Genomic DNA, 219,329 nt, shown 5'->3' on the forward strand with positions numbered 1-219,329 from the left:
CGCCAGAGCAAGGCCAAGCGCCAGACCGCCATCGCGCAGGGCGCCACCAGGACGGACGCCGAAGAGGCGCCCAAGACGTCACTGGAGAAGGCTCAGGTCCAGCCCGAGGACGCCGCCCCCAAGGCCAAGCCGACGGGCGGCGACACGACGGGCACCAAGCCCGGCTCCGGTACCCGCAGCAAAGCCAAGTCGGGACAGCAGCGCAAGGGCCAGCCGCGGCCCAAGCACCCGTCCTCCAAGAAGTAGAAGGAGCCCATCCCGTGACGGAAGGCACCACCTCCTCCGCCGCTGCCGAGGCCGGCGACACTCTCACGCGCCTCGAGCAGGAGGGCGAGATCGCGGCGGACTACCTCGAGGGTCTGCTGGACATCGCCGACCTCGACGGTGACATCGACATGGATGTCGAGGCCGACCGGGCCGCTGTCTCGATCATCAGCGACACCGCCGGCCGTGACCTGCAGAAGCTGGTCGGGCGCGACGGCGAGGTCCTGGAGGCCCTCCAGGAGCTCACGCGTCTCGCCGTGCACCGCGAGACCGGGGACCGCAGCCGCCTGATGCTGGACATCGCGGGCTACCGCGCCAAGAAGCGTGAGGAGCTGTCGGAGCTGGGCGCCACGGCCGCGGCCGAGGTCAAGAGCTCCGGCGAGCCGGCCAGGCTCAAGCCGATGACGCCGTTCGAGCGCAAGGTCGTGCATGATGCGGTCAAGGCCGCCGGTCTGCGCAGCGAGTCCGAGGGCGAGGAGCCGCAGCGCTTCGTCGTCGTGCTCCCCGCCTGAGCGACACCGCTCTTCCCGGCCCCGTCTGTCCGCAGGCGGGGCCGGTCTTTGTCAGCCCGATAGTCACCACCCCAGTGCGGTACGGAAGGACGGTCCCCGTGACGGAGGCAGCGGAGCTTCCCCCGGCGCCTGAAGAGGCGCGGACGGTATTCGGCGATCGCTTCACGGACGCGGTCCGGTACGCGGAGCTGCTCGCCGATGCGGGAGTGCAGCGAGGCCTGATCGGCCCCCGGGAAGTACCCCGGCTCTGGGAGCGGCACCTGCTGAACTGCGCGGTGCTCTCCGAGGTCGTGCCCGAAGGCGTCACGGTCTGCGACGTCGGCTCAGGCGCCGGGCTTCCCGGCATCCCGCTGGCACTGGTCCGCCCGGATCTGAAGATCACCCTCCTTGAGCCGCTGCTGCGGCGCACGAACTTCCTCACCGAGGTCGTCGAGCTGCTCGGGCTCGACCATGTGACGGTCGTACGCGGCCGCGCCGAGGAAGTCCTCGGCAAGCTGCCTCCGGTCCATGTGGTGACCGCGCGGGCCGTCGCGCCGCTGGACCGGCTGGCGGCCTGGGGCGTTCCTCTGCTGCGCCCGTACGGGGAGATGCTTCTCCTGAAGGGCGACACCGCCGAGGAAGAGGTCAAGGCCGCGGGGTCCGCCCTGAGCAAGCTCGGCGCGGTGGGCACCTCGGTCCTGCATGTCGGAGAGGGCGTGGTGGACCCCCTGTCCACGGTCGTACGGGTCGAGGTCGGGGAGAGCCCGGGCGGAGTACGCTTCGCGGCCAAGCGGGCCAAGGCGGCGCGCACGGGCCGCACGCGCCGCCGTCGGCACGGCTGACACAGGGCCGTAGAAGCGGTCCATACGTACGCATACCGGGGTGTCGCAGCAGCGGCACCCCGGTTGCCGTGCATCGTGTTTCACGTGAAACGTCGCTCACTGCTGCATGGCATCATCAATCGCGGCCGCGCTGCGGAACCTCGCGACCGCCGCCCCCTCGGTTCCCTCGACAGGGGAACGGAGTTGTCCACAGAGGTGGATTCGTCCACAGATAACCGGGCCTCGCTGGTTCATGAACCTCAAAGCATGGGAGGCTCTGTTCATTGTGAGCCTGATGTCGAGGAGAGTGAATCCTTGCGGTCCGACGCCAACATCGCGGGACCGATGACCGATCCGGTCCCCGGTCCCCGTACCGAATCGGCGGGGGAGGATGTTTCACGTGAAACACCGACCCCGATGGACGACACACCCATCGGCCGTGCTGCCCAACTGGCGGTGGAAGCGCTTGGTCGCGCAGGAGAAGGCCTGCCACGACCCGAGCAGACCCGCGTCATGGTCGTCGCGAACCAGAAGGGCGGGGTGGGCAAGACGACGACGACCGTCAATCTCGCCGCCTCGCTCGCCTTGCACGGCGCCCGTGTCCTGGTGATCGACCTCGACCCGCAGGGCAACGCCTCCACCGCTCTCGGTATCGACCACCACGCCGAGGTGCCGTCCATCTACGACGTCCTGGTCGAGAGCAAGCCACTCTCCGACGTCGTGCAGCCGGTGCCGGATGTCGAAGGCCTCTTCTGCGCCCCGGCCACGATCGACCTGGCCGGCGCGGAGATCGAGCTGGTGTCGCTGGTGGCGCGGGAGAGCCGGCTGCAACGGGCGATCCAGGCCTACGAGCAGCCGCTGGACTACATCCTCATCGACTGCCCGCCGTCCCTGGGACTGCTGACGGTCAACGCCATGGTGGCGGGCGCCGAGGTGCTGATCCCCATCCAGTGCGAGTACTACGCGCTGGAAGGACTCGGCCAGCTCCTGCGCAACGTCGACCTCGTGCGGGGGCACCTCAACCCGCACCTGCACGTCTCGACGATCCTGCTCACCATGTACGACGGCAGGACCCGGCTCGCCTCCCAGGTGGCGGACGAGGTGCGCAGCCACTTCGGAAAGGAAGTGCTGCGGACCAGCATCCCGCGGTCGGTCCGCATCTCGGAGGCGCCGAGCTACGGCCAGACGGTGCTCACCTACGATCCGGGATCGAGTGGCGCGCTTTCCTACTTCGAAGCGGCACGCGAGATCGCGCTGCGCGGGGTCGGAGTGCACTACGACGTACAACACGCCCACCCGGGCGCTCAGAACGACCAGCACAGCACGACGGAGGGGATGCAGTGAGCGAGCGACGGAGGGGACTGGGGCGGGGCCTCGGTGCCTTGATCCCTGCGGCCCCGACAGAGAAGCAGGTACCGCAGAGCGCAGCGGGAGCTTCGACCTCTCCGACGGCTGTGCCGGTACTCACCGCCGAGCGAGGAGTGGCCGCCGCGAAGGTGACGGCGCTCCCGCAGTCCACCGTTTCACGTGAAACGGTGGAGCCGCCCCGACAGGCGGCAGCGCCCCAGGAGAATACGCCGACGGCCGGTGCTTACTTCGCAGAGCTGCCGTTGGACTCCATCACCCCCAACCCCCGGCAGCCGCGTGAGGTGTTCGATGAGGACGCCCTCGCGGAGTTGGTCACCTCCATCAAGGAGGTAGGTCTGCTTCAGCCGGTCGTCGTACGGCAGTTGGGCCCCACGCGCTACGAACTCATCATGGGTGAGCGGCGCTGGCGCGCCTGCCGGGAGGCGGGTCTGGAGCGCATCCCGGCGATCGTGCGGGCCACGGACGACGAGAAGCTTCTGCTGGACGCGCTGCTGGAGAACCTGCACCGTGCCCAGCTGAACCCCCTGGAAGAGGCCGCCGCCTACGACCAGCTCCTCAAGGACTTCAACTGCACGCACGACCAGCTGGCGGACCGCATCGGCCGGTCCCGTCCACAGGTCTCCAACACCCTGCGCCTGCTGAAGCTCTCCCCTGCCGTGCAGCGCAGGGTGGCCGCCGGGGTCCTCTCCGCCGGGCACGCCCGGGCGCTGCTCTCCGTGGAGGACTCGGAGGAGCAGGACCGGCTCGCGCACCGGATCGTGGCCGAAGGCCTCTCGGTGCGTGCCGTCGAGGAGATCGTGACCCTCATGGGGTCCCGCCCCCAGAGCACGCCGAAGGCCAAGGGACCGCGTGCCGGTGCCCGGCTCTCGCCGGCGCTGAGCAGCCTGGCCACTCGTCTCTCGGACCGGTTCGAGACCCGGGTACGGGTGGACCTCGGGCAGAAGAAGGGCAAGATCGTCGTCGATTTCGCCTCGCTGGAGGACCTGGAGCGCATCCTCAGCACGCTGGCTCCGGGTGAGGGCCCCGTCCTGAAGAACGGCCAGGTCGAGGACGCCCCGGAGGACACCTCCGAGGACCGCAAGGCCTAGCCACGCCAGTCGGCAGCGCGAGAGCGGGCCGTGTCCGGTCTGTACCGGAACACGGCCCGCTCTTTGCTTTCCTACGGTATCGGTGGAATCACTTCGTGGATACGATGCGTTCGGGTATGGCGCATCCACCTGACGGCACCTCTTTGGGGAGGCGGGGGCCATGCGGACGATGAGCCGCACCGGACTGATGACCGCGGGCCTGGGGCTTGGGGCGGTCGGCGGGTTCGTCGGCAGTCTGCTCCGGGAACGAAGCGCTCTGACAGCCGCCCGCAGTGTGGCGGGCGAGGAAAGTGAGGGACCGCCTTCATGGGGCGTCGGCTCGTACCGCTCACGCTGGACAACCTCCCGGACCTTCCCGAACGCTGCCGATCGTGCGTCTTCTGGGAACTGGACCCGGTCAGCGGCGAGGCCGCGGTAAAGGCCGGAACGGCAGAGGCGGAGAAGGAGGCGTGGATCTCCGCGGTCCTGCTGGAATGGGGCTCCTGCGGCCGGGTTGTGTACGTCGACGACGTGCCGGTGGGTTTCGTGCTCTACGCTCCCCCCGCCTATGTTCCGCGCTCCACCGCGTTCCCGACGAGCCCTGTGTCGCCGGACGCGGTTCAGCTCATGACGGCATGGATCATGCCCGGGTATCAGGGCCAGGGGCTCGGCCGGGTGATCGTCCAGACGGTCGCGAAGGATCTGCTGCGTCGGGGGTTCAAGGCGATCGAGGCCTTCGGCGACGCGCGGTGGGAGAAGCCGGCCTGTCTGCTGCCCGCCGACCACCTGCTGGCGGTGGGCTTCAAGACGGTCCGCCCGCACCCCGCCTATCCACGGCTGAGGCTGGAGCTGCGGACGACGATCTCCTGGAAGGAAGACGTCGAGATGGCGCTCGACCGGTTGCTGGGGGCGGTACAGAAGGAACCGGCGCTACGACCGCTCTGAGTGAGTGGGCCGAGCGCGCCGCATGGAGCAAACACAATGGGCCGGTCCCAGAGGACCGGCCCATTCGTGTTTCACGTGAAACACCATGCGCCGCGTGAAACGGCGTCGATGCTCACTCGGCGATGAAGTCCGCCAGGTCACGCTCGAGCGCGGCCTTCGGCTTGGCACCGACGATGGTCTTGGCGACCTCGCCACCCTGGTACACGTTCAGGGTCGGGATGGACATGACGCCGTACCGGGCGGCCGTGCCCGGGTTCTCGTCGATGTTGAGCTTGACGATCTCGATCTTGTCGCCGTGCTCGGCCGCGATCGCCTCCAGGGAGGGGGCGATCTGGCGGCACGGACCGCACCAGGCAGCCCAGAAGTCCACCAGTACGGGCTTGTCGTTCTTGAGGACGTCCTCCTCGAAGGAGGCGTCGGTCACGTTCTTGAGGGTGCCGGCCACGGCAGTCTCCTTAACTTGGTGCGGTGGGGGAAGAGGGGGTCAGACGGTGGCAGCCGTCGCGGTCTCGCTGTCGGCGAGGGCCGCGAGGAAGCGCTCGGCGTCGAGGGCGGCGGAGCAGCCGGTGCCGGCCGCCGTGATCGCCTGGCGGTAGGTGTGGTCGACGACGTCACCGGCACCGAAGACGCCGGTGAGGTTCGTCCGGGTCGACGGCGCCGCCACCTTCAGGTAACCCTCGTCGTCCAGCTCCAGCTGGCCCTTGAAGAGCTCCGTGCGCGGGTCGTGGCCGATGGCGATGAACAGGCCGGTCACCGGCAGCTCGGAGGTCTCGCCCGTCTTGAGGTTGCGCAGCGTCAGCCCGGAGAGCTTCTGCTCGCCCTTGATCTCGGCGACTTCGCTGTCCCAGATGAACTTGATCTTCGGGTCGGCGAAGGCGCGCTCCTGCATCGCCTTGGAGGCGCGCAGGCTGTCGCGGCGGTGCACGATCGTCACGGACTTGGCAAAGCGCGACAGGAAGGTGGCTTCCTCCATGGCGGTGTCGCCGCCACCGATGACGGCGATGTCCTGGTCCTTGAAGAAGAAGCCGTCGCAGGTGGCACACCAGGAGACGCCGCGTCCGGAGAGCGCGTCCTCGTTCGGCAGGCCGAGCTTGCGGTGCTGCGAGCCGGTCGTGACGATGACGGCCTTCGCGCGGTGCACGGTGCCCGCGGTGTCCGTCACGGTCTTGATCTCACCGGTGAGGTCGACGGCGACCACGTCGTCGGGCACGAGCTCGGCGCCGAAGCGCTCGGCCTGCGCACGCATGTTGTCCATGAGCTCGGGGCCCATGACGCCGTCCTGGAAGCCGGGGAAGTTCTCCACCTCGGTGGTGTTCATCAGCGCACCGCCGGCGGTGACGGCGCCCTCGAACACCAGCGGCTTCAGCGACGCGCGCGCGGTGTAGAGCGCCGCCGTGTAGCCGGCGGGCCCGGAGCCGATGATGATCACGTTACGGACGTCGGTCACGGCTTGATTCCTCGTCTCTGGGGACTGCTGCGTACTGCTGGTGGGTGCCTGTCTCAGGACTACTCACCCCACCCAACGGATCCTACGGGGCATGCATTCCCCGCCGTGCCCGCGCGTACGGAGGCGTGTCAGCCCTGAGGGTAGGAATGCGTCAGCAGAACCTTGCCCGCGCTCGGTGAGGACTTGCCCACACAGGCGGCGTCGACGATGTAGGCGGAGACCTGACCGGCGTCGGAATCGTGGGGCACCACGACGAGATACGCGCGCTTTCCCTCGTACGAGCCCTCTTCGGCGGCGAGCGGGGTCCTGGAGCCGATGCCGCGCCGGATGCACTCGGGGACCCGGACCGTCTCCTCGCGCAGCGGGGAGTCGGCCGTCGGGGACTCCGGGCTGGAGCGGGTGTCGAAGGACGGCTTGGACCCGTCCGACTTGTGGCCCCGCGACTTCTTGACCGGGCTCTTGACCAACAGGTCGGCGACCTGCCCCTTGAGCGTGCCCTCGGAGAAGGAGTCCGCGGTCTTCTGCCGGTCCGCGGAGGTGTTCGGGGAGTCATCGCCCAGGGTCTGCATCAGCAGGGACCCCAGACCGATGGCAGCGGCGGTGAACACGGCCCCGAGCACGGCTGTACGGCGGCGGGTACGGCGTGGAGGCGCACCGCGCCCCGGACCGGTGGCCCCGCGCGGTCGCCCGGCAGGCCGGTCGGCGGAAGCGCGGGGCATGGCGGTGGGGGCGGCAGCGGGCTCTGTTTCACGTGAAACACGCGGCGCGGCAACGGACGCCGAAGGGGTGGATGCCGAGGTGGCCGCCGCGGGCTCCGCCGCGTCCGTCGAGGGGCCGTCGGGAGCGGTGGCGTCCAGCAGCGCTTCGGCGGCCAGCGCCGCGTCGATCCGACCCGCGACATCGGCCGGCATAGCTGGCGGGCCGGGGAGGGTGCCGAGCAGGCCGCGGATCTCTTCCAGGGAGGCATGGACGTCGGCGCAGAGGTCACAGCTGTCGAGATGCCGCCGTACATCGCCCGTGCGCGACGGGGAGAGCAGGCCTTCGGTCAGATCGGAGATCTCGGTGACCTCCGGGTGCCCGTCCGAGTCGGTCGTGGCTGTCACGCCTGCCCACCTCCGCCCTTCACCGCAGCTGAATCGCTTGGTCCCGCATCCCGTGGCCCTGCTGCCGGTGGGACGGATGTCCCCTGCGTCCGGTTCCTTCCCGAGCCGGGCCCCTTGTCTTTGCCGTCCTTGCTGACCTCGTAGCTGTCGCCGTCGCGCGCACGTGTCTCCGAGCGCAGATGGGTGAGCAGCGGCAGCAGTCTGGCTCTGCCACGGGCGCAGCGGCTCTTGACCGTGCCGGTGGGGACGTCGAGGACCCGGGCGGCCTCGGCGACCGGGTAGCCCTGCATGTCGACCAGGACGAGGGCGGCACGCTGGTCGTGGGGGAGCGTGCGCAGCGCCTCCTGGAGTTCCCGGTGCAGGTCGTTCCGCTCGGCCGGGGCGGACGCCGACTCCTCGGGCTCCAGCAGTTGTTCGAGGCGCTCGGTGTCGTCGAGCGGGGAGGTCTTGCGGGAAGCGGCCTTGCGGGCCCGGTCGAGGCAGGCGTTGACGGTGATCCGGTGCAGCCAGGTCGTGACGGCGGACTGGCCGCGGAAGGTGTGCGCGGCACGGTAGGCGGAGACGAGAGCGTCCTGTACCGCGTCGGCGGCTTCCTCGCGGTCTCCCAGGGTGCGCAGCGCCACGGCCCACAGCCGGTCCCGGTGGCGGCGGACCAGCTCACCGAAGGCGTCCTTGTCGTGCCCGGAGACATGGCGGGCGAGGAGCTCCTGATCGCTCAGGTCACCGTGCGCGGTGTCGTCCACCGTCGATCCCCTCCCCCCGTGCCACGCCGACCCCTCAGCCCTTGAACTTCACGTCCGCGATGGCCTGCTTGAATCCTGCTTCCTTGAAGCCGTCGGGGCCGGACCGCGGAAGGGACGTCATCCACAAAAGCACGTACTGCGATTTCACGGGTTTCTTGGCCACGATCTTCGCGGTGTCGCCGGATGTCGTGGCGGTACCGATCTTCTTCATCGAGTCGATCGGGGTCGTGGGTTTCAGCGAGTCCGCGGCCAACAACGTGACCGTGGTCTCGGGACCGCTGTACAGAAGGGCTATGGACGCCTCGGAGACGTTCTGCTTCGAGCCGAGGTCGTACACGATCCCGACGCCGGGCTTGAACGGGGCGATCTTCGGTCCGTCGTCGAAGGTCTTGGTGCGCCAGAGCGTCGAACGGTCCTTGTCGTAGGTCTTCGCGACGGCACTCGGATCCTGGGCCACGCCCTCCAGGACGTACTCCTGGCCGTTCTCGATGCTGATCGGCTTCTTGGGCCTGAGGCGGTCCTTGTCGTCGCCGTCCTTGGTCGTCTGCGTGGTGTTGGTGTCCGCGGAGTTCTCGCGTTCCATCAGGGCGTCCGCGAGCTGCCAGCTGCCGAGACCGAGCGCGGCGATCAGCAGTGCTGACACGGCCCACTTGAGGGCCCTGCCGGTACGGCTCTGCAGCGGGGCCGGCGGCGCGAGCACGGGCGGGGTGGCGCCGGGGTGGAGCGCGGGGCGGCCGTAGGTGCCCTGCTGGTACGTGGTGCGCTGGTACTCGGGCGGCGCGGTGAACGCCGGCTCCGGCGGGCGGATGCGGGGCATCTCGCCGATGGCCTTGACCAGCTCCTCCGGCGTCGTGCACGGCTGGTCCTGGCGGGAGGCGGTCGCCCCGTCGTTGACGAGCGCCCGCATGGCGAGCTCGGAGAGGCCGCGGTGGACCCCTGCCCGCACCTGGTCGGGGGCGATGAGGCCGACGTCCTTGGGCAGCCCGGAGAGGCCGTAGGCGTCGTCCGCGTACGGCCAGCGCTGCGTCAGCGAGGCGTACAGCAGCGCGCCGATCGCCTCCGTGTCCGTGCGCTGCGGGGTCTCGGAGCTGATCCCGCGCAGCGCGGCGTTCACGGCGAGGCCGCGGATGCGGTACTGACCGGTGGAGGTGCGCAGCACGGCGCTCGGGGTCAGCCGCAGATGGGCCAGCCCTTCGCGGTGTGCGGCGGCCATGGCCTGGGCGATCTGGCTGACGAGCTGGTACGCGTCGTGCGCCTCCAGGGGGCCGGCCGCGAGGACCGCGGTGAGTTCCGTGGCGTCCGGAAGCCATTCGTGGACGACGTAGACGAGATCGTTCTCCTCGACCGCGTCCAGGACCTGCACGAACCGCGGGTCTCCGAGGAGAGCCGAGGAACGGGCCGCCGCCAGCACGGAGCGTGCCCGTGCGTGGTTCGCGGGCAGCAGGTGTACGCCGACGGCACGGCGGAGTTTCTCGTCCACCGCGCGCCAGCTGCTGAACCCGTCCAGTCGAGTGACGCACTCTTCGAGTCGGTAGCGTCTGGCGAGCTTGTGGCCGCTGTGCAGTTCCGGGGGTGAGGAGGCCCCACGGCTCTTGGGTTTCCCGGTTTCCGCCGCGTCTTCGTCTGCTGCCGTGTCCCGCTCCCGGGTTAGGGCCACCCCGTCGGCCGTGGGCTGCTCCGCCTTGGCGGTCAGCGGCTCATCACCGCTGTTGTCTGCCACGTCGACGGCAGCCGTGCTCCGTTCCGCCACCGTCGTTCCTGCCTCCCCATCCATCGCGCTTCGTCAGACGCCGAAGCCAATTGTGCCCACAGTCCTGTGCTCTGCACGACACGCGGTCCCCGGCGATGGTTGTGCGGTACTCCTCATCTCAGCGCCCGAGACGGCCGCGGACCATGCCGACCATGGAGTTGATCTCCTCGATCCGCATGCGCTTGGCCGCGACGAAGAAGACGCCGATCAGTACGAAGCCGCCCGCGACCAGTGCCGCCAGGGACCCGAGGACACCCTGTCCGAGCGCTCTGGTGACGGCGTACGCGGCGCCGCCGCCGAGCACGGCCGCGGGCAGCGCCGCGATGCCGAGCCGCGCGTACGTACGCAGGACACGGGAGCCGTCCAGGTCGCCGCCGAGCCGCTTGCGCAGCCGCTGCCAGGCGACGCCCACGCCGATGGCGTAGGCGAGGCCGTAGACGGCCGCCATGCCGGTGACCGCCCAGCGGGTGGGCAGCAGCAGGTAGCAGGCCCCGGAGGCAGCGGCGTTCACGGCCGCCACGATGACCGTGTTGTAGAAGGGGGTGCGCGTGTCCTCGTAGGCGTAGAAGGCGCGCAGCACGACGTACTGCACGGAGTACGGGATCAGGCCGAGGCCGAAGGCCATCAGCATGTAGCCCATGTTCGTGGCCTGGGCGGTGCCCGAGGAGCCGAAGATCAGCGTGCAGGCGGGGATGCCGAGGGCGACGAAGCCGAGGGCGATGGGCACGATCGCGACGGCCGTCGTGCGCAGGCCCTGGGAGATGTCGTCCCGGACGGAGCCGGCGTCCCCGTCCTGGGCCGAGCGGGCCAGCCGGGGCAGCAGGGCCGCCATCAGCGAAACCGTGATGATGGCCTGCGGGAGCCCCCAGATGAGCTGGGCGTTCGCGTAGGCGGAGAAGCCGATGCCGCTCGTCGAGGGCAGGTCGGTGGTGGCGGCGGTGGCCAGCTGGGTGACGACGAGGGCGCCCGCCTGGTTGGCCAGCACGAACAGGACTGTCCACTTGGCGAGCTTGGCGGCCTTGCCGAGACCGTGGCCCTTCCAGTCGAAGCGGGGACGCAGCCGGAACCCGGTCTCGCGCAGGTACGGGATCATCGCCAGGGCCTGGACGACCAGACCGAGCAGGACACCGAAGCCGAGGAGCCGCTCGGCCTCCGGCGGGATGCTGTCGACGGACATGCGGGACGTCGCCGCGGTGCCGTACACCCAGAGGAACATGCCGAGTGTGGCGATGATGACGATGTTGTTGAGGACCGGGGTCCACATCATCGCGCCGAACTTTCCGCGCGCGTTAAGGATCTGGCCCATCACCACGTGGATGCCCATGAAGAAGATCGAGGGCAGGAAGTACCGCAGCAGCGTCGTGCCGACCTCGGTCGCCGCGGGGTCGTCGGCGACCGGAACGGACATCACCCGCACCAACTGGGGGGCCAGGACCATGCCGAGGACGGTGAGGACGCCGAGCGCCACCATGACGAGGGTCAGCAGGCGGTTGGCGTAGGCCTCGCCGCCGTCCTCGTCCTCCTTCATGGAACGGACCAGCTGCGGGACGAACACCGAGTTGAGGCCGCCGCCGACGGTGAGGATGTAGATCATCGTCGGGATCTGGTAGACGACCTGGAAGGTGTCGCCGAGCAGGCCGACGCCCAGCGCCGAGACGATCAGCGCGGAGCGGATGAAACCGGTGAGGCGGGAGACGAGCGTGCCCGCCGCCATGACGGCGCTGGACTTGAGGAGGCCTGAGGCCCGGCCCCCCGACTTCGGGGCGGGCGCGGCGGCCGGCGTCGCGACGGGCGGGGGCACCGGGGCCGCGGGGGCGGGCACGATCGACTGGTCGGCGGGGGGATAGCCGCTGTCGAGGGGCTGCTGGTAGCCGCCCTGGGGGTAGCCGTTGTCGTTCTGGGGATAGGCGTTCCCGTGCGGGTAGCCGTTGCCCTGCTGGTATCCGCCCTGCTGGTGTCCGTCCTGCGGGTAGCCGTTCTCCTGCGGGTAGCCGCTCTGGGGCTGGCCGTTGTTGTCCTGCGGGTAGCCGTTGCCGTGCGGCCGGCCGTTGTCCTGCGGGTGGCCGTCCTGCTGGTAGCCGACCTGCTGGCCGCCGTAGCCGCCGGACTGCTGGTCGCGGAAGAGGTGGGCGAAGGCGTCGGGCTCGTGCCGCTCCTCGCCGGCCTGGGTGACCAGGTCGTCGACGCCCACGAACTGCGTCGTACGGGCGTCGTCGCCGTACGGCAGATGCCGGGTCGGGCCCTGCGGCTCCGGGGCCGGGGGCTGGGCCCACACACGAGGGTCGGGGGCGTGCTCGGGCGTGGGCGGCCGGCCGTAGAGCGGCTGCTGCGGGTAGGTGCCCGGCGGCGGCGGAGGGTGGGCCGCGCGGTCGTAGAGCGCCTCGGTCACCGGATCCTGGGCGGAGAGGTCCCGCGCCCGGTAGGGATCCTGGTCGTAGGCGTCCTGGAAGTACGTGTCGGGCGCGGGCTGCGGCGGAACCTGCCCGTGGTCGGCAGAGTCCGCGGGCGGGCCCTCGGGCGAGGCGGAGCCGCCCGAGCCCTGGCCGCGGTCACCGTCGTACGGCGCGTTCATGGTTTACCCCACCTCATCGTCCCCGGGCCCACCGGCCACGACATCGCTCAACGGTCCACTCTCTCACCCGTCTCCGACGGGTCGGTGCTTTCGGGACCGGTGTCCGGTGTCGGGTCACTCGGCTGCTCGGGGTCGTCCTCCCCGGACGCCGTACCGGCTTCGCCGTCGGGGCCGTCCTCGTGGCCGTCCTCCTGGCCGTCCTGCTCGGCCAGCCGGCGGGCCGCCCGCTTGCGCTGCGTGTACATCCGGAAACCGGCCAGCACGAGCAGCAGGAGGCCGCCGGCGATGACGAGCATGACCGTGGGGGTGACCTCGGTGGCGTTGACCTCGAAGTGCACGGCATCTCCGTAGAGCTGCCCGTCCTCCGTGTAGAGCTGGGCGTAGACCGGGACCGGGCCGTTGGCGTTGGCCGTAGTGGTGAACTTCACGGACTGGGAGTGCCCACCCGCGATCTTCACCGGGTGCTCCTCGAACTGCCCGTCGCCGATCTTGAGCCGGGTGGGGTTCTGCGAGTACAGCCGCAGGGTCAGGTTCTCGACGCCCTGCACCAGATTGTTCTGCACGGACACCGGGATGGTCGCGCTGCGCCCGGAGAGCTTCGCGTCGGACCTGTTGATCAGGGCGACCTGCTCGGTCAGCTCGCGCAGGTAGCTCTCGACGCTGCCCCGGTAGGTGGACGCCTCCGCCGGGCGGCCGCGCCAGGACGTGGACATCTCACGGTCTATGGCCCGCCCGAACGGGGTGACCACCCGGTCCTCGTCCGTGAGGATCACCTGGAAGCGCTCCAGCATGCCCTGGGTGTCGCGGATCGACTCGAAGGCCGACTGCGGCAGCTCCTGCCTGCGCAGCGAGGTCGGGTACGCCCCGGTCGAGGGCACCCGGGTCGTGGCCCGCGGGTCCGGCTTCTCCTTCGCCGCCGCGGTGAGGTCCTCGGGCTGCGACCACTGACCGCCCTGGAGCGCGGTCAGGGCCTTCGCCATGGTCTGGGCCTGGCTGGCCGACGGCATGCGCTGCGGGGCGACCACGACGCTGCGCTGCCTGCCGGGGTCCTGGAGGTTGAGCATCAGGCTCTGGGCGACGAACTCCTGGACGGCGAGCGTGGAGTTCTCGGCCTCCGACATGTCGCCCTGGAAGGCGGTGGACAGACGGGCGTCGGCGACCACGGCGGTCGTTCCCCCGCCAATGGGCCGGGCCGCGTTGGGCGAGTACGGCAGGCCGCTGGTCTCGCGCAGGCTGTCGCTGCGGGCGATCACCGTGTGGGCGCCCGCGGAGGTGGACACGTCGACGATGGACGGGTCGATCGCCCCTTCGGCAGGCCACGCGAAGTCCGTGCTCGGCTTGACGTGCAGGATCGTGTCCACCGCCCGGACCCCGGCTTCAGTGGCGTCCTTGAGGTGGCTGAGGGATCCGCTGACCGCCCTGCCGTTGTGCGCGAGGGAGGCGAGGTCGGGGTCGGCGAAGGGCAGTGCGACGATCTTCTTGCCCTTGACGGCCGCCTCCAGGTCGTTGAGCCACTCCGTGGCCACCGCCTGGTGCTTGCCGGTCCTCGTGGTCTTCCCGTCGTCGTTCTGGATCTGGTAGCCCTTGGTCATCGCCTCGACGGTGGCCAGCAGGTCAGGGTCGATGACCCACGTGACGTCCAGGTCACTGCCGAGGGCCAGCAGCTGCTGCAGGCGTCCGCCCGGGGCCAGCTCCGCGGCCAGATCGTCGTTCTTGAAGACGGGCGTCTGCTGCTCGTCGGACTCCGTCTTCGCCGTGAGGTGGGTGTCGGAGATGAGCGGCCACAGGTAGGCCGTCTTCGTCTTCGTCTCGGCCGCCCCGGGCTGCCACGGCAGGAAGGTGCGCTCGATGCCGAGCACCTGCGGATAGCCCTGTGCCGGGGTCTGCCCGGTGAGGGTCACACCCAGCTGGTAGACACCGTCGGCCCCGAGGTCCAGGGCCTTCACGGGCACCTTGATGCTGAAGTCCTGCCGGACGCCGGGAACGAGCTTGTCGAACTTGTCGACGTACTTGCCGCCGACCTCGCTGCCGTCCGACCCCGGCTGGAAGCCCCGGCGCTCCGCCGCCCGGTCGATCTCGCTGCGGCCACTGAACGAGGGGCCGACCCGCAGCCCGACCTGGGCCCCGGTCACCGGCTGCCTGCTGTTGTTGGTGACGGTGCCGGAGACGGTGAGCGTGTCGTCCTCACCCGGGACCGTGGGAGTGAGCGCGTCCAGGGAGACGTCGACGGTGGTGGAGCCGGTGGCCTCGGCCGCCGCGCTCGGCACGGTGGCGTGCGCGGGGGCCGCCGGGGCCTGGAGGACGCCGGCCAGCAAAGGGGTACCCACCAGTAGTGCCGCGGTGCGCCGCAGCCACCGGCGGGCAGGTGAGGGGCTCGTCCCCGGGAAGTCTGCCGCCTCGGCCACGCGTTCGCCCGTCCCTCGTCGTCAGTGGTCGTCGGTTGTGCGTCCACGCATGGTAACGATGCGCGCTGGGGCGAAGTGCCGCGGACTGCTCCACGGGATCGAAGGACCCCGTCGGGGGTGCCGAGACGCGGTCCGCGTCGGTGCGGGCCGCGGGCGGCCGACGGCGATCGGGTCGGCTCCGGGCGCCCGGGGCACGTACCCTTTTCTGTTGTGCCGAACGCCAATGAAGACAATCCCAGCGCACTGAGCCAGGTGCAGCGCCGCGCAGTCGCCGAACTGCTGCGCGTGTCCCCTGTCGCGGACGACCTCGCCCGCCGTTTCCAGGAGGCCGGGTTCTCTCTCGCCCTGGTCGGCGGCTCGGTCAGGGACGCCCTGCTGGGCCGGCTCGGCAACGACCTGGACTTCACCACCGATGCCCGCCCCGAGGACGTCCTGCGGATCGTCCGGCCGTGGGCCGACGCGGTGTGGGAGGTCGGGATCGCCTTCGGGACGGTCGGCTGCCAGAAGGAGGGCCGCGCCGGCGACACCGAGCAGAGCTTCCAGATCGAGATCACGACGTACCGCTCGGAGGCGTACGACAGGACCTCGCGCAAGCCCGAGGTGTCCTACGGCGACTCCATCGAGGAAGACCTCGTCCGCCGTGACTTCACCGTGAACGCGATGGCCGTGGCGCTCCCCGAGAAGGAGTTCATCGACCCGCACGGCGGGCTCGAGGACCTGTCCGGGCGTGTCCTGCGGACCCCTGGCACGCCCGAGGAGTCCTTCTCGGACGACCCGCTGCGGATGATGCGGGCCGCGCGGTTCGCCGCGCAGCTGGACTTCGAGGTGGCGCCCGAGGTGGTCGCCGCGATGAAGGCGATGGCCGAGCGCATCGACATCGTCTCGGCGGAGCGCGTGCGGGACGAGCTGAACAAGCTGATCCTCTCCACCCACCCGCGCAAGGGCCTCGCCCTTCTCGTCGACACGGGCCTCGCGGCGAGGGTCCTGCCCGAGCTTCCGGCGCTGCGCCTGGAGCGGGACGAGCACCACCGGCACAAGGACGTCTACGACCACTCGCTGATCGTTCTCGAGCAGGCGATGGCGCTGGAGACGGACGGCCCCGACCTGACGCTCCGGCTCGCGGCACTGCTGCACGACATCGGCAAGCCGAAGACGCGGCGCTTCGAGAGCGACGGCCGGGTCTCCTTCCACCACCATGAGGTGGTCGGAGCCAAGATGGTCAAGAAGCGCATGACGGCGCTCAAGTACTCCAACGAGCTGGTGAAGGACGTCTCGCGCCTGGTGGAGCTCCACCTCCGCTTCCACGGCTACGGCACGGGCGAGTGGACGGACTCGGCCGTGCGCCGCTACGTGCGGGACGCGGGGCCGCTCCTGGAGCGCCTGCACAAGCTGACCCGCTCGGACTGCACCACGCGCAACAAGCGCAAGGCGAACGCGCTGTCGCGTGCGTACGACGGTCTGGAGGAGCGCATCGCCCGCCTCCAGGAGCAGGAGGAGCTGGACTCGATCCGCCCCGACCTGGACGGCAACGACATCATGGAGGTCCTGGACGTGGGCCCCGGGCCGGCCATCGGCAAGGCCTACAAGTTCCTGCTGGAGCTGCGGCTGGAGAACGGCCCCATGGAGCGGGACGCGGCGGTGACGGCACTCAAGGAGTGGTGGGCCTCGCAGGATTGAGGCGAGAGGGGTGTTTCACGTGAAACACCCCTCAGCGCCCAAGAACGATCAAGACGGACCAAGGCGCGCCAAGACGGACCAAGGGGCGGTGTTTCACGTGAAACCGTGAAACACCGCCCCTTGGAATCTTCTGGACCTTCCCAGCCCCGCTACTTCGTCTTCTTCAGGCAGAGCACCACGTCGTGGCCCTTGCCCTGCTGGTAGTAGGCGATCTGGGAAGTCTTGACCGCCCGGCACTTCTCGGCGTCGCTGGTGCCGTCGAACTTCTCGACCACCTTGAACTCGGAGTCGCTGGACGAGCAGTCGACTTCGTTCAGATCCGGCTTGAAGTCCGTGCCCTCGTTGTGCATGCAGCTGCCGACCGCGGTCGTCTCGGCATCGCTCTTGCCCAGTTGCCACTTGCCGACGGCTATGAGGATGGCGACGAGGATGAAGCCGCCGATGCGCAGGAGGAGCTTCTTGCCGCGGCCTTGGCGCGGAGTGGCCGGCGGGGGAACCGGGGCGCCCTGGTTGAAGGCCGGGTACGGCGGCTGCGGGGCCGTCGGCTGACCCTGCTGCGGGGCGCCGCCCTGGGGCTGGCCGTAGGGGTTCTGAGGCTGGCCGTAAGGGGCCTGTCCCTGGGGCGGGTACGGAGCTTGGCCCTGGGGCGGCGGAGTGGTCACTTTGGGGGTCCCCCTCGAACGAGAGCGCGATGGCGCGGATAAGACGCCCGTAAGTTATCCGGACGCAGTGACATCTCTGAAGCCCAGAGAGGCTCTGTGGCATTGATGTGACACTTACTGCACGTCAAAACGGGCCATAGCCGAAGCAATCGCTGCGTACAGCAGAGCCACGGTGACGACAAGTGGAACCGATCGACCGTCAGGCGGCAGCATCAGCGCGGCCACTGCGGCCGCGCCCACGAAGGCGACGTTGAAGAGCACGTCGTAGAGGGAGAAGATCCGGCCACGAAAACGGTCGTCCACCGAGGACTGCACCACCGTGTCCGTGGCGATCTTCGCGCCTTGGGTCGTCAGGCCGAGGACGAAGGCGGCCACGAGGAGCGGGGCGGCTTCGAACGAGAGGGCCAGGGCCGGTTCGAGGAGCGCCGCCGCTCCCGCGCACACGGCGACCCACCGGCCCGGTCCGAGCCGTTCCACCGCGGCCGGTGTCACCACGGCCGCCACGAAGAACCCCGCTCCGGAGACGCCGACGGCGAGGCCGAGCAGCGCCAGCCCCTCGGACTCCGTCGACGTCCAGGCGTACCGGCACAGCATCAGGACCATGACGGTCAGCGCGCCGTAACAGAACCGCAGCACCGTGATGGCGGCCAGTGCGCGGGCCGCCGCGGGGCGCCGCGCCAGGTGTCCCACGCCCGCCCGCAGGCCGCGTGCCGTGCCGGCCAGGGCCTGGCCGAGGCGGGGCCGCACCAGTTCGGGGTCGGGGCCGAGCAGCCCGCGGGACATCCTCAGCGAGGCGAGCGCAGCGCAGAGGTACAGGGCCGCTCCGAGCAGCACCACCGCCGCGTCCGAGTCGGGGCCCGCCAGGCGGACGACGAAGGCGAGGCCGCCACCGGCCGTAGCGGCCAGCGTCCCCGCCGTCGGCGAAAGGGAGTTGGCGATGACAAGCCGGTCGGCGTCGACCACCCGCGGCAGCGCGGCCGAGAGCCCGGCGAGGACGAAGCGGTTGACGGCGGTGACGCACAGGGCGGAGACGTAGAAGACCCCGTCGGGGACGCCGCCGAGCATCAGCAGGGCGGTCAGCGCCGCCAGCACCGCGCGCAGGAGATTGCCATGGAGGAAGACCTGCCGCCGTGGCCAGCGGTCCAGGAGGACACCCGCGAAGGGGCCGATCAGCGAATACGGGAGGAGCAGCACCGCCATGGCGGAGGCGATCGCCGCGGGCGAGGTCTGTTTCTCCGGGGAGAAGACGACGTACGTGGCGAGGGCGACCTGGTAGACGCCGTCCGCGCTCTGGGAGATCAGTCGTACGGCGAGCAGGCGCCGGAAGTCCCGCAGACGCAGCAGAACACGCAGGTCACCGACGACGGCCATGGCCCCCACTTTCCCGAGGGTCCCCACCCTCACTCACGAGGAGGGTCCCCGGGCGCGATGCCCGGGGACCCTCTCAAGCGGCAGGAAGAGAGCTGGTCAGCGCTCGACCTCGCCCTTGATGAACTTCTCGACGTTCTCGTAGGCCTCGTCGTCGAAGTACTGCACCGGCGGGGACTTCATGAAGTACGAGGACGCGGAGAGGATCGGGCCGCCGATGCCCCGGTCCTTGGCGATCTTCGCGGCGCGCAGGGCGTCGATGATGACACCGGCGGAGTTCGGGGAGTCCCAGACCTCCAGCTTGTACTCGAGGTTCAGCGGGACGTCACCGAAGGCGCGGCCCTCGAGGCGGACGTACGCCCACTTGCGGTCGTCGAGCCACGCGACGTAGTCCGACGGGCCGATGTGGACGTTCTTCGCGCCCATGTCGCGGTCGGGGATCTGCGAGGTGACGGCCTGCGTCTTCGAGATCTTCTTCGACTCGAGGCGCTCGCGCTCCAGCATGTTCTTGAAGTCCATGTTGCCGCCGACGTTGAGCTGCATGGTGCGCTCGAGACGGACACCGCGGTCCTCGAACAGCTTCGCCATCACGCGGTGCGTGATGGTGGCGCCGACCTGCGACTTGATGTCGTCACCGACGATCGGCACGCCGGCCTCGGTGAACTTGTCCGCCCACTCCTTGGTGCCCGCGATGAAGACCGGCAGGGCGTTGACGAACGCGACCTTCGCGTCGATGGCGCACTGCGCGTAGAACTTCGCGGCGTCCTCGGACCCGACGGGCAGGTAGCAGACGAGGACGTCGACCTCGCGGTCCTTGAGGACCTGGACGACGTCGACCGGGGCCTCGGTGGACTCCTCGATGGTCTGGCGGTAGTACAGGCCCAGGCCGTCGAGGGTGTGGCCACGCTGGACCTGCACGCCGGTGTTCGGCACGTCGCAGATCTTGATGGTGTTGTTCTCGCTGGCGCCGATCGCGTCCGCGAGGTCGAGGCCGACCTTCTTCGCGTCGACGTCGAAGGCGGCGACGAACTCGACGTCACCGACGTGGTACTCGCCGAACTGGACGTGCATCAGGCCCGGGACCTTGGCGTCCGGGTCGGCGTCCTTGTAGTACTCGACGCCCTGGACCAGCGAGGCGGCGCAGTTGCCCACGCCGACGATGGCTACGCGAACCGAACCCATTCCGGTTGCTCCCTGTTTGTTCTCGGTATTCCGGTTGAAACCCCGCGGAACGCTGGGTCTCACTTGGTGGGGCGGTCGGACGGATCCGGCGGCGGGTCGTTGTCCCGCCGCCGGGGCAGGCCCGTCGACTCCCCAGATGTGCTGTTCTGCTGAGCGGAGCTTTCGGGGGAGGGCCGTTGCTGGTCCCGTCCCGCTCGCTCGCTCTCGATGAGCTCGTTCAGCCAGCGCACTTCGCGCTCCACGGACTCCATGCCGTGCCGCTGCAGCTCGAGCGTGTAGTCGTCGAGGCGCTCCCGGGTACGGGCCAGGGAGGCGCGCATCTTCTCCAGACGCTCTTCGAGACGGCTGCGGCGGCCTTCGAGCACCCGCATCCGCACGTCCCGCGAGGTCTGCCCGAAGAAGGCGAAGCGGGCCGCGAAGTGCTCGTCCTCGTACGCGTCCGGGCCGGTCTGCGAGAGCAGGTCCTCGAAGTGCTCCTTACCTTCCGCCGTCAACCGGTAGACGATCTTGGCGCGTCGCCCGGTGAGCGGAGCCGCGAGGGCGTCCTCGGAGGTGCTGCCCTCCTCTTCGATCAACCAGCCGTTGGCGACCAGCGTCTTGAGGCAGGGGTAGAGCGTCCCGTAGCTGAAGGCGCGGAACACCCCCAGCGACGTATTGAGGCGTTTGCGCAGCTCATAGCCGTGCATCGGGGACTCTCTGAGGAGGCCGAGGACGGCGAATTCCAGGATGCCGGAGCGCCTGCTCATCTTCGCCTCCCGTCTGCCGTGGTCCCTCGGAGCGGCCCTTGTGCCGACCCTTATGCCGAGCTGATGTATCGACTCGATACATCGAGACGATAGAACGGTGATCCACGTGAGACAAGAGGGGGCACGGTGAACGGCGTCACATCACCGATTCGTAGGAAGTAACTTGCCTGATTTGGGGTGAACTTCGGTCCTACGAGGGTTTTGACCGTGCGTAGTCTGTGCGCCATGCATGCCACCGGGAACCAAGTGACCCCAGGGAGCGTCGTCGTCCCCGGTGTAGTGCGGGTGAGCGCCGGGACGGGCGCACCCGTACGTCGGGGGGACCGGAAACCAGCCGCCGTTTCCAGGCGCGGGCAACTGCGCCTGCCCGAGGAGTAATCGTTCGATGAGCGAGCACCGTCGCAAACCGCCGCAGCAGCAGGGCGGCGGACGAGCCGCGGCCAGGCGTGGCGCCCCAGCAGCGCCGTCGGGCCGCCGTGCGGCACCGCGAGATACCACTGGACCGTCCTCTTCCTCCTACGGAGACAGCTCCTACGGAGAAGCGGCCTATGGAGACCCCTCGTATGGGGAGGCGTCCTACAGGACGCGTGCGTCCGGTGCCCCGGACGAGGGGGAGCGTCCCTACGGCGGGCGGGCCCAGGCCCGTCGCGCCGCGCAACGCAGCGGTTCGGTCGGCGCGAGCGGTGGTCGCCGCCGGGCGGCCGAGGCCGGCGGTGGCGGACGCGGCGGTGACGGGGGGCGTCGCGGCGGTGGGTCCGGTGGCTCGGGCGGTGGCGCGGGGCGCGGCAGAGGCCGGGGTCCGGGGCCGTCCGGGAAGAAGCGGTTCATCGACTACCCGCGCGCGGGCCGGCACGGCATGCGCCGGTGGATTCCGTCGTGGCGTCTGGTCAGCGGCCTGTTCCTCGGCTTCCTCGGCAGCCTGATGGTGGTCGCGGGCATCTCGTACGCGTTGGTGGAGGTGCCGGAGGTCGACAAGGCGGCCAAGGCCCAGAACAACGTCTACTACTGGGCCGACGGCAAGCAGATGGTCGCGACCGGTGGTGAGCGCAACCGCCAGATCATCGGCTACGACGACATCCCCAAGGAGATGCGCTTCGCCGTCATGTCGGCCGAGAACAAGACGTTCGAGGACGACAAGGGCGTCGACCCGATGGGCATCGCGCGTGCCCTGGTCAACATGGCCAAGGGCGGGCAGACGCAGGGCGGCTCCACGATCACCCAGCAGTACGTGAAGAACGCGCGGCTGGGTGACCAGTCGCAGACGTTCAGCCGCAAGTTCAAAGAGCTGTTCATCTCCATAAAGGTCGGCCGGACCGAGTCCAAGGAAAAGATCATGGCCGGCTACCTCAACACGGCCTACTACGGCCGTGGGGCCTACGGCATCCAGGCGGCCGCGCGGGCGTACTTCGACAAGGAGGCCAAGGAGCTCGACCCGAGCGAGTGCGCTCTCCTCGCGACGGTCCTCAAGGGCGCCACGTACTACGACCCGGCCGGCTACCCCGAGATCGACCCCGCGGCCAGTCGGCAGGACAACACCGAGCGCGCCAAGAAGCGGTGGAAGTGGATCCTCGACGAGGAGGTCAAGGACGGCCGCCTCACCTCCGCGGAGCGGGACAAGTACCAAGACTTCCCGAAGCTGAAGAACCCGCGGTCGAACACCCAGCTGGGCGGCCAGACGGGTTACCTGGTGGACCTGGCCAAGGCCTACGTCATCCGGACCACCGACATCACCGCCGAGCAGCTCCAGCGGGGTGGCTACGAGATCCACACGACCTTCGACAGGACGAAGGTCAAGGAGCTCGAAAAGGCGGTCAACAAGGTCCGCAAGGAAAAGATCAAGCCGAAGCTGCGTCCGGAGAAGGACACGCACGTCCAGTTCGGCGGGGCGTCCGTGGACCCCGAGGACGGTGCGATCAAGGCGATCTACGGCGGCGTCGACGCGACGAAGCACTTCACCAACAACGCCGACCAGACCGGCGCCCAGGTGGGTTCGACGTACAAGCCCTTCGTACTGGCCGCCGCCTTCAAGTACGGCGTGCGCGATCCGAAGGGCCCGGAGATCCAGAGCGAGGCCGAGCGCACGGTCGTCAATCCGAAGAGCCTGTACAGCGGAAAGAACGAACTGAAGATCCAGAATTACAACGGCACCGTCTGGACCGACCGCGACGGCAAGCAGTGGAACCAGAAGAACGACGGAAACCAGTCGTACAACCCCCCCACCTACCAGATCGACCTGCGTGAGGCGATGCGCGAGTCGGTCAACTCGGCCTATGTGCAGCTCGGCATGGACGTCGGGCTGAGCAAGGTGAAGGAGGCGGCGATGGACGCCGGCCTCCAGGACGACCGGTCCATGGCCAGCTCCAACTACCCGTCGTTCTCGCTCGGCACCTCCTCGCCGAGCGCGATCCGGATGGCCGGGGCGTACTCCACCTTCGCGGCCAGCGGCAAGCAGAACGACCCGTACTCGGTCACCAAGGTCGTGCACGAGGGCGACGAGGTCTACAAGCACGAGAAGCACACCAAGCGAGTCTTCGAGCCGGAGGTGGCGGACAACGTCACCGATGTGCTGAGGACCGTCGTGGAGAAGGGCACCGGCACCTCGGCCCAGCTGGGCAACCGCCCGGTCGCGGGCAAGACCGGTACGACCGACGGCAACAAGTCGGCCTGGTTCGTCGGGTACACCCCGCAGCTCTCGACGGCGGTCAGCATGTACCGCCTGGACGACGACGAGGCCAACAAGAAGCGCGAGTTCCTGGAGATGTTCGGCACGGGCGGTGAGGAGAAGATCCACGGCGCCTCGTTCCCCGCGAAGATCTGGCAGGACTACATGTCGAACGCGCTCAAGGGCGAGCCCGTCGAGAACTTCCCCGTGCCGCAGCCCATCGGAAAGGTCGTCGGCGAGACGCCCCCTCCGCCGCCGAGCCCGACGGCGACCGAGGAGCCGACGAAGGAGGAGGACGAACCCTCGCCCCCGGCGCCGACCGAGACGGAGACGACGAAGCCCCCGACGAAGTCGCCCGACCCCGAGGAGTCCTGCAGCCAGTGGGACTGGGAGTGCGGCCACGAGAACGGGGGAGTCGACGGCGGTGCCGAGGATGGTGGCGCCAACGGCGACCCGGGCGGGGAAACCCCGACTCCCACGACTGATCCGCCCGGCCAGGGGGACGGAGGGCTCTTCGGCGGCCCGCGAGGCCGACAGGGCTGAGCGGGGCCTCCGCCGGGCTGAGCGGGGCCGTCAGCCGGGCTGAGCCGCCCAGCGGATGTTTCACGTGAAACGAGGGCCGCCACACCGAGGGGTGTGGCGGCCCTCGCCGCGTTCTCCATCGAGTACGGACCGCGTTCTCCGTCTCGTACGGACCGTGTCCTCAGCCGCGTACGGGCCGTGTTCCCAGCCAGGTACGGCAGGATGGCGGGCATGCCCAGTGCAGACCCCAGCGCCGATCCGGGCGCAGAGACGCCGAGCACGAGCGTGTACGAGGCCGTGAACCCGCGGGAACCCGAGCCGGTACAGCCGACCATGGAGGATGAGGTCGCCCGGGCCGGCAGCGAGCTGCTCGGCGGTCCCCTTGGCCGAAGAGCGTTGACCTGCGCGAGCTGGTGGACGCCGGTACGCGTCATCGCGCTCGTGGCGCTCGGGATGTTCGCGCTCGGGATGGTCCAGAAGATGCCGTGCTACAACGGCGCGTGGTTCTTCGGGACCAGCTCGCAGTACACGCACGCGTGCTACTCCGACATCCCCCACCTCTACGAGGGACGCGGCTTCGCCGACGGCCTCGTGCCGTACGTCGACAAGCTGCCCGGCGACATGGAGTACCTGGAGTACCCGGTCCTGACCGGCCTGTTCATGGAGTTGGCCTCCTGGGTGACGCCCGGCAGCGGATCGATCCACCACCAGGAGAAGATCTACTGGATGGTCAACGCGGGGATACTGATGGCCTGCGCCGCCGTCGTCGCCGTCTGCGTCACCCGCACGCATCGCCGCCGCCCCTGGGACGCCCTGCTCGTGGCCCTCTCGCCCGCCCTGGCGCTGACGGCCACCATCAACTGGGACCTGCTCGCCGTCGCCCTCACGGCCGCCGCGATGCTGATGTGGTCCCGGGGGCGCGCCCTCGCTTTCGGCGTTCTCCTGGGGCTCGCCACGGCCGCCAAGCTCTATCCCGTGCTGCTGCTCGGACCGCTGCTGATCCTGTGCCTGCGCGCGGGCCGGTGGCGGGAGTTCGGGGCCGCCCTGGTGGGCGCGGCGGGCACCTGGCTCGTCGTGAATCTGCCGGTGATACTGCTCGCCGGTGAGGGCTGGTCGAAGTTCTACACGTTCAGCCGGGAACGCGGCGTCGACTTCGGCTCCTTCTGGCTGATCCTCGACCAGCGCATGGACTCTCCCCTGGCCACGGACACCGTGAACCTCCTGGCGATGGTCCTGATGCTTCTCGTCTGCCTCGGCATAGGAGTGCTCGGTCTGACCGCCCCGCGCCGGCCGCGCTTCGCGCAGCTGGCCTTCCTGGTGGTCGCCGCCTTCGTCCTGACCAACAAGGTCTACTCGCCGCAGTACGTCCTGTGGCTGATCCCCCTGGCGGCGCTCGCGAGGCCGCGCTGGCGCGACTTCCTGATCTGGCAGGCGTGCGAGGTCGTGTACTTCCTCGGGATCTGGATGTACCTGGCGTACACGACCAGCGGAGACGCCCACAAGGGTCTGCCCACCGAGGGCTACCAGGTCGTCATCGCCATCCACCTGCTGGGGACGCTGTACCTGTGCGCCGTGGTCGTACGGGACGTACTGATGCCGGAGCGGGACGTGGTGCGGCGGGGCGGGGACGACGACCCTTCGGGCGGTGTCCTGGACGGGGCGGAGGACGTCCTGATCCTGGGGGCCGGGGCCCACTCCGGGCGGCGTGTGGCGCACTCCGGTGCGGGGGCGCTCGTGAAGTGGGGGTCGGTCACCGACAGGGGTTCGCCCTGAGCGAACAAGGGCCCTCGCATGGCCGAAGGGGCCGGACACGAGCAGGTCGTGTCCGGCCCCTTCGGTGTGGTGCGCGGCGTCCCGGAGCGGTGTGATGCGTGGTGCCCCGGAGATGACTCAGCGATCCACCATCCGGTCGAACTGCGTGGTGGTGTGCCGCAGATGGGCCACCAGTTCCTCGCCGACCTTCGGCTCCGGGGCGTCGGAGGGCACGAAGAGGATGGACACCTGCATGTGCGGCGGCTCGGCGAACCAGCGCTGCTTGCCGCCCCACACGAACGGCGAGAGGTTGCGGTTGACGGTCGCGAGGCCGGCGCGGGCCACCCCCTTGGCGCGGGGCATCATGCCGTGCAGCGCCTTCGGGGCCTCCAGGCCCACACCGTGCGAGGTGCCGCCGGCGACCACGACGAGCCAGCCGTCGGACGCGACCTTCTGCTGGCGGTAGCCGAAACGGTCGCCCTTGGCGACGGCGGTGACGTCCAGGACGGCGCCGCGGTACTGGGTGGCCTCGTGGTCGCCCAGCCAGAGGTTCGTGCCGATGCGCGCCCGGAAGCGGGTCTGCGGGAACTGCTGCTGAAGGCGGGCGAGTTCATTGGCCTTGAGGTGGCTGACGAACATCGTGTGCAGCGGGAGACGGGCCGCGCGCAGGCGGTCCATCCAGCCGATGACCTCCTCGACGGCGTCCGAGCCGTCGGTGCGGTCCAGCGGCAGATGGATCGCGAAGCCTTCGAGGCGCACGTCCTCGATGGCGGCGTGCAGCAGCGGAAGCTCCTGCTCGCTGACGCCGTGGCGCTTCATCGAGGACATGACCTCGATGACGACGCGGGCGCCCACCAGGCCGTGCACGCCGTCGAGCGACGACACGGAGCGCACGACGCGGTCGGGCAGCGGAACCGGCTCCTCGCCCCGCCGGAACGGGGTCAGGACGAGCAGGTCGCCGCTGAACCAGTCCTTGATCCGGGCCGCTTCGTAGGTGGTGCCCACGGCGAGGATGTCGGAGCCGAAGCGCGTGGCCTCCTCGGCCAGGCGCTCATGACCGAAGCCGTAGCCGTTGCCCTTGCAGACCGGGACGATGCCCGGGAACTGCTCCAGCACGTTCTTGTGATGTGCCCGCCAGCGCGCGGTGTCGACATAGAGCGTGAGCGCCATGGCTGGATCCCGGAACCTTTCTCGTGTCTGCGGTGTAGCTGAGTGGTGGTACGAAATTGTGCGGGATCAGCGGCGCGACATGTACATGTCGAGTGCCTTGTGCAGCAGCTTGTTGAGCGGGAAGTCCCACTCGCCGATGTACTCGGCGGCCTCGCCGCCGGTGCCCACCTTGAACTGGATCAGACCGAAGAGGTGGTCCGTCTCGTCCAGGGAGTCGGAGATGCCGCGCAGGTCGTAGACCGTGGCCCCCATGGCGTACGCGTCGCGGAGCATCCGCCACTGCATCGCGTTCGAGGGCCTGACCTCGCGCCCGATGTTGTCCGAGGCGCCGTAGGAGTACCAGACGTGACCGCCGACCACGAGCATCGTGGCCGCCGAGAGGTTCACGCCGTTGTGGCGCGCGAAGTACAGCCGCATGCGGTTGGGGTCCTCGGAGTTGAGGGCCTGCCACATCTGCTGGAAGTAGCCGAGCGGCCGCGGGCGGAACTTGTCGCGCACGGCCGTGATCTCGTAGAGGCGCTGCCACTCCGCGAGGTCCTGGTAACCGCCCTGGACGACCTCGACGCCGGCCTTCTCGGCCTTCTTGATGTTGCGCCGCCACAGCTGGTTGAAGCCCTTTTGGACCTCGTCCAGGGAGCGGTTGGCCAGCGGCACCTGGAAGACGAAGCGGGGCTGCACGTCACCGAAGCCGGCGCCGCCGTCCTCACCCTGCTGCCAGCCCATCCGGCGCAGCCGGTCGGAGACCTCGAAGGCGCGCGGCTCGATGAACGTGGCCTCGGTGTCCCGCAGGCGCTTCACGTCCGGGTTCTGGATGCCGGCCTTGATCGCCGGAGCGTCCCAGCGGCGGATCACGACGGGCGGGCCCATCTTCACGGAGAAGGCACCCTGCTGCTTGAGGTGCGCCAGCATCGGCTGGAGCCACTCGTCGAGGTTCGGGGCGTACCAGTTGATGACCGGGCCCTCGGGGAGGTACGCGAGATAGCGCTTCAGCTTGGGCAGCTGGCGGTAGAGCACCAGGCCGACGCCGACCAGGTAGCCGGTCCTGTCGTCGAACCAGCCCAGGTTCTCCGAGCGCCATTCGCTCTTCACGTCAGCCCATGCCGGGACCTGGCAATGACTCGCCGACGGCAGTGTCTGGATATACGCCAGATGCTGCTCGCGACTGATGGTCCTCAGGGTCAGACTCATTCGGGGCGCTCCTCGGCTGGTGTGTCCCCATGGGTTCAGGGGCTCCGGCTCTCGCGCCGAAGCCTACTGCGCCCCGGGAGCGCCCCGACTGGCCGTAGGCGACCTCAGCACCCCGGCCCGCCCGGGGCCGGGGTGCCGCGAGGGCGTCAGCCGACGACTCCGCCGAAGAGTCCGCCGTGTGCCATGCCCAGGAAGAACCCGATCGCCGAGGCCCCGAGACCGATGATCAGGCCGAAGCGCTCGCGGGTCGTCGCCGAGATGAACTGGCCGTACGCACCCGTGGCGATCCCGACCAGGCCCGCCCAGGAGCTGAGCAGATGGAGGTGGTGGAACATCGCCGTCACGAAGGCGATCGCCCCCAGCACCAGCGTCACGCCGACCAGCGTGTCCTGGAGCGGATGGGATCTGCCGTCCGAGGCGAGGAGAGAGGTGGTGTTGTTGTGTCGCATTGTCTGTGCCATGGCAGGCACCTCCTGCGGAAAGCGGCGCATCGTAGCGCCATGCACACCCGATGTGTACAGATTCTGCCCGTCCGCCGCCGGATTTCAACCGGAAGCCTCGGTGCGGGTAGTCTGTACCGTCTGCACCCGTGTCTGTCCGGCCACGGCAGGAGCTCCCGTTCGCGGAAGCCGATTGTCAGTGGCGGCCGATACGGTTGCGTACGCATCACGACCCTCCTGCCACGGAACGACCGTGGCCGCTGAGTCCAAAGGAGGTGGGTTCCACATGCGTCACTACGAAGTGATGGTCATCCTCGACCCCGATCTGGAGGAGCGCGCTGTCGCCCCCCTGATCGAGAACTTCCTCTCCGTCGTCCGTGAGGGCAACGGAAAGGTCGAGAAGGTCGACACCTGGGGCCGTCGTCGTCTGTCCTACGAGATCAAGAAGAAGCCCGAGGGCATCTACTCGGTCATCGACCTCCAGGCCGAGCCTGCGGTCGTCAAGGAGCTCGACCGACAGATGAACCTGAACGAGTCGGTCCTCCGGACCAAGGTCCTCCGTCCCGAGATGCACTGAGCTCTCTAGCTCAGCGGCACCCGGGAATCGAGTAGCAGCAACAAGCAGCCAGCAGCAAACCCGCCGAGAGGTTCCCCCATGGCAGGCGAGACCGTCATCACGGTCGTCGGCAATCTTGTCGACGACCCCGAGCTGCGCTTCACCCCCTCCGGTGCGGCGGTCGCGAAGTTCCGTGTCGCGTCCACCCCCCGCATCTTTGACAAGCAGACCAATGAGTGGAAGGACGGCGAAGGCCTGTTCCTGACCTGCTCGGTCTGGCGTCAGGCGGCGGAGAACGTCGCGGAGTCGCTCCAGCGAGGCATGCGCGTCATCGTGCAGGGCCGACTGAAGCAGCGGTCCTACGAGGACCGTGAGGGCATCAAGCGCACGGTCTACGAGTTGGACGTCGAGGAAGTCGGCGCCAGCCTGAAGAACGCCACGGCCAAGGTCACCAAGACCACCGGTCGAGGCGGCCAGGGCGGTTATGGCGGCGGCGGTGGCGGCGGCCAGCAGGGCGGCAGCTGGGGCGGTGGCTCCGGTGGCGGTCAGCAGCAGGGTGGCGGCGGTGCTCCCGCCGACGACCCCTGGGCGACCGGTGCGCCTGCCGGCGGCGGTCAGCAGCAGGGCGGCGGCGGTGGCGGCTGGGGCGGAAGCTCCGGCGGCTCCGGTGGCGGCTACTCGGACGAGCCCCCCTTCTAAGCCCCAGGGCTTTGGGCCTTCGGGCCGAGGGTGGGCCGTACCCACACTTCTTGATCACACAGGAGAAACACCATGGCGAAGCCGCCTGTGCGCAAGCCTAAGAAGAAGGTCTGCGCTTTCTGCAAGGACAAGGTCACGTACGTGGACTACAAGGACACGAACATGCTGCGGAAGTTCATTTCCGACCGCGGCAAGATCCGTGCCCGCCGCGTGACCGGCAACTGCACGCAGCACCAGCGTGACGTCGCCACGGCCGTCAAGAACAGCCGTGAGATGGCGCTGCTGCCCTACACGTCCACCGCGCGATAAGGGAAGGGTGACCGACTAATGAAGATCATCCTCACCCACGAGGTCTCCGGCCTCGGTGCCGCCGGCGAGGTCGTAGACGTCAAGGACGGCTACGCCCGCAACTACCTGATCCCGCGGAACTTCGCGATCCGCTGGACCAAGGGTGGCGAGAAGGACGTCGAGCAGATCCGTCGTGCTCGCAAGATCCACGAGATCGCGACGATCGAGCAGGCCAACGAGATCAAGGCCCAGCTCGAGGCCGTCAAGGTCCGCCTGGCCGTCCGCTCCGGCGACGCCGGTCGTCTCTTCGGTTCCGTCACCCCGGCCGACGTCGCTTCGGCGATCGAAGCTGCCGGTGGTCCGAAGATCGACAAGCGTCGTGTCGAGCTGGGCTCGCCGATCAAGACCCTGGGCGCCCACGCGACGTCCGTGCGTCTGCACCCCGAGGTGGCCGCGAAGGTCAACGTCGAGGTCGTCTCCGCCTAAGCGTTCCGCTTGGCAAGACTGAGTGAAGGGGCCGCACCCGATGGGTGCGGCCCCTTTGCCGTCCGTTGTTCCACGTGAAACGCCTTCCGTCGTCCCAGGTGAATCGCCGTCGGCTGTTTCACGTGAAACGCCGTCCGCTGTCTCACGTGACGCCCTCCGCTGTTTCACGTGGAACAGCGGGGCGTTCAGCGGGTGGCGCCCGTGACGATCCAGCGGCCGGAGCGGGAGCGCAGCCACAGGGTCAGCATCCGTACCAGCATCATCAGCGTCATGGCTCCCCACACCGCGGTCAGCCCGCCGCCGAGGACCGGTACCAGCAGGGCGACCGGAGTGAAGGCGGCCAGCGTGAGCAGCATCGCCCAGGCGAGGTAGGGCCCGTCGCCGGCCCCCATCAGCACTCCGTCGAGGACGAAGACGATGCCGCAGATCGGCTGGGCGAGTGCCACGACCATGAGTGCGGGCAGTGCGGCGTCCCGGACCGCGGCGTCGCCCGTGAAGAGCGGGATGAACACGGGCCGCGCGAGCACGACCAGCAGTCCCAGGCCCACTCCCGCGGCGATACCCCACTGCACCATGCGCCGGCAGACCGCGCGGGCGCCCTCGGCGTCACCGGCGCCGAGATAGCGGGCGATGATCGCCTGTCCCGCGATGGCGATGGCATCCAGCGCGAAGGCCAGAAAATTCCACAGGGAGAGAGCGATCTGGTGAGCGGCGACCTCCGCGTCACCCAGGCGCGCCGCTACGGCGGTGGCGAGCATGAGGATGGCCCGCAGGGAGAGCGTGCGGACCAGGAGCGGCGCCCCTGCCTGGGCGCAGGCCCGGATCCCGGCGGCATCGGGACGGAGCGATGCGCCATGCCGTCGGGCTCCGCGTACGACGACGAAGAGGTACACCGCGACCATGCCGCACTGCGCGATGACGGTTCCCCAGGCCGAACCGGCGATGCCCAGGCCGGCGCCGTAGACCAGGCCCACGTTGAGGGCGGCGTTGGCGACGAAGCCGCCGACCGCGACGTAGAGGGGCGTCTTCGTGTCCTGGAGGCCTCGCAGCACGCCGGTGGCAGCGAGGACGACGAGCATGGCGGGGATGCCCAGGGATGAGATCCGCAGATAGGTGATCGCGTATCCGGCGGCGGCGTCCGAGGTGCCGAAGGCGTCCACGACCACCGGTGCGGTGGGCATGGCGACGGCGATGACGGCGGCGCCCAGCAGCAGGGCGAGCCAGATGCCGTCCATGCCCTGGCGGATGGCGGCGGGGAGATCGCCGGCGCCCACCCTGCGGGCGACCGCGGCGGTGGTGGCGTAGGCGAGGAAGACGAAGACGCTCACCGCGGTGGTGAGGAGACCCGAGGCGATGCCGAGGCCGGCCAGTTGCGCGGTGCCGAGGTGGCCGACGATGGCGCTGTCGGCGAGCACGAAGAGGGGCTCGGCGACCAGTGCGCCGAAGGCGGGGACGGCGAGCGCGATGATCTCCCGGTCGTGTCGTCGCCGGTCGGCCTTGGGCGCGAGGGGGGCCTGTGTCATGGACACCAATCTAATCTTCCACAGGTAAGAGATGCAATCCTCCAGAGACCCTTACTTCGACAGGTAGTGGAGGCTCGGTGACGCGCCGTTTGTCGTGATCTTGGCCCGCTGGGAAAAGTTTTTCTTCTGCACAGCCGGTGGATGGGAAAACCGCAGGTCAGCGGCGCTGGCGCGCAGGGTCTGAGGGCTTGTTCACAGGGCTGTCCACCGGGCCGTGCACAGGTTTCGCGGAGTTCTCCACAGCATCGGGCCCGTCATCCACACCACCTGTGGATAACCAGATTGGCTGACGGTGCCCGCGGGCCTACCGTGGTCCGGCGCCCGCCTCGTCGTACGACCTCGGAAACCCGGTAAAACCGACGCGTCAGAACCGGAGTTGGGCCCCCTTGTTTGTCAGTGTCGTGCCGTAAGTAAGAGGGGCACGGCTAGGTCCGCGCGGCGGACGGGAGGAGGTGGCCCGGTGAGTATTTCCGAGCCTTTGGACGACCCCTGGGCCGACAGCGGTCCCAGTGACCGTCTGCCTGTCTCCCGTCAGCGCCGTGACAGCGGCAGGGGCCGTGACGAGCAGCACGAGCGCGGCCGGGAGGGCGGCTGGGACGGGGGAGGTTCGTCCTTCGAGCGTGTCCCCCCGCAGGATCTCGACGCGGAGCAGTCGGTCCTGGGCGGCATGCTGCTCTCCAAGGACGCCATCGCCGACGTCGTGGAGGTGCTCAAGGGGCACGACTTCTACCGGCCCGCGCACGAGACGATCTACGCCTCGATCCTCGACCTGTACGCGAAGGGTGAGCCGGCCGACCCGATCACCGTCGCGGCCGATCTGACCAAGCGCGGCGAGATCACCAAGGTCGGCGGCGCGTCGTATCTGCACACGCTGGTCCAGACAGTCCCGACCGCGGCGAACGCCGAGTACTACGCGGAGATCGTTCACGAGCGCGCGGTGTTGCGGCGACTCGTCGAGGCGGGCACCCGCATCACCCAGATGGGTTACGCGGCCGACGGTGACGTCGACGAGATCGTCAACAGCGCCCAGGCGGAGATCTACGCCGTCACCGAGCAGCGCACCACCGAGGACTACCTCCCCCTCGGCGACATCATGGAGGGCGCCCTCGACGAGATCGAGGCGATCGGTTCACGGTCGGGGGAGATGACCGGTGTACCGACCGGCTTCACCGACCTCGACCAGCTCACCAACGGGCTGCACCCCGGACAGATGATCATCATCGCGGCGCGGCCCGCGATGGGTAAGTCCACGCTCGCGCTGGACTTCGCGCGGGCCTGTTCGATCAAGCACAACATGCCGAGCGTGATCTTCTCGCTCGAAATGGGGCGCAACGAGATCGCGATGCGTCTGCTGTCCGCCGAGGCACGCGTGGCGCTGCACCACATGCGGTCGGGCACGATGACCGACGAGGACTGGACCCGGCTCGCCCGCCGCATGCCGGACGTCTCGGCCGCCCCGCTCTACATCGACGACTCCCCCAACCTGTCGATGATGGAGATCCGCGCCAAGTGCCGGCGCCTCAAGCAGCGCAACGACCTGAAGCTCGTCGTCATCGACTATCTGCAGCTGATGCAGTCCGGCGGCTCCAAGCGGGCCGAGAGCCGGCAGCAGGAGGTCTCGGACATGTCGCGAAACCTGAAGCTCCTGGCCAAGGAGCTGGAGCTGCCGGTGATCGCGCTCTCCCAGCTGAACCGTGGCCCCGAGCAGCGCACCGACAAGAAGCCCATGGTCTCCGACCTGCGTGAGTCCGGCTCGATCGAGCAGGACGCGGACATGGTGATCCTGCTGCACCGCGAGGACGCGTACGAGAAGGAGTCGCCCCGCGCGGGCGAGGCGGACATCATCGTGGGCAAGCACCGTAACGGCCCGACGGCGACCATCACGGTTGCCTTCCAGGGCCATTACTCGCGCTTCGTGGACATGGCGCAGACCTGATCAGAGCCGACCCGCCCCCCCCCGCGGGGGCCCACACCGGGCAGCGTGCGTGCCGCCTCGTCGGGGCGGCGGGGCTCAGTGTGTGGGCAGGGTGCGGGCGAGGAGGGGGAGCAGGCGGTCCCAGTGGCGTTGCATGCCGCTCGGGCTGAAGGCCGATGTGTCGGACATGGTGAAACCGTGGGCGGTGCCGGGGTAGATCTCGGAGGTGTGGTTGACGCCCGCGGTGTCCAGAGCGACGTTGAGCTCGGCCAGGGCCTCGGGCGTGAGGTCGGTCTCGGCGTGGCCGAAGTGGACCTGGGCGGTGAGCTTGGAGAACACATCGGTGCCGTCGGCGCTCACGGGGGCGTGGAACGCGGCGAGGGCGGCCACCTCGTCGGGGTGGGCCACGGCGGTGCGCGTCGCCAGGAGGCCGCCGAAGCAGTAGCCGGTCACCGCGACGGGGCCGGGGGCGACCTCCGGCTGGGCGGCGAGGAAGCTGAGGTAGGCGTCGGCGTCCATCAGGGCGCGTTCGGCGGTGTGCGCATTGACCAACGGCATCAGCTCGGCCAGGACCATGGGGCGGACCTCTTCGCCGATGTACTCGGGAAGTTCGGTCAGGGGCGCTGTGCCGTGCCGGTAGAAGAGGTTGGGGACGAGTACGTAGTAGCCGTGCCCGGCCAGTTCACCGGCGAGCTCCCGCAGGACGGGCCGGATGCCCAAGGCGTCGGCGTACATGAGCACTCCGGGATGCCGCGTGCCGTCGTCGGGGAAGGCGGCGAACGCGTCGGCCTGGCCGTCCGGGGTGGGGATCCGCAGGTTCTTGATGGGCAAGAGCTTCCTTCCGTCGGTTTCACTCGATCTGCGTGGGATGCGCTCGATTTCCATCAACGGTCGCTCGCTCTACGCTGAGGTCCCGCGACGGACGTCTGTGCCACTGACGTTCTCGCTCGAACGTACATCGTTAGTCGAACTAACGTAAAGATTGAGATGGGCGCCATGACCAGTGCCGAAGCTGCGGACCAGTCCCATGACGGCACACCGAGGACGCCCGACAGGCTGCGGCGGCGTGCCAGCCGGCTCCTGTCGCAGCTGACCGCGCGGTCGGACCGGCTGATCAACGAAGGGCTGGCCCGGGCGGACGCCCGCAAGTGGCATTACGCCGTACTCGCCGCACTGGAGGAGGACGGCCCGGGCAGCCAGGCGGCGTTGAGCGGCCGCACCGGCATCTACTGCAGCGACATGGTCGGCGTGCTCAACGAACTGGTCGAACGGCGCCTGGTCGAGCGCGCCCCGGATCCCGCCGACCGGCGCCGCAACGTCATCACGATCTCCGCCTCGGGGCGCCGTCATCTGCTCCGCCTCGACCACGTCCTGGACGACCTGCACGACGTACTGCTCACGCCGCTGAGCCCGGAGGAACGCGATCAGTTCGTGGGGCTGCTCATCCGCCTCCTGGACCATGCCGAGCCTCTGCCCGCCTAGCGGAGGCAAGCTGCTCAGGCGAGACCGGTCAGCTCACAGGAGATGTCCCACAGCTTGGTCGCCGCGTCGGTGTCCCTGACTCCGGCCCCGCCTGCGATCTCGACCCGGCCCCTGGTACCCACGCCGACACCGACGGCGACGGCGACGCGCTGACCTCCCCATGAATCCGCTCGACGTATCGGTATCCCCCCGATGAACTGGTCCCATGACAACGCCTCATGAAGAACTGCTCCCCACCACCCGTCGAGCCCTGCTGCACCGCATCGCCACCGCCCAGGCAGAGGGCCGGGCCCCGTCGCTGATGGCCTCGGTCGCCCGGGACGGCGAGTTGGTGTGGAGCGGCGGACGCAGCATGGTCGACGGGCACGCGCCGGATGAGAACGTCCAGTACCGCATCGGGTCGATCACCAAGACCTTCACTGCGGTACTGGTGATGCGGCTGCGGGACGAGGGGGTGCTGGACCTGGGCGACACATTGGAGAAGCACCTGCCGGGGACCGGCGCGGGCGAGGCCACGATCGCCGAACTCCTCGCGCACACCGGTGGACTGGCTGCCGAGACACCGGGTGAGTGGTGGGAGCGCACGCCTGGATCGACGCGCCCCAACCTCACCGATGTGCTGGGCGAGCAGCCCTTCAAGCACCCCGTCGGACGTCGTTTTCACTACTCCAACCCCGGCTACACCCTGCTCGGTTCGCTCGTGGAGGCGCTGCGGGGGGCCTCCTGGGAGGAGGTGCTGCGCCGCGAGATCCTGGAGCCTCTGGGCCTCGACCGTACGAGCGCGCGGCCCGAGGCACCCCATGCGGGCGGCTGGGCCGTGCATCCCTGGGCGGACGTGATGATGCCGGAGCCCCTCGAGGACCTGGGACTGATGGCGCCAGCGGGCCAGCTGTGGTCCACGACGGCGGACCTGGCGCGCTTCGCCTGTTTTCTGGTCAAGGGCGACGAGCGGGTGCTCGGTGCGGAGTCACTGCGGGAGATGCGGACCCCGTCGGCGCCCTCCCAGGCGGACAACTGGGAGCGGACGTATGGCCTGGGCATGGATCTGCTGCGTTGGGAGGGGCTCAGCCTGGCCGGGCACACGGGGTCGCTCCCGGGCTTCCTGGCCGGACTGTGGGTCAGCGAGCGGGAGGGGCTGGCGGCGGTGGTTCTCGCCAACTGCACCTCCGGGCCCCTGGTGGCGGCTGTGGCCGCCGACCTGGTGAAGATCGTCGCCGAGGCCGAGCCGCGCATTCCGGAGCCGTGGCGCCCTCTCCCGGAAGTCGACGAGAAGGTTCTGGAGCTGACTGGCCCTTGGTACTGGGGCACTCAGGTGCTCGCACTGCGGCTGGTGAACGACGGCGGGGTCGAGATCGGCCCGCTGACGGGCGCGGGACGCCGAGCGCGCTTCCGGCCGCATGGTGACGGCACGTGGCTGGGGCTGGACGGCTATTACGCGGGGGAGCTGCTCCGGGCGGTGCGACGGGGAGACGGCTCGGTGAGCCATCTCGACCTGGGGTCGTTCGTCTTCACCCGGGAGCCCTACGACGAGGGAGCACCCGTGCCCGGCGGGGTGGACCCGCAGGGGTGGCGCGGTTTCTAGAGACGGCATGTTTCACGTGAAACGACGTCTCGACGGACTTTCAGAGCTGGAGCTTGAACCCGACGTGTGACGCCGTGAACCCGAGTCGCTCGTAGAAACGGTGGGCGTCGATGCGCGTGACGTCGGAGGTCAGCTGCACCAACTGGCAACCCTGTCGCCGGGATTCGTCGACGGCCCACTCGATGAACCGGGTGCCGAGCCCGCTGCCGCGTTCGTCGGCATGGACGCGCACCCCCTCGATGATCGACCGGGTCGCCCCCTTCCGCGAGAGACCCGGGACGATCGTGAGCTGGAGGGTGCCGACCACGCGTCCCTCGCGTACGGCGACGACCAGGTGCTGATTCGGGTCATCGGCCAGGCGCCGGAACGCGGTGGTGTACGGAGTCAGGTCGTCCGGCGACTCACGCGTGGCACCCAGCGGGTCGTCCGCGAGCATCTCCACGATGGCGGGCAGGTCATCGGTGACGGCCGGGCGTATCTCAAGGTCTCCCATGGCGGCAGCCTATGCGGGGCTGCCGTCACCGGGGAGGGGCTTCCGCCGCAGGTCGCGTCCGTCACCGCGCCTAGGCGGGCACGCGGAGCGTTTCGACGGCCCTGACCAGGGGGGCGAGTTGCGGGTTCCGCGCGGCCTCGCCGAGCGCCTCGCGCAGGGCGGCGTCGTTGGTCGGGCGGGCCTCGTCGAGCAGCGCGAGGCCGGCTTCGCTCACGTCGGTGTAGATGCCCCGGCGGTCGGTGGGGCACAGATAGCGGGCGAGCAGCCCGCGATCCTCGAGCCGGGTGACCAGGCGGGTGGTGGCGCTCTGGCTGAGCACCACGGCGTCCGCGACCTGCTTCATCTGCAGATGGCCACCCTCACCGTCGTGCTGGCGGCTAAGGACGTCGAGCAGGGAGTACTCCCGCGCGCTCAGCCCGTGCTCGGCCTGGAGAGCGCGCTCGATGTGGGTCTCGATCTGTCCGTGGAGCAGGGAGAGCGCGCACCAGCCCTGCGCGAGGGCGGTGAGTGCGGGGTCCGTCGCTGTCATGGCTCTAGTCTCCTCCGTCCCCGAGTGGCTACGACTCAGGGTAGTCCACAAGTGCAATATCTGGCGTTTGCAATTAACCCGCGTCTGCAACTATTGTGGACGCACGTTAAGCGCACCTGCAATCGTTTGGAAGGTAGATCCATGCCTCTCGCGCTCCTGGCCCTCGCGATCGGGGCCTTCGGGATCGGCACCACCGAGTTCGTGATCATGGGACTGCTCCCCGAGGTCGCCGGTGACTTCGGCGTCTCCATCCCCACGGCCGGTTTCCTCGTCACCGGCTATGCCCTGGGCGTCGTCCTCGGAGCACCACTGATGACCGTTCTCGGCACCAAGATCTCGCGCAAGCGGATGCTGATGCTGCTGATGGGCCTGTTCATCGCGGGCAATCTCCTCTCCGCCGTCGCCCCCGTCTTCGGGGTGATGCTCGCCGGCCGTGTCGTCGCCTCCCTCGCCCATGGCGCCTTCTTCGGCATCGGCTCGGTCGTCGCGGCCGAACTGGTCGCCCCCGAGAAGAAGGCCGGCGCGATCGCCATGATGTTCACCGGCCTGACCGTGGCCAACGTGGTGGGCGTGCCGCTCGGCACCTTCGTCGGGCAGACGCTCGGCTGGCGGATGACCTTCACGATCGTCGCGGCGCTCGGTGTCGTCGGCCTCGCGGGCGTCGCCAAGCTGGTCCCCGACCTGCCCAAGCCCGAAGGCGTGCGCCTCCGCCACGAACTGGCGGCCTTCCGCAACGTCCAGGTGCTGCTGGCCATGGCCATGACCGTCCTCGGCTTCGGCGGAGTGTTCGCCGCCGTCACCTACCTGGCGCCGATGATGACCGACGTCGCCGGCTACGCGGACTCCTCCGTCACGTGGCTGCTCGTCCTCTTCGGCCTCGGCATGGTGGCCGGCAACCTCATCGGCGGGAAGTTCGCCGACCGGGCCCTAATGCCGCTCCTCTACGTCTCACTGGGCTCCCTGGCCGTCGTGCTGGCGCTCTTCACCCTCACCGCCCACAACAAGGTCGCGGCCGCCGTGACCGTCGCGCTGATCGGCGCCCTCGGATTCGCGACCGTTCCGCCGCTGCAGAAGCGCGTCCTCGACCAGGCCTCCGGCGCCCCCACCCTGGCCTCGGCCGTCAACATCGGCGCGTTCAACCTCGGCAACGCGCTCTCGGCCTGGCTCGGCGGCATCGTCATCGCCGCGGGCCTCGGATACACCGCCCCGAACTGGGTCGGAGCCGCCCTCGCCGGATCCGCTCTCGTCCTGGCCGTCGTCTCGGCGGCACTGGAGCGCCGTACCGCCGTGACGCACCCGAGCCTCGTCGCGGCCGGGAAGGCCCCTGTCGAGGCCACACCCGTCCACCACTGACCTTCGTCCCTCGCACGCCTCACCTCCCCCGCACCACCCCGCAAGGAGACCTCCCCTCATGAGCACCACCGCCACCCACGCCGTCAGCCCGCTGACCATCGAGGACGCCGAAGCGCTCGTCACCGCCGCACGCCGCGCCGCCGAGGCGGCCGATGTCACCGTCAGCGTCACCGTCCTCGACGCGGGCGGCCACCTCCTGGCCTTCCGGCGCGACGACCGGGCCGTGCTGATCTCCGGCGAGACCAGCACCCGCAAGGCCTACACCGCCCTCCAGCTGAACGCCCCGACCGCCGACCTGGTCGACGCGGTCCAGCCCGGCGGCCCCTTCCACACCCTGCCCACCGCGCTCGACCGCCCCCTCCTCTTCATCGCGGGCGGCGTGCCGGTGCACCGCGACGGCCGTCTGATCGGCGCGATCGGCGTGGGCGGCGGTGCGCCCGAGCAGGACCACGGCTTCGCGACGACGGCGGTGGAGGCCCTCGCGTAACGCATATACGTGCGTAGGCCCGTCCCGGGCGCCGAAAGACTGTTGGCGCGGAGGGACGGGCCTACGCGTGTTCCGCGTGCCGTGGGTCGTTCCGTGTCAGCCGGCCGCCACCGTCAAAGGCGCGAAGCGTCGGGTCCAGTCGCCGGGCAGCTCCGGCATGCCGTAGGCCATCACGGCGTTGAAGGCGACCGGTTCGAGACCGCTCTCCTTCACCCAGGCCAGGAGCTCTTCATGTCGTACGTCGATGTCGGTGCGCAGCGGCCGATCGGTGTGCGCGCCGAGTGAGGCGATGAGTGCTTTCGCGGTCTGTGTGTCGCGGGCGATGAGAGGGCCGACGACATGCGTCTCCATGTTCGGCCAGGCGCCCGCATAGCCGATGATCTCGCCGCCGACCTCCGCGACACGAAGCTGATCGGTGAAGGCGGGAAGTCGGGCGATGACATGGGTCCGGTCGTGGCCGAAGACGTCGGTGTCGAGCCGGAGGATGGCGGTCAGGTCCTCCGCGGTGGCCGGCCGGGTGGCGATGCCGGGAAGCGGACCCGAGGGCACGAGGCGGCCGCAGACCATCTCCGCACGGCCGATCACCTTGAAGCCGAGCTGCTCGTAGAGGGGCCGGCCATGAGGTGTCGCGTGGAGGGTCAACGGGACCGGGGCCTCCTGTTCGACGGCGTACTGCATCAAACGGCGACCGATGCCCCGGCGGGCGTACCGCTCGGCGACGAGGACCATGCCGATCGCTGCGAGGTCGGGGCGCTCCTGCGGGCCGTACCGGGTCACCACGAAGACGCCGATGAGGCCTTCGCCGTCGGGGTCGTCGATGCCGTAACCCGTCCCGGCCCTCAGCAGGAGACCCCACTTGTGTTCCTCGCGGGGCCAGCCCCGGTCCTCGGACAGATCGGCGCAGGAGGTGAGGTCGCGTGGGGTGAGCCGGCGGATGGGCAGTGCGGAGAGGGAAGGTGTCGACACTCGGGTCAGGCTGTCTGACGTTCGTCCTCGGCGTCCACCCGTTTGTGGGCAGAAGCACGTCGCTTCTCATCACGCTGTCCCTGACCGCGTGGTCCGACGGGCAGGACGGCTTGGTTTCACGTGAAACACGGTGCCAACCGCGCTGGTCGGGGGTGTCTGGCAGCAGGGGTAACCGCGGGTACTAGCCTCGGCTTACATGGCGCTCCTCCACCTCTTCGCTCCCGGGCCTCGGCGCCTGCTCCCATCTCGGGCGGGACCTGCGCAAGGTGGACGAATTGATCCGGCGCATCGGGTGATTGCGGCCACGGGAAGGCGTCGGCGTTGAATTGCCGAGGCAGGGCAGGGGACTTGTATGTCGCGCGGCTGCCGGTATGGTCGACTCCGGTTCGCGCCGGGTGGGCTACCTCACACCTGCGGGCCGCGCGCGCAGGTCGATGAAGCCTAATGCGGCAGGAAGATCCCGACCCGGTTCTTCCTGTTATGCAGCGACGCGGCGGCGGTGGATGGGATGCTGCGGTGAGCAGGCTGCGGCCAATGTCACATTCTTTCCCTACTTGTCCGTAGGGTCCGGGTGTCCGGGGTTCAATGTGGCCGGATCAGCCATCGAGGCAGAGCGAGGAAAGCGCACGGCTTCCGACAGGAAGTGCACAGACCGACCGAGAGATGTTCGAGGCGAGGCACAGTATGGACGCTCCGACCACCCCGTCGGCGGACGACGGCACTTCCGGCGGCGGGAGCGGCTGGTTCACGCCGCGCAGGCCGCCGAAGCGGACGGAGGACGGGCCCCAGCAGCGGCCCGGCGCCGAGGGGCCTGAAGCCGCGGAGGTGCGCCGACCGGCGTCGATACATCCCTTGGGCAGGGCCGAGGAGGCGAGCCTCGGCGCGTCCTACTCCGGGGCCCCCACCGGATCTCACACCGCGGCTCCGGTGGACGAGCGAATATCCGCCGCGTCGGGCTCCCGGACGGCCCAGGCACTGGCGACCGCTCCTGCGGATCCGGAGCAGGCCCAGGCCGTGGACACCACGCCGCGAATGCCCGCCCAGGCCACCCGACAGCGGTCCGCCCCGCCCGCGGCCCAGCCGCATCCCGCTCCACAAGCGGCCCAGCCGCACCCTGCCCCGCAAGCTGCTCAACCCCGATTCGCCCCGGCAGCGGGCGTTCCGCAGCACACGGCGACGACCGGCACGCAGCACGCTCCGGAAGCCGCTGACCCGCAGCACGCCCCGGCAGCGGCGGACGACCCGCGGCACGCTCCCGAAGACCCTGGCCCGCAGCACGCTCCCGAAGACCCTGGCCCGCAGCACGCTCCCGAAGACCCTGGCCCGCAGCACGCTCCCGGAGCCGCTGACCCGCAGAGCGCCCCGCCGGCCGCCGCGGAGCCCGAGGCCGAGGCGCTCGCCCAGTCGTCCAAGCTGGCCAAGCCGTCCGTACCGGTGTCCCCCGACGCAGCTCTGGTCCAGCGCACGATGGCCGAGATCGGTCCCGTCGCCGACCAGGTCACCTCGTACTTCTACGCACTGCTCTTCACCCGCCACCCGGATCTGCGCCCCCTGTTCCCCGCGGCGATGGACACGCAGCGGGACCGTCTCCTCAAGGCGCTGCTGACGGCGGCCGAGAACATCGACCGCACCGACGTGCTCGTCTCGTATCTGAAGAACCTCGGCCGCGGTCACCGCAAGTACGGCACCCGGCCCGAGCACTACCCGGCCGTCGGCGAATGCCTGATCGGTTCCCTGAGCCGGTACGCGAGCGCGGTCTGGGACGAGGAGACCGAGGCCGCCTGGGTCCGGACGTACACGACGATCTCCCAGGTGATGATCGACGCTGCCGCGGAAGACGAACTGCGCGCCCCCGCCTGGTGGTTCGCCGAGGTCGTCGCCCATGACCTCAGGACCCCCGACATAGCCGTGGTCACGGTCCGCCCGGACCAGCCCTACCCCTTCCTCGCGGGGCAGTACACCAGCCTGGAGACCCCGTGGTGGCCGCGGATATGGCGGCACTACTCCTTCGCGTCGGCGCCTCGCTCCGACGGACTGCTGTCCTTCCACGTCAAGGCGGTCCCGGCCGGCTGGGTCTCCAACGCCCTGGTGCACCACGCCCGGCCCGGCGACGTACTGCGGCTGGGTCCGCCCGCGGGGTCGATGACCGTCGACCACACCACCGACAGCGGCCTTCTTTGCCTGGGCGGCGGCACGGGCATCGCGCCCATCAAGGCCCTGGTCGAAGATGTCGCCGAGCACGGTAGACGCCGACCGGTGGACGTCTTCTACGGCGCCCGCACCGATCACGATCTGTACGACATCGACACCATGCTGCGGTTGCAGCAGGCCCACCCCTGGCTCGCCGTGCGCCCCATCGTGGACCAGCGGTCCCATCTGCCGGACGCCGTGCGCGAGTACGGCCCCTGGGACGAGTACGACGCCTACCTCTCGGGACCGCCCGGCATGATCCGCAGTGGCCGGGACGCCCTGCGGGACGCGGGCGTCCCCGAGGGGCGGATCCGCCACGACTCGGTCGAGGAATTGGTGGCGGCGGCCCGGGACTAACCCAGGTCGGGGGCGTGCATCGCGCGTACGCCCTCGATATTGCCGTCCAGGTAGTGCCGCAGCGACAGCGGTACGAGATGGACCGAGGCGATGCCGACGCGGGTGAAGGGCACCCGCACGATCTCGTACTCGCCGCACGGCTCCTCGACCTCGGGGCCGTGCCGCAGGCCGGTGTCCATGGACTCCAGGCGGCAGACGAAGAAGTGCTGCACCTTCACACCGGTCGCGCCGCCGTCCTCACCGATGTGCTCCACGGTGTCGACGAAGCACGGCACGACGTCGATGACCTTCGCACCGAGTTCCTCGTGCACCTCACGGTGGAGCGCGTCGATGACGGTGGCGTCCTCCGGCTCCACGCCGCCGCCGGGGGTGACCCAGTACGGATCGACACCAGGCTTGGTCCGCTTGATCAGGATCAGGTCGTCGCCGTCCAGCAGGACGGCGCGTGCGGTGCGCTTGACCACGGGTCGGACGGTCATGGGAGGAATGTGGCCCGGACTGTTCCACGTGAAACATCGCGAACCGCTGGACGCGGCCATCAAGCCCAGTGAACGGCGGCCCGCAGCAGCCATTCGTGCGCCCGCGCCATGTGCGGCATGGCGAGCGTGCCCGTGCGCACCACCAGGAAGTAGGTGCGCAGCGGCGGCACGGCGGGCTCCAGGAGGGCCACGACATCGCCATGGGCCAACGCGTCGGCGCACAGATAGCGGGGCAGCACGGCGAGACCGGCGCCCGAGGCCGCGCACGCGAGGACCGCGCGCAGGTCCGGCACGATGACGGCGCCGGCCGCGGCAGGGCGGGTGTCGAAGACGGCGGCCCAGTAGCGAGAGACGAACGGCAGTGTCTCGTGCACCTCGACCACCGGCAGGTTCTCCAGTGGCAGCGCGCCCTTTCGGCGTAGCTTGCCGGGGCCGATGCGGGCGGCCCAGTTCTTCCCGGCGACCAGCACGTGCTCCTCGTCGCAGAGCGGAGTCGCGGCGAGCAGCCCGCCCCGGGGCCGGGCCGTGGTGAGGGCCAGATCGTGGTGTCCGGCCGCGAGTCCCTCCAGGACTTCGTCGGCGGTGCCGAACGAGGCGCGCAGCGCGTAACGGTGACTGTCCTGGCCGGTGAGGGTGGTGAGCGCGGGCAGGGCCCGTTCCGCGGTGAACTCAGGGGGACCCGCGAGATGGAGCGTGCGCACCGACGAGTCCTCGTCGAGTCCGGTCTCCGCGATCTCCACGAGGGCGTCCAGATGCGGGGCGGCCTTGTGGGCGAGTTCATCGCCGATGGTCGTGGGCGTGACGCCGCGGGCCTGGCGCAGGAAAAGGGGGCGGCCCAGTTGCCGCTCCAGGGTGCGGATCTGGGAGGTGACGGCCGGCTGGGAGAGTCCGAGCAGCGCGGCGGCACGGGTGAAGGAGCCGGCCCGGTGCACCGTCACAAACGTGCGCAGCAGGGCCAGGTCCATGGCGACGCCCTCTCCTTCGTGACCCTCGGGGCGCTCAACTATAAATATGTCGATAGGTCTCTGTCGCTACAGTGATTGGACACTGACACAGAGTCAACTAGCCTGGTTCGCGCGGTTCTTCGCAAGCGGAACCGGAACGGTCCGAGCCACGAGGGGGGAGGCTCGGACCGTTCGCTGCCTGCGGCCGCCGCAGCGTTCACCCGGCGGATTCGTCCAGCGCGTGGAGTACGTCGGCCACCAGGTCAGCGGTGTCCTCGGCACCTGCGGAGAAGCGGATGAAGCCCTCCGGGACGTTGTCGCCGCCCCAGCGCCGGCGCCGCTCGGCCGTGGACCGCACACCGCCGAAACTCGTCGCGTCGTCGACGAGCCGCAGCGCCTCCAGGAAGCGCTCGGCACGCTCGCGGGTGGGCAGCGTGAAGGACACCACGCACCCGAAGCGCCACATCTGCCGCGAGGCGATCGGGTAAGAGGGGTCGTCGGGCAGGCCGGGATAGCGCAGCCCCGTGACCTCGGGGCGGCTCCGCAGGGCCTCGGCGAGGGCCAGCGCGTTCGCGTTCTGCCGGTCGGCACGCAGGTGGAGCGTGGCGAGGGAGCGATGCGCGAGCCAGGCCTCCATCGGCCCCGGGATCGCCCCGACGATCTTGCGCCAGCGCCGTACGGAAGCGGTCAGTTCCGCGTCACGGCAGGCGACGTACCCCAGAAGGATGTCGCCGTGGCCGGTGAGCATCTTCGTGCCGCTCGCCACCGCGAAGTCGGCGCCCAGCTCAAGGGGCCGCTGGCCGAGCGGCGTGGCCAGGGTGTTGTCGACCGCGACAAGGGCGCCACGCGCGCGTGCCGCTGCCGCGAGGTGGCGCACGTCGCAGACGTCGAGCCCCGGGTTGGACGGCGTCTCGATCCACAGCAGCTTGGCGCCGTCCAGAACGTCGAGCTGCGCGTCGCCCCCGGTCGGGGCGGTCCGCACCTCGATGCCGTACGCCGTGAGCTGCTCGCGGACCAGCGGCAGCACCTGGTAGCCGTCGTCCGGCAGGACCACCGCGTCCCCGGCGCGCAGCTGCGAGAACAGCACCGCCGAAATCGCGGCCATCCCGGAGGCGAAGACGAGCGTCTCGACGTCCTCACCGGCTCCCGGGGCCTCCAGCTCGCCGATGGCGCGCTCCAGGTGCGTCCAGGTGGGGTTCTCGTCTCGGGCGTAGGCGTAGCCGCCAGTGGGGTCGCCGGGCAGGTGGAAGTGCGCGGCGAAGACGGGACCCGGAAGCGTGGGTTCGTGCTTCACCGGCTCGGGCAGCCCGGCCCGGACGGCCCGCGTGCCGTCACCTATGCGCTCGGGGTGGTCGGGTGTGCCGTGGGGGGCGCCGGCGGTGCCGCCCGAGGGGCCACCGCCGCAGCCGCCCACGGGTGCGGAGTCCGTCATGCCGCTCAGTCCTCGTCCGGGAGGAGCATGTTCATGGCCCAGGAGACGATCGAGATGATCAGGCCGCCCAGAACGGCCGTCCAGAAGCCCTCCACGTGGAAGCTGACGTCGAACTTGTCGGCCAGCCACGAGGTGAGCAGCAGCATCAGGGCGTTGACCACGAGGGTGATCAGGCCGAGCGTCAGGATGAACAGGGGGAAGGTGAGCACCTTCACCACCGGCTTGACCAGGAAGTTCACCAGCCCGAAAAGCAGAGCGACGACGATCAGCGTGCCGACCTTCTTGCCGGTGCTGTCGCCGGTCAGGGTGATCTTGTCGAGCAGCCACACGGCGACGGCCAGGGCCGCGGCGTTGGCGATCGTCTTGACTACGAAATTCTTCATGTGTCTGATCGTGGCAGACCCGGACCGGGAACGGCCGGGTCACGAGCACCGGCGGAACACCGCGGGGTGAGCACCAGCGAGGGGCGTACAAGGGCGATGAAGGCATTCCGACTGGATGAGCTGGAGGCGGAGCGCGCGGCGAACGACGGCGCGTATCTGCAGTTTCTGCGGGAGCGGAACATGTCGGTCGGGCTCTACGCGCTCGACGCCGGCGCGACCGATCCGCAGCAGCCGCACGCACAGGACGAGGTGTACATGGTCGTCAGCGGCCGTGCCTCGATCACGGTCGGCATGGAGACGACGGCGGTCGCGCGCGGCAGCGTCGTCTACGTCCCGGCGGGCGTCGCCCACAAGTTCCACCACATCAGCGAGGACCTGCGGGTCCTGGTCGTCTTCTCCCCGCCCGAGGCCTGACCTCGAGAGGCCCGACGCCGAGGGGGCCGACGCTGAGGGACCCGGCGCCGAGGGACCCGGAGCCGACGGGCCCGACGCCGGGAGGGCTGGTCCCGAGAGGCCTGATCCCTCTCTGAAGCCGGCCCTCTTCAGGGTCGCGACCTCGGGGTTCTCTCAGGGTCGGATCAGGGGAGGACAAGGGCTGCGCGGTCCCCGCAGAGCTCTTCGGCGCCCTAGCATCGAATGCAAGAAGTCGGGAGTCCACGGACATTCGGAAACCCGCGCCGATGCGATGTGCGCCGAGAGAGGTAAGGACGATGGCAGTGAAGGAGATTTTCGCGGGAATGCCGTGGTGGGTGAAGTGGGTGGCCGTGCCCGTCATCGCCCTGGTCGTGTTCGGCGGCGTGATAGCGACCGTTGTCGGGTTCGTCGTCGGCCTGCTCTTCAAGGCGCTGCTCTTCGTTGCCCTGGTCGGCGGACTCATCTATGTCGTACGGAAGTTCATATCCGGCTCCTCGTCCCGCACCGATTGGTGAGCCGCGCACGCTGAGCTGACTCCCACCGGGGTCGGCTGAACGCCGAGTGGTCGCCGCCAAGGCGACTACCGCCGAGGGGCGACTTTTCGAAACGGTTCCCTCGGCCGGGGGAAGTTTCCCGGCAGACGGCCGTGCAGCGGTGGCCAAGGGTTAGAGTCCGAAAACCGACGCGGGGGCCGCTTCCTCGCGTACGGGCGCACTGCCCACCCGTGTTTCTCCGGGCACGGACGGCTCCCCCCACGCGCTTCGGGAGTGAACCTTGGCCGCAGTCGACACCTCCACTTCGCCGGGCGGCATCTCCACCGCACCGAACGCCACCGCCGGCACACCCACCCTCATCGGCTCGGTGCAGCGGGCGATGCGGTTGCTGGAAGCCGCCGCGTCCCATCAGTACGGGGCACCCGCCAAGCAGTTGGCCCGGGAGGCGGGCCTGGCCCTCCCCACGGCCTACCACTTGCTGCGCACGTTGACCCATGAGGGTTATCTGCGCCGGGAGAAAGGAGTGTTCGTGCTCGGCGAGGCGGTCGAGCGACTCAGCGGCGGCGCGGCGCAGCAGAATCGTCGCGGCATGATCGGTGAGGCCCTCGCGCACTGCCGTGATGCCATCGGAGTGCCGGTGTACTTCGCCGTGTACCGGGAGGGCGAGATCGAGGTCATCGCGGTCTCGGACACCCCGGGTAATCCGGCCGTCGAGGAGTGGGCCGACTTCCGCGAGACGGGCCATGCCCACGCCATCGGCCAATGCCTCCTGTCCCAACTGGACGCAGAGGCGCGGCAGGACCACCTCCACCGCTATCCGGTGCGGTCGATCACGCGGTACTCGGTCCGGGACGACCGCACGTTCCTGCGTCGGCTCGACGCCATGGAGCGCATGCGTCCGGTCGTGGAGCGCCAGGAGTACGCGCTCGGGACGGTCTGTGCCGCCGTTCCGATCCTGGCGGGGAACACCGCGGCGACCCTGGCCATCTCCGTGCCCGCCACCCAGGCGGCCCGCCTGATGCCCGCCGCAGAGAGATTGCAGCGGGAGATCGGGAAACTGCTAGGGACACTCGCCTTCTCTATCAGCATCTGAAAACTCACTCCTTGTGATCAGGTGTGTACGTTCAGCAAGATGCCAGGAGCGTCAGGAAGTGGGTTCCTGGCCACTCGAGGGCTATGTGACGGGGTAGAGCGCAATGGACGAGTCGGTTCAGGCAGAAGTCATGATGAGCTTCCTTGTTTCCGAGGAGCTGTCGTTTCGTATCCCCGTGGAGTTGCGCTATGAGACCGAAGATCCTTATGCCGTGCGGCTGACCTTCCACCTGCCCGGCGACGCCCCGGTGACCTGGGCCTTCGGGCGGGAGCTGCTGATCGACGGGGTGGTCAGGCCGTGCGGGGTGGGGGACGTGCGCATCGAACCCACCGATCCCGAGACGCTGGACGAGGCCCTGATCAGGCTTCAGGTCGGCGAGGACCAGGCGCTGTTCCGGGTGGGGATCCCACCACTGCTCGCCTTCCTGGACCGCACGGACAAGCTGGTGCCGATCGGGCAGGAGCGAGCCCTCGCCGACTTCGAGGCGCACCTCGACGAGGCGCTCGACCGGATCCTGGCGGAGGAGCAGAACGCGGGCTGACCGCCGGCGGCCAACGGGCCAACGGACCAAGCCAACGGACCAACATGCCAACGGGTCGACACGCATGGCAGATTGGTGCATTTGCCGGCGTCAGGCCTTGCGGCGGCGTCCCTTTCCGCCTCGGGAGGAGCGTGGGGCCGGCGTACCGGTGGCCGGGGCCGGGATGAGGGGGCCGGACGAGCGGTCGGCGGAGACGACCAGGGCGGCCAGCGCGGTCGTTACCGGCACCGAGGCGACCAGGCCGATCGAGCCGATCAGGGTGCGCACGATCTCCTCGGCGACCAACTCGCTGTTGGCGACCGTGCCCACGCTGGACTGCGCGATCGAGAAGAGCAGCAGCAGAGGCAGCGCGGCACCCGCGTAAGCGAGGACGAGGGTGTTGACGACGGACGCGATGTGGTCGCGGCCGATACGGATGCCCGCGCGGTAGAGGCCGCGCCAGCCCATGGCCGGGTTGGCCTGGTGCAGTTCCCAGACCGCCGAGGTCTGGGTGACCGTCACGTCGTCGAGGACGCCGAGGGAGCCGATGATGACGCCCGCGAGCAGCAGGCCGCTCATGTCGATGGACGGGTAGAGGCCGTGGATGAGACCGGTGTTGTCGTCCGTGTTGCCGGTCAGCGCGGCCCAGCCGATGAACAGGGAGCCCAACAGGCCGATCAGGAGGAGCGAGATGAGCGTGCCGAGCACCGCGACGGACGTACGGGCCGTGAGCCCGTGGCAGAGATAGAGCGCGACCAGCATGATGGCGCTCGCCCCGATCACGGCCACGACCAGCGGGTTCGAGCCCTGGAGGATGGCCGGCAGGATGAAGAAGGTGAGGACCAGGAAGCTGACGGCGAGTGCGACCAGGGCCATCGCGCCGCGCAACCGGCCCACCACGACGACCGCCAGCGCGAAGATGCCGGCGAGCAGCGCCATGGGCATCTTGCGGTTCACATCGGTGACCGAGTACTGGAGCCCCTCGGGTGCCTTGGGCTCGTAGGCGACCACCACCTCTTGGCCCTGGTGCAGTTGGCGGGCCGAGTCCGGCTGGATGATCTCGGTGAACGTGCGGCCCTTGTCCTTGCCGACGGAGACCTCGATCAGCGCCTTCTTGCAGGTGCCGCTCGCACGGGACTGGGCGGACTGGCCCTCGGCGGTGGAGGTGTCGCCGTTGGGCGGGGTCTGCGAGGGGTTGAGGTCCTTGCAGGGCAGCTTCTGCACCTTGGTGACCTTCGCCGATTGCGTCTGCCGGTCGAAGCCGACTCCCGTCCGCTCGTGCGAGGGCGTACCACCCGGCCAGAGCACGACGAGCCCGACGACGACCGCGGCGGCGAAGGGAATCAGCACCGCGGCGATGACCTTGCGCAGATGCTGGGAGACGGGCGCGGCCGGGCCGTGGCTGTGCGAGTGCCCGCCGTGCCCGTGCCCGCCGCCGTGCCCATGCCCTCCATGCCCGCCGCCGTGCCCAGGCCCGCCGTCGTGCCCGCCGTGCCCCTTGCCCGGCTCGCCGCCCTGTACGTGCCCGGGTGCGGGCGCGGGTCCGGGCACCGGTTCGTGCCCAAGTGCGGGCCCGTGGCCGTGGCCTTGGCCGCGTGCGTGCCCGGGGCCAGGGCCGGGGTCCGGCGGGCCCGAGTGGGGCGGTCGGGAGTGGGGAGGCGGCGGCGGGGGTGTGGTGGTCACGGCCCGATCATCGCAAGAACGGAGGGGGCCCTCTGTTCAGCGCGGCCGACATGACGCTAGCGTGGAGCCACCTTTGCAATCGCGGGAGCTCGGAGCACCGGGCTGAGAGGGCGCTGACCTCCGTACGAAGCGGCACGAGATGTGCACGAGCCGTACGGGATCCGCTGCGTCGACCGCCGAACCTGTTACCGGGTAATGCCGGCGTAGGGAGTAGGTCTCATGACCACATCGGACGCACGCACGCCTGCCTCGACGCGGGACCAGAGTCAGGACCAGGCCCAGGACAAGGGCCAGGACCAGGTCTGGAACCAGCGCGACGAGGCCGGGAAGTCCATCGGCTGGCACAAGGCGTATGTCGAGGGCTCGCGCCCCGACCTGCGGGTGCCGGTCCGCCAGGTGCACCTCACCAACGGCAAGGCCGTCACGTTGTACGACACGTCGGGGCCGTACACCGACCCGTCGGCCGAGACCGACGTCCGTCGCGGGCTGCCCCCGCTGCGGGAGAACTGGATCATCGCCCGCGGCGACACCGAGGAGTACGTGGGCCGTCCGCTCCGCCCCGAGGACGACGGCATCAAGCACACCTCGCCCCGCGGCGGGCTGCGGAACCTCGACGCGGTCTTCCCCGGCCGCCCCCGCCAGCCGCGCCGCGGCCGCCCGGGTCAGGCGGTGACGCAGCTCGCGTACGCCCGGCGCGGGGAGATCACGCCCGAGATGGAGTTCATCGGGATCCGCGAGAACATGGACCCCGAGATCGTGCGGGAGGAGGTCGCGGCGGGCCGTGCCGTGATCCCGGCCAACGTCAACCACCCGGAGATCGAGCCGATGATCATCGGCAAGAAGTTCCTGGTGAAGGTGAACGCCAACATCGGCAATTCCGCGGTCACCTCCTCCATCGAGGAGGAGGTGGACAAGATGACCTGGGCGACCCAGTGGGGCGCCGACACGGTCATGGACCTCTCCACCGGCCGCAACATCCACACCACCCGCGAGTGGGTGCTGCGCAACTCCCCCGTGCCCATCGGCACCGTGCCGCTCTACCAGGCCCTGGAGAAGGTCGACGGCAAGGCCGAGGAGCTGACCTGGGAGATCTACAAGGACACGGTCATCGAACAGGCCGAGCAGGGCGTGGACTACATGACGGTGCACGCGGGCGTGCGCCTGCCGTATGTGCCGCTGACCGCGCGCCGCAAGACCGGCATCGTCTCGCGCGGCGGTTCGATCATGGCCGCCTGGTGCCTCGCGCACCACAAGGAGAGCTTCCTCTACGAGCACTTCGAGGAGCTGTGCGAGATCCTCGCCGCGTACGACGTGACGTACTCGCTCGGCGACGGTCTGCGGCCCGGTTCCATCGCGGACGCCAACGACGAGGCGCAGTTCGCGGAGCTGCGCACGCTCGGCGAACTCAACACGATCGCCAAGCGGCACAACGTGCAGACGATGATCGAGGGCCCCGGGCACGTCCCGATGCACAAGATCAAGGAGAACATCGACCTGCAGCAGGAGATCTGCGAGGAGGCGCCGTTCTACACGCTCGGCCCGCTGACCACCGACATCGCGCCCGCCTACGACCACATCACCTCCGGCATCGGGGCCGCGATGATCGGCTGGTGGGGCACGGCCATGCTCTGCTACGTCACGCCCAAGGAGCACCTGGGACTGCCCAACCGCGACGACGTGAAGACCGGCGTCATCACGTACAAGATCGCGGCGCACGCGGCGGACCTCGCCAAGGGGCACCCGGGCGCGCAGGCCTGGGACGACGCGCTCTCGGACGCGCGCTTCGAGTTCCGCTGGGAGGATCAGTTCAATCTCGCCCTGGACCCGGTCACGGCGCGGGAGTTCCACGACGAGACGCTGCCGGCCGAGCCCGCGAAGACGGCGCACTTCTGCTCGATGTGCGGGCCGAAGTTCTGCTCGATGAAGATCTCCCAGGACATCCGCCGTCGGCACGGCGGTGACCTGGAGCAGGACGACATCGAGGCGGGCATGGAGCAGAAGTCCAAGGAGTTCGCCGCGGCGGGCAACCGGGTCTATCTGCCGATCGCCGACTGAGCGCGCCCCACGGGCGGGGTGTCCGCAGAGCGCCGGATCGGCTCTGCGGACTCCCCGGCCTACTCCGGCTTGTGATCGGGCCCGCCGAAGTCCGGGCTGGAGAAGTCCGGGCTGGAGTAGCTCGGTCGCGACCCCGGCGCCCTGCCGCCGTCCGGGCTGCTGAAGCCCGGGCGGTGGTAGCCGAGTTGGGGCATGCGGCCGGCGGACCGGTCGCCGGGGACCTGTGAGGGCGTGCGGGCGGCGGGCGCCGCCCCGGGATCCGCCAGGGCCGCCCGCAGGAACGGCACGAGGCCCTGTTCCAGGAGCGCCACGCTCCATGCCTGTCTGGCCCGGGCCACCTCCTCGTGCAGCTCGCCGTGCGGGCCCGCCTGCAGGGAGGTGGAGCCGTTGCGCAGGGCCGTCAGGAGGAGCCCGACCGCGGCGATCAGGATGCCCGCGGCCGTCAGCGCGCCGAAGACCCATCCCGCGGTGAGCATGGTGTCCGCGAAGGCGGGCTCGGGGTTGAGCATCTTCAGGATGTAGCCGACGAGCAGGAAGATCGCGGCGGCCGCCCCCGCGAGGACGGGCGCGAGGACCGCGACGACGGCGATCGCGCCGGCTCCCGCCGTGGCCGCCGGTTCGGTGACCTCGCCCATCGTGGTGGCGAGGCCTATGCCGCCGGAGCCGGACTCCGCGGTGCTGTGTCCGCTCCCTTCGCGGATCGAGGTGGAGGACGGTCGAGGTGCGCGCGCCTCCTCGCGAACCTTCACGTAGTGCGCGTACTCGGCCGCGGCGGCGGCCGTGATCAGCGCTGTCGCGTTCAGGGCCATGGTGCGCAGTTGTTCGGTGTTGAGCCGCCGGCCCACTGCGGCGAGTTCAGGACGGTCAGGTGCGGTGCGCAGCGCCTCGTCGAGGATCCGCTCGTACTCGGGGCGGTCCTCATTGAGCAGGTGTGGAGCGCTGTTCATGTGCATCCCCCGATGCTCCGTAGGGCTAAGGCTCGCATGGCTACGAGCCGTCGGGCAGAAACGGAGGGGAGCCTGCTACGGATAAGCCGATGGTAGAGCCGTGACGGCACGCGTTGACAGGGGGTTTCCAGAATTCTCCCCCTGGGCGACGCGGTCCGGTAAAGGGGCGCCTGCCCGGGGAACGCTCAGATACCCAGGGGGAGTTGGCAGACCAGTAGTTTTCCGGCCATGGTCACTCCGCCGTCCATGGCGATGGCCAGGCCGTCGGCGTAGACGTGCGGGCCCTCGATGACCGGGCCGCCGCCGTCCGACTCGTCCTCGGAGCCGACGTCTCCGAGGAGGTAGGGGATGGGGCTGTGACCATGGACGATGCGGGTGCCGCCGTACATGTCCAGGAGCTCGCGCACGGCCGCCGGGCCGGACTCGTCGCGGAAGGCGAAGCGCTTGGTGAACTTGCGGAAGAGGTCCCAGCACTCGTCGGCGTCGTTGCGCGTGAGGGTCTCGCGGATGGTGTCGTTCACCGCCTCGATCGAGTCGCCGTAATCCAGATAGGCGGTCGTGTCGGAGTGCACCAGGAGGTGACCGTCGGCCTCCTCCATCGCGTCCAGCCGGGCCATCCACTGCAGGTGGTGGTCCTCCAGACGCTCCATGTCGGTCTTCTGGCCGCCGTTGAGCAGCCAGGCGGCCTGGAAGGTGGCGGTGCCCGCGCCGGAGTTGACGGGGGTGTCGCCGAAGCGCTTGGCGCCGAGCAGGAGCAGCTCGTGGTTGCCCATGAGGGCCTTGCAGTAGCCGCCGGCGGCGGCCGCCTCGGCGGACAGGCGCATCACGAGGTCGATGACGCCGATGCCGTCGGGCCCGCGGTCGGTGAAGTCGCCGAGGAACCACAGGCGCGCGTTGCCCGCCGCCCAGTTGCCCTCGGCGTCGATGAGGCCCTGTTCCTGGAGGGCCGCGAGGAGCTCGTCCAGATAGCCGTGCACGTCGCCCACGACGAACAGCGGGCCGTGCTGGTCGCCGGGCCTCGGCTGCGGGGGATCCGGCATGACCTGCACCTGGACCGTGTCACCGCGGCGGCCGATGACCGGCAGGTCGCGCTGGGTCGGGGTGTAGCCGTCGTCCGGCACCTCCCCCGGAGCCGGGGCCGGTGCCGGTCCGGGGCCCGGGGGCGCGGGGCTCACCTCGGCGGGACCGGTCGTCTCATGGACGTACGCCGGTACGCGGAAGTCGCGCAGCGTCGCCGTCCGCACATCGGGTCCCTGACCGGCCCCCTGAGTCATCGACCCCTCCACCACCATTGCGCCGCATCTGCACCGAGAACGGACTGCCTGGTCGCAGCGGCCCGCGGTGTCGTCCGCCCATCATAGGAATGCGGCTCCCGCTGTGTGGTGCACCAGGGGTGGTGAATCGGTCCCTGACACCGGTTCACCGATGATTTCTCCCGAATTGGGCAGAGGTTTCCCCGCTCGTCGCGCGTGGGTGGCCTCCTCTGCCCGGCTTCGTGGCGGTCAGCCGGAGCCCGAGGAGCGTGGCGGGCTGACCGTGGTGCGCGGTGGACGCCGCTCGGACGAGGTGCGGACGATCAGTTCGGTCGGTATCACCTGCTCGACCGGCCGGCCCGAGTCGATGCCCTCGATGGCGTCGATCAGGAGCTGTACGACGGCCGTGCCGATGCGCCGGGGCTTGAGCGAGAGCGTGGTGATGGGCGGTTCCGTGGTGGCGTAGACCGTGGACTCGCTGCAGCAGACGAGCAGCAGGTCGTCGGGGACGCGCAGGCCGTAGCGCCGGGCGGCGGCGAGCAGGTCGGTGCCGTTGGGGTCGAAGAGGCCGTAGACGGCGTCGGGGCGGTCGGGTCGGGCGAGCAGCCGGTCGGCGGCGACGGCGCCCGCACACGGGTCGTGCGCGGGGTAGGACTCGTAGACCGGGTCCTGTCCGACGCGCTCGCACCAGCGCAGATACGCGGTCGTGGACAGGTGGGTGTAGGTGTCCGTCGTGGTGCCGGTGAGCAGGCCGATGCGGCGGGCGCCCGCGGCCGCGAGGTGGTCGAGGATCTCCAGGACGGCGGCCTCGTGGTCGTTGTCGACCCAGGCGGTGACGGGCAGCGAGCCCGCGGGGCGGCCGTCGGAGACCACGGGGAGGCCCTGTCTGACCAGCTCGCTGACCACCGGATCGTGGTCGGAGGGGTCGATGACGACGGTGCCGTCGAGCGCGACGTTGGACCACACGTCGACCGGGCTGCGGCGCGAGGTCGCCGGGAGGATCACCAGGGCGTAGCCCCGGGCGAGCGCGGCGGAGGTGGCGGCTCTGGCCATCTCCGCGAAGTAGGCGAACTCGGTGAAGGTGAAAGGTTCATCCCCGTACGTCGTCACGGTCAGGCCGATGAGGCCGGACTTGCCGGTACGGAGGGTTCGGGCCGCCGCGGAAGGGCGGTAGCCCAGGCGCTCGGCGACTTCTCGGACGTGGCGTCGGGTGGCGTCGGGCAGCCGCCCCTTGCCGTTGAGGGCGTCGGAGACCGTCGTGATGGAGACACCGGCTGCGGCGGCCACGTCTCTGATGCCCGCTCGGTTGTGCCGGTTTCCCCGGCGCGCGATCTCCGCTCGGCTCACCTGGTGCTTCCCTGCTGCTGTCATGGCGAGCCGATAGTAGGGCTCATCGGGGCGGGTAGCGCGGGTGCATATGCACTCGTTGACAGACACGTTTCTGCATGGCTTTTACCGGTCAATGACCATGGAAAACAAGGGCGTTGAGGTTCCAGGCAGTGGCTGCCGCTGATCGTCGCGCGAGGGCCCGGCGGATGCGGTAGGTCTCGAAGAGGTCTCAACTCACCTTCACGGGTGACGCGCGCCACGGAGCGAGCCACCGGCGCACGGGGGAGCACGGGGCGCCCCCTGCTCGCCGCGCGTCTTCGCCGCGCCCGGCCGACCTACCGGTCGCGGATGGATCTCCGGAGGCCATTCGCACCGGCGCCGAATCCTCATAAGGTGAGCAGTATTCGAACCTTCGAGGTGCGAACTTTCGAACCTTCGAACTGTTCCGGTACTGGTACGAGGAGGACTGCGGTGAGCGAGACGAGCCCGAGGCTGCGCGCCGAGCTGGAGGGGATCCCCACCTACAAGCCGGGCAAGCCCGCCGCGGCCGGCGGCCCGGCGGCCTACAAGCTGTCCTCCAACGAGAATCCCTACCCGCCGCTCCCCGGCGTCCTGGAGAGCGCGCTCGCGGCGGCCGGTTCCTTCAACCGCTACCCCGACATGGCGTGCACGGGCCTGATGAGTGAGCTTGCCGACCGCTTCGGGGTGCCCGCCGCGCACATCGCCACCGGCACCGGCTCGGTGGGCGTGGCCCAGCAGCTGCTCCAGGCCACGTCCGGCCCGGGCGACGAGGTCATCTACGCGTGGCGGTCCTTCGAGGCGTACCCGATCATCACGCAGGTCAGCGGCGCGACCTCGGTGCGGGTGCCGCTCACCGAGGGCGAGGTGCACGACCTGGACGCGATGGCCGACGCCATCACCGAGCGCACTCGCCTCATCTTCGTCTGCAACCCCAACAACCCCACCGGCACCGTGGTCCGCAGGGCGGAGCTGGAGCGGTTCCTGGACCGGGTGCCCAGTGATGTGCTGGTCGTGCTGGACGAGGCGTACCGCGAGTTCATCCGCGACCCCGAGGTGCCGGACGGCATCGAGATCTACCGTGACCGCCCCAACGTCTGCGTCCTGCGGACGTTCTCCAAGGCGTACGGTCTCGCGGGCCTGCGGGTCGGCTTCGCGGTCGCCCATGAGCCGGTGGCCGCCGCCCTGCGCAAGACGGCGGTGCCCTTCGGCGTGAGCCAGCTGGCGCAGGACGCGGCGGTGGCGTCGCTGCGCGCCGAGGACGAGCTGATGGGCCGGGTCGGCGCGCTGGTCGCCGAGCGCACGCGCGTGGTCGAGACGCTGCGCGGGCAGGGCTGGACGGTGCCCGAGACGCAGGCGAACTTCGTGTGGCTGCGGCTCGGGGACCGTACGGCCGACTTCGCGGCGGCGTGCGAGCGGGCCGGCGTCGTGGTGCGGCCGTTCGTGGGCGAGGGCATGCGGGCCACGATCGGCGAGACCGAGGCCAACGACGTCTTCCTCGCGGCGGCGGAGGCGTTCCGCAAGGAGCTCTAGCGGAGGCGCTCCGCGAGGAGCTTCAGCGGAGGCGCTCCGCGAGGGGCCGCCCTCAGGCGGTGAGGAGTTCGACGCGGATCGGGTCGCCGTCGCGCACGGTCGCCAGGAGGCGCGGGTCCTGCTCGATCCGGCCGAGGACGTTGCACGGGCTCGCGAGGCGGCACTCGTCGCCTCGCGAGATCGGCGTGGGGCCGTAGGGGAGCGCGAGGGCGTCGCCGTCGGGCCAGAAGGCCACCGTGCCCGGTTCGACGACCTGACGGGCGTCGGCCTCGCACGGAACGCTCACGCCCGTGTCGAAGTAGACCTCCTCGCCCCAGGTGTGGGCCGTGGCGGCGAGTGGCAGGGCCTTCTCCAGGGCGCGGGCGGTCGGGGTGTCGCCGACCGTCGCGGTCAGGTGGCCGGCGGGCCAGGAGATCCGTATCCGTAGCTGGTGCTGCTCTGTCTGCATGCCGCGGATTCAACAATATGTTGAAGTCGATGGGAAGGGTCCGCACCCCCGGCGGCCCGTTCCCGGCGATGGTTCCGGCGGTAAGGGGGACCCCCATTTGGGTGTCGACAGCCAGTACGACATAATGCTTGTGAATGTGAACGCGTTCACAAGCGTGCCCCGGTTCCTCCGGAGATCAGTGGGACAAGCAGGGGCAAATGCCGCGATGACCACGGCGAGTAAGGAGAGACGCAGTGGACCTGGCTCTGGCGCCCGAGACCTTGGCGCGATGGCAGTTCGGCATCACCACCGTCTACCACTTCCTGTTCGTCCCTCTGACGATCTCGTTGGCCGCCCTCACGGCGATCCTGGAGACGGCGTGGGTCCGGACGGGCAAGGAGCACTACCTCCGGGCGACGAAGTTCTGGGGAAAGCTGTTCCTGATCAACATCGCGATGGGCGTCGTCACCGGCATCGTCCAGGAGTTCCAGTTCGGCATGAACTGGTCCGACTACTCGCGCTTCGTCGGTGACGTCTTCGGGGCGCCGCTGGCCTTCGAGGCGCTGATCGCCTTCTTCTTCGAGTCGACCTTCATCGGCCTGTGGATCTTCGGCTGGGACAAGCTGCCGAAGAAGCTGCACTGCGCGACCATCTGGATCGTCTCCATCGGCACGATCCTGTCGGCGTACTTCATCATCGCCGCGAACGCCTTCATGCAGCACCCGGTCGGCTACAAGATCGTGGAGCGGGACGGCACCAAGCGCGCCGAGCTGACGGACTTCTCGAAGGTGCTCTTCCAGGAGACGACGCTGGTCAACTTCTTCCACGTCATCTCGGCGGCCATCTTGGTCGGCGGCGCCTTCATGACCGGCATCGCCATCGTCCACCTGCGCAAGAAGCGGCACATCCGCACCATGCGCATGTCGATGCGGCTCGGCCTGGTCACGGCATTCGTCGGCACCCTGCTCACCGTGGTCAGCGCGGACACGCTCGGCAAGGTCATGTACGAGCAGCAGCCGATGAAGATGTCGGCCGCCGAGGCGCTGTGGGAGTCGGAGAAGCCGGCGCCCTTCTCGATCTTCGCGTACGGCGATGTCGCCGAGGGCCACAACAAGGTCGCCATCGAGGTCCCCGGCGTCCTGTCCTTCCTTGCCAAGAACAACTTCAGCGCCGAGATCCCCGGCATCAACGACCTCAACAAGGAGGCGCGGGAGAAGTTTGGCCCCGGTGACTACCGGCCCAACATCCCCACCGCCTACTGGTCCTACCGCTGGATGATCGGCTTCGGCGGGGTCTCGATGGCCCTGTGCACGGCGGGTCTGTGGCTGACGCGGAAGAAGTTCTGGCTCGCTCCGGAGCACCGCACCGGCGCGGACGAGATCCCCAAGCTCATGCTCACCAAGAACAAGGAGCTGGCCCCCAAGCTCGGCCGCTGGTGGTGGGTGCTCTCCCAGTGGACGCTGATCTTCCCCCTCATCGGCACCGCCTGGGGCTGGATCTTCACCGAGACGGGCCGGCAGCCCTGGGTCGTCTACGGAGTGCTCCGCACCCGGGACGCGGTCTCGCCCGGCGTCTCCCAGGGAGAGGTGCTCACCTCGCTGATCGGGTTCACGCTCATCTACGCGATCCTCGCCGTGATCGAGGTGAAGCTGCTGCTCAAGTACGTCAGGCAGGGGCCGCCCGAGCTGACCGAGGCGGACCTCAACCCGCCCACCAAGATCGGCGGGCCGGGCGGCGGTTCCGGTGCGGGACCGGACGCCGACGCCGACCGGCCCATGGCCTTCTCGTACTGAAGGAAGGAGCGCTCAGGACATGGAACTCCACGACATCTGGTTCGTACTGATCGCCGTTCTGTGGATCGGCTACTTCTTCCTGGAGGGCTTCGACTTCGGGATCGGGGTCCTGACCAAGCTGCTCGCCCGCGACCGGGTCGAGAAGCGGGTCCTCATCAACACCATCGGCCCCGTCTGGGACGGCAACGAGGTGTGGCTGCTCACGGCGGGCGGCGCGACCTTCGCCGCCTTCCCCGAGTGGTACGCGACGCTCTTCTCCGGGTTCTATCTGCCGCTGCTCGTCATCCTGATCTGCCTGATCGTGCGCGGCGTCGCCTTCGAGTACCGCGCCAAGCGGCCCGAGGAGCGGTGGCAGACCAACTGGGAGCACGCGATCTTCTGGACGTCGCTGATCCCGGCGGTGATGTGGGGCGTGGCCTTCGCGAACATCACGCGCGGTGTCGCGATCGACGCCCACAAGGAGTACGTGGGCTCCTTCTGGGACCTGCTCAACCCGTACGCGCTCCTGGGCGGCCTGGTCACGCTGACCCTGTTCACCTTCCACGGCGCGGTGTTCGCCTCGCTCAAGACGGTGGGCGACATCCGGGTGCGGGCGCGGAAGCTGGCGCTCGGCCTCGGGCTCGTCACGGCCGTGCTGGCGCTGGGCTTCCTGACGTGGACCCAGCTGGCCCACGGCGACGGCAAGAGCCTGGTCGCGATGGCCGTGGCGGTGCTCGCGCTGGTGGGCGCCATCGGGGCGATCAAGGCCGGGCGCGAGGGATGGTCGTTCGCGCTGTCGGGCGTCACGATCGCGGCGGCCGTCGCGATGCTCTTCCTGACGCTCTTCCCGAACGTCATGCCGTCCTCCCTGAACGGCGAGTGGAGCCTCACGGTCACCAACGCCTCGTCCAGCCCGTACACCCTGAAGATCATGACCTGGTGCGCGGTCATCGCGACGCCCGTCGTACTGCTCTACCAGGGATGGACGTACTGGGTGTTCCGCAAGCGCATCGGCACGCAGCACATCGCCGACGCCGCCCACTAGGTTCCGACGTTCCTGTGGCTCTCAGGAAGGCGTGTTTCACGTGAAACCAATCGATCCGCGTCTGCTCCGGTACGCCCGTGCCACCCGCTTCTTCCTCGTCGCGGTGGTGGTCCTGGGGCTCGCGGGGGCGGGGCTGGTCATCGGCCAGGCGATGCTCATCGCCGAGATCGTGGTGGGCGCCTTCCAGAAGGGCCTGTCGGCCGCCGACCTGGGGCTGCCGCTGTCGCTGCTCGCCCTGGTCGCGGTGGGCCGGGGGCTGGTCTCCTGGCTGACCGAGCTGGCCGCGCACCGGGCGAGCGCGGCGGTCAAGTCGGAGCTGCGGGGGCGGCTCCTGGCGCGGGCCGGTGAGCTGGGGCCCACATGGTCGAGCGGGCAGCGGACCGGCTCGCTGGTGGCGCTGGCCACGCGGGGCGTGGACGCGCTGGACGACTACTTCTCGCGCTATCTGCCGCAGCTGGGGCTCGCGGTGGTGGTCCCCGTGGCGGTGCTCGCCCGCATCGTCACCGAGGACTGGGTGTCGGCGGCGATCATCGTGGTGACGCTGCCGCTGATCCCGATCTTCATGATCCTGATCGGCTGGGCGACGCAGAACCGGATGGACCGGCAGTGGAAGCTGCTGTCCCGGCTCTCGGGGCACTTCCTCGACGTCGTGGCGGGGCTGCCCACCCTGAAGGTGTTCGGCCGCGCCAAGGCGCAGGCCGAGTCGATCCGGAAGATCACCGGCGAGTACCGGCAGGCGACGATGCGGACACTGCGCATCGCCTTCCTGTCGTCCTTCGCCCTGGAACTGCTCGCCACGATCTCCGTCGCGCTGGTCGCGGTGACCATCGGCATGCGGCTCGTCCACGGCGAGATGGACCTGTACGTCGGTCTCGTCATCCTCGTCCTCGCGCCCGAGGCCTATCTGCCGCTGCGCCAGGTCGGCGCGCAGTACCACGCGGCGGCGGAGGGTCTTGCCGCCGCCGAGGAGATCTTCGCGGTCCTGGGGACCCCGATACCGGCTGCCGGCACCCGGGCGGCGCCGTCGGGCGTGCTGAGCGTGGAGGGTGTGACGGTCCGGTATCCGGGGCGGGCGTCGGACGCGGTCTCCGGGGCGTCGTTCGAGGTGGCGCCCGGGGAGACCGTGGCGCTCGTCGGGCCCAGCGGGGCGGGCAAGTCGACCCTCCTGAACGTGGTGCTCGGGTTCGTGCGGCCCACCGAGGGGCGGGTGCGCGTCGGGGGTGTCGACCTCGCGGAGGTCTGTCCCGAGCGGTGGCGCGAGCGGATCGCGTGGGTGCCGCAGCGCCCGCACCTCTTCGCCGGGACCATCGCGGAGAACGTACGGCTCGCGCGGCCCGAGGCGTCGGACGCGCTGCTGCGGGAGGCCCTGCGCGACGCGGGGGCGCTGGAATTCGTGGACGCGCTGCCGGCCGGGGCGAACACCCCGCTGGGGGAGGAGGGGGCCGGACTCTCCGCCGGGCAGCGGCAACGGCTCGCACTGGCCCGGGCGTTCCTGGCCGATCGGCCCGTGGTGCTGCTCGACGAACCGACGGCGGCGCTCGACGGGGGGACCGAGGCGGGGGTCGTGGAGGCCGTGCGGCGGCTGGCCGTCGGGCGGACGGTGCTGCTGGTCGTGCATCGGCCCGCGCTGCTGGCCGTGGCGGATCGTGTGGTGCGGCTCGCCGCGGTGCGCGAAGGGGCGGCGCGGGCGTCGGGGGTTGCTGGGTCGGCCTTTGGCGCGGCGGGCTTGGGTGCGGCGGCTCTTGGGGCGCCGGGTTCGGACGTGCCGGTTCTTGATGCGTCGGCCTCGGACGTGCCGGTTCTTGATGCGTCGGTCCCTGGTGCGTCGGCCTCGGACGTGCCGACTCTCGATGCGCCGGCCCTTGCCGCGTCGGCCTCGGACGCGTCCTCCCACGGTGCGCAGGCCGCCGGGGAGCGGGAGGCCTCGCCCGTCGCGACGGGCGGTGATCGGGCGGGGGACGCCGACAAGGGGCGTGGCGTGGCGGCCCGCGTACGGGCGGCCGCGGGGGCGCGGCGAGGGCAGCTGGCGCTCGCGCTGTTGCTCGGGAGCCTCGCGCTGGGCAGTGCCGTCGGGCTCATGGCCACGTCCGGGTGGCTGATATCCCGGGCCGCCGAACAGCCCCCGGTGATGTACCTGATGATCGCCGTGACGGCGACCCGCGCCTTCGGCATCGGCCGCGCCGTCTTCCGCTACGCCGAGCGGCTCGTCTCGCACGACGCCGTGCTGCGGATGCTCGCCGACACCCGCGTCGCGGTCTACCGCCGCCTGGAACGGCTTGCCCCGGCGGGCCTGCGCGCCACCCGCCGCGGTGACCTCCTCTCCCGCCTGGTCGCCGACGTCGACGCCCTTCAGGACTACTGGCTGCGCTGGCTGCTGCCCGTCTCCGCCGCGGCCGCGGTGAGCCTCGGAGCCGTCGGTTTCACCGCCTGGCTGCTGCCCGAGGCGGGCGCGGTGCTCGCGGTGGGGCTGCTCGCCGCGGGCGTCGGGGTGCCGCTGCTGGGCGGTGCCGTGGCGCGCCGCGCGGAGCGGAAGCTGGCCCCCGCGCGCGGGGTGCTCGCCACGCGCGTGGCCGATCTGCTCACGGGGACGGCCGAGTTGACCGTCGCCGGCGCGCTGAAGCGGCGTACGGCCAAGGCCGGGGAGGCCGACGCCGAGCTGACGCGGATCGCCTCCCGGGGCGCCACCGCCACCGCGCTCGGCGACGGCCTCGGCGCGCTCGTCACGGGCCTCACGGTGACCGCGGCCGCACTCGTGGGGGTGCGGGCGGTGCAGGACGGGCGGCTCAGCGGTGTCGTCCTGGCCGTGGTCGTGCTCACGCCGCTCGCCGCGTTCGAGGCGGTGCTGGGCCTGCCGCTCGCCGTGCGGTACCGCCAGCGGGTCATGAAGAGCGCCGAGCGCGTCCACGAGGTCCTCGACGCCCCCGAGCCGCTGCCGGAGCCCGCGGCGCCCGCGCCCGCCCCGCGCTCGCCCTTCCCGCTGCGGGTCGAGGGGCTGCGCGCACGCCACGAGGGGCAGCGGGGCGACGCGCTCGCCGGTGTCGACCTGACGCTGGAGCGGGGGCGGCGCATCGCCGTGGTCGGCCCCTCCGGTTCGGGCAAGACGACGCTCGCGCAGGTGCTGCTGCGCTTCCTGGGCGCGTACGAAGGGACGTACACGCTCGGGGGCACGGACGCGGCCGCGCTGGACGGCGACACCGTGCGCGGCATGGTCGGGCTCTGTGCCCAGGACGCGCACATCTTCGACAGCTCGGTACGCGAGAACCTGCTGCTCGCCAAGAAGGACGCCACGGACGCGGAGCTGCGCGGCGCGCTGGAGCGGGCCCGCCTGGACGGGTGGGTCGCCTCGCTGCCCGACGGCCTCGACACGCTCGTCGGCGAGCACGGGGCGCGGCTCTCCGGAGGCCAGCGGCAGCGCCTCGCGCTGGCCCGCGCGCTGCTCGCGGACTTCCCCGTCCTGGTGCTCGACGAGCCGGCCGAGCACCTCGACCTGCCGACCGCGGACGCCCTCACCGCCGACTTGCTGGCGGCCACGAGGGGCCGCACGACACTGCTCATCACGCACCGCCTCGCCGGGCTCGACGCGGTGGACGAGGTGATCGTCCTGGAGGGCGGCCGCGTGGCGCAGTGCGGCACGTACGGGGAGCTGGCGGCGGTGGAGGGCCCGCTGCGGCGCATGGTGGAGGTAGAGCGTGCGGCCGATCTGCTCGGCGTGGCCTGAGGACCGGGGCAGGCCGGGACGCCCTCCGTGGGCACGCGGCCCCCGAGGGACGACCGCCCATGCTCGACAGGCTTCGACTTTCCCCAGTAACTCGGCAGGCTTCGACTTCGCCAGTAACTCGGCAGGCTTCGACTTTCCCCGGTAAATAGGACTTACTAGGCTCAAAGTCATGTCAGTACCTTCGGCCTCCGCCGATTCCCCGCTCCCCGACGGCACACCGGATCCGGCGGGGACGGCGGCGCGGGCGGCCCGCGGCCTCCAGGGGCTCTCCCCCGAGCTGACCTCCCGGGTGCCGCAGCTGCTCGAAGCCATGCGGTCGGTCGGCACCGGGCTCGAACTCCACACCACCCTGGACCGCATCTGCGAGACCGCCGCCGAACTGGCGGACGCCCGCTATGCCGCCATCGGCGTCGTCGCCGACGACGGCAAGGGGCTCTCCGAGTTCGTCTACCACGGCATCGACGAGCGGACCGCCGAGCGGATCGGGCGGCTGCCGGACGGCCACAAGGGGTTGCTCGGCGCCCTCATCCACCAGCCGAGGACGCTGCGTCTCGCCGATCTCTCCGCCGACCCGCGCTCCTGCGGGTTCCCGGCCCACCACCCGCCGATGGGGACCTTCCTCGGCGTCCCCATCCGCGTCCAGGGGGAGATCTTCGGCAACCTCTATCTGACGGAGAAGCGGGACGGGGCCGAGTTCAACGACTACGACGTGCACATGGTGCGCGTCCTCGCCACGGAAGCCGGCATCGCCATCGGCAACGCCCGCCTCTACGAAGCCGCCAAACAGCGCGAACGCTGGATCGACGGCTCGGTGGCGGTCACCACGGCCCTGCTCTCCGGCAGCGACGCCGAGGACGCCCTCGCCGTCGTCGCCGAACAGGCCAGGCACCTCGCGGACTCGGCGGCCGGGATCGTGCTGCTGCCCGACGAGGAGGGCGGCATGGAGGTCGTCGCCGTCTCCTCGGACGAGCCCACCGGGGCGCTCGGCCTGATCGTGCCTCCGGAGAGCCGCCTCGTCGCGCAACTCCTCCAAGGGGAGGCCGTCTTCATCGACGACGCGGCCACCGACCCTCGGACGATGACCGACCTCGCGCGCCGCTACGGCCCGGTCATGATGCTGCCGCTGCACAGCGACGGCCGGGTCCTCGGGACGCTCGTGACGCCCCGCGCGCGCGGGGCGCGCCGGTTCAGCGAGGCCGAGCGGACGCTCGCCGCGCAGTTCGCCTCACAGGCCGCGCTCGCCCTGATGATGGCCGACGCGCAGCGGGACCGGGAGCGGCTCGCCGTGTACGAGGACCGCGACCGGATCGCCAGGGACCTGCACGACCTCGTCATCCAGCGCCTCTTCGCCACCGGGATGATGCTGGAGAGCGCCCAGCGCCGGTCCGTCGTGCCGGAGGTGCAGGTCGGCGTCGGGCGGGCCGTGGACGAACTGGACGTGACGATCCAGGAGATCCGCACGGCGATCTTCGCGCTCCAGCAGGGTCCGGCCGAGGCGCCGTCGGGGCTGCGCACGCGCGTGCTGCGCGAGATCAACATGGCCGCCGTGCCGCTCGGCTTCAAGCCCACCCACCGCTTCGTCGGCCCCGTGGACACCGTGGTCGGCGAGCTGACCGGGAAGAACCTCATCGCGGCCCTGCGGGAGGCCCTCTCCAACGCCTTCCGGCACGCGCACGCCGCCCGCATCGACGTCGTCGTCGACTCGACGGTGCGGCTGCCCGACGGGCAGCAGGGCGTACGCCTGACGGTCGCCGACGACGGCGTGGGCATCGCCGAGGGCGGCCGGCGCAGCGGCCTGAAGAACCTCAAGCGGCGGGCCGAGTCACTGGGCGGCGACAGCTGGTACGGGGAGGGGATCGGCGAGGACGGCGGCGGGACGACGGTGGTGTGGCAGGCGCCGCACTGACGGCCGGGCCTGTGGCCATATCGACGTAGGGGAAGCCCTGTGCAGAGGCGCTGTGCGGCCGTTCGGGGTCATGCCGCTGGGCCGCACGGGGCAATCGCGTCCCCCGAGTACACGAGTGGCGTAGGAGGTGCCGGTCCCGACGGGGAAGCGATCGGTGACATGCGCCTGAGCCACCGTCGTCCGCGCCAGCGCCTTCCGCGCCGGCTCCTGAGTGTGTCGGTGCTGCTGTGCGCGCTGCTCGGCCTCGTGGTTCCGGCCGCGTCGCCTCCCGCCGCCGCCGTGACCACCGAAGGGTCGAGCGCCGGCGCCACCGTGGCGCGGCTCTACGAAGAGGCCGCCCGCGCGAGCGCCCACTACGAAGAGGGGCGTCGGGCGGCGCGCCTCCAGAAGAGGAAAGTTCGGAAACTGGACCGACTGCTTGCCGCGCAACGGCGCCGTGTCGCCCTGCTGTCCGAGGACCTCGGCCTGCTGGCCAGTGCCCAGTACCGAACGGGGGGCGGCCTCCCCCACGCGGCTCGGCTGCTCCTGGCCGACAGCCCCGACGCCCTGATGCGCGGCCGGCAGGTCCTGTCGCAGGCCGACCTGGCCGTCAACAGCACGGTCGCCGAGACGCAGCGGGCCGCCACCCGGCTCGTGGCCGCCAAGCGAAGGGCTGACCTGGCCAAGCGCGCGCTCATTCAGCGCAACGCCCGGCTGGCGAGGCTGAGGCGGGGCATCGAACGGAAGCTTGAGTCGGCTCGGTGGACCCTGCAGGTCCAGGCGGATCGGGCGGTCGCCGCGGGCAGGTGCCGGGGCGCCGTGCGCCAGCGCCTGCGTCAGCCGAAATCAGCTGCCACGCGCGCGTGGGTGACACCCGTGCGGGAGTACGAACTCTCCGCGGGCTTCGACAGCACCGGCCGGCGCTGGGCCCACCGGCACACCGGGCAGGACTTCGCGGTCGGCATCGGGGCGCCCGTGCGGTCGGTCGGCGCGGGCCGGGTGCGCAGCGTGGCGTGCGGGGGCGCCTTCGGCATCGAGGTCGTGGTGCGGCACCGCGGCGGGTACTTCACGCAGTACGCGCATCTGGCGACCGTCACGGTGGACAAGGGGGACAAGGTGCGCGCCGGCCAGTGGATCGGACAGGTCGGCACCACCGGGAACTCCACCGGCCCGCACCTGCACTTCGAGACCCGGCTCACGCCGCGATTCGGCTCGGGGATCGATCCGCGGAAGTGGCTGGCGCGGCGCGGGGTCCGGATCTAGGACCGGTCTCGCCGCTCCAGATCTAGGACCGGTCCCGCTGCTCCAGGCGCTCCGCCAGGATCCGTTCGATCACGACCGCGACGCCGTCGTCGTTGTTGGCGACCGTGCGCCCCGAGGCGGCGGCGATGACGTCCGGGTGGGCGTTGCCCATCGCATACGACGTGCCCGCCCAGGTCAGCATCTCGATGTCGTTCGGCATGTCCCCGAAGGCGACGACCTCGGCGGGCGTGATGCCGCGCTCGGCACAGCACAGCTCCAGCGTGCTGGCCTTGGAGACGGTGGGGCCGCTGATCTCCAGGAGGGCGCTGGGGCTGGAGCGGGTGACCGTCGCCCGCTCGCCGATGGCCGCGCGGGCGGTCACCAGGAAGTCGTCGGGCTGGAGTTCGGGATGGAAGGCGAGGATCTTCAGGATCGGCTGTTCGGCGACGGCGGGGTCGCCGGGGTCCTCGGCCAGGAGCTTCTCCGCGGGTGCGACGCTCTCGCCGGGCTCCATGTGCAGCGGCGGATACGCCTCCTCGTGGTGCAGTCCACCGGTCCGCTCGATCGCGAAGGCCGTACCCGGCGACGCGGCGCGCAGCCTGCGGACGACGTCGAGGGCGCACGCCCGCTCCAGTGCGCGGACCTTGACGAAACGGTGGGCGCCGGGGCCGCCGTGCAGGTCGACCACCGCGGCGCCGTTGCCGCAGATGGCGAGGCCGTGGCCGTGGACATGGGCGCTGACCACGTCCATCCAGCGGGCCGGGCGGCCGGTCACGAAGAAGACCTCGATGCCGGCCTCCTCGGCGGCGGCGAGCGCGGCGATCGTGCGGTCGGAGACCGACTTGTCGTCGCGCAGCAGCGTGCCGTCCAGGTCCGTCGCGATCAGCCGGGGCCGTGGCCGCGGCCCCGACGGCGCGGAGACGGCCGGGGTGCCCGGGGTGTCCGGGGTGCCCGGGATGGCCGGGGTGTCCGGGGTGGGGACGGCCGGAGGCTGGGGCCCTGGGGTAGCTGAGGTCACACCGCCGATTGTCCCGCATATGCCCGCACGGGCGTGCGCGGGGGCGCACATCTGAGTGGACCGTCACCGGACGCCGGCGCTGGTCGAACCGCACGGGGGGCGGGGGCCGAGACATGCCCGCACGGGCTCGGTGTCCGGGCGGGGCGGCGGGAAGGGGGCCATTCGGGGGCCGTCGGCGTCGCCGTAAGCTCTGAAGCATGAGCCTGCGCCTGAGCACCGTGATCCTGCCCGTACGCCGCTGGCACGAAGGCGGCCGCGACCAGTGGCTGCGCGCCGAGGAGCTGGGCTTCCACACCGCGTACACGTACGACCACCTCGCCTGGCGCTCCTTCCGCGACGGCCCGTGGTTCGGCGCGGTGCCCACCTTGACCGCCGCCGCGGCCGCCACCGAGCGGCTGCGCCTGGGCACGCTCGTGACGTCACCCAACTTCCGCCACCCGGTGACCCTCGCCAAGGAACTCATCTCGCTCGACGACATCTCCGGCGGGCGGATCACGCTCGGCATCGGCGCCGGCGGCAACGGCTTCGACGCCACGACCCTCCTCGCCGAGGGGCGGCAGCCCTGGACCCCGCGCGAGCGCGCCGACAGGTTCGGCGAGTTCGTGCCGCTGCTCGACCGGCTGCTGACCGAGGACTCGGTGACGTACGAGGGGACCTTCTACTCGGCGACCGAGGCGCGCGACATCCCGGGCTGCGTGCAGCGGCCGCGACTGCCCTTCGCGGTGGCGGCGACCGGCCCGCGCGGCCTGCGGCTCGCCGCCCGGCACGGCCAGGCGTGGGTGACCACGGGCGACCCGAAGCTCTTCGAGAACGGCACGCCCGAGGAGTCCCGCGAGGCGATCCGGGGCCAGATCGAGAGGCTCGGCAAGGCGTGCGCGGACCTCGGCCGGGACGTCGCCGAGCTGGACAAGATCCTCCTCACCGGCTTCACGCCGGACCGCAACCGCCCCCTGGAGTCCGTCGACGCCTTCGTGGACTTCGCCGGCCGGCACAGGGACCTCGGCTTCACGGAGATCGTCGTCCACGCCCCGATCCCGGACTCGGACTTCGCCACCGACCAGGACGTCTTCGAGAAGATCGCGACCGAAGCGCTCTCGCAGCTGCGCTGAGCCACCGCCGCGGTGATCCTGGCCACGGGCACCCGCGGCAAGCCCGCGCTGATCCACGTGGCGTGCTCCCTCAGCGCACCCGGGAGCTGAGCCACGGCGTGAGCGTGACGAGGGGGACGAACTCCTTGTACGTCTCGTCGCCGGGCAGCGGCACGACCAGTCGGTAGCCGGGCGGGAACCGCCTGCCCTTGACGTGGGCGAGACCCCCGAGCACCGACCGCACGAACGCGGGCACGGAGTCACGCGGCACGTCGGGAAACTCGACGCCCTCCACCGTGATCAGGGCGTCGGCCCCGCCACCGTCGCCTTGGGCGTCGCCGTCGTCGGGATAGAGCCGCACCGAGATCCTCGGCGAGCCGCCGAGCTCGACGAACGCCTCGTGCGGCAGCGAACCGTCCGGATCCGCCGTCACGCCGATCCCGGCGGCGGTACGCCGCGAGGTCTGATCGGCGCCGATGGCGTGGGAGACCTCGATCTCCCGGTCATGCTCGCGGGCCACCGCGCGCAGGGCGACGAGGGCGGCTTCGGTGCTGGGCAGGTGCTCCATGCCACCGATCATGCCTGCCGGTCGCGGGCACGCGTTTTCCCCGCACTCGATTGACGACCACCGAGTTTTCATCAACGGATTTTGGCCCCCAGGTTTGATCCACAACCAAGTCCGGTTATCCACAGGAAAGTTGACAGTTCTGTGGACAACCGCGCGATACTTTAGGGTACTTGCCCAACTTATGTCCTGTTTAGGTCAGTTGTTGTTAATGCGTCCAATGTCCGTGCCGCCACTTCTCGTTCAGCGGCCGCCGCGACGAACGCCGCGGCATTGCCTTCGCCAACCAGCCCGCGTACAGCCCGCATTGTGGCGGCGGGCAGCGGCACCGGTTGCGGCTCCTCCACGTCGGCCACCGGACACTCCGGGTCGAGATGCCGGCGCAAGTGCCGCGTGGCGAACAGGCGCATGGCACGGGCGAGTTCGGCGTCGACGGACTGCTGGGCCAGCGGGCGCAGGCGGCGCACCAGGGAGGCGGCCTCGGCGGCGTCCGCCTCCGTCGGCGGATGCGGACCGAGATAGCGGGCGAAGACGTGCTCCGTGGTGAACTCCAGGAAACGGGCGGCTATGTACTCGACCTGCCCCCTCAACTCCCGCAAATGGCCCGCTATCGCCGAGAGCGGAACGCCCGCCGCGTGCAACTCCACCGCCACGGCCAGCTCTTGCGGGCTCGGCACCAGGAACTCGTCCTCGCTGCCCGGCACCGGTTCGAGTATCCCGAGGGCGACCGCGTCGGCCACCGCCGCCTCGTCCTGGACGCCTCCGAACGCCGCCTCCAGCTCCGCGCGGGTGATCCGGTCGGCCTTCTCGTCCGTCCAGGGTCCGTCGACCTCCGCGGCCAGACCGAGCACCCCGCCCAGGCCCCGCCCGGTGTCCCAGGCCTCCAGCAGTTCCTTTATGGACGCCAGGGTGTACCCGCGGTCGAGCAGGTCGGCTATCTGCCGCAGCCGGGCCAGATGCGCTTCCCCGTACACATTGGCCCGGCCGCGCCGCTCCGGGCGGGGCAGCAGTCCGCGGTCCTGATAGGCGCGGATCGTGCGCACCGTCGTGCCGCTGTGGTGCGCCAGATCCTCGATGCGGTACTCCACGCTGACCGTCCTTCGTACTGCGTCGTGCCGGGCGGTGCGGCCTCGCCAGGGAGTGCCGCGAGCGGCCGCTCACAGGGGTGGCTCCAGTCGGGCCATCGCGCGCAGGGCCCTCGGGGCGAAGCGCGACATGAGGTGGGCGCCGCGGGCCTCGGGGGTGACCGGGACGACCGCCTGGTTCTTGACGACGGCGCGCAGGATCGCGTCGGCGACCTTCTCCGGCGGGTAGTTGCGCAGGCCGTAGAGCCGGGCGGTGCGCTTTTGGCGGCGCTTCTCCTCACCGGCGTCCACCCCGACGAAGCGGGCTGTCGACGTGATGTTCGTGTTGACGAAGCCCGGGCATATCGCGGAGACCCCGATGTCCTTGCCCGCCAGCTCCGCGCGCAGGCATTCGCTGAGCATCAGGACCGCCGCCTTGGACGTGCTGTAGGCGGGCAGCGCCTTCGACGGCTGGTAGGCCGCCGCGGAGGCGGTGTTGACGATGTGGCCGCCCTGGCCGCGCTCGGCCATCTGCTTGCCGAAGAGACGGCAGCCGTGGATGACGCCCCACAGATTGACGTCGAGGACCTTCTTCCAGTCCTCGGCGCTGGTGTCGAGGAAGGAGCCGGAGAGGCCGATGCCCGCGTTGTTCACCAGGACGTCGACGACGCCGTACTCCCGGGCGACCTTCTCGGCGAGCTTCTCCATGGCCTGCTCGTCACAGACGTCGACCGTCTCGCCCCAGGCCTCGGGGGCGCCGATCAGACGGGACAGCTCCGCGGTGCGGGCGGCGCTCTCCTCGTCCCGGTCGACGGCCACCACGCGGGCGCCCGCCTCGGCGAAGGCGAAGGCGGTGGCCCGCCCGATGCCGCTTCCCGCGCCCGTGACCAGGACCAGCCGGCCGCTGAACCGGTCGGCGTACTTGCTGCCCGTGGCGGTGCTGTCCTTTCCGGGCAGCCCGTCCTCGTGGGCCGTCGCGAAGTCCGCGATCCATGCCGCCAGTTGGTCCGGGCGCGTGCGTGGCACCCAGTGCTTGGCCGGCAGGGTGCGGCGGACCAGCCGCGGGGCCCACCGCTCCAGGTCGTCGTAGAGCCGCTCGGACAGGAAGGCGTCCCCGGAGGGCGTGATGAGCTGCACCGGCGCGTGCGCGTACGCGTCGGCGCGGGGCCTGCGCAGTCGCGCGCGGACGTTGTCGCGATAGAGCCAGGCCCCGTGTGCGGCGTCCTGGGGGAGCGACGGCGTCGGGTAGTCACCGGCCGGGACCTTCTCCACGCGCTGGAGGATCTTCGGCCAGCGCTTTCCCAGCGGTCCGCGCCAGGCCAGCTCGGGGAGGACGGGGGTGTGCAGCAGGTACACGTACCAGGACTTGGCGCCCTGGCCGAGCAGCTGGGCGACCCTGCGCGGGGTCGGCCGTGCCACCCGCTTCTTGATCCAGTGCCCGAAGTGGTCGAGCGAGGGCCCGGACATCGAGGTGAAGGACGCGATCCGCCCCTCGGTCCGCTTGACCGTCACGAACTCCCAGGCCTGCACCGAGCCCCAGTCGTGCCCGACCACATGCACCGGGCGGTCCGGGCTGACCGCGTCGACGACCGCGAGGAAATCGTCGGTCAGCTTCTCCAGGGTGAAGCCGCCGCGCAACGGCCGCGGGGCCGTCGACCTGCCGTGGCCGCGCACGTCGTACAGCACGACGTGGAAGCGCCCGGCGAGGCGCTCGGCGACCTCGGTCCACACCTCCTTGGAATCCGGATAGCCGTGCACGAGCAGGACCGTGGGCCGCTCGGGGTCGCCCAGCTCGGCGACGCACAGCTCGATCCCGCCCGTACGCACCCGGCGCTCGCGCGCGTCCTTCATCGTGTCGGTGCCCTTCCCGCTGCCCGCTCCGGTCGTCATACGGCGGCCCTCTCCTCGGCCCAGCGCCGCACATGCGGCAGATCGTCGTCCAGCCAGAAGGCGCTCTGTTCGGGATCCCTGGAGTCGGTGACGACGAGGATCTCCTCGAACTTGGCGCCCGTACCCCTGAACCCGAGGTGCGGTTCGACCGCCCAGAGCCCCGCCCGGGGCGGGTGGTCGGAGAACTTGTGGGGCGACCACAGCGGCGACCAGCCCTCGCGGTGGCCGTGGAGCAGGTCGCTCGCCAGGCCCTTGAGCGACTGGGTGCCGAACCCGAAGAGGTGCGGGGACAGGCGGCGCTCCTTGACCCGGTCGACCTTGTGCGCGATGACTCCGAAGGGATACGCGCGATGGCGGTTGGCGTACCCCTGGCGGACCATGAGCCGGTCCACGTCCTCGTAGATCTCGCGCAGCGGGCGGCGCTCGCGGACCTCCCGCAGGATCAGCTCGCGGTGCGCCTCCAGGTCGGCCAGCAGCTTGTCGTGGACGGGATTGAGGCCCAGGCAGCCGGAGTACCCGACGTCGGCCGTGAAGCCCTTGTACACCGGGGCCATGTCGAGGATGAACGGCATCCCCGGCTCCAGCTCGCGGTGGGTGGGGAAGAACTGCAGCGGTATCCGGAAGTCCGTGAACGCCGTGCGGTCGCCGAACCAGGCGAAGGGCAGATGGAACCAGTCCCGCACGCCCCGCTCCCGCAGCCACTCGCGCTGCATCCGGGCGGCCTCGCGCTCCGTCACCCCCGGCCGGAGCTGGGCCGCGACCGCCTCGGCGCATTCATACGCCAGGGCCTGCACTTCCCTGAACCCCCGCAGTTCCGCCGGGAGTCCGCCTGCACCTGCTGAGGTCATGCCACCGTCCGTCCCGAGTCCGGTCCACCCGTGTCCGGCAGCTCGCCGTACGCGGTCGTAACTTGACACTGATGAATGTGACAATGAGCGGCGGCTGCGTCAATAGTTCCGCCCGACCCCGCGGGACAGGTCCGGGAGATCCCCCAGGGGTCCACCGTCGGACGACCCCTACGGGCCCGTAATACTCCAGGCTGAGTGCGGGCCAGGCCCGTGGTCTGACGACGCGTGTGGCCCGCGCCACTACCTTCGAAGCGTGACTGTGATCGCGACCGAAAGCCTGAGCAAGCGGTTCCCGAGGGTGACCGCGCTTGACCGGCTCTCCATGGACATCGGGCCCGGTGTGACCGGACTCGTCGGGGCCAACGGAGCCGGCAAGTCCACACTGATCAAGATCCTGCTGGGGCTGTCCCCCGCCACGGAGGGCCGCGCCGCCGTGCTCGGTCTCGACGTCGCCACCAGCGGCGGCCAGATCCGCGAGCGCGTCGGGTACATGCCGGAGCACGACTGCCTGCCGCCCGACGTCTCGGCCACCGAGTTCGTCGTCCACATGGCGCGCATGTCCGGCCTGCCGCCCACCGCGGCCCGCGAGCGCACCGCGGACACCCTGCGCCACGTCGGGCTCTACGAGGAGCGCTACCGTCCCATCGGTGGCTATTCGACGGGCATGAAACAGCGGGTCAAGCTCGCCCAGGCCCTCGTTCACGACCCGCGCCTGGTCTTCCTGGACGAGCCCACCAACGGCCTCGACCCGGTCGGGCGCGACGAGATGCTCGGCCTGATCCGCCGCGTCCACACCGACTTCGGCATCTCGGTCCTCGTCACCTCGCACCTCCTCGGCGAGCTGGAACGCACCTGCGACCACGTCGTCGTCATCGACGGCGGCAAGCTGCTGCGCTCCAGCTCCACCACCGACTTCACCCAGATCACCACGACCCTGGCCGTCGAGGTCACCGACACCGACGAACACCCCGACGGCACCCGGGCGCTGCGCGACGCGCTGCGCGGGCGCGGCATCGGCACGGAGGCCGGCGGCGAGCTGCCCGGCGCGGGGCACACGCTCCTGCTCACCGCCGAGGGCGAGGAGACGTACGACCTCGTACGGGACCTCGTCGCCGACCTCGGCCTCGGTCTGGTCCGCATGGAGCAGCGCAGGCACCACATCGCGGAGGTCTTCCACGACGAGCCGCGCCAGGAGCCCGCCCCCGCGCGCGCGGGCGCCGCCGCCGACCAAGAAGCCCGGCCCACGGCCGCCGCCCAGGAACCCCGGCCCACGGCCGCCCCCGGCACAGCACACAGGAGGCGGACGCGATGAGCACCGAGTCCACCCAGATCCACAACATCGGATATCGGAACTACGACGGCCCGCGCCTGGGCCGTGGCTACGCCCGGCGCTCGCTCTTCTCCCAGAGCCTGCGCGGCGCGTACGGCCTCGGGCGCTCCGCGAAGTCCAAGGTCCTGCCGATGATCCTCTTCACGGTGATGTGCGTACCCGCCGCGATCATGGTGGCGGTCGCCGTGGCCACCAAGGCCAAGGACCTTCCCGTCGACTACACGCGCTACGCGATCTTCCTGCAGGCCGTCATCAGCCTCTTCCTGGCCGCCCAGGCCCCGCAGACCGTCTCCCGCGACCTGCGCTTCAAGACGGTGCCGCTCTACTTCTCGCGGCCCATCGAGCGCGGTGACTACGTCCTCGCGAAGTTCGCCGCGATGACCTCGGCCCTCTTCGTCCTCACGGCCGCGCCGCTGCTGGTGCTCTACGTAGGAGCCCTGCTCGCCAAGCTCGACTTCGCGGACCAGACGAAGGGCTTCGGCCAGGGCCTGGTCTCCGTGGCGCTGCTGTCCCTGCTCTTCTCCGGCATCGCGCTGGTCATCTCCGCGGTCACCCCGCGGCGCGGCTTCGGCATCGCCGCCGTCATCGCCGTCATGACCATCAGCTACGGAGCGGTCTCCTCGGTCCAGGCCATCGCCTACGAACAGGGCAGCACCGGAGCCATCGCCTGGCTGGGCCTGTTCTCGCCGATCACGCTCATCGACGGCGTGCAGAGCGCGTTCCTCGGCGCGACGTCCGCCTTCCCCGGCGGACAGGCCCCCTCCTCGGGCGTGGGCGCCGTCTACGTAGTCGTCGTCCTCGGCCTCATCGCGGGCTGCTACGGCGCCATGATGCGCCGCTACCGAAAGGCCGGCCTCTGATGAGCACGATCACCCTCGACCACACGTCCCGCTGGTTCGGCAACGTGGTGGCCGTCAACGACATCACCATGACCGTCGGCCCCGGGGTCACCGGGCTCCTCGGCCCCAACGGCGCGGGCAAGTCGACGCTCATCAACATGATGGGTGGTTTCCTCGCCCCTTCCACGGGCAGCGTCACACTCGACGGCAAGCCGATCTGGCGCAACGAACAGATCTACCGGGACATCGGCATCGTCCCCGAGCGCGAGGCGATGTACGACTTCCTCACCGGCCGCGAATTCGTCGTCGCCAACGCCGAGTTGCACGGCCTGGACGAGCGGGCCGCCCAGAAGACGCTCGCGACGGTCGAGATGGAGTACGCGCAGGACCGCAAGATCTCCACGTACAGCAAGGGCATGCGCCAGCGCGTGAAGATGGCGTCCGCCCTGGTCCACGACCCGTCCGTGCTGTTGCTCGACGAGCCGTTCAACGGCATGGACCCGCGTCAGCGCATGCAGCTGATGGGGCTGCTGCGCGCCATGGGCGAGCAGGGCCGCACGGTCCTGTTCTCCTCGCACATCCTCGAAGAGGTCGAGCAACTGGCGTCGCACATCGAGGTGGTCGTCGCCGGCCGGCACGCGGCGAGCGGTGACTTCCGCAAGATCCGCCGCCTGATGACCGACCGGCCCCACCGCTATCTGATCCGTTCCAGCGACGACCGCGCCCTGGCCGCCGCCCTGATCGCCGATCCGTCGACGGCGGGCATCGAAGTGGACCTCAAGGAGGGCGCGTTGCGCGTCCAGGCGGTCGACTTCGGCCGGTTCACGGCGTTGCTGCCGCGTGTCGCCCGTGACCACGGCATCCGGCTCCTGACGGTCTCGCCCTCGGACGAGTCCCTCGAATCGGTCTTCTCCTACCTCGTCGCGGCCTGAAAGGGAGCATCGTGTACGACCCCACTGTGGCCCGGCTCACCTACCGTGCCCTGCTCGGCCGGCGCCGGGCGCTCATCCTCTCCGCCCTGCCCGTCCTGCTGGTCGTCATCGCCGTCGCGGTGCGCGCGCTCAACGGCGCCGACGACCAGGTGGCCGTCGACCTCCTCGGCGGTTTCGCGCTCGCCACGATGGTGCCGATCATCGGTGTCATCGCCGGCACGGGGGCCATCGGACCTGAGATCGACGACGGCTCGGTGGTCTATCTCCTGTCCAAGCCGGTCAAGCGGCCCACGATCATCTTCACCAAGTTGATCATCGCCATCGCCGTGACCATGGCCTTCTCCGCCATCCCCACCTTCATCGCGGGGATGATCCTCAACGGCAACGGTCAGCAGATCGCCGTGGCGTACACGATCGCGGCACTGGTCGCCTCCATCGCGTACGCCGCCCTCTTCCTGCTCCTCGGCACGGTCACCCGGCATGCCGTGATCCTCGGGCTCGTCTACGCCCTGGTGTGGGAGGCGCTCTTCGGCACGCTGGTGGCGGGGGCGCGCACGCTCAGCGTCCAGCAGTGGTCGCTGGCCGTGGCCCAGAAGGTCGGCGAGGGGGACCTGATCACCTCCGACATCGGCCTGCCGGCGGCGACGGCCCTGCTGCTCGCCGTCACGGTCACCGCGACCTGGTACGCGGGCCGGCGCCTGCGGTCGCTGACCCTGGCCGGGGAGGAGTAGCCGTCTGGACCCCCGCTCGCGCCGGGCGGGGGTGCCGAGCCCCGCGCACGGGCCCGGCGTGCTAGGGCATGTTTCGAAAGTCCCGTCTACCTGGCGACGCCTGGCACGCACCCTCGCCGCGTTGTCGGGATCGCCCCGATACCACCAGTATCGGGGCGACCCTCCGCCTTGCGAGCGCACGCACCAGACGCCGCCAGGCCCGCCCTGCGGGCGGACGACGCTACTTTCGAAACACGCCCTAGCCCAGGAGGCGTTCCAGGACCATCGCGATGCCGTCCGCCTCGTTCGAGGTCGTCACCTCGTCCGCCACCGCCTTCAGCTCCTCGTGGGCGTTGGCCATGGCCACGCCGTGGGCCGCCCAGCCGAACATGGGGATGTCGTTCGGCATGTCGCCGAAGGCGATCGTGTCGGCGGCCTTGGCGCCGAGGCGGCGGGCCGCCAGGGACAGGCCCGTGGCCTTGGAGAGGCCGAGCGGGAGCAGCTCGACGACGCCTTCGCCCGCCATGGTCACGCCGACCAGATCGCCCGCCACCTGACGCGCCACCTCCGTCAGGGCGTCGTCGTCGAGGCCGGGATGCTGGATGTAGACCTTGTTCAGCGGGGCGGCCCACAGGTCGGCGACGTCTGTGAAGGGCAGGCTCGGCAGGAGCCCGCCCTGGACCGCGTACCCCGGACCGACCAGGACCTCGCCGGCGAGGCCGTCACGGCTCGCGGCCAGGGCGAGCGGGCCGATCTCCGCCTCGATCTTCGCCAGGGCCAGGCCCGCCAGCTGCCGGTCGAGCGTCACCGAGGTGAGCAGCCGGTGCTCGCCCGCGTGATAGACCTGCGCGCCCTGTCCGCACACCGCTATGCCGTCGTACCCGAGGTCGTCGAGGATGTGCCGGGTCCACGGCACGGCCCGACCGGTGACGACGATGTGCGCGGCGCCCGCCGCGGTGGCCGCGGTGAGCGCCTCGCGCGTGCGGTCCGAGACCGTGCCGTCGGGGCGCAGCAGCGTCCCGTCGAGGTCGGTGGCGACCAGCTTGTACGGGAAGGACGGGGTGACCGGAGCTGGCTGGCTCACTTGGCGATGGGCTCCAGGATCTCTCGGCCCCCGAGGTACGGGCGCAGCACCTCGGGCACGGCCACGGAGCCGTCGGCCTGCTGGTGGTTCTCCAGGAGGGCCACGATCGTGCGCGGGACGGCGCACAGCGTGCCGTTCAGGGTCGCGAGCGGCTGGACCTTCTTGCCGTCGCGCATGCGCACGGACAGGCGGCGGGCCTGGAAGCCGTCGCAGTTCGAGGCGGAGGTCAGCTCGCGGTACTTGCCCTGGGTGGGGATCCACGCCTCGCAGTCGAACTTGCGCGAGGCCGAGGCGCCGAGGTCACCGGTCGCCACGTCGATCACCTGGAAGGGCAGCCCGAGGCCGGTCAGCCACTGCTTCTCCCACTCCAGGAGGCGCTGGTGCTCGTTCTCCGCGTCGGCCGGGTCGACGTACGAGAACATCTCGACCTTGTCGAACTGGTGGACGCGGAAGATGCCGCGGGTGTCCTTGCCGTACGTGCCGGCCTCGCGGCGGTAGCAGGGCGAGAAGCCCGCGTACCGCAGGGGCAGCTTGTCGGCGTCCAGGATCTCGTCCATGTGGTACGCGGCGAGGGGGACCTCGGAGGTGCCGACCAGGTAGTAGTCGTCCTTCTCCAGGTGGTACACGTTCTCCGCGGCCTGGCCGAGGAAGCCCGTGCCCTCCATCGCGCGCGGGCGCACCAGCGACGGGGTCAGCATGGGGATGAACCCGGCCTCGGTCGCCTGCGCGATCGCGGCGTTGACGAGGGCCAGCTCCAGGAGGGCGCCGACGCCGGTGAGGTAGTAGAAGCGCGATCCGGAGACCTTGGCGCCGCGCTCGACGTCGATCGCGCCGAGCAGCTCGCCGAGCTCCAGGTGGTCCTTGGGCTCGAAGCCCTCGGCGGCGAAGTCGCGCGGGGTGCCGAAGCGGTCGAGGACGACGAAGTCCTCCTCGCCGCCGACCGGGACGTCCGGGTGGACGATGTTCCCGAGCTGGCGCAGCAGCCGCTTGGTCTCCTCGTCCGCCTCGTCCTGGGCGGCGTCGGCCGCCTTGACCGCGGCGGACAGCTCGCCCGCCTTCTTCAGGAGCTCCTGCTTCTCCTCGGGCGAAGCCTTGGGGATCAGCTTGCCGAGCGCCTTCTGCTCGGAGCGCAGCTCGTCGAAGCGGACGCCCGACGACCTGCGTCGCTCGTCGGCGGAGAGCAGGGCGTCGACGAGCGCGACGTCCTCTCCACGGGCGCGCTGGGAGGCGCGAACACGGTCGGGGTCCTCACGGAGCAGGCGAAGGTCAATCACCCCTCCAGGCTACCGTTGTGCGGTTCCGGCCTACGACTCGATATGTTTTTGCGGGCTTTTGCCTGTTTTGCCGGACTGAATTCGCGGGGGTGCCGGGGCGGGGGCGGCGGCAATGCCGGCGAAAGATCATCGGAGGCGTCGCGGCCGGAGCGGCCGAAAAAGCCCCTCCGGTACGCACGTCGGCGGCCGGTCAATAAAACGGGCACCCTTCCCCGAAACGGGGCAGAGCGCGCTCGGTGCCTTGACCCGAACTCCTTGTGCGGGGCGGGACTTGGGCCCTGTGTCCGCTTCGGTTGTCCACAGGAATGGTTACTCCCGAAGAGTTATCCACAGGGTGTGCGAAAGATCTGTGGATGCCGGAAGAAGTCGTTCCAAAAGACACCGGCGTGCGGAATGGATCTCTTCCCCCACCGACTCTCCACCCACTTTCGAGTGGAAATGGTTCGCTCCAAAGAGTTGATCAATGGAAAAGAGTGGACGAGGGGTGACGTGCGGGGCTGGGGACGGGGTCGGGCGCTCTGCGCCGATTTGTCGACCATGTCGCGCTTCGTTGTCGACTTGTCCCCAGGTCGAGATGCGAGCCTGTGGATAACTTCTGTGGACAACGAAAATCTGCAGGTAGGAATGGCGCGCGGAGCCGGTACCGGGGCGGCGAAGGGCCACTTTCGGCGTGCCGAAGACCTTCGGTGGCTAGAAACGACCGTCCTGGCAGCGCGCCAGCCAGTCCCAGGCCGCCAGGAACTCCTCGTCCGACGTCCCGGGACGCAGGGTCGGCCCGTCCGCCGAGGTCATCCCGGCCCGCGGATAGGAGCCGAGGAAGCGCACCTGCGGGCAGATCCGCTTGAGGCCCATCAGCGCCTCCCCGACCCGGCGGTCCGTGATGTGCCCCTCGGCGTCAACGGAGAAGCAGTAGTTGCCGATGCCCTGGCCGGTGGGGCGCGATTCGATCCGCATGAGGTTGACGCCGCGCACGGCGAACTCCTGGAGCAGTTCGAGCAGCGCGCCGGGGTGGTCGTCCCCCAGCCAGATGACGACGGAGGTCTTGTCGGCGCCGGTCGGCGCGGCCGGGCGGGCCGGACGGCCGACCAGGACGAAACGGGTCTCGGCGTTCGCCGCGTCGTGGATCTCGCTGACGAGCGGTTCGAGGCCGTAGGTGGCCGCCGCGAACTCGCCCGCGAAGGCGGCGTCGAAGCGGCCCTCCTGCACCAGGCGCGCCCCGTCGGCGTTCGAGGCCGCCGACTCCCACCGGGCGTCGGGGAGGTGGGCGGCCAGCCAGTTGCGCACCTGGGGCTGTGCCACGGGGTGGCCGGTCACCGTCTTGATGTCCGTCAGCTCCGTGCCGGGCCGCACGAGCAGCGCGAAGGTGATCGGCAGGACCACCTCGCGGTAGATCATCAGGGGCTCGCCCTTGGCGAGTTCGTCGACGGTGGTGGTGACACCGCCCTCGACGGAGTTCTCGATCGGCACGAGCGCCGCCGCGGCCTGACCGCCGCGGACCGCGTCCAGCGCGGCCGGCACGGACACCATCGGGACGAGTTCCCGGGCGGCCGCTTCGGGCAGCGTACGGAGGGCGGCCTCGGTGAAGGTGCCCTCGGGGCCGAGGTAGGTGTAGCGCGTCGCCGACATACCGTCACCCTAATGGGCCGGACGTGGCACGGCTGCCGTGTCTCACCAAGCGGCGCGGCCGTCACCTGAGCCCCAGGGGCCCCACGGCAGCCGCTCCCCCCGCCCCCGTAGCGGCCCCGTCGGCCTTCGCTACCCCTCCAGCAGCCGCTGCCCCACGTACTCGCCCTTCGCCGCCCCGCCCGGCACCGCGAACAGTCCGCTGGCCTCGTGGCGGATGAAGTCCGAGAGGGCGTCCCCCCGGTCGAGCTTGCGCTGCACCGGCACGAAACCGCGCAGCGGGTCGGCCTGCCAGCAGACGAAGAGCAGTCCCGCGTCCGGCTCGCCGCGCGCGTCGAAGCCGTCGTGGTACGAGAACGGCCTGCGCAGCATGGCGGCACCGCCGTTCTGGTCGGGCCGGGTGATGCGGGCGTGCGCGTTGAGCGGGATGACGACCTTGCCGTCGGGGCCCGTCTTCTCCAGGTCCGGCTCGGTCGTCTCGGTGCCGCCGGTCAGCGGCGAGCCGTCCGACTTGTGCCGCCCGATCACCGCCTCCTGCGCCCGGTGGCCGAGCTTCTCCCAGTCGTCGAGGAGCATCCGGATACGGCGTACGACGGCGTAGGAGCCGTCCGCCATCCAGGCCGGGTCACCGTCGGAGGGCACGAAGATCCGCTCGGCGAAGTCCTTCTCCGCGGGCTTCGGGTTGTTCGTGCCGTCGACCTGGCCCATGAGGTTGCGGGCCGTCATCGGCCGCGCCGTGGCGCCCGGCGAGCGGTTGAAGCCGTTCATCTGCCAGCGCACGCGCGCCGCCCCGGCCGCCTCCTTCTGGATCGCCCGCAGGGCGTGGAAGGCGACGAGCGGATCGTTCGCGCCGATCTGCACCCACAGGTCGCCGTTGCTGCGCGCCTTGTCGAGGTGGTCCGAGGAGAAGTCGGGCAGCGGGTCGAGCGCGGCCGGACGCTCCTTCTTCAGGCCCGTGCGGGTGAAGAAGGAGGCGCCGAAGCCGAAGGTGACGGAGAGCCCGGAGGGGCCCGCGTCCCGGGCGACGGCGGTGTCCTCGTCGCCGAGCGGTTCGCCCGCCATCAGCCGCTCGGCCGCCGCCGACCAGCGGCGCAGCAGGGCGGCCGCCTCCTTGCGGCCCGCGCCCGCCGTCAGATCGAAGGCGACGAGATGGCCGCGGGACTGCAGGGGCGTGGTGATGCCGGGCTGATGTTTCCCGTGAAACATCACCTCGTCCGTGCCCAGCGAGGCGAGGACCGCCCGCGATCCGCCGGTTGCCCCCGCCGCGTCGGAGGAGGGCGCCGCGGCGTACCCGACCGCGCCGCCCGCGGCGCCGAGCGCGAGGCCGGTCGCGCCGGCGGTGCCGAGGAGCCGTCGTCTGGAAATGCCGTTGTCCGTCATGCCGCCGAGATTCCGTTGTCCGTCATGTCGTTTCAGCCGATCTGCGCGTTCTTCTTCACGGTGACCTGGTCGATGTCGGAGGTCCGCACCGTCACCGCGATCTTCCAGTCGCCCGCCATGGGGAGCTGCACCCCGCTCGCACTCCAGTGTCCGGTGGCGAGGTGGTCCGGGGTGACGGGCAGCGGGCCCACGTCCTTCGCCTCCAGGGTGAAGGAGACCTTCACCTCGGGGACGTCGAAGGCGCTGCCGTTGGGCCGCTTCACATAGAGGTGCAGGTCGTTGCCGCCGGTGCGGCCCGGGTCCAGTTCCAGGCGGACGGTGCCCCTGCCGTCCTGGCCGCCGGTGTCGAAGGGCACGTCGAGCGTGAGCGGGCCCGAGCGCTGTGCGGCCGCCGCGGCGGTGGCCCGGGCGGCCTCCTCCTCGGTGCGGCCGGGTTCGGTGGTCGTCAGGACCGTCGTGACGGCCAGCAGGACGACGGCGACGCCCGCCTCCATGAGCACCGAGCGGCGCAGTCCGGAGCGGTGCGGGTCGGCGTCGCGGGCGCGCTTCTCGCGCGCGGCGGCCATGGCGGCCCGCTGGCGCGCGAGTTGGGCCGAGCGCTCGGAGTCGTCCGGGCCACCGGCCCCGGAGGCCGTCGGCACGGTGACCGGCGTCTTGCGGGGCCTGCCCGCCGGCTTCTTCTGCGCGCGCTGCTCGCCATCCGGGACGGCCGCGGCCTGCGGCGCGCCGCCACCCGCCCCGGAGGCGACACCACCCGCTCCGGAGGCGACGCCACCCGTCTCGGAGGTGATGCGGCCGGTCCAGCGCCGCGAGACGGCGGCGAGACCCACCAGGACGACGACCAGGCCGACCTTGACGAGGAGCAGCCGCCCGTACGCCGTACCGGTCAGCGCCGACCACGAACCGATCTGGCGCCACGACTGGTAGAGCCCGGTCGCGGTCAGGACGACGACGCCCGCGAACGCCACGCGCGAGAAGCGCCGCACGGCCGCGGCCTCCACCGAAGGCGTGCGGTACAGCGCGACGACGAGCGTGGCGAGCCCGCCGAGCCAGGCGGCGACGGCCAGCAGGTGCAGCACGTCGACAGGCATCGCGACGCCCGCCTGGATGCCGGTCGAGGCGTGCTCGGCCATCGCCCAGGTCGCCGCGATGCCGAGGGCGACGACGGTGCCGCCGATGGCGAGCCCGAAGGCGAGGTCCTTCTTCTCCTTCGGGTCCTCGCGCTTGTCGTACGCCCCGAAGAGCACCGCGATGAACAGCGCGGCGGCGGCGAGCAGCAGCAGCCGCGAGACCAGGGCCGCGCCGGTCTTGGTGTTGAGCACGTCGCCGAGCGCGCCCATGTCGAAGGCGTCGGCGAGCTTGCCCGAGCTGGTGTAGGGGGCGCGCAGGAGGAGCAGGAGGAGCGTGGCGCCGGTCAGCGTGAGCCACCCGTAGGTCACGAGCCGCTGGACGGGCCGCGCGCCCGCGCCGCGCGGCCAGCAGCCGAGTACGAAGGCGGCGCCCCCGACGACCAGGATGAACCCGGCGTAGGAGAAGTAGCGCGCGATGTCGTAGAGCACCCCGACGAGTCCGCCGCCCGCCTCCTGGTCGGGCAGGACGACCTTGGTCTGGGAGGGCGCGCCGATGGAGAAGGTGAAGGCGCCGGCGACCGGGTGGCTGTCGGCGGAGACCACCTGGTAGGCGACGGTGAAGGTGCCGTCGGGCAGGCCGGGGCGCAGTTTCACGCCGTACGTGTTGGTGCCCAGGTCGGTGGTCCTGCCGGTGTCGACGCGCTTGCCGGCCGGGTCGAGGACCCGCACCGAACCGTCCGACATGGCGACCTTCTCCGAGAAGGTGAGCTTCACCTGGGCGGGGGCCTCGTCGACCACCGCTCCCCGCTTCGGGTCGCTGCCGGTCAGCGCGGCGTGCGCGGAGGCCGGCGCGGCACCGGCGAGGAAGGCGCCGGTCGCGGCGACGAGCACGAGAAGAAGCCGCCAGAAGCGGGGAGCGATGGTCTGCATCAGCGATCCGTCCTAGTGCGACGAGTGCGACGAGTGCGAGGTGTGCGTCGAACGCGACGAGTACGCCGAGTACGACGTGTGCGTCATGTGCGTGTCGTGCGAGGCGTTCGAGCCGTCGTGCTGCCCGGGGCGGTACGTGGCCTCCTTGACCGGCACCTCGATCGTGATCGGGTCGGACTTCTGGAAGCGCAGGGTCAGCGGGACCCGCTCGCCCCGCTTCAGCTTCCGCTTGAGGTTTTCGAGCATCAGGTGGTTGCCCCCGCCGGCGAGTTCGAGCTTGCCGCCCGCCGGCACCTCGAAGGACTTCCGCTCCTTCATCGCGCCGCCCTCGGTGCTGTGCAGCGTGATGGAGCCCGCGACGTCGCTCGTGACGGAGGTGAGCCTGTCGGCGCCGCCCTTGTTCGTGAGCGTGAAGTAGCCGGCCGCCATGTCGGCCATGGTGGGCTCGGGGATGTACGCCCCGCCGATCCGCAGGTCGGGCTGCTTCGCGGCGGCCGAGGCGGCCGCGGAGTCCTTGGACCCCGACCCCGAGTCGTCGCCGCAACCCGCCAGGGCGAGCGCCGCGGTGAGCGCCAGGGCGCCGGCCGCGAGCGCGCGGCGGCGGCGGGTGGTGCGGGTGGTGCAGGTGGTACGGGTGGTGCGGTGGTTCACGGGGTCTCTCCCTTGATGAGCTTGGGGAGGTCCTTGGTGTAGTCGGCGGCGGTGGCGCCCTCGCCGTACAGGACGTATCCGCCGTCGGTCTTGGGCGAGAAGGCGATGACCTTCGTGCCGTGCATCGAGACGATCTTGCCGTTCTTGTCCTTCTTCGGCGGCTCGATGCTGATGCCGAGTTGGCGCGCACCGGCCTGGATGGTGGCGAAGTCGCCGGTCAGGCCGGTGAAGTCGCGGTCCACGCCCTTGAGCCACTTGCCCAGTTCGGCGGGGGTGTCGCGCTTGGGGTCGGTGGTGACGAAGACGACCTTCAGCTTGTCCTGCTCGGCCTTGGGCAGGGCCTTCTTGGCGACCGCGATGTTGTTCATCGTCAGCGGGCAGATGTCGGGGCAGTGCGTGTAGCCGAAGTAGACCAGCGTCGGCCTGCCCTTGGTCTCCTCGCGCAGGTCGTACTTCTTGCCGTGGGTGTCGGTCAGGACGAGGTCCGGCTTCTCGAACTCCTTGTCCAGGACCGTCGCCACCTTGCCCGAGTCGGCCCCGGTGGAGACGTCGACGACGGGCTTCTTGCCGCCCTCGCTGTCACCGTCGCCGCCGCAGGCGGTCAGGGCGAGCGCGGACACGGCCAGGAGGGCGACGGCGGCGAGCGTCCTCCGCCCGCCCGTGCCGCGGCCCAGGGTGCTGTTGTTGCTCGTGTTGCTCGTGTTGCTCGTGTTGCTCGTGTTGCTCTTGGAGCTCTTCGTGCGCATACGGAAATGTCCCAGATGTGAGGGGCCGGGGTGCGCCGGGGCGGACGTTCGCCGCCGCGGTGCACCCCGTGTGGATGGCCGGCGATGGGTCAGCCGGTGACGCGGCGGCGCATGGCGAGGACGCCGAACGCGACACCCGCGGCGCCCACGACGATGCCGACGACACCGAGGACCCGGGCGGTGGTGTCACTGCTGTCGGAGGACTCCGTGGCGGCGCTCTCGCTCGTGCCGCCCTGCTCGCTCTTGTCGTCCGGCTTCGCGGCGCCGCCGCCGTGGTGGTCGTCGGACGCGGCGGTCAGCCGGAGGGTGGGCGCGGGGTGCTCCGGCTCCTCCTGGCCCTTTTGCTGCGGCTCGATCCAGCGGACGACTTCCTTGTTGTCGTACGTCTGGACGGCCTTGAAGACCAGCTCGTCGGTGTCCTCGGGCAGCTGGCCCATGGAGAGGGGGAACTTCTGGAACGAACCGGGCTGGATGCCCTTGCCGTCGGCGGTCCAGGTGACCTTGGTGACGGCCTCGTCGATCTTCTCGCCGTGCATCTCCAGCGGCTTGTCGAGCTTGGACTTGGTGACCTTGGCGGTCCAGCCCGGGACGGCCTGCGTCATCACGGAGGCGAGCGGGTGGTCGCCGGGGAGGGAGACCTCCAGCTTGGTGGTCGCGGCGTCGTCCATCTCGTTCGGCACCTTGAAGTTGACCGTCGCGTAGCCGCCCTTGGCGGCCTCACCCTCCGGGGAGACGCTGACGTGCGCGAACGCGGGTGCGGACAGGACGAGAACGGCGGATGCGGCGACGGCGCTGACGGCGGCGGCACGGGACATCTTCATGAAGGAAACACTCCACTTCTGGCAGGGCGAGGAGTACGGGACGGCTCGCGGTCCGGGCCGACGGCCCGGGGTTCGGCGTCCTGTACTCAGTACGGGGGGATGCGCGCGGCTCGGTTGGCGGCACGCGCGCGTGCGTGCCGAGCGACCCCTCCGTACCTCTGGTGGAGTACGTCTCCGAAAGGGATACGTCTCCGGAAGGGGCACGTCTGCGTGCCCCCGGGTGGAGTGCGTCGCGTCAGGCAGCGAGCGCGAGGTGGTGGACGCCCGCCGGCGGACCGCGCCGGATGACCGCGTCCTCCAGGGTGACCGTGCGCGGCTTCGGCGGCGCGAGCAGCGCGGTACGCGTGACCGGCGGCCCCGCCGTCTCGGGCGCACCGGGCAGACCGGCCCGCAGGGCGCGTACGAGGGTGAGGGCCGAGCGCAGAGAACGTACGAGCGCCCCTTCGGCGGCCCCCTGCGCCCCCTGGGCGAGCCGGAGCAGCCGGAGCAGGGCGAGATCCCCGCGGCGCAGCAGCCACCCGGCGGCGAGGGCCGCGAGGAGGTGGGCCACGACCATGGGCGCCGACGGCAGCAGCGCCATGGCGTCCATCGAGCCGGTCGGCGCCATCGAGCCCGAGGCGGCCGATTCCATGGCGCCCGCCGCGGCGGACCCGTGGTGGTGCGCGGCCGAGTGGACGGCGCCGCCGCCCGGGGTGAGTCCGGCCGTGCTGAGTATCCGCTGGGCCTCGGCGGGCGTGATGGTCGCGGCGCCGGCCCCGCAGACCAGCCGTGCGGCCCGCTCCACCAAGGCGGCGTCGCCGCTCGTCGGGGCGGCGGCCATGCCGTGCTGGCCGAGGCCGAACAGGGCGTGCAGCCCGAGCTGGCCCGCCCCGAGGAGCGCCGCGATGCCGGGCAGCGAACGCGCCCGCCCGGCGAGCGGCAGCGCCACCGCGAGGACGGCGACGAAGGCCGCGCCGAGCGTCCACAGCGGGACGGCGGCGCAGGAGGCGAGCACATGGCCCCCGGCGGACAGCACGACGCAGACCGCGGCGAACATCGCGGCCCTGAGCAGCCGGAGATCGACGCCGTCACGCGGCGGGCGCTGGCGGAGGGCAGTCATGGCGGGGCCATCATCGCACTGGGCCCGCCCGGAGCGTACGGCAGGTCCGGAAGGTCCCGTTCCGGACGATGGGCACGGCTGTGTCCCCTCAGGGGGCCTGACGGGGCGTATGCGCGGTGCAGGAGGGAAGTACTGGGGTGTGGGGGAGTGCTGGGGCGCCCGGTGAGCGGGCAGGGAGGCCGTTCGCGAGCCGCCGAGGGGTGGCCGTCCTACACGAGCCGCGCACGCCGCGCGTCCGCCGTATGGGCGGCATCACGGCCGCCGAGCGCTTATTCAGGCGCCCCCGCGGCAATACGTATCGGTATGTCGAGCCGCAGCCAGGAGGCTGGAGCATGAGCATCTGGTGGTCTCTCCATTTGCGGCGCGAAGCTGCGAGTGTGCCGCTTGCCCGCCGCCTGCTGATCGGCACGATGGAGACCGCGGGCGTGGATCCCGACGTCTCCTTCGACCTGTCGGTCGCCCTCAGCGAGGCCTGCGCCAACGCCGTGGAGCACGGCGGTGCGGGCGCCGCCGGCGGGACGGCCGGGGCGTACCGGGTCACGGCCTATCTGGACGGCGAGAAGTGCCGCATCGAGGTGGCCGACTCGGGTCCCGGCTTCCCCGGGTCGCCGCGCGGCTGTCCGCCGCCCCGGTCGCCCGCCGCGGAGACGGACGAGCACGGCCGGGGCCTCGGCATCATCAGGGAACTCGCCGACCACGTGCACCTCGACAACAAGCCCGGCCGGGGCGGCGCCGTGATCAGCTTCGACAAGCTGCTGAAGTGGCGCGAGGGCGCACCCGCCCTCCTGACGGCCTGACCGCGCTCCCCCTCCCGCGCCTGCCCGCCCCCGCCGCACCTGCCCGCGCCCCAAAGGCGACGGCCGGACCCCGCGGAGACCCGCGGTGCCCGGCCGTCGGCACGGATCGCTCCCGCCCGGCTCAGCCCTTGAGGCGCGCCATCCACGCCTCGACCTCGTCGGAACGCCGCGGCAGCGCGTCCGAGAGGTTCCTGTTGCCGTCCTCCGTCACGAGGATGTCGTCCTCGATCCGGACACCGATGCCGCGGTACTCCTCCGGCACGGTCAGGTCGTCCGCCTGGAAGTACAGGCCCGGCTCGACGGTCAGGCACATGCCCGGCTCCAGCGTGCCGTCGACGTACGTCTCGCGGCGCGCGGCGGCGCAGTCGTGCACGTCCATGCCGAGCATGTGGCCGGTGCCGTGCAGGGTCCAGCGGCGCTGGAGACCCAGCTCCAGGACGCGCTCCACGGGGCCCTCGACGAGGCCCCACTCCACCAGCTTCTCGGCGAGCACGCGCTGCGAGGCGTCGTGGAAGTCGCGGTACTTGGCGCCCGGCCTCACCGCCGCGATGCCGGCCTCCTGGGCCTCGTACACGGCGTCGTAGATCTTCTTCTGCAGCTCGTCGAAGCGGCCGTTGATCGGCAGCGTGCGGGTGATGTCCGCGGTGTAGTACGTGTGCGTCTCCACGCCGGCGTCGAGCAGGAGCAGCTCTCCGGGGCGCACCGGGCCGTCGTTGCGCACCCAGTGCAGGGTGGTGGCGTGCGGGCCGGCGGCGCAGATCGAGCCGTAGCCGATGTCGTTGCCCTCGACGCGGGCGCGCAGGAAGAACGTGCCCTCGATGTAGCGCTCGCTCGTCGCCTCGGCCTTGTCGAGGATCTTCACGACGTCCTCGAAGCCGCGCGCGGTCGAGTCGCACGCCTTCTGCAGCTCGCCGATCTCGAACTCGTCCTTGACCAGCCGGGCCTCGGAGAGGAAGACGCGCAGCTCCTCGTCGCGCTCGGCGGTGACCTTGTCGGTCAGCGCGGCCTCGATGCCGGCGTCGTGGCCGCGTACCACCCGCACCGGGCCGGTGGCCTCGCGCAGCGCCCCGGCCAGCTCGCGCACGTCGGAGGCGGGGATGCCGTACAGCTTCTCGGCCTCGGTCAGGGAGTGGCGGCGGCCGACCCACAGCTCGCCCTGGCCGTCCAGCCAGAACTCGCCGTTCTCGCGGTCGGAGCGCGGCAGGAGGTAGATCGTCGCGTCATGGCCCGTCTTCGTGGGCTCCATGACGAGGACGCCGTCCTCGGTCTGGTTGCCCGTGAGGTACGCGTACTCGACGGAGGCGCGGAAGGCGTACTCGGTGTCGTTCGAGCGGGTCTTCAGATTGCCCGCGGGGATCACCAGGCGCTCACCGGGGAAGCGCGCGGAGAGCGCGGCGCGGCGGGCCGCGGTGTTGGCGGCCTGCGGGATCGGCTCCAGCTCGTACAGCTCGGTGTCGGCCCAGCCGGACTTCATGTTCTCGGCGAGCTCATCGGAAACGCCCGGGTACAGGCCGTTCTTGCGCTGCTTGATCGGCTCTTCTTCGGTCTCGTCCGGGCCTGCTGCGTCAGCAGCGATGGGTTCCGCCGGGTTGAGGGCGTCCGACACGGGTCTGCCTCCTAGGTACGACACTGGGCCGCCTTCCATCGTACGGGCGTACGGAAGGGGGCACAGGGCCGTTGGACCACTTACAGCGCGTGGCCGGGGCCTCACGCGAAACGGGCCGCCAGGAGCACCACGTCCTCCTCGCTGTCCACCGTGTCGAGGCCGTCGGGGAGGACCGTGCGCAGCACGTGGTCGGCGATCGCGCCCGGGTCGTCCCGCAGCGCCTTGGGCACCCCGGCCGCCGCCGCGTGCAGCCGCGCGAACGCCCGGTCCATCGCGTCCCCGGTGCGGTGCAGCAGGCCGTCCGTATAGAGGAGCACCGTTTCTCCGGGCTCGGGGGAGATCTCCACGCTCGGCGCCTCCCAGCAGGCGAGCATCCCGAGCGGCGCGGACAGCGAGGTCTCCACGAACTCCGTGCGCCGCTCGCCGATGATCAGCGGCGGGCTGTGGCCCGCGCCCGCGAGGACGACCTTGCGCAGGGCGGGCTCGCAGTAGGCGAAGAGGGCGGTGGCGGACCGCGCGGGTTCGGTGAGCCGCAGCAGCAGCTCGAGATCGGAGAGTACGGCGACGGGGTCCTCGCCCTCCATCACGGCGTACGCCCGCAAGGAGGCCCGCAACCGCCCCATCGCGGCCACGGCGCTCGGCCCCGAACCGGTGACCGAGCCGACGGCGAGGCCGAGCGCGGCGTCCGGCAGCGGCAGCGCGTCGTGCCAGTCGCCGCCGCCGCGCGGCCCGGTGCGCTGCCGGGCGGCGAGCTGCACGCCGGCGACCCGGGGCAGCCGCGCGGGCATGAGTTCCTCGCGCAGGGTGGCGGTGGTGGTGCGGGCCCGGTCCAGTTCGAGCAGTCGGCCGAGGTGCTCGGTGGCGTAACCGGCGTAGAGCCCCGCCAGGTGGCGTCTGCGCTCGGTCGGCTCGGCGGGCTCGTCGTACAGCCAGACGGCGGCGCCGATCAGGCCGGCCCCCTCGGTGGCCAGGGGCAGCGCGTAGCTGGCGGCGTAGCCGAGGCGGACGGCGACCTCGCGGTGGCGGGGGTCGAGGCCCTCGTCCGCGAGGAGGTCGGGCCGGACGATCTCGGGGCGGGGGCCGGGGGTGGGGCCTTGGCTCGCCGGGGCGTCCAGGATCTGGCCGTACGAGGTGGCGCCGCGCGGCACCGTCTCGAGGTGTCCCAGCTCGGCGCGGGTGAGGCCGAGGCCGGTCGTGGTGTCGGGGCCCAGTCCGTCGGCGGGCTCCAGGACGGCAAGGCCCCGCCGGGCGCCGACGAGGGCCGCACCGGCCCGCAACAGCTCCGGGACGGCCTCGTCGAGGGTCCGGGTGCGGGCGAGCCGCTCGGTGAGTTCGTGCAGCGTGGTGAGGTCGGAGACCCAGCCCGCGAGGCGGTCCTGGAGGACGGCGCAGGGGGCGGCGGGGACGGGAGGGTCCACCGGGGCGGGTGTGCTGGGCGCGGCGGGCGCGACAGTGTGGGCTGGTGGCGGAACTGTTGAATCGATTCCGGCCACTTTCGGGAGGTGCGGGGCGTTCATGGCTGACGGCTTTCCGGCCGGTGCGTAATGCTCGATAGCATCGCAAACCCCCATGTCATTATGCGCCGCTAGCAATGTCTCCAGATGTACACGCCCTGGTAAGGGGATGTCCAGCATTGTCCTGCTGGGATTCCTGGTGTCCGTGTGCATTCCGAGCAGAGTTAACGATCTTGAAAACTTGGCTGAAAAACGCGCCGGGTTAAGGCATATTAGGGTCGACTGACGTTGTTCGGTAGAGCGTTGCAGCGGTCGGGCTGGGTACGTACTCAGTGCTGACCAGGGGCAGTTGGGGACCGTCCGGAACCTCGCGCGGCACCCGGGCGTCTTCACGCACGACGACCGTGCCCCATCCTCCCGTGGGGGAGGCGGCAAGCAATATCGCGCGACGGCAAACGCCAGGCGCCGCCACCCCACGCCACGTCAACGCTCGGTTCAGAGTGGTTCCCCATGCCGCAGGCTGGGGTCGGATGTGCCAGCTCGTACGTACAGCGAAGTGATCCACACATGGTGTAGAGATCCACACATGGTGTGATGTGGCCCGCAGTCTCCCCGGCGGCAAACGCCGGCGTGCAACGGAAAGGAACGAGCGCTCATGCGCGAGATCCTCGGAAGGCGACGCAGGCTCCTGTCCTGGCGAATCGGAAGGAAGCCCGGCCGGAGTACCGGACAGATCGGCGCGGCCCTGACCTTCGCCACCGTCTGGCGGTGGCCCGTACTGCCGGGCGTCGGCCTCGACCGTCCGGACGGCGGCCGGTGCGCCTGCCCGGACCCCGACTGCGTGGTGCCCGGCGCACACCCCCTCGACCCCGGGCTGCTCGCCGCGACCACCGACGAGCGCATGGTGCGCTGGTGGTGGACCAACCGCCCGGGCGCCCCCATCGTGCTCGCCACCGGAGGCGCCGCGCCGTGCGCCGTCAGCCTCCCCGTCGGCGCGGGCGCCCGCGCGCTGGCCGCGCTCGACGCGGCGGCCGTCAGGCTCGGCCCCGTGGTTGCCACCGAGAGCCGCGTCTATTTGCTGGTCGCGCCCTACTCCATGGCCCAGTTGGGCGAGTTGCTCTACGCGAAGGACTACGTCCCCGGCTCCCTGCGCTTCCACGGCGAGGGCGGCTATCTGGCGCTGCCTCCCTCGGGGACGGGCCAGGGGCCGGTCCGCTGGGAGCGCGCCCCGCTGCCCGGTTCGGCCGCCCCCTGGGTGCCCGACGTGGAGGCGGTCGTGGACGCCGTCGTCGACGCCCTCACTCGTACGGGTGTGAGCGCACCCGAGTTGTAGGGGAAATGGGCGCGCGGCGAACGGGCCGCGCGCCCACTGTCGTTATGTTCGGCCCATGCAACCCCGCCTGATCGTGCTCCTGGGCGTCGCGACCGTCACGGTCCTCCTGCCGCTCTCCGGCGCGTTCGCCGGGCCGGTCGGCGACGGTGACGCGAAGTCGCCCCCCGCCGGCCCCGCGCTCGACCCCGCGGCCGGCCCCGTGAAGGCCCCGGCCGGTCCGGCGACGGCACTGGCCGGTCCGGCGAAGACGTGCGGTCCCGAACTCTCCACCCCCGACGGCATCGAGGCCCAGACCTGTGTCCTCACCCAGGGTCACGACACCTGGGCCCGTACGTACTACCGCAACGCGACCGGCGACGACCTGAGCGCCGTACTGACCGCGATGGGCCCGCGCGGGCGCACCGTGCGGACGCACTGCGCCGTGGGCGCCGGGGACGAGCCGGGAGCGTGCGAGACGCCGCGGGAGCGGACGGCGGGCAGGGCGGCGGCGTACTGGGCGGTGGCGGAGTTCGCCGCGGGGGAGTCCGGCGCGCTGCTGCTGCGGTCGGGAAGCAACTCCGCGTCTCCGCAGGGAAGTTGAGCCCTTGACCGGTCCCGGACATGGAAGGGCCCGGTTGCTGGCGACGGGGGATGCACCAGCAACCGGGCTATCTGAACGGTAACAAGAGATCGGCTCCTGGCAAATTCGATCTCGGTTATCCGGACAGGGATTCACCTGCGACGACGGGGAGTTGTGACAGGAGTCACGCTCTTCGACCGACTGACCGGTGGGTCAGCAGCGCGCGGACCCGACCGGTCAGCTGAGCGTGACCTGACGGTTGGTGAGACCACCGCGCGCCCGGCGCTCGTCCGGGGTCAGCGGAGCGTCTGCGGCGAGCGCCGCCGCGAGCCGCTCGGCGAACTCGGCCGCCGGCTTCTCGACGTCGTCGGCGCCGACACCGCTCGGCAGGTCCCACACCGGCACGATCACCCCGTGCGCACGGAAGGACCCCACGAGCCGGGTGCCCTCGCCGAGGCTCGACGTGCCGGCCGCGTGCAGCCGGGCCAGCGCGTCCAGGAGTTGCTCCTCGGGGTGCGGCATGACCCAGCGCAGGTGGTTCTTCTCCGGTGTCTCGCACCAGTACGCGGCGTCCACGCCCGTGAGCTTCGCGGTCGGGATGGCGGCGGCGTTGGCCCGCTCCAGGGAGGCGGCGACCTCCGGCGAGGCGTTGTCCGGGTCCGGCACCCAGAACTCGAAACCGGCGTGCACCGCCGGCTCGAACGGCGCGTCGGGTGCGAGCACGTCCTGCATGCGCGGCCCGTCGGCGGGCGCGCGGCGGCCCTGCACCGGCGTGCCCGGCTCGGCCTCCAGGGCGCGGCGCAGGGTGTCCGCCAGGTCGCGGCTGATGTCGCCGGACGAGGTGTCGTTCTGCAGCCCGAGCAGGACCGAACCGTCGTCCCGGCGCAGCGCCGGCCACGCCATCGGCAGCACGGTGGCCAGCGTGACCGACGGGACGCCCTCGGGGAGGCCGTCCTTGAGCGTCAGTTCCACGGTGGCGGCGGGCACCAGCTCGCGCAGCGCGACCCAGTCGCACTCGCCCGGCAGGCCCTCGAAGGGGCGCTGCACCAGCTCGGCCACCGCCTGCGCGGCGGCCCGGCCGTGACAGGCCTTGTAGCGGCGGCCCGAACCGCAGGGGCAGGGTTCACGGGCGCCGACGGCCGGATAGCTCTCGTTGCCTCCGCCCTTGAGCTGCGGCTGCTGCTTGCCCTTGGTCTGGGGGCGCTTCTTGGCCATCTTGGGTGTCTCCCGGCTGCGGCTCTCGTGCTCTCTTGCGTACGGGCGCGAGCCTAGCCGCTGGCGCGGGGCGCGCCGGGATTCACCTGGGAGGGGTCCCCCTGAGGGGGCTTTCGAGCGGCTCGGTCCACTCTGCCCGACGGGGGCTTCAGGAGCCGCTCGGTCCCGTGGACGGGGCGCTCGGCGCGGTTCAGTCCAGGTCGTCGAAGGGGTCGGCGAAGGCCAGGTCGGTCAGCGCGGCCGCCGACGGGGCGGCGACGCGCGTAGCGAAATCCTCGGAGCGGTGCCCCGCTTGGACGACGACCCAGACGGTGACCTCGCCGTGCACGTCGTCGCGTACCCCCCAGGTGTCGGCGAGCGCCGAGATGATGTTGAGCCCGCGGCCGCCGTGCGCCGTGACGGACGGTGTGGCCGGAATCGGGCGGGTCGGACCGCCGCCGTCCGTCACCTCGACCGTCAGCCGGCCCGTCTTGTCGACGTGCCAGGCCGCTCGCACGTCGCCGTCGCCGACCATTCCGCGGCCCAGCGGCCTGCCGTGCCGGCACGCGTTGCTGAGCAACTCCGACAGGATCAATACGGCGTCGTCGATGACCGACTCGGACACTCCGCCGACACGCAGCTGATCGCGCATCCGGTGCCTCGCTTCCCCCACGCCCGCAGGGCCATGGGGCACAGCCATGCTCGACGACGTGGGCACCTCCCGTGCCACCACCAACGCCACCCCCGAGACCTCCTTCACCCCACGCCATCGTGTGGATGCCCCAATGGACTGGACCGGAAACCGGCCAATCGCTCCCCGGTGAGGCACTCGTGACGATCGAATACGCACCGAACGCGCCGGTGCACTCCCTGTAACGGGTGTTACCGGAGTCCCAGCTGATCCAGTTGGGTCAGGACCTGCTTGGGGCGGTTGGTGATGATCGCGTCGACGCCCAGTTCGGCGCAGAGCTCGACGTCCTCCGGCTCGTTCACCGTCCAGACGTGCACCTGGTGCCCCGCGCGCTTCAGCTTGGCGACGTACCCGGGGTGGTTGCGCACGAGCCGCAGGGAGGGGCCCGCGACGCGCACGCCCGCGGGGAGGCGCCCGTCGCGGTGGCGGGGCGAGACGAACTGCATCAGATAGACGGTCGGCAGCGTCGGGGATGCGGCCCGCACGCGGAGCAGCGAACGCGCCGAGAAACTCATGATCCGCACCGGGGAGGCGCTCTCCGTGGCGGGTGCGTCCAGACCGAACTGCTTCAGGAGCAGCATCAGGCGCTCCTCCACCTGTCCGGCCCAGCGCGTGGGGTGCTTGGTCTCGATGGCCAGGCGTACGGCGCGGCCGGCGGCGTTGTTCTCCGCGACCAGCTCCAGGAGCCGCTCCAGGGTCAGGACGGAGGTGCCCTCGCCGAGGCCCCCGCCGACATCCACGCCCGCGGAGCGGTCCCAGTCCGGGCCCTCGCCCTCCTCGGCCTCGTCGTGATGCCGCTTCCAGGAACCGAAGTCGAGGGCGGCGAGATCGGCGAGTTCGAGCGCCGACACCGCTCCCCGGCCGTTCGAGGTGCGGTTGACGCGGCGGTCGTGCACGCAGACGAGATGGCCGTCCGCGGTGAGCCGTACGTCGCATTCGAGGGCGTCCGCGCCGTCCTCGACCGCTTTCCTGTAGGCGGCCAGGGTGTGCTCGGGGGCATCCTCGGAGGCTCCGCGGTGGGCGACGACCTGGATCGGGTGCTGTCGTGCGAGGGTCACCGCGTCATGGTGCCATCACGGGGTACCCGTCGGCTCGCGGAGGGCCGCGCGGGGCCGCGTCCCGGGGCGCCGGACACACAGGCTCGGCTTATGGTGCCCTGACGGCCCATGGGAAAAGCTGACTGTAGACAAGACATACGTACAGTCGGCACATACGCACAGTCGGCACATCCGGGCCGTGACCGAGAACGCCAGCCACGACAGCATGGACCGAGGAGAAGAGCTGTGAGCACCGAGAACGAGGGCAAGGCGGTACCCGAGGCCCCGTCCGCACCTCCTGTGCCGGTGGACGCTCCCGCTGTTTCCGCCGCCTCCGCTGCTTCCGCCGACTCCGCCGCTTCGCGTCCCGCCGCCGATCCTGCGTATGGCGCCGCGGGGGCGCCGCATTCCGGGGCTGGTACCGGGGTGGCCGGGGCCGGTATCGGCGGGGCGGCCGGCGCTCCTGGTGCCGGTGGCGGTGCTGCTGGTGCTGCTGGTGCCGGTGGCGGTGCTTTTGGCACCGGTGGTGCTTCTGGCGCCGGTGGCGCGGGGGCCGGGGCGTGGCCGCCTCCGCCGCCGCCCACGGTGCCGTCGTACGCCTCCGGTGGCGACTCCGGGTCCGGCTGGGGCTCCTCGTACCACCCGCAGGAGCCGAAGCCCGGCCGTCGGCGCGGCGGTCTGGTCGCCGGGGTGCTCGCGGCCGCCCTGGTGGCGGGCGGCGTCGGTGGCGGCATCGGCTACTGGGCGGCCGAGCGGAACGACAACGACACCGGTTCGACCACGGTCGCCGCCGCGGACACGCCGGCCGACCTGAAGCGCGAGCCGGGCTCGGTGGCCAAGATCGCGAACGACGCGCTGCCGAGCGTCGTCACCATCGAGGCGCAGAGCGGCAGCGGCGAGGGCGGCACGGGCACCGGCTTCGTCTACGACAAGCAGGGGCACATCCTCACCAACAACCACGTGGTGGCGTCGGCCGCCGAGGGCGGCAAGCTCCAGGCGACGTTCTCCAACGGCAAGAAGTACGCGGCCGAGGTCATCGGCCGGGCCGAGGGCTACGACGTCGCGGTCATCAAGCTCAAGAACACGCCGGGCGACCTGAAGCCGCTCCCCCTCGGCAACTCCGACCGGGTGGCGGTCGGCGACTCCACGATCGCGATCGGCGCGCCCTTCGGCCTCTCGAACACGGTCACCACGGGCATCATCAGCGCCAAGAACCGCCCCGTGACCTCCAGCGACGGCGGGCAGAGCGGCAAGAGCTCGTACATGAGCGCCCTGCAGACCGACGCGTCCATCAACCCCGGCAACTCCGGCGGCCCCCTCCTGGACGGGCGCGGCGCGGTCATCGGCATCAACTCCGCGATCAAGCCGGCCGACAGCGGCGGTCTCGGCGGCTCGGGCCAGTCGGGCTCCATCGGCCTCGGCTTCGCGATCCCGGTGAACCAGGCGAAGAACGTGGCCCAGCAGCTGATCAAGACCGGCCAGCCGGTGTACCCCGTCATCGGGGCGTCGGTCTCGCTCCAGCAGGAATCCGGGGACGGCGCGACGATCTCCCGGGAGGGCGCGGGCAACGCCGAGCCGATCACGCCGAACGGCCCCGCGGACAAGGCGGGCCTCAAGCCCGGGGACGTCATCACCAAGCTGGACGACACGGTGATCGACAGCGGCCCGACCCTGATCGGCCAGATCTGGACCCACAAGCCGGGCGACAAGGTCGAGCTCACCTACGAGCGCGACGGCAAGGAGCACACGGTCGACGTGACCCTGGGCCAGCGCAAGGGCGACAGCTGAGCCGCCGCTCCCCCGCCGAACCGACCCGCTAGTCTTGTCCCCGCGCCGTCCCGCGCTCCAGGCCCCTGGCCCTGGCGGGAGGCGCGGGGTGGGTTGCCCGAGCGGCCTAAGGGAACGGTCTTGAAAACCGTCGTGGCGCGAGTCACCGTGGGTTCAAATCCCACACCCACCGCAGAGGTTGACGGCCCCTGACCAGGCTTTACGGTCGGGGGCCGTTGCCATGCGCGCTACCCGTCGAACACCGCCGATTCCCGCGATTTCCCGGCCGATCGGGCACGGAAGGGGCACGGCTGGGGCATGCCCTGAGGGCCCTGCCGCCTGGTCACTTACGCCCGGCTGATCGGAATCTCGTACACGATCTCGCAGTGCGCGGCGGGCACCACGATGTCCGCTGTCTCGACCGGCCGCCCCTGGTCGCTGTAGTACGTCCGCCGGATGTGCGTGACGAGCGCGGCCTTCTGGATGCCGAGTAGCGACGCCTCCTCGGCGGTCGCATGCCTGGGCTCGGGCTGCTCCACGGCGTGGCTGACGGTGATGCCGATGGCGGCCATCCGGTTCACGACGCCTGCCCCGGCGTGCGGCCCTCCCTCGGGGAGGACGACGAGAGTGCCGGCGGTGAGGTCGTACGGCTCCCAACTGGTCGAAAGCTGCACGGGCCTGCCGTCGGCCAGGAACTCGTACGCGGTCCGGACACACAGTTCACCTTCGCCGATACCGAGTCGGGCGGCGATTTCCGCCGGGGCCGGCACCTTGGCGTCGGTCTTGCTCTCCCAGTCACCTTGCCTGCCGACGGCCTTCACTGAAAGTGATCGCTGAGTGACGGAGGCTGCCCTGTGCCCGCTTCGCGAGTGAGCGCGGAAGCCATCGCCGCCCGGTTATCGGCGGTCGGGCTCACCACACGCGTGGAGGAGCACGACCGGTGCACGTCGGTCGAGGCGGAGGTGCCGGAAGCGCTCTCCGCCGAGTCATGGCGGGAAGTCTTGGAAGTCCTGGCGGAGGCCGATCGATTTGGGCTTCACGCCACCAGCCAGAACGGCCGCACCCTTTGGGCGGTCGTACGCAAAGCGGCCCCCACGACGGGCGATGTCGGGGGACCGAGCTATCAGCGATAGGAGCTGAGCAGCGTGCTCAACCGTATCCGCCGTGCCGTCTCGCTCGCCAGAGCGCGGTACTTCTCACGGGGCAGGCACCGCCGAGCCTTAACGCCGCCCCGGTCCGCTGCGGCAACGCCTCCTGCACTCGCCGTAGAACCGGTCACCCCGGAATGGATGCCGGACACCGCTGACCGCCTTCATCTGCTCCTGGGCGCGGACAACGCGCTCGCCCGCGCTCGGTGGTCGTGGCGCCGCGACTGTCGGCTGAGGCGTTCTCGGCCCTGGCAGGTGTTCGCTGATGCCTCCCCGTCAACGCCTCCACGTTTCGGGTACCGCGGCTGCTGACTACCGGTCGACCGCATGCCGGGTCGGCATTCACGCAACCTGTGCGGAAGCGTCGCCCTCTCCTGCGCCGGTCGACCTGCCGGTGATCTACGAGACGTGCGTCTGCCCCTGCCATCCCGCGCCGGACCACTCCACGCGACCGGCGGTGAAGCGGTGAGCAACTGGGCCCCGGGGGTGCGCTGGCATCCAACGTTGAGATCACGGCCGTCACCGTTCTGCGCGGCGACATCATCCAAGTCGGCGGTCGGCCACGCCGAGGGAGCGACCTCTTCCAGCTGCCCCAAGGTGCGAAGCAACTGCTGTTTGAGTCGGGAGAGCTGCTGACCATAAACGGGCGGACCCGGCTCGTCGTCGAACGGATGATGAGAAGGCGGTGACGCAGTCCATGACGTCTCGCCGCCTCGTCATCGCTGACGACCTGAGACGCTAGATCACGACCGGCCGCATCGGGCCCGGTGAACGGCTCCCGTCCGAGTCCGACCTGGTCGACCGGTACAAGGTCAGCACGGCCACACTGCGAAGCGCCCTCGCCCTTCTCCAGGGGGAAGGCCTCGTCGAAAAGATCCACGGCAAGGGCAACTTCGTCCGCCGCCCGCCGCGCAAGATCACGTATGTCGGTGGGTGGGGCAGGCTAGATCCTCGGACTGCCGCGGAGGTGGGCCTGCGCGTGACAGTCCGCACTACGGCACTGCCCGCGCGGGGGCACCTGACAGCGCTGCTGAAGTGGACGACGGAAGCCCACTGACCAAATTCCTCCGACTCAGCTACGAGGGAGAGTCCCCGCACAGCCTGGCCCGCGTCTACGTACCGCGAGACCTGGCACCGACCAAGGCACTCGGCGACCGGTCCTCAAGGGCGTGGGCGGAGGCCAACTTCTCCGTGCCTGACCCACCGTCGGCCGAGGTCCACGAGACGGTGTCCGCCCGACTCCCAACGCCGGATGAGGCGTCAACCCTGCGGATCAGCGCAGCCTTGGCTGTCCTCGCGATCACTCGCGTCGCGGCAGACAACACCGGGCGAGTCATTGAGGCGGTCCTACTGGTGTTCCCTGGGGATCGTGTCGACGCCGTCTTCAGCACCTACCACGTGATCGAAGAAAGGCAGGCGCACAGTGACGCCGCAGAACGAACTGCGACTCCTCCCGTGGTCGGGCCCGGACGGCGAGCCCTGCTATCTGGGCACCGATGACAGGAGCGGCTACGTCTCCCGCCTGGCGGACAATATCGAGGCTGTACAACTCGGGATGGCGGCTGACCTCGTGGAACAGGTTTCGGCGGCACTCGGCGACCAGGATGCTGCCCCGGAGGACCTGCGTGGCATGCTGACCGAACTGACCAGAGCCCTTAAAGACGTGCTCCGGGTCGCGACCAGCTGCGGGCACCTTCTGACTGCGAGCGAATAAGGGCTCCTGGAAACACGGCCGTCGGGACTCGGAAGCCCGTCTACTGATCGCCGCTCCCGCTGACCAGCGGACCTGACGAAGCCCACGGCTCTGACCAGTTCAGATGCCGTGGGCTTCTGTCGTTGTCGGTCGGCGTTGGGCGCCCTTGGACGGCCTAGAGACGGCCCAGTCTTCGGGTCCTACGGACTGGAGCCGACCCGTTGGCACGGTTCTTCGTCACTCCAGGGGGACGGGAGCGACCGGCAGTTGTTCCTTGTAGGGCCACGTGAAGGTGCGGTCAGGTTCGAGGTGGGCCTCTCCCCAGTGGATGGCATGAATGCCGTTCTCGGCGTCGGCTGTGAAGAACACACAGACAAGCCTCGTTGAAGCTCCCAGCTCTTCGAAGGCTTCTTGAAGCCCCAGGTACTCCTCAGTCGCCACGGTGCCGTCGACGTTAAACAGAGCGTCTGGACCCTCCGGCCCGTGAGCCCGGAAGAGGCGACGGCGAGTGGGTGAGACGTTGGCGGGCAGTCGGGCCCGCTCCAGGGGCTTCGGCTTGTCGGCGTATCGGAACGGGAAGAGCGCGTGATCGTGGATCACCGCATACTCGTACCCGCGCACGTCCCTTACCGACTCTCCCAGCTCCCGCGCTGTCTCTGCCAGGTTCTCGCGGACCACCCCGGCGAGGGTCACGCCGTAGGGACTCCGCTTCTTCAGCCCTGCCGCGCGGTGTGCGGCATGAGCCTTAGCGTGGGCCTCGACCAATCGCACCGGGACAGCCGCGGCGACTGCGCCGGCCTGCTGCCCGAACCGCTCGACAGCCCAGGCCGAAGGCCCCAACGCATAGTCACCCAACATAGACGCACCCCCTCTACGCGACCACCCCGCTTCGAACTGTGTGACACGTATACGCAGGGGATACAAGGTGGCGATTCAGCCAGGGGCGTCCACTTCGCAACACAGCCGCAACTGACCACGGACGGCCGTGACCTGCGGCCGCCGAATCGATCAAGCCCTGACCTGCTGCTGAGTTGTCGGCACCTGTCGACGTTGGTCACTATTGAGCGCCCTTCCACTGCCCGAGGACGGCCCGGGAGGGCGCTGGTGCGTTAGATTGCCGATGCGTGTGACTAGCTTTGGACGCGGGCCACTTGGAGCCCTCACGCAAGTTGCTGTGATCGCGAAGCGCATCCGGGATCTGGAGACATACGGCCCGTCATCCCTCACAATGAGTGCATGGACGTCAACAACCTGCGCATCCCGGATCGATTTGAGCGGCTTCGCGACCTCGGTGATGAAACGCTGACATCGATCATCGTTCCTGTGGAGCCGATGCTTGAAGAGCTGGACGAGCGTTTTATGGACATGCGCGCTGCCGATCGTGGCTCGCTCATGATCCTCCGAGGTACGTCCGGGGCAGGCAAGTCTACCTTTCTCGATACAGTTGGCTTCTTCCGTCAACGTGTCTCAACTCGTCGAGTCGCGCGTGATGCAAACGTTGCGCAGGCCCTTCGTGAATCCGTAGATGCAGACAACACCATTATCGTGTTCGAGGGACGTGAGGCCCTACGTGACGTCTCGGGATCTGAAATTGAATCCGCCATGCATGAGATTAATCAATTCATCAGGTCTGAGGATGGAAGGCGGGCACTTGTTGTCTGGCCGACTAACCGTGATGACCTTACTGAGCTCCTGGTGGAAATTGGAGAGAGTCTAGGGCGAGAGGCTCTCTTCGGGGTCTCGGACCCCGTAACCTTTTTCGATGGGCCCCCCAAGGCTGAGTACGCGAGGATCGCCCAGCAGACCGTCTCCGTCTTGAATGAGGGTGCATCCCTCGACGCTTTGGGGATTTCGCTCGACCTGGCCAACGACCTTGCGGATAAGTCCGATACGATTGGCAGCTATCTCGCAAGGATCCGCAAGGCGGCGGTCCGTGCCGGCACTCAGGTTGAGAGGCTCCTCACGAAGGAGCGCTATCGCATGTGGACCCTGACTGTGTCGGGGAATGACGTTGAGGGCGATGTTGCGGCGCTTACAAGAGGAGGATTCTCTGCCGCAGACGTCGATCGACTCTTGAGCTCCACTGGCGCGAATGTCGTTAGCGACCTTAAAAAGCATCCAGAACAGACGGGTATTCTCGGTACGGTCCTTGATGCGCGTATCGTCAACATGGATATGGTATGCATGCTTGCCGTGACTAGGACGTACGGCAGCCCTGAGCTGCATAAGGTCATGCAATCGAAAGACATGATTACGGCGCGGGATAGTAGTGCAGGGCGTCGACTCCTGGAAAGTGATCTGGGCATCTTGCTGCAAGACAATCCCTTGGGAACGCGGAAGCGTGGTCCCAAGCCAGGCTCCAATACCAAGGATGCATTCGCGAAGCTGGTGGAGATCTCCAGAACCAATGATGGGCTTCTGAATGATGCGCTAGGGTGCGGTTTGGTTGAAACGGGACTCATCGACAGTTACGAGACTGAAAAGAATCTCGGAACGGATCTCGTATTTAACAGTGACATCTATTGCCTCAAAAGCGGGGCGCCGATTCGCCTGGAATTGATGTGGCGGGCGAAGACGGGCCGAGCGACCATCGCGAACTATGTGCTCGGTAAGATCAATAATTATGGAAAAGCGATCGGAGTTATCCAGTAGTCGCGGCTCCTATGTGAGTCGGTGGTACGGCTTTGAGCTAAAGCTGAATTGGCGCGAGTGATCACGGCCCATTACGCTAGCCAGCGGATCGGGCAGGTTTGTCAGCCTGCCCGGTAGTGCCCGATTTTAGGCCATGTTGAACTCACATGGGCGGCCCCTGACCCTGCGTGACGGTCGGGGGCCGTCGTCTTGTGGTCTGCCCGGCTGCTGTAGCTTCCCGCTGTACACGGGTCGGCTCACGAGCTTGTTGGGGAACCATGGCGGCGCTCGGCTTCGTTTTTATTCTTCTGCCGTGCCTTGCCGTCATCAGCTTCACCTGCTTCGCCGCGTGTCGTGCCCAGCGGCACAAGATGTTCAGGCCTCTGGCTTATGTCTCTCTGGCCGTCGGCCTGGTCGCAGCACTCACGCCCCTCGCGGTCGTGGCCTGGGTTTTCACCGTCGGGGTGTAGGGATGGATAGGCGTCCCTTGCGGGTGCGCCTGGATGCGTGCGTTACGCGTGGCCTGTGAGGCGAGCTGCTGAGGTGATGGTGGCGTGGGCCTCGCGGGGGGTGAGGCCGATGCGTAGGGCGGCGGCCGCGAGGTGGGGGGTCAGGGTGTCGCCCAGGCCGTTCTCGTAGGCGCGGCAGGCGGCCCAGAAGAGGCGCGTGTTGCGTTGGCCCTCGTGTGCCGCGAGGACGAACTGGACCAGGCCGTGGCCCTGTTGGGCCGCCGTTCCGGTGTGCGGGGGCGTGGGGTGCGGGGCGCGGGGTGGTGGCGTGAGCAGGCGCAGCAGTGCGGGCGGGCAGGGCGCGGGCGGCAGGTGGGCGGTGCCGGGGACCGTGCTGTAGACGCCGTGCTCGGTGCGGGAGCCGGGGCCGACGAGGTAGCCGCCCGCGCCGCGGATGTCGATGCCGGGGGCGAGCCGGCCCGCCGAGTTGGGGACCACGGTGTCCGGCGGACCCGCCAGCCAGATGTGGCGGCCGCCGCTCGGCGTGGTCACGACGACGGTCTCGGGGATCGTGAAGAGGTGCCGCAGCGCCAGTTCCCGCAGCGCCGCCGAGGCGTCGACGTCCGACTTGGTGTCCAGGTCCACGCCGATCAAGTGGTGCGGCGGCAGTCCGCAGGCGATGCCGTAGCCGGTGGCCCAGGGAGCGGCGGCGAAGAGTTCCCGGATGCGTCGCGGGTCGGTCGACGCGTCGTACACGCCGTGCCCGAGGCGGCCGCACTCGCCGTGGCAGGGCGGTACGGGGCGGGGAGCCCCGGCCCCGGGGGCGGGCGCGTCGTGCGCGCGGGCGTGCGGGGCGCCGGCGTGGTGGGGGAGCGCAGGGCCGGGAGCTTGGTACGGGCGAGCGGGATCACCGCGAGGCCTCGTTCGGCGGCGGACAGGGCGTGGGCCAGCGCGAGCGTGGTGGCATGGCGGTCGGTGATGGCCATGACTATATTTTCGTACACGCGTTCGAGGAAGGGAAGAGGGGGCGACGTCGAAGAGGTCCAGGAGGGAGCGTCTTGGCGGTGAAAGCGCCCCCTCCTGCGGGGCCCGGCTGATGGTGGCGAAACGCTTCACCCTCTGGGGGGCCTGGGGCGGGTCCCGGTGGCGGTGGAGCGTGGGTGGCCCTCAGGGGGGCTCACTCGGTAGTTCGAGACGCAAAGCGCGTTTATCGACTTGTCCTCACGCTTGCGGGGGAATCGCTGCTTCCGGGGTGGAACGCCGGAGTTCGGTGGGCAACTCTGATCCCGCGACGTCGTACAGCACTCCGGGGCGGTCGGCCAACTACCTCGGTGACAAGCCCTATTTCCCGGTACTCCCGGCGCGTGCGCCGGCGTGTACCTCCCCTTTCTGGAGGACTGGACATGGCCAGCATTCGTACCGCTCGCGTCATCGCCGCCGTCGCCGCCCTGCCTCTGGCGGCCGCGCTCTTCTCGGGCGTCGCGACCGCCGACAACGGCGCCTTCTCGAACGACGGGTCGAACGCGGGAGTGGCGGCCATCAACGGCAGCGGCGTCGGCGTTGGCAACCACGGCAATTCCGCCACCACGCAGCAGCAGGCCATCGGCGACGGTGCCTCGAACAAGAACAACACCGCCCAGGTGAACGGCTCGGCGTTCACGGCGATCGACCAGTCGAACCACGACGTCGCCGTGAACTTCACCGAACTCTGGTGAGCCGCGCGCCCCTGTAGTCGCTCGGGACGGCTTCAAGGGTGAGTGCGGTGATGTGAGACGGGGGGAGTGTTGTGAGGGGGGATTCTGTGCGGCGGCGCTTCGGTGTCGCCGCACAGGTGTGTTCGGGGGCTTGTGTTCGGGGCTGGTGCGGGTGCGGTTCGGGGGCTTGTGCGGGTGCGGTTCGGATACCGGCTCGTGCGCCGGTCCGTTCACCGGTTCGTAACTCCTCTTGACATGCGTGCGTTAGCTGACGGACAGTCAGAAAGCCTTCCGGGGCAGGTGCGATGCAGCGGGAGGTCGTCGCGACGATGCGGCTCGGCAGGCGGAGGGGGCACCGATGAGCGGCCTGGACGCGGAATGCGTCGCGTACGAGAAAGGCATCCCGTACGAGGAGTTGCGGGCCTTCGAGGGCCGGCGCGCGGTGACGCGGGGGCTCGGCAAGGATCCGGTCAACTCCGCCATGATCAGGCACTGGTGCGAGGCGATGGGTGACGCCAACCCCGCGTACGCGGGCGCGGAACAGGTGGCGCCCCCCACGATGCTCCAGGTCTGGACGATGGGCGGCCTCTCCGGGCATGACGGCCGTTCCGCCGCGTACGACGAGCTGTGGGCGCTGCTCGACGGCGCGGGGTACACCTCGGTGGTCGCCACCGACTGCGAGCAGGAGTACGTGCGGGTGCTGCGGCCCGGCGACGAGGTCACCTTCGACGCGGTGATCGAGTCGGTGTCGGCGCGCAAGACGACCAAGCTCGGCACGGGCCACTTCGTCACCACGAGGATGGACGTCGGTGTCGGCGCCCGGCTGGTCGGGACGCACCGTTTCCGGATACTCAAGTACGCGCCGGCGCGGCGAAAGCCCCCGGGGCGGCGGCCGCGTCCGGTGATCAACCGGGACAACGCCGGGTTCTGGGAAGGCGTCGCCGCGCACCGCCTGCTGATCCAGCGCTGCGGCGGCTGCGGGGAGCTGCGTTTTCCCTGGCTGCCCGGCTGCAACTCCTGCGGTTCGCCCGCGTGGGACACGGTCGAGGCGAGCGGGGAGGGCACCGTCTATTCGTACGTCGTGATGCACCACCCGCCCTACCCCGCCTTCGACCCCCCTTACGCGGTGGCACTCGTCGAACTGGCGGAGGGCGTGCGGATCGTCAGCAATGTGATCGGGGTGCCGTACGACGAGGTGCAGATCGGGATGCCGGTGCGGCTGGCGTTCCAGCGGGTGGACGAGGAGTTGGAGCTGCCGATGTTCCGGGCGTCAGCGCCCTGGGAGGGGGCCAGGTCCGACCCGGAGGCCACGCCCTCGCAGAAGCCGTCCTCACAGAAGCCGCCCTCACAGAAGCCGCCCTCGCAAGAGCCGCCGTACGCCCAGGAGCCCGCACCGAAACCCCCGCAGCAGCAGGACGCTGCGCAGGATCAGCCCACCGGAGTCGGGATGAAGGCGGGTGATGCGTTGCCGCCGCTGGAAATCCCGATCACCCGCACCCTGATCGTCGCCGGGGCCATCGCCTCCCGTGACTACCAGGACGTGCACCACGACGCGGAGCTGGCCGGGGCCAAGGGGTCCCCCGACATCTTCATGAACATCCTGACGACCAACGGCCTGGTCGGCCGGTACATCACGGACCACTTCGGCCCGACGGCCACGCTGCGCAAGGTGGCGATACGCCTCGGCGCGCCCAACTATCCCGGGGACACGATGGTGCTGACCGGCACGATCGGGGACGTCGGCGTCTCACCGGAAGGCCGGACGGCCACCGTCGAGGTCGTCGGGGCCAACGGCATCGGCAAGCACGTCACCGGCACCGTGACCCTCACCCTCCCCCCGGAAGAGGCCACAGGCCCCACGGAAGAGGCCATACGCCCCACGGAAGAGGCCACACGCCCCACGGAAGACGCCATACGCCCCACGGGCGACCCCACATGCCCCCTCCCGGAAGACGCCACAGGCCCCCAGGAAGGCACCGCATGAGCGTCCGAGCGCGAGACGGCCTCGGCGGCAGGGCCGCGATCGTCGGCATCGGGGCGACGGAGTTCTCCAAGGACTCCGGCCGCAGCGAACTGAAGCTGGCCGTGGAGGCGGTGCGCGCGGCGCTAGACGACGCCGGTCTCGCGCCCGCCGACGTCGACGGCATGGTCACCTTCACCATGGACACCAGCCCGGAGATCACGGTCGCCCAGGCGGCCGGCATCGGAGAGCTGTCCTTCTTCTCCCGTGTCCACTACGGCGGCGGCGCGGCCTGCGCCACCATCCAGCAGGCGGCGCTCGCGGTGGCGACCGGCGTGGCGGAGGTCGTCGTCTGCTACCGCGCGTTCAACGAGCGCTCGGGACGCAGATTCGGCTCCGGCGTGCAACGACGCGAGCCGTCGGCCGAGGGCGCGGCGCTCGGCTGGTCCCTGCCGTTCGGCCTGCTGACCCCCGCCTCCTGGGTGGCGATGGCCGCCCGGCGCTACCTCCACACGTACGGGCTGACGCCGGACGCCTTCGGGCCGGTCGCCGTGACCGACCGGAAGTACGCGGCCACCAACCCCGCCGCCTACTTCCACGGGAAGCCCATCACGCTCGCGGAGCACGCCGCCTCGCGCTGGATCGTCGAGCCGCTGCGGCTCCTCGACTGCTGTCAGGAGACGGACGGCGGCCAGGCGATCGTCGTCACGAGCGTGGAGCGGGCCCGCGACCTGCCGCGACCCCCCGCCGTGATCACGGCGGCGGCCCAGGGGGCGGGCCGGGCGCAGGAGCAGATGACCGGCTTCTACCGCGGCGACCTGAGCGGGCTGCCCGAGATGGGCGTGGTCGCCCGGCAGCTGTGGCGCACGTCGGGGCTGGCCCCGGCCGACATCGACGTGGGGATTGTCTACGACCACTTCACACCGTTCGTCCTGATGCAGCTGGAGGAGTTCGGTTTCTGCGCGCGGGGCGAGGCCGCGGGGTTCGTCGCCGAGGAGCGGCTGCCGCTGAACACCCATGGCGGTCAGCTCGGTGAGGCGTATCTGCACGGGATGAACGGCGTGGCGGAGGCCGTCCGGCAGATCCGGGGCACGTCCGTGAACCAGTTGCCCGGCGCCGCCCGCACCCTGGTCACCGCGGGCACGGGTGTCCCCACTTCGGGGTTGATTCTGGGGGCGGACGGCTGAACGCGGCGCGTCCGCGACGCCTGGAGGAGGGGCGGGGCCCTTCACTCGCCGTATGCGTATCCAAAAACTGATCATGGGACTTGTCCTCATGATGCTGACGGTCCTGACCCTCGACCTGACCGCGGCCCCGCCGGGTGCCGCGGTCGCCTCCGACGCGGAGGCCGTGACCCCGCCCGCCATCTCCTCGGACACGGCCACCTCCCCGGGCATGGCCGCTGCCGCCGTCGGGCCGTCCGTCGCCGCCGGGCCGTCGTTCCGGGGGAAGGCCTTCGACACCTGCGTCGCGCCTTCGCTCGACACGATGCGGCGCTGGCAGCGTTCCCAGTACGGCGCCGTGGGCGTCTATTACGGGGGGCGCGGCCGGGCCTGCAAGACCCAGCCGCATCTCGACCGCGGCTGGACGCGGGCGGTGGACCGGATGGGGTGGGGGGTGCTGCCCGTGTACGTGGGCTCGCAGTCGCCCTGCGTCAACGCGCGGAACAAGAAGGGCTACACCATCGGACGCCACCCCTGGAGCCAGGGGCAGCGGGAGGGGCGCGACGCGGCCCGCCGGGCCCAGGCCGTCGGCTTCAGAGCGGGCAGCCCGCTCTACCTGGACATGGAGGCGTACGCCTACCGCAAGCCGGCGTGCGCCCGCACCACGCTCTCCTTCGTGCGGTCCTGGAACCGCGAGGTGCGCGGACACGGCTATATCCCCGGTTTCTACAGCAGCGCCGACTCCGGAGTGCGGCACATGGAGAAGGCGCGGCGGTCCGGAGTACGGGATCTGCCGACGGTGATGTGGTTCGCGCGCTGGCGCACCCGCCCGCACCTGTACCGCGAGCCCTCGCTGAGCGCCGACGCGTGGCGTCCGGCGCGGCGCATCCACCAGTACGCGGGGAACGTGCGGGAGAGGCACGCCGGGCGCACGCTGGTGATCGACCGCAACCTGGTGCACGCCCCCGTGGCCCGCATCGGCTGACCGGACCCTCAGGGGCGGCCCCTCAGAGGCGGACCCTCAGAGACGGACCCTCAGGGGCGAACCCTCCGGGACGAACCCTCAGAGGCGGACCCCACCTCCTCCACCTGTAGGAGGTGGGGCAGGCCCCCCTAGTACAACCTGAGGCGGACACGGCTTCGGGACTTGGGGCCGATCCCAGGAGTAGGGGGCGCTTCTAGCGTGGAGGCATGACCGCATCCAGGGTGTCCGTGTGCACCAGCGCATCGAAGGCCGCGACGCGGGGCACGGGCCCGACGAGGGGCGCGGGCCCCTTCGCATACCCGTCGTTCGCGTCGTACGTACGGGCACGCCAGCCCGTACTGCTGCGCACCGCCCGTTCGCTGACCGCCAATCCGAGCGATGCCGAGGACCTGCTGCAGACCGCGCTGACCAAGACGTATGTCGCGTGGGAGCGCATCGAGGACCATCGCGCGCTCGACGGTTACGTGCGCCGCGCGCTGCTGAACACCCGCACCTCGCAGTGGCGCAAGCGCAAGGTCGACGAGTTCGCGTGCGACGAGCTGCCGGAGCCGGCCCTGGCGCCCGTCGGGGACCCGGCCGAGCAGCAGGTGCTGCGCGACGCGATGTGGCGTGCGATCACGAAGTTGCCGGACCGGCAGCGGGCGATGGTCGTCCTCAGGTACTACGAGGATCTCAGCGAGGCCCAGACCGCGGAGGTGCTCGGCGTCTCGATCGGCACGGTGAAGAGCGCGGTGTCGCGCGCCCTCGGCAAACTCCGCGAGGACCCGGAGCTGACCCCGATCCGCTGACCCCGATCCGCTGACCCCTATCCACTGATATCCACTGACCCTGATCCGCTGAGCGCGCCGCCTCCGGGCCGCTGGGCGCGCCGCCCGCACTCCGCTGAGCAGGGACAAGGCGAGCCGCGCCGCGCAGGCGCCGAGATGCCCGACCTAACGGCCGCCGATGATCGATCATCCTCTGAGCTAGTGACATACCGAGCGGTATGCGCGCAGAATCAGCGCAGCCCTTACCGCCGCGTAGGCCATGCCGCCCAGGAGGACGCCGTGCTGAGCACGATGCAGGACGTACCGCTGACCGTCACCCGCATCCTTCGGCACGGCTCGACCGTGCACGGGACGTCGCAGGTCATCACCTGGACCGGTGAGGGCGCCCCGCAGCGCCGCACCTACCGCGAGATCGGTGAGCGCGCGGCCCAGCTCGCCCACGCCCTGCGCGAGGACCTCGGGGTGGCCCAGGGAAGTCCTGTCGGGACACTCATGTGGAACAACGCCGAGCACGTCGAGGCCTATTACGCCGTGCCCTGTATGGGCGCCGTCCTGCACACCCTGAATCTGCGGCTGCCCGCCGAGCAGCTGACGTGGATCGTCGCGCACGCCGCCGACCGCGTGATCATCGTGAACGGCTCCCTTCTCGGCCTGCTCGCGCCGCTGCTGTCCCGGATGCCGAGCGTCGAGCACGTCGTGGTCTCCGGGCCCGGCGACCGCTCCGTGCTGGCGGGCGCGCGGGCGCAGGTGCACGAGTACGAGGAGCTGCTCGCCGGAAAGCCCACCGGCTACGACTGGCCCGAGCTGGACGAGCGCGCCGCCGCCGCCATGTGCTACACCTCCGGCACCACCGGCGACCCCAAGGGCGTCGTCTACTCCCACCGCTCCATCTACCTCCACTCCATGCAGGTCAACATGGCCCAGTCGATGGGGCTGACCGACGCGGACACCTCCCTGGTGGTGGTCCCGCAATTCCATGTGAACGCGTGGGGGCTCCCGCACGCCACGCTCATGACCGGCGTCAACATGCTGATGCCGGACCGCTTCCTGCAGCCCGCACCGCTCGCCGAGATGATCGAGACGGTGCGGCCCACCCACGCCGCCGCCGTTCCCACCATCTGGCAGGGGCTGCTCGCCGAGCTGACCGCGAAGCCGCGTGACGTCAGCTCCCTCACGCAGGTCACCATCGGCGGCGCGGCCTGTCCGCCGTCCCTGATGAAGGCGTTCGACGCCCTCGGCATGCGCGTGTGCCACGCCTGGGGCATGACGGAGACGTCCCCGCTCGGCACGATCGCCCGGCCGCCGGCGCACGCGGTCGGCACCGACGAGGAGTTCGGCTACCGGCTGACGCAGGGCCGCTTCCCCGCCTCCGTCGAGGCCCGCCTGGTCGGCCCCGGGGGCGAACACCTGCCCTGGGACGGCGAGTCGGCCGGTGAACTGGAGGTGCGCGGTCCGTGGATCGCGGGCGCCTACTACGGCGGGGTGGGCGCCGAGAGCCACCGGCCCGCGGACAAGTTCAGCGAGGACGGCTGGCTGAAGACCGGTGACGTCGGCGTGATCAGCTCCGACGGCTTCCTGACCCTCACCGACCGGGCGAAGGACGTCATCAAGTCGGGCGGCGAGTGGATCTCCTCGGTCGAGCTGGAGAACGCGCTGATGGCCCACCCCGACGTCGCCGAGGCCGCGGTGGTGGCCGTGCCCGACGAGAAGTGGGGCGAACGCCCGCTCGCCACCGTCGTCTTGAAGGAGGGCGCCACCGCCGACTACGCGGGCCTGCGCGCCTTCCTCGCGGACAGCGTCGCCAAATGGCAGCTCCCCGAGCGCTGGGCGGTCATCCCCGCCGTCCCGAAGACCAGCGTCGGCAAGTTCGACAAGAAGGTCCTGCGCAGGCAGTACGCCGCCGGGGAACTGGACGTCACACGGCTCTGACGCCCCGGGTCCCGCGCGCCAGGGGCCCCGGGGCGCGCCACCGACCGACGTGCGTCGCCTGCGGGGCGTACGTCAGTTGGTGCCGATCTTCGCCAGCAGGTCCACGATGCGGCTCTGCACCTCGGTGCTCGTGGAGCGCTCCGCGAGGAAGAGCACCGTCTCGCCGGCCGCGAGGCGCGGCAGCTCCGTCTTGTCGACGGCGGCGGTGTAGACGACGAGCGGAGTGCGGTTCAGCTGCCCGTTCGCGCGCAGCCAGTCGATGATCCCGGCCCTGCGGCGGCGCACCTGGAGCAGGTCCATCACCACGAGGTTGGGACGCATCCGCGCCGCGAGCGCCACGGCGTCCGCGTCGCTCGCGGCCCGCCCGACCTGCATGCCCCGCCGCTCCAGCGTGGCGGTCAGGGCCAGCGCGATCTCCTCGTGCTCCTCGATGAGCAGGACCCGCGGCGGGTGCTGCTCGCTGTCGCGCGGCGCGAGGGCCTTCAGGAGTACGGCGGGGTCGGCGCCGTACGCCGCCTCGCGCGTCGCCTGTCCGAGTCCCGCCGTGACCAGCACGGGCACCTCGGCGGCCACCGCCGCCTGGCGCAGCGACTGCAACGCCGTGCGCGTGATCGGCCCGGTCAGCGGATCGACGAACAGCGCGGCGGGGAACGCCGCGATCTGGGCGTCGACCTCCTCGCGCGAGTGGACGATCACCGGACGGTAGCCGCGGTCGCTGAGCGCCTGCTGCGTGGTGACATCGGGCGCGGGCCACACCAGGAGGCGGCGCGGGTTGTCCAGCGGCTCGGGCGGCAGTTCGTCGTCCATCGGCCGGGGCTGGGGCCGGTTCGCGACCTCGACCGCGCCGCCGGGACCGTCCAGCGGCTCCGGACCCTCGTCCGCGTTCCGGTCCGGAGCGCCTATCGCGTACGAGCGTCCGGCGCCCTCCGTCGGCGGGGCGAGCCGGGACTGGGGGTGCCCGGGGGGCGGGGTGTGCGGCTGCGGGTGCGGCCGGGCCGCGTTCTCGGGGCGGTCCTCGCCCGTCGGCTCCGGGGGCGTGGCCAGCCGGCGCCGGCGCCCGGAGCCGCCGAGGGTCTGCGACTGCGGCGGGGCGGCGGGGCCTTCTTGGGCGGTCAGGGGGCCCGGCGCCTGCGGCATGGGGCCTGCGGCGGCCTGATCCGGCTGCGGCGGCTGGGGGTTGCCCGTCGGACGGCCCTGCTGCTGCTCGGGGAGCTGCCGACCGAACGGCACGCCCTGTCCGAGCGTCCGCACGCTGAAGGCACGCCCCTGCGTCGAGTTGGGGTCGCCGGGTGCGGCCTCGGCGGGCAGCGGCTGGGCCGCCCTCGGCTGTGCGCCGTGCTCGGGCGGCAGCGCCGTGTCCGCGGGGGGTGTCCCAGCACCCTGGGCGGGGGTGCCGGGGGACGGCGCGTTGCCCTGCGCGGGCACGCCGGTGGGCGGCGTCGTGCCGTCGGGCCAGGGCTGCGGCGCGGGCAGCGGCCCCGACTCGGCGACCCGGCGACCGCGCTGGGCGCCGGGGGCGACGGGGGTGCCGTGGGCGGGCGTGCCGGGGATGCCCGGAGCGGGGCGGGGCGGGGCGGACGGGGCCTGCGGTGCCCGCGGTGCCTGGGGTGCCTGGGGTGTTTGCGGGGCCGCCGCGCCGGTGGGGGCCGTGGGACTCTCCGCAGTCGGCGGCTGCGGAGCGACCGGCCGGCGGGAGCGGCGGCCCGTCGGGGCCTGGAGGGGGTGCGGCTGCGCGGGGGTCGGGTCCTCGCCCGCGCCGACGGGCGCCGCACCGGGCGTGGCGCCGGGCGCGACGGGTGCCTGCGGGGCCGTGCCGTGGGCGGGAGTGCCTTGCGCGGGAGTGCCTTGCGGAACCCGGCCGTGCTGGGCTGCTCCGTGCGGGGCCGCTACGTGCGGAGCCGCGCCTCGCGTGTCCGTGCCGTGCGCGGGAGTGCTGTGCGGAAGGGGGCCCTGCGGTACGGGGCCGCCGTGCGGGGCAGGGCTCTGCGGAACGGGGCCGCCGTGCGGGGCAGAACCCTGCGGTACGGAGCCGCCGTGCGGGGCGGGACCCTGCGGAACGGGGCCGCCATGAGGTGCCGGACCCTGCGGAGCCGTGCCGCCTTGCTGCCCGGTGACCGGGACACCCGCAGGAGCCGGAGCAGCCGGGTGCGTCGGTCCCACGGCGCCGCCCGCATCGACGTGGCCCTGAGGCGCGCCCTGGGCCCCGGGCGCCTGGCGCGCGGGAGCCTGATTCACCACGGCGTGGCCGACGCCATCGCGCCCCTGAGACTGCCCCGGAACCTGACCCTGGCCCGGAACGGGGACCCGCCCTCGGCCCTGACCCTGCCCCGGAACGGAAACCTGCCCCTGCCCCGGAACGGGAACCTGACCCTGCCCCGGAACGGGAACCCGCCCCTGACCCTGCCCCTGACCCGGAACCGAAACCTGTCCCGGAACCGGGACCGGAACCTGCCCCTCACCCAGACCCGCGCCCGGGCGGAGCCCGATGAGGTCCTGGTCCACCACACCCTGGGCCGCGGCGACCGCGCCCTGGTTCAGCACGGCGTGGCCCAACGGGCTCACCGCCTCGTGAGCGGCGCGCACCTGCGCGGCATGCTCCTGCACGGCGTGTGCCTGAACGGCATGCTCCTGCACGGCGTGCACCTGAGCGGCATGCTCCTGGGCGGCACCCTCCGTGCCGGAGGGGGCGCGATCGGCCTCGGCCGGAGGCAGCGCGAAGACGCGCCCGCTGGTCGTCTCCTCGGCGGCGGCCCGCTCCTTGGCGGCGGCCAGCGCGCGACGAGCCCGCCGCCCCGTGGGCCGCGCGGCCTCACCGGGACCGGCCTCCACGGCGGCGAATTCCGCGCCGGGGGCGGCGCCGTACGTCTCGGACGGACCCGAGGCCAGCGCGGGCAGCGCGTGCTGCTCCCCCGCCCGCCGTGCCCGGCGCCCCGTCCCGCTCGCCGGGACCGGAACGCCCTGCGGCGGGACGGTCTGCCCCAACGCCGCCGACCCGGCCGCGTGTTCGGCTGCCGTCATCACGGAGCCCTCGGCGGCACTCGGCCGCCCGCGCCGCCGCCCCGTACCGCCCGAAGGTCCCGCGTCGCCGTCGCGGCCCTCGGGGGCGGAACCCTCGGCAGAACCGGCAGCGGAACCCGAGGCAGGCCCGGGAACAGGGGCGGAGGCAGCGTCAGGAGCCAGGTCGGAGGCCGCCCCCGGGACGGGAGCCGGACCGGCGGCCGCCTCCGCCGCACGCCGTCCCCTGCGCCGCCCCGTACCGGACGTCGCGGCGGGCATCCCGCTCTCCGTACCGCCGGATCCACCGGGGCCGTCGGTGACCTCGGCGGCACCGGGGGCCGCCGGAACCGGAACACCGCTCTCCAGGAACGAGTCCACCGAGGGACGCCGAGCCCGCCGGCGCCCGCCCCCGGCGGCGGGCGCCGCCTGCTGGGGCACCGCGACCGCGCCGGAACCGGCCCTCTCCGTAGGGCTCGCCCCGGAACCGGCGCTCTCCGTGGAGCCGCCGCTGACCGGTACTTCAAGGACGTACGCGCTGCCGCTCGTGCCCGGCACCTCATGCGTCTGGAGTACGCCTCCGTGGGCGCGCACGATGCCGCGCACGATCGGCTCGTGCACCGGGTCCCCGCCGGCGTAGGGTCCCCGCACCTCGATGCGGACGACCTCGCCGCGCTGGGCGGCGGCCACCACGATGGTCGAGTCGACGTAACCGCCCGCCGTGACGGCACCGACGTCCGCGCGCGTGTTGCCCGTCGCGTCGATGCCCGCCACGTCCGCGACGAGGTGGGCCAGCGCCGTGGCGAGCCGCTCGGCGTCGACCACGATCTCCATCGGCGGCGCGTGCACGGCGAACTGCGCCCGCCCCGGCCCGATCAGCTCGACCGCGCCCTCCACGCCGGCGGCGACGACCGCGTCGAGCATGGCCGTCGTCAGGGAGAGCCGCTCCTCGCCCGCGTCCAGCCGCTGGAAGCCGAGGACGTTGTCGACGAGCGTCGTCATCCGCGCGTACCCGGCGGACAGGTGGTGCAGGACCTGGTTGGCCTCGGGCCACAGCTGGCCCGCGTCGTCCGAGGCGAGCGCGGCGAGTTCGCGGCGCAGCTCGTCCAAGGGGCCGCGCAGGGAGGAGCCGAGGACGGAGAGCAGCTGCTCGTGCCGGGCGGACAGCGCCTCGTACCGCGCCGTCTCGCGCTCGGCCAGTGCCTCGTACCGCGCCGTCTCCCGCTCGGCCAACTCCTCGAAGCGGTCCTTCTCGCGCTCGGCGAGCGAGGCGTACCGCTCCTTCTCGGCGGCGAGTTCCTCGGCCCGCTGCTCCTCGGCGGCCTTGATCTCCTCGGCGCGCCGCTCCTGCGCCGCCTTGATCTCCTCGGCGTGCCGTTCGGTGAGCGCGCGCAGTTCCTCCGCGTGCCGGGTCAGGGCGGCCTCGTGCTTCTCGGCCAGCTCGTCGTAGGGCCTGCGGTCGGTGAACGTCATCACCGCGCCGACCAGTTGGTCCCCGTCGCGCACCGGTGACGTCGTCAGGTCGACCGGGACCTTGGCGCCGCTCTTGGACCACAGGACCTGCCCGCGCACGCGGTGCTTGCGGCCGGAGCGGAGGGTGTCGGCGAGCGGGGACTCCTCGTAGGGGAAGGGTTCGCCGTCGGCGCGCGAGTGCAGGACCAGCGGATGCAGTTCCCGCCCGCCGAGGTCGCTCGCCCGGAAGCCCAGTATCTGGGCGGCGGCCGGATTGACGAGGACGACCCGGCCGTCGGTGTCCGTGCCGACGACGCCCTCGGCGGCGGCCCGCAGGATCATCTCCGTCTGCCGCTGGGAGCGCGCGAGTTCGGCCTCGGTGTCCACGGTGCCCGAAAGGTCCCGTACGACGAGCATGAGCAGTTCGTCGCCCGTGTACCCGTGGGCGTCGTACGCGTGCCTGCCGTCCTCCAGCGGGGAGCTGGTGACCTCGACGGGGAACTCGGTGCCGTCCGTGCGCCGGGCGGTCATCCGGGTGGGCTTGGTGCGTCCGCGCTCGTCGATGGTGTCCGGGCGCCGCATGGATCCGGGGATGAGCCGGGAGTCGAACTCCGGGAGCAGATCGAGCAGACCGCGTCCCACGAGGGCGGTGCCCGGCGTCTCGAAGGCCTCCAGCGCGATGGCGTTGGCGTTCACGACGGTGCCGTTGGCGTTGACGAGCACCAGGGCGTCCGGGAGCGCGTCGAGTATGGCTGCGAGGCGAGCAGCGCCTCGGGATGGCCTGCTGCTCACGACGACGCTTCCTCCCTGGTTACCGCTGCTTGCCGACCCGCTCAGGCCATCTTGCCCCTCGGCCCGTGGCGTGTCACGGGAGGGAGTCTACGGGGCGCGGTCGCCGGCGCGGCGCCGGATGAGAGGGAGGTCGCACGCAGACCTTGTGAGTTTTCGGTACCGCCCAGGTCACGGGAGGACGCGTCGCTCCCCCTCTTCTCATGTCCTCGCTCCCCGTGTTCCCGCGCGGTGGGGCGGCGTTCGTCCTCGCGCGGCGGGGGTGTTCAGGAGGTGCGGGGCAGCACGGGGGCCATGCGGTCCCAGCGCGAGATCTCGCAGCCGTCGGCACGGGAGTACGTCGCGTCGACGGGGCGGCCCTGCCATGTGCCCTTGATGTGCGCGGTGGCGGGACCGCCGTACTGCATGGTGCACATCGCGTCGGGCGCCACCGGCGCGAACGGGTCGGTGCCGTAGACGGTGACCTCGTCCAGCCGGGCGCACGCCTGGGCGGCGGCCGGATGCGTGCCGCCCGTGGGGTGGCACTTCAGTTCGTACGTTCCCTCGCCGTCGCCCCCCGAGTCGGAGACGGTGATCGTCAGCCGGTCCACCGGCGTCTCGGCGTGGTCGGTGGCGTGCGCGGTGACGGGCGTGACGGAGAGCGCGGCGGCGGAGGCGGCGGCGGTGAGAACGAGGCGGCGCAGCATGAGGGCTCCACGGGTTCGTCGGTCGGCGGTACGGCGGGCCGAGGGGTCGGTCCACCGCCTTTAACGCCGCTCGCCGCCTTACGTTGCGGGGTGGCGCCGCCGGGCCGCCGGGCCGGGTGGCGGCTTTGCCCTGCGGGCCGCGCGGCTAGTACCGTGGAGGACGCGATTGGTGACACGCCGCCTGGCTGTGTCATCATCTGCACGCACCCCCGCGCTCGCGCAGGATGTGCAAGCTGGAGGCGTCGCCTAGTCCGGTCTATGGCGCCGCACTGCTAATGCGGTTTGGGCCTTAAAGCCCATCGAGGGTTCAAATCCCTCCGCCTCCGCGCTGTGAACCCGAAGCCCCGGTCGTCCGCGACCGGGGCTTCGGTCGTTTCCGACGGGACTTCGATCGTTTCCGGACGCGGCCCGGCCGCGTCCGGACGGCCCACGGCGGGTCGGCCCCGGCGCCCGGAAGGCTGTTTCCCCAGCTCAGAGGCGGTTTGGGAAACGGATTTCGCCTCACGGCGCAGGTCATGTAATGTTGTTCTCGCAACGCCGACGGGGCAGAAAAAACCCCGGAAGCACAAGCACTCGTAGCTTAACGGATAGAGCATCTGACTACGGATCAGAAGGTTGCAGGTTCGAATCCTGCCGAGTGCACAGCAGGCCAGAGGCCCCGACGGGAAACCGTCGGGGCCTCTGGTCGTTTCTGCGTGGTCGGGACCGAGGAGTACGGCGATGGAGTGGCGTTGCGCGGGGCTCGGGTGGTCGGGGGGCGGGCCCGTGCTGCGGTGGGCGGGTGGGCGGAGCAGTCCGCTCGCCTATGGGCGGGCCATCGGGTTCCGGGCCGTGGGGGAGCGGTGGTGCGTGGGGGCGCGGGGGAATCCATGTCCTGTGCGGGCCGTCGTGCCGGCGCGGGCCACCCAGGCGCGGTGCCCCGAGTGCGCGCGGCTCGACCGGGCGTTCTCCGTGGCGGCGGACGGGGTGCCGGACGATCCGCGCACGTACCGGGTGTACCTCGCGTGGTTCGGGCCCGGGCTGGTCAAGGTCGGGATCACCGCGCAGGAGCGGGGCGCGGTGCGGCTCCTCGAACAGGGGGCCGTGGCGTTCTGCTGGCTGGGGCGCGGCCCGTTGATGGCGGCCCGCCGCACGGAGGAGTTGCTGCGGTCCGCGCTCGGGGTGCCGGACCGGGTGCCGTACGCGCGTAAACGGGAGGTCCGGGGGGCGCTGCCCGGGTGGGCCGAACGGGTGGGGGAGTTGGCGGGGCTGTACGAGCGGGCCGTCGCGCTCGCGGGGTGGGCCGAGACGTTGGAGCGGGTGGCGTTCGAGGCCGTCGACCACGCGGAGGCGTTCGGGCTCGGGGCGCCGGGGAGCGGGGCCGCCGAGGGCGTCGTGCGGGAGGTGGCCGACGGCGGGATCGTCGCCGGGCGGCTGGCCGCGGCGGCCGGGCCCGATCTGCATCTGGAGGTCGCGGGCGGGGGCGTACTCGTCCTCGACACGCGGGTGCTCGTGGGGTGGCAGCTGACGGGGGCCGACGCGGGGGCGTCCGTGACGGTGCCGGTCCAGCCGCTGGGCGGCCGGGGGCCGGGGTCGACGGACGGCACCGCCGAGCAGGAGGGGCTCTTCTGAGACGCCTCGCCTCGCTGTGTCGTGCCGCGCCTCGCCTCGCCGGGTCGTGTCGTGTGTCGCCATGCCTCGCTGTGCCGGGCCGAGCGCCCGTGCCGTTTCTCAGGTGATTCACAGGTTCGCGCAAGAGTGCTCTCAGGGGCGTGGCCCACCCTCGGGGCATGACCACGACCTCGCCCCAGGCGCGCACCGAACTGCTCCGGCCGGACGGGAGCCCCGTCCGCGTACTCGTGGTGGACGACGAGGCGTCTCTCACCGAGCTGATGTCCATGGCCCTGCGCTACGAGGGCTGGCAGATCCGCAGCGCGGCGGACGGCGTCGGCGCGGTGCGGGCCGCGCGCGCGTTCCGGCCCGACGCCGTGGTGCTGGACATGATGCTGCCCGACATGGACGGCCTCTCCCTGCTCGGCAGGCTGCGCCGGGAACTGCCGGACGTGCCGGTGCTGTTCCTCACCGCGAAGGACGCGGTGGAGGACCGCATCGCCGGGCTCACCGCCGGCGGCGACGACTACGTCACCAAGCCCTTCAGCCTGGAGGAGGTGGTGGCGCGGCTGCGCGGGCTCATCCGGCGGGCCGGGGCCGCGGACAAGCGCGGCGCGTCCGTGCTCGCGGTGGGGGACCTCACCCTGGACGAGGACAGCCACGAGGTGACGCGCGGCGGGGAGTCCATCCATCTGACCGCCACCGAGTTCGAGCTGCTGCGCTATCTCATGCGCAATCCGCGGCGCGTGCTGAGCAAGGCGCAGATCCTCGACCGCGTGTGGAACTACGACTTCGGCGGCCAGGCCAACGTCGTCGAGCTCTACATCTCGTATCTGCGCAGGAAGATCGACGCCGGGCGGGAGCCGATGATCCATACGCGGCGCGGGGCCGGGTACCTGATCAAACCGGCCGCGTCCGCCCCCGCCCCCGCGGCCCCGGTGTCGACGTCCCTCTCCACTCCCGCGACCCCGGCGTCTACCGCGCCCATGAGGCCCGCGCCCTCGCCCTTGCCTTCGTGAGAGGCGAGCCCGGCCACCGCTGCCTCGAACTGCCCGGGCCCGAGACGCCCGCCCCGGTTCGCGCTGACACCGACCGGCTCCATCAGGACGTAGCACCGGGCGCGGCGGGTCCCGCGTATTGCCTTGTACGACGTATGGGAACTGCTCTACGGTGTACGGGAACGACGTCCCTTACACCGTAGAGCCCACCCAGGAGCCCCGCATGACGGCGACGACCGCCGAGTCCTCGGCCGCCCCACCCCGGCACCCGCAGCGCTGGCTGATCCTCGGCGTCGTCTGCCTCGCCCAGCTGGTGGTGCTGCTCGACAACACCGTCCTGAGCGTCGCGATCCCCTCCCTCACCCGGGAGCTGGACGCGTCCACCTCCGACATCCAGTGGATGATCAACGCGTACTCGCTCGTGCAGTCCGGGCTGCTGCTCACCGCGGGCAGCTCCGCCGACCGCTACGGCCGCAAGAAGTTGCTCCTGGCGGGCCTCGCGCTCTTCGGCGCCGGCTCCTTCGTCGCCGCCTTCGCGCAGTCCTCCGGGCAGCTCATCGCCGCCCGCGCGGGCATGGGCGTCGGCGGTGCGCTCCTGATGACCACCACGCTCGCGGTCGTCGTACAGATCTTCGACGACACCGAGCGCGTCAAGGCGATCGGCGTCTGGTCGACCATCAGCTCCCTCGGCTTCGCGGTCGGACCGCTGCTCGGCGGCTTCATGCTGAACCACTTCTGGTGGGGCTCGATCTTCCTGATCAACGTCCCCGTGGCGGTACTCGGCCTGCTCGCGGTCGCCAAGATGGTGCCCGAGTCCAAGAACCCCCGGGGCGACCGGCCCGACCTGCTCGGCGCGCTGCTGTCGACGATCGGCATGGCCTCGGTGGTCTACGCGATCATCTCCGGACCCGAGCACGGCTGGACGTCGTCGCACGTGCTGGTCGCCGCGGCCGTCGGCGTACTGGTCCTCGGCGCGTTCGTGCTCTGGGAGCTGCGCATCCCGTACCCGATGCTGGACATGCACTTCTTCCAGAACCAGCGGTTCATCGGCGCGGTGGCGGGCTCGGTCCTCGTCGCGTTCGGGCTCAGCGGATCGCTCTTCCTCCTCACCCAGCACCTCCAGTTCGTCCTCGGGTACGAGCCGTTGGAGGCGGGCGTGCGGACCGCGCCGCTCGCGGTGACCATCGTGGCCCTGAACCTGTCCGGCCTCGGCGCGAAACTGCACACCAAGCTGGGCACGCCCACCACGATCCTGGTCGGCATGAGCGCCATCGCCGCCGGTCTCCTGGCGATAGCGCTGCTCGGCGGCGACAACTACGGCGGCATGCTGGCCGGGCTCATCCTCATGGGCGCGGGCATCGGCTTCGCCATGCCCGCCATGGCCAACGCCATCATGAGCGCCATCCCGCTGGAGAAGGCGGGCGTGGGCGCGGGCGTCAACGGCACGCTCGCGGAGTTCGGCAACGGCCTCGGCGTCGCCGTCCTCGGCGCGGTCCTCAACTCCCGTTTCGCTTCTCTCGTGGCGGTCTCCGCGGCGTCCTTCCCCGCGGCGATGGCGGCGGCGAAGTCGGCGGGCGAGCGGGAGCGGATCGCCGACGCGTTCGCCTCGGGGCTGGAGACGAGTCAGCTGGTGGGCGCCGCCGCGGTGTTCCTCGGCGGGGTCGTGGCCGCCGCGTTGCTGCGCAGGGTGGAGCGGGCGGACTCGCAGGAGGCGGCGTCGGCATAGCATCGGGGGGAGGGGCGGACCACTGGGTTCCGGTTCGTGGCCTCCCCGGCCCCGCCCCCGGAGAACACCGGTCCGGGCCCCAGATTCCAGGACCCGACGAGGAAGGTGCGCCATGGCCAAGGCTGCCGCCCGCACGAAGAATCCGGCGCGGACGAGTGTCTGGCTGCAGGGCAAGGCCGCTCGCGGCGGCGCCCGCAAGGGCGACCAGCCCAGCGGCCTGGACCGGGAGCGCGTCACTGAGGCCTCGGTCCGGCTCCTGGACGCGGAGGGCCTCGCCAAGTTCTCCATGCGCAGGCTCGCCGCGGAGCTGAACGTCACGGCGATGTCCGTCTACTGGTACGTGGACACCAAGGACGACCTCCTGGAGCTCGCCCTCGACGCGGTCTGCGGCGAGATGCGGCTGCCCCAATGGGAGACGCCCGAGGGGCCCGAGACGCCCGAGGGGCCCGAGACGCCCGAGGGGCCCGAGGGGAAGGCATCCGCAGCGGCGGCGACCGGGGAGGCCTGGCGCGACCATCTGCGCGCCCTGGCCCACGAGTACCGCTCGCTGCTGATCCGCCACCCCTGGATCTCGCCGCTGGTCGGCCGGTACCTCAACATCGGCCCGAACTGGCTGGCGTTCGCCGTCGCGATCCAGCAGACGGTACGGCGCACCGGGCTGCCCGCGCACACGCAGAACGGCGCGATCTCGGCGGTCTTCCAGTTCGTGTACGGCTTCGGGACCATCGAGGGCCACTACATGGCGCGGTGCGCGGAGGCCGGGATGACGCAGGAGGAGTACTACCGGGAGTCGGTCGGCACGGTCGAGGACGAACTGTCCGCGCCCGGGGTGCCCGACAGCGCCAAGGAGCTGCTGGCGGCGCGGGACGGGACCACGGTCGAGGAGATGTGGGAACGGGACTTCACCATCGCCCTCGACCTGATGATCGCGGGCATCGAGGCGCTCCTCACCCGCCCGGCGCCGCCGGGTTAGCCGGCCGGGCGCCGCGCGGAAGGAGCCGCCCGGCGCCGGACCGGTGACGTCCGCTCAGCCCGGCAGTGACTCCCCCTGCACGGCCTGGATGTCCAGCTCCACCCGCAGGGTCGTGCCGATCGCCGAGATCCCCGCCTGCACCACCTGGTTGTAGTTCATGGCGAAGTCCTCGCGCCGCAGCTCGGTCGTGGCGCGGAAGGCCGCGCGGGTCCCGCCCCAGGGGTCGGCTCCGGTGCCGAGGTAGCTCAGCTCCAGGTCGACGGGGCGTACGACGCCGTGCATCCCCAACTCGCCGTGGACCGTCCAGCGGTCGGCGCCCGCGGGCGTCAGGCCGCTCGACCGGTAGGTGATCTCCGGGTACTGCTCCACGTCCAGGAAGTCCGGCGACTTCAGGTGCCCGTCGCGCATGCCGTTGCCCGTGTCGATGGACGCCGACCGGATGACCGCCTCGACCCGCGACTTCTCGACGTCCTCGGCGATCTCCACCCGCCCGCCGAACTCCAGGAACCGCCCGTGCACGCTGGTGATCCCCAGGTGCTGGGCGACGGCGCCCACGGTGGAGTGCGCGGGGTCGATGGTCCACGGACCCGGCGGCGGCAGCTCGGTGCCGCCCTGGCGGGCCAGGACGACGTTGCCGACCTCGGCCCGGCCGCTGGCCGTGACGAGCGCGGTGGAGGCGACGGGCGCGTAGCCGACCGCGGTGACGATGACGGTGTACGGCCCGGCCGCGAGCACCGACGCGTCCCGCACGACGCCTTCCTGGTCCGCGGCGGCGCGCAGCACCTGCGTACCGGTCATGTCCGTCACCGTGACGACGGCGTGGGGCACGGCCCACCCGTCACGCGTGCGGATCCGAGCGTTGAGTCCCATCCCGTTTTACTCCTTGCCAAGCCTCGGAAGCGCGCAAGAGAAGCGCGTGAAAAGCGTCGGCCGGTGGCCGCGCCCCGTCAGGGTGCGCGGCCACCGGCCGGGGTCGTCACTCGCCGGGGTGGGCGAGTTCGATGTCGTGGCCGTCGACGCCGTTGCCGGTCACCGTCAGACCGGTGGCCACCGGCGGGTAGCCGGTCGCGATGACCGTGTACTCGCCGCTGTCCAGGTCGGTGAAGGCGTACGCCCCGTCGGTCCCGGTGGTCGCGGTGGCGACGACGTTGCCGGCGGCGTCCACCAGCGTGACGCGGGCGTCGTTCAGGGCCGAGCCGCCCGCGCGGACGGTGCCGAGCACCTGCGCGCCGGAGTTCAGCTCGACCTCGACCCGGGTGACCCCGGCGCCGCCGACCTCGACCGGCAGCGCGACGGGCCGGTGGCCGGCCGCGTTGACCGCGATGGTCACGGTGCCGGGGACCAGCTCGGCGAAGGTGAACTCGCCCTGCTCACCGGAGAGCCCGGTGGCCAGGACGTCGCCGCGCACGTCGGTCACGATGACCATCGCGCCGCCGACGGGCAGCTTGCTGTCGGCGTCCCGCACCAGACCGCTCAGCCCGCTGGTGCCGCTGAGCAGGATGTCGTACGCCAGGGCGTCCTCGCCCACCACGACGGTGGAGGCCTGCGGCTGGAAGCCGTCGGCGGAGGCGATGAGCACGTACGAACCGGCGCCGGGGGCGTCCAGGGCGTAGGCCCCGTCCCCCTGGGCGACCGCGCGGCCCAGCTGGCGTCCCGCGAGGGAGATCAGCGTGACGGCGGCCTGCGGGACGGGCGCGCCCTCGGCACCGCGGACGTGGCCGTGGACCGGGATGCCGTCGGTGACCGGCGGCAGACCACCGGAGGCGGCCTCGGCGGCGGACGCCGACGCGGCGAGGCGCTGGGTGCCCTCGGGGCCGGTCTCGGTGCGCGAGGCGACGGAGGCGAGGACGGCCTCGTCGGCGGCGGGGGCGCCGGCGACGGCCGGGGCGGCGGCGGTGGCCGGAGCGGTGGCGTCGGCCGTCTCACCGGCGGCCTGCGCGAGACCGCCCGAGGTCCGCAGCGGGACCTCCTTGATGAACAGCGTGATCAGGAAGGCGATCAGCGCCATCGGCGCGGCGATCAGGAAGACGTCGGCGATGCCGTGCCCGTACGCGCTCTCCATCACCGTGCGGAACGGCTCGGGGATCTTGTCCAGGTCGGGGATGCCGCCGCCACCGGTGCCGCCGTGGCCGAACTGCGCGGCGGCCTTCGGGCCGAGGTCGGTGATGCCGTCCTTGACGTAGTCGGTGATGCGCGTGGCCATGATGGCGCCGAGCGCCGAGACACCCATCGCACCGCCCAGGGAGCGGAAGAAGGTGACGGTGGAGCTGGCGGCGCCCAGGTCCTCGGGGGCGACCTGGTTCTGCGTGCACAGGACCAGGTTCTGCATCATCATGCCGATGCCGAGACCCATCAGGGCCATGAAGATCGCGATGTGCCAGTACTCGGTGTCGTAGCGGATGGTGCCCAGCAGACCGAGGCCCGCCGTCACCAGCACGCCACCGCTGACCAGCCACGCCTTCCACTTGCCGGTCTTGGTGATGACCTGGCCCGAGACGGTCGAGGAGACGAACAGGCCGCCGATCATCGGGATCGTCATGACACCGGACATCGTCGGGGACTCGCCCCGCGCCAGCTGGAAGTACTGGCTGAAGAAGACCGTGCCCGCGAACATCGCGACACCCACGAAGAGCGAGGCGAGCGAAGCGAGCGTGATGGTGCGGTTGCGGAAGAGCCGCAGCGGGATGATCGGCTCGCTGGCCTTCGACTCGACGAGTACGAAGAGCAGGCCGAGGACGATCGAGCCGCCGACCATGGCGCCGGTCTGCCAGGACATCCAGTCGTACTTGTCACCGGCGAAGGTGACCCAGACGAGCAGCAGGCAGACGGCGGCGCTGATGAAGAAGGCGCCGGCCCAGTCGACCTTCACGTCGCGCTTGACGACGGGGAGCTTCAGGGTCTTCTGCAGGACGATCAGCGCGATGATCGCGAAGGGCACGCCGACGTAGAAGCACCAGCGCCAGCCGAGCCACGAGGTGTCGGTGATGACACCGCCGAGCAGCGGTCCGCCGACGGTGGCGACGGCGAAGGTGGCGCCGAGGTAGCCGGAGTAACGCCCGCGCTCACGCGGGGAGATCATCGCGGCCATGACGATCTGGGCGAGGGCGGACAGGCCGCCCACGCCGACGCCCTGCACGACGCGGCAGGCGATCAGCATCCCGGCGCTCTGCGAGAGACCGGCGACGACCGAACCGCCGACGTAGATGATCAGGGCTATCTGGACCAGGGCCTTCTTGCTGAAGAGGTCCGAGAGCTTGCCCCACAGCGGGGTGGTCGCCGTCATCGCGAGCAGCGAGGCGGTGACGACCCAGGTGTAGGCGGACTGGCCGCCGCCGAGGTCGCCGATGATTTCGGGCAGGGCGTTGGAGACGATCGTCGACGACAGGATCGCCACGAACATGCCGAGCAGCAGACCCGACAGCGCTTCCATGATCTGCCGGTGCGTCATCGGAGCGTTCTCGCCGGGGTGACCGTGGTGCGCTCCGTGCTTGGCATGGCTGCCCCGCACACCGGCTGGTGTGGTTGTTGCCATGGACTTCCTCTTCTTACGCGGGTGTACGGGTGGTCTCGGGTCGGGCCGCCGCGGCGCGGCAGTCCCCGAAGCTGTCGCGCAGGCGCGCGAGCAGTGTGCTGAGCCGGACGACCTCTTCGTCGGTCCAGTCGTGCAAGTAGTGGGTGAGCGTCCGGATGGAGAGGTCGGACAGCTCCTCGACCTTGGCCTTGCCCTCGGGCGTCAGGCGCAGGATGCGGGAGCGCTTGTCGGCGGGATCGGGATCGCGGACGATCCACTCCTTCTCCACCACATGGGCGACGTGCCGGCTGGTCACCGACATGTCGACGGCGAGCAGCTCGGCCAGCCTGCTCATCCGCATCGCGCCGTGGCGCTCCAGCAGGACGAGTACGGCGGCGGAGCCGGCCGGGCAGTCCGGGGGCAGAGCCCGTCCGAGACCGCGTTTAACGGCGCCGATGGCGCTGAGCTGTCGGGCCAGCTCCTCGTACTGACGCTGCGCGGCCACGGCACCTCCGTTTTTGTTGCTTAGGGCAACCATAGAAGCAGTTGGTTGCTGCAGGCAAACTAAAATCGGACCTACGCCCTAAAGAGTCGGCAAAGCTCCGGGGCGCCGCGCGTAAAGTCCCTGGGCAGGCAGGGGGTGGGCGGGGGTTGGGCGGGGGGCGAGGGATTCGCTAGTGTCCTGCTCCATGGCACACAACCCCCAGGGTCCCCAGGGCAACCCCGACCCCGCCGGCAGCACGCAGATGTTCCGCGCCTTCGTCGACGAGGCACCGCAGGGCGGCGGCGGTCGCCGGCAGGCGGCGCCTTCCTCCTCCGGCCCACGGGTCGGCCTGATCCTCGGCGTGGTCCTCGCGGTCGTGATCGTGGCGGCCGTGGCGTGGCTCGCGCTCAAGTAGTCAGGGACGCCGCGAAGTAGCGCCCCGTCAGGGGCGCGGGGAACTGCGCGCCCAGCCACCACGCGCCCGCGCACGGCGAACGGGTCCCGGCGGTCCGGAGGTCTCCTCACCGAACCCGGCCGGGCCGGAACGGTGAGGGGCGTAAAACCGTCGAGGCCGAGGTGGCCTCCCCTCCGTGCCACCCTCCCCGCGAAGCGCAACGCGTACGTCAGTCCGAGATGAGCCCGTCCCGCAGCTGCGCCAGCGTGCGCGTGAGCAGCCGCGAGACGTGCATCTGGGAGATGCCGACCTCCTCGCCGATCTGTGACTGCGTCATGTTGGCGAAGAAGCGCAGCATGATGATGCGGCGCTCGCGCGGCGGCAGCTTGGCCAGGAGCGGCTTGAGGGACTCGCGGTACTCGACGCCCTCCAGGGCCGTGTCCTCGTACCCGAGCCGGTCCGCGAGGGAGCCCTCGCCGCCGTCGTCCTCGGGGGCCGGGGAGTCCAGCGAGGAGGCGGTGTAGGCGTTGCCCACCGCGAGGCCGTCGACCACGTCCTCCTCGGACACCCCGAGCGCGGCGGCGAGTTCGGGCACGGTGGGCGAGCGGTCCAGGCGCTGGGCCAGCTCGTCGCTGGTCTTCGTCAGCGCGAGGCGCAGCTCCTGGAGGCGGCGCGGGACGCGCACCGACCAACTGGTGTCGCGGAAGAAGCGCTTGATCTCACCGACGACCGTCGGCATCGCGAACGTCGGGAATTCCACGCCCCGTTCGCAGTCGAAGCGGTCGATCGCCTTGATCAGGCCGATGGTCCCGACCTGGACGATGTCCTCCATCGGTTCGTTGCGGCTGCGGAAGCGGGCAGCCGCGTAGCGCACGAGGGGGAGGTTGAGCTCGATGAGCGTGTCGCGCACGTAGACACGCTCGGGGCTGTCCTGGTCGAGTGCGGCGAGCCGCAGGAACAGGGAGCGGGACAGGGTCCTGGTGTCGATGGCTTCCGGGGCCGTGGAGCTCTGGAGAGCTTCGGGTGTGCTCGGAAGCGCGTCGGGCGCGGATTCGCTCGGGCTCTTGACGAGCGTGAGCGTGAGCACCTTCGAGCTGCCCTGGTCTGCGGACATGCCACCCCCTTGAGGTCGCGGACGGTCGCGGCGGGCGCTCCCGTCGGAGGAACGCAGCCTCCACCTGAATACCGGAGGTGGGGCTACGGCAAACGCGGTTCCAGCAGAATGTCACATGTCGGCAACGCGCTGTAGTTACTTGTCGACAAACAAGGGTGACATCCGTGCAGGAAAGAGGGGGTCTGAGGCTTTTGTGCGGGCGGTGGCGTCGGCAAGAGCCGGGACGGCACTCCACTCGATCCGGTTACGCCTCGATCCGATTTGCGGATCGGAGCCGGGCGAAGCTTCTGGCGAGCAATCGCGACACATGCATCTGGGATACGCCCAGTTCGGCGCTGATCTGTGACTGCGTCAGGTTGCTGTAGTAGCGGAGCAGCAGGATCCGCTGTTCGCGCTCGGGCAGTTGGACCAGGAGGTGGCGCACGAGATCGCGGTGCTCGACGCCGTCGAGCGCGGGGTCCTCGTAGCCGAGCCGGTCGAGCAGGCCGGGCAGCCCGTCGCCCTCCTGGGCGGCCTCGAGCGAGGTCGCGTGGTAGGAGCGTCCCGCCTCGATGCAGGCGAGCACTTCCTCCTCGGTGATGCGCAGCCGCTCGGCGATCTCGGCGGTGGTCGGGGAGCGCCCGAAGGCGGTGGTGAGGTCCTCGGTCGCCCCGGTCACCTGCACCCACAGCTCGTGCAGCCGCCGCGGTACGTGGACCGTGCGGACGTTGTCGCGGAAGTACCGCTTGATCTCGCCGACGACGGTCGGCATCGCGAAGGTCGGGAACTGCACCCCGCGGTCCGGGTCGAACCGGTCGATGGCGTTGATGAGCCCGATGGTCCCGACCTGGACGACGTCCTCCATCGGCTCGTTGCGGCTGCGGAAGCGGGCGGCCGCGTACCGCACGAGCGGCAGATTGGCCTCGATGAGCGCGCCGCGCACCCGGCCGTGCTCGGGGCTGCCCGGCTCCAGCTCCTTGAGCTGGCCGAAGAGGACCTGGGTGAGGGCCCGGGTGTCGGCGCCGCGGGTGCTGCCGGTGCTCGGGGCGGTCGCGGGGGGCGCGGTCGTGGCGGGCGGCGTCGTGAGGGAGGGGGCGCCAGGGGTGGGGGTGCCGGGGGTGAGGGTGCCGGGGGAGGGGGGTGTGGTGGGCGGGGTCGGATTCGCGGGTGGAGCCTCAGGCGCAGTACTGGCCGGCACGGTCAACGCCACCCCTTCTCAGTCAAGCCCAATCAAGCCCGGTCAAGCTCGATCGACCTCGGCCCTAGTGTCGATCGACCTCGGTCAACTCATCCGTCAAAAGCGGTCATAGCATCACAAGACATGTGCACTGTGTGCAAGCACCTGATCGCTACGTGTTGAGGGCACGTTGGGCCCGGGGACGCCGAACGGCCCCGCACCGTCGTGGTGCGGGGCCGTTCGGGAAGCGGTCGTCCGGCGGGCGGTGGGGCCCGGGGCCTTCGGGCCGGCTCAGAACTCGTAGTCGGCGATCACCCAAGTGGCGAACTCCCGCCACAGGGCGACACCGGCCTGGTGGGCCGGGTGTTCGAGGTACCGCTTGAGGGCGTCGGTGTCCTCGACCGCCGAGTTGATCGCGAAGTCGTACGCGATGGGGCGGTCGGTGATGTTCCAGTCGCACTCCCAGAACGTCAGCTCCGGGATCTGCCCGCCGAGCGCGCGGAAGGCCTCGACGCCCTCGATCACGCGCGGCTCGTCGCGCCGTACACCGTCGTTGAGCTTGAAGAGGACCAGATGGCGGATCACGGGCACTCCTTGGGGAGGGTGGGGACGAGGGCTCGGCGGCCGCTCAGTCCTTGCCTCCGTTGGCGACCCACGTCATGAAGTCGCCGATGCTCCGAGCGGCGCTCGAAATGCCTTCGAACCCTATCTGGACGTAGTCGGCGGCCTTGGCGGGGTCGGTGATGATCACGTAGAGCGCGAAGACGACCACCACGAAGAGGCCGACCCTCTTCCACTGCACTGCCACGATCTGGCCTCCCCTTGCCGCGCCCCGTGTGACCCCTGTGACGGCGGTGAGTCTAACCCGGTCCACGCGCACCGGGTCTTTCCCGCCCGCGCCTCTGCCCCGACCGCCCTCACCGGACTTTTAGGGACCAACGGCCCGGCGGCGGAGGCCCTTTGCCTGTCCGCTCCGGGGGACGCGAGGCGCAGGATGGACGGTGAGCCCGAGGGGTCTGGCAGGAATCCACGGGCGAGGGACCGGCTCCACTGCGGGGTCCGCGCCGCCTGCTTCCCCCCGACGGCGGCGTCGACTTGAGAGCCGGTCCGCACCGGGGGAAGCGGCTTGTCCCCCCGACGCCGCTTCCCCCGACACCGCTTCCCCCACGCCACTTCTCCCGCCCCGCCAAAACCCCGACGCCCTGACGGCGCCGGGGTTTTTCGTATGTTCACGGCCCTTATGTCCCCACCCAAAGGCAGCGACTCCCGCACTGTCTGCTGCAAAAACCCAAAACGCATGCTGCTACTGCTACGGTGGCGAGGAGACGCAATCGAAGGACTGGAGGGGTGGGCGAAGTGAGCAGGTCGTGGCCGTGGTGGCTTGCGGCGTCAATGACAATGAACGTCGCTCTGGCGGCGGGCATCATCGAGTACGCGCGCCACAAAGATGTGCTCGGCTCGGTGCAGCAGGGGGGAAGCGCGTTCGCGGGGGTCGCCGCGATCGCCGTCGTGATCGTCATCGCCTTCCGGCGTTGACCGGCAAGGTGGGTGCGGTGAAAGAGACCAAGGCGCAGGCCGATTGGCTGTGGCGGGCCATGGACGCCCTCCGCGGCGTCATGTCCCTAGAGGCCATGCAGCAGTTCATCCTGAACATGATCTTCCTGCGCCGGGTCTCGGACGTGCCGCCGGAGGACGCCCAGGGGCGTCCGACCTGGGCCGAACTGGTCGGCCGCGCCCCCGAGCCGGACGGCCTCGACCAGGCTGTCCGGCAGGCCCTGCACGCCTGGAGCGGACGCTACGGGGAACTGCACCTGGACCTCGACGAGGAGGGGACCTGGGCGCGGCCGCACTCCGGCGATCGGCGGGGCCTGGACCGGGCCCTGCGGGAACTGCTCCTCGTCCTGGACCGGGCGGGTCGGGCGAGCGCGCCGGGGGAGCTGTACGAGCAGTGCCTCGCGTGGCTCTCGGAGGACCGGGTGGGCGGCGAGTACTACACGCCGCGCGATGTCGTACGGACGATGGTCCGGCTCATGACGCCGGAGCCGGGGGACGAGGTCTACGACCCGGCGTGCGGTTCGGCCGGAATGCTCGTCGAGGCCGCGCATTACGTGCGGGCCCACGAGGGGCGGTCCGCGGATCAGGCCGGGTCCGGGCTCCGGCTGGCCGGCCGGGACGTCAACAGCCGTACGCGGTCGATCGCGGCGATGAACCTGGTTCTCCACGGGCTGGAGGGGGACATGCTCGCTGATCTCGGCTCCGACAACAGTCTCCTGCGGGGGTCGGAGTCCGAGGAGAAGTACGGCATCGTGCTCGCCAACCCGCCGTTCGGCATGCGGCTGGCGCGGTGGGAGGACCAGCACCACGGGTTCACGCATTGGCGCTATGGCCCGCCGCCCAAGAGCAATGCCGACTTCGCCTGGGTCCAGCATGTGCTCGGATCGCTGAGGCCCGGCGGCCGCGCCGCCATCCTGCTGGCGAACGGGGCCGCGTTCCGCGGGGGGGCCGAGCGGCGCATTCGTGCTCACCTGGTGCAGGACGATGTCTTGTCCGCGGTCGTTCAGTTGCCTCCGGGGCTCTTCCCGCATACGCGCATTCCCGCGTGCCTCTGGCTCTTCGACACGGCCAAGCGCCCGCACGCGCAGAGCCGCGTCCTCTTCATCGACGCGCAGTCCTCGGGCGTCCAGGTGAGCCGCGGCCGCCGCCACCTGACCGACGCGGACGTGTCGCGGATCGCCGGCTCGTTCAGCGCCTGGTCGCGGGCGGGCACGGAGGACGAGCCGGGGTGGTGCCGAGTTCTCACGCGGGAGGAGATCGAGGCAGCGGACCACGACCTCCAGCCGACGCGCCATGTGACGCCGCCGGCGACGGAGGCCGACCCCGGCGACCCCGAGCGAAGGGTGCGTGAACTGACCGGAGAACTCTCCGGGCACTTCGCGGAAGCCGCGCGCATCGAGCAGGAACTCCGCGACGTGTTGGGGATGCGATGACCGCATGTCCGCAGTGGATGGCGCTCGACGACCTGCCCGGCGTCGAAGTGGTCGGGTACGGCATCAACCGCCCCGGTCCCTTCGATGACCAGGGCGTCCCGATGCTCCGGGCGGGAGACATCGTCGACGGTCGCGTCCAGGCGTCGGAAGCGGTCCGCGTGGGGCACGCGGTGGCCGATGCCCATCCGAGGACACGGCTGCGCGCCGGTGATCTGCTCGTCGTGCTCGTGGGAAGGATCGGCGAGGCCGCCATCACCGGGCCGGCGCAGGAGGGTTGGCAGGTCGCCCGCTCGGTCGCCCTGGTGCGCTGCGACGACCTCGACCTCGCTCGCTGGCTGCGGGCCTGGCTCGCCGTGCCGGCCGCCCGCGCATGGTGCGAGGCACGGGCCGCGGGCAGCGTGCAGCGCACCCTCGGGCTGAAGTGGCTGCGCCAGCTCCCCGTCGCGCTGCCGTCCGTGGCCGAACGCGATCGGGCCCTGCGTGTGATCACCGCTGTCGAGAGCCGTATCGATGTCAACGACCGGATCGCCCGGACGTCGGTCGAGTTGGCGGACGCGCACTTCGATGTCCTCACCCGGGACAGGACGAGCTGGCCGGTCAGGACTTTCGGCGACATCGTCCGCAAGTCCTGGACGTCCACGGCGGCACGGTCGCCCGTGCCCCGCGAGGAGGAGACGTGGGTCGCCGCCGCGGACGTACTGCACAACTCCCTGCCCCACGTGGGCCTCGATGCCGAGGAGCAGTCGTCCGAAGCGGCCGGCTCGGTGCTCCTGGTCCCCAAGGACGGGCAGGTGCACGCCGCGGTCGGCCCGGGCTCCGTGGCGGTGAGCCGTGGCGTGCTCGTGCTGCAACCGGAGCAGGCGGCCGACACGTGGTGGCTGCTGCACGAGATCCGCTCCAGAAGCAGTGAGCTGGCCCGGCTCGCACAGGGCACCGCGGGCCGCGAGCTGAGTGTGCGGGCCATCGGGAACACCGAGGTGGCCAGGCCGCCCCAGGAGGAGTTGGCGCACTTCGTGGAACGCGCGGGCACCTTGCACGCGCGTGCGCTCACCGCCACCCGGGAGAGCCACACCTTGCGTGCTCTGCTCACCGGTTTCCTGCGCACCCTGGAGCCGGCCGACTCCTCGGCTCTCGGCTGACCGGTCCACGAAAGGACGGGCCGGCCGCCCCACCGCGCACCGGTCGCGACAGAAGCAAGAACGCCCCCTGACCGGCACGGTCAGGGGGCGTTCTGAGAGCGGTAGCGGAGGGATTTGAACCCTCGGTGACTTGCGCCACACTCGCTTTCGAGGCGAGCTCCTTCGGCCGCTCGGACACGCTACCGAGAGGAACTCTAGCCCAAGGTGGCCCGTGTTCTGAAATCGATTGGCCGGGCCCCCTGTATCACCGTTTCCGGAAGAAGTCCGTCAGCCGGGTGGCGCACTCGTCGGCGAGGACGCCCTCGATGACCTCGGGGCGGTGGTTGAGCCTGCGGTCGCGGACGACGTCCCAGAGGGAGCCCGCTGCGCCGGCCTTCTCGTCGCGCGCCCCGTAGACGACCCGGTCGACGCGTGACTGCACGAGGGCGCCCGCGCACATCGTGCACGGCTCCAGCGTCACGACGAGCGTGCAACCGGTCAGCCGCCACTGACCGAGCCCGGCGGCCGCCCTGCGGAGGGCGAGCACCTCCGCGTGCGCGGTGGGATCGCCGGTCAGCTCCCGTTCGTTGTGCCCGGCCGCGAGCACCGTCGTGCCGTCCGGGGACAGCACGACGGCGCCGACGGGCACGTCACCGCCCCGGCCGGCCAGCTCGGCCTCGGCCAGGGCGAGCCGCATGGGCGCCCGCCAGCGGTCGCGTACGGGGTCGTGGGATTCAGGGCCGTGGTCGGGGCCCTGTTCGGTGAGGTGGTCCACACGGGGAACCTAACGGACGGTCTCCAGCACCTCCGCCGCGCCGAGGATGTCGGCGATCTCGTTGAGGGCGTCGCCGGCCTCCAGACCGAGCAGGTCCTTCTGGGGCACGCCGAGGTCGGTGAGCAGCTGCGCGTCGCCGAGCGGCCCCGCGGGCACCGCCTCGCCGGTCACGACCGGCACGTCCTCCTCCTCGTCGGCCATCTCCTGCGGTTCTCCGTCCTCCGTACCGTCGAGGTCGAGCGCGTCCAGGTCGGCGACGGTGTCGTCGGCTCCCGGATCGCGGCCGAGCATTTCGTCGGTGAGGAGGATCTCCCCGTACGCGCTCTTGGCGGCCGCGGCCGCGTCCGAGACGAAGATACGAGGGTCCTCCTCGCCGTCCACACGGACGACGCCGAACCACGCGTCGTCCTGTTCGATGAAGACGAGGACTGTGTCGTCGGCGTGGTCGGCGGTGGCTTCACGGGCCAGGTCGGCCAGATCCGCCAGGGTCTCCACGTCGTCGAGGTCCGTGTCGCTCGCTTCCCACCCGTCTTCGGTGCGCGCGAGCAGTGCGGCGAAGTACACCGTGACTCTCCCACTGGTGATAGGCAGTGCCGGTTGGCGGTTTGGGGTCCCCCCGGCGAGGTCGGGGGGCGGGGAGTGCTGTGCCGAGCCCCGCCCATTCGGAATCGTGGCAGAAACCGCGCCGTCTGGAGAGGTCTTCGGGCCGCTGTGTCCGCGTCGCGTTCCTCACGGCCCCCCGCCGGGCCCGCCGCGCGCCGGGGCGGTCACCAGCGGAACGTGCGCATGCGCATCTGCTGACGCATCCGTGCCGCCCGGGCGCGGCGCGGCTTCACCCGGTCGCGGAGCTCGATGGCCTCGGCGCGTTCCCGCAGGAACTGTGCGCGTCGTCGGCGTCGCTCGGCGTCGGTCTCGTCTTCCCGTTTGCGATCCGCCATGGGCCACCACCTCAGTTCGTACGTCCCCACCTTCCCCCGGTCGGCGGTGTTGATGCCAGCACGGAGCGGGGTCGGGGCCCGGTTACTGTTGATGCCATGCGGATCCACGTCGTCGACCACCCGCTGGTGGCGCACAAACTCACCACGCTGCGCGACAAGCGCACCGACTCACCGACCTTCCGGCGCCTCGCCGACGAGCTGGTCACCCTGCTCGCGTACGAGGCCACCCGGGACGTGCGCACCGAGCAGGTCGACATCCAGACCCCCGTGACGCGGACGACGGGCGTCAAGCTGTCGCACCCGCGGCCGCTGGTCGTGCCGATCCTGCGCGCGGGTCTCGGCATGCTCGACGGCATGGTGCGGCTGCTCCCGACCGCCGAGGTCGGCTTCCTGGGCATGATCCGCAACGAGGAGACCCTGGAGGCCTCCACGTACGCGACGCGCATGCCGGAGGACCTCTCGGGCCGCCAGGTCTACGTCCTGGACCCGATGCTCGCCACGGGCGGCACGCTGGTCGCGGCGATCCAGGAGCTGATCCGGCGCGGCGCCGACGACGTGACCGCCGTGGTGCTGCTCGCCGCCCCCGAGGGCGTCGAGGTCATGGAGCGCGAGCTGGCCGGCACGCCGGTGACGGTCGTGACGGCCTCCGTCGACGAGCGGCTCAACGAGCAGGGGTACATCGTCCCCGGCCTCGGTGACGCGGGCGACCGGATGTACGGGACGGCGGAGTAGCCGCGGTCGGCAGTTCTTGACTGCGGGGCAGCCGCGGTCAGCGTTTCTGACCGCGGGGTGGCCGCGGTCAGCAGTTCTTTTCGCCGTTGGACGGCTGGGGCGTCGGCTCGGGCCTGGTGAGTGTCGCCAGGGCCTTGTCGGCGTCCTCCTTTTTGACCAGGTCCTTGAACTTCTCCCCGATGATCAGGTCGACCTCGTCGCCGTCGCGGCCGTCGGTCCTCAGCTCGGCGCCCGCGAGCTGGGTGCCGAGCACGGGCAGCGCGGCGGTGGCGGCCGTCTTGGCGCCGAGCAGTATCCCGGTGCCCTTGACCTTCTTGTCGAACTCCTTCGTCGCGTTGCCGACCTCGCCGATGGCGAAGCCGCGCTTCTTCAGCTCGTCCGCGGTGCCCTTGGCGAGGCCGCCGCGGGGCGTGGCGTTGAAGACGTTGACGGTGATCTGGCCCGGCTTCGGCAGCGGCGCCGGCCTGCCCTCGCGGCCCGCCTCGCGCGCGGCGCCGGGGTCCGTGCCCCGGGCGGGCCGGTGGGGGCCGCCCGGCTCGCGGTCGCAGTCCGAGGCGGCCCGGCCGGCCACCGCCGACGACGTATCGCCGCCGCCGGAGAAGACGTGGATGAGCTGCAGCGTGCCCCAGCCGATCAGGCCCAGGGCCGCGGCGGACGCGATGACCGCGAGCACGATCCTGCGGCGGCCGCCGGTGCGGCGCATTCGCGGATATTTGTCCCCCGTGATGCGGTATTTGCCGCCCATGCCGGGGGGAGTGAGCATGCTCATGGGCGCAGCGTAGTGCGGCGTGGCGGCGATGCCTACTAAATGATCATTGACCGGGGGGCAGTCCAACCCGAAAGGGCCAACGAGGGGCCGAAAGGGCCCGTGCCCCGGGGGTCAGCCCAGTTCGAGGACGCGCGCGTGGAGCACCTGGCGCTGCTGGAGCGCGGCGCGGACGGCGCGGTGCAGGCCGTCTTCCAGGTAGAGGTCGCCCTGCCACTTCACGACGTGCGCGAAGAGGTCGCCGTAGAACGTGGAGTCCTCGGCGAGGAGCGTCTCCAGGTCGAGCTGGCCCTTGGTCGTCACGAGCTGATCGAGGCGGACCGGGCGCGGCGCGACATCCGCCCACTGCCGGGTGCTTTCCCGGCCGTGGTCGGGGTACGGCCGGCCGTTTCCGATGCGCTTGAAGATCACACGGAAAGCCTACCGGTCAAGACTCTCCGGGCGCAGCCATGCCGACGGAGTGCGCCCCTGGGAAATGCCGCCGTATATGCGGGCATACCGGAAACGGGCGGGCCGGGAGCGGGGACCCAGGCGGGTGAGAGCCGACCATCGACGTCCACATCGGGCGCCGAGAATCGCTCGGACGGGCTACGGGTGCGGCGCCGGGGCCGGCGGGTGGGCCTCGCGGGGGCGGGCGGGCCTCGCGGAGATGGGGGTGGGGGCGAGGGCGCCGGGAGGGGGTGTGTGGGCCTCGCGGGGACGGGCGGGGGCGCCGGAGTGCGGCGTGCGGGCCTCGCGGGGGTGAGGGGCGCCGGGGAATGGTGTGGGCCTCGCGGACATATGGGGCGGGGCGAGGGCGCCGGAAAAGGGTGTGCGGGGGTGGCGGCGGGGTCGGTAGCCTCGGGGGTATGTCTACGCCCCGCATCTCCTAGCCAGGACACACGCTTCCACGCCACCCGTGTGTCCATTCGCTATTGCGGAGCGTTACCCCATGATCACCGTACGAGGCATCGACGTACGCGTCGGCGCCCGGCTTCTGCTGTCCGGCGTCGACTTCCACATCGCCCCCGGTGACCGCATCGGCCTGGTCGGCCGCAACGGCGCCGGCAAGACCACCCTGCTGAAGATCCTCGCGGGCGCCGCGGTGCCCACCGCCGGCACCGTCACCCGTACCGGCTCCGTCGGCCACCTCGCCCAGGACCCGCGTGCCGCCGACCCCGCGGCCACCGTCATCGCCCGCGTCCTGTCCGCCCGCGGCCTGGACGAGGCCGTCGCCGCGCTGCGTACCGCCGAGGCCGCCATGGCCGTCGCCACGAGCCCCGCCGCCCAAGAACGGGCCATGGCCGCGTACGCCCGCGCCGACGACCGTTTCCATGCGCGCGGCGGTTACGCCGCCGAGGCGGAGGCCGCCCGTGTCGCCGCCGGGCTCGGGCTGCCCGAACGGGCGCTGCACCGGCCCGTCGGCGAACTGTCGGGCGGCCAGCGGCGCCGCGTGGAGCTGGCCAGGATCCTGTTCTCGCGGCACGACACGCTGCTCCTCGACGAGCCGACCAACCACCTCGACGCCGACTCGGTCGGCTGGCTGCGCGGCTACCTGTCGTCGTATCCCGGCGGCCTCGTGCTCATCAGCCATGACACCGGGCTGCTCGCCGACACCGTCAACCGCGTCTTCCACCTCGACCCGGCGCGCGCCGCCCTCGACGTGCACAACACCGGCTGGCACACCTACCTCGCCCAGCGCGCGGCCGACGACCGGCGCCGCGCCCGCGAACGCGCGAACGCCGAGCGGAAGGCGGCCTCGCTGCGCGCCCAGGCCGACAAGATGCGCTCCCACGTCGCCACCGCCACCGCCGCGAAGAACATGGAACGGCGCGCCGAGCGCATGCTCGCCGGGACGGAGCGGGCGCGGCGCGGCGAGAAGGTCGCACGGATCAGGCTGCCCGAACCCGCGCCGTGCGGCCGCATGCCGCTCGGCGCGATCAGCCTCACCAAGGCGTACGGCACCCACCGGGTGCTCACGGGGGTCGACCTGGCCGTCGACCGGGGCAGCCGCTTGGTCGTCCTCGGGCTCAACGGCGCCGGGAAGACCACGCTGCTGCGGCTGCTCGCCGGCCGCGAACACCCCGACGAGGGCCGGGTCGTGGCGGGCCCGGGCCTGCGCCTCGGCTACTTCGCGCAGGAGCACGACACCCTGGAGGACGCGAAGACCGTACGGGAGAACCTCGCGGCCGCGGCTCCGCAGCTGACGGACGGTGAGGTGCGCCGCGTACTGGGGTCGTTCCTGTTCGGCGGGGACGACGCGGACAAGCCCGCCGCCGTGCTCTCCGGGGGCGAGAAAACGCGGCTGGCGCTGGCCGGACTCGTCCACTCCGGTGCGAACGTCCTGCTGCTCGACGAGCCCACGAACAACCTCGACCCGGCCTCCCGGGACGAGGTCCTCGCCGCCGTGGGCACGTACCCCGGGGCGATCGTCATGGTCACGCACGACGAGGACGCGATCGACGCGCTACGGCCGGACCGCGTCCTGCTGCTCCCCGACGGGGCGGAGGACCTGTGGAGCCCCGAGTACCGGGGGTTGGTCGCCCTGGCCTGAACGACCGCCGGGCGAAGCCGGTCTCGGGGGTGGTCCCGGGGCCGGTCTCGGGGGCCGGGGAAGTCGGTCTCGGGGTCGGGTGGGTGGAGAAGGCGGCTCCGACCCCTCGGCTGTGCTTCCATGCTCCGATGAGACGAGTCCGTGCCGCCGACGCGGCCGAAGGCCATCCTGTCCTGCGGGTGCGCGAGCGCGCCGGCGCGCCCGATCTGGCGGCGTGCGTGGAGGTGCTCGCGCAGGTGCACAAGAGGGACGGCTACCCCGTCAACTGGCCCGACGGGCCCGCTGGTTGGCTGGCCGGCACCGCCGCCCTCGGGGCCTGGGTGGCCGAGCTGGACGGGCGGGTCGTCGGGCACGTGGGCCTGTCGCGGAGCGGCGAGGGCGACGCGGCGCCCGCCCTGTGGAGCGAGCGCGCCGGCGTGGACGTCGGGGCGACGGCGGTGGTCGGCCGCCTCTTCGTCGCGCCGGACGCGCGCGGCCACGGCATCGGCGCGCTGCTGATGGGGCGGGCCGCGCGGGAGGCGCGGGCGCGCGGCCTGCACCCGGTCCTGGACGTGGTCTCCTCCGACGCGTCGGCGGCCGCGCTGTACGAACGGCTGGGCTGGGAGCTGCTGGCCGTCGTCGAACAGGAGTGGGAGCCGGGGCAGCGGGTCGCCCTGCGTTGTTACGCGGCGCCTTCCGAGGGCGGGGCGTCCGCTTCGGGGGCCGTGCCGGGCACCCCCATCGCCCCTTCCGGTGCCGCCACCTCTTCCGGGGCCACCGCTCCTTCCGAGGCCGTCGCCCGGAGCGCCGCCAGCAAGCCCTTCAGCGCCGGCTGAACAGGTGCCCCGGCCCGCACGGCGGCGTGGATCGACCTGACCGGCTCGGGGCGCCTGAGTTCTCGTACGACCACGTCGGGACGGTGTCCGGCGGCCAGGCCCAGTTCCGGCACCAGGCTGACGCCGAGCCCGGCGGCGACGAGCCCCTGCGCGGTGGCGTAGTCACCGCTCTCCACCGTGAAGTCGGGGGTGAAGCCGGCCGCCGCGCAGGCGTCGAGCACCGGGTCCAGGCAAGGGCCCGGCGTCTCACCCGCGATCCAGGGGTCCTCGGCGAGGTCGGCGAGATCGAGTACCGGCCGATCGGCGAGCCGGTGGCCGCGGGGGAGCACCGCGCGATAACGGTCGTCCAGCAGATGCACGAACCGGACCCCGTCCACCGGCGCCTGCTCGCGCGGGCCGACCACCAGCGCCAGGTCGGCCCGCCGCTCCTTCACCTCCAGAGCCGGGTCGCCCGGCTCGAAGAGCTTCAACTCGACTTGTACGCCGGGCTGGTCGCGGCGCAGCGCGGCGAGCGCGGGAGCGACGAGGGGCGCTCCGGCCGTGGCGAAGTACCGCATCGAGACACGGCCCGTCCGACCCGCCCGCAACTCGGCCAGCGCGGTCTCGGCCTCGGCGGCGTGCCGTCCGATGACCGTCGCGTACTCGGCGACCAGGCGACCCGCGTCGGTGGGCCGCACCCCGCGACCGGTCCGCTCCAGGAGCGCGATGCCGGCCTCCTTCTCCAGGGCCGCCATCTGCTGGCTGACCGCCGAGGGTGTGTACCCCAGGTTCCGGGCCGCGGCGGTGACCGACCCACTGGCGACCACCGCCCGCAAAATCTGCATGCGCCGCATGTCGAGCATGGCTCCAGTGTGCGGCAGGACCTGCGGCCTGCGTGCAGCAGGGCTTAACTCTGGGTCCAGATCTTTTCGCTTGTCTTATGGGTGGGGGAGAGGGACGGTAGGGGGGCAGGTACGGGGGGCTCCAACGAGGCCTTCGATGGGGCCTCCGACGGGGGTCTCCGACGGGGGTGCGTACGGGAGTTGCACGTACGCGGTCCGGCGTACGTACGGAGGCCTGGCCAACCGGCGTACATATGCGGCCCGGAGCCCGTAGGGGAGCCGGGGCGAACGGGCGTACGTGCGCGGGGGGCGTGGGCGCGTACGCGGAGGGGGTGGGCGGACCACCTGGCCCGCACTGTGGCCCCTCTGGCACACCCGCACATTCCCCCATCCCCCCCCCAACCGCACATCCCGCCGCCCCGGGCCACGCCCGTCGGCGTGCCCGCCCGCAGGACACTCGCCCCTACAGGAGGCCCCCGATGCTCAGCGGCACCCGTGCCACCCCCGTCCGCATGGGGCTGCTCGCCCTGCTCTGGGGTTCCGGATTCCTCTGGATCAAGATCGCCCTCGGCGGCGGCCTCACGCCGCTGCACATCACGATCATCCGGTGCGCGCTCGGCGCCGCCGTGCTGCTCGTCCTGGCCCGCGCGGCCGGGCAGCGGATGCCGCGCGACCGCCGAGTGTGGGGCCATCTCCTCGTGGCCGCCTTCTTCTGCAACGCACTGCCGTTCTTCCTCTTCAGCCTCGGCGAGCAGACCGTCGACTCGGGCGTGGCCGGCGTCCTGAACGCCACCACCCCGCTGTGGTCCCTCGCCCTCGGTCTGATGCTGCGCACCGAACGCGGGCTCGGCCCGCTCCGCCTCGCCGGTCTGCTGCTCGGCTTCGCGGGCACGCTGCTGATCTTCGCGCCCTGGCAACAGACGGGGCTGGCCAGTTGGGGCGCGCTCGCCCTGCTCGCCGCGGCGGCCAGTTACGCCGTCGCCTTCGCCTACATGGCCCGCCACCTCATCACCCGTGACGCCGCCCCGCTCGCTCTCTCCGCCGCCCAACTGCTCACCGCGACGGGGCTGACGACGCTCGCCCTGCCCGCCGCGCCCACCGGCACGTCCTTCCCGACGTTCACCGCGATCGCCGCGGTCGTCGTCCTGGGCACGCTCGGCACAGGCGTCACCTTCCACCTCAACTCCCGCCTGATCGCGGCCGAGGGCCCCACCGCGGCCGCGACCGTCGGCTATCTGCTGCCGGTGGTCTCGGTCGCGCTGGGCGCGCTCGTACTCGGCGAGGAGATCGGCCCGCGGGTTGTGGCGGGGATGGCGGTGGTACTCGTGGGGGTGGGGCTCACGCGTCACCAGAGCCGCAGCGACAGGCTCCCGCTCCTTGGGAGCGCCCCCGACACACTCCGCAGCGATAACCCCAGGGCGGCCCTCACCAGTAGCCCTGCCCCGGCCCTCAGCAGCAGCCGCCCCGGTCCTCACCAGTAACGCCGTAACGCCGACGCGACCCCCTGAAAGGGAACCTCAGCCGGACCCCAATCCGGCCCTCGGCGAGCAGCGAGCCGAGCGGCACCCCGACGGTAGCCGCCACGCATGGAAGCACCCCACACCCCACACCTCACACCTCACAACTCACCCCTCGTCCTAGCGCCCCGCTCCCGCAGCCACGCGACGAGGTCGCTCGCTCCCGCCGAGACCGCGATGTCGAGAGGGGTCATCTCGTCGTACCCGACCCTGTCGAGCGCGGCGCCCTGATCCAGCAGGTAGGTCGCTGACGCCAGTTGGCCCCCGTGGCAGGCACCCCAGAAGGCGCTGTCGAGATCGTCGGCGTCCAGCGGACCCGCCGCCACACGGGCCCGGAGCCGGTCGAGAAGCCCCAGCGTCGCCTCGTCCCGCAAGGTCGTCCGCGCCCCGTGCTCCAGCAGCCGCCGCGCGGCCCGCCACTGCCCGAACCCACACGCGTCGGCCAACGGCGTGCCACCCCCTATGACCGCACCCCTCGCCTCGATGTCCGCCCCGGCGGCGACAAGGGCGTCCAAGGCCGCCACGTCGTCACTGCTGGCCGCCCAGTGCAGAGGCGTCTCGGAGTGCCCTCCGACGAAACGGGCGTCGGGGTCGGCGCCTGCCGCGATCAGGACCCCGATGACCTCGGGCGCCGCAGGGAAATGCCCCGGCCAGTCCGTGGCGATGTGCAGCAGAGTGCGCGTCCCGGCGGCGTCACCGTCCTGCCGGATCGAAGAAGCGGCAAGGCCGACATGCGTGCCGAGCAATGCGTGGAGCGCGGACACGTCACCCGCGCGAATCGCCCCGGTCACCGCGAAGGCCAACGGATCCCGCCAGCCAAGAACTGCCACGCCCCACCCCCAAATCCAACCGGTGACCAGCCCCCCAACCAACTCCTCCGATGCTCTCAGCGACCACTGACAACGGAAGGCGCCACTACCCGCCGGACGACCCACTCGCGGTACGGCACGACACCGAGAAGCACAGCGACAGCGACGGCGACCAGATGCTCGCGGCCGGCGAGACCGGGATCGGCGAAGGAACCCATCACCGTGGGGACGACCGCGACGACGAAGAGAACAGGGGCCCGCAGCACCACCGCCGTCCAGGCGAACAGTCCGACGATGGCGGCAGAGGCCCCGGTGTCCACGGCGTGCGCCGCACTCCCGGGGAGGCCGAGACGATCGGGACCGAGCGCGATCATCACCCGCGCCCCGAGCGTCCCGGCGAGCGTCACGGCGTACGCCACCACGAGCGTGCGGGCACGCCCGAAGAGCAGTTCGGCGAGCGCGAAGGCGAGGAACAACCGGGGCAGCCCGCCCCACACAGGCAGATCCACGGCGGGCACGAACAGCGATACGGGCGTACGCAGCAGGGTCAGCCAGAGCGGCTGGTCGGCCCGCACCTCACTGACCACCCGCAGTACGTCGGCACCCACCGCCGTCTGCTGGAACGCGTGCAGGCCGGTCACGGCGACGACGGCGAAAAGGGCCAGCGAAACCCCCAGAGGCCCGCGCCGACGAAGCTCCCGCCACGGCACGGCGACCACACTCCGCCACTCACGCCCCAGGCCCGCACGACCAAGCCCCATCAACCACGCAACCCGCGCCCCCCACACCATGCCCTGCCCACCCTCTCCCTCACCCGCTCGACCACCCACCCGAACCCCGAAACGGGATATCGGCCAGGCGCCGTCGGAGGGTACGCGAAAGCACCAACCGGTGCCGCACCACCCGTGCTGCCGACACCGATGCCCTGCATCCACCTGGCGCGGTGACTCCTTGAGAGGCGCGGCTTCAAGAGCAGACGGCCCCGGTATAGCGCCCCGGCCACCGGATCCACCCCGAACCGCGCAGCACGCCTGTCAACCCGGTCATCCTCGCATCCGGGCCACGCCGCACGGGTTGCGGTTGCGGTGCTGAATCCAAGTCTTCATCTGGGGGTTCTGGTGCGTACGTGGGCGTCCTGACCTGCGGTGCAGCCGAGTCGAGCGGGGCTTTTGAACGGTGCTGTACGCCGGTGAATGCAACCAGAACTGCAACCAAGGAAACGCGGCTGATCGGGGCATCCAAGCTTCGCGCTGAGAGAGTCGTTCGAGTCGATGGCCAGTCCGCGCCGGACCACTGCTGGAGGTCGGCCCAGCAACGCTGGCCGGCCATCGCTACTCGACGTCGGTATCCAGGTCGAGTGCCTCCTCCTCGACCGCGAGGTAGGTGTCCGAGGTCGCTGCCTCCAGGAAACCCTCCTCGCTGGGGAGCGCGAGACGTGGAGCCAGATCGATGAGGTGCATCCAGGAGCCGCTGGCTCCCCTCGTGAAACCTTCCCGTACGGAGCGGAGCTGATCGTCTCGCTGTTCCACTCGAACTCTGCGCGCGTACTCCTGAGCAGCAGCGGCTCTTTCCTCGCGCGCGCGATCGCTCGTCTGCCCTTCGAGCCGCCGCGCTACCGCGTTCTCCGGGCGCTGAACCGCACGGGGCAGCTCGTCCATGTACATGGGTCGTTCTTCCCGGACCCGCGCGATGACGCGACGCTCTGCGTGGGCCAGTTCGCGGCACGCGCCGTACAGACGTCGGGACATCCCCAGCATCAGATCCGTGCCCGGAATCCGTCCCGTCAGCATGTCCAGGCCGTGCTGTTGCCTGATGTCGGCGTCCCCGGAATCCGGTGCGACGTGACGACGCAGCTCGGCTGTGGGCTCGTCGCTCTCCAACAGTCGGATCGGGGCCCTTCGCGTTGCTGCTGCCTCCGCCTCGGGCCTGCCAACTGCCGTGACGCGCAACCCGCCCCGGGGCAACGACGAAAGTGCCAGATACGTCAGCATGCGCGACCGAGCGAGCTCCAGGAGGGCCTCGTCGTCCTGCTGCAGCGTTTCCTCGTCGGAGGTGTTGCTGGGGTCCCCGGCCGGTGGGTCACCCTCGACGTCGATCATCATGAACAGGCGCCGCTCCAGGCTGGTCCCGCACAGCACCTTCTGATGTGCAACGGGAATGAGAGCGCCGACGTCCAACTGCTGCGCCCCCTTGGTCCTGGGCCCCATGCCGAGCCGACGGCTCCCCTTTGCCTCGATCAGCCACAGCTCGGACGTGGCCGGGTGCGTGCCGAACAGGTCCGGCAGACTGCGCGTCTTGTCCCAGCCGGGCGCCGCGCCTTGTGGAATCGCGCTCTCAGCGTGTGTGGTGGGGCCGAGCCCCATCGTCTGACAGGCCCACTGGGCCATCGTCATGCCCACGTGGTAGCCGAAGGCGGTACGGGTCGAGCTCTCCGTTCCGTGGGTGTAGACGACGCTGGGTACGACCTCGCGCCCGGCCCGTACCAGGTAGGCGGAGAGGGGGTACCGGCGTGCCTTGATCTCGTGGCGGGCGAGACGGGGCGTAGCGGTGATCCAGGAGCTGATGTCCCGTCCCACCGCGATCGTGGCATCCAGGAGCGCACGCCACGTCGTGCCGACCAGATACGCGCCGTCCGCAGGTATGCCAGCGCCCTGGGGCAATGGTTGGTTGGCCAAGGCCACCATCACAGGAGTGGGCCGCGGCGCGGGGGCCAGCGGTGAGCTACGGCGGAGGAACACGGGGACGTCGAAGGCGTCGGGCGCGGATAGCGGGGTATCCACGTTCCCCGCCCAAGCAGGCGGCTGCATGCGCTCACTGTGCCACTGGCACCCTCGGCCAACGAACTGCGTGGCGCCGTGTGGGACCCCGCGGCCTACCGTTTGAGCTGGGCGGGCTGCCGGTTGCTTGGCAGCTGACCGCCCGTTCACATGCCGACTCCGTGATCATGGAGTGGAACGGGTACTTCACCGCTGGCGTCCCGTACGAGGCGACGGTGGGGGACCCGGCCGCTGACCCAGCGGCTGGCCAAAACTGCAACCACGGAACGACGAAGGACCCGATCGCTGAACGGTCGGGTCCTTCGGCTGCCCTGACGGGCGAGTGCGGAGGATACGAGATTCGAACTCGTGAGGGGTTGCCCCCAACACGCTTTCCAAGCGTGCGCCCTAGGCCACTAGGCGAATCCTCCGCCGCAAACAATACAAGACGTTGGGGAGTGCTCGCGAACACGGTCCGGGGGCGGGCCCGGGATCGGTCTCGTCGTGATCGTTCTGGGGTGGTCCGGTCCGGGGGCGCGTCGCTTCCGGGGGTGGGGATCCGCTACTGTGGGGGGCAGCCCCTCACGTGGCGCTATCTGACTGAACTCCCCCAGGGCCGGAAGGCAGCAAGGGTAGGTCGGCTCTGGCGGGTGCGTGGGGGGCGCTTTGCGTTGGGGCGGTCCGGGTTGTCAGTGGGCGCCTATAACCTCGTATGCGTGTCGTCTCTCGCGTTGTACCGCCGTTATCGCCCGGAGTCGTTCGCCGAGGTCATCGGGCAGGAGCATGTGACCGACCCGCTGCAGCAGGCGCTGCGGAACAACCGGGTCAATCACGCGTACCTGTTCAGTGGCCCGCGCGGCTGCGGCAAGACGACGAGCGCGCGCATCCTGGCCCGCTGCCTCAACTGTGAGCAAGGTCCCACTCCCACGCCCTGCGGCGAGTGCCAGTCCTGCCGCGACCTCGCGAGGAACGGCCCGGGTTCGATCGACGTCATCGAGATCGACGCCGCGTCCCACGGTGGCGTGGACGACGCCCGTGACCTGCGCGAGAAGGCCTTCTTCGGCCCCGCGTCGAGCCGGTACAAGATCTACATCATCGACGAGGCCCACATGGTCACCTCCGCGGGGTTCAACGCCCTGCTGAAGGTGGTCGAGGAGCCCCCGGAGCACCTGAAGTTCATCTTCGCGACGACCGAGCCCGAGAAGGTCATCGGCACGATCCGCTCGCGTACGCACCACTATCCGTTCCGGCTCGTGCCGCCCGGCACGCTCCGGGAGTACCTCGCCCAGGTCTGCGGCCAGGAGGACATGGCCGTCGAGGAGGGCGTGTTCCCGCTCGTCGTGCGGGCCGGCGCCGGGTCCGTGCGTGACTCGATGTCCGTCATGGACCAGCTCCTCGCCGGCGCGGGCGACGACGGTGTGACGTACGCCATGGCCACCTCGCTCCTCGGGTACACCGACGGCTCGCTGCTCGACTCCGTGGTCGAGGCCTTCGCCTCCGGGGACGGCGCGGCCGCCTTCGAGGTCGTGGACCGCATCATCGAGGGCGGCAACGACCCGCGCCGCTTCGTCGCCGACCTCCTGGAGCGGCTGCGGGACCTGGTGATCCTCGCCGCCGTGCCGGACGCCGCCGAGAAGGGGCTCATCGACGCCCCCTCCGACGTCGTGGAGCGGATGCAGGCCCAGGCCGGCGTCTTCGGCGGCGCCGAGCTGAGCCGCGCCGCCGACATCGTCAACGAGGGCCTGACCGAAATGCGCGGCGCCACCTCGCCGCGCCTCCAGCTCGAGCTGATCTGCGCGCGCGTGCTGCTCCCCGCCGCGTACGACGACGAGCGCTCCGTCATGGCCCGGCTCGACCGCCTGGAGCGCGGGGGGAACTTCGTCCCGGGCGGCCAGGGCCCCGGCCCCGCCATGGCGTACGTCCCCGGGCCCGAGGCCCACGCGGGCGCCCACCCGGGCGGCCCCGCGCCCGTCCCTCCGGTGCCTCCGGTGCCTCCGGGAGGCGGCCCGGCCGCCGCGCGTGCGGCTGTACGAGGTTCAGGGGCGCCGCAGGGCGGCCCGGCCCCGGAAGCGACCGCCCCGCAGACCCCGGCGCCCCCCTCCCCGGCCCCGACACCGGCGCCCCAGGCACCGACCCCGCCGCCCGCCGCGCCGGCTCCCGCACCGCAGGCCGCGCCCCCCGCCGCCCCGTCCGGTGAGCGGCGACCGGGCGGCTGGCCCACAGCGTCGGCCCCGGGCGGCGGCCCCGCGGCTGCCACCCCCGCCGCTCCCGGCGGATCCGCGGCCCCCTCGGCCCCGCGTCCGGGTGGCTGGCCAACCGCCGCCTCCACCGGAGGGAGCGGGCCCGCCACGGCACCGCCCCCGGCCCAGCAGGCCCCCTCCCCGGCCCCCGCCCCCGCCCCCATGGCTGCCCAGGCGGCCCCTGCGGGCGGCCCAGACCCGCGTTCCCTGTGGCCGAACATCCTGGAGGCGGTGAAGAACCGCCGCCGCTTCACCTGGATCCTGCTCAGCCAGAACGCCCAGGTGGCGGGCTTCGACGGCACGACGCTCCAGCTCGGCTTCGTCAACGCCGGGGCCCGGGACAACTTCGCCAGCAGCGGCAGCGAGGACGTGCTGCGCCAGGCGTTGTCCGAGCAGTTCGGCGTGCAGTGGAAGGTCGAGGCGATCGTCGACCCATCGGGCGGCTCCGCGCCGCCGCCTGCGGCGGGCAACTTCGGTGGCGGTGCTCCCGCCCCGTCCCGCCCAGCGGCCCCGCCGCAACACCGCACGCCGTCCTCGGCCGCTCCGTCCGCCCCGGCCGCGCCGTCACCCGCCCCGGAGCCCACACCGCCGCCCCGGCCCAACCCCGCCCGGGAACACGTGTCCCCCGAGGACGACATCCCTGCGGACGACGACCCCGACCTCGTCGAATCGGCCCTGTCCGGCCACGACCTGATCGTCCGCGAGCTGGGCGCCACGGTGGTGGACGAGTACCCGAACGAATAGCTCCGGTCCGGGTCGCCCGCCCCCTGGGGAGGCGGCCGCCAGGGGTGGCCTGGTTCCGGTGGTCGGGATCAGGCGTGGCCAAGGGCCGGCCTGGTCCCGTTGCTCAGGCTTAGGCGTACGCCTGTCAGGCCCGGGCAGCCGCTGCGGTGGTCCCAGTTCCGGTGGTCCGGCCCAGGCGCCCGCCACGGGTGGCCTGGTCCCGGTGGTTAGGCCCAGGTGTGCGCCAGGGATGGCCCAGTTCCGGTGGTCGGGCCCAGGTGTACGCCAGGGGTGGCCTGGTCCCAGTGGCCAGGCTCAGGCGTAGGCCGAGTGTGGCCTGGCCCCGGTGGTCCCCCCCAGGCGTACGCCACTGGGGGCCCGGCCTCGGTGCTCAGGTCCAGACGTACGCCAGGGGGGTGGCCCAGTTCCGGTGGGCGGGCCCAGGTGCACGCCAGGGGGCCCGGTCCCGGTGGTCAAGCCCAGGCGGCCGCCCCGCCCCGCCCCGCCCCGTTCCGGCGGTCAGTCCGGCGGACGCCAAGGGGGACGCACCGGAACTGTAGGAACGTACGACAGGCTCCGGAGCCAGAGCTGGCAGGCCGTACAAAGTCGTCCCGGGTCGCGGGCTAGGCTGACCACCGTGAAGGTCCTCGTCATCGGCAGTGGTGCCCGCGAACACGCCCTGTGCCGCTCTCTGTCCCTCGACTCCGCCGTCTCCGAGCTGCACTGCGCCCCCGGCAACGCCGGCATCGCAGAGGTGGCCGAGACCCATCAGGTCGACGCCCTCGACGGCGCCGCCGTGACCGCTCTCGCCCGGCGACTGGACGCCGGCCTGGTGATCGTGGGCCCGGAGGCCCCGCTCGTCGCCGGTGTCGCCGACGCCGTGCGTGCCGCCGGCATCCCCTGCTTCGGCCCCTCCAAGGAGGCGGCACGCCTGGAGGGCTCCAAGGCGTTCGCCAAGGACGTGATGGCGGGCGCGAGCGTGCCGACCGCCCGGTCGTACGTCTGTACGAACGCGGAGGAGATCGACCGGGCCCTGGACGCCTTCGGGGCGCCGTACGTCGTCAAGGACGACGGGCTCGCCGCGGGCAAGGGAGTCGTCGTCACCGACGACATCGAGGCGGCCCGCGCGCACGCCCTCGCGTGTGACCGGGTGGTCATCGAGGAGTTCCTCGACGGCCCCGAGGTCTCCCTCTTCGCGGTCACCGACGGCGAGACGGTCGTCCCCCTCCAGCCCGCCCAGGACTTCAAGCGCGCCCTGGACGGCGACGAGGGGCCGAACACCGGCGGCATGGGCGCGTACTCGCCCCTCCCGTGGGCCGACCCGAAGCTGGTCGACGAGGTCATGGACAGCGTGCTCCAGCCGACCGTTGACGAGCTGCGCCGCCGCGGCACCCCGTTCGCGGGCCTGCTCTACGCGGGCCTGGCGATCACGAGCCGCGGGGTGCGGGTCATCGAGTTCAACGCCCGGTTCGGCGACCCCGAGACCCAGGTCGTGCTGGCCCGTCTGAAGACCCCACTCGCCGGACTCCTGCTGGCCGCGGCGACCGGCAACCTCGCGGACCTGCCCCCGCTGCGCTGGAGCGACGAGGCCGCGGTGACCGTGGTCGTCGCCTCGCACAACTACCCCGGCACGCCTCGCACGGGTGACCCCATCGAGGGGCTCGACGAGGTGGCGGCCCAGGATGCCCCGCACGCGTACGTCCTGCACGCCGGAACCAGGCGGGACGGCGACGCCGTCGTCAGCGCGGGCGGCCGCGTGCTCTCCGTGACCGCGACCGGCGACGGCCTCGACCAGGCCCGTGAGCGGGCGTACGCCGCGCTGTCCCGTATCCGCCTCGACGGCTCGCAGCACCGCACGGACATCGCGGCGAAGGCGGCGGCCGAGGCGTGACCGGCCTCGCCCACGGGTGACTCCCCGCTGACCTCAGGCCCCGGATCCGACACGGATCCGGGGCCTGTTCGGCATCCACCTTTACCCAAAGCCATTCCATCGAGTGACCGCTGGCCCATCCGGCTGACGACGACCGGGACCCCAACTAGGGTGCGGCGCAAGCGTTCAGGGCGCCCAGAGCCAAACAGACCACCGGCATTGCGATGTCAGTGGCGGGTGCCACAGTGGGGGAATGAGCAGAAGGAACGCCAGCCATGTGCGCCACCGGCTTGTGCCGGTGGCCGAGCAGTAGGCAAGCAGGGGGTGCCATCGGTCGTGTCGGTTACGGGTGTGGAGGTCGGCGCGCAGGCCGCGCGCTCCCGGGCGCTCGCCGTGCTGCGGTTGCGCAGCAGGGCGCTGGCCGTCGCCCTGCTGCCCGCGGCCGCCGCCGTCGTGCTGCTCGCGGGCAGGGTCACGGGGCATGTCGGCGGCGGGAATTGGGACGTCGTGGGCTGGGTCGTGACGGTGCTCGCCGTGCTGGTGCTGCTCGCCGCGGCGGGCGTCTCGCTGGTCGTCGCCCGGGCCAGACCCGCGCTGAGTCCGACGGTCCCCATCGCCGAGAAGTCCGCCCCGGACCTGTACCGCCTGGTCCGGGATCTCGCGGACCGGTTGGACGTGCCCGCGCCCTCGGCGATAGCGCTCACCCCCGACTGCGACAGCTGGCTGGAGGACCGCACGCACCCGGCGCACGGCTCGGCCGCGAAGGACCGGGACGGCTCCCGCGCCACGGACGGCTCCCGCGCCACGGACGGCGCGCCCGCCGGCGGCGTGCGCGGCGCGCACCACCAGGCCCTTGACGCGCCGGTGCTCGTCATCGGCTCCCCCTTCCTGTGGTGGATGCGGGTCGGTGAGCTGCGGGCGGTGCTCGCCCCCGTCGTGGCGGGTACGGGGCCCTCCGCGCACCCCGACATAGCCGCCGCCCGGCGCTTCGTGCGCGGGCTCGACGCCGCGGTCGCGGTCGCCTCGGCCCCGGGGCGCAATCCCGTGACCCGGGTGGTGCTCGGTGGCGTCGGCTGGGTCGCCCGGCTGCTCCTGCGCAACTGCCGGGTCCATGCCGCCGAGATGGAGCGGGGTGTCGCCGCGGCCGCCGCCGAGCGCGCCCAGACCGTGGACTACGGCGTGCGGATCGTCGCCCAGGAGCAGGTCGGGCTCGCGTACGCGGGCTGGGACCGGCTGCTCACCCGGGTGGCGCTGCCCGCCTGGCGCATGGGGCGCTGGCCCTCCCGGCTGGACGCCGGGGTGGTCTCCGCGCTCACCGAGCTGTCCCGCAGGGACCGGCTGGCGGAGGGCTTCGCCTCGCGGCTGGGGGAGCGCCCCGCCTGTGACCTGCTGGAGGAGCCCGGATGCGTGGACGAGGCGGCCTCGCTGCTCGCCGCCCGGCTCTTCCACGGCGGCCCCGCCGAGCAGGGGCCGGACTGGGCGCCGGTGGCGTGGCAGGAGTATCCGGACGAGGTCGTCGACCGCAAGTGGCGCATGGACGCGGCGCGGCTGCATCGCGTCCTTGACTCCCTGAGCGTCGGCCACCACGCCGCCGACCCGACCACCCCCGGCCCGGAGGGCCCGACCCTGGCCCGCGTACTGGACCACCTGACGGCCACCGGGGTATCTGGCGCGCTTGCCTCTGACGTCTCTGACGCCTCTGGCCTTGCTGGCCTGGCTGACGTGTCTGACCTCTCTGACGCCTCTGACCTTGCTGGCCTCGCTCACGTGTCTGACCTCTCTGACGCCTCCGGCGCCTCCGGCGCCCCTGCCGTCTCCGACGTCTCTGACGCCCTCGCCTCCGGGGCCCGGGGTTCTGGTGACTCCGGTCGTGATGCCCTCGGCTCTGACGGCCATGAACCTGACGCCCGCTCCCTGGGCGGTCCCGGGGACGACGCCCTCGCCCTGGGCGGTCCCGGTGGTGACGCTCACGCCCCCGACGACCCCGACCCCCTCGCCCGGGACGAAGGCCTCGGCGGAGTCCTCGCGGCCGGGCTCAGCGCCGAGTTGGCGCGGGAGGAGGCCGCCGCGCCGGTTCGCTCCGCGCCGATGGGCCAGGGGCCCGACGAGGCGCTCTGGGACCATGGCGCGCTGCCCCTCTTCCCGCTCCAGCCGCCCCGGACGGGGCGCGAGCTGCTGGCCGACCACGTCACGGCGATGGTGTGCTGCGCGGCCGTGGACACGGCGGGAGCCGCCCCGGGCCTCGACTGGCTCGACGGCCCCGCCCTGATGGTCGACGGAGAGCGCGCGGCGGATCTCGCGCCGCGCGTGCTGCGGCTCGTCGAGCACGGCGATCCGTCCGCCCTGCGCGACTGGCTCACCCGCCTCGGCGTCCGCCAGGACAAGCCGGTCCGCCTCGTCTGACCCGGCCCGACCCAACTCGACCCGTCCCGGCCCGACTCGACCCGTCCCGGCCCGGCCGGGGGCCCGGGGCCCGGGGGCCCGGAGAACGTGGGGACCCTGGATCCCTCCCGTCGCCGCCAATTAACGACGAACGGTGACGGCGCGCGTGCTTAATGTGATGTGCTGGGAGCAGGCGCCGAACCGCGGGAGTCCGTCGGTGGCGCGGGCTCGGGGGAGCGAGGAGGGGAAGACATGGGGCAGGAGCCGATCCGCCGCTGGGAATCGGGCGCGCTGGCGCACGCCGTGTCGGACCCCTTCGGGCAGGGCCCCCTGCCCTGGCTGCGCGGATCCGAGCACTACTTCGACGACACGGGCCACGTGGTGCCCTGGTACGTCGACCCCGCCCAGGCCCCCGGCGCCGGCCTGCCGGCCCCCCGCACCGGCCCGCTGAACGCCGACGACGTGCGCTGCCAGATCAAGGGGTTCACCTCCACCGGCGCCGCCGCCCCCGGCGAGGCGATCGACTTCCACGTCACGGTCGACCCGCCCCAGCAGTTCAGCGTCGACATCTACCGCATCGGGCACTACGGCGGGGACGGCGCCCGGAAGATCACGACCAGCCCGCGCCTGTCGGGCATCGTCCAGCCGGCCCCGCTCACCGCCGACCGCACGGTCTCCTGCCACCACTGGTGGCTCTCCTGGCGGCTGCAGATCCCGAGTTACTGGAGCGTCGGGGCGTACGTGGCGGTGCTCACGACCGACGACGGCTACCGTTCCCACGTGCCCTTCACGGTCCGCGACACGCACCCCGCCGACCTCCTGCTGCTCCTGCCGGACGTGACGTGGCAGGCGTACAACCTCTACCCGGAGGACGGGTGCACGGGCGCCAGCCTCTACCACGCGTGGGACGAGCAGGGCCGTCTCCTGGGGGAGAGCGAGGCCGCCGTGACGGTCTCCTTCGACCGGCCGTTCGCGGGCGCGGGCCTGCCCCTGCACGTGGGCCACGCCTACGACTTCATCCGCTGGGCCGAGCGCTACGGCTACGACCTGGCGTACGCCGACGCCCGCGACCTGCACGCGGGCCGCGTCGACCCCTCCCGCTACCGGGGCCTGGTCTTCCCCGGCCACGACGAGTACTGGTCACCGGCCATGCGCCGCACCGCGGAGCTGGCCCGCGACGGCGGCACCTCGCTGGTCTTCCTCTCGGCCAACACCATGTACTGGCAAGTGGAGTTGAGCCCTTCCCCGTCCGGCGTCCCGGACCGGCTGCTGACCTGCCGCAAGCGCCGCGGCCCCGGCAGACCCGCCCTCTGGCGCGAGCGGGACGCCGGCAAGGCGGCCGAGCAGCAACTGCTCGGCATCCAGTACGCGGGCCGCGTCCCCGAGCCGCGCCCCCTCGTCGTGCGCAACGCCGACCATTGGCTGTGGGAGGCGACGGGCGCGCACGAGGGCGACGAGATCGACGGGCTCGTCGCCGGTGAGGCCGACCGCTACTACCCGCGGACGGCGCTCCCCGAGCACCAGGGCCGCATCCTGCTCGCCCACTCGCCGTACGAGGACGCGGAGGGCGTCCGGCGCCACCAGGAGACCTCGCTCTACCGCGCTCCCTCGGGCGCCCTGGTCTTCGCCTCCGGCACCTTCGCCTGGTCCCCGGCGCTGGACCGCCCGGGACACGTGGACACCCGGGTCCAGCGCGCCACGGCCAACCTCCTGGACCGCATCTGCAAGCGGGACTGACCCCTCCCTCTGTACTCCCGGGGGCCCGGTACCCCCGGCCCCCGGGACCCCGTACCCCCCTGTGACCAGCCCTGATCGCCCGCCGCAGCCGACCCGTGGCCGGGACCGCGCCGTCGATACGGGAGAATCGACACGACTTGGCCTAAAGCACTGGAGGGAACCGTGTCCGGATTCGTAGAAAAGCCCGAGCCGCTGCAGATCCCGGGCCTGGTGCACCTTCACACCGGCAAGGTGCGCGAGCTGTACCGGAACGAGGCGGGCGAGCTGATCATGGTGGCCAGCGACCGCCTGTCCGCCTATGACTGGGTGCTGCCCTCGGAGATCCCGGACAAGGGCCGCGTCCTCACGCAGCTGTCCCTGTGGTGGTTCGACCAGCTCGCGGACATCGTGCCGAACCATGTCATCTCCACCGACCTGCCGCAGGGCGCGCCCGCCGACTGGGAGGGCCGTACGCTCGTCTGCAAGTCCCTGGAGATGATCCCGGTGGAGTGCGTGGCCCGCGGCTACCTCACCGGCTCGGGCCTTCTGGAGTACGGCGACACCCGCACCGTCTGCGGCCTCGCGCTGCCCGAGGGCCTGGTCGACGGCTCGGAGCTGCCCGCGCCCATCTTCACGCCCGCCGCGAAGGCCGCCGTCGGCGAGCACGACGAGAACGTGAGCTACGAAGAGGTTGCCCGCCAGGTCGGCGCCGAGACCGCCGCCCAGCTGCGGCAGGTCACGCTCGCCGTCTACAGCCGCGCCCGGGACATCGCGCGCGAGCGCGGCCTGATCCTCGCGGACACCAAGTTCGAGTTCGGCTTCGACGGCACCGCGCTGATCATCGGCGACGAGGTCCTGACCCCCGACTCGTCGCGTTTTTGGCCCGCGGACCAGTGGGAGCCGGGCCACGCCCAGCCGTCGTACGACAAGCAGTTCGTACGGGACTGGCTGACGTCGCCGGCCTCGGGCTGGGACCGGAAGAGCGAGCAGCCGCCGCCGGCGCTGCCGCAGGACGTGGTGGACGCCACCCGCGCCAAGTACATCGAGGCGTACGAGCGGCTCACCGGCACCGCCTGGTAGCGCGGGCGGCCAGGAGGACGCACGGAAAAGGCCCCGCTCCGAGGAGCGGGGCCTTTCACTTGAGCGGACGACCAGGTTCGAACTGGCGACCTCAACCTTGGCAAGGTTGCGCTCTACCAACTGAGCTACGTCCGCGTTGCGCCGAAGCGCGAGGACAACTATACCCAACCTCGCTCGCGTGCGAGACGCACCGCCGCATGACGATTCTCCGCCCCGATCTTGGTGGCCGCCGAGGAGAGGTAGTTGCGGACGGTCCCGGGGGAGAGCGCGGCCCGCTCGGCGATCTCCGTGACGGGCGCCCCGTCGGCGGCGAGTTCGAGCACCTCGGCCTCCCGGGCGGTCAGCGGCGAGTCCCCGGCGGAGATCGCGTCGGCGGCCAACTCCGGGTCCACGTAACGGTTTCCGGCGTGCACGGTACGGATGATCTCGGCGAGTCGCTGGGCGCTGACGGTCTTCGGAACGAAGCCGCGGACGCCCACCGCGAGGGCCCGCTTGAGATGTCCCGGTCTGCCATGACTCGTCACGATCATGGTCCGGCAGCGCGGGAGTTCGTCCCGCAGGGATGTGGCCACACTCACACCGTCGGCGCCCGGCATCTGGAGGTCGAGCACCGCGACGTCGGGCCGGTGGGCCCGCGCCATGGCGAGCGCCTCGGGGCCGGTCGCCGCCTCGGCGACGACGACGAGGTCGTCCTCGAGGCCGAGGAGCGCGGCGAGGGCGCCCCGGATGAGGTGCTCGTCGTCGGCGAGCAGCACGCGCACGGCGCTCACAGCAGGACCTCGCTCCGGGGGGACGCGGCCGCCGCCGGGCCGCTTTCGGTGGCGGGCCGCGGCGACGGCACGGTCGCCGTGAGCCGGAAGCGGCCCCGCCCGGCCGCGTGGTCCAGAGTGCCGTCGACCTCGGCCAGCCGTTCCCTGAGCCCGGCGAGGCCCGAGCCGCCGGCCGAGGGCGCGGCGTCCGGGGCGCCGTCGTTCTCGACGGTCAGCGTCGTACGTTCGTCCGTCACCGTCAGGGTGATGTCGCAGCGGGACGCGTCGCCGTGCCGCAGCACGTTGGTGGCCGCCTCCCGTACGACCCAGCCGAGCGCGGACTGCACGGGGGCCGGCAGCCCCGCCGCCGAGCCGGTGACCCGGCAGCTGATCCCGGCCGCCTCCAGGACGCCCCGCGCCCCGAGGAGTTCCGTCCCGAGATCGGCCTCGCGGTAGCCGCGTACCACTTCCCGCACCTCCCGCTGCGACTCCTGCGCGATCCGCTGGACCTCGACCATCTGGTCCACGGCCTCGGGCCGCCCGCGCCGCGCCAGCTGGACCGCCAGCTCGCTCTTGAGGGCGATGACGGCGAGGTTGCGGCCCATCACGTCGTGCAGGTCCCGCCCGAACCGCAGCCGCTCCTCGGCGACCGCGAGCCGTGCCTCGACCTCGCGGGCCCGGTCGGCCTCCCACATCACGGAGAGCGTCCAGGCGCCGCACCGCGCGGAGAGCAGCGTCATCAGGGCCCCGAAGGCGATGAGCGCGGCGAACCCGGCGAGCCGCTCGTCGTGCACCCCGACGGCCGCGAACCCGGCCACGGCCACGGCGTCGATCACGGCCATGCGGACGAGGAAGTCCCGTACCGTCCCGGTGAAGGCGAGCGACTGGCCGAACGGCGCCACCAGGTACAGCGTCGTGAAGCCGATCATTCCCTCGGTGACACCGTCCACCGCCTCCAGGCCGAGGACGAGGCCGAAGGAGAGGACGAGCAGAGCGCCTCCGACGGCGAGGTCCCGGCGCGGCAGCGGGCCCCGCTTCAGATAGTGGTCGAGCGAGCGCCGCACGCTGCGGTTGACGTGCGCGCTCTGCGCGGCGCCCACCGCGATCAGCGCCCAGCCGAGGATCTGCGCGGCGGGCCCGGCGCTCAGGCTCAGGGCGAGCGGCACGGAACCCCAGCTGAGGTAGAAGAGCCAGGGCATGGCGTGCCACATGGCCAGGCTCTGGAACTCGACCTTCTCTATCTGGCGCCGGCGCCGCCAGTCGCGCTGCCAGGCCCGGATCCCCATCACGCCGACCCCTCCCTCAGTGCCGGGGTTCCCAGCGGAACCACCGCCGTACAGCAAACACCGACAGCAGGGTCCAGACCACCGCCGTGGCGAGGGCGCCGAGGGTGTCGCCCGTCGAGAGGTGGCCGGCCCAGCCGCCGCGGACCAGCTCGACGACCGACGAGAGCGGCAGCAGCTCACAGACCCGGGCGACCTTGTCGGGCATGACCTCGAACGGGACGATGAGCCCGGAGCCGATCATCGACACGAAGATCAGCGGCATGCTCATGACCTGGGCGGACTCGGTGGTCCTGCTGAAGCTTCCGGTGACGGCTGCCAGCGCGGCGAACATCACGAGGCCCGCGGCGACCCCGAGCACCACGAGGTGGGGCGCGCTCGGCGCCCCGGCGTCCAGGAGCACCGCGCAGCCCACGCCGAGGACGAGGCACTGCACGATCCCGATCGCGAGCGACGGCAGCGCGGCGCCGGTGAGTATCTCGGCGTCCCGCAGCTCGCCGGTGCGCAGCCGCTTGAGCACCAGTTCCTCGCGCCGGGCGACGTAGACGCCGGTCAGGGTGGCGTACACGGCGAAGAGCAGCGAGAAGCCGAGGGCGCTCGGCAGCACGACGGTGCCGACGGAGAGGCCGGTGCCCTTCAGGTCCATCCCCTCGGTGGCCTGCCGCATGCTGACCGGGAGGACGAACGGCACGAACAGCGCGGCGAACAGCGTCCCCTTGTTCCGCCCGAGCAGGGTCATCTCGGCGCGCGCCAGCGCCCGCATCCGCCCCACGGGAGTCGTCACCGTGCTCATGCCGCCATCTCCTTCTCGGCCGAGTCCCCCCGGGAATCCCCGTGTTCCGTGCCCCGCGTCCGCTCGGCGTCCCGCGCGATCCGCAGGAACGCCTCCTCCAGCGAGGCCGCCCGCACGTCGAGCCCCCGCAGCTCGACCCGGGCGTCCCTGGCCCACACCAGCAGCGCCGTGGCGGTCCGCTGGAGGTCCTTCGTCCGCAGCCGCACCCGGCGCTCCGTGCTCTCGTGTCCGCTGACGCCCAGCTCGGCGAGGGGCGGCAGATCGCCGACGAAGTACCCCTCGGGCAGTTCGAAGGAGACGTGGGAGGGCTGGGTGGCGACCACGTCGGCGACGCTTCCGTCGGCGGCGATCCGGCCCTCGTGCAGGATCGCGAGCCGGTCGGCCAGTTCCTCGGCCTCCTGCAGGTAGTGCGTGGTGAGCAGCACGGTCGTGCCGCCGTCCCGGAGTTCGCGGACCAGTTCCCAGGTCTCGCGGCGCCCTTCGGCGTCGAGGCCGGTGGTGGGCTCGTCGAGGAAGAGCACCTCGGGCCGCCCGATGAGCGCCAGGGCCAGGTCGAGCCGCCGCTTCTCGCCGCCGGACAGCTGCTTGACGCGTACGCGGGAGCGCTTGCCGAGGCCCACCATGTCCAGGGCCTGAGCGGCTGGCCGGGCCCCGCTGGTGCACCCGGCCCACATCCGCACCGTCTCGGCGACGGTCAACTCGGCCGGGAAGCCGCCTTCTTGGAGCATGACGCCGATGCGCGGCCGTACCGCGTCGCGCTCGGTGTACGGGTCGTGCCCGAGCACCCGGACCCGCCCGCCGGCGGGTGCCGCGAGGCCTTCGAGCAGCTCCACGGTGGAGGTCTTGCCGGCGCCGTTGGTGCCGAGGAGCGCGAACAGCTCGCCGCGCCCCACCCCGAAGGAGACGCCCCGCACCGCCTCGAAACCTCCCCCGTACACGCGCCGGAGATCTCTCACGTCGATCACTTGGTCCGTCATGGGAGAAGCTTCCCCCGGTCAGGGGCGCGGCAGCAGTGCGGACTGTCACCGGCCCGCATGACAAATGTCAGAAGCCCCCGCGGGGCCCCGGGGAGCGGCCGCGGAAGCGCACACGAAGAAGGCCCCGGTCGAAATCGACCGGGGCCTTCTTGACTGGAGCGAACGACGAGGTTCGAACTCGCGACCTCAACCTTGGCAAGGTTGCGCTCTACCAACTGAGCTACGTTCGCATTGCCTCCGACCAGCTCTCACTGATCGGCGCGGGCACCAGCTTACCGCAACCAGAGGACTGGTCCGTAAGCGATGCGGAGCGGGTGACAGGAATTGCACACTGCGCCTTCCCCCTGGAAGGGGGATGTTCTACTACTGAACTACACCCGCACGACTCCGTGAGGCCCGGCCTTTCGGCCTCGCCCCTCGGCGTGCTCCAGACTCTAGCTGACCAGCGGGGGTGCAGCGCAAGTCGGTCGCCGCGAGGGGCTCGTACCTCGGCGGACGCCGGGTCAGTTGGCGGCCTCGAAGGCCTCGTAGACCTTCTTCGGGATGCGGCCGCGCGCCGGTACGTCGAGCTGGTGCGAGCGGGCCCAGGCCCGGACGGCCGACGGGTCGGGGGAGACGGCCGTGTGCCGGTAGGCCTTGCCGGATCTCGACCGCTTCCGGGCCGCCTCCAGGTACGGGGCGAGTGCCGTGCGCAGTTTCTTGGCATTGGTTTGGTTCAGGTCGATCTCGTACGACTTGCCGTCAAGACCGAACGCGACTGTTTCCGCCGCTTCCCCGCCGTCCATGTCGTCAAAGAGAGTGACTACGACACGCTGCGCCACGAATATCGGTCCCTTCGTGCGACCCACCGCGCTGACGTGCGGTGATGTCGACTGTCCGGCTGTTTTGGGCAAAGTATCGACTATTGCCTTTTCCTTTGTACAGGGCCGGGCATTGAATTGTGAAGTCCGGCCGAATACCTCCGCGTGTCCGTGCGCAATGCCTGTCCGTGATCTTTTCCTGGATTCCTCGCGAAGGCGGCCGCCCCGAAACCCGGCGGGGCCCCGGAACGTGACCGCCATCACGTAGGAAGCTACTAATCTACGCGAGTAGAAATTTTGTGCCGGTAGTCTGAAGGGACCTGCTCAGCACCAGCAAGCAGCACACGCCAGCACCACACACCGGGAGTGCCAGTGGCACGCGTCGTAGTCGACGTCATGCTCAAGCCGGAGATCCTCGACCCCCAGGGCCAGGCGGTGCAGCGTGCACTGCCGCGCCTCGGTTTCCAGGGCATCTCCGACGTACGTCAGGGAAAGCGATTCGAACTTCAGGTCGACGGGCCGGTGGACGACGCGGCCCTCGCCCGTATCCACGAGATGGCGGAGACCTTCCTCGCCAACACCGTGATCGAGGACTTCGTCGTAAAGGTGGAGGACGAGAAGTGACCGCTCGAATTGGAGTCGTCACTTTCCCCGGAACCCTCGACGACCGCGACACCCGGCGCGCCGTCCGTGTGGCGGGCGCCGAGGCCGTGCCGCTGTGGCACAAGGACAAGGACCTCAAGCAGGTCGACGCCGTGGTGCTGCCCGGCGGTTTCTCCTACGGCGACTATCTGCGGGCCGGTGCCATCTCCCGGTTCTCCCCGGTGATGGAGTCCGTCATCGAGCAGGCGAAGGCCGGCCTGCCGGTCCTCGGCATCTGCAACGGCTTCCAGGTGCTGACCGAGACCCACCTCCTGCCGGGCGCGATGCTGCGCAACAACCACCTGCACTTCATCTGCCGCGAGCAGAAGCTGCGCGTGGAGAACGCCGGGACCGCCTGGACCGCCGACTACACGGCGGGCCAGGAGATCTCGATCCCGCTCAAGAACATCGACGGGCAGTACACCGCCGACGAGCGGACCCTGGACATGCTGGAGGCCGAGGGCCGCGTCGCCTTCCGCTACCTCGACGGCAACCCCAACGGTTCGCTCCGTGACATCGCCGGCATCACCAACGAGGCGGGCAACGTCGTCGGCCTCATGCCGCACCCCGAGCACGCGGTCGAGCCGCTGGTCGGGACCGGCCGCACCGACGGCCTCGGATTCTTCACCTCGATCCTGAAGAAGCTGGTCAACGCATGACTCTGGACACCGTCAAGCACGCGGCCGAAACGCCCGACGTCAAGCTGCCCTGGGCCGAACTGGGCCTGAAGGAGGACGAGTACGAGCGCGTCCGCGAGATCCTCGGCCGCCGCCCGACCGGCGCCGAGCTGGCCATGTACTCCGTGATGTGGTCCGAGCACTGCTCGTACAAGTCCAGCAAGGTCCACCTGCGCCAGTTCGGCGAGAAGGTCCCCGACAACGACGCGATGCTCGTCGGCATCGGGGAGAACGCCGGCGTCGTGGACGTCGGCCAGGGCTACGCCGTCACCTTCAAGGTCGAGTCGCACAACCACCCCTCGTACGTCGAGCCCTACCAGGGCGCGGCCACCGGCGTCGGCGGCATCGTCCGCGACATCATCGCGATGGGCGCCCGGCCGGTCGCGGTCGTGGACCCGCTGCGGATGGGCGACGCGCACCACCCCGACACCAAGCGGGTGCTGCCCGGCGTCGTCGCGGGCATCGGCGGCTACGGAAACTGCCTGGGCCTGCCCAACATCGGCGGCGAGCTGGTCTTCGACGCCTGCTACCAGGGCAACCCGCTGGTCAACGCCGGTGCCATCGGCGTCATGCGGCACGAGGACATCCACCTCGCCAAGGCGTCGGGCCCCGGCAACAAGGTCATCCTGTACGGCGCCCGCACCGGCGGCGACGGCATCGGCGGCGCCTCGATCCTGGCGTCGGAGACCTTCGACGACACCAAGCCGAGCAAGCGCCCCGCCGTGCAGGTCGGCGACCCCTTCCAGGAGAAGCTCCTCATCGAGTGCACCCTGGAGGCCTTCGCCGAGAAGCTCGTGGTCGGCATCCAGGACCTCGGCGCGGCCGGACTCTCCTGCGCCACCAGCGAGTTGGCGTCCAACGGCTCCGGCGGCATGCGCGTCGAGCTGGACGACGTACCGCTGCGCGACTCCACGCTCACTCCCGAGGAGATCCTCATGAGCGAGTCGCAGGAGCGCATGTGCGCCGTCGTAGAGCCGGACAAGGTCGGGCGCTTCCTGGAGATCTGCGAGAAGTGGGACGTCATCGCCACCGTCGTCGGTGAGGTGACCGACGGCGACCGCCTGGAGATCTTCTGGCACGGCGAGAAGATCGTCGACGTCGACCCGCGCACGGTCGCGCACGACGGCCCGGTCTACGAGCGCCCCTACGCCCGCCCGGCGTGGCAGGACGCGCTCCAGGCGGACGACGCGAACAAGCTGCCCCGCCCGGCGGACGCGGACGAGCTGCGCGCGCAGGTCCTGAAGCTGGTCGCCGCCCCGAACCAGGCCGCGAAGTCCTGGGTCACCGACCAGTACGACCGCTTCGTGCAGGGCAACACCGTGCTCGCCCAGCCCGAGGACTCCGGGATGATCCGGATCAGCGAGGAGAGTGGCCTCGGCGTCGCCATCGCCACCGACGGCAACGGCCGGTACGCGAAGCTCGACCCCTACACGGGCGCCCGGCTCGCGCTCGCCGAGTCGTACCGCAACGTGGCCGCCTCGGGCGCCAGGCCGCTCGCGATCTCGGACTGCCTGAACTTCGGCTCCCCCGAGGACCCGGACGTCATGTGGCAGTTCGCGGAGGCCGTGCGCGGTCTCGCGGACGGCTGCCTGGAGCTGGGCACCCCGGTCACCGGCGGCAACGTCTCGCTGTACAACCAGACCGGCGAGGCCGCGATCCACCCGACGCCGGTCGTCGCCGTGCTCGGCGTGATCGACGACGTGGCCCGCCGCACGCCGATCGCCTTCCGGGAAGAGGGCCAGCTCCTCTACCTGCTCGGCGAGACCCGCGAGGAGTTCGGCGGTTCGGCCTGGTCGCAGGTGATCCACGACCACCTCGGCGGGCTGCCGCCCCAGGTGGACCTGGGCCGCGAGAAGCTGCTCGCGGACATCCTGATCTCGGCCTCCCGCGACGGCATGATCGACGCCGCGCACGACCTCTCCGACGGCGGTCTCGTGCAGGCCGTCACGGAGTCCTGCCTGCGCGGCGGCAAGGGCGCCCGCCTGGTCGTCCCGGACGGCCTGGACGCCTTCACGTTCCTCTTCTCCGAGTCGGCGGGGCGCGCGGTCGTCTCCGTGCCGCGCAGCGAGGAGCTGCGCTTCACCGACATGTGCGGCGCGCGGGGCCTGCCCGTCACGCGCATCGGCGTCGTCGACGGCGACGCGGTCGAGGTGCAGGGCCAGTTCACGCTGCCCCTGAGCGAACTGCGCGAGGCGCACGAGGGCACGATCCCGGGCCTCTTCGCCTGACGGTCACCTCTTCGAAGCCCCCGCCCGGACCGCACCGTCCGGCGGGGGCTTCGGTGTTCCTGGGTTCGCCACCGCATCCCCCGACCCTCTTGATGGGCATTACGTAATTACGTAAGATCTGCCCATGGATCTGGAAGAGCGGGTCACCGAGCTGGAACGGCGTATGGCGGAGCTGGAGAGCGCGGGCCCGACCGCGCCCCCCGTGGAGGAGGGCGACTTCTGGGCCCTCGACGCGCTGAAGGCACGGCACCCGGTGGGGCGGGACGCGGACGGTGCCGTGCTGTTCACCGGTGCCGTGCGGACGCCCACCGGGCACCGGTACGAGTGGCAGTACGGCCGGCTCACGGAGTCGCTGTTCGAGGACGACTGGTCCGAGGCGGCCGATGTGTTCGCCGCGCTCGGCCATCCCGTGCGGCTGCGGCTGCTGCGGGAGATCCTCGCGGGCACCCATACCGCCGCCGAGCTGGCCGCGCTCGACGACATCGGCACGACCGGCCAGATCTACCACCACCTGCGCCAACTGACCGGCGCCGGCTGGCTGCACAGCACGGGACGCGGCCGCCACGAGGTTCCGGCGGGGCGGATGGTGCCGCTGCTCGTGATGCTCTCCGCCGCGCGCCCCTGACCGACCGCGCCCACCACGGCAGGGGGGAGGCTCCCTCGCCGCGCTCCCGCACTTCCGGCGGCGAGACGCTCACGGTGCGGGCGGGCGCCGTCCCGGTACCGTGATCCGTATGACTGAGGAGCTGGGACTGCGGGCGCGCAAGAAGAGGCAGACCGCCGCGCGGATCTGGCAGGTCGCCGTGGACCTGTGCTCGGAGCGGGGTTTCGACCACGTCTCCGTGGCGGAGATCGCCGAGGCGGCCGACGTGTCAAAGATGACCGTCTTCAACTACTTCGGCACCAAGGAAGGCGTGATCGTCGCCCCCATGGAGGAGCACGCCGGGGACCCCGCCCGCGCGGTGCGCGAGCGTGCGCCGGGCGAGTCCGCGGTGGCCGCCATGCGCCGCCAGTTCCTGGAGCAGGTCGCCGGGCGCGATCCGGCGACCGGCCTCAGCGGTGACCCGCGCACCCTCAAGGTGCGCCAGCTCATCAACGAGACGCCGACCCTCGCGCACCGCATGGTGATCTTCCACATGCGCAGCGTCCAGCTCCTCACGGACGCCCTCGCCGAGGAGACGGGCGACGTGCTCCTCGCCCGGGTCGCCGCCGCCCAGCTCCTCGGCGCCCGGAACGCGCTCATCATGGAGAACCACCGGCGCACCCTCGACGGCGACCCGCTCGAAGACATCGCGAAGGACTGCGCCGCGTCCGCCGAACGGGCCTTCGGGCTGGTGGAGAAGGGCCTTCAGGGCTACCCCGGCAGCGTCTAGGCTCGACTCCATGCCCCCGGCCAAGAAGCGCACGCGATCGTACGACTCCGCCAAGATCCGCACCGCTGTGCTCACCCAGTCCGGCAACGTACGGGACGCGGTGCGCACCCTCACGCCCGAGCAGCTCGCCCGCCCGACCCGGCTCGGCGACTGGACGGTGCGCGAACTGTCGGCGCACATCGCGATGGTCCTCGGCACCGTCCACCGCTATCTGAGCGTCCCGGAGCCGGCGCGCCACGAAGTGCCGCTCATGAACTGGCCCTTCGCGACCGTCACGGCGGCCGCCCAGGTCGACGAGGACACCCGCGCCCTCGCCGAGACGGCGGGCACGGCGCTGGACGAGCTGTTCGCGCGCACCCTCACCGACTTCGAGCGGTCCCTGGCCGCGGCGCCCGACGAGCGCCTGGTGCCCTCCCGCTTCGGCGCGATGACCCTCGGCGACTTCCTCGTCACCCGCACGGTGGAACTGACCGTCCACACCGACGACTTGAACGACGCCGTCCCGGGCCTCGACGTCCCCCACGACCGGCAGGCCCTGGCCGCCTGCGCCCGCCTGCTCGCCGACGCGCTCGCGCTGAGGGCGCCGGGGGCCTCGACGGAGGTGCGGATCCCGCCGTACGCGGTGGTGCAGTGCGTCGAGGGCCCGCGGCACACCCGCGGCACCCCGCCGAACGTCGTCGAGACGGACCCGCTGACCTGGATCCGCCTCGCCACGGGACGTACGGAGTGGGCGAGCGCCCTGGCCGCGGCACAGGTCAGCGCGAGCGGGGAACGGGCCGATCTCTCGGGGCTGCTGCCGATCATGGCCTAGGGCGTCGTCCGTCACGGGTCGGCCCCCGGCGCCGATCACGGGATGCCCCGGCCGGCGGAGCCGAGGGAACCGACACCCCCGCTCGTCCCGTCCCATCGCCATGCACACGCAGCGTCTGACCCTGACCCTGACCGCGCTGGCCTCCGCCGGGCTGCTGCTCACCGCATGCGGCACCGAGTCGAAAGCCGGCTCCGAAGGCGGCTCCGACAGCCGTTCCGTGGCGAGCGAGGCGCCGCTCACCGGCGTCCGGTGGAACGTCGAGAGCGTCACCGCGGGCGGCAAGAGGTACGCGGCCCCCGACGGCGCCCATCTCAAGATCGGCAAGGACGGCGGGGTGCGCGGCAACCTCGGCTGCAACGACGTCACCGCCAAGGCCGAGGCGAAGGACGGCCGCATCACCTTCGGCGCCCCCGCCACCACCCGGAAGCTGTGCGCGGGCACCGCGATGAGCACCGAGCGCAGGCTGCTGAAGCTCTTCGACGGCACCGCGCGCTACGCGCTCGAGCGCGAGACCCTGAAGCTCACCACCGCCGACGGCACGGTGATCCAGGCGCACGCCGAGCGGGAGAAGCAGCCGCCTCCCGGCGGGACCCCGACGGCGGCGGGACCTCAGCGGTAGGGCAGCAGCTCCCTGTCCGTCCGCTCCCACGCCGCCTTCAGCTCGGCCAGCAACCGCGGTTCGGCCGCCGCCCGGTCGGCCTGCTCCCGCCGGTCGGCCGCGAGGTCGAACAGCTGGTCCGCGCCGTCCTTGCCCCGGTAGTACTTCCACGCCCCGCGCCGCAGCGCCCGCTCCCCGCGCACCCGCCAGAACAGCTCGCGCGCTGGGAGGCGCGCGCCCCTGAGCAGATACGGCGCGAGACTCGTGCCGTCCAGCGGATACGCCGGGTCGGGCCGGGCCCCGGCGATCTCCAGAAGGGTCGCCGTCCAGTCCGGCGTGAAGACGGGCTCGTGGCTGACCTGCCCGCCGTCGATCCGCGCCGGCCACCGCACGAGGGTCGGCACCCGGATGCCGCCCTCCTTCAGCGACCCCTTGTTGCCGGACAGCGGCCAGTTGTACGAGAAGCGCTCACCGCCGTTGTCCGAGGCGAAGAACACCAGCGTGTCCCGCTCCTGCCCGGACTCCCGCAGCGCGCGCAGCACCTCGCCGACGGACCGGTCCAGGTCCTCGACCAGCTGCGCGTACTTCTCGACGGAGCCGCCGTCCTGGTGCCAGAGCGCGCCCTTCTCGCCCGCCTTGATCCTGCGTACGATCTCGGCGCTCTGCTCCTCGTCGCCGTCCGCTATCCAAGGCCAGTGCGGGGTGGTGAAGTTGAGGTTGAGCAGCCAGGGCCGCTCCCCGTGGTCCCGCCGTACGTAGGCGCTCGCGCGCTCGGTGAGGACGCGCGTGTAGTACCGCAGGTCCTTGTACTCGGCGTCGCCTTCGCGGACCTTCCCCTCGTAGAGGTCGTACTCCCCGCCGAGCCCCAGCTTCGAGTAGTACTCCAGGGCGCCGCCGAAGTTGCCGAAGAACTCGTCCCAGCCCGAGCGGGTGGGGGAGTAGTCCGGCAGGTAGCCGCAGTGCCACTTGCCGATCAGGGCGGTCGCGTACCCGGCGCCGCGCAGCAGCGAGGCGAGCGTGGGATGCGTCGGTTCGAGGCCCACCGACTTGTCGGCTATCGGCTCCGCGAGGCCGCCCTTCGTACGCCCGGGGAAGCGGCCCGTGTACAGGCTGAAGCGGGTCGGGGAGCAGGTCGCGGACCCGGCGTAGGCGTCGGTGAACCGCACCCCCTGGCGGGCGAGGCGGTCCAGGTGCGGCGTCCTGATGTGCGGGGAGCCGTACGAGGACAGGTCGGCCCAGCCGAGGTCGTCGCCCAGGATGAACAGGATGTTGGGCCGCTTCGAGCGCCGCCCGCGCGCGGCGGCGAAGGGACGCTCGGCGGCCTCCGCCTCGGCGGTTCCGGCACCCGCGCCCACGCCGGCGGCGGCGGCCGCGCCCGCCACCCCGCCGGCGAACGAGCGCCGGGAGAGCGGGGAGGGCCGGGAGGGCCGTGACAGTCCATGAGATCGCATGGAAGAGGAGCCTTCCGGCGCGCCGGAAGGGGCGTCAACGGCCGCCGGCCCCTGTTCACAAGGCTGTCGTCCCCGTTCACAGAGCCGTCGTGCGCCCGCAGCACAGAGGCGGCGATCCGGCCGCGCTCACCCTCCGTACAGGGGTCGTATCCCCAATTCGGACCAGTGGTCGATCTCGCCTACACTCGAAGATGTGCCACGTGGTGACGGTCGACTCAATCACGATCTGCTCCCCGGCGAGAAAGGCCCCCAGGACGCTTGTGGCGTCTTCGGTGTCTGGGCTCCGGGCGAAGAGGTCGCAAAGCTCACGTACTTCGGGCTCTACGCCCTCCAGCATCGGGGCCAGGAATCCGCGGGAATCGCGGTCAGCAACGGCTCCCAGATCCTCGTCTTCAAGGACATGGGCCTCGTGTCCCAGGTCTTCGACGAAACCTCTCTCAGCTCGCTCCAGGGTCATATCGCGGTCGGTCACGCCCGCTACTCGACCACCGGCGCCTCCGTATGGGAGAACGCCCAGCCGACGTTCCGTGCCACCGCGCACGGCTCCATCGCGCTCGGGCACAACGGCAACCTCGTCAACACGGCCCGGCTCGCCGAGCTGGTCGCCGAGATGCCCAAGGAGAACGGCCGCGCGACGCAGGTCGCCGCGACCAACGACACCGACCTGGTGACGGCTCTCCTCGCGGGCCAGGTGGACGACGACGGCAAGCCGCTGACCATCGAGGAGGCCTCGGCCAGGATCCTCCCGCAGGTCCGGGGCGCCTTCTCCCTCGTCTTCATGGACGAGCACACGCTGTACGCGGCCCGCGACCCGCAGGGCATCCGCCCGCTGGTCCTCGGCCGCCTGGAGCGCGGCTGGGTCATCGCCTCGGAGTCCGCGGCGCTCGACATCTGCGGCGCCTCCTACGTCCGCGAGATCGAGCCGGGCGAGTTCGTCGCCATCGACGAGAACGGCCTGCGAACGTCCCGATTCGCGGAAGCGAAGCCCAAGGGCTGTGTCTTCGAGTACGTCTACCTCGCGCGCCCCGACACGGACATCGCCGGGCGGAACGTCTACCTCTCCCGGGTCGAGATGGGCCGCAGGCTGGCCAAGGAAGCCCCGGTCGAGGCCGACCTGGTCATAGCGACCCCGGAATCGGGCACCCCCGCCGCGATCGGTTACGCGGAGGCCTCCGGCATCCCCTTCGGCGCCGGCCTGGTCAAGAACGCCTACGTCGGACGTACGTTCATCCAGCCCTCGCAGACCATCCGGCAGCTCGGCATCCGGCTGAAGCTGAACCCCCTCAAGGAAGTCATCAAGGGCAAGCGCCTCGTGGTCGTCGACGACTCGATCGTCCGCGGCAACACCCAGCGCGCCCTGGTCAAGATGCTCCGCGAGGCGGGCGCCGCCGAGATCCACATCCGGATCTCCTCGCCGCCCGTGAAGTGGCCGTGCTTCTTCGGCATCGACTTCGCCACCCGCGCCGAGCTCATCGCCAACGGCATGACCATCGAGGAGATCGGCTCCTCCATGGGCGCCGACTCCCTCTCGTACATCTCCATCGACGGCATGATCGAGGCCACGACCATCGACAAGCCGAACCTCTGCCGCGCCTGCTTCGACGGCGAGTACCCGATGGACCTGCCCGACCCCGAACTGCTCGGCAAGCAGCTTCTGGAGACGGAACTGGCCGCGGGCCCGGCGGGCACCGCCGCCGCCGACGCGATCCGTCGCCCGTAAGACCCCACGCAGTACGACACGAAAGTTCTCACCGTCATGTCTGAGACCACTGGTGCCAGCTACGCAAGCGCGGGCGTCGACATCGAGGCGGGCGACCGCGCCGTCGAGCTGATGAAGGAGTGGGTCAAGAAGACCCAGCGCCCGGAGGTCGCGGGCCTCGGCGGCCTCGGCGGCTTCGCCGGGCTCTTCGACGCCTCCGCCCTCAAGCGCTTCGAGCGCCCCCTGCTCGCCTCCGCCACCGACGGCGTCGGCACGAAGGTCGACATCGCCCGCCAGCTGGGCGTGTACGACACCATCGGCCACGACCTCGTCGCGATGGTCATGGACGACATCGTCGTCTGCGGCGCCGAGCCGCTGTTCATGACCGACTACATCTGCGTGGGCAAGGTCCACCCCGAGCGTGTCGCCGCCATCGTCAAGGGCATCGCGGAGGGCTGCGTGCTCGCCGGCTGCTCCCTCGTCGGCGGCGAGACCGCCGAGCACCCGGGCCTGCTCGGCCCCGACGACTTCGACGTCGCGGGCGCCGGCACGGGCGCGGTCGAGGCGGACCGCCTGCTCGGCCCCGACCGCATCCGCAAGGGTGACGCGGTCATCGCGATGGCCTCGTCCGGTCTTCACTCGAACGGGTACTCGCTCGTACGGCACGTAGTCTTCGACCGCGCCGGCTGGACGCTGGACCGCCGGGTGGAGGAGTTCGGCCGCACGCTCGGCGAGGAGCTCCTGGAGCCCACCAAGATCTACTCCCTGGACTGCCTGGCGCTCACCCGCACCACGGACGTCCACGCCTTCAGCCACATCACCGGCGGCGGCCTCGCGGCCAACCTCGCCCGGGTCGTCCCCGACGATCTGCACGCGATCGTGGACCGCGGGACCTGGACCCCGGACGCCGTCTTCGACGTCGTCGGTGCGGTGGGTCAGGTCGAGCGGCTCGAACTGGAGAAGACGCTGAACATGGGCGTCGGCATGATCGCGATCGTCCCCGAGGAGTCGGCGGACGCGGCGCTCACCACCCTCGCCGACCGCGGCGTGGAGGCCTGGGTCGCCGGTGAGATCACCGAGCGCGGCGAGCACACCACGGGCGCGGCCCTCATCGGCGACTACGCCAAGTAGGACGCCCGGAAGGGCCCCAGGTAAGCACAAAACCCGGTCCGGGGTGGTGACCCACCCCGGACCGGGTGAAGTGCAGTCGCTACAACGAGGTCAAGCGCCGCGGCGCTGCGACGACGGGCCGGACTCGTCGGAGTCCTCTTCGTCGTCGACGTTGTACAGATCCGCGTACTGGGCGTACGGGTCGTCTTCCTCGTCGTCGTCCTCGAACGGCTCGCCATTAGGCGGCTGTTGCGAAGTCGAAGCGCCCAGCTCATTGGCCAGACGCGACAGATCAGTCCCGCCGCTGCTGTACTTCAGCTGGCGGGCGACCTTCGTCTGCTTGGCCTTTGCCCGGCCGCGCCCCATGGCTCGACCCCCTCGGATACGGGGCTCGACGGCCCCAGAGTCTTGACACGCGTTCATGATCTAGGACGGACTCTCCTCGGAGAGACCGGTCCGTAGGGCTTCCACGGTACCTGTTCCTGCGGCCATACGGTACGTCGCCCGCAGGACGCGCCTCGGCGCAGAACCCGCGAGGAGCCCCGTCCTCGCTGGTCAACTGCGATTTTAACCTCTTCTTGCCGGGCGACCCGCCGACGGGGGTGAGTCTTGTCTCCCGAATCCCGCCGGCGGGGCCCGTGCCGTGCGCTCAGCGCGCGTCGGCCATCCGCTGCTCGGCGATCCGGTCGGCCGCCGCGGCCGGCGGAATCCCGTCCTTCTTCGCACGAGCGAATATGGCGAGCGTGGTGTCGAAGATCTGCGCGGCCTTGGCCTTGCACCGGTCGAAGTCGAAGCCGCGCAGCTCGTCGGCGACCTGGATGACCCCGCCCGCGTTCACCACGTAGTCCGGCGCGTAGAGGATCGAGCGGTCGGCGAGGTCCTTCTCGACGCCCGGGTGCGCGAGCTGGTTGTTGGCGGCCCCGCACACCACCTTCGCGGTCAGCACCGGCACGGAGGCGTCGTTCAGGGCGCCGCCGAGCGCGCAGGGGGCGTAGATGTCCAGGCCCGCCGTGCGGATCAGCGCTTCGGTGTCCGCCGCGGCGGTGACCGACGGATGCCGGTGGACGATCCGGGCCACGGCCTCCTCGCGCACATCGGTGATCACGACCTCGGCGCCGTCCGCCAGCAGGTGCTCCACCAGGTGGTGCCCGACCTTGCCGACGCCCGCGACGCCGACTTTGCGACCGCGCAGTGTCGGGTCGCCCCACAGGTGCTGGGCCGAGGCCCGCATGCCCTGGAAGACGCCGAAGGCGGTGAGCACGGAGGAGTCGCCGGCGCCGCCGTGCTCCGGGGAGCGCCCGGTGGTCCAGCGGCACTCGCGGGCCACGACGTCCATGTCGGACACGTACGTGCCGACGTCGCACGCCGTCACGTACCGGCCGCCGAGCGAGGCCACGAAGCGGCCGTAGGCCAGGAGCAGGGCCTCGCTCTTGATCTGCTCGGGGTCACCGATGATCACGGCCTTGCCGCCGCCGTGGTCGAGGCCGGCCATGGCGTTCTTGTACGACATCCCGCGAGCGAGGTTCAGCGCGTCGGCGACGGCCGCCGCCTCGTCCGCGTACGGATAGAAGCGGGTGCCGCCGAGGGCGGGCCCGAGGGCGGTGGAGTGGAGGGCGATGACGGCCTTGAGGCCACTTGCGCGGTCCTGGCAGAGCACTACTTGCTCATGGCCGCCCTGATCCGCGTGGAACAGGGTGTGCAGGACGCCGTTGTCTGCTGCGGTCACTGTGGTGACTCCCGGTCGGGTGGCGGCAATGGACGGGCTCCCGTACGGGTGGCGGGGGCCCGTTGGGCATGACACTAGAGCCTGTCCACCGCCGGGTTCGGCCATGGCACGATCAACAGTGTTTTCCGGTCCGTCCGCGGGGGAGGGAGCAGCCGTGCCCAAGGTGTCTTCGGTGACGGTCCCCTATGCGTCCTACTTGCGTGTCTACGAGCCGCTTGCCGCTTTTCCCGAGCCGGAACGGGCTCACTGGGAGCGCTACGCCCGGCGCCGGGACCGCCCCTCGTACCAGGACGAGCTGCGCCGCTCGCTGGCCGACCTGGTCCCGACGCCGCCCGTCCCGGTGCCGGTGCACGAGAGCGGCGACGCCTTCGTGGTGGAGGTCGACGGAGTGCTGTGCGTCTGCCCGTGGCGCACCCGGCTGCGCGGGTGGCAGGCCCTCGGCACGCTCGCCGAGCAGCTGCCCACGCCCGTCCTGGACGCGGTGCTCCCCCCGGTGCTGCGCCGGCAGACGGCCGCGGACTACGAGCGGTGGCTGGCCCGCAACCCCGACGCGCGCCCCTGGATCCGTACGTCCACGTGGCAGGTGCCGCTGCACTGGTTCGTGCTCGTCTCGGACCAGGAGCGGGACTACGACAGGGCCGACAGGGCCGACAGGGCCGACAAGGCCGACAAGACCGACAAGGGGGAGCCGGGCACCGCGCCGGTCCTGCGCTACCGCACACCCATGGTCGAGGCCAGGCGCCGGGTGGCGCGGGGTCTGAAGACGCTGCGGGAGGCGCTGGACGAGGCGCCGGTCGTCGAGAGGCTGGTGGACGTCGGGCGGTGGCTGGAGGAGTTCCACCCGCGCTCCCTGGTCGAGCTGGACTACGGCGGCCTGGTGCACGCCCTCTCCGAGGAGGAGCTGGACGAGGACCACTCGGCGGCGGATGTCGCCGAGGGGATCGAGGCGCTGCGCACCGGCGACGACGAGGGGGCCGGCGAGGCGTATGCGAGGCTCGTGGAGCGATGGCGGGCGGTCCGGGACCTTCAGTTCGCGAACTGAGGGCCGGCGCGCACCGGGTGGCGGGACGTAGGTCCCGATCCGGGCCTTTGTGTCAAGCGTGACGGACCGCACTTTACCGCGCCCTTGCGCCCATCGCCCCTCCTCGTGCCAAAATAGGACAAGGAGTCCGGGGAGGACTCCTTCCGTCCGAGTAAGGGCGGATTGCTCTGCATTGCACGCTATGGGGGGTCCTGTTGACTCCTGATCGCTCTGTGACTGATCGTCACGGGGGCGTGACTGTCCGCTATGGCATGGTCCATCGGCTTCCGTCGGTGATGAACACCTGGGAGGGCAATTCCATCGGTTTGGCCGACGTGGCTGGACGGATGGTGTAGTTGTAGTGCCGAGGACAAGCCGTTCGTCCTATAACCGACTCGACTCGCGTCCGCCATTTCGGGCAACGCGGGTCAAGGTGCAGAATTTAGAGGAATGAACCGAGAAGGTTCGGTTCTCCCGAGGAGGCCGCTCATGACCGCTCGCACCCCTGATGCCGAGCCGCTGCTGACCCCGGCTGAGGTCGCCACGATGTTCCGCGTCGACCCGAAGACGGTGACGCGCTGGGCCAAGGCTGGCAAGCTCACGTCGATTCGCACGCTCGGCGGACACCGCCGTTACCGCGAGGCTGAGGTCCGCGCACTGCTCGCGGGCATTCCGCAGCAGCGCAGCGAGGCCTGACGTACGCCAGAAGTACCGCTCAACCAGCAGTAACCCGCACAACTCGGGCGAAGAGCACCACTGCTGCCGGGTCCCCCAACCCGGTCGTACGTCCGACATATAGCTACACGCGACGCGGTCCCCGCCCCAACGGGTGCCACGCCTGAGCCGCATGGGTGAGTCGTTCGATCGCGCTGGACTCCGCCGGGTCCAGCGCGATTTTTTTGTGCGCCGGCGCGGGTGTGCGGGCGGGCCCGGGGGCGGGCCTGGCGCCCTCCGAGAGGGCCGTGCGGGGGCTGTGCGGGGGTCGCCTGGGGGCGTGGGCGGTGCGAGGCGGGCGCGTCCGGGGGGTGGTGCAATTGCACATATTAAATTGGCCCGTTGTAGGAAGGGTGTAAGTTCGGGCCTTTCCAAAACTTGTTCGGTGACACCCGTCACACGCCGCGCGCCTTGTTGCGTGAGTTGTCGCTGCGCTAAAGGGGTCAGGGGCCGGCGGGGCTCTCGTCGCCGTCTCCCTCGTCGGGCTCACCGCACCCGTCCTCGCGGCCCTGGGTGGGCTCCTGAGCGAGCCTCAGCAGCCGATGGCAGATGGGGCAGTGGCGCGTCAGGTGGCGGTAGCCGGAGGCCGCCGCGAGGTGCGCGCGCAACAGGGCCCGGGTCTCGTGCCGCGCGGACGCGGAAGAAGCAGACATGCGTCACCTCCCGGGAGCCTGCCGTCGACTCCCTGATGTCCGGGGTACCGGCGGAATGTGACGCCGTCAAGACACGCGCCCGAGAACACGCCGGAGGCCGTAGGGGCCGGGTGGCCTGACATGCGAAAGGCCCCGTAACCGATGCGGTTACGGGGCCTTTCTTGCTGCGGTCCTGACGGGATTTGCTGTATCTGTCTGCGGCTCCGCCGCGGGCGCGGCCTCGGGGCGGGGAACGCGAAAGACCCCGCAGCCGATGCCACGGGGTCTTCCTCTGCTGCGGTCCTGACGGGATTTGAACCCGCGGCCTCCACCTTGACAGGGTGGCGAGCACTCCAAACTGCTCCACAGGACCTTGCTCGCGGCACTCGCTCGCGCGCTGTGCTGCGAGACAGGACTCTACAGCAGCGCAGGCCCGGCGGTCGAACTCACCCTGCGTGCCCGGGTGCTCACGGCGCCAGCGCGTCGATCGCCTTCACGATCCGCTTGTCCGAGACGGGGTACGCCGTGCCGAGCGCGTGCGCGAAGTAGCTGACGCGCAGCTCCTCGATCATCCAGCGGACGTCCAGGACCTCCTGCGGCACGGGCCGGCCCCGCGGCAGCTGTTCCAGGAGCCACAGGTACTCGTCCCGCATCTCGTGGACCTTCTCCATGCGGCTGGTGTCCCGCTGCGCGTTCGTCGGCATCTGCTGGAGCCGCCGGTCCGCCGCCATCATGTAGCGCATCAGGTCGGGCAGGCGCCGCAGCCCCGTCTCCGTCACGAAGCCCGGCTTGACGAGGGCGTCCAGCTGCTGTCGCACGTCCGCGAGGTTGGCGAGCAGCACGGGGCTCCTGGTCGACTTCAGGCGCCGCTCACAGGCCTGCCAGGCGGCGAGGACCTGCTGCACCTGCCCGACGGCCCGCACGGTCGTGTCCACGATCTCCGCGCGCACCTTGTCGAAGAGCTTGCGGTAGGACTCCTCGTCCCAGGCGGGCCCGCCGAAGTCCGCGATCAGCTTGTCCGCCGCCGCCATCGCGCAGTCGTCGAAGAGCGCCTGTATGGAGCCGTGCGGATTCGCGGACAGGGCGAGCTTCTGCTGGTTCGTCAGCTTGTCCGAGGCGAACTTGCCGGGGTTGACCGGGATGTTGCGCAGGATGAGCCGGCGGGTGCCGCGCCACATCGCCTGCCGCTGCTCCGCCTCGGTGTCGAAGAGGCGTACGGAGACGGTGTCGCCGTCGTCCACGAGGGCGGGGTAGGCCTTCACGGGCTGTCCGGCCCGCCGCGTCTCGAAGACGCGGCTGAGCGCGCCGATGCCCCAGTCCGTCAGCCCCGTGCGCTCCACCGCCGAGCCGCCCGTCCGCTCGGCGGTCGCGGCGGCGGCCTGCGAGAGCGCCTGCCGGGCCTTCGGCTTCAGCCGCAGCTTGAGCGCTTCGAGGTCCTTGTCCTCGGCGAGCTTGCGACGCCGCTCGTCGATGATCCGGAACGTGATCTTCAAGTGGTCCGGCACGCGCGTCAGATCGAAGTCGTCGGGCGAGAGGGGCACCCCGACCATCCGCTGGAGCTCGCGCGCCAGCGTGACGTGCAGCGGTTCCTGCAACGGCACCGCGCGCTCCAGGAACGCCTTCGCGTAGTTCGGTGCCGGTACGTAGTTGCGCCGGACCGGCTTGGGCAGGGAGCGGATCAGCTCGATGACCACGTCCTCGCGCAGGCCCGGGATCTGCCAGTCGAAGCCCTCGTCCGTGACCTGGTTCAGGACCTGGAGCGGGATGTGGACCGTGACGCCGTCCGCGTCCGCGCCGGGCTCGAACTGGTAGGTCACCTTGAACTTGAGCGGCCCCTGGCGCCACGAGTCGGGGTAGTCGTCCTTGGAGACGTCACCGGCCTTCTCGTTGATGAGCATCGAGCGCTCGAAGTCGAGCAGTTCGGGCTCTTCGCGCTGCTTCTTCTTCCACCAGGAGTCGAAGTGCGCGCCGGACACGACGTCCGCCGGCACCCGCTGGTCGTAGAAGTCGAAGAGCGTCTCGTCGTCCACGAGGATGTCGCGGCGCCGGGCGCGGTGCTCCAACTCCTCGACCTCGGTGAGCAGTTTGCGGTTGGCGGCGAAGAACTTGTGGTGCGTGCGCCAGTCGCCCTCCACGAGGGCGTTGCGGATGAACAGGTCGCGGGAGACCTCGGGGTCGATGCGGCCGTAGTTCACCTTGCGGTCGGTGACGATCGGGACGCCGTACAGCGTGACCTTCTCGACCGCCATCACCGCCGCCTGGTCCTTCTCCCAGTGCGGCTCGCTGTACGTGCGCTTCAGGAGGTGCTGGGCGAGGGGCTCGACCCACTCGGGCTCGATCCTCGCGTTGACCCGGGCCCACAGCCGCGAGGTCTCCACCAGCTCGGCCGACATGATGAAGCGCGGGGGCTTCTTGAAGAGCGCCGAGCCGGGGAAGAGCGCGAACTTGGCGTTGCGGGCACCGATGTACTCGTTGCGCCCGCCGCGCTGCTTGGGGTCACCGTCCTTGGCGGCCCTGCTGTCCTTGGACTCCTTCACGTCCTTCATCCCGATGTGGGAGAGGAGGCCGGCGAGGAGGGAGACATGGACGCGGTCGTCGGGCGCGTCCTCGTCGTTGACGTGGATGCCCAGCTGCTTGGCGACCGTGCGCAGCTGCGCGTAGATGTCCTGCCATTCGCGGATGCGCAGGAAGTTCAGGTACTCCGCCTTGCACATGCGGCGGAACGACGACGAGCCGCGCTCCTTCTGCTGCTCGCGGACGTACCGCCACAGGTTCAGGTAGGCGAGGAAGTCGCTCGTCTCGTCCTTGAAGCGGGCGTGCTGCTGGTCGGCCTGGGCCTGCTTCTCGGCCGGGCGCTCGCGCGGGTCCTGGATGGAGAGCGCCGCCGCGATCACCATGACCTCGCGCACGCAGCCGTTCTTGTCGGCCTCCAGGACCATCCGGGCCAGGCGCGGGTCCACCGGCAGCTGGGCGAGCTTGCGGCCCTGCTGAGTGAGCCGCTTCTTCGGGTCCTTCTGGGTGGGGTCCAGCGCGCCCAGCTCGTGCAGGAGCTGCACGCCGTCGCGGATGTTGCGGTGGTCCGGCGGGTCGATGAAGGGGAACTTCTCGATGTCGCCGAGCCCGGCCGCGGTCATCTGGAGGATGACGGAGGCGAGGTTCGTACGGAGGATCTCCGCGTCCGTGAACTCCGGCCGGGAGAGGAAGTCGTCCTCGCTGTACAGGCGGATGCAGATGCCGTCCGACGTACGGCCGCAGCGGCCCTTGCGCTGGTTGGCGCTGGCCTGGCTGATCGCCTCGATGGGCAGCCGCTGCACCTTCGTGCGGTGGCTGTAGCGGGAGATGCGGGCCGTGCCGGGGTCGATCACGTACTTGATGCCGGGCACGGTCAGCGAGGTCTCGGCGACGTTCGTCGCGAGGACGATCCGTCTGCCCGTGTGCTGCTGGAAGACGCGGTGCTGCTCGGCGTGCGAGAGCCGGGCGTAGAGGGGGAGGACCTCGGTGAACCGGTAGTTCTTCTTGTTCAGCGCGTCCGCCGTGTCGCGGATCTCGCGCTCTCCGGAGAGGAAGACGAGGATGTCGCCCTTGCCCTCGGCCTGGAGCTCCTCGACGGCGTCGGTGATCGCGGTGATCTGATCGCGGTCGGAGTCGTCCGAGTCCTCTTCCAGGAGCGGGCGGTAGCGCACCTCCACCGGGAAGGTCCGGCCGCTGACCTCGACGATCGGGGCGTCCCCGAAGTGGCGCGAGAAGCGCTCGGGGTCGATGGTCGCCGAGGTGATGACGACCTTCAGGTCGGGGCGCCTGGGCAGCAGCTGGGCGAGGTAGCCGAGCAGGAAGTCGATGTTGAGCGACCGCTCGTGCGCCTCGTCGATGATGATCGTGTCGTACGCCCGCAGCTCGCGGTCCGTCTGGATCTCGGCCAGCAGGATGCCGTCCGTCATCAGCTTGATGAACGTCCCGTCCGGGTTCACCTGGTCGGTGAAGCGGACCTTCCAGCCGACGGCCTCGCCCAGCGGCGTGTCCATCTCCTCGGCGACGCGCTCGGCGACCGTACGGGCCGCGATGCGGCGCGGCTGGGTGTGACCGATCATGCCGCGCACGCCCCGGCCCAGCTCCAGGCAGATCTTGGGGATCTGCGTGGTCTTGCCGGAACCGGTCTCGCCCGCGACGATCACGACCTGGTGGTCGCGGATCGCCTCGGCGATGTCGTCCTTCTTCTGGCTGACCGGGAGCTGCTCGGGATAGGTGATCGCGGGCACGCGGGAGCCGCGCTCGGCCATCCGCGCCTCGGCCTTCGCCACGTCCGCCGCGATCTCGGCGAGGACGGCGGCACGGGCCTCGGGCTTGCGGACGCGGCGGGCACCCTCCAGCCGGCGCCCGATCCGGTGCTCGTCGCGCAGCGAGAGCTCGGTCAGGCGGGAGGCGAGGGTGTCGAGGGTGAGGGCGGGCTGCGTAGACATACGCCGTCCAGGATCTCACCCGCCGCTCGGCAGTGGCGAACCGATTTCCCTCCCGAGGTGTCCCGGCACGTACGATTCCGGGCATGTTGTCCGGTACGCGTACGCCGTGGGGCCCCTTGCTCGGGGTCCTGCTGGTCGTGCTCGGGGTGTGCTGCGGGCCCGCCCGGGCGGCGGAACCGGCGACGAAGCCGGTGGCGAAACCGGTGACGAAGCCGGTGGCGGAGCAGACGGTGACGGTGCGCGCCGGGGAGTCCACCGGGGTGCCCGGCTGCGGCCAGGGGAGCCGGCGGGAGACCGGGCAACCGCCCGCCGCCCCGCCGCGCCCCACGTCCGCGTACGAGCTGCTGCCCGCCCTGCACGAGGCCCATGCCGCGTCCGGCGGGTGGGGCGCCGAGCAGACGGTGCCGTCGCCGGGACCGGAGCGCGGGCCGCCGCCCCTCGCACCGCCCTCCCCCCTCGCTCTCTCGATCCTGCGCGTGTAGAGGCCCCCGCCCGGGGCCCCTACAACGACGTACAGGAACAGAGAGAACTCCCTGATGCCCGAGAACGACAACAACAAAAAGAAGCACATCGCCATCGGCGCGGGCGTGGCCCTCGCCGCGCTGCTGCTCGGCGCCGCCTCCTACAGCGCGACCAAGCCGGCGGAGCACGCGTCGGCCGGTGCGCGGGACGGGTCGTCCGGCACCTCCGCCGAGCCGCGGGCCGGTGTCCACCCCGAGCTGGAGAAGCTCGCCCGCCGCGACGCCGGGGACCCGCTCGCCCGGGGCCGCGCGGACGCGCCCGTCGTGCTGGTCGAGTACGCTGACTTCAAGTGCGGCTTCTGCGGGAAGTTCGCCCGCGACACCGAGCCGGGTCTCGTGAAGAAGTACGTGGACAAGGGCGTCCTGCGCATCGAGTGGCGCAACTTCCCGATCTTCGGCGAGGACTCCGAGCGGGCCGCGCGCGGCGCGTGGGCGGCGGGCAGGCAGGGCCGCTTCTGGCAGTTCCACGAGGCCGCGTACGCCGAGGGGGCCAAGGAGAAGGGCTTCGGCGACGACCGGCTCAAGGCGCTGGCCGAGGAGGCCGGGGTCGAGGACATCGGCCGCTTCGTGCGCGATGCCGACGGCGACGCCGCCGAGACGGCCGTGCGCGAGGACCAGCAGGAGGCGTACGGCCTCGGCGCCACCTCCACGCCGTCCTTCCTGGTCAACGGCAGGCCCATCGCGGGCGCGCAGCCGGACGAGGTCTTCGCCCAGGCGATCGAGGCGGCCGCCGAGGAGGCCGGCCCGGCCCGTGGCAGGGGTGGTTCGCGGTGACCGCCGGCGTGGGCTACTTCGCCGCCTTCCTGGGCGGGCTGCTCGCCCTGGTCAGCCCGTGCAGCGCGCTGCTGCTGCCCGCCTTCTTCGCGTACTCGATCGACTCCGCCTCCCGGCTCGTCGCGCGGACCGGCATCTTCTACGCGGGTCTCGCCACCACCCTGGTCCCGCTGGGCGCGGCCGGGTCCTACGCGGGGCGTTTCTTCTTCGGCCACCGCGACCAGCTGGTGCTCGTCGCCGGGTGGCTGATCGTCGGGCTCGGGGTGCTCCAGGTGGTGGGGAGGGGGTTCGCCTCGCGCCGCATGGCGGAGCTGTCGGGGCGCATCCGGCCGACGACCGCCTTCTCCGTGTACGCGCTGGGCGCGGTGTATGGGCTCGCCGGGTTCTGCGCCGGGCCGATCCTCGGCAGCGTCCTGACGGTCGCGGCGGTCAGCGGGAGCCCGGTGTACGGCGGGCTGCTGCTCGCGGTCTACGCCCTCGGCATGGCCGTGCCGCTCTTCGTCCTCGCGCTGCTCTGGGAGCGGTTCGACCTGGGGCGGCGGGCGTGGCTGCGGGGGCGGGCCTTCCGACTGGGGCGGTTCGAACTGCACACGACCTCGCTGCTGTCCGGGCTCTTCTTCATCGGCCTCGGGGCGCTCTTCCTCGCCTACGACGGGACGACCGCGCTGCCCGGTCTGCTGGACGTGGACGACTCGTTCGCGGTGGAGCGGTGGGCCGGGGGCGTGGGCAGGGCGGTGCCGGACGCCGTGCTGCTGATCGGGGTCGTGGTGCTGGTGGGGGCGGTGTGCGCGGTGCGGGGGTGGCGGGGACGGGAGAGGCGGCGACGGGGGAGGTCTGTTTCGTCAGCTTCTGAGTGAGTGGTGCGGGTATGCGTGGTTTAGCGTGTTCGTATGTCTGATCATGAGCCGGGAGAGCAGAGTCAGCAGGGCGCGCACCCCCACGGCGCGCACGGGCGGGTCCCCACCCGCGGTGAGCGGTGGGAGTCCTTCAAGGAGTCGCCCTTCCTGCCGGCGATCGTGCTGGTCTTCATCCTGGCGGCCGCGGCGGGGCTCTTCGCGGGTTCGTACACGTACTCCATGGCGAACCCGACGCCCCACCACGTGCCCACGGCGGTGGTCGGGGCGCCGGACAACGCGCGCGGCAAGGCCTTCCTCGACGGCATGGAGAAGGCGCTGAACGCCTCGCTGGAGGTGCGGCGGTACGACGACGTCGCCGGGGCCCGGCGGGACGTGGAGGAGCAGAAGGTCTTCGCGATCCTCGACGTGGGCGAGGACAAGGTGACCCTGGACGTGTCGGGGGCGTCCGGGGCCTCGGTCGCGCAGGTGCTCGCGGAGACCGCGCCGAAGGTGGGCGAGAAGGTCGGGGTCCCGGTCACGGTGAAGGACATCAAGCCGTTGCAGGAGGGCGACCCGAGGGGGCTCGCGATCTTCTACATCTCGCTGGCGGCGGTGATCATCGGCTTCGTCGGGGCGATCCAGCTGAGCGTGCACGCGCGGGGGCTGAATCCGGCGGAGCGGATCGGGTTCACGGCGCTGTACGCGCTGCTCGGGGCGTTCGTCATCGCGGCGGTCGTCGACTGGTGGCTGGGGGCGGTGGATCTGCCGTTCGTGGAGTCGTGGCTGATCCTGGCGCTGACGCTGTTCGCGTCCGGGATGGTCTTCACCATGTTCAACACGCTGTTCGGGCGGTGGGCGATGCTGCCGACGTGGGGGCTGATGGTGCTGCTCGGGAACCCGTCGTCCGGGGGCGCGGTGTCCTGGCCGCTGCTGCCGTCCGTGCTGGGGCACATCGGGCAGTGGCTGCCGCCGGGGGCGTCGGTCAACGCGCAGCACACGGCCGTGTACTTCGGCGGCCACCAGCACGCGTTCCCGTTCCTGGTGCTCGGGGGCTGGGCGCTGGTGGCCTCGGCGGTGTTCTGGGTGTGGCGGCACCGCCATCCGGGGGGCCGGGCGGGGACGGCGGCCCATGCGGGCAAGCCCGCGTAGAGGTGTCTGGGAACGCCGAAGGCCCCGTCCAGGGACGGGGCCTTCGGGGAAGTGGCTGGGGCCGGGATCGAACCGGCGACCTATCGCTTTTCAGGCGATCGCTCGTACCAACTGAGCTACCCAGCCACGCGATCCGCGTGGAATCGCAAGCGGTCCTGACGGGATTTGAACCCGCGGCCTCCACCTTGACAGGGTGGCGAGCACTCCAAACTGCTCCACAGGACCAAGCAATGTGCGAGCACCAGTCTCGCACATGGTGTTGCGTGCCCCCAACGGGATTCGAACCCGTGCTACCGCCTTGAAAGGGCGGCGTCCTGGGCCACTAGACGATGAGGGCTAAGGGCCCACCTGGGCGCTTTGCAGCGCGTCGGGGACGTGAGAAGCATATGGGATGCGGGGAGGTATCGCCAAAACAGTTACCCGGGGGCCCGGGAGCGTGCCCCGACGGAGCGTTCGGGAGAGGTGGCGGGGGCCGTCGGGGAGGGGCTCGCGCCGGGCTGGTTCTCCTTGGGCAGATGCCGGCTGACCTCCGCCTTCGTCAGGCCGAGTCCCCCCAGCTTGATCTCGTCCCAGGCCTGCAGCCGTCTTGTCGTACGGTCCAGGTACAGGACGGAGGCCTCGACCGGGTCGGGGTACTTGCCCTCGACCGCGCGCAGTCCGCTGCCGCCCGTCGAGCCCTCGACCCGCAGCCGTGTGCCGCCGTCCAGGACCTCCATCAGCTGGTGGTGGACGTGCCCCGCGAGGGCCAGCGGAACCTCGCCGTCCGTCTCGCGCGCGGCCGTCGGGTTGTGCGCGATCGCCACGTCGACCGGGGTGCCGGCGGCCCGTTCGGCGCGCAGGGCCGACGCGAGGCGGATGCCGGCCATGTGCTGGACCGTGTCGCCGCCGGTCTTCCCCGAACGGTCGGGCGTGTACTGCGGGTCGCCGATCCCGGCGAGGCGCAGACCGGCGACGGTCTCGGCCCTGCCGTCGTCCAGGACATGCACGTTCTTGAAGCGTTCCAGGTAGCGCTGGGTGGTGAACGAGTCGTGGTTGCCGCGCACCCACACGTAGGGGGCGCCCAGGTCCTCGATCGGGTCCAGGAAGCCGTTCTCGGCCGCCGTGCCGTGGTCCATCGTGTCGCCGGAATCGACGATGACGTCGATGTCGTACTGCTCGACGAGCGAGGCGATGATCTTCCAGCTCGCCGGGTTCAGATGGATGTCGGAGACGTGCAGGAGCCGCATGGTGGTGGGGTCCGGCTGGTAGGCGGGCAGCGAGGACGTCACGTCGTAGAGCTTGGTGACGTTGGTGACAAGGCGGGCCAACTCCTGCTGATAGACGTCGAATTCGGTGACGATGCTGCGGGCGTTGCCGACCACGGAGGGCGCGCTGCTGAGCAGGCCGGAGAACTTGGGCTCCAGGACCGACTTCGGGTTCCAGGTGGCGTACGCGGCCGTGCCCGACGCCGCGAGCAGGGCGAGCGCCAGGCCGCCCGCCGCGAGCGCGCGGCGCGGGCGGCGGTAGACGGCGAGGCCGAGCGCGGTGGCGCCGGAGACGACGGCCACGCAGGAGCGCACGGCGAGGTCGAGCGTGCCGTGGCCGACGTCGCGCGCGACCTCGTCCTGGAGGCCGGCGAGCCGCTCGGGGTGGTCGACCAGGGCCTGGGAGCGGACCGGGTCGAGGCGGTCCACGTCGACGTCGAGACGGATGGGCGCGGTGTGGGAGCGCAGTTCCAGGGCGCCCAGCGGCGAGACGTTGATCTTCGTGCCGCCGGTCAGGGACGGGCGGAGCGTCATGCGGGTGTCCATGGGGCCCACCGGCGCGCGCACGCTGCCGACGATCAGCAGACCGAGCCAGGCGCCGACGAGCACGACCGTGACGAGGCCGAGGGCGCGGGCGCAGGGGCGGGTCGGTTCGCCGATCGCCCGGGTGCGGCGGCGGCCCACGCGGGCGGCGACCGCCCGTCGCAGCCCTCGGGGAACGACCGTGAAGGCGCGTGCCATTGGTCCCGTATGCCCAGGGCGGGCGCGGGGTATGCCGGGACGGGGGCGGGGGCGTGGCCGACAATGGGGGTGTGCTGGAGATGACGCGCGAGGAGTTCGAGGAACTGGTCGGCGAGGCTCTCGACCGGATTCCGCCGGAGTTGACGCGGCTGATGGACAACGTGGCCGTCTTTGTCGAGGACGAGCCGCCCTCCGACGATCCCGAGCTGCTCGGGCTGTACGAGGGCACGCCGCTGACCGACCGCGGTGAGTGGTACGCGGGCGTCCTGCCGGACCGCATCACCATCTACCGGGGGCCCACGCTCCGGATGTGCGAGTCGCGGGAGGACGTGGTCGCCGAGACGGAGATCACGGTGGTGCACGAGGTGGCGCACCACTTCGGGATCGACGACGCGCGGCTGCATGCGCTCGGGTACGGGTGAGGGGCGCGGCGGCCGTTCAGGGGGTGCGGGGCGGGGGCGCGGGGCGCCTGTCCGGAGGGCGGGGTCATCGGTGCGGGGCGCCGGTCCGGGGTGTGGGGCTCTGGGGGCGGGCCGACTTCCGGGATGCGACGTGGGCATGACGTCCGTGTCTTCTCGTGGGCCATGGGAGTTGGGCAGGGCGTCTTGATTCTCGGCGCCTCAGGAGGTGCTCGGCCGTGCGTCATTTGTACGTTTCCGTGCGTTGGGCCGCGGTCGCGGTGGCCGTCGCGGCGAGCGCGGGGTGCATGAGCATCGGGGACGACGGGAACGCGCCGCGGCCCGGGCACTCGGCCGGCGAGCACGGCGGGGCGGCCGCCTCCGACGGCAAACCGGCGGCCGGGGACGACGCCGCGTTGGGAGGTGAGCGCGGGCAGGGCCGGGACAAGGGGAAGGCCAAGGGCAAACGCAAGGGCAAGGGCAAGGGCGGCAAGAGCGGCGGGGCTTCGGCGGGCGACGGTCCGGCCCTGGGCGGCGGAAGGCCCCTGGAGACCGTCGCCGCCACGGCCACCGCGATGCCGCCGAAGCCGGGCGGTCCCGGCAGGCCCGCGACGACGCGGCCGAAGCCGACCCCGACGCGGTCGAGCGAGGAGCCGGAGCCGCCGAAGCCCACGCCCACGCCGACCCCGGAACCCACCACTCCGGAGCCCTCCTCCTCGGCGCACGAGGGCGGCCAGGGCGCTCAGCTGGAGCGGCGGAACGCGCTGATCGCCGAGCGCGAGCCGTCGCCCGAGGCGGGCCCGCTTTAGCTGTCGTGCGCATGCTCACGGGCGGCGACGAGAAGCGCGTATGCCCAGGTGGGAGGGGGTGAGGCGGGGGCGGTTTGCCATATGGGCCAGGGGGTGCGTATGGTAGTAGATCGTTTGATACCAATTGCCCGGCGCCGACACAGAAGAGCGCCGCGTGGCGCGTACTCTCCCTTGCCGTGGCTGACCGCATCGAGGCGGTCCATTGCGAAATCACGGAGTTGACGGGCGCGTGCCGAGACTCCGGAAGGTTTCGCATTTCGCATGTCCATTTTCAGTTCTGACCACATCGTCCTGCCCGAGAACGAGATCGCCGAGACCGCTGAGGTCGTCGGCGGCGTCGAGACCGTCGACGCCCCGGCCGCGGTCGTAGAGGCGCCGGCGCAGGCCCTTGAGGCCACCGAGGCCCCTGAGATCACCGAGGCCCCTGAGATCACCGAGGTCGCCGACGTCGTCGCGATCGCCGGTTCCGAGGATGTCGCCGAGGCCGCCGCCGACGCGGACGTCGCCCCCGAGGCCGCCGCCGACGCGGAGCCCGAGATGACCTTCTCGGACCTCGGTCTGCCCGAGGGCATCGTCCGCAAGCTCGCGCAGAACGGCGTGACCACGCCCTTCCCGATCCAGGCCGCGACCATCCCGGACGCCCTGGCCGGCAAGGACATCCTCGGCCGCGGCCGCACCGGCTCCGGCAAGACCCTCTCCTTCGGCCTGCCGATGCTGGCGACCCTCGCCGAGGGCGGCCGCACCGAGAAGAAGAAGCCCCGCGGCGTCATCCTCACCCCGACCCGCGAGCTCGCGATGCAGGTCGCGGACGCCCTCCAGCCCTACGGCGACGTCCTCGGCCTGAAGATGAAGGTCGTCTGCGGCGGTACGTCCATGGGCAACCAGATCTACGCCCTGGAGCGCGGTGTCGACATCCTCGTCGCCACGCCGGGCCGACTGCGCGACATCATCAGCCGTGGCGCCTGCTCCCTGGAGAACACCCAGATCGCGGTGCTCGACGAGGCCGACCAGATGTCCGACCTGGGCTTCCTGCCCGAGGTCACCGAGCTGCTCGACCAGGTTCCGTCCGGCGGCCAGCGCATGCTGTTCTCGGCCACGATGGAGAACGAGATCTCCACGCTGGTCAAGCGCTACCTGACCAACCCGGTGACGCACGAGGTCGACAGCGCCCAGGGCAACGTCACGACCATGACGCACCACATCCTCATCGTGAAGCCCCGCGACAAGGCGCCCGTCACGGCCGCCATCGCCGCGCGCAAGGGCCGCACGATCATCTTCGTCCGCACCCAGCTGGGCGCCGACCGCATCGCCGAGCAGCTCTGCGACTCCGGTGTGAAGGCCGACGCGCTGCACGGCGGCATGACGCAGGGTGCCCGCACCCGCGTCCTCGAGGACTTCAAGAAGGGCTACGTCAACGCCCTCGTCGCCACCGACGTCGCCGCGCGCGGCATCCACGTGGACGGCATCGACCTGGTCCTGAACGTGGACCCGGCCGGCGACCACAAGGACTACCTGCACCGCTCGGGCCGCACGGCCCGCGCCGGCCGCAGCGGCACGGTCGTCTCCCTCTCGCTGCCGCACCAGCGCCGCCAGATCTTCCGCCTGATGGAGGACGCGGGCGTCGACGCCACGCGCCACATCATCAACGGCGGCGGCACCTTCGACCCGGAGGTCGCCGAGATCACCGGCGCCCGTTCCATGACCGAGGTGCAGGCCGACTCCGCGGGCAACGCGGCGACCCAGGCCGAGCGCGAGGTCAAGGAGCTGACCAAGGAGCTGGAGCGCGCCACCCGCCGCGCCGCCGAGCTGCGCGAGGAGGCCGACCGCCTCACCGCGCGTGCCGCCCGCGAGCGCGGCGAGGACCCGGAGGTCGCGGTCGCCGAGGCGGCCGCCGCCGCGGAGGCCGTCGTCGAGGCCGCCGTCGCGTCGGTTCCCGAGCAGCCCACCGCCGAGCGCGTCGAGCGCCCGGCCCGCGAGGAGCGCTCCTCCTCGTACGAGAACCGCCGTCCGCAGCGCGACGAGCGCGGCAACTACGAGCGGGACCGCCGGGGCGACCGTGGCGGTGACCGCGGTGGCTTCAACCGTGACGACCGCGGTGGCGACCGTGGCGGCCGTTCCTTCGAGCGCCGTGACGACAGCCGTGGCGGTGGCTTCAACCGCGACCGTCGTGACGACAACCGTGGCGGTGGCTTCCGCCGTGACGACAACCGCGGTGGCGGCTTCAACCGCGACCGCCGTGACGAGCGTCCCTCGGGCGGTGACCGTGGCGGCCGTTCCTTCGAGCGCCGTGACGACAGCCGTGGCGGTGGCTTCAACCGCGACCGTCGTGACGACAACCGTGGCGGTGGCTTCCGCCGTGACGACAACCGCGGTGGCGGCTTCAACCGCGACCGCCGTGACGAGCGTCCCTCGGGCGGCGACCGTGGCGGCTTCCGCCGTGACGAGCGCCCGGCCGGCGGCCACCGTGGCAGCGACCGTCCGTTCAACCGCGACCGTCGCGACGACCGTCCCTCGGGCGGCTTCCGCTCCGGCGGCCATGAGCGCCCGGCGTTCAACCGCGACCGCTCCGGCACCAGCACCGGTTCCTTCGGCCGCCGCGACGACAAGCCGCGCTGGAAGCGCAACAGCTGACCGCGCCTGATCGAACGGAAGGGCCCGCACGACGTACCCACGTCGTGCGGGCCCTTCCGCATGACGTCGACGGCGTCGCGCAGGGCCGCCCGCCGGGACGGAAACGCTCCGGGGAGGCGATACCCGATCGGAACGCGCGGCGGCTCCCGCTATGCTCGGGGGAGCACCGACGAGGACCGTTAGCTCAATTGGCAGAGCAGTGGACTTTTAATCCATTGGTTGTGGGTTCGAGTCCCACACGGTCTACAGAGAAAGCCCAGCTCAGAGACGCCTCTGGCTGGGCTTTCGGCATGTTCGGAAGCTCTGAGGGCTGTGTGCTCGCCAAGGTGAGCACAGAAAGCAGCCCCGAAACGACGACGTGGAGCGTTGATCCGAGGCTGCAATCGGTGAACGGTCAGGGCTTGGGCGGGGTCACGAACCCCCGGACAGGCCGCTGCTCCTTCGGGTCACGCGAGGCGGGCTGTTGTGAGCGCTTCCACGCCGACACCAGATCCGCGTACCGCGGGTCGATCCACTCAGACACGGTGCCTCCCTTCACGGGCAGGCTACGCGAGGCCGGGCTTGGGCTTGGACGTGATGATGACGGTGCACTCCGGGGCGTGCTGGCACTTCGCCGCCACGGAGACGAGGGTCTCGTCGGACGGCGGTCCCCACAGCTCCGGGTCCGCTTCCCAGCCGAGTGCCGCGATGGTCTCGCGGGTCCGGTCGAGGATCGGCGGGTCGTAGTGGGTGGGGTCGTAGCCCGGGTAGTGGTGGACGAACTGACCGCCGAGCCGCTCGCACAGCTCGGCGTACAGGGCGGTGTGCAGGATCAGGGCATGCCAGCCCTCGTCCACCATCCGCGACGGAGCCAGACCGGTGTCCGGGTTGGTCGCACAGGCGGCCACGAACTTGAGGCCCTCGTCGACGATGCGGTTGGCCAACTCCTTGCCCAGGGCGGGGTTGGCGTCCATGACGGTGGCGCGGACACCGGCGAACTGGTCGTCGGTGATGAGCATGCGCGCGAGCGCGGGCATGGCCAACTTGGCGGGTGGGCCCATGGGGTACGGAGGCAGGGTCACGGGATCTCCTTCGCTTCGTGCGGATGCGGATGCGGATGACCCGCCCGGGCCGGGGCGCCTTGCCTGGTCAACCCGGCTCGGGCGGGAGCCTGCCCGACAGAACCGTGTGCCCTCGCTCATCCCGGGCCGCCGTTCACGCGTCGCATGGCGGGCTCGCCGCCGGCTTTCAGGGTGCGGCGCAGGCGGCGGCCCTTCGCGCAGATGCGGCCAATGGACTTGCACGTGGGGCAGTCGTAGGTGTGCTTGACCACCGCCTGGCCGATCTCCACGGGGTCCAACTCCGGGACCCTGGCCCACGGGGTCACTGCTCAGCCTCCTGGATGATGCTGAGCCCGAAGCCGATCAGGGCCTCGACGGTGGCGGGTTCGCACAGGTCGCCCGGGAACCGCGGGGGCGCCACCCAGTGCGTGCCGGGCGGCTTCACGCGCTCCATCCTCGGTACGCCGAGGTAGGTGTTCGCGCCGAGGCGCGGGGCGACGTCCTGGTACTTCCAGACCTGGCCCGCGCGGTGGGGCTGCGTCAGGGCGTAGAAGGTGCCGCCCATCGCCCGACCGTCGAAGAAGGCGGGGCCGTTGAGGAACCGGGTGAGGCGTTCAGTGATCTCCAGCGGATCGTACGTGTCTACCGCCGTGAGGACGAGCCGCGCGGGCAGGCGGGCGGCCTCGAACCGCTGGCCGAGCGGCAGCAAGGCCACGCCGGTGTCCGCCCATTCCCGCCGGGCCTGCTCGGGGCGGCCTGCGTGTGCGAGCCACTCTTCGATCGGAACGTCTGTTGAAGTGGTCATCCGAACGCCTCCGCGGGGAGTCGGGGGCCGCCGCCGGGGTCGAGGGCAGCGGCGAGGTAGACGGGATTCATGAGCCGCCCAGTGCCGTCGGGGGCCTCCAGCCAGACGCGGCTACCGACGGCGCGCTGTGTGGACGGGCAGTGCAGCGGCCAGCCGAGCGGCAGGACCAGGATTTGCGGGACGTCTGCGAGCTGTTCACGGGCGTCGAGGGGCATGAGCCACCAGGCTTTGTCCATCCTGACGTCCACCAGGAGAGGACCCTGTTCGGACGGGGGGATGCGTTGCACGGCCTGCATGGCGGTCTGCAACTGCACCTCGGCGGCGAGCCACTGCGTGCAGTGGATCAGCACGAGGCCGCGAGAGTCCCAGACGGCGTAGGCCGACTCCGAGCATGCGGCGCTCTCGGCGAGCCAGGTGTCTCCGGGGTCTCGTGGCGTCGAGTGCGTCGTTGCGGCCATGCCCAGGACGTTAGGAAGTTCTGCGAATCAGACGGGCGGTTGATTCTCGGATATTCGCGCAGGAAGGAACGGTATTCCCGGGAATTCTTACGCCATGTCGAGGTGGGCTCGGGCTCGGGCAATCAACCGGTGGGCGTGCGAGCCGTACACCGCAGAGTGGTGAAGCGAGTTCCAGACGCGTCGGTACAGGCTCACGCTCGGCACGTCATCGAGCCACAGCTCAGCATGCCAGTCTTCAACGATGGCGAGGCGGTCGTCGTAGAGCCAGAACCCGTTTGCTGGCGGTACCGCCACGCCGGCGCCGAGCGGGACGATACCGAGCTTGACGGTATCGAGGCCAACCGCTCCGATGAGACGGTCAAGTTGGGCGGCGAGCACGTGAGGCGGCGCGACTCCAGCGTGCAGAGCCGCTTCCCACATAACGATGTGGAAGACCCTGCCGGGTCGGTAGAGCATCTCCTGTCGCTTCACGCGGGCACGGACGGCGTCCTCGCTGTCCTTCGGCGAGCGGTGCAGTTCGGCGTATCGAGAGAACACATGCCGGGCGTAGTCCGGTGTCTGGAGCATGCCGACGACCATGGCGCCTTCCCACGCGCGGAGCACCGTGGATCGCTCGTACTCCACGGTGAGCGCGTCTTGGACGGGCCGGTGCCCTGCGCGCAGTTGGCGGTGCCACGACCGGACGTGGGACTCGATTCCCTGAAGGCGTGCCGCCAGTTCATCGGCCACATCTGGCTGCTCAATCACCCGAGCCCACTCAGCCAGGTCTTCCTTCGTCGGCGTCTGGCGGCCACCTTCGATCTTGCTGACTTTCGACTGAGGCCAGCCAAGCCGCTCTGCGAGTACCCGTTGGGACACACCGGCGCGCAGCTCGCGGAGCCGCGCGCCGAGGGCCGTCCGCCCTTGCTGGAAGTCGGTGCTCACATGATGAACGTACCCGCTACACCTGGTCGAACGGGACGGCGTGGTGCCATGCGGCCTCGCGGGCCTGTGCGTATCGGAGGACCTCGACCGGGTTCGTGATCAGTTCGACGCCCGTCATCACGTCCGCCTCATCGTGGTGGAGCAGGACGACCACTCGTGAGTCGAAGAACCAGAAGTCTTCTCGCGGCAGGCCGAGCTCCTCGGCCTTGCTCCGGGCGAGGACACGGATGTCTTCACCGACGGCCGCATTCCGGCGGGCGTTGTCGAGGAGGTACCGCTGTCCGACTGTAGGCGGCTCGTCGAGAATGCGAACTCGTTCGAACCGCTTGCCGAGGGCTGTCTGTTCGCGGCGCTCAGCGCACCAAGGGTCGTTGAGATCCCAGTCGACGCGGCCCTCAGCAAGGAACTGTGCGTATGTCTCCTGCTGCTCGTCGAAGGCATACCGGCGTCGGGTCTCCAGCCTCCAAGCTGAGTACTTGAGACTGGTGAACATGCCGTCGAACTCGGTGAAGCTAATGAACTGGGGCACGTGCACGGGCTCCTTGGGACCGAAGTTGGCGAGCAACTCGCGGGGCACGGTGACGGCGCCCTCGTCGAGCGTCAGGTTGTGGAGCTGCTCCAGCTCGCCGGGGTCGGTCACACGGTCGCCTTGGACGACGTAGCGATCCGTACCGGGGATCTCGTACAGCGTGGGGCATCCGTTGTTGCCGCTGTTCGTGCCGACTTTCCACAGGTGACGCGTCATGGACATTCCCCTCCTAGTGGGTGGTCACACGAACGGTAGGCCCGTAGTAGGCCGGTGCAAGAGGGCCGCAGAACGACGAAAAGTCCCCTTCAGCCCGAAGGCGGAAGGGGGCCTGTTCATCTGGTGTGCATGTGCTCGCGGACCTGGTCATGGATGTCGCGCGGGTCGGGGGTGATGTCTGCGGCGCGCATGTGGTGGATGAGCCGGTCGACGGTCCAGGAGTAGGCGAGGACCAAGCTGCCGAGCTGGCCGATCCGCTGATTCTGCTTCTCGATCTTGGCCTTCATCTCGTCCCGGATCTCCCGGAAGGACGCCAAGCCGGCCTGCCGCTGCGCGGGTTCGGCGGCGGCCTGCGCCTGGGCGCGCGTCGCCTCCGCCGTGGTCCGGGCCGCCGCCCGCGTCGCTCGTGCGGCGTAGATCCCGGAGCCGAGGAGCGCGGCCGCGCCCCTTCTACGCCAGAGGTACGAGCCGCTTCAGGTCACTGCGGTTCGCAGACGTTGTTCGGGGTGGGGTTGAGGACGCCGGCGACCGAGATGGTGTTGCCGCAGAAGTTCACGGTGGCGTGCACGGGGGCCTGCACCAGGTTGCCGGTGGCGAGGCCGGGGGAGTTGGTGACCTTTCCGTCGGCTTGGGGCTCGGGCCCGGGGTCGTCGGCGGTGGCCGGGGCGGTACCGAGGGCGAGGGTGAGCGCGGTGAGCGCCATGGCCACGGCGAGGGCTCCGCGCTTGCTCCGGTGCCTGGGGCTCGGGTTCGGGCTCGGGGGAGGAGTGGACATGGGTGCCGCCTTCCGGAGGTGGGGGCTGCTTTACCTCGGAGCCTCGCGGGCGCAGCGCGAAGGGGCTCGGCCGGTGACCCGGCAGGGGGAAACGAATCGCCCATTCGTACGCCTGGGCGTGCGCCCGGGAGCAAGCCGTGGCAGGACGTTCAGGTCGTGCGCCTGGGAGCGCGGTGTGGCAGGAAGTGCAGGTCGTACGCCCGGGGCGCGCCGCACGCCCGAGACGCACCCGGGGCCCGGCGCGATACCCCGGACGCCGAGCCGGCGGCCAGCGACCCCGACTCCCCGCCCGCCGACCCCGCCACCCCCGACCGCCCCACCGGCCCCCGGAGAAGCGGTTCGCTTCATCCGTCCGGATGGCGTACTGTTGTGTTTACCGACGCGGGGTGGAGCAGCTCGGTAGCTCGCTGGGCTCATAACCCAGAGGTCGCAGGTTCAAATCCTGTCCCCGCTACTGAAGGCCGAGGGCCGGAAGCATTTCGATGCTTCCGGCCCTCGGTGTTTTCCGCCCCCGTGACCCGCTCGGCCCACACCAGCTCGCACCCCCGCCCCGCTGCGGGAAACCTGGGTGCAGCGCGGTGATGGGCGCGGACTCGGCGGGAGACAAGCGGTGGGGCAGCGTGGAGGTACCGGCGGCAGCGGAGCCACCGCGCACGAGCGGGCCTTCGTGCGGGCCCTGCCGGTCCTGCTCCTGATCGTCGGGGTCCTGTACGACGCCTCGACCCCGCCCGACTTCACCGCGGCCCCGCTCTTCACGGCCGCCCCGCTGATCGCCGCCCCCTTCTACTCGCTCCTGAACACCGCCCTGACCGGCGCCGCGGCCTCCCTCTCCGTCATCGTGCTGCACTACGGCAACGCGGCGAACAGCCATGTCGAGGCCGTCACCGAACTGCTGACCGTGATGACCGTCGCCGCCCTCGCCGTCGTCACCAACCGCGTCGTGCGCCGCGGCAACGACCGGCTCGCCACCGCCCGCTCCATCGCCGAGGCCACCCAGCGCGCCGTGCTGCCGCAGCCGGACCCCCGTATCGGCGGGCTCGACATCGCGGCGCGGTACGAGGCCGCGCAGGCGGACGCCTTCATCGGCGGCGATCTGTACGCCGTACAGGACACCCCGCACGGCGTGCGGCTCATCGTCGGCGACGTGCGCGGCAAGGGCATGGGCGCGGTGGCCGCCGTCGCCGTGGTCATCGGTGCCTTCCGGGAGGCCGCCGAGCAGGAGGCCACCCTGGAGGCGGTGGCCCAGCGCCTGGAGCGGGCGCTCGCCCGGGAGGGCACCCGGCGCGACGGGCTGGACGCCTTCGAGGGGTTCACCACCGCCGTCCTCGCGGAGATCCGGCTCAGCGACGGCTGCGTACGACTGGTCAACCGGGGGCATCCCGAGCCGCTGCTGCTGCGCGGCGACGGGCGGCTGTGCGTGCTCTCCCCGAGCGAGCCCGCGCTGCCGCTCGGCATGGGCGAACTGGGCGGCTGGCCGGACCGGGCGGACGAGTCGAGGTTCCCGCCCGGCGCGATGCTGCTCTTCTACACGGACGGCCTGTCGGAGGCGCGCGACGCCGCGGGCGTCTTCTACGACCCGGCGGCCCGGCTCGGCGGGCGGATCTTCCCCGGTCGCGAGGGCCCGCACGCGCTGCTGGCCACGCTCACGCAGGAGGTGCGGCGGCACACCGGGGGCGCGGCCACGGACGACATGGCGCTGCTCGCCGTGCGGCGCCCCGCCACCGCGGACGCGACCCACGGCCGGCGCGAGCGCGACGGTGACCCGGGGTGACCGAAGCGCGTTGCCGCACGGCCCAACTGACGTCTTGTCAACGCGGCGGAGGGTCAACTCGCCCCGGTCCGGGCGTCCGTGTCCGGACAAGTACGGGCCGAAGCCGTTAACGATCAATCGGAACGGCTTGGAATACGGGCCCCCTGTCTATTAACGTTCGATAACGCAGCGCGGTCGTCCCAGCCGTCACCAGAGACGGCTCCGTGCGCACGCGCCTAATCCCGCAAGGGAGCCGGGGAACCACCAACTTGGGGTGAATCAGGCAGCCGCGCACTCGTGCCGGATGCTCGTAGGAGACCTTCCTGCTCCGAACCCGTCAGCTAACCCGGTAGGCGAAAGGAAGGAAAGGAGCGCGCCCCAGTGGCGTCCAACCGGCCTGCCCCCCAAGCCGTGTACATACCGAACGACGACGATTTCGGTGGGTACGACCAGGAGACCTGGGAGGAATGGAACCCCACCGAGGAGTCCGTCCGTCCCGTCCGCGGCAGGCACCGTGTGCACAAGAAGGGCGGCGGCGGGCTCGCCCGCAGCTCCACCGTGCTGGGCGTCGGCGTCATCGCCGCCGTCGGGGCGGGAGGCATCGCCACCGCGCAGGACGGCAAGCCGCCGGTCACCATCTCGATGCCCGACCTGGGCACCGTCGCGGACTCGCTGCCCAAGGCCGAGTCGCTGCCCGGCATCGGCTCCCTGCTGGCCGACGACGCGTCCGCCGCCGCGGGCTCCGACGCCGTCCCGGCCGCCACGCCGCTCACCACCGCCGGTGCCGGCACCGCCGGCATCCGGCAGGGCGGCGCCGACGCGGGCGAGGCGTTGCGCGCCCGCATCATGCGGCAGGCGGAGAGCCAGCAGGCCCAGGCGGACGACGCCGTGCGCACGGCGGCCGAGGAGAGCGCCGCCGAGAAGGCCGCCGCCGAGGCCGCCGCCCAGCAGCGGGAGGCCGAGCGCGAGGCCGACGCGAAGGCCGCCGCCCAGAAGAAGAAGGAGCGGGAGGCCCGGGAGGCCAAGGCCCTGGCCGAGCGCCGGGCCAAGCTCGCCAAGAGCTATGCGCTGCCCACCTCCTCGTACACCCTGACCTCGCACTTCGGTGACGCCGGCGCCATGTGGTCCTCCGGGCACCACACCGGTCTGGACTTCGCCGCGCCGACGGGTACCCCCCTCAAGGCCGTGCACACCGGCACCGTCAAGGAGGCCGGCTGGGCGGGCGCGTACGGCTACCGCACGGTCCTGGAGCTGCCCGACGGCACCGAGGTCTGGTACTGCCACCAGTCCTCGCTCAACGTCAGCGTCGGCCAGAAGGTCGCCACCGGCGATGTCATCGGGCGGGTCGGCGCGACCGGCAACGTCACCGGTCCGCACCTGCACATGGAGGTCCACACCGCCGGCGGGGCCAACATCGACCCGCTGTCCTGGCTGCAGGGCAAGGGCCTCAACCCCTGAGCAACCCCTGAGTCCGGGCTTAGGAGCGGTAGGGGTTGTGCGGCGGACAGCCGTACGCCGGGTAGCCGTACGGGGAGCCGCCCGGCGCGGGGCCGCGGTATGCGGGGCCGTAGGCAGGACCGCCGTAGGGCGGCGGGTGGCCGTATCCGGCGTAGGGCATCCCCACGGCCAGGGGCATCGGCATGGGGTACAGGACCGGCGCCGTCGCGCGGGCCGCGTAGGCCAGGGCGGGGCGGGCCGGCCCGCGGCGCTCCCACAGCTCTTCGAGCAGCTCCCGCTCGCGTACGACGAAGTCGGCGCCGGCCCTGCCGCGGCGCCCCCGGTGGCGCAGGAACGCCAGCGACGTCGCGTACGTCTCGTACTCGGCGACCGTGCGGGCCGCCGCCTTCCCCCAGGTGTACGCGGCGTAGTCGCGGGCCAGCGCGCGGGCGCGCATCGAGCCGAGCGCGTACGGCTCGGGCGGGGTGAGCCAGCCCGCCGCCGCGTAGGCGGGCAGCTCGGCGCGGATCAGGCGCAGTTCGCGCTGCCGGGTCCAGATGGCCAGCCAGGTCACCAGGCCGAAGGAGGGCAGCATGAACAGCGCGTACACGGTGAAGAAGCCGTACTGCCCGAAGACCGCGGAGCCGTTCCACAGCGCGTGCACGCCCATCGCGAGCAGCAGCCCGGTGAGCGGGAGCAGCACGCGGCGCACGTGCTGGCGCTCGGCGAAGAACGCGGCGAGGCCGAAGCCGATGCCGGTGAGGACCGTGAAGAGCGGGTGCGCGAACGGCGACATCACCACGCGCACGAAGAACGTCGCGGCGGTCACGGAGGCCAGGCCGCTGTCGCGGCTGAGCTGGTCGGTGACGAAGGCGTTGCCCAGGTAGAGGATGTTCTCGGTGAACGCGAAGCCGGTCGCGGTCACCCCGGCGATCACCACGCCGTCGACGACGCCGGTGAAGTCGCGTCTGCGGAACAGGAAGACGAGCAGGACGGCGGCCGCCTTGGCCGACTCCTCCACGATCGGGGCGATGACCGTGGCGCCGAGGGTGTCGGCGCTGTGCGGGTCCGCGGTGGCGGTGGCTATCCAGCGGATCGCGAAACTGTTCGCGACGATCGCGATGAGCGCGGCCGCGCAGGCCCCCCATGCGAAGGCGAACAGGAGATTGCGCCAGGGGCCCGGCGCCACCCGGTCCAGCCAGCGGAACGCGGCGACGAGCAGCGGCACCGGCACCGTCGCGAGGCCGAGGCCGACGAGGAAGCCCTCGGTGCCGGTCTGCTCCCTGACCAGGGCGAGGATCACCAGGCCCGACAGGGCGAGCAGCGTGACGAGCCCGGCCGCCCGTATCGCGCGCCGCTGCCACCAGTGGGCACGGCGGACCTCTCCCGGGGCGGGGGCCTCGGGGGGTATCGGATACGGAGAAGTGGTGGCCACGTCGTTGACCCTAACGAGGGATACGGGTGGCCGCGACGGGGCCTTACCGACCGGCGCCGGTCCCGAGCCGCGCGGTGCGGCGGAACAGCAGGTCGCGGACGACGTGTCCCTTGGTCAGGCCCTGGCCCTCGAAGCGGGTCAGGGGGCGGAACTCCGGGCGCGGGGCGAAGCCGCCGTCCGGCCGCGTGTTCTCGAAGTCGGGGTGCGCGGTGAGCACCTCCAGCATCTGCTCGGCGTACGGCTCCCAGTCCGTCGCGCAGTGCAGGAGCGCCCCGGGCTTGAGCGAGGGCGCGGCCAGCGTCAGGAACTCCGGCTGGATCAGGCGGCGCTTGTGGTGGCGGGCCTTGGGCCAGGGGTCGGGGAAGTAGACGCGCAGGCCGTCGAGGGACTCGGGCGGGAGCATCTCGCGGAGCAGGATGATCGCGTCGCCGTTGGCCACGCGTACGTTCGTCAGTCCCGCCCGTTCGGCGAGGCCGAGCAGATTTCCCTGGCCGGGGGTGTGGACGTCGACGGCGAGGATGCCGGTGTCCGGGTCGGCGGCGGCCATCTTCGCGGTGGCCTCGCCCATGCCGAAGCCGATCTCCAGGACGACGGGGAGGTCGGGGCGGGGCCCCTTGTCGTCCGCGAACAGCTCGCCGAGGTCCAGGGTGCGCAGCCCGTCGATGTCCAGGCCCCACGTGGGCCACAGCCGCCGCAGGGCGTCGCCCTGGCTGGTGGTCACCCGGCTGCGGCGCGGCTGGAAACTGCGGATCCGCCGCTCGTGGTGCGACCCGGCGGGATCGGGCGAGGGCCCCCCGGGAAACCGGGGAGCGGCCGGCGCGCGCCGCCCGCCCCGCCCCTCCGCGGTCGACGACACCCCCTCGGGAGCTTCGGGGCCGTCGGGGACTTCGGGGATACGGGGAGACTCAGACACAGTGCGCCCGATTTTACGGGTTGCCCGGGCTTCCCCCGTACGGCGACCGACGCCCTTCCCCGCTAAGGGCGTCCCGCCACGCCCCCCAGAGAGGCCAGCGCCCGCCGCGCGACCTCCCGGCCGATCGGCAGCGAGGCGGTCGCCGCGGGCGAGGGCGCGTTCAGCACATGGACGGTCCGCGCCCCCTCCCGTATGAGGAAGTCGTCGACCAGCGTGCCGTCCCGCAGCACGGCCTGCGCCCGGACCCCCGCCGGCGCGGGGACCAGGTCGTCCGGCCCGACCGCGGGCAGCAGCCTGCGCACGGCGTCGGTGAACGCCGACTTGGAGGCCGAGCGGCGCAGCTCGCCCGCCCCGTAGCGCCAGTGGCGCCGGGCTATGTGCCAGGAGCCCGGCCACCCCAGCGTGCCGGCCAGCTCGCGGGGGCGGACCACCGACCAGTCGTACCCCTCGCGGGCGAGGGCCGGGACCGCGTTCGGCCCGACGTGGACGCCGCCGTCGATCCCGCGGGTGAGGTGGACGCCGAGGAAGGGGAAGGCGGGGTCGGGCACGGGATAGACGAGGCCGCGGACCAGCTCGGGGCGCGCCAGCTCGAAGTACTCCCCGCGGAACGGCACGATCCGCATGCCCGGGTCGTCCCCGGTGAGCCGCGCGATCGCGTCGCAGTGCAGCCCGGCGCAGTTCACCAGGACCCGGCCGCGCACGATGGCGCCGTCGGCGGTGCGGACGGCGACGCCGCGCTCGGGCCGGCGGTCCACCCGCAGGACGTGGCCGCCCGCGCCGTAGCGGATCTCGGCGCCCGAGGCGGCCGCCAGGTGCCGGGCCACCGCGCCGTAGTCGCAGATGCCGGTCGTCCCGACGTGGATGGCGGCGAGCCCGCGGACCTCCGGTTCGTACGCGGTGATCTGGGCGGGGCCCAGCTCGCGCACCGGGATGCCGTTCTCCCTGCCGCGCTGGACCAGGGCGTGCAGCCGGGGCAGCTCCGCGCGCTCCGTGGCGACGATCAGCTTGCCGGTGACCTCGTGCGGAAGGCCGTACTCCGCGCAGAACTTGATCATTTCGGCGGCGCCGCCGACCGCGTATCTGGCCTTCAGCGAGCCCGGGCGGTAGTAGATCCCGCTGTGGATCACGCCGCTGTTGCGGCCCGTCTGGTGCCGGGCGGGGCCGGGCTCCTTCTCCAGCACGGTGACGCGGGTGCCGGGGGCGGTGCGGGTGAGGGCGTACGCCGTCGCGAGACCGACGATGCCGCCGCCGATCACCAGGACATCGCAGTCGTACGGACCGCCGCCGTCGTACGCGACCTTCTTCACCGCGCCTCACCTCCCACCACAGATACTGCCCTGCGCCACTGACAACGCCTTCAAACTCGGGGTGGGTGTGTGATTGAGCGCTACGCGGGAGCCATCAGCAGCGGCCGCGCGCGTTCCCGCAGCTCCACCACCCGGGGCTCGTCCCCGTACGGCTCCAGTCGGTGCAGGAGGTCCTTCACGTACTCGGTGGTCCGCGCGGAGGAGATGCGCCCGGCGACCTCCAGGGCCCGGGTGCCCTGCTCGCACGCCGCGTCGAGGTTGCCGGACTCCAGCTCGGCGACCGCCGAGACGACCAGGCGCAGGCCGTGCGAGCGCACGAACTCCTCCGTGGGCCGCGACAGGGCCTGCTCCGTGAAGCGGCGGACCTGCCGGGGCGCCTTCAGGTCGCGGTAGCACTCGGCGGCGTCCGCGGCGAAGCGGTCGTAGCCGTAGAAGCCGAGCCAGGTGGGGTCGTTGTCACCGTCGCGGGCCCGCTCCAGCCAGCCCTCGGCGGCCCGCAGCGCCGTCCCCGCGGCCTGCGCGTCATGGGCACGCGCGTGTGCCCGCGCCTCGACGAGGCGGAAGAAGCTCATGGTGCGGGCCGTCGCGAGCCCGCGGTTGCGCTCCAGGGCGGCCTGCGCGAGGTCGACGCCCTCGTCGCCGAAGCCGCGGTAGGTGGCCTGCAGGGACATGGAGGCGAGGACGTACCCCCCCAAGGGCACGTCGGCGGCGGCGCGGGCCAGGCGCAGCGCCTGGATGTAGTAGCGCTGGGCGGCTTCCTGCTGGCCGGTGTCGAAGGCCATCCATCCGGCGAGGCGCGTCAGCTCGGCGGAGGCTCCGAAGAGGGCCCGTCCGACCTCGTCGGAGTAGGAGCCGAGCAGCAGCGGCGCCGCCTCGACGCGCAGGCACTCGGGGACCATCGAGGAGCGCCAGTCGCCGCCCCCGTACTTGGAGTCCCAGCGCCGGGCGTCCTCCGCGGCCTCGCGCAGCTTCAGCACGTCGCTGTGGCCGACCTTCATGGGCGCGCCGCCGTCGTCGGCCTGCGCCACGTCGCGCGGCACGTCGTGAGAGGCGTCACGCGCCACGGAGCTGTCGGCCGGGGTTATCAGCCAGCGCGAGGCGGGCGTGGCGTAGGCGCTCACCGCGAAGGAGCCGGCGAGGGACTGCCAGATCCCGCCGCCCGCGCGCCGGCCCGCCAGGTCGAGGCGGTACAGCTCGGTGGCCGACTTCACGGCGGCCCCCACGTCACGGGGGAAGGCGAGGCCCACCTCGGGCGCCGGGTCGGCGTCCGCGAGGCCGATCTCGTGCAGCGGCACCGGGCGGCCGAGCTTCTGGCCGATGGCCGCCGCGATCAGGTGGGGCGCGGCGCCCTGGGGCACCATGCCCTTGGACACCCACCGGGCCACCGATGTCTTGTCGTATCGAAGCGTCAACCCGCGCTGTGCGCCGAGGTCGTTGACCCGGCGGGCGAGTCCCGCGTTGCTGATTCCCGCGAGGGCGAGAACGGTGCCGAGTTTCTCGTTCGGCCCGCGTTGCTCCCTGGACATGCGCCACCCCTCGGACACAGACGGCTGCCGGGCGGTGGCTGGACCGCACGGCATTCGTGCTGCGTTCCCCCGGGGGCAGGGGTACCCGCGCCCGTCCGTGCCGTGGCGTGGGCCCCGGACACGGTGGCCGGACTCGCGGCCGCAAGAGCGTTTGGCCGATCCTCCAGGTATATGCCTCCGCGAAAACATCAGCACACACAGGGTAGTTCGCCGCATCCCAAGCGTTAAGGGGCGTAGTTCCGTATGGCGAGATTGTTGTCCGTACGGAAGTGCGGCGGGGGTGTGCCGTGCTCCCGGTGTGTGGCCGTGCGCCCGGGTGTGCGCTCTTCTGCGGCCATGGCGGGAGCGCTTCCATGGACGACGCGTGGGTCGGCCCGCTGCGCTGGAGTCAGTGGGCTGGGGGATGCCGTCGCCTCCATCCCCGCGGGCGGCGGACCGGTCCGGGAGGCGAACACCGCCTCCCGGGCTGTGCGTTGTCCTCGAACGGTTCCGTGCTGGGCTCATCCCAGGCCGATTTGGCCGAAAATCACTCACGGGAGAGAACGGGGCGAGCGGCCCGGCGCCCCTGTAGAGGGGCCTCATACCTTCTTCAACAACCGCCCAACAACCGCCCGCGCGAAGCGGATTCGCCGCCCACCCCGAGCGGGCCGACCGCTCGCCCACGGTGGTCGCACCACCGGTACGCGGTGGTCGCACCACCTGTACGCGGTGGATTCACCGCCGCGCAAGCGGCCACGCGGCCCCTCCCGTGCGCCTCCTTCGTGGCAGCATGGGACCCCAGTTCTTCGGTGCACTGGTCGGCCGGGCCTCTCGGCGCCCTGCCGACGGCCCGTCCACAGCCTGTGGAGGCAGCGATGCGGTGGTTGGTGGGGTGGAGCAGTACCGCCGCGAGGCCCTCGGCGGCCGGCTCCGCCGGGGCCACCGGCGACGACGGCGAGTCGGTGCACCCCGTGGGCTCCCAACTCCTGTGGGGCGACCCGGACCCGCTCTGGGCGGTCGGTGACTGGCGCGCCGACGAGGTGCGCGTGGTGAAGGTCGACGAACAGACCCGCATCGCGGTGCTCGGCACCTGCGGCGCCTCCGACGAGCAGCTGCGGGTGGGCCTCTTCGCCGCCCGCGGCGGCGCCCTGCGCCACCTCACCGCCTGGTCCGGCAGTTACACGGCGGTCGTCCAGGTCGGCCGCCGCGTCATGGTCGCCGGGGACCTCGCGGGCGCGCGGCCCGTCTTCCACACCCCGTGGGCGGGCGGCACGGCCTACGCCACCGCCGCACTGCCCCTGGCCGACCTCGTCGAGGCCCACCTGGACATCGGCCACCTCGCGGCGCTGCTCGCCGCCCCCGACGTCCCCGAGGCGCTGCACGACTCGACGCCCTACCAGGGCGTGCGGCGTGTACCGCCGGGGCACGCGCTGATCCTGCGCGCGGGCGCACGGGAGGTCGCCGGGTACGAGCCGGTGGCGTCGCTGGCCGTCGCGGCGCCCGCCGCGGACGCCGCCAGCGCGGTCGACGGCGTCCGGGACGCCCTCGTCGAGGCGGTACGCACCCGCCTGACCGCCCCGCGCCACGTCCCCGGCGCGGGGGTCGACCCCGGCCCGGTGCCCGGCATGGGGCCCGCCGAGCGGCGGGCGGCGCGCGGCATGCCGGTGCCCGGCATCGGAGCGGACCTCTCCGGAGGACCCGCCTCGGCGACCCTCGCCCTCCTGGCGGCCGGTCTGCCCGGCATGCCCGGCACGGTCCTCGGGCACGGCACGGGCGCCGGGGAGCGGCTCCTGGCCGTCACCTTCAACGACCTCGCCGTCGACGGCAGGGAGGCGGAGCTGGAGCGGGCCGGCGCCATCGCCGCCAACCCGCGCCTGCACCACGTGGTCGTCGCCGCGGGCGAGGACACCCTGCCCTACGCCGACCTGGACGGCCCCCTGACGGACGAGCCGAGCAGCACCCTGGTGATGGCCCAGCGCCACCGCGCGCGGCTCTCCTCGGGCAGCGCGGACCACTTCACGGGCCATGGCGCGCGGCAGGTCCTGGACGCCCATCCCGCCCGCCTCGCCGACCTCCTGATGGACCGCAGGCGGCGGCACCTGGTGCGGCCGGTGGCCGCGCTGGCGAAGGCCGACGGGTCGGTACTGGTCCCCGCGCGCGTGTACGGCGCGGCGCGCAAGCTGGCCCGCACGCCCCACCGCGCGGGGGTCGCCTCGCTCGCCGACCGGCTGCTGCGGCGCCGCTTCGACGAGTCGGAGGGGGCCGTGGGGGCCTCGCTCGCCGGTCTCGTGTGGGCGAGACCGGGGCCCGCCGCCCGCTGGCTGACGGGGGAGGCCCTGGCCGAAGTATCGGTTCGCCTGAACGACACGACGATGCGGCCCGGCGGCCCCGGCCAGCGCCCGGGGGAGTTCCGCGCGCGGGCGGCCCTCGCCCGGCACGCCGCCGACCTGCGCATCCTCGAACAGGCCGCCGAGGTCCGCTTCCAGCGGCTGCACGCGCCCTTCCTGGACAACCAGGTCGTACGCGCGTGCCGGGCGCTCCCCGAGGCCCTGCGCGTGCGGCCGGGGGCCCGGGCCGCGATCCTGCGCACGGTCCTGGAGGGCGCCGGGGTCACCGATCTGCCGGCCGGCTGGGGCACCCCGTCGCCCGCCTCCAGCACGGCGGCGGCCCGCACCGGCCTGCGGGTTGCGGTCGACCGTCTGATCACCCTCTTCGACACCCCGCTCCTCGCCCAGGCGGGCCTGGTGGAGGCCCGCGTCGTCCGCAAGGCGCTGCGCGAGGCCGCCGAGGGAGCGCCCCTCCCGCTGGACGGCCTGGCCGAGCTGGTCGCCACGGAACTGTGGCTGCGCCGGCTCCTGGCCCGCAGGGGAACGTGCTGGACGGGCACCCCGGCGCGCCAACGCGCCGTCCCCACCGGGAGCGTGGTCCCCCAGCGGGGCGCCCTGGGAGCGGGCCGCTGACCCCCGCGAAACCCGCCGCCTGCTAAACCCCGCGCCTTACCTCGCCCCGACAGGGAGAATGACCCGGTGCGGTACGGAATCCTGGGCGCCACCGAGGCGTACGACGACCAAGGCGCCCTCCTGCCCGTGGGAGGGCGGCGGCTGCGTGCCCTGCTCGCCGCGCTGGCGCTCCACGCGGGCCGTACGGTCACCGTCGGCGCCCTCATCGACGAGATCTGGGCCGACACCCCGCCTGCCGACGCCCCCGCCGCCCTCCAGGCCCTGGTCGGCCGGCTGCGCCGCGTGCTCGGCAAGGACGCCGTCGCCTCCGTCCCCGGCGGCTACCGCCTCGCCGCCGCCCCCGAGGACGTCGACCTGCACCGCTTCGAGCGCCTCGTACGCGAGGGCCGGGCGGCCCTGGACCGCGACGACCCGGCGCCGGCCGCCCGCATCCTGCGGGACGCGCTCGCCCTGTGGCGCGGCCCCGCCCTCGCCGACCTGCCCGACCGCACCGCGGCGGCGCGCCCCGAGGCCCGGCGCGCCGAGGCGCTCCGCGCGCGCATAGCGGCGGACCTGCTGCTGGGCCGCGCCGGCGACGTCGTACCCGAGCTGCGGGAACTGACCGCCGCGCGGCCCTACGACGAGCAGCTGCGCGCGCTCCTGATCCGCGCCCTGCGCGCTGCCGGACGCGGCGCCGACGCGCTCGACGCCTACGAGGACGCGCGCCGCGCCCTCGCCGACGGGCTCGGCACCGATCCCGGGCCGGAGCTGCGAGCACTGCACGCGGAACTGCTCGGTCCGGCCGGCCCGTCCTCGGCGCCCGCCGCCGCCCTACCGGGGGCCGGGCGGGCCGAGCGGTCCGAGCGGGCGGAACGGCCCGAGCATCCCGGGCAGCCGCACCGGCCCGAGCGGCATGAGTGGCCCGAGCGGCATGAGCGGCATGAGCGGAAGGGGAACATCCGCAACCGTCTGACGTCATTCGTCGGGCGGGAACCCGAACTCACCGCCATCCGTTCGGATCTGCACAGGGCCCGCCTCGTCACCCTCACCGGACCGGGCGGCTCCGGAAAGACCCGCCTCGCCGAGGAAGCCGCCGCCGGGCATCCGCAGGCATGGCTGGCCGAGCTGGCCCCGCTCGACCACCCCGAGGCGGTGCCGGGCGCCGTCGTCAGCGCGCTCGGGCTGCGCGAGACCGTGCTGATGACCAGCGAGCTGACCGCCCCGCAGGACGATCCGGTCACGCTGCTCGTCGAGTACTGCGCCCCGCGCGGCCTGCTCCTGATCCTTGACAACTGCGAACATGTGATCGACGCGGCCGCCGGGCTGGCCGAGACGCTCCTCACCCACTGCCCCGACCTCACCATCCTCGCCACCAGCCGCGAACCCCTGGGCGTGCCGGGCGAGTCGGTGCGCCCTGTGGAGCCCCTCCCGCCCGACCCGGCGCACCGCCTGTTCGCCGAGCGGGCCACGGCGGTGCGGCCCGGCTTCGCCCCGGACGAGGACGCCGGGGCCGTCGCCGAGATCTGCCGCCGCCTGGACGGCCTGCCGCTCGCGATCGAACTGGCCGCGGCCCGCCTCCGGCTGCTCACCCCCCGCCAGATCGCCGACCGCCTCGACGACCGCTTCCGCTTGCTGACCAGCGGCAGCCGCACGGTCCTGCCCCGCCAGCAGACGCTGCGCGCCGTCGTCGACTGGTCCTGGGACCTGCTCGGTGAGGCCGAGCGGACCGTGCTGCGCGAGGTCTCCGTCTTCGCCGGCAGCTGGGACCTGCCCGCCGCCGAGGCGATCTGCACCGGGCCCGCCACGGAACTGATCGGCGCCCTGGTCGACAAGTCCCTGATCGTGGCGGTCCCGTACACCGGCCCCGAGGACGCGGGCATGCGCTACCGCCTCCTGGAGACCATCCACGAGTACGCCGCCGAGCGCGCCGCCGAGACCCCGGACCTGCTCGCGGCCGCCGCCCGGCGCCACAGCGCGTACTTCCGCGCGATGGTCGAGCGGGCCGAGCCTTTGCTGCGCAGCTCGGAGCAACTGCCGTGGTTCGGCCGCCTGGAGACGGAGCTGGACAACATCCGCGCGGCCCTCCAGCACGCCATCGAGACCCGCGACACGCGGACGGCGATCGCGCTGGCCGTCGACACCGGCTGGTTCTGGTGGCTGCGCAACTTCCGGCGCGAGGGATGCGACTGGATGGGCCGCATCCTGGAGCTGGCCCCGGGCCCCGCCTCGCCCGACGGCATCCCGGCCCTGCCCGACGCGGACGACCCGCTCTACTGGCCGTGGATGAAGCTGCGGCTGCTGCACCTCTTCCTGCTGACGGAGTCCCGCCCCGCGGACGCGCCGGCGGACCAGGAGGGCTGGACCAGGGGCGAGTACGTCGAGCGGGTCCGCGCCGTCTTCGCCCGGCCCGTCCCGCAGTCCGCCCAGTTCCCCGGCCTGATCTGGCCGTTCACCATCTTCTTCACCGGCGGCACGATGGAGGACGCCCGCCCCGCCCTGGACGCCACGGTCGACAACTGCCGCCGCCACGGCGGGGAGTGGGAGCTGTGCGTCATCCTGATGTTCCGCGCCCACATGGCCATCGACACCAACGGCAACCTCTCGGGCGTCGACGAGGACCTCGCCGAACTGCGCACGCTCAGCGGTCGGGTGGGCGACCGGTGGATGAGCGCCCAGGTGCACAGCGCCTCGGGCGAGGCCGCGATGGCCCGCAGCCGCCACGACGAGGCCCGCGCCGCCTACGAGGAAGCGCTCCGCCTCGCCTACGAAGTGGGCGCCTACGCGGAGACGCCGTTCCTGATGGCCAGGCTCGCCGAGATCTCCTACCGGGAGGGCGACCGGGCCACCGCGGTGAAGGCCCTCGACGAGGCGAGCGACGAGGCGGACCGGCACGGTGTGACCGACTCACGCGCATACGTACGGCTGCTGCGCGCCCTGATGGCCCTGGACGACGGCGACCCGGCCACGGCCCGCGAGCTGTGCGCGGCCGCCCGCGACGAGACGGTGTACGGGACACCGCCGCCGCAGTTCACCGTGGCCCTGCGGAGCGTGGAGGCCCGCGTCATCGCCGCCGAGTCCGGCCCGGAGGCGGGGGTGCCCGAACTGGCCGAGGCGCTGCGGGAGGCGTTGGCCGCCCGGTGCTCCGAGGTCGTCGTCGCCTCGCTCGTGGATCACGGCGCCGCGCTCGTGAGCGAACTGGGCGACCACGCGCGGGCGGCCCGGCTGCTCGCGGTCGGCACCCGCCTGCGGGGCGGCAGCCCGCGGCCGCGCCCCGAGTCGACCGCCGCCGAGCGCGTCGCGGCCGCCGCGACGGCCGCGCTCGGCGCCCGGTGCCACGAGGCGGCGCGCGCCGCGGGCAGCACCCTGACGACCGAGGAGGCGCTCACGGAACTGTCCGGGGCGGTGCCCCGCGGCAGGCCCCGGACCGGGTCAGGCGCAGCGCATCCGTGACTGCGCCCAGTCGGCGAGGGTCACCGCGTGGAAGGGCGAGTGGGGTTCGACGACCAGCCGGACGGTCTTGCGGCCGGCGAGGCTCACGCTGACCGGCACCGCCGGGTCACCGCCCTCGACCAGCGGCGAGCGCCACAGCCGCGCCCCGTCCGCGTACACGGAGAAGCGCACCCTGCCGAGCCCCATCGTCATGTCGTCGATGCCGACGAGGGCGTCGTACGTCGAGCAGCGGCGGTTCAGGTCGATCGTCACGGAGGACTCCCCGTGCACGGTCACGCCGTGGGAGTACTGCCTGCCGGCGATCCTCAGGCCCTTGCGCTGCCACACCCAGCTGCTCTCGGCCAGCCGCATCTCGGGCTTGGTGCCGTCACCGACCAGGCCGTAGCGCAGCTCGCTCCACTGGTAGACCGCCGGGGCGGGCGGCGGTGGCGGTGGTGGTTTCGGCGTCGGTCTGGGTCTGGGCTCGGGCGGCGCGGGTGCCGGTTCCGGGGGCGGCGGGGGCGGCTTCGGCCGGGGCTCGGGCCTGTCCTTGGCAGGGGGCTTCGGCGCGGGCGGGGGCGGCGACGGCGGCTTTGGGGTGGGCTTCGGCGCGGGCGGCGGCGGTGTCGGCCCGGATGCGGGGGGCGTCGCCTCGTGCGGCGCGGCCGACTCGGACACCGCGGGTGCCTCGGCCTTCGGCGGCGCGTCGGCCTCGGGCTTGGCGTCGCCGCCGGTGAGGGCGAGCGCGGCGGCGACCCCGGCGGCCACGACGACACCCGCCGCGATCCCCGCCTTGGCGGGCGCGCCGAGCCCCTCGGCGGCGGCACCGCCCGCTGCGGACCCTCCGGAGGACCCGCTCACGGCGGCCGCGCCCGCGGCTCCCGCGGCACCCGCGCCGGCCGTGCCGCCCCCGACGAGCGCGGCCACCTTCGCGTACCCGGCGGCCCCGAACCAGCCGATGACGGCGATCGGCACGACCGCGGGGATGCCGCTGGCGACCTCCTCGATCTGCCCGGCCGCCAGGCGGCACTTGGCGCACTCCGCCAGGTGCTTGCGCAGGCCTCGCTCGGCGCGGGAGCGCAGGCCGCCGCGGGCGTAGGCGCCGAGGCGGTCGGCGTAGCGCGCGCACTCCTCGCTCTCGGTGAGCGTGGCGCTGACGTGCGCCTGGAGGTAGGCCTGCTTGAGGCCCTCGCGGGCGCGGCTGGCGAGCACGCGCGTGCCGTTCGCATCCAGGCCGAAGAGGGTGGCGACCTCGCTCGGGGACTCCTCCTCGATCTCCGTGTGCCAGAGCACGGCCTGCCAGCGCTCGGGCAGGCTCCTGAAGGCCTGCATGGCCATCGACTGCTCGGCCTCGTGCATCGCGCGGACGTCCGCGCCCAGCTCCAGGCCCGCTCCGAAGGACGCCATGGACGCCATGGACACGGTCTCGTCCGAGGCGTCGGTGCCGCGCGCGGCCTGCGCGGCGAACACCGCGAAGTCCTCGACCAGCTGCTCCCGCTTCGCCGACTTCGTCCAACCCGCGGCGACGCGCCTGACCGTGGTCAGCAGATAGGCGCGCACCGCGTGCTCGGGCCCGCTGCCGCCGCGCACGGCCTGGAGCATGCGGGCGAAGACCTCGGCGGTGAGGTCGTCGGCGGTGTGGGCGTCACGGCAGCAGGTGCGGGCATAACGGCGGACCGCCTCGGCGTGCCTGCGGTACAGCTCCTCGTACGCGAAGTCGTCGCCCGCCCGCATCCGGGTGATCAGATCGGCGTCGGAGTGCGCCCCTGCCCCGTCGGCGGCCGCGGTGCCCGTGCCGCCTTCGCGCTGCGGCGGCACGCTGGGCCCCGGTCCGCCCTGGGGCGGCACCTGGCGGGTGGGCGGCCCCTCGGTCTCCGTGCCGCCCGCCGCGGACGCTTCCTCGCCGAAGCCTGTGGACGGCTCGTCCCGACCGTCACCACTCATCGCGGAACGCCCCCGGTTGCACACTCGGACCAGAACACCGGCACAGAGTGACACACAGCCGTGCTCAGGCCGTGGGTGATGACGGGCAACCACTCGTCCGGGGTGATTCCCCGGAATGGAGCACTACTGTTCACCCATTCGGGGAAGGCTCAACGCCCTGAACGTACCGGAGTTGAGCCTTCCGCCGTGGGCCCTAGGACGGGCGCGACCGCAGTCCTTCGAGCAGGATGTCGAGCAGCCGCGACGACGCCGCGGCCTGCTGCGCCGCGTCCGGCAGCGACGGCGCCGCCGTCGCTATCACCAGCAGGACGTCGGAGACGGTCACGTCCGGCCGCAGCTCACCCGCCGCGCGGGCCCGCTCCACGAGGCGCCCGACGACATCGAGGAGCGTCGCCGCCCCCGCGTCGTCGCTCACCGCGGCGGAAGCGGACTCCTCGGCGGGCGCCTGACGCTGCTCGACCAGACGCAGCTCGGGGGCCCCGGAGACCGACTGCCGCTGCTGCGGCACCCGCGCCCCGTCCTCCTGGACACCGTCCTCGACGCCCACCCGCAGCACCTGCGGCGGCAGCAGCCGCCCCGCGCCCGACGCCACGGAGGTCCGCAGGAAGCGCGAGAGCGCCGACCACGGCTCGTCCTCCTGCCCGAGCGCGGTACGCGCCTGGTCGGTCAGCCGGGACGTCTCCTCCTCGGCTATCCGTCGGACCAGCACGTCCTTGCTCGGGAAGCGGCGGTAGACGGTGCCCACGCCGACCCGGGCGCGGCGCGCGACGTCCTCCATGGGCGCGCCGTACCCCAGCTCGCCGAAGACCTCGCGGGCCGCGCGAAGTACATGCTCCAGATTGCGCTGTGCGTCGACCCGCAGTGGCGTCGTACGCGCTCCTTCCCCCATGTCACGTCCGTTCCCGCTGGTGCCGACGGCTGACGCCGACACGGACGCGGAAGTCCAGTGAGTCTCCTGAATGTGCATGCGTTCCCCCGGTAATGACGTCTCCCCCCGGAGACACTCCCCGCCATTGGCAACCGGCGTGTGCGGAGCGAACGCTTCCGTGAGCCCGGAAATCCCGGCTCGACGAGCGCGTCCCCCGACACCCCGACGTCCCACGAACATAGTTGAGCCTGAGTCAATTCAGAAGGGGTGGGTTCCGCACGGAGCGCCCCCCGATCGGAGTACGCACCGGTTCAGGCCTTATTGCACCCCCCGCGCATACCCCCCTGACACCCGCTGACCTGCGCACCTTTCCTACGCCGCCGCGAGCCGCCGAGCGCGCCCGCCGCACCCTCCCCGGTCACACAAATTGCCGGGCCTGTGGACAAACTCCGGAGCCGGGTGCGTCATGGGATGGTGACGGAACCTGTGCGCATTCTCGTCGTCGGCGGTGGCTACGTCGGCATGTACACCGCACTGCGACTCCAGCGGAAGCTGAAGCCGGAGCTCAAGCGGGGTGAGGCCGAGATCGTGGTCATCACGCCCGAGCCGTACATGACGTATCAGCCGTTCCTGCCCGAAGCGGCGGCCGGCAACATCTCGCCGCGCCATGTCGTGGTGCCGCTGCGCCGCGTCCTCGACCAGTGCCGCGTCATCATCGGCGAGGTCGAGTCGGTCGACCACGCCAAGCGCACCGCGACGTTCACCACGCTCGCCACCGAGGAGGAGGGCACCGGCGCCGTCGACCTCACGTACGACGAACTGGTCCTCGCCCCCGGCTCCATCTCGCGCACCCTGCCCATCCCGGGCCTCGCCGAGTACGCCATCGGCTTCAAGACCGTCGAAGAGGCCATCGGGCTGCGCAACCACGTCATCGAACAGATGGACATCGCCTCCTCCACCCGGGACCCCGCGATCCGCGACGCGGCTCTGACCTTCGTCTTCGTGGGCGGCGGCTACGCGGGCGTGGAGGCGCTCGGCGAACTGGAGGACATGGCGCGCTACGCCGCCCGCTACTACCACAACATCAAGGCCGAGGACATGAAGTGGATCCTCGTCGAGGCCTCCGGGCGGATCCTGCCCGAGGTCGGCGAGGAGATGGGCCGGTACACGGTGCGCGAGCTGCGACGGCGCAATATCGACGTACGCATGGAGACCCGCCTTGACTCCTGCGAGGACCGCGTGGCCGTCCTGAGCGACGGCGCCCGCTTCCCCACCCGCACCGTCGTGTGGACGGCGGGCGTCAAACCGCACCCCCTGCTCGCCGCCTGCGACCTCCCGCTGAACGAACGCGGCCGCCTCAAGTGCACCGCACAGCTGTCCGTCGAGGGCGCCACGCACGCGTGGGCCGCCGGAGACGCCGCCGCCGTCCCCGACGTGAGCGCCGCCGAACCCGGCAAGGAGTGCGCGCCCAACGCCCAGCACGCCGTGCGCCAGGCCAAGGTCCTCGGCGACAACATCGTGGCGACCCTGCGCGAGCGGCCGCTCCAGGAGTACCGGCACAAGTACGTGGGCTCCGTCGCCTCCCTAGGCCTGCACAAAGGCGTCGCCCACGTCTACGGACGCAAGTTGAAGGGCTACCCCGCCTGGTTCATGCACCGCGTCTACCACTTGAGCAGAGTGCCGACCGTCAACCGCAAGTCCCGGGTGCTCGCCGAATGGACCCTCGCCGGCCTGTTCAAACGCGAGATCGTCTCCCTGGGCTCGCTGGAGCACCCCCGTGCGGAGTTCGAACTGGCGGCCGGTGGAGGGCGCCCGAAGGAGTCCTCCTGACCGGAGGCAGGAACTCCCCGCGCGGGCCCCACGTCTGATGGATGTCCGTCCGCACCCACGGATGTCAGTCCGGTCGGCAAGACTGTCCGTGTGACCATGGTCCGGCCGCACGGCCGACCCACGGGACCGTCCGCCCTCGACAAGCTGTGTTCCCGATCCAGAAGCGACACCACGAGGCCTACCGCAGTGAACTTCACGCGCTGGAGCGCCCGGCTCCCCGGAACGCAGCGCCGCGCGGCGGCGCGGACCGACCAGACGACCTCCCCGTCCCCGCGCGGCGACGGCTCCGTCCCCGCCGCCCGCGCCGAGCGGCTCTCCGCCGGAGCACGGCCCACGCCCGCCGACGGCATCGACGAGCTGCCGGTCCGCGAGGTGCTCGACCGCGTCCCCGCCCTCGTCGCCCTCGTGCACGGCGCCGACCACCGCGTCGCCTACGTCAACGACGCCTACGCCGCCGCCTTCGGCCCCCGCCCCCTCGGCGAACCCGCGCGCGTGGCGCTGCCCGAACTGGCCGAGCTCGGCCTGCTGCCCCTCTTGGACCAGGTCCTGCGCAGCGCGAAGCCGCGCACCGTCAAGTCCCGCCGCACGTCCGGCGGCCGCTCGTACACCTTCACCTGCACCCCCGTGAACCTCCCGGGGACCACCGGCGCGGCCGGTGCCGGGCAGAGCGGCGGCGTCCTCGTCTTCGCCGCCGACGTCACCGACCACGCCGAGGCCGCCGAGCGCCTGCGCGCCAGCGAGCGCGCCCAGCGCGAGACGGCCGTCACCCTCCAGAAGTCACTCCTGCCCCAGGAACTCGAACAGCCCGACGACCTGCGCATCGCCGCCACCTACCAGCCCGGCGGCACCGAGGCCGCGGTCGGCGGCGACTGGTACGACGTGATCACCCTCGGCGGCGGCCGCACCGCCCTCGTCATCGGCGACGTGATGGGCCGGGGCGTGCGCGCGGCGGCCGTCATGGGCCAGCTCCGCACCGCCGTGCGCGCCTACGCCCGCCTGGACCTGCCGCCGCACGAGGTCCTCCAGCTCCTGGACGGCCTCGCCGCCGAGATCGACGCCAGCCAGATCGCCACCTGCGTCTACGCCATCCACGACCCGAACGAGGGCAGCCTCCTCTACGCCTCCGCGGGACACCTGCCCATCCTCGTACGCGACGAGAACGGCATCATCCACCGCGCCGAGGAACCCACCGGCCCCCCGCTCGGCACGGGAGGCTGGCTGCACACCTCCGGCTCCCTGCCGCTCGGCCCCGGCTCGACCGCCGTCCTCTATACGGACGGTCTCGTCGAGCGGCGCAGCGAGGACATCGACGAAGGCGTCGCCTCCCTGGAGCGCGCCCTGGCCGGCGCCACCGGCACCCCGCAGGTGGTGTGCGACCGCCTGATCCGCGCCCTCGGGGTGACCGCCGACCACGACGACGACGTGGCCGTCCTGGTCCTCCAGCACCCGGCCCGCACCGGCCCGGACGCGGAGCTGTTCCGCAACGCCGCCCTGGAGCTGCTCGGCGGCGTGGAGGCCGCCCCACGCGCGCGTGCCTTCGCCACCGGCGTCCTCGCCAGCTGGCGCTTCTCCCCGGAACTGCACGACCTCGGCGTCCTGGCCGCCAGCGAACTGGTCGCCAACTCCCTCCAGCACGGCACCCCGCCGATGCGGCTGCGTCTGCGCCGCACCGACCGCCGCCTGATCATCGAGGTCACCGACGGCGACGACCACCTGCCGCGCCGCCGCCGCGCCGAGCCGGCCGACGAGGCGGGACGCGGCATCGCCATCGTCGCCACGATCGCGTCGAACTGGGGCTCGCGTCGCACACCGGGAGGCGGCAAGGCCGTCTGGTGCGAGTTCGCGCTCCCCCAGTAGCGCGGGCCACGCGGTGGCGGACGGTTACGCGTCCGCCGTGGCGGGCGCGGCCGCGGTAGGGCCGCCCTGCGCCACCACCGGGCTCTTGGCCAGCGAGGGCTGGTTCTGCACGGGGGTGAGCCCACGCCCCATCCGCACCGCGAGCACCGTGATGCCCAGCGAGAACAGCACGAACGTCACGATGTACGGGAGGTGCAGCGCGGCGCCCATCGGCCCGCCGACGGCCGGACCGACCGCGAGGGCGAGCTGCTTCACCAGGGCGAAGGCCGAGTTGTACTGCCCGACCATGCCGCCCGGCGCCAGATCCGCGACCAGCGGCGCGACGGTCGGCGACAGCATCGCCTCACCGAGCCCGAACAGGGCGTACGTCGAGACGAACGCGGCGGTGGCCATCTCCTGGCTGCCGTGCCCGAGCCCCGCGTACCCCGCGAGGACCCACGCGAAGGCCCAGATCAGACCCACGGCCGCGATGACACGGGACCGCTTGCGGCGCTCCACGAACTTCAGGACGGCGAACTGGGCGAGGACGATCACCGCCGTGTTGGCGGCGAGCGCGATGCCGAGCGTGGAGGGCGTGATCCCCGCGGCCTCCACGCCGTACGCGGAGAGCCCCGACTCGAACTGCCCGTAGCAGGCGAAGAAGATCACGAAGCCGAGCACGCACAGCTGCACCATGGCCTTGTGCTCAAGGAGCGCCCGCATCCCGCCGCGCGGCGCCGAGGCGTCCTTGGGCATCGCGTCCTGGATGGCCGGCGCGTGCGGCAGCCGCACGGTCAGCGCGATCGCCGCGAGCACCAGGAACATCACGGACTCGATGGAGAACAGCAGCGTGAAGCTGCTCGCTCGGTCCTCGTCGACGATCTGGCCGCCGATGAGGCCACCGATGCCGAGGCCCAGGTTCTGCAGGAAGAACTGCATCGCGAAGGAGCGCGTGCGGGTGCTGGGCGTGGAGGACCAGACGATCATCGTCGCCAGCGCCGGCTGCATGACCGCGGTGCCCGCGCCGAGCAGGGCCGCGGAGAGGATCGCGGTCGTCTCGCTCCCGGCGACACCGAGCGCGAGCGCGCCCACGGAGGCGACGCCCGCCGCGCCCACGAGTACGGGGAGCGGACCGCGCCGGTCGATGGCGCGGCCGGTGATGGGCAGGACGACCAGCGCGGCCATGGCGAAGGCGGCGAGCACGATGCCCGCCGTACTGGCCCCGAGATCTCGCACCTGCGCCACGTAGACGTAGAGGAACGGGACCGTGAAACCGATGCCGAACGCGCTCAGCGCGCTGCCTGCCTGGATACGACGCATCGCTGCGCCCATCGCCCTGGTCACTTTCACCTGCCTTAGGAGTTAGAAGTGAAGACTTCGAAGCTAAAGTTAGGGTCTAAACAGTACACACCGAAGGACTTCAATGACAACTGGGGGCGTGCCATACTGCGGCCATGGGTGACACCCCCGGCCCGAGCGAGCCGACACTTGAAGAACAGATCGCCGCGTACCAGCGGGAGTTCCAGGACCTCGACCCCCAGGTCGAGAAGATCGTCTCGGCCCTCGGCCGCCTGAACCGCCGTATGAACGTCGCCTACGGCCGGCAGACCGCGACCCTCGACATCAGCAACGCCGAGTGGGAGGTCCTGAAGGCCCTCGTCCTCTCCGGCGCCCCGTACCAGATGGGCCCCGGCGACCTGGCCAAGCGCCTGGGCCTCACGCCCGCCGCCATGACCCACCGCATCGACCGCATGGTGGGGGAGGGCCTGGTCACGCGCGACCGCGACGAGACGAACCGCGTCCGCGTCATCGTGGAGCTGACGGCGGAGGGCCGCGAGAAGTGGCTGGAGGCGATGCGCCTGGCCACGGTCTTCGAGGAGGACCTCCTCCAGGATCTCTCCGCCGACGAGCGCGGAGTCCTGGACGAGCTGCTGACCCGCCTCTTGCGCCGGGTGGAGCACGCCCAGCCGGACGCCGGCGGCCGCCTCAACGACCTGGACTGACCCCCCGTTTGACGCACTGACCTGCGGGCACAGTGTGGGGTTGACAGTCATCCGCAGGGCCCGTAAGGTTCTTCGGGTTGCCACGGGGCCGTAACGGTTCTGCGGTAGCACCTTCCGCCGCTGGTAAGCGGCAAAACAAACTCAGCACGACCTCCCAACGGAACGCATTCGGCATGCCCGAATTCAATCCGAGACCCGATTATGAGTCGCCGGGAAAACCCGCTAGAGTTTGAGACGTCGGAACGGCCCAACAGTCGCGAAGACAGCCCGCTCTGACCGGGAATCAGGCCCGAAAGGATCTGATAGAGTCGGAACCGCCGGAAAGGGAAACGCGAAAGCCGAAAGGCCGGAGCGGGAACCG

The 219,329-nt window shown here is 71.4% G+C and carries 181 protein-coding genes, 14 tRNA genes, 1 other RNA gene, 7 pseudogenes and 1 riboswitch (1 of these 204 running past the window's edge); of the genes and pseudogenes, 99 read left to right on the plus strand and 104 right to left on the minus strand.

Features of this window, described 5'->3' with window-relative positions:
• The 6 genes from yidC to ACZ516_RS20275 form a co-directional block, all read left to right on the plus strand.
• Positions 1-246: the final stretch of a membrane protein insertase YidC gene (gene yidC / locus ACZ516_RS20250; RefSeq protein ID WP_361081149.1), read on the plus strand. It extends 1,059 nt beyond the left edge of the window; the window shows 246 of its 1,305 coding nt (coding positions 1,060-1,305); its start codon lies beyond the left edge, outside the window; its stop codon occupies positions 244-246.
• Positions 247-260: 14 nt separating this feature from the next.
• Positions 261-776 carry a Jag family protein gene (locus tag ACZ516_RS20255; protein WP_358578095.1) on the plus strand — a complete coding sequence of 172 codons (516 nt, stop codon included), beginning with the start codon at positions 261-263 and terminating at the stop codon, positions 774-776.
• A gap of 98 nt (positions 777-874) precedes the next feature.
• Positions 875-1,597: a 16S rRNA (guanine(527)-N(7))-methyltransferase RsmG gene (gene rsmG, locus ACZ516_RS20260; RefSeq protein WP_358578098.1), complete on the plus strand. Its 723-nt coding sequence runs from the start codon at positions 875-877 to the stop codon at positions 1,595-1,597.
• Positions 1,598-1,843: 246 nt separating this feature from the next.
• A complete protein-coding gene (locus tag ACZ516_RS20265) occupies positions 1,844-2,920 on the plus strand; it encodes a ParA family protein (protein ID WP_358578216.1) in 1,077 nt (358 codons plus the stop codon).
• Complete coding sequence (locus tag ACZ516_RS20270) at positions 2,917-4,032, plus strand: ParB/RepB/Spo0J family partition protein (RefSeq protein ID WP_469011266.1); 1,116 nt, start codon at positions 2,917-2,919, stop codon at positions 4,030-4,032. Before ACZ516_RS20265 ends, ACZ516_RS20270 begins: the two co-directional genes overlap by 4 nt.
• A 306-nt stretch (positions 4,033-4,338) precedes the next feature.
• Complete coding sequence (locus ACZ516_RS20275) at positions 4,339-4,956, plus strand: GNAT family N-acetyltransferase (protein ID WP_358578102.1); 618 nt, start codon at positions 4,339-4,341, stop codon at positions 4,954-4,956.
• A 112-nt stretch (positions 4,957-5,068) separates the two neighbouring features.
• On the opposite strand, the gene trxA is transcribed toward ACZ516_RS20275, so the two are convergent.
• The 7 genes from trxA to ACZ516_RS20310 all read right to left on the minus strand — a co-directional run bounded on the left by trxA (position 5,069) and on the right by ACZ516_RS20310 (position 14,976).
• A complete protein-coding gene (gene trxA / locus ACZ516_RS20280; protein WP_358578104.1) occupies positions 5,069-5,401 on the minus strand; it encodes a thioredoxin in 333 nt (110 codons plus the stop codon).
• A 39-nt stretch (positions 5,402-5,440) separates the two neighbouring features.
• Complete coding sequence (gene trxB, locus ACZ516_RS20285; protein WP_358578107.1) at positions 5,441-6,403, minus strand: thioredoxin-disulfide reductase; 963 nt, start codon at positions 6,401-6,403, stop codon at positions 5,441-5,443.
• 128 nt (positions 6,404-6,531) lie between these two features.
• Positions 6,532-7,506 (minus strand): anti-sigma factor, encoded by a 975-nt coding sequence (locus tag ACZ516_RS20290; protein ID WP_469011267.1) that lies wholly within the window; start codon positions 7,504-7,506, stop codon positions 6,532-6,534.
• Positions 7,503-8,249 carry an RNA polymerase sigma factor SigM gene (gene sigM, locus ACZ516_RS20295; RefSeq protein WP_469011268.1) on the minus strand — a complete coding sequence of 249 codons (747 nt, stop codon included), beginning with the start codon at positions 8,247-8,249 and terminating at the stop codon, positions 7,503-7,505. The genes ACZ516_RS20290 and sigM overlap by 4 nt, the downstream gene beginning before the upstream one ends.
• Positions 8,250-8,283: 34 nt before the next feature.
• Entirely contained in the window at positions 8,284-9,999 is a 1,716-nt protein-coding gene (locus ACZ516_RS20300; RefSeq protein WP_469011269.1) for a protein kinase family protein, read from the minus strand.
• 118 nt (positions 10,000-10,117) lie between these two features.
• Complete coding sequence (gene murJ, locus ACZ516_RS20305; RefSeq protein ID WP_469011270.1) at positions 10,118-12,571, minus strand: murein biosynthesis integral membrane protein MurJ; 2,454 nt, start codon at positions 12,569-12,571, stop codon at positions 10,118-10,120.
• 47 nt (positions 12,572-12,618) lie between these two features.
• Positions 12,619-14,976: a DUF6049 family protein gene (locus ACZ516_RS20310; RefSeq protein WP_361081166.1), complete on the minus strand. Its 2,358-nt coding sequence runs from the start codon at positions 14,974-14,976 to the stop codon at positions 12,619-12,621.
• 210 nt (positions 14,977-15,186) lie between these two features.
• Between ACZ516_RS20310 and ACZ516_RS20315 the strand changes: the two genes are divergently transcribed.
• On the plus strand, positions 15,187-16,653 hold the full coding sequence (locus ACZ516_RS20315; RefSeq protein WP_469011271.1) for a CCA tRNA nucleotidyltransferase: 1,467 nt from the start codon (positions 15,187-15,189) through the stop codon (positions 16,651-16,653).
• Between the two features lie 149 nt (positions 16,654-16,802).
• Here ACZ516_RS20315 and ACZ516_RS20320 read toward each other — a convergent pair whose 3' ends face one another.
• From ACZ516_RS20320 to ACZ516_RS20335, 4 genes are all read right to left on the minus strand, one after another.
• Entirely contained in the window at positions 16,803-17,315 is a 513-nt protein-coding gene (locus ACZ516_RS20320) for an LppU/SCO3897 family protein (RefSeq protein WP_361081170.1), read from the minus strand.
• A gap of 114 nt (positions 17,316-17,429) precedes the next feature.
• Positions 17,430-18,686, minus strand: a complete 1,257-nt coding sequence (locus tag ACZ516_RS20325) for an MFS transporter (RefSeq protein ID WP_469011272.1) — start codon at positions 18,684-18,686, stop codon at positions 17,430-17,432.
• A 96-nt stretch (positions 18,687-18,782) separates the two neighbouring features.
• Positions 18,783-19,865 (minus strand): inositol-3-phosphate synthase, encoded by a 1,083-nt coding sequence (locus ACZ516_RS20330; protein ID WP_358697931.1) that lies wholly within the window; start codon positions 19,863-19,865, stop codon positions 18,783-18,785.
• A gap of 59 nt (positions 19,866-19,924) precedes the next feature.
• Positions 19,925-20,611: a PadR family transcriptional regulator gene (locus ACZ516_RS20335; protein WP_361081174.1), complete on the minus strand. Its 687-nt coding sequence runs from the start codon at positions 20,609-20,611 to the stop codon at positions 19,925-19,927.
• A gap of 385 nt (positions 20,612-20,996) precedes the next feature.
• On the opposite strand from ACZ516_RS20335, the gene ACZ516_RS20340 reads away from it, so the two are divergent.
• Together ACZ516_RS20340 and ACZ516_RS20345 are read left to right on the plus strand one after the other, a co-directional pair.
• Positions 20,997-23,816, plus strand: a complete 2,820-nt coding sequence (locus ACZ516_RS20340; protein ID WP_469011273.1) for a transglycosylase domain-containing protein — start codon at positions 20,997-20,999, stop codon at positions 23,814-23,816.
• A gap of 201 nt (positions 23,817-24,017) precedes the next feature.
• Positions 24,018-25,568 carry a glycosyltransferase family 87 protein gene (locus tag ACZ516_RS20345; protein ID WP_469011274.1) on the plus strand — a complete coding sequence of 517 codons (1,551 nt, stop codon included), beginning with the start codon at positions 24,018-24,020 and terminating at the stop codon, positions 25,566-25,568.
• Positions 25,569-25,685: 117 nt separating this feature from the next.
• Here the strand turns inward: ACZ516_RS20345 and ACZ516_RS20350 are convergent, their stop codons facing one another.
• The 3 genes from ACZ516_RS20350 to ACZ516_RS20360 form a co-directional block, all read right to left on the minus strand.
• On the minus strand, positions 25,686-26,717 hold the full coding sequence (locus ACZ516_RS20350; RefSeq protein ID WP_358696508.1) for an alanine racemase: 1,032 nt from the start codon (positions 26,715-26,717) through the stop codon (positions 25,686-25,688).
• A gap of 66 nt (positions 26,718-26,783) precedes the next feature.
• Positions 26,784-27,905: a lipid II:glycine glycyltransferase FemX gene (locus tag ACZ516_RS20355; RefSeq protein ID WP_358578140.1), complete on the minus strand. Its 1,122-nt coding sequence runs from the start codon at positions 27,903-27,905 to the stop codon at positions 26,784-26,786.
• A gap of 146 nt (positions 27,906-28,051) precedes the next feature.
• Entirely contained in the window at positions 28,052-28,366 is a 315-nt protein-coding gene (locus ACZ516_RS20360) for a hypothetical protein (protein WP_358696507.1), read from the minus strand.
• A 265-nt stretch (positions 28,367-28,631) separates the two neighbouring features.
• Between ACZ516_RS20360 and rpsF the strand changes: the two genes are divergently transcribed.
• The 4 genes from rpsF (at position 28,632) to rplI (ending at position 30,374) form a co-directional block, all read left to right on the plus strand.
• Positions 28,632-28,922 (plus strand): 30S ribosomal protein S6, encoded by a 291-nt coding sequence (rpsF, locus tag ACZ516_RS20365; RefSeq protein ID WP_086797674.1) that lies wholly within the window; start codon positions 28,632-28,634, stop codon positions 28,920-28,922.
• Positions 28,923-29,000: 78 nt separating this feature from the next.
• A complete protein-coding gene (locus tag ACZ516_RS20370) occupies positions 29,001-29,600 on the plus strand; it encodes a single-stranded DNA-binding protein (protein WP_358696506.1) in 600 nt (199 codons plus the stop codon).
• A 72-nt stretch (positions 29,601-29,672) separates the two neighbouring features.
• On the plus strand, positions 29,673-29,909 hold the full coding sequence (gene rpsR / locus ACZ516_RS20375; protein ID WP_003949403.1) for a 30S ribosomal protein S18: 237 nt from the start codon (positions 29,673-29,675) through the stop codon (positions 29,907-29,909).
• A gap of 18 nt (positions 29,910-29,927) precedes the next feature.
• Positions 29,928-30,374, plus strand: coding sequence for a 50S ribosomal protein L9 (gene rplI, locus ACZ516_RS20380; RefSeq protein WP_358578150.1), 447 nt, complete (start codon positions 29,928-29,930; stop codon positions 30,372-30,374).
• 185 nt (positions 30,375-30,559) lie between these two features.
• Here the strand turns inward: rplI and ACZ516_RS20385 are convergent, their stop codons facing one another.
• Positions 30,560-31,897 (minus strand): MATE family efflux transporter, encoded by a 1,338-nt coding sequence (locus ACZ516_RS20385; RefSeq protein ID WP_358578152.1) that lies wholly within the window; start codon positions 31,895-31,897, stop codon positions 30,560-30,562.
• A 460-nt stretch (positions 31,898-32,357) separates the two neighbouring features.
• On the opposite strand from ACZ516_RS20385, the gene dnaB reads away from it, so the two are divergent.
• Positions 32,358-33,833, plus strand: coding sequence for a replicative DNA helicase (gene dnaB, locus ACZ516_RS20390; protein WP_358578155.1), 1,476 nt, complete (start codon positions 32,358-32,360; stop codon positions 33,831-33,833).
• Positions 33,834-33,908: 75 nt separating this feature from the next.
• Here the strand turns inward: dnaB and ACZ516_RS20395 are convergent, their stop codons facing one another.
• Positions 33,909-34,643: a dienelactone hydrolase family protein gene (locus ACZ516_RS20395; protein ID WP_469011275.1), complete on the minus strand. Its 735-nt coding sequence runs from the start codon at positions 34,641-34,643 to the stop codon at positions 33,909-33,911.
• 165 nt (positions 34,644-34,808) lie between these two features.
• Here ACZ516_RS20395 and ACZ516_RS20400 point away from each other — a divergent pair, with 165 nt between their 5' ends.
• Both ACZ516_RS20400 and ACZ516_RS20405 read left to right on the plus strand, forming a co-directional pair.
• Positions 34,809-35,294, plus strand: coding sequence for a MarR family winged helix-turn-helix transcriptional regulator (locus tag ACZ516_RS20400; RefSeq protein ID WP_469011276.1), 486 nt, complete (start codon positions 34,809-34,811; stop codon positions 35,292-35,294).
• A gap of 205 nt (positions 35,295-35,499) precedes the next feature.
• Positions 35,500-36,876, plus strand: coding sequence for a serine hydrolase domain-containing protein (locus ACZ516_RS20405; RefSeq protein ID WP_469011277.1), 1,377 nt, complete (start codon positions 35,500-35,502; stop codon positions 36,874-36,876).
• Between the two features lie 40 nt (positions 36,877-36,916).
• Here the strand turns inward: ACZ516_RS20405 and ACZ516_RS20410 are convergent, their stop codons facing one another.
• Positions 36,917-37,369 carry a GNAT family N-acetyltransferase gene (locus ACZ516_RS20410; protein ID WP_469011278.1) on the minus strand — a complete coding sequence of 151 codons (453 nt, stop codon included), beginning with the start codon at positions 37,367-37,369 and terminating at the stop codon, positions 36,917-36,919.
• A 70-nt stretch (positions 37,370-37,439) separates the two neighbouring features.
• Positions 37,440-37,898 carry a MarR family winged helix-turn-helix transcriptional regulator gene (locus ACZ516_RS20415; RefSeq protein WP_469011279.1) on the minus strand — a complete coding sequence of 153 codons (459 nt, stop codon included), beginning with the start codon at positions 37,896-37,898 and terminating at the stop codon, positions 37,440-37,442.
• Positions 37,899-38,039: 141 nt separating this feature from the next.
• Here ACZ516_RS20415 and ACZ516_RS20420 point away from each other — a divergent pair, with 141 nt between their 5' ends.
• Positions 38,040-39,251: an MFS transporter gene (locus ACZ516_RS20420; RefSeq protein ID WP_361081193.1), complete on the plus strand. Its 1,212-nt coding sequence runs from the start codon at positions 38,040-38,042 to the stop codon at positions 39,249-39,251.
• A 58-nt stretch (positions 39,252-39,309) separates the two neighbouring features.
• Entirely contained in the window at positions 39,310-39,738 is a 429-nt protein-coding gene (locus ACZ516_RS20425; RefSeq protein WP_358578173.1) for a GlcG/HbpS family heme-binding protein, read from the plus strand.
• Between the two features lie 96 nt (positions 39,739-39,834).
• On the opposite strand, the gene ACZ516_RS20430 is transcribed toward ACZ516_RS20425, so the two are convergent.
• Entirely contained in the window at positions 39,835-40,704 is an 870-nt protein-coding gene (locus ACZ516_RS20430; protein ID WP_469011280.1) for a GNAT family N-acetyltransferase, read from the minus strand.
• Positions 40,705-41,736: 1,032 nt separating this feature from the next.
• Between ACZ516_RS20430 and ACZ516_RS20435 the strand changes: the two genes are divergently transcribed.
• On the plus strand, positions 41,737-43,251 hold the full coding sequence (locus ACZ516_RS20435; RefSeq protein ID WP_469011360.1) for a globin domain-containing protein: 1,515 nt from the start codon (positions 41,737-41,739) through the stop codon (positions 43,249-43,251).
• Here ACZ516_RS20435 and ACZ516_RS20440 read toward each other — a convergent pair.
• From ACZ516_RS20440 to ACZ516_RS20455, 4 genes are all read right to left on the minus strand, one after another.
• Entirely contained in the window at positions 43,248-43,730 is a 483-nt protein-coding gene (locus tag ACZ516_RS20440) for an NUDIX hydrolase (protein WP_358578182.1), read from the minus strand. The two genes, ACZ516_RS20435 and ACZ516_RS20440, sit on opposite strands and share 4 nt — an antisense overlap.
• A gap of 59 nt (positions 43,731-43,789) precedes the next feature.
• Entirely contained in the window at positions 43,790-44,695 is a 906-nt protein-coding gene (locus ACZ516_RS20445) for a LysR family transcriptional regulator (protein ID WP_469011281.1), read from the minus strand.
• 196 nt (positions 44,696-44,891) lie between these two features.
• On the minus strand, positions 44,892-46,106 hold the full coding sequence (locus ACZ516_RS20450; protein ID WP_469011282.1) for a cystathionine gamma-lyase: 1,215 nt from the start codon (positions 46,104-46,106) through the stop codon (positions 44,892-44,894).
• A 5-nt stretch (positions 46,107-46,111) separates the two neighbouring features.
• Positions 46,112-46,489: a phage holin family protein gene (locus tag ACZ516_RS20455; RefSeq protein ID WP_358578190.1), complete on the minus strand. Its 378-nt coding sequence runs from the start codon at positions 46,487-46,489 to the stop codon at positions 46,112-46,114.
• A gap of 96 nt (positions 46,490-46,585) precedes the next feature.
• Between ACZ516_RS20455 and ACZ516_RS20460 the strand changes: the two genes are divergently transcribed.
• The 4 genes from ACZ516_RS20460 (at position 46,586) to ACZ516_RS20475 (ending at position 49,031) form a co-directional block, all read left to right on the plus strand.
• A complete protein-coding gene (locus ACZ516_RS20460; protein ID WP_358578193.1) occupies positions 46,586-46,903 on the plus strand; it encodes a cupin domain-containing protein in 318 nt (105 codons plus the stop codon).
• Positions 46,904-47,205: 302 nt separating this feature from the next.
• The gene (locus ACZ516_RS20465) at positions 47,206-47,418 is read left to right on the plus strand and encodes a DUF5326 family protein (RefSeq protein ID WP_358578221.1); all 213 of its coding nucleotides are present in this window, start codon (positions 47,206-47,208) and stop codon (positions 47,416-47,418) included.
• A 346-nt stretch (positions 47,419-47,764) separates the two neighbouring features.
• Positions 47,765-48,490, plus strand: coding sequence for an IclR family transcriptional regulator (locus ACZ516_RS20470; RefSeq protein ID WP_467465323.1), 726 nt, complete (start codon positions 47,765-47,767; stop codon positions 48,488-48,490).
• Between the two features lie 103 nt (positions 48,491-48,593).
• A complete protein-coding gene (locus ACZ516_RS20475; protein ID WP_469011283.1) occupies positions 48,594-49,031 on the plus strand; it encodes an SsgA family sporulation/cell division regulator in 438 nt (145 codons plus the stop codon).
• 90 nt (positions 49,032-49,121) lie between these two features.
• Here ACZ516_RS20475 and ACZ516_RS20480 read toward each other — a convergent pair whose 3' ends face one another.
• A complete protein-coding gene (locus ACZ516_RS20480) occupies positions 49,122-50,693 on the minus strand; it encodes a YibE/F family protein (RefSeq protein WP_469011284.1) in 1,572 nt (523 codons plus the stop codon).
• A 219-nt stretch (positions 50,694-50,912) separates the two neighbouring features.
• On the opposite strand from ACZ516_RS20480, the gene thiC reads away from it, so the two are divergent.
• The gene (gene thiC / locus ACZ516_RS20485; protein ID WP_358697414.1) at positions 50,913-52,748 is read left to right on the plus strand and encodes a phosphomethylpyrimidine synthase ThiC; all 1,836 of its coding nucleotides are present in this window, start codon (positions 50,913-50,915) and stop codon (positions 52,746-52,748) included.
• A gap of 59 nt (positions 52,749-52,807) precedes the next feature.
• On the opposite strand, the gene ACZ516_RS20490 is transcribed toward thiC, so the two are convergent.
• From ACZ516_RS20490 to ACZ516_RS20500, 3 genes are all read right to left on the minus strand, one after another.
• Positions 52,808-53,701: a hypothetical protein gene (locus tag ACZ516_RS20490; protein ID WP_469011285.1), complete on the minus strand. Its 894-nt coding sequence runs from the start codon at positions 53,699-53,701 to the stop codon at positions 52,808-52,810.
• A 179-nt stretch (positions 53,702-53,880) separates the two neighbouring features.
• Entirely contained in the window at positions 53,881-54,984 is a 1,104-nt protein-coding gene (locus ACZ516_RS20495; protein WP_467465324.1) for a metallophosphoesterase, read from the minus strand.
• A 213-nt stretch (positions 54,985-55,197) separates the two neighbouring features.
• Positions 55,198-56,319: a LacI family DNA-binding transcriptional regulator gene (locus tag ACZ516_RS20500; RefSeq protein WP_361081213.1), complete on the minus strand. Its 1,122-nt coding sequence runs from the start codon at positions 56,317-56,319 to the stop codon at positions 55,198-55,200.
• Positions 56,320-56,748: 429 nt separating this feature from the next.
• Between ACZ516_RS20500 and hisC the strand changes: the two genes are divergently transcribed.
• Entirely contained in the window at positions 56,749-57,828 is a 1,080-nt protein-coding gene (hisC, locus tag ACZ516_RS20505; protein ID WP_358584070.1) for a histidinol-phosphate transaminase, read from the plus strand.
• Positions 57,829-57,880: 52 nt separating this feature from the next.
• Here hisC and ACZ516_RS20510 read toward each other — a convergent pair whose 3' ends face one another.
• A complete protein-coding gene (locus ACZ516_RS20510; protein WP_361081219.1) occupies positions 57,881-58,276 on the minus strand; it encodes a cyclophilin-like fold protein in 396 nt (131 codons plus the stop codon).
• A gap of 233 nt (positions 58,277-58,509) precedes the next feature.
• Between ACZ516_RS20510 and ACZ516_RS20515 the strand changes: the two genes are divergently transcribed.
• The 5 genes from ACZ516_RS20515 (at position 58,510) to ACZ516_RS20535 (ending at position 67,938) form a co-directional block, all read left to right on the plus strand.
• Entirely contained in the window at positions 58,510-60,048 is a 1,539-nt protein-coding gene (locus ACZ516_RS20515) for a cytochrome ubiquinol oxidase subunit I (RefSeq protein ID WP_358697872.1), read from the plus strand.
• A 19-nt stretch (positions 60,049-60,067) separates the two neighbouring features.
• A complete protein-coding gene (gene cydB / locus ACZ516_RS20520; RefSeq protein ID WP_469011286.1) occupies positions 60,068-61,072 on the plus strand; it encodes a cytochrome d ubiquinol oxidase subunit II in 1,005 nt (334 codons plus the stop codon).
• 40 nt (positions 61,073-61,112) lie between these two features.
• Positions 61,113-64,790, plus strand: a complete 3,678-nt coding sequence (gene cydD, locus ACZ516_RS20525) for a thiol reductant ABC exporter subunit CydD (RefSeq protein ID WP_469011287.1) — start codon at positions 61,113-61,115, stop codon at positions 64,788-64,790.
• Between the two features lie 169 nt (positions 64,791-64,959).
• Entirely contained in the window at positions 64,960-66,696 is a 1,737-nt protein-coding gene (locus tag ACZ516_RS20530) for a GAF domain-containing sensor histidine kinase (protein ID WP_469011288.1), read from the plus strand.
• Positions 66,697-66,855: 159 nt separating this feature from the next.
• A complete protein-coding gene (locus tag ACZ516_RS20535; protein WP_469011289.1) occupies positions 66,856-67,938 on the plus strand; it encodes a M23 family metallopeptidase in 1,083 nt (360 codons plus the stop codon).
• A 22-nt stretch (positions 67,939-67,960) separates the two neighbouring features.
• On the opposite strand, the gene ACZ516_RS20540 is transcribed toward ACZ516_RS20535, so the two are convergent.
• On the minus strand, positions 67,961-68,935 hold the full coding sequence (locus ACZ516_RS20540) for a Cof-type HAD-IIB family hydrolase (RefSeq protein ID WP_467465314.1): 975 nt from the start codon (positions 68,933-68,935) through the stop codon (positions 67,961-67,963).
• Positions 68,936-69,132: 197 nt separating this feature from the next.
• On the opposite strand from ACZ516_RS20540, the gene ACZ516_RS20545 reads away from it, so the two are divergent.
• On the plus strand, positions 69,133-70,044 hold the full coding sequence (locus tag ACZ516_RS20545; protein WP_469011290.1) for an LLM class flavin-dependent oxidoreductase: 912 nt from the start codon (positions 69,133-69,135) through the stop codon (positions 70,042-70,044).
• 70 nt (positions 70,045-70,114) lie between these two features.
• Here ACZ516_RS20545 and ACZ516_RS20550 read toward each other — a convergent pair whose 3' ends face one another.
• From ACZ516_RS20550 to ACZ516_RS20565, 4 genes are all read right to left on the minus strand, one after another.
• Entirely contained in the window at positions 70,115-70,591 is a 477-nt protein-coding gene (locus tag ACZ516_RS20550) for a hypothetical protein (protein WP_469011291.1), read from the minus strand.
• Positions 70,592-70,770: 179 nt separating this feature from the next.
• Complete coding sequence (locus tag ACZ516_RS20555) at positions 70,771-71,676, minus strand: MerR family transcriptional regulator (RefSeq protein WP_469011292.1); 906 nt, start codon at positions 71,674-71,676, stop codon at positions 70,771-70,773.
• 69 nt (positions 71,677-71,745) lie between these two features.
• Positions 71,746-73,542, minus strand: a complete 1,797-nt coding sequence (locus tag ACZ516_RS20560; RefSeq protein ID WP_469011293.1) for an SDR family oxidoreductase — start codon at positions 73,540-73,542, stop codon at positions 71,746-71,748.
• Positions 73,539-74,390 (minus strand): M24 family metallopeptidase, encoded by an 852-nt coding sequence (locus ACZ516_RS20565; protein ID WP_358584091.1) that lies wholly within the window; start codon positions 74,388-74,390, stop codon positions 73,539-73,541. The genes ACZ516_RS20560 and ACZ516_RS20565 overlap by 4 nt, the downstream gene beginning before the upstream one ends.
• A 259-nt stretch (positions 74,391-74,649) precedes the next feature.
• On the opposite strand from ACZ516_RS20565, the gene ACZ516_RS20570 reads away from it, so the two are divergent.
• From ACZ516_RS20570 to ACZ516_RS20585, 4 genes are read left to right on the plus strand one after another with little or no spacing between them, the layout of a single operon-like run.
• Positions 74,650-75,702, plus strand: a complete 1,053-nt coding sequence (locus tag ACZ516_RS20570) for an ABC transporter ATP-binding protein (protein ID WP_469011361.1) — start codon at positions 74,650-74,652, stop codon at positions 75,700-75,702.
• A complete protein-coding gene (locus ACZ516_RS20575; protein WP_469011294.1) occupies positions 75,699-76,580 on the plus strand; it encodes an ABC transporter permease in 882 nt (293 codons plus the stop codon). The genes ACZ516_RS20570 and ACZ516_RS20575 overlap by 4 nt, the downstream gene beginning before the upstream one ends.
• The gene (locus ACZ516_RS20580) at positions 76,580-77,491 is read left to right on the plus strand and encodes an ABC transporter ATP-binding protein (RefSeq protein ID WP_469011295.1); all 912 of its coding nucleotides are present in this window, start codon (positions 76,580-76,582) and stop codon (positions 77,489-77,491) included. The genes ACZ516_RS20575 and ACZ516_RS20580 overlap by 1 nt, the downstream gene beginning before the upstream one ends.
• Before the next feature lie 11 nt (positions 77,492-77,502).
• Positions 77,503-78,222, plus strand: a complete 720-nt coding sequence (locus ACZ516_RS20585; RefSeq protein ID WP_361081253.1) for an ABC transporter permease — start codon at positions 77,503-77,505, stop codon at positions 78,220-78,222.
• 238 nt (positions 78,223-78,460) lie between these two features.
• Here the strand turns inward: ACZ516_RS20585 and ACZ516_RS20590 are convergent, their stop codons facing one another.
• The 9 genes from ACZ516_RS20590 to ACZ516_RS20630 form a co-directional block, all read right to left on the minus strand.
• Positions 78,461-79,285: an HAD family hydrolase gene (locus ACZ516_RS20590; protein WP_358584099.1), complete on the minus strand. Its 825-nt coding sequence runs from the start codon at positions 79,283-79,285 to the stop codon at positions 78,461-78,463.
• Positions 79,282-80,559: a serine--tRNA ligase gene (serS, locus tag ACZ516_RS20595; protein ID WP_469011296.1), complete on the minus strand. Its 1,278-nt coding sequence runs from the start codon at positions 80,557-80,559 to the stop codon at positions 79,282-79,284. Before serS ends, ACZ516_RS20590 begins: the two co-directional genes overlap by 4 nt.
• Before the next feature lie 690 nt (positions 80,560-81,249).
• Positions 81,250-82,185 carry a prephenate dehydratase gene (gene pheA, locus ACZ516_RS20600; RefSeq protein WP_358584103.1) on the minus strand — a complete coding sequence of 312 codons (936 nt, stop codon included), beginning with the start codon at positions 82,183-82,185 and terminating at the stop codon, positions 81,250-81,252.
• Positions 82,186-82,314: 129 nt separating this feature from the next.
• Positions 82,315-83,562: an iron uptake transporter deferrochelatase/peroxidase subunit gene (efeB, locus tag ACZ516_RS20605; RefSeq protein ID WP_469011297.1), complete on the minus strand. Its 1,248-nt coding sequence runs from the start codon at positions 83,560-83,562 to the stop codon at positions 82,315-82,317.
• 32 nt (positions 83,563-83,594) lie between these two features.
• Positions 83,595-85,562, minus strand: a complete 1,968-nt coding sequence (locus tag ACZ516_RS20610; RefSeq protein ID WP_469011298.1) for a copper resistance CopC/CopD family protein — start codon at positions 85,560-85,562, stop codon at positions 83,595-83,597.
• A gap of 12 nt (positions 85,563-85,574) precedes the next feature.
• The gene (locus tag ACZ516_RS20615) at positions 85,575-86,213 is read right to left on the minus strand and encodes a copper chaperone PCu(A)C (protein WP_469011299.1); all 639 of its coding nucleotides are present in this window, start codon (positions 86,211-86,213) and stop codon (positions 85,575-85,577) included.
• Positions 86,210-86,959: an SCO family protein gene (locus tag ACZ516_RS20620; RefSeq protein WP_469011300.1), complete on the minus strand. Its 750-nt coding sequence runs from the start codon at positions 86,957-86,959 to the stop codon at positions 86,210-86,212. Before ACZ516_RS20620 ends, ACZ516_RS20615 begins: the two co-directional genes overlap by 4 nt.
• 89 nt (positions 86,960-87,048) lie before the next feature.
• Positions 87,049-87,780, minus strand: a complete 732-nt coding sequence (locus tag ACZ516_RS20625; RefSeq protein WP_469011301.1) for a YcnI family copper-binding membrane protein — start codon at positions 87,778-87,780, stop codon at positions 87,049-87,051.
• Positions 87,781-88,015: 235 nt separating this feature from the next.
• Positions 88,016-88,879: a hypothetical protein gene (locus ACZ516_RS20630; RefSeq protein ID WP_469011302.1), complete on the minus strand. Its 864-nt coding sequence runs from the start codon at positions 88,877-88,879 to the stop codon at positions 88,016-88,018.
• Between the two features lie 332 nt (positions 88,880-89,211).
• On the opposite strand from ACZ516_RS20630, the gene ACZ516_RS20635 reads away from it, so the two are divergent.
• Positions 89,212-89,676 carry an ATP-binding protein gene (locus ACZ516_RS20635; protein WP_358588576.1) on the plus strand — a complete coding sequence of 155 codons (465 nt, stop codon included), beginning with the start codon at positions 89,212-89,214 and terminating at the stop codon, positions 89,674-89,676.
• A gap of 121 nt (positions 89,677-89,797) precedes the next feature.
• On the opposite strand, the gene ACZ516_RS20640 is transcribed toward ACZ516_RS20635, so the two are convergent.
• Positions 89,798-91,321, minus strand: coding sequence for an aminopeptidase P family protein (locus ACZ516_RS20640; protein WP_467465316.1), 1,524 nt, complete (start codon positions 91,319-91,321; stop codon positions 89,798-89,800).
• A gap of 62 nt (positions 91,322-91,383) precedes the next feature.
• On the minus strand, positions 91,384-92,916 hold the full coding sequence (locus tag ACZ516_RS20645; RefSeq protein WP_469011303.1) for a PP2C family protein-serine/threonine phosphatase: 1,533 nt from the start codon (positions 92,914-92,916) through the stop codon (positions 91,384-91,386).
• A 475-nt stretch (positions 92,917-93,391) separates the two neighbouring features.
• Between ACZ516_RS20645 and ACZ516_RS20650 the strand changes: the two genes are divergently transcribed.
• A complete protein-coding gene (locus ACZ516_RS20650) occupies positions 93,392-94,069 on the plus strand; it encodes a bifunctional DNA primase/polymerase (RefSeq protein ID WP_469011304.1) in 678 nt (225 codons plus the stop codon).
• Between the two features lie 55 nt (positions 94,070-94,124).
• A complete protein-coding gene (locus ACZ516_RS20655; protein ID WP_358909727.1) occupies positions 94,125-94,649 on the plus strand; it encodes a hypothetical protein in 525 nt (174 codons plus the stop codon).
• 216 nt (positions 94,650-94,865) lie between these two features.
• Here the strand turns inward: ACZ516_RS20655 and ACZ516_RS20660 are convergent, their stop codons facing one another.
• The 3 genes from ACZ516_RS20660 to ACZ516_RS20670 form a co-directional block, all read right to left on the minus strand.
• Positions 94,866-95,843: a DUF5926 family protein gene (locus ACZ516_RS20660; protein ID WP_361081282.1), complete on the minus strand. Its 978-nt coding sequence runs from the start codon at positions 95,841-95,843 to the stop codon at positions 94,866-94,868.
• A 190-nt stretch (positions 95,844-96,033) separates the two neighbouring features.
• On the minus strand, positions 96,034-96,651 hold the full coding sequence (locus ACZ516_RS20665; RefSeq protein WP_358588601.1) for an ATP-binding protein: 618 nt from the start codon (positions 96,649-96,651) through the stop codon (positions 96,034-96,036).
• 53 nt (positions 96,652-96,704) lie between these two features.
• Positions 96,705-97,571: a glycerophosphodiester phosphodiesterase gene (locus ACZ516_RS20670; protein WP_469011305.1), complete on the minus strand. Its 867-nt coding sequence runs from the start codon at positions 97,569-97,571 to the stop codon at positions 96,705-96,707.
• Positions 97,572-97,796: 225 nt separating this feature from the next.
• Between ACZ516_RS20670 and ACZ516_RS20675 the strand changes: the two genes are divergently transcribed.
• Together ACZ516_RS20675 and ACZ516_RS20680 are read left to right on the plus strand one after the other, a co-directional pair.
• Positions 97,797-99,338, plus strand: a complete 1,542-nt coding sequence (locus ACZ516_RS20675) for a S1C family serine protease (protein ID WP_469011306.1) — start codon at positions 97,797-97,799, stop codon at positions 99,336-99,338.
• An 87-nt stretch (positions 99,339-99,425) separates the two neighbouring features.
• Positions 99,426-99,510 (plus strand) — tRNA-Ser (locus ACZ516_RS20680).
• Between the two features lie 154 nt (positions 99,511-99,664).
• Here ACZ516_RS20680 and ACZ516_RS20685 read toward each other — a convergent pair.
• Positions 99,665-100,138, minus strand: a pseudogene (locus ACZ516_RS20685) (UTRA domain-containing protein); the annotation flags it as partial.
• Between the two features lie 33 nt (positions 100,139-100,171).
• Between ACZ516_RS20685 and ACZ516_RS20690 the strand changes: the two are divergent.
• The 4 genes and pseudogenes from ACZ516_RS20690 (at position 100,172) to ACZ516_RS20705 (ending at position 102,179) form a co-directional block, all read left to right on the plus strand.
• Positions 100,172-100,450, plus strand: coding sequence for a hypothetical protein (locus ACZ516_RS20690; RefSeq protein WP_469011307.1), 279 nt, complete (start codon positions 100,172-100,174; stop codon positions 100,448-100,450).
• Between the two features lie 480 nt (positions 100,451-100,930).
• A pseudogene (locus ACZ516_RS20695) lies at positions 100,931-101,154 on the plus strand (hypothetical protein).
• Positions 101,155-101,207: 53 nt separating this feature from the next.
• Positions 101,208-101,887: pseudogene (locus tag ACZ516_RS20700) on the plus strand (GntR family transcriptional regulator); the annotation flags it as partial.
• Between the two features lies 1 nt (position 101,888).
• On the plus strand, positions 101,889-102,179 hold the full coding sequence (locus tag ACZ516_RS20705) for a hypothetical protein (RefSeq protein WP_469011308.1): 291 nt from the start codon (positions 101,889-101,891) through the stop codon (positions 102,177-102,179).
• Between the two features lie 216 nt (positions 102,180-102,395).
• On the opposite strand, the gene ACZ516_RS20710 is transcribed toward ACZ516_RS20705, so the two are convergent.
• Positions 102,396-102,851, minus strand: a complete 456-nt coding sequence (locus ACZ516_RS20710) for a hypothetical protein (protein ID WP_469011309.1) — start codon at positions 102,849-102,851, stop codon at positions 102,396-102,398.
• A gap of 543 nt (positions 102,852-103,394) precedes the next feature.
• Here ACZ516_RS20710 and ACZ516_RS20715 point away from each other — a divergent pair.
• Positions 103,395-104,810, plus strand: coding sequence for a hypothetical protein (locus ACZ516_RS20715; protein WP_469011310.1), 1,416 nt, complete (start codon positions 103,395-103,397; stop codon positions 104,808-104,810).
• Positions 104,811-105,067: 257 nt separating this feature from the next.
• Positions 105,068-105,259, plus strand: a complete 192-nt coding sequence (locus tag ACZ516_RS20720; RefSeq protein ID WP_361081294.1) for a hypothetical protein — start codon at positions 105,068-105,070, stop codon at positions 105,257-105,259.
• Between the two features lie 42 nt (positions 105,260-105,301).
• Here ACZ516_RS20720 and ACZ516_RS20725 read toward each other — a convergent pair.
• Positions 105,302-106,224, minus strand: a pseudogene (locus ACZ516_RS20725) (bifunctional DNA primase/polymerase).
• Positions 106,225-106,641: 417 nt separating this feature from the next.
• Here ACZ516_RS20725 and ACZ516_RS20730 point away from each other — a divergent pair.
• From ACZ516_RS20730 to ACZ516_RS20755, 6 genes and pseudogenes are all read left to right on the plus strand, one after another.
• Positions 106,642-106,953 carry a hypothetical protein gene (locus tag ACZ516_RS20730; RefSeq protein ID WP_358589690.1) on the plus strand — a complete coding sequence of 104 codons (312 nt, stop codon included), beginning with the start codon at positions 106,642-106,644 and terminating at the stop codon, positions 106,951-106,953.
• Between the two features lie 337 nt (positions 106,954-107,290).
• Positions 107,291-108,202, plus strand: a pseudogene (locus ACZ516_RS20735) (bifunctional MaoC family dehydratase N-terminal/OB-fold nucleic acid binding domain-containing protein); the annotation flags it as partial.
• Positions 108,203-108,912: 710 nt separating this feature from the next.
• Positions 108,913-110,079, plus strand: a complete 1,167-nt coding sequence (locus ACZ516_RS20740) for a lipid-transfer protein (protein WP_469011311.1) — start codon at positions 108,913-108,915, stop codon at positions 110,077-110,079.
• A gap of 52 nt (positions 110,080-110,131) precedes the next feature.
• Positions 110,132-111,040, plus strand: a complete 909-nt coding sequence (locus ACZ516_RS20745) for a glycoside hydrolase domain-containing protein (RefSeq protein WP_469011312.1) — start codon at positions 110,132-110,134, stop codon at positions 111,038-111,040.
• A gap of 206 nt (positions 111,041-111,246) precedes the next feature.
• A complete protein-coding gene (locus tag ACZ516_RS20750) occupies positions 111,247-111,828 on the plus strand; it encodes a SigE family RNA polymerase sigma factor (protein ID WP_361081306.1) in 582 nt (193 codons plus the stop codon).
• A 258-nt stretch (positions 111,829-112,086) separates the two neighbouring features.
• Entirely contained in the window at positions 112,087-113,736 is a 1,650-nt protein-coding gene (locus ACZ516_RS20755) for a long-chain fatty acid--CoA ligase (protein ID WP_469011313.1), read from the plus strand.
• A gap of 72 nt (positions 113,737-113,808) precedes the next feature.
• On the opposite strand, the gene ACZ516_RS20760 is transcribed toward ACZ516_RS20755, so the two are convergent.
• Positions 113,809-118,974, minus strand: coding sequence for a PAS domain-containing protein (locus ACZ516_RS20760; protein WP_469011314.1), 5,166 nt, complete (start codon positions 118,972-118,974; stop codon positions 113,809-113,811).
• A 263-nt stretch (positions 118,975-119,237) separates the two neighbouring features.
• Complete coding sequence (locus tag ACZ516_RS20765) at positions 119,238-119,657, minus strand: SSI family serine proteinase inhibitor (RefSeq protein WP_358589916.1); 420 nt, start codon at positions 119,655-119,657, stop codon at positions 119,238-119,240.
• Positions 119,658-119,892: 235 nt separating this feature from the next.
• Here ACZ516_RS20765 and ACZ516_RS20770 point away from each other — a divergent pair.
• The 6 genes and pseudogenes from ACZ516_RS20770 (at position 119,893) to ACZ516_RS20795 (ending at position 124,944) form a co-directional block, all read left to right on the plus strand.
• Positions 119,893-119,983: transfer RNA gene (locus ACZ516_RS20770), tRNA-Ser, on the plus strand.
• A 243-nt stretch (positions 119,984-120,226) separates the two neighbouring features.
• Positions 120,227-120,299 (plus strand) — tRNA-Arg (locus tag ACZ516_RS20775).
• Between the two features lie 78 nt (positions 120,300-120,377).
• Positions 120,378-121,268, plus strand: coding sequence for a DUF2797 domain-containing protein (locus tag ACZ516_RS20780; RefSeq protein ID WP_469011315.1), 891 nt, complete (start codon positions 120,378-120,380; stop codon positions 121,266-121,268).
• Between the two features lie 158 nt (positions 121,269-121,426).
• Positions 121,427-122,164, plus strand: a pseudogene (locus ACZ516_RS20785) (response regulator transcription factor); the annotation flags it as partial.
• A gap of 304 nt (positions 122,165-122,468) precedes the next feature.
• A complete protein-coding gene (locus ACZ516_RS20790) occupies positions 122,469-123,971 on the plus strand; it encodes a DHA2 family efflux MFS transporter permease subunit (RefSeq protein ID WP_469011316.1) in 1,503 nt (500 codons plus the stop codon).
• A gap of 112 nt (positions 123,972-124,083) precedes the next feature.
• Positions 124,084-124,944 carry a TetR/AcrR family transcriptional regulator gene (locus tag ACZ516_RS20795; protein ID WP_469011317.1) on the plus strand — a complete coding sequence of 287 codons (861 nt, stop codon included), beginning with the start codon at positions 124,084-124,086 and terminating at the stop codon, positions 124,942-124,944.
• A gap of 54 nt (positions 124,945-124,998) precedes the next feature.
• Here the strand turns inward: ACZ516_RS20795 and ACZ516_RS20800 are convergent, their stop codons facing one another.
• The 3 genes from ACZ516_RS20800 to ACZ516_RS20810 form a co-directional block, all read right to left on the minus strand.
• Positions 124,999-125,814 (minus strand): YceI family protein, encoded by an 816-nt coding sequence (locus ACZ516_RS20800; protein WP_361081324.1) that lies wholly within the window; start codon positions 125,812-125,814, stop codon positions 124,999-125,001.
• Between the two features lie 106 nt (positions 125,815-125,920).
• On the minus strand, positions 125,921-128,392 hold the full coding sequence (locus ACZ516_RS20805) for an MFS transporter (RefSeq protein WP_467465325.1): 2,472 nt from the start codon (positions 128,390-128,392) through the stop codon (positions 125,921-125,923).
• 97 nt (positions 128,393-128,489) lie between these two features.
• Positions 128,490-128,960: a MarR family winged helix-turn-helix transcriptional regulator gene (locus tag ACZ516_RS20810; protein ID WP_358582411.1), complete on the minus strand. Its 471-nt coding sequence runs from the start codon at positions 128,958-128,960 to the stop codon at positions 128,490-128,492.
• Between the two features lie 184 nt (positions 128,961-129,144).
• On the opposite strand from ACZ516_RS20810, the gene ACZ516_RS20815 reads away from it, so the two are divergent.
• Positions 129,145-129,354, plus strand: a complete 210-nt coding sequence (locus ACZ516_RS20815) for a hypothetical protein (RefSeq protein ID WP_358582413.1) — start codon at positions 129,145-129,147, stop codon at positions 129,352-129,354.
• Positions 129,355-129,562: 208 nt separating this feature from the next.
• On the opposite strand, the gene ACZ516_RS20820 is transcribed toward ACZ516_RS20815, so the two are convergent.
• From ACZ516_RS20820 to ACZ516_RS20835, 4 genes are all read right to left on the minus strand, one after another.
• The gene (locus ACZ516_RS20820; protein ID WP_358582415.1) at positions 129,563-130,447 is read right to left on the minus strand and encodes an RNA polymerase sigma factor SigF; all 885 of its coding nucleotides are present in this window, start codon (positions 130,445-130,447) and stop codon (positions 129,563-129,565) included.
• A gap of 244 nt (positions 130,448-130,691) precedes the next feature.
• Positions 130,692-131,624: an RNA polymerase sigma factor SigF gene (locus tag ACZ516_RS20825; RefSeq protein WP_467465318.1), complete on the minus strand. Its 933-nt coding sequence runs from the start codon at positions 131,622-131,624 to the stop codon at positions 130,692-130,694.
• A 270-nt stretch (positions 131,625-131,894) separates the two neighbouring features.
• Entirely contained in the window at positions 131,895-132,188 is a 294-nt protein-coding gene (locus tag ACZ516_RS20830) for a Dabb family protein (RefSeq protein WP_358582420.1), read from the minus strand.
• Between the two features lie 43 nt (positions 132,189-132,231).
• Entirely contained in the window at positions 132,232-132,411 is a 180-nt protein-coding gene (locus ACZ516_RS20835; protein WP_358582426.1) for a hypothetical protein, read from the minus strand.
• A gap of 590 nt (positions 132,412-133,001) precedes the next feature.
• Between ACZ516_RS20835 and ACZ516_RS20840 the strand changes: the two genes are divergently transcribed.
• From ACZ516_RS20840 to ACZ516_RS20850, 3 genes are read left to right on the plus strand one after another with little or no spacing between them, the layout of a single operon-like run.
• Positions 133,002-133,139, plus strand: coding sequence for a hypothetical protein (locus tag ACZ516_RS20840; RefSeq protein ID WP_358582429.1), 138 nt, complete (start codon positions 133,002-133,004; stop codon positions 133,137-133,139).
• Between the two features lie 17 nt (positions 133,140-133,156).
• Positions 133,157-134,590 carry an N-6 DNA methylase gene (locus ACZ516_RS20845; RefSeq protein ID WP_469011318.1) on the plus strand — a complete coding sequence of 478 codons (1,434 nt, stop codon included), beginning with the start codon at positions 133,157-133,159 and terminating at the stop codon, positions 134,588-134,590.
• Positions 134,587-135,729 (plus strand): restriction endonuclease subunit S, encoded by a 1,143-nt coding sequence (locus ACZ516_RS20850; RefSeq protein ID WP_469011319.1) that lies wholly within the window; start codon positions 134,587-134,589, stop codon positions 135,727-135,729. Before ACZ516_RS20845 ends, ACZ516_RS20850 begins: the two co-directional genes overlap by 4 nt.
• A gap of 99 nt (positions 135,730-135,828) precedes the next feature.
• Here the strand turns inward: ACZ516_RS20850 and ACZ516_RS20855 are convergent.
• The 4 genes from ACZ516_RS20855 to ACZ516_RS20870 form a co-directional block, all read right to left on the minus strand.
• Positions 135,829-135,913 (minus strand) — tRNA-Ser (locus ACZ516_RS20855).
• 60 nt (positions 135,914-135,973) lie between these two features.
• Complete coding sequence (gene tadA, locus ACZ516_RS20860; protein WP_361081513.1) at positions 135,974-136,405, minus strand: tRNA adenosine(34) deaminase TadA; 432 nt, start codon at positions 136,403-136,405, stop codon at positions 135,974-135,976.
• A gap of 87 nt (positions 136,406-136,492) precedes the next feature.
• A complete protein-coding gene (locus tag ACZ516_RS20865) occupies positions 136,493-137,047 on the minus strand; it encodes a tRNA adenosine deaminase-associated protein (RefSeq protein WP_469011320.1) in 555 nt (184 codons plus the stop codon).
• Between the two features lie 203 nt (positions 137,048-137,250).
• A complete protein-coding gene (locus ACZ516_RS20870; protein ID WP_358582439.1) occupies positions 137,251-137,421 on the minus strand; it encodes a hypothetical protein in 171 nt (56 codons plus the stop codon).
• Between the two features lie 96 nt (positions 137,422-137,517).
• On the opposite strand from ACZ516_RS20870, the gene upp reads away from it, so the two are divergent.
• Positions 137,518-138,153, plus strand: coding sequence for a uracil phosphoribosyltransferase (upp, locus tag ACZ516_RS20875; protein ID WP_358582442.1), 636 nt, complete (start codon positions 137,518-137,520; stop codon positions 138,151-138,153).
• A gap of 67 nt (positions 138,154-138,220) precedes the next feature.
• On the opposite strand, the gene ACZ516_RS20880 is transcribed toward upp, so the two are convergent.
• Together ACZ516_RS20880 and ACZ516_RS20885 are read right to left on the minus strand one after the other, a co-directional pair.
• Positions 138,221-138,922 carry a LytR C-terminal domain-containing protein gene (locus ACZ516_RS20880; RefSeq protein WP_358913551.1) on the minus strand — a complete coding sequence of 234 codons (702 nt, stop codon included), beginning with the start codon at positions 138,920-138,922 and terminating at the stop codon, positions 138,221-138,223.
• Between the two features lie 111 nt (positions 138,923-139,033).
• Positions 139,034-139,330, minus strand: a complete 297-nt coding sequence (locus tag ACZ516_RS20885) for a type II toxin-antitoxin system VapB family antitoxin (RefSeq protein WP_003955420.1) — start codon at positions 139,328-139,330, stop codon at positions 139,034-139,036.
• Positions 139,331-139,850: 520 nt separating this feature from the next.
• Between ACZ516_RS20885 and ACZ516_RS20890 the strand changes: the two genes are divergently transcribed.
• Together ACZ516_RS20890 and ACZ516_RS20895 are read left to right on the plus strand one after the other, a co-directional pair.
• Positions 139,851-141,452 (plus strand): ABC-F family ATP-binding cassette domain-containing protein, encoded by a 1,602-nt coding sequence (locus tag ACZ516_RS20890; protein ID WP_469011321.1) that lies wholly within the window; start codon positions 139,851-139,853, stop codon positions 141,450-141,452.
• A 218-nt stretch (positions 141,453-141,670) separates the two neighbouring features.
• Positions 141,671-142,129: pseudogene (locus ACZ516_RS20895) on the plus strand (GNAT family N-acetyltransferase); the annotation flags it as partial.
• On the opposite strand, the gene ACZ516_RS20900 reads toward ACZ516_RS20895, so the two are convergent.
• Entirely contained in the window at positions 142,114-143,109 is a 996-nt protein-coding gene (locus ACZ516_RS20900) for a LysR family transcriptional regulator (RefSeq protein WP_469011322.1), read from the minus strand. The pseudogene ACZ516_RS20895 and the gene ACZ516_RS20900 overlap by 16 nt on opposite strands.
• A gap of 458 nt (positions 143,110-143,567) precedes the next feature.
• Between ACZ516_RS20900 and ACZ516_RS20905 the strand changes: the two genes are divergently transcribed.
• Complete coding sequence (locus ACZ516_RS20905; protein WP_469011323.1) at positions 143,568-144,569, plus strand: DMT family transporter; 1,002 nt, start codon at positions 143,568-143,570, stop codon at positions 144,567-144,569.
• 137 nt (positions 144,570-144,706) lie between these two features.
• Here ACZ516_RS20905 and ACZ516_RS20910 read toward each other — a convergent pair whose 3' ends face one another.
• From ACZ516_RS20910 to ACZ516_RS20925, 4 genes are all read right to left on the minus strand, one after another.
• Positions 144,707-145,435: an ankyrin repeat domain-containing protein gene (locus ACZ516_RS20910; protein WP_469011324.1), complete on the minus strand. Its 729-nt coding sequence runs from the start codon at positions 145,433-145,435 to the stop codon at positions 144,707-144,709.
• 56 nt (positions 145,436-145,491) lie between these two features.
• On the minus strand, positions 145,492-146,055 hold the full coding sequence (locus ACZ516_RS20915; protein ID WP_469011325.1) for a hypothetical protein: 564 nt from the start codon (positions 146,053-146,055) through the stop codon (positions 145,492-145,494).
• 690 nt (positions 146,056-146,745) lie between these two features.
• Positions 146,746-148,221 (minus strand): hypothetical protein, encoded by a 1,476-nt coding sequence (locus ACZ516_RS20920; RefSeq protein WP_469011326.1) that lies wholly within the window; start codon positions 148,219-148,221, stop codon positions 146,746-146,748.
• A gap of 295 nt (positions 148,222-148,516) precedes the next feature.
• Positions 148,517-148,601: transfer RNA gene (locus ACZ516_RS20925), tRNA-Ser, on the minus strand.
• 142 nt (positions 148,602-148,743) lie between these two features.
• On the opposite strand from ACZ516_RS20925, the gene ffs reads away from it, so the two are divergent.
• From ffs to ACZ516_RS20955, 6 genes are all read left to right on the plus strand, one after another.
• Positions 148,744-148,842: signal recognition particle sRNA small type (gene ffs, locus ACZ516_RS20930), an RNA gene on the plus strand.
• A 44-nt stretch (positions 148,843-148,886) separates the two neighbouring features.
• Positions 148,887-151,154, plus strand: coding sequence for a DNA polymerase III subunit gamma and tau (locus ACZ516_RS20935; RefSeq protein ID WP_469011327.1), 2,268 nt, complete (start codon positions 148,887-148,889; stop codon positions 151,152-151,154).
• A gap of 616 nt (positions 151,155-151,770) precedes the next feature.
• Positions 151,771-153,024, plus strand: coding sequence for a phosphoribosylamine--glycine ligase (gene purD, locus ACZ516_RS20940; RefSeq protein ID WP_358700398.1), 1,254 nt, complete (start codon positions 151,771-151,773; stop codon positions 153,022-153,024).
• Between the two features lie 315 nt (positions 153,025-153,339).
• Positions 153,340-155,406 (plus strand): hypothetical protein, encoded by a 2,067-nt coding sequence (locus tag ACZ516_RS20945; RefSeq protein ID WP_469011328.1) that lies wholly within the window; start codon positions 153,340-153,342, stop codon positions 155,404-155,406.
• 231 nt (positions 155,407-155,637) lie between these two features.
• A complete protein-coding gene (locus tag ACZ516_RS20950) occupies positions 155,638-157,122 on the plus strand; it encodes a N,N-dimethylformamidase beta subunit family domain-containing protein (protein ID WP_361081371.1) in 1,485 nt (494 codons plus the stop codon).
• A 162-nt stretch (positions 157,123-157,284) separates the two neighbouring features.
• Positions 157,285-158,181, plus strand: a complete 897-nt coding sequence (locus ACZ516_RS20955; protein WP_358582486.1) for a phosphoribosylaminoimidazolesuccinocarboxamide synthase — start codon at positions 157,285-157,287, stop codon at positions 158,179-158,181.
• Between the two features lie 62 nt (positions 158,182-158,243).
• Here the strand turns inward: ACZ516_RS20955 and ACZ516_RS20960 are convergent.
• The 8 genes from ACZ516_RS20960 to ACZ516_RS20995 form a co-directional block, all read right to left on the minus strand.
• A tRNA-Gly gene (locus ACZ516_RS20960) sits at positions 158,244-158,316 on the minus strand.
• A gap of 23 nt (positions 158,317-158,339) precedes the next feature.
• Positions 158,340-158,951, minus strand: coding sequence for a response regulator transcription factor (locus ACZ516_RS20965; protein ID WP_361081377.1), 612 nt, complete (start codon positions 158,949-158,951; stop codon positions 158,340-158,342).
• Positions 158,948-160,216, minus strand: a complete 1,269-nt coding sequence (locus ACZ516_RS20970) for a sensor histidine kinase (protein WP_469011362.1) — start codon at positions 160,214-160,216, stop codon at positions 158,948-158,950. The genes ACZ516_RS20965 and ACZ516_RS20970 overlap by 4 nt, the downstream gene beginning before the upstream one ends.
• Before the next feature lie 16 nt (positions 160,217-160,232).
• Positions 160,233-161,006 carry an ABC transporter permease gene (locus tag ACZ516_RS20975; RefSeq protein WP_469011329.1) on the minus strand — a complete coding sequence of 258 codons (774 nt, stop codon included), beginning with the start codon at positions 161,004-161,006 and terminating at the stop codon, positions 160,233-160,235.
• A complete protein-coding gene (locus ACZ516_RS20980; protein ID WP_469011330.1) occupies positions 161,003-161,983 on the minus strand; it encodes an ABC transporter ATP-binding protein in 981 nt (326 codons plus the stop codon). The genes ACZ516_RS20975 and ACZ516_RS20980 overlap by 4 nt, the downstream gene beginning before the upstream one ends.
• 154 nt (positions 161,984-162,137) lie before the next feature.
• Positions 162,138-162,213, minus strand: a tRNA-Gly gene (locus tag ACZ516_RS20985).
• Positions 162,214-162,292: 79 nt separating this feature from the next.
• Positions 162,293-162,364: transfer RNA gene (locus tag ACZ516_RS20990), tRNA-Gly, on the minus strand.
• A 122-nt stretch (positions 162,365-162,486) separates the two neighbouring features.
• Positions 162,487-162,804 carry a histone-like nucleoid-structuring protein Lsr2 gene (locus ACZ516_RS20995; RefSeq protein ID WP_358582495.1) on the minus strand — a complete coding sequence of 106 codons (318 nt, stop codon included), beginning with the start codon at positions 162,802-162,804 and terminating at the stop codon, positions 162,487-162,489.
• A 351-nt stretch (positions 162,805-163,155) separates the two neighbouring features.
• Here ACZ516_RS20995 and purS point away from each other — a divergent pair, with 351 nt between their 5' ends.
• The 7 genes from purS (at position 163,156) to ACZ516_RS21030 (ending at position 169,133) form a co-directional block, all read left to right on the plus strand.
• Positions 163,156-163,407 (plus strand): phosphoribosylformylglycinamidine synthase subunit PurS, encoded by a 252-nt coding sequence (purS, locus tag ACZ516_RS21000; protein WP_358582497.1) that lies wholly within the window; start codon positions 163,156-163,158, stop codon positions 163,405-163,407.
• Positions 163,404-164,084 (plus strand): phosphoribosylformylglycinamidine synthase subunit PurQ, encoded by a 681-nt coding sequence (gene purQ, locus ACZ516_RS21005; protein WP_358582499.1) that lies wholly within the window; start codon positions 163,404-163,406, stop codon positions 164,082-164,084. The genes purS and purQ overlap by 4 nt, the downstream gene beginning before the upstream one ends.
• Complete coding sequence (gene purL, locus ACZ516_RS21010; RefSeq protein WP_358582502.1) at positions 164,081-166,330, plus strand: phosphoribosylformylglycinamidine synthase subunit PurL; 2,250 nt, start codon at positions 164,081-164,083, stop codon at positions 166,328-166,330. Before purQ ends, purL begins: the two co-directional genes overlap by 4 nt.
• A gap of 124 nt (positions 166,331-166,454) precedes the next feature.
• On the plus strand, positions 166,455-166,955 hold the full coding sequence (locus tag ACZ516_RS21015; protein WP_469011331.1) for an ArsR/SmtB family transcription factor: 501 nt from the start codon (positions 166,455-166,457) through the stop codon (positions 166,953-166,955).
• A 109-nt stretch (positions 166,956-167,064) separates the two neighbouring features.
• Positions 167,065-167,703, plus strand: a complete 639-nt coding sequence (locus tag ACZ516_RS21020) for a TetR/AcrR family transcriptional regulator (RefSeq protein WP_358582510.1) — start codon at positions 167,065-167,067, stop codon at positions 167,701-167,703.
• Between the two features lie 10 nt (positions 167,704-167,713).
• A complete protein-coding gene (locus ACZ516_RS21025; protein ID WP_469011332.1) occupies positions 167,714-168,514 on the plus strand; it encodes a maleylpyruvate isomerase family mycothiol-dependent enzyme in 801 nt (266 codons plus the stop codon).
• Between the two features lie 100 nt (positions 168,515-168,614).
• Positions 168,615-169,133 carry an META domain-containing protein gene (locus tag ACZ516_RS21030; RefSeq protein WP_469011333.1) on the plus strand — a complete coding sequence of 173 codons (519 nt, stop codon included), beginning with the start codon at positions 168,615-168,617 and terminating at the stop codon, positions 169,131-169,133.
• Here ACZ516_RS21030 and ACZ516_RS21035 read toward each other — a convergent pair.
• Positions 169,124-170,563, minus strand: a complete 1,440-nt coding sequence (locus tag ACZ516_RS21035) for a sulfatase family protein (protein WP_469011334.1) — start codon at positions 170,561-170,563, stop codon at positions 169,124-169,126. The genes ACZ516_RS21030 and ACZ516_RS21035 overlap by 10 nt on opposite strands.
• Before the next feature lie 193 nt (positions 170,564-170,756).
• Here ACZ516_RS21035 and purF point away from each other — a divergent pair, with 193 nt between their 5' ends.
• Positions 170,757-172,283 (plus strand): amidophosphoribosyltransferase, encoded by a 1,527-nt coding sequence (purF, locus tag ACZ516_RS21040; protein ID WP_358585430.1) that lies wholly within the window; start codon positions 170,757-170,759, stop codon positions 172,281-172,283.
• 36 nt (positions 172,284-172,319) lie between these two features.
• Positions 172,320-173,393, plus strand: coding sequence for a phosphoribosylformylglycinamidine cyclo-ligase (gene purM, locus ACZ516_RS21045; protein WP_361081408.1), 1,074 nt, complete (start codon positions 172,320-172,322; stop codon positions 173,391-173,393).
• Positions 173,394-173,483: 90 nt separating this feature from the next.
• On the opposite strand, the gene ACZ516_RS21050 is transcribed toward purM, so the two are convergent.
• Positions 173,484-173,738, minus strand: a complete 255-nt coding sequence (locus tag ACZ516_RS21050; protein WP_125513810.1) for a DUF3073 domain-containing protein — start codon at positions 173,736-173,738, stop codon at positions 173,484-173,486.
• 283 nt (positions 173,739-174,021) lie between these two features.
• Positions 174,022-175,098 carry a Leu/Phe/Val dehydrogenase gene (locus ACZ516_RS21055; RefSeq protein ID WP_469011335.1) on the minus strand — a complete coding sequence of 359 codons (1,077 nt, stop codon included), beginning with the start codon at positions 175,096-175,098 and terminating at the stop codon, positions 174,022-174,024.
• A 154-nt stretch (positions 175,099-175,252) separates the two neighbouring features.
• Here ACZ516_RS21055 and ACZ516_RS21060 point away from each other — a divergent pair, with 154 nt between their 5' ends.
• On the plus strand, positions 175,253-176,140 hold the full coding sequence (locus tag ACZ516_RS21060; protein ID WP_469011336.1) for a DUF8083 family protein: 888 nt from the start codon (positions 175,253-175,255) through the stop codon (positions 176,138-176,140).
• A gap of 468 nt (positions 176,141-176,608) precedes the next feature.
• A complete protein-coding gene (bldC, locus tag ACZ516_RS21065) occupies positions 176,609-176,815 on the plus strand; it encodes a developmental transcriptional regulator BldC (protein ID WP_003949541.1) in 207 nt (68 codons plus the stop codon).
• 461 nt (positions 176,816-177,276) lie between these two features.
• Here the strand turns inward: bldC and ACZ516_RS21070 are convergent, their stop codons facing one another.
• The 3 genes from ACZ516_RS21070 to hrpA form a co-directional block, all read right to left on the minus strand.
• A complete protein-coding gene (locus tag ACZ516_RS21070; RefSeq protein WP_358585438.1) occupies positions 177,277-177,486 on the minus strand; it encodes a DUF6274 family protein in 210 nt (69 codons plus the stop codon).
• A gap of 277 nt (positions 177,487-177,763) precedes the next feature.
• Positions 177,764-177,838 (minus strand) — tRNA-Asp (locus tag ACZ516_RS21075).
• Between the two features lie 94 nt (positions 177,839-177,932).
• Entirely contained in the window at positions 177,933-181,922 is a 3,990-nt protein-coding gene (gene hrpA / locus ACZ516_RS21080) for an ATP-dependent RNA helicase HrpA (RefSeq protein WP_469011337.1), read from the minus strand.
• An 83-nt stretch (positions 181,923-182,005) separates the two neighbouring features.
• Here hrpA and ACZ516_RS21085 point away from each other — a divergent pair, with 83 nt between their 5' ends.
• From ACZ516_RS21085 to ACZ516_RS21100, 4 genes are read left to right on the plus strand one after another with little or no spacing between them, the layout of a single operon-like run.
• Positions 182,006-182,404, plus strand: coding sequence for a hypothetical protein (locus ACZ516_RS21085; protein ID WP_469011338.1), 399 nt, complete (start codon positions 182,006-182,008; stop codon positions 182,402-182,404).
• Positions 182,405-182,458: 54 nt separating this feature from the next.
• Positions 182,459-183,217 carry a DsbA family protein gene (locus ACZ516_RS21090; protein WP_469011339.1) on the plus strand — a complete coding sequence of 253 codons (759 nt, stop codon included), beginning with the start codon at positions 182,459-182,461 and terminating at the stop codon, positions 183,215-183,217.
• Positions 183,214-184,074, plus strand: coding sequence for a cytochrome c biogenesis CcdA family protein (locus ACZ516_RS21095; RefSeq protein ID WP_358699920.1), 861 nt, complete (start codon positions 183,214-183,216; stop codon positions 184,072-184,074). The genes ACZ516_RS21090 and ACZ516_RS21095 overlap by 4 nt, the downstream gene beginning before the upstream one ends.
• Positions 184,075-184,107: 33 nt before the next feature.
• Positions 184,108-185,202, plus strand: a complete 1,095-nt coding sequence (locus tag ACZ516_RS21100; protein WP_469011340.1) for an ABC-2 transporter permease — start codon at positions 184,108-184,110, stop codon at positions 185,200-185,202.
• 52 nt (positions 185,203-185,254) lie between these two features.
• Here ACZ516_RS21100 and ACZ516_RS21105 read toward each other — a convergent pair.
• From ACZ516_RS21105 to ACZ516_RS21120, 4 genes are all read right to left on the minus strand, one after another.
• Positions 185,255-185,328, minus strand: a tRNA-Phe gene (locus tag ACZ516_RS21105).
• 24 nt (positions 185,329-185,352) lie between these two features.
• Positions 185,353-185,427, minus strand: a tRNA-Asp gene (locus tag ACZ516_RS21110).
• A 39-nt stretch (positions 185,428-185,466) separates the two neighbouring features.
• A tRNA-Glu gene (locus ACZ516_RS21115) sits at positions 185,467-185,539 on the minus strand.
• Positions 185,540-185,618: 79 nt separating this feature from the next.
• The gene (locus ACZ516_RS21120) at positions 185,619-187,187 is read right to left on the minus strand and encodes a metallophosphoesterase family protein (protein WP_361081432.1); all 1,569 of its coding nucleotides are present in this window, start codon (positions 187,185-187,187) and stop codon (positions 185,619-185,621) included.
• 71 nt (positions 187,188-187,258) lie between these two features.
• Between ACZ516_RS21120 and ACZ516_RS21125 the strand changes: the two genes are divergently transcribed.
• The 4 genes from ACZ516_RS21125 (at position 187,259) to ACZ516_RS21140 (ending at position 191,271) form a co-directional block, all read left to right on the plus strand.
• The gene (locus ACZ516_RS21125; protein ID WP_358585451.1) at positions 187,259-187,609 is read left to right on the plus strand and encodes a metallopeptidase family protein; all 351 of its coding nucleotides are present in this window, start codon (positions 187,259-187,261) and stop codon (positions 187,607-187,609) included.
• Between the two features lie 215 nt (positions 187,610-187,824).
• Entirely contained in the window at positions 187,825-188,394 is a 570-nt protein-coding gene (locus tag ACZ516_RS21130) for a hypothetical protein (protein WP_469011341.1), read from the plus strand.
• Between the two features lie 261 nt (positions 188,395-188,655).
• Entirely contained in the window at positions 188,656-191,025 is a 2,370-nt protein-coding gene (locus tag ACZ516_RS21135) for a DEAD/DEAH box helicase (protein WP_469011342.1), read from the plus strand.
• Between the two features lie 173 nt (positions 191,026-191,198).
• Positions 191,199-191,271, plus strand: a tRNA-Lys gene (locus ACZ516_RS21140).
• Between the two features lie 148 nt (positions 191,272-191,419).
• Here ACZ516_RS21140 and ACZ516_RS21145 read toward each other — a convergent pair.
• The 9 genes from ACZ516_RS21145 to ACZ516_RS21185 form a co-directional block, all read right to left on the minus strand.
• Positions 191,420-191,548 (minus strand): hypothetical protein, encoded by a 129-nt coding sequence (locus ACZ516_RS21145; RefSeq protein WP_358585466.1) that lies wholly within the window; start codon positions 191,546-191,548, stop codon positions 191,420-191,422.
• A 22-nt stretch (positions 191,549-191,570) separates the two neighbouring features.
• Complete coding sequence (locus tag ACZ516_RS21150) at positions 191,571-192,041, minus strand: glycine-rich domain-containing protein (protein WP_469011363.1); 471 nt, start codon at positions 192,039-192,041, stop codon at positions 191,571-191,573.
• Positions 192,042-192,202: 161 nt separating this feature from the next.
• Positions 192,203-192,391, minus strand: a complete 189-nt coding sequence (locus tag ACZ516_RS21155) for a hypothetical protein (RefSeq protein WP_469011343.1) — start codon at positions 192,389-192,391, stop codon at positions 192,203-192,205.
• Complete coding sequence (locus tag ACZ516_RS21160; RefSeq protein WP_469011344.1) at positions 192,388-192,870, minus strand: hypothetical protein; 483 nt, start codon at positions 192,868-192,870, stop codon at positions 192,388-192,390. Before ACZ516_RS21160 ends, ACZ516_RS21155 begins: the two co-directional genes overlap by 4 nt.
• Entirely contained in the window at positions 192,867-193,328 is a 462-nt protein-coding gene (locus ACZ516_RS21165) for a hypothetical protein (RefSeq protein WP_469011345.1), read from the minus strand. Before ACZ516_RS21165 ends, ACZ516_RS21160 begins: the two co-directional genes overlap by 4 nt.
• Positions 193,329-193,415: 87 nt before the next feature.
• A complete protein-coding gene (locus ACZ516_RS21170; RefSeq protein WP_469011346.1) occupies positions 193,416-194,252 on the minus strand; it encodes a helix-turn-helix domain-containing protein in 837 nt (278 codons plus the stop codon).
• A 16-nt stretch (positions 194,253-194,268) separates the two neighbouring features.
• Entirely contained in the window at positions 194,269-194,997 is a 729-nt protein-coding gene (locus ACZ516_RS21175; protein ID WP_469011347.1) for a DUF6879 family protein, read from the minus strand.
• Between the two features lie 116 nt (positions 194,998-195,113).
• Positions 195,114-195,314 (minus strand): hypothetical protein, encoded by a 201-nt coding sequence (locus ACZ516_RS21180; RefSeq protein ID WP_361081448.1) that lies wholly within the window; start codon positions 195,312-195,314, stop codon positions 195,114-195,116.
• A gap of 161 nt (positions 195,315-195,475) precedes the next feature.
• On the minus strand, positions 195,476-195,772 hold the full coding sequence (locus ACZ516_RS21185; protein ID WP_469011348.1) for a chaplin: 297 nt from the start codon (positions 195,770-195,772) through the stop codon (positions 195,476-195,478).
• Between the two features lie 380 nt (positions 195,773-196,152).
• On the opposite strand from ACZ516_RS21185, the gene ACZ516_RS21190 reads away from it, so the two are divergent.
• The 3 genes from ACZ516_RS21190 (at position 196,153) to ACZ516_RS21200 (ending at position 198,980) form a co-directional block, all read left to right on the plus strand.
• Positions 196,153-196,226 (plus strand) — tRNA-Met (locus ACZ516_RS21190).
• 156 nt (positions 196,227-196,382) lie between these two features.
• Positions 196,383-197,543 carry a PP2C family protein-serine/threonine phosphatase gene (locus tag ACZ516_RS21195; protein WP_361081451.1) on the plus strand — a complete coding sequence of 387 codons (1,161 nt, stop codon included), beginning with the start codon at positions 196,383-196,385 and terminating at the stop codon, positions 197,541-197,543.
• A gap of 202 nt (positions 197,544-197,745) precedes the next feature.
• Positions 197,746-197,893: riboswitch (cyclic di-AMP (ydaO/yuaA leader) on the plus strand.
• A 10-nt stretch (positions 197,894-197,903) separates the two neighbouring features.
• Complete coding sequence (locus tag ACZ516_RS21200; protein WP_358589066.1) at positions 197,904-198,980, plus strand: M23 family metallopeptidase; 1,077 nt, start codon at positions 197,904-197,906, stop codon at positions 198,978-198,980.
• A gap of 19 nt (positions 198,981-198,999) precedes the next feature.
• On the opposite strand, the gene ACZ516_RS21205 is transcribed toward ACZ516_RS21200, so the two are convergent.
• The 4 genes from ACZ516_RS21205 to ACZ516_RS21220 form a co-directional block, all read right to left on the minus strand.
• Positions 199,000-200,394, minus strand: coding sequence for a PrsW family glutamic-type intramembrane protease (locus ACZ516_RS21205; RefSeq protein WP_469011349.1), 1,395 nt, complete (start codon positions 200,392-200,394; stop codon positions 199,000-199,002).
• Positions 200,395-200,437: 43 nt separating this feature from the next.
• Complete coding sequence (gene trmB, locus ACZ516_RS21210) at positions 200,438-201,250, minus strand: tRNA (guanosine(46)-N7)-methyltransferase TrmB (RefSeq protein WP_361081524.1); 813 nt, start codon at positions 201,248-201,250, stop codon at positions 200,438-200,440.
• Positions 201,251-201,369: 119 nt separating this feature from the next.
• Positions 201,370-202,614: an L-2-hydroxyglutarate oxidase gene (lhgO, locus tag ACZ516_RS21215; protein WP_358589061.1), complete on the minus strand. Its 1,245-nt coding sequence runs from the start codon at positions 202,612-202,614 to the stop codon at positions 201,370-201,372.
• A gap of 80 nt (positions 202,615-202,694) precedes the next feature.
• Positions 202,695-204,140 (minus strand): MFS transporter, encoded by a 1,446-nt coding sequence (locus ACZ516_RS21220; protein WP_358589059.1) that lies wholly within the window; start codon positions 204,138-204,140, stop codon positions 202,695-202,697.
• An 854-nt stretch (positions 204,141-204,994) separates the two neighbouring features.
• Here ACZ516_RS21220 and ACZ516_RS21225 point away from each other — a divergent pair.
• Together ACZ516_RS21225 and ACZ516_RS21230 are read left to right on the plus strand one after the other, a co-directional pair.
• Positions 204,995-207,079, plus strand: coding sequence for an asparagine synthase-related protein (locus ACZ516_RS21225; protein ID WP_469011350.1), 2,085 nt, complete (start codon positions 204,995-204,997; stop codon positions 207,077-207,079).
• A 66-nt stretch (positions 207,080-207,145) separates the two neighbouring features.
• Positions 207,146-210,508, plus strand: coding sequence for an AfsR/SARP family transcriptional regulator (locus ACZ516_RS21230; protein ID WP_469011351.1), 3,363 nt, complete (start codon positions 207,146-207,148; stop codon positions 210,506-210,508).
• Here ACZ516_RS21230 and ACZ516_RS21235 read toward each other — a convergent pair.
• The gene (locus ACZ516_RS21235) at positions 210,488-212,431 is read right to left on the minus strand and encodes a sigma-70 family RNA polymerase sigma factor (RefSeq protein WP_469011352.1); all 1,944 of its coding nucleotides are present in this window, start codon (positions 212,429-212,431) and stop codon (positions 210,488-210,490) included. The two genes, ACZ516_RS21230 and ACZ516_RS21235, sit on opposite strands and share 21 nt — an antisense overlap.
• A 193-nt stretch (positions 212,432-212,624) precedes the next feature.
• The gene (locus ACZ516_RS21240) at positions 212,625-213,398 is read right to left on the minus strand and encodes a TetR/AcrR family transcriptional regulator (RefSeq protein WP_358589832.1); all 774 of its coding nucleotides are present in this window, start codon (positions 213,396-213,398) and stop codon (positions 212,625-212,627) included.
• Between the two features lie 372 nt (positions 213,399-213,770).
• Here ACZ516_RS21240 and ACZ516_RS21245 point away from each other — a divergent pair, with 372 nt between their 5' ends.
• Both ACZ516_RS21245 and ACZ516_RS21250 read left to right on the plus strand, forming a co-directional pair.
• Positions 213,771-215,129 (plus strand): NAD(P)/FAD-dependent oxidoreductase, encoded by a 1,359-nt coding sequence (locus ACZ516_RS21245; RefSeq protein ID WP_361081473.1) that lies wholly within the window; start codon positions 213,771-213,773, stop codon positions 215,127-215,129.
• Between the two features lie 186 nt (positions 215,130-215,315).
• Positions 215,316-216,986: an ATP-binding SpoIIE family protein phosphatase gene (locus ACZ516_RS21250; RefSeq protein ID WP_469011353.1), complete on the plus strand. Its 1,671-nt coding sequence runs from the start codon at positions 215,316-215,318 to the stop codon at positions 216,984-216,986.
• Positions 216,987-217,010: 24 nt separating this feature from the next.
• Here ACZ516_RS21250 and ACZ516_RS21255 read toward each other — a convergent pair whose 3' ends face one another.
• Positions 217,011-218,297: an MFS transporter gene (locus ACZ516_RS21255; RefSeq protein ID WP_361081479.1), complete on the minus strand. Its 1,287-nt coding sequence runs from the start codon at positions 218,295-218,297 to the stop codon at positions 217,011-217,013.
• 122 nt (positions 218,298-218,419) lie between these two features.
• Between ACZ516_RS21255 and ACZ516_RS21260 the strand changes: the two genes are divergently transcribed.
• The gene (locus tag ACZ516_RS21260) at positions 218,420-218,968 is read left to right on the plus strand and encodes a MarR family winged helix-turn-helix transcriptional regulator (RefSeq protein WP_358589841.1); all 549 of its coding nucleotides are present in this window, start codon (positions 218,420-218,422) and stop codon (positions 218,966-218,968) included.
• The last annotated feature ends 361 nt before the right edge of the window (positions 218,969-219,329 follow it).

The organism is Streptomyces sp. NPDC034037, from assembly GCF_055575715.1.

Excerpts from the sequence above, each read along its gene's own strand:
- ACZ516_RS20325 (WP_469011272.1), bottom strand. The coding sequence starts at position 18,686 with ATGGCCGTCGTCGGTGACCTGCGTGTTCTGCTGCGTCTGCGGGACTTC.
- ACZ516_RS20445 (WP_469011281.1), bottom strand. The coding sequence starts at position 44,695 with ATGGACCTGGCCCTGCTGCGCACGTTTGTGACGGTGCACCGGGCCGGC.
- ACZ516_RS20660 (WP_361081282.1), bottom strand. The coding sequence starts at position 95,843 with ATGGCCAAGAAGCGCCCCCAGACCAAGGGCAAGCAGCAGCCGCAGCTC.
- ACZ516_RS21035 (WP_469011334.1), bottom strand. The coding sequence starts at position 170,563 with ATGCGATCTCATGGACTGTCACGGCCCTCCCGGCCCTCCCCGCTCTCC.
- ACZ516_RS20850 (WP_469011319.1), top strand. The coding sequence starts at position 134,587 with ATGACCGCATGTCCGCAGTGGATGGCGCTCGACGACCTGCCCGGCGTC.
- ACZ516_RS20645 (WP_469011303.1), bottom strand. The coding sequence starts at position 92,916 with ATGCTGGACATCCCCTTACCAGGGCGTGTACATCTGGAGACATTGCTA.
- ACZ516_RS21235 (WP_469011352.1), bottom strand. The coding sequence starts at position 212,431 with ATGAGTGGTGACGGTCGGGACGAGCCGTCCACAGGCTTCGGCGAGGAA.
- ACZ516_RS20355 (WP_358578140.1), bottom strand. The coding sequence starts at position 27,905 with ATGAGTCTGACCCTGAGGACCATCAGTCGCGAGCAGCATCTGGCGTAT.
- ACZ516_RS20905 (WP_469011323.1), top strand. The coding sequence starts at position 143,568 with ATGCTCAGCGGCACCCGTGCCACCCCCGTCCGCATGGGGCTGCTCGCC.
- ACZ516_RS21245 (WP_361081473.1), top strand. The coding sequence starts at position 213,771 with ATGGTGACGGAACCTGTGCGCATTCTCGTCGTCGGCGGTGGCTACGTC.
- ACZ516_RS20415 (WP_469011279.1), bottom strand. The coding sequence starts at position 37,898 with ATGACAGCGACGGACCCCGCACTCACCGCCCTCGCGCAGGGCTGGTGC.
- ACZ516_RS20820 (WP_358582415.1), bottom strand. The coding sequence starts at position 130,447 with ATGTCCGCAGACCAGGGCAGCTCGAAGGTGCTCACGCTCACGCTCGTC.
- ACZ516_RS21030 (WP_469011333.1), top strand. The coding sequence starts at position 168,615 with ATGCACACGCAGCGTCTGACCCTGACCCTGACCGCGCTGGCCTCCGCC.
- ACZ516_RS20815 (WP_358582413.1), top strand. The coding sequence starts at position 129,145 with ATGGCACACAACCCCCAGGGTCCCCAGGGCAACCCCGACCCCGCCGGC.
- ACZ516_RS20405 (WP_469011277.1), top strand. The coding sequence starts at position 35,500 with ATGACAACGCCTCATGAAGAACTGCTCCCCACCACCCGTCGAGCCCTG.
- ACZ516_RS20530 (WP_469011288.1), top strand. The coding sequence starts at position 64,960 with ATGTCAGTACCTTCGGCCTCCGCCGATTCCCCGCTCCCCGACGGCACA.
- ACZ516_RS20730 (WP_358589690.1), top strand. The coding sequence starts at position 106,642 with ATGGCCAGCATTCGTACCGCTCGCGTCATCGCCGCCGTCGCCGCCCTG.
- rpsR (WP_003949403.1), top strand. The coding sequence starts at position 29,673 with ATGGCGAAGCCGCCTGTGCGCAAGCCTAAGAAGAAGGTCTGCGCTTTC.
- ACZ516_RS20440 (WP_358578182.1), bottom strand. The coding sequence starts at position 43,730 with ATGACCGTCCGACCCGTGGTCAAGCGCACCGCACGCGCCGTCCTGCTG.
- ACZ516_RS20340 (WP_469011273.1), top strand. The coding sequence starts at position 20,997 with ATGAGCGAGCACCGTCGCAAACCGCCGCAGCAGCAGGGCGGCGGACGA.
- ACZ516_RS20805 (WP_467465325.1), bottom strand. The coding sequence starts at position 128,392 with ATGACGCACCGGCAGATCATGGAAGCGCTGTCGGGTCTGCTGCTCGGC.
- ACZ516_RS21150 (WP_469011363.1), bottom strand. The coding sequence starts at position 192,041 with ATGCCCGCGCTCGCGCGCATGCTCATCACCGACGACCAGTTCGCCGGT.
- ACZ516_RS20335 (WP_361081174.1), bottom strand. The coding sequence starts at position 20,611 with ATGAGCAGGCGCTCCGGCATCCTGGAATTCGCCGTCCTCGGCCTCCTC.
- ACZ516_RS20490 (WP_469011285.1), bottom strand. The coding sequence starts at position 53,701 with ATGCACATGAACAGCGCTCCACACCTGCTCAATGAGGACCGCCCCGAG.
- ACZ516_RS20400 (WP_469011276.1), top strand. The coding sequence starts at position 34,809 with ATGACCAGTGCCGAAGCTGCGGACCAGTCCCATGACGGCACACCGAGG.
- thiC (WP_358697414.1), top strand. The coding sequence starts at position 50,913 with ATGACCACATCGGACGCACGCACGCCTGCCTCGACGCGGGACCAGAGT.
- ACZ516_RS20510 (WP_361081219.1), bottom strand. The coding sequence starts at position 58,276 with ATGCAGACAGAGCAGCACCAGCTACGGATACGGATCTCCTGGCCCGCC.
- ACZ516_RS20620 (WP_469011300.1), bottom strand. The coding sequence starts at position 86,959 with ATGCGCACGAAGAGCTCCAAGAGCAACACGAGCAACACGAGCAACACG.
- ACZ516_RS20475 (WP_469011283.1), top strand. The coding sequence starts at position 48,594 with ATGGACGAGTCGGTTCAGGCAGAAGTCATGATGAGCTTCCTTGTTTCC.
- ACZ516_RS21090 (WP_469011339.1), top strand. The coding sequence starts at position 182,459 with ATGCCCGAGAACGACAACAACAAAAAGAAGCACATCGCCATCGGCGCG.
- ACZ516_RS20790 (WP_469011316.1), top strand. The coding sequence starts at position 122,469 with ATGACGGCGACGACCGCCGAGTCCTCGGCCGCCCCACCCCGGCACCCG.
- ACZ516_RS20550 (WP_469011291.1), bottom strand. The coding sequence starts at position 70,591 with ATGGAGCACCTGCCCAGCACCGAAGCCGCCCTCGTCGCCCTGCGCGCG.
- ACZ516_RS20750 (WP_361081306.1), top strand. The coding sequence starts at position 111,247 with ATGACCGCATCCAGGGTGTCCGTGTGCACCAGCGCATCGAAGGCCGCG.
- ACZ516_RS20330 (WP_358697931.1), bottom strand. The coding sequence starts at position 19,865 with ATGGGTTCGGTTCGCGTAGCCATCGTCGGCGTGGGCAACTGCGCCGCC.
- purL (WP_358582502.1), top strand. The coding sequence starts at position 164,081 with ATGACTCTGGACACCGTCAAGCACGCGGCCGAAACGCCCGACGTCAAG.
- ACZ516_RS20575 (WP_469011294.1), top strand. The coding sequence starts at position 75,699 with ATGAGCACCGAGTCCACCCAGATCCACAACATCGGATATCGGAACTAC.
- ACZ516_RS20650 (WP_469011304.1), top strand. The coding sequence starts at position 93,392 with ATGCGCGAGATCCTCGGAAGGCGACGCAGGCTCCTGTCCTGGCGAATC.
- purM (WP_361081408.1), top strand. The coding sequence starts at position 172,320 with ATGTCTGAGACCACTGGTGCCAGCTACGCAAGCGCGGGCGTCGACATC.
- ACZ516_RS20870 (WP_358582439.1), bottom strand. The coding sequence starts at position 137,421 with ATGGCGGATCGCAAACGGGAAGACGAGACCGACGCCGAGCGACGCCGA.
- murJ (WP_469011270.1), bottom strand. The coding sequence starts at position 12,571 with ATGAACGCGCCGTACGACGGTGACCGCGGCCAGGGCTCGGGCGGCTCC.
- ACZ516_RS20370 (WP_358696506.1), top strand. The coding sequence starts at position 29,001 with ATGGCAGGCGAGACCGTCATCACGGTCGTCGGCAATCTTGTCGACGAC.
- ACZ516_RS21185 (WP_469011348.1), bottom strand. The coding sequence starts at position 195,772 with ATGTCCACTCCTCCCCCGAGCCCGAACCCGAGCCCCAGGCACCGGAGC.
- ACZ516_RS20275 (WP_358578102.1), top strand. The coding sequence starts at position 4,339 with ATGGGGCGTCGGCTCGTACCGCTCACGCTGGACAACCTCCCGGACCTT.
- ACZ516_RS21120 (WP_361081432.1), bottom strand. The coding sequence starts at position 187,187 with ATGGCACGCGCCTTCACGGTCGTTCCCCGAGGGCTGCGACGGGCGGTC.
- ACZ516_RS20435 (WP_469011360.1), top strand. The coding sequence starts at position 41,737 with ATGCCCGCCCAGGCCACCCGACAGCGGTCCGCCCCGCCCGCGGCCCAG.
- ACZ516_RS20455 (WP_358578190.1), bottom strand. The coding sequence starts at position 46,489 with ATGAAGAATTTCGTAGTCAAGACGATCGCCAACGCCGCGGCCCTGGCC.
- ACZ516_RS20385 (WP_358578152.1), bottom strand. The coding sequence starts at position 31,897 with ATGACACAGGCCCCCCTCGCGCCCAAGGCCGACCGGCGACGACACGAC.
- ACZ516_RS21100 (WP_469011340.1), top strand. The coding sequence starts at position 184,108 with ATGTCTGATCATGAGCCGGGAGAGCAGAGTCAGCAGGGCGCGCACCCC.
- ACZ516_RS20880 (WP_358913551.1), bottom strand. The coding sequence starts at position 138,922 with ATGAGCATGCTCACTCCCCCCGGCATGGGCGGCAAATACCGCATCACG.
- ACZ516_RS21225 (WP_469011350.1), top strand. The coding sequence starts at position 204,995 with ATGCGGTGGTTGGTGGGGTGGAGCAGTACCGCCGCGAGGCCCTCGGCG.
- rplI (WP_358578150.1), top strand. The coding sequence starts at position 29,928 with ATGAAGATCATCCTCACCCACGAGGTCTCCGGCCTCGGTGCCGCCGGC.
- ACZ516_RS20740 (WP_469011311.1), top strand. The coding sequence starts at position 108,913 with ATGAGCGTCCGAGCGCGAGACGGCCTCGGCGGCAGGGCCGCGATCGTC.
- upp (WP_358582442.1), top strand. The coding sequence starts at position 137,518 with ATGCGGATCCACGTCGTCGACCACCCGCTGGTGGCGCACAAACTCACC.
- ACZ516_RS20980 (WP_469011330.1), bottom strand. The coding sequence starts at position 161,983 with ATGACGGACCAAGTGATCGACGTGAGAGATCTCCGGCGCGTGTACGGG.
- ACZ516_RS20640 (WP_467465316.1), bottom strand. The coding sequence starts at position 91,321 with ATGGAAGGCGGCCCAGTGTCGTACCTAGGAGGCAGACCCGTGTCGGAC.
- ACZ516_RS20765 (WP_358589916.1), bottom strand. The coding sequence starts at position 119,657 with ATGCTGCGCCGCCTCGTTCTCACCGCCGCCGCCTCCGCCGCCGCGCTC.
- tadA (WP_361081513.1), bottom strand. The coding sequence starts at position 136,405 with ATGCGGCTCGCCCTGGCCGAGGCCGAGCTGGCCGGCCGGGGCGGTGAC.
- ACZ516_RS20350 (WP_358696508.1), bottom strand. The coding sequence starts at position 26,717 with ATGGCGCTCACGCTCTATGTCGACACCGCGCGCTGGCGGGCACATCAC.
- ACZ516_RS20745 (WP_469011312.1), top strand. The coding sequence starts at position 110,132 with ATGCGTATCCAAAAACTGATCATGGGACTTGTCCTCATGATGCTGACG.
- ACZ516_RS20970 (WP_469011362.1), bottom strand. The coding sequence starts at position 160,216 with ATGGGGATCCGGGCCTGGCAGCGCGACTGGCGGCGCCGGCGCCAGATA.
- ACZ516_RS21160 (WP_469011344.1), bottom strand. The coding sequence starts at position 192,870 with ATGACCACTTCAACAGACGTTCCGATCGAAGAGTGGCTCGCACACGCA.
- ACZ516_RS20410 (WP_469011278.1), bottom strand. The coding sequence starts at position 37,369 with ATGGGAGACCTTGAGATACGCCCGGCCGTCACCGATGACCTGCCCGCC.
- ACZ516_RS20450 (WP_469011282.1), bottom strand. The coding sequence starts at position 46,106 with ATGACGGACTCCGCACCCGTGGGCGGCTGCGGCGGTGGCCCCTCGGGC.
- ACZ516_RS20900 (WP_469011322.1), bottom strand. The coding sequence starts at position 143,109 with ATGCTCGACATGCGGCGCATGCAGATTTTGCGGGCGGTGGTCGCCAGT.
- ACZ516_RS20780 (WP_469011315.1), top strand. The coding sequence starts at position 120,378 with ATGGAGTGGCGTTGCGCGGGGCTCGGGTGGTCGGGGGGCGGGCCCGTG.
- ACZ516_RS20565 (WP_358584091.1), bottom strand. The coding sequence starts at position 74,390 with ATGACCTCAGCAGGTGCAGGCGGACTCCCGGCGGAACTGCGGGGGTTC.
- ACZ516_RS21135 (WP_469011342.1), top strand. The coding sequence starts at position 188,656 with ATGTCCATTTTCAGTTCTGACCACATCGTCCTGCCCGAGAACGAGATC.
- rpsF (WP_086797674.1), top strand. The coding sequence starts at position 28,632 with ATGCGTCACTACGAAGTGATGGTCATCCTCGACCCCGATCTGGAGGAG.
- ACZ516_RS20890 (WP_469011321.1), top strand. The coding sequence starts at position 139,851 with ATGATCACCGTACGAGGCATCGACGTACGCGTCGGCGCCCGGCTTCTG.
- ACZ516_RS20625 (WP_469011301.1), bottom strand. The coding sequence starts at position 87,780 with ATGAAGATGTCCCGTGCCGCCGCCGTCAGCGCCGTCGCCGCATCCGCC.
- ACZ516_RS20720 (WP_361081294.1), top strand. The coding sequence starts at position 105,068 with ATGGCGGCGCTCGGCTTCGTTTTTATTCTTCTGCCGTGCCTTGCCGTC.
- ACZ516_RS20635 (WP_358588576.1), top strand. The coding sequence starts at position 89,212 with ATGAGCATCTGGTGGTCTCTCCATTTGCGGCGCGAAGCTGCGAGTGTG.
- ACZ516_RS21240 (WP_358589832.1), bottom strand. The coding sequence starts at position 213,398 with ATGCACATTCAGGAGACTCACTGGACTTCCGCGTCCGTGTCGGCGTCA.
- ACZ516_RS20975 (WP_469011329.1), bottom strand. The coding sequence starts at position 161,006 with ATGAGCACGGTGACGACTCCCGTGGGGCGGATGCGGGCGCTGGCGCGC.
- ACZ516_RS20630 (WP_469011302.1), bottom strand. The coding sequence starts at position 88,879 with ATGACTGCCCTCCGCCAGCGCCCGCCGCGTGACGGCGTCGATCTCCGG.
- pheA (WP_358584103.1), bottom strand. The coding sequence starts at position 82,185 with ATGTCGGCGACGCGCTACACCTACCTCGGCCCCGAGGGCACCTTCACC.
- ACZ516_RS20560 (WP_469011293.1), bottom strand. The coding sequence starts at position 73,542 with ATGACGACCGGAGCGGGCAGCGGGAAGGGCACCGACACGATGAAGGAC.
- ACZ516_RS20950 (WP_361081371.1), top strand. The coding sequence starts at position 155,638 with ATGGGGCAGGAGCCGATCCGCCGCTGGGAATCGGGCGCGCTGGCGCAC.
- ACZ516_RS21255 (WP_361081479.1), bottom strand. The coding sequence starts at position 218,297 with ATGGGCGCAGCGATGCGTCGTATCCAGGCAGGCAGCGCGCTGAGCGCG.
- ACZ516_RS20655 (WP_358909727.1), top strand. The coding sequence starts at position 94,125 with ATGCAACCCCGCCTGATCGTGCTCCTGGGCGTCGCGACCGTCACGGTC.
- ACZ516_RS20840 (WP_358582429.1), top strand. The coding sequence starts at position 133,002 with ATGAACGTCGCTCTGGCGGCGGGCATCATCGAGTACGCGCGCCACAAA.
- ACZ516_RS20795 (WP_469011317.1), top strand. The coding sequence starts at position 124,084 with ATGGCCAAGGCTGCCGCCCGCACGAAGAATCCGGCGCGGACGAGTGTC.
- ACZ516_RS20460 (WP_358578193.1), top strand. The coding sequence starts at position 46,586 with ATGAAGGCATTCCGACTGGATGAGCTGGAGGCGGAGCGCGCGGCGAAC.
- ACZ516_RS20920 (WP_469011326.1), bottom strand. The coding sequence starts at position 148,221 with ATGCAGCCGCCTGCTTGGGCGGGGAACGTGGATACCCCGCTATCCGCG.
- ACZ516_RS20265 (WP_358578216.1), top strand. The coding sequence starts at position 1,844 with ATGGGAGGCTCTGTTCATTGTGAGCCTGATGTCGAGGAGAGTGAATCC.
- efeB (WP_469011297.1), bottom strand. The coding sequence starts at position 83,562 with ATGACGGACAACGGCATTTCCAGACGACGGCTCCTCGGCACCGCCGGC.
- ACZ516_RS21175 (WP_469011347.1), bottom strand. The coding sequence starts at position 194,997 with ATGACGCGTCACCTGTGGAAAGTCGGCACGAACAGCGGCAACAACGGA.
- ACZ516_RS20535 (WP_469011289.1), top strand. The coding sequence starts at position 66,856 with ATGCGCCTGAGCCACCGTCGTCCGCGCCAGCGCCTTCCGCGCCGGCTC.
- ACZ516_RS21220 (WP_358589059.1), bottom strand. The coding sequence starts at position 204,140 with ATGTCCAGGGAGCAACGCGGGCCGAACGAGAAACTCGGCACCGTTCTC.
- hrpA (WP_469011337.1), bottom strand. The coding sequence starts at position 181,922 with ATGTCTACGCAGCCCGCCCTCACCCTCGACACCCTCGCCTCCCGCCTG.
- ACZ516_RS20800 (WP_361081324.1), bottom strand. The coding sequence starts at position 125,814 with ATGGGACTCAACGCTCGGATCCGCACGCGTGACGGGTGGGCCGTGCCC.
- bldC (WP_003949541.1), top strand. The coding sequence starts at position 176,609 with ATGACCGCTCGCACCCCTGATGCCGAGCCGCTGCTGACCCCGGCTGAG.
- ACZ516_RS21025 (WP_469011332.1), top strand. The coding sequence starts at position 167,714 with ATGCCCCCGGCCAAGAAGCGCACGCGATCGTACGACTCCGCCAAGATC.
- ACZ516_RS20545 (WP_469011290.1), top strand. The coding sequence starts at position 69,133 with ATGAGCCTGCGCCTGAGCACCGTGATCCTGCCCGTACGCCGCTGGCAC.
- ACZ516_RS20425 (WP_358578173.1), top strand. The coding sequence starts at position 39,310 with ATGAGCACCACCGCCACCCACGCCGTCAGCCCGCTGACCATCGAGGAC.
- ACZ516_RS20580 (WP_469011295.1), top strand. The coding sequence starts at position 76,580 with ATGAGCACGATCACCCTCGACCACACGTCCCGCTGGTTCGGCAACGTG.
- ACZ516_RS21260 (WP_358589841.1), top strand. The coding sequence starts at position 218,420 with ATGGGTGACACCCCCGGCCCGAGCGAGCCGACACTTGAAGAACAGATC.
- ACZ516_RS21165 (WP_469011345.1), bottom strand. The coding sequence starts at position 193,328 with ATGGCCGCAACGACGCACTCGACGCCACGAGACCCCGGAGACACCTGG.
- ACZ516_RS20360 (WP_358696507.1), bottom strand. The coding sequence starts at position 28,366 with ATGGCACAGACAATGCGACACAACAACACCACCTCTCTCCTCGCCTCG.
- ACZ516_RS21070 (WP_358585438.1), bottom strand. The coding sequence starts at position 177,486 with ATGTCTGCTTCTTCCGCGTCCGCGCGGCACGAGACCCGGGCCCTGTTG.
- ACZ516_RS20345 (WP_469011274.1), top strand. The coding sequence starts at position 24,018 with ATGGCGGGCATGCCCAGTGCAGACCCCAGCGCCGATCCGGGCGCAGAG.
- ACZ516_RS21050 (WP_125513810.1), bottom strand. The coding sequence starts at position 173,738 with ATGGGGCGCGGCCGGGCAAAGGCCAAGCAGACGAAGGTCGCCCGCCAG.
- ACZ516_RS20420 (WP_361081193.1), top strand. The coding sequence starts at position 38,040 with ATGCCTCTCGCGCTCCTGGCCCTCGCGATCGGGGCCTTCGGGATCGGC.
- ACZ516_RS20610 (WP_469011298.1), bottom strand. The coding sequence starts at position 85,562 with ATGCAGACCATCGCTCCCCGCTTCTGGCGGCTTCTTCTCGTGCTCGTC.
- ACZ516_RS21015 (WP_469011331.1), top strand. The coding sequence starts at position 166,455 with ATGGATCTGGAAGAGCGGGTCACCGAGCTGGAACGGCGTATGGCGGAG.
- cydB (WP_469011286.1), top strand. The coding sequence starts at position 60,068 with ATGGAACTCCACGACATCTGGTTCGTACTGATCGCCGTTCTGTGGATC.
- ACZ516_RS20500 (WP_361081213.1), bottom strand. The coding sequence starts at position 56,319 with ATGACAGCAGCAGGGAAGCACCAGGTGAGCCGAGCGGAGATCGCGCGC.
- ACZ516_RS20715 (WP_469011310.1), top strand. The coding sequence starts at position 103,395 with ATGGACGTCAACAACCTGCGCATCCCGGATCGATTTGAGCGGCTTCGC.
- ACZ516_RS21085 (WP_469011338.1), top strand. The coding sequence starts at position 182,006 with ATGTTGTCCGGTACGCGTACGCCGTGGGGCCCCTTGCTCGGGGTCCTG.
- ACZ516_RS21020 (WP_358582510.1), top strand. The coding sequence starts at position 167,065 with ATGACTGAGGAGCTGGGACTGCGGGCGCGCAAGAAGAGGCAGACCGCC.